The organism is uncultured Psychroserpens sp. (assembly GCF_947501425.1).
In the GTDB taxonomy this organism is placed as follows: Bacteria; Bacteroidota; Bacteroidia; order Flavobacteriales; family Flavobacteriaceae; genus Psychroserpens.
In genome coordinates this window covers 115343-321773 of sequence record NZ_CANMVN010000005.1, presented here as the reverse complement: position 1 = coordinate 321773, position 206431 = coordinate 115343, and the positions used below count along the sequence as shown (strand labels likewise).

Annotated in this window: 191 protein-coding genes and 2 tRNA genes (1 of these 193 only partly in view); 98 read left to right on the top strand and 95 right to left on the bottom strand. The window is 34.2% G+C overall.

Going from position 1 to position 206431, the window contains the following annotated elements; all coding sequences use genetic code 11:
• On the bottom strand, positions 1 to 357 hold a 357-nt coding region (locus Q0951_RS09980), incomplete at its 3' end, for a phosphoenolpyruvate carboxykinase (ATP) (RefSeq protein ID WP_299336466.1).
• A gap of 25 nt (positions 358 to 382) precedes the next feature.
• A complete protein-coding gene (locus Q0951_RS09975) occupies positions 383 to 2212 on the bottom strand; it encodes an SLC13 family permease (protein ID WP_299336465.1) in 1830 nt (609 codons plus the stop codon).
• A 303-nt stretch (positions 2213 to 2515) separates the two neighbouring features.
• Here Q0951_RS09975 and bshB1 point away from each other — a divergent pair, with 303 nt between their 5' ends.
• Both bshB1 and Q0951_RS09965 read left to right on the top strand, forming a co-directional pair.
• Entirely contained in the window at positions 2516 to 3232 is a 717-nt protein-coding gene (gene bshB1, locus Q0951_RS09970; RefSeq protein ID WP_299336464.1) for a bacillithiol biosynthesis deacetylase BshB1, read from the top strand.
• A gap of 204 nt (positions 3233 to 3436) precedes the next feature.
• Positions 3437 to 3510: transfer RNA gene (locus tag Q0951_RS09965), tRNA-His, on the top strand.
• A 229-nt stretch (positions 3511 to 3739) separates the two neighbouring features.
• Here the strand turns inward: Q0951_RS09965 and Q0951_RS09960 are convergent.
• The 4 genes from Q0951_RS09960 to Q0951_RS09945 all read right to left on the bottom strand — a co-directional run bounded on the left by Q0951_RS09960 (position 3740) and on the right by Q0951_RS09945 (position 7670).
• Complete coding sequence (locus tag Q0951_RS09960) at positions 3740 to 5320, bottom strand: M28 family metallopeptidase (protein WP_299336463.1); 1581 nt, start codon at positions 5318 to 5320, stop codon at positions 3740 to 3742.
• A 105-nt stretch (positions 5321 to 5425) separates the two neighbouring features.
• Positions 5426 to 6460 (bottom strand): M28 family metallopeptidase, encoded by a 1035-nt coding sequence (locus Q0951_RS09955; RefSeq protein WP_299336462.1) that lies wholly within the window; start codon positions 6458 to 6460, stop codon positions 5426 to 5428.
• A 91-nt stretch (positions 6461 to 6551) separates the two neighbouring features.
• Positions 6552 to 6881, bottom strand: coding sequence for an FUSC family protein (locus Q0951_RS09950; RefSeq protein WP_299336460.1), 330 nt, complete (start codon positions 6879 to 6881; stop codon positions 6552 to 6554).
• 6 nt (positions 6882 to 6887) lie between these two features.
• Positions 6888 to 7670, bottom strand: a complete 783-nt coding sequence (locus tag Q0951_RS09945; RefSeq protein WP_299336459.1) for a DUF3108 domain-containing protein — start codon at positions 7668 to 7670, stop codon at positions 6888 to 6890.
• A 185-nt stretch (positions 7671 to 7855) separates the two neighbouring features.
• On the opposite strand from Q0951_RS09945, the gene Q0951_RS09940 reads away from it, so the two are divergent.
• Positions 7856 to 8713 (top strand): universal stress protein, encoded by an 858-nt coding sequence (locus Q0951_RS09940; protein WP_299336458.1) that lies wholly within the window; start codon positions 7856 to 7858, stop codon positions 8711 to 8713.
• Between the two features lie 32 nt (positions 8714 to 8745).
• Here Q0951_RS09940 and Q0951_RS09935 read toward each other — a convergent pair whose 3' ends face one another.
• The 15 genes from Q0951_RS09935 to Q0951_RS09865 form a co-directional block, all read right to left on the bottom strand.
• The gene (locus Q0951_RS09935) at positions 8746 to 9474 is read right to left on the bottom strand and encodes a sulfite exporter TauE/SafE family protein (protein ID WP_299336457.1); all 729 of its coding nucleotides are present in this window, start codon (positions 9472 to 9474) and stop codon (positions 8746 to 8748) included.
• A gap of 15 nt (positions 9475 to 9489) precedes the next feature.
• Complete coding sequence (locus tag Q0951_RS09930; protein WP_299336455.1) at positions 9490 to 10161, bottom strand: hypothetical protein; 672 nt, start codon at positions 10159 to 10161, stop codon at positions 9490 to 9492.
• A gap of 17 nt (positions 10162 to 10178) precedes the next feature.
• Positions 10179 to 10628 carry a hypothetical protein gene (locus tag Q0951_RS09925; RefSeq protein WP_299336454.1) on the bottom strand — a complete coding sequence of 150 codons (450 nt, stop codon included), beginning with the start codon at positions 10626 to 10628 and terminating at the stop codon, positions 10179 to 10181.
• Between the two features lie 65 nt (positions 10629 to 10693).
• Positions 10694 to 11143: an Hsp20/alpha crystallin family protein gene (locus Q0951_RS09920; protein ID WP_299336452.1), complete on the bottom strand. Its 450-nt coding sequence runs from the start codon at positions 11141 to 11143 to the stop codon at positions 10694 to 10696.
• Between the two features lie 96 nt (positions 11144 to 11239).
• Entirely contained in the window at positions 11240 to 12613 is a 1374-nt protein-coding gene (locus Q0951_RS09915; RefSeq protein ID WP_299336450.1) for an MBL fold metallo-hydrolase, read from the bottom strand.
• Between the two features lie 12 nt (positions 12614 to 12625).
• A complete protein-coding gene (locus Q0951_RS09910) occupies positions 12626 to 13465 on the bottom strand; it encodes an ATP cone domain-containing protein (RefSeq protein ID WP_299336449.1) in 840 nt (279 codons plus the stop codon).
• A gap of 81 nt (positions 13466 to 13546) precedes the next feature.
• The gene (locus tag Q0951_RS09905; RefSeq protein WP_299336448.1) at positions 13547 to 13954 is read right to left on the bottom strand and encodes a hypothetical protein; all 408 of its coding nucleotides are present in this window, start codon (positions 13952 to 13954) and stop codon (positions 13547 to 13549) included.
• Positions 13955 to 14030: 76 nt separating this feature from the next.
• Positions 14031 to 14861 carry a universal stress protein gene (locus tag Q0951_RS09900; RefSeq protein ID WP_299336447.1) on the bottom strand — a complete coding sequence of 277 codons (831 nt, stop codon included), beginning with the start codon at positions 14859 to 14861 and terminating at the stop codon, positions 14031 to 14033.
• Between the two features lie 39 nt (positions 14862 to 14900).
• Positions 14901 to 15743 (bottom strand): universal stress protein, encoded by an 843-nt coding sequence (locus Q0951_RS09895; RefSeq protein WP_299336446.1) that lies wholly within the window; start codon positions 15741 to 15743, stop codon positions 14901 to 14903.
• 30 nt (positions 15744 to 15773) lie between these two features.
• A complete protein-coding gene (locus Q0951_RS09890; RefSeq protein WP_299336445.1) occupies positions 15774 to 16628 on the bottom strand; it encodes a universal stress protein in 855 nt (284 codons plus the stop codon).
• 73 nt (positions 16629 to 16701) lie between these two features.
• Positions 16702 to 18420 carry an adenosylcobalamin-dependent ribonucleoside-diphosphate reductase gene (locus tag Q0951_RS09885; protein WP_299336444.1) on the bottom strand — a complete coding sequence of 573 codons (1719 nt, stop codon included), beginning with the start codon at positions 18418 to 18420 and terminating at the stop codon, positions 16702 to 16704.
• Between the two features lie 314 nt (positions 18421 to 18734).
• On the bottom strand, positions 18735 to 19121 hold the full coding sequence (locus Q0951_RS09880; RefSeq protein ID WP_299336442.1) for a hypothetical protein: 387 nt from the start codon (positions 19119 to 19121) through the stop codon (positions 18735 to 18737).
• A 10-nt stretch (positions 19122 to 19131) separates the two neighbouring features.
• Positions 19132 to 19974 carry a universal stress protein gene (locus Q0951_RS09875; protein ID WP_299336440.1) on the bottom strand — a complete coding sequence of 281 codons (843 nt, stop codon included), beginning with the start codon at positions 19972 to 19974 and terminating at the stop codon, positions 19132 to 19134.
• Between the two features lie 84 nt (positions 19975 to 20058).
• The gene (locus tag Q0951_RS09870) at positions 20059 to 21108 is read right to left on the bottom strand and encodes a response regulator (RefSeq protein ID WP_299336438.1); all 1050 of its coding nucleotides are present in this window, start codon (positions 21106 to 21108) and stop codon (positions 20059 to 20061) included.
• Positions 21105 to 22985 carry a PAS domain S-box protein gene (locus Q0951_RS09865; protein WP_299336436.1) on the bottom strand — a complete coding sequence of 627 codons (1881 nt, stop codon included), beginning with the start codon at positions 22983 to 22985 and terminating at the stop codon, positions 21105 to 21107. The genes Q0951_RS09870 and Q0951_RS09865 overlap by 4 nt, the downstream gene beginning before the upstream one ends.
• 190 nt (positions 22986 to 23175) lie before the next feature.
• Here Q0951_RS09865 and Q0951_RS09860 point away from each other — a divergent pair, with 190 nt between their 5' ends.
• From Q0951_RS09860 to Q0951_RS09840, 5 genes are all read left to right on the top strand, one after another.
• A complete protein-coding gene (locus Q0951_RS09860) occupies positions 23176 to 23787 on the top strand; it encodes a WG repeat-containing protein (protein WP_299336434.1) in 612 nt (203 codons plus the stop codon).
• Between the two features lie 3 nt (positions 23788 to 23790).
• Positions 23791 to 24873, top strand: coding sequence for an efflux RND transporter periplasmic adaptor subunit (locus Q0951_RS09855; protein ID WP_299336432.1), 1083 nt, complete (start codon positions 23791 to 23793; stop codon positions 24871 to 24873).
• Positions 24873 to 26135, top strand: coding sequence for an FtsX-like permease family protein (locus Q0951_RS09850; protein ID WP_299336430.1), 1263 nt, complete (start codon positions 24873 to 24875; stop codon positions 26133 to 26135). Before Q0951_RS09855 ends, Q0951_RS09850 begins: the two co-directional genes overlap by 1 nt.
• A gap of 1 nt (position 26136) precedes the next feature.
• Positions 26137 to 26811 carry an ABC transporter ATP-binding protein gene (locus tag Q0951_RS09845; protein ID WP_299336428.1) on the top strand — a complete coding sequence of 225 codons (675 nt, stop codon included), beginning with the start codon at positions 26137 to 26139 and terminating at the stop codon, positions 26809 to 26811.
• A gap of 95 nt (positions 26812 to 26906) precedes the next feature.
• Positions 26907 to 27815, top strand: a complete 909-nt coding sequence (locus Q0951_RS09840; protein ID WP_299336426.1) for a mechanosensitive ion channel domain-containing protein — start codon at positions 26907 to 26909, stop codon at positions 27813 to 27815.
• A gap of 39 nt (positions 27816 to 27854) precedes the next feature.
• Here Q0951_RS09840 and Q0951_RS09835 read toward each other — a convergent pair whose 3' ends face one another.
• The 3 genes from Q0951_RS09835 to Q0951_RS09825 all read right to left on the bottom strand — a co-directional run bounded on the left by Q0951_RS09835 (position 27855) and on the right by Q0951_RS09825 (position 29278).
• A complete protein-coding gene (locus tag Q0951_RS09835) occupies positions 27855 to 28247 on the bottom strand; it encodes a hypothetical protein (protein WP_299336424.1) in 393 nt (130 codons plus the stop codon).
• Between the two features lie 4 nt (positions 28248 to 28251).
• The gene (locus Q0951_RS09830; protein WP_299336422.1) at positions 28252 to 28884 is read right to left on the bottom strand and encodes a hypothetical protein; all 633 of its coding nucleotides are present in this window, start codon (positions 28882 to 28884) and stop codon (positions 28252 to 28254) included.
• Positions 28885 to 29098: 214 nt separating this feature from the next.
• Complete coding sequence (locus tag Q0951_RS09825; RefSeq protein ID WP_299336420.1) at positions 29099 to 29278, bottom strand: hypothetical protein; 180 nt, start codon at positions 29276 to 29278, stop codon at positions 29099 to 29101.
• Positions 29279 to 29370: 92 nt separating this feature from the next.
• On the opposite strand from Q0951_RS09825, the gene Q0951_RS09820 reads away from it, so the two are divergent.
• The 10 genes from Q0951_RS09820 to Q0951_RS09775 all read left to right on the top strand — a co-directional run bounded on the left by Q0951_RS09820 (position 29371) and on the right by Q0951_RS09775 (position 36243).
• Positions 29371 to 29736: a hypothetical protein gene (locus Q0951_RS09820; RefSeq protein WP_299336418.1), complete on the top strand. Its 366-nt coding sequence runs from the start codon at positions 29371 to 29373 to the stop codon at positions 29734 to 29736.
• Between the two features lie 37 nt (positions 29737 to 29773).
• A complete protein-coding gene (locus tag Q0951_RS09815) occupies positions 29774 to 30367 on the top strand; it encodes a CDP-alcohol phosphatidyltransferase family protein (protein WP_299336416.1) in 594 nt (197 codons plus the stop codon).
• Positions 30364 to 31581 (top strand): metallophosphoesterase, encoded by a 1218-nt coding sequence (locus Q0951_RS09810; protein WP_299336414.1) that lies wholly within the window; start codon positions 30364 to 30366, stop codon positions 31579 to 31581. Before Q0951_RS09815 ends, Q0951_RS09810 begins: the two co-directional genes overlap by 4 nt.
• A gap of 78 nt (positions 31582 to 31659) precedes the next feature.
• Positions 31660 to 32169 carry a hypothetical protein gene (locus Q0951_RS09805; protein WP_299336412.1) on the top strand — a complete coding sequence of 170 codons (510 nt, stop codon included), beginning with the start codon at positions 31660 to 31662 and terminating at the stop codon, positions 32167 to 32169.
• A gap of 16 nt (positions 32170 to 32185) precedes the next feature.
• Entirely contained in the window at positions 32186 to 32653 is a 468-nt protein-coding gene (locus tag Q0951_RS09800) for a pyridoxamine 5'-phosphate oxidase family protein (RefSeq protein ID WP_299336410.1), read from the top strand.
• Between the two features lie 41 nt (positions 32654 to 32694).
• Complete coding sequence (locus Q0951_RS09795; RefSeq protein WP_299336408.1) at positions 32695 to 33063, top strand: hypothetical protein; 369 nt, start codon at positions 32695 to 32697, stop codon at positions 33061 to 33063.
• A gap of 12 nt (positions 33064 to 33075) precedes the next feature.
• On the top strand, positions 33076 to 33840 hold the full coding sequence (locus Q0951_RS09790) for a GNAT family N-acetyltransferase (protein WP_299336406.1): 765 nt from the start codon (positions 33076 to 33078) through the stop codon (positions 33838 to 33840).
• A gap of 181 nt (positions 33841 to 34021) precedes the next feature.
• A complete protein-coding gene (locus Q0951_RS09785; RefSeq protein WP_299336404.1) occupies positions 34022 to 34483 on the top strand; it encodes a hypothetical protein in 462 nt (153 codons plus the stop codon).
• A gap of 11 nt (positions 34484 to 34494) precedes the next feature.
• A complete protein-coding gene (locus Q0951_RS09780) occupies positions 34495 to 34866 on the top strand; it encodes a GerW family sporulation protein (RefSeq protein WP_299336403.1) in 372 nt (123 codons plus the stop codon).
• Between the two features lie 276 nt (positions 34867 to 35142).
• Entirely contained in the window at positions 35143 to 36243 is a 1101-nt protein-coding gene (locus Q0951_RS09775) for a DUF6544 family protein (RefSeq protein ID WP_299336402.1), read from the top strand.
• Here Q0951_RS09775 and Q0951_RS09770 read toward each other — a convergent pair.
• The 4 genes from Q0951_RS09770 to Q0951_RS09755 are packed head-to-tail and all read right to left on the bottom strand — an operon-like array spanning position 36237 to position 39268.
• Complete coding sequence (locus tag Q0951_RS09770; RefSeq protein WP_299336401.1) at positions 36237 to 36725, bottom strand: hypothetical protein; 489 nt, start codon at positions 36723 to 36725, stop codon at positions 36237 to 36239. The two genes, Q0951_RS09775 and Q0951_RS09770, sit on opposite strands and share 7 nt — an antisense overlap.
• Complete coding sequence (locus Q0951_RS09765) at positions 36722 to 37723, bottom strand: MlaD family protein (protein ID WP_299336400.1); 1002 nt, start codon at positions 37721 to 37723, stop codon at positions 36722 to 36724. Before Q0951_RS09765 ends, Q0951_RS09770 begins: the two co-directional genes overlap by 4 nt.
• Before the next feature lie 4 nt (positions 37724 to 37727).
• A complete protein-coding gene (locus Q0951_RS09760) occupies positions 37728 to 38489 on the bottom strand; it encodes an ABC transporter ATP-binding protein (protein ID WP_299336399.1) in 762 nt (253 codons plus the stop codon).
• Positions 38486 to 39268, bottom strand: coding sequence for an ABC transporter permease (locus tag Q0951_RS09755; protein ID WP_299336398.1), 783 nt, complete (start codon positions 39266 to 39268; stop codon positions 38486 to 38488). The genes Q0951_RS09760 and Q0951_RS09755 overlap by 4 nt, the downstream gene beginning before the upstream one ends.
• Positions 39269 to 39497: 229 nt before the next feature.
• On the opposite strand from Q0951_RS09755, the gene Q0951_RS09750 reads away from it, so the two are divergent.
• Complete coding sequence (locus Q0951_RS09750; RefSeq protein WP_299336397.1) at positions 39498 to 40103, top strand: hypothetical protein; 606 nt, start codon at positions 39498 to 39500, stop codon at positions 40101 to 40103.
• 66 nt (positions 40104 to 40169) lie between these two features.
• On the opposite strand, the gene Q0951_RS09745 is transcribed toward Q0951_RS09750, so the two are convergent.
• On the bottom strand, positions 40170 to 41873 hold the full coding sequence (locus Q0951_RS09745) for an AarF/UbiB family protein (RefSeq protein WP_299336396.1): 1704 nt from the start codon (positions 41871 to 41873) through the stop codon (positions 40170 to 40172).
• A gap of 4 nt (positions 41874 to 41877) precedes the next feature.
• A complete protein-coding gene (locus Q0951_RS09740; RefSeq protein ID WP_299336395.1) occupies positions 41878 to 42246 on the bottom strand; it encodes a hypothetical protein in 369 nt (122 codons plus the stop codon).
• Positions 42247 to 42374: 128 nt separating this feature from the next.
• Here Q0951_RS09740 and Q0951_RS09735 point away from each other — a divergent pair, with 128 nt between their 5' ends.
• Together Q0951_RS09735 and Q0951_RS09730 are read left to right on the top strand one after the other, a co-directional pair.
• Positions 42375 to 42779 carry a CBS domain-containing protein gene (locus tag Q0951_RS09735; protein ID WP_299336394.1) on the top strand — a complete coding sequence of 135 codons (405 nt, stop codon included), beginning with the start codon at positions 42375 to 42377 and terminating at the stop codon, positions 42777 to 42779.
• A 31-nt stretch (positions 42780 to 42810) separates the two neighbouring features.
• Positions 42811 to 43749 carry a L,D-transpeptidase gene (locus Q0951_RS09730; protein WP_299336393.1) on the top strand — a complete coding sequence of 313 codons (939 nt, stop codon included), beginning with the start codon at positions 42811 to 42813 and terminating at the stop codon, positions 43747 to 43749.
• A gap of 8 nt (positions 43750 to 43757) precedes the next feature.
• Here Q0951_RS09730 and Q0951_RS09725 read toward each other — a convergent pair whose 3' ends face one another.
• Complete coding sequence (locus tag Q0951_RS09725) at positions 43758 to 44759, bottom strand: 2-hydroxyacid dehydrogenase (protein WP_299336392.1); 1002 nt, start codon at positions 44757 to 44759, stop codon at positions 43758 to 43760.
• A gap of 224 nt (positions 44760 to 44983) precedes the next feature.
• On the opposite strand from Q0951_RS09725, the gene Q0951_RS09720 reads away from it, so the two are divergent.
• From Q0951_RS09720 to Q0951_RS09705, 4 genes are read left to right on the top strand one after another with little or no spacing between them, the layout of a single operon-like run.
• Positions 44984 to 46204, top strand: coding sequence for a sulfite oxidase (locus Q0951_RS09720; RefSeq protein ID WP_299336391.1), 1221 nt, complete (start codon positions 44984 to 44986; stop codon positions 46202 to 46204).
• Complete coding sequence (locus Q0951_RS09715; RefSeq protein ID WP_299336390.1) at positions 46205 to 46678, top strand: monoheme cytochrome C; 474 nt, start codon at positions 46205 to 46207, stop codon at positions 46676 to 46678. It abuts the gene before it with no gap.
• Positions 46662 to 47609, top strand: a complete 948-nt coding sequence (locus Q0951_RS09710) for a sulfurtransferase (RefSeq protein ID WP_299336389.1) — start codon at positions 46662 to 46664, stop codon at positions 47607 to 47609. Before Q0951_RS09715 ends, Q0951_RS09710 begins: the two co-directional genes overlap by 17 nt.
• A gap of 2 nt (positions 47610 to 47611) precedes the next feature.
• Positions 47612 to 48487, top strand: coding sequence for a sterol desaturase family protein (locus tag Q0951_RS09705; RefSeq protein WP_299336388.1), 876 nt, complete (start codon positions 47612 to 47614; stop codon positions 48485 to 48487).
• 382 nt (positions 48488 to 48869) lie between these two features.
• Here the strand turns inward: Q0951_RS09705 and Q0951_RS09700 are convergent.
• A tRNA-Ser gene (locus Q0951_RS09700) sits at positions 48870 to 48954 on the bottom strand.
• Positions 48955 to 49109: 155 nt separating this feature from the next.
• Between Q0951_RS09700 and Q0951_RS09695 the strand changes: the two genes are divergently transcribed.
• The 3 genes from Q0951_RS09695 (at position 49110) to Q0951_RS09685 (ending at position 51438) form a co-directional block, all read left to right on the top strand.
• Positions 49110 to 49739, top strand: a complete 630-nt coding sequence (locus Q0951_RS09695; protein WP_299336387.1) for an NAD(P)H-dependent oxidoreductase — start codon at positions 49110 to 49112, stop codon at positions 49737 to 49739.
• Positions 49740 to 49824: 85 nt separating this feature from the next.
• Entirely contained in the window at positions 49825 to 50241 is a 417-nt protein-coding gene (locus Q0951_RS09690; protein ID WP_299336386.1) for a hypothetical protein, read from the top strand.
• A gap of 3 nt (positions 50242 to 50244) precedes the next feature.
• The gene (locus tag Q0951_RS09685; protein WP_299336385.1) at positions 50245 to 51438 is read left to right on the top strand and encodes a DegT/DnrJ/EryC1/StrS aminotransferase family protein; all 1194 of its coding nucleotides are present in this window, start codon (positions 50245 to 50247) and stop codon (positions 51436 to 51438) included.
• Here Q0951_RS09685 and ribB read toward each other — a convergent pair.
• The 6 genes from ribB to tpx form a co-directional block, all read right to left on the bottom strand.
• Entirely contained in the window at positions 51435 to 52589 is a 1155-nt protein-coding gene (ribB, locus tag Q0951_RS09680; protein ID WP_299336384.1) for a 3,4-dihydroxy-2-butanone-4-phosphate synthase, read from the bottom strand. The two genes, Q0951_RS09685 and ribB, sit on opposite strands and share 4 nt — an antisense overlap.
• Positions 52590 to 52620: 31 nt before the next feature.
• The gene (locus tag Q0951_RS09675; protein WP_299336383.1) at positions 52621 to 55008 is read right to left on the bottom strand and encodes an LptF/LptG family permease; all 2388 of its coding nucleotides are present in this window, start codon (positions 55006 to 55008) and stop codon (positions 52621 to 52623) included.
• A gap of 17 nt (positions 55009 to 55025) precedes the next feature.
• Positions 55026 to 55667: an outer membrane lipoprotein carrier protein LolA gene (locus Q0951_RS09670; protein WP_299336382.1), complete on the bottom strand. Its 642-nt coding sequence runs from the start codon at positions 55665 to 55667 to the stop codon at positions 55026 to 55028.
• A 45-nt stretch (positions 55668 to 55712) separates the two neighbouring features.
• The gene (locus tag Q0951_RS09665) at positions 55713 to 58118 is read right to left on the bottom strand and encodes a DNA translocase FtsK (protein WP_299336381.1); all 2406 of its coding nucleotides are present in this window, start codon (positions 58116 to 58118) and stop codon (positions 55713 to 55715) included.
• A gap of 356 nt (positions 58119 to 58474) precedes the next feature.
• Positions 58475 to 58843 carry a diacylglycerol kinase gene (locus Q0951_RS09660; RefSeq protein WP_299336380.1) on the bottom strand — a complete coding sequence of 123 codons (369 nt, stop codon included), beginning with the start codon at positions 58841 to 58843 and terminating at the stop codon, positions 58475 to 58477.
• A gap of 84 nt (positions 58844 to 58927) precedes the next feature.
• Positions 58928 to 59428 carry a thiol peroxidase gene (gene tpx / locus Q0951_RS09655; protein ID WP_299336379.1) on the bottom strand — a complete coding sequence of 167 codons (501 nt, stop codon included), beginning with the start codon at positions 59426 to 59428 and terminating at the stop codon, positions 58928 to 58930.
• A gap of 151 nt (positions 59429 to 59579) precedes the next feature.
• Between tpx and Q0951_RS09650 the strand changes: the two genes are divergently transcribed.
• A complete protein-coding gene (locus Q0951_RS09650; RefSeq protein WP_299336378.1) occupies positions 59580 to 60290 on the top strand; it encodes a flavodoxin family protein in 711 nt (236 codons plus the stop codon).
• On the opposite strand, the gene Q0951_RS09645 is transcribed toward Q0951_RS09650, so the two are convergent.
• Positions 60291 to 61142 (bottom strand): phosphatase PAP2 family protein, encoded by an 852-nt coding sequence (locus Q0951_RS09645; protein WP_299336377.1) that lies wholly within the window; start codon positions 61140 to 61142, stop codon positions 60291 to 60293. It lies immediately after the preceding gene.
• A 160-nt stretch (positions 61143 to 61302) separates the two neighbouring features.
• Here Q0951_RS09645 and Q0951_RS09640 point away from each other — a divergent pair, with 160 nt between their 5' ends.
• On the top strand, positions 61303 to 62586 hold the full coding sequence (locus tag Q0951_RS09640; RefSeq protein ID WP_299336376.1) for an ammonium transporter: 1284 nt from the start codon (positions 61303 to 61305) through the stop codon (positions 62584 to 62586).
• Positions 62587 to 62631: 45 nt separating this feature from the next.
• Here the strand turns inward: Q0951_RS09640 and pheT are convergent, their stop codons facing one another.
• Positions 62632 to 65058 carry a phenylalanine--tRNA ligase subunit beta gene (pheT, locus tag Q0951_RS09635; protein ID WP_299336375.1) on the bottom strand — a complete coding sequence of 809 codons (2427 nt, stop codon included), beginning with the start codon at positions 65056 to 65058 and terminating at the stop codon, positions 62632 to 62634.
• Between the two features lie 201 nt (positions 65059 to 65259).
• On the opposite strand from pheT, the gene Q0951_RS09630 reads away from it, so the two are divergent.
• Positions 65260 to 66492: a peroxiredoxin gene (locus Q0951_RS09630; RefSeq protein ID WP_299336374.1), complete on the top strand. Its 1233-nt coding sequence runs from the start codon at positions 65260 to 65262 to the stop codon at positions 66490 to 66492.
• Here the strand turns inward: Q0951_RS09630 and Q0951_RS09625 are convergent.
• Both Q0951_RS09625 and Q0951_RS09620 read right to left on the bottom strand, forming a co-directional pair.
• Entirely contained in the window at positions 66479 to 67063 is a 585-nt protein-coding gene (locus tag Q0951_RS09625) for a TlpA disulfide reductase family protein (RefSeq protein WP_299336373.1), read from the bottom strand. The two genes, Q0951_RS09630 and Q0951_RS09625, sit on opposite strands and share 14 nt — an antisense overlap.
• A 30-nt stretch (positions 67064 to 67093) precedes the next feature.
• Entirely contained in the window at positions 67094 to 67675 is a 582-nt protein-coding gene (locus tag Q0951_RS09620; protein ID WP_299336372.1) for a tRNA-(ms[2]io[6]A)-hydroxylase, read from the bottom strand.
• Between the two features lie 155 nt (positions 67676 to 67830).
• Between Q0951_RS09620 and Q0951_RS09615 the strand changes: the two genes are divergently transcribed.
• Positions 67831 to 68922, top strand: a complete 1092-nt coding sequence (locus Q0951_RS09615) for a DUF2911 domain-containing protein (RefSeq protein ID WP_299336371.1) — start codon at positions 67831 to 67833, stop codon at positions 68920 to 68922.
• Positions 68923 to 69010: 88 nt separating this feature from the next.
• On the opposite strand, the gene Q0951_RS09610 is transcribed toward Q0951_RS09615, so the two are convergent.
• Both Q0951_RS09610 and recG read right to left on the bottom strand, forming a co-directional pair.
• The gene (locus tag Q0951_RS09610; RefSeq protein WP_299336370.1) at positions 69011 to 69745 is read right to left on the bottom strand and encodes a hypothetical protein; all 735 of its coding nucleotides are present in this window, start codon (positions 69743 to 69745) and stop codon (positions 69011 to 69013) included.
• A gap of 105 nt (positions 69746 to 69850) precedes the next feature.
• Positions 69851 to 71953, bottom strand: a complete 2103-nt coding sequence (gene recG, locus Q0951_RS09605) for an ATP-dependent DNA helicase RecG (RefSeq protein ID WP_299336369.1) — start codon at positions 71951 to 71953, stop codon at positions 69851 to 69853.
• A 108-nt stretch (positions 71954 to 72061) separates the two neighbouring features.
• On the opposite strand from recG, the gene Q0951_RS09600 reads away from it, so the two are divergent.
• Positions 72062 to 74053, top strand: a complete 1992-nt coding sequence (locus Q0951_RS09600) for a M1 family metallopeptidase (RefSeq protein WP_299336368.1) — start codon at positions 72062 to 72064, stop codon at positions 74051 to 74053.
• Complete coding sequence (locus Q0951_RS09595; RefSeq protein WP_299336367.1) at positions 74053 to 74952, top strand: patatin-like phospholipase family protein; 900 nt, start codon at positions 74053 to 74055, stop codon at positions 74950 to 74952. Before Q0951_RS09600 ends, Q0951_RS09595 begins: the two co-directional genes overlap by 1 nt.
• A 3-nt stretch (positions 74953 to 74955) precedes the next feature.
• Here the strand turns inward: Q0951_RS09595 and Q0951_RS09590 are convergent, their stop codons facing one another.
• The 4 genes from Q0951_RS09590 to Q0951_RS09575 form a co-directional block, all read right to left on the bottom strand.
• Positions 74956 to 75474 (bottom strand): hypothetical protein, encoded by a 519-nt coding sequence (locus Q0951_RS09590; RefSeq protein ID WP_299336366.1) that lies wholly within the window; start codon positions 75472 to 75474, stop codon positions 74956 to 74958.
• 60 nt (positions 75475 to 75534) lie between these two features.
• On the bottom strand, positions 75535 to 77088 hold the full coding sequence (locus Q0951_RS09585; protein WP_299336365.1) for an FMN-binding glutamate synthase family protein: 1554 nt from the start codon (positions 77086 to 77088) through the stop codon (positions 75535 to 75537).
• A gap of 69 nt (positions 77089 to 77157) precedes the next feature.
• Entirely contained in the window at positions 77158 to 78426 is a 1269-nt protein-coding gene (locus tag Q0951_RS09580; RefSeq protein ID WP_299336364.1) for an amidohydrolase, read from the bottom strand.
• Between the two features lie 36 nt (positions 78427 to 78462).
• Positions 78463 to 79005, bottom strand: coding sequence for a DsrE family protein (locus Q0951_RS09575; RefSeq protein ID WP_299336363.1), 543 nt, complete (start codon positions 79003 to 79005; stop codon positions 78463 to 78465).
• A 135-nt stretch (positions 79006 to 79140) separates the two neighbouring features.
• On the opposite strand from Q0951_RS09575, the gene Q0951_RS09570 reads away from it, so the two are divergent.
• Positions 79141 to 81456, top strand: coding sequence for an ATP-dependent helicase (locus tag Q0951_RS09570; protein WP_299336362.1), 2316 nt, complete (start codon positions 79141 to 79143; stop codon positions 81454 to 81456).
• On the opposite strand, the gene Q0951_RS09565 is transcribed toward Q0951_RS09570, so the two are convergent.
• The 3 genes from Q0951_RS09565 to Q0951_RS09555 are packed head-to-tail and all read right to left on the bottom strand — an operon-like array spanning position 81457 to position 84294.
• On the bottom strand, positions 81457 to 82431 hold the full coding sequence (locus Q0951_RS09565) for a hypothetical protein (RefSeq protein ID WP_299336361.1): 975 nt from the start codon (positions 82429 to 82431) through the stop codon (positions 81457 to 81459).
• Positions 82428 to 83390 (bottom strand): pepsin/retropepsin-like aspartic protease family protein, encoded by a 963-nt coding sequence (locus Q0951_RS09560; protein WP_299336360.1) that lies wholly within the window; start codon positions 83388 to 83390, stop codon positions 82428 to 82430. The genes Q0951_RS09565 and Q0951_RS09560 overlap by 4 nt, the downstream gene beginning before the upstream one ends.
• 37 nt (positions 83391 to 83427) lie before the next feature.
• Positions 83428 to 84294 carry an alpha/beta hydrolase gene (locus Q0951_RS09555; protein ID WP_299336359.1) on the bottom strand — a complete coding sequence of 289 codons (867 nt, stop codon included), beginning with the start codon at positions 84292 to 84294 and terminating at the stop codon, positions 83428 to 83430.
• Positions 84295 to 84341: 47 nt separating this feature from the next.
• Here Q0951_RS09555 and Q0951_RS09550 point away from each other — a divergent pair, with 47 nt between their 5' ends.
• Positions 84342 to 84962 carry an L-threonylcarbamoyladenylate synthase gene (locus Q0951_RS09550; protein ID WP_299336358.1) on the top strand — a complete coding sequence of 207 codons (621 nt, stop codon included), beginning with the start codon at positions 84342 to 84344 and terminating at the stop codon, positions 84960 to 84962.
• 25 nt (positions 84963 to 84987) lie between these two features.
• Positions 84988 to 85824 carry an OmpA family protein gene (locus tag Q0951_RS09545; protein ID WP_299336357.1) on the top strand — a complete coding sequence of 279 codons (837 nt, stop codon included), beginning with the start codon at positions 84988 to 84990 and terminating at the stop codon, positions 85822 to 85824.
• A 49-nt stretch (positions 85825 to 85873) separates the two neighbouring features.
• Here Q0951_RS09545 and Q0951_RS09540 read toward each other — a convergent pair whose 3' ends face one another.
• The 3 genes from Q0951_RS09540 to Q0951_RS09530 all read right to left on the bottom strand — a co-directional run bounded on the left by Q0951_RS09540 (position 85874) and on the right by Q0951_RS09530 (position 88251).
• Positions 85874 to 86728, bottom strand: coding sequence for an OmpA family protein (locus tag Q0951_RS09540; RefSeq protein WP_299336356.1), 855 nt, complete (start codon positions 86726 to 86728; stop codon positions 85874 to 85876).
• A gap of 102 nt (positions 86729 to 86830) precedes the next feature.
• Positions 86831 to 87811, bottom strand: coding sequence for a glycosyltransferase family 2 protein (locus tag Q0951_RS09535; protein ID WP_299336355.1), 981 nt, complete (start codon positions 87809 to 87811; stop codon positions 86831 to 86833).
• Positions 87808 to 88251: a type I restriction enzyme HsdR N-terminal domain-containing protein gene (locus Q0951_RS09530; RefSeq protein WP_299336354.1), complete on the bottom strand. Its 444-nt coding sequence runs from the start codon at positions 88249 to 88251 to the stop codon at positions 87808 to 87810. Before Q0951_RS09530 ends, Q0951_RS09535 begins: the two co-directional genes overlap by 4 nt.
• Positions 88252 to 88358: 107 nt before the next feature.
• Here Q0951_RS09530 and holA point away from each other — a divergent pair, with 107 nt between their 5' ends.
• A complete protein-coding gene (gene holA, locus Q0951_RS09525) occupies positions 88359 to 89363 on the top strand; it encodes a DNA polymerase III subunit delta (RefSeq protein WP_299336353.1) in 1005 nt (334 codons plus the stop codon).
• 3 nt (positions 89364 to 89366) lie between these two features.
• Here holA and Q0951_RS09520 read toward each other — a convergent pair whose 3' ends face one another.
• The 19 genes from Q0951_RS09520 to uvrA all read right to left on the bottom strand — a co-directional run bounded on the left by Q0951_RS09520 (position 89367) and on the right by uvrA (position 109713).
• Complete coding sequence (locus Q0951_RS09520) at positions 89367 to 89786, bottom strand: CBS domain-containing protein (RefSeq protein ID WP_299336352.1); 420 nt, start codon at positions 89784 to 89786, stop codon at positions 89367 to 89369.
• A 176-nt stretch (positions 89787 to 89962) separates the two neighbouring features.
• The gene (locus Q0951_RS09515; RefSeq protein WP_299336351.1) at positions 89963 to 90700 is read right to left on the bottom strand and encodes a tetratricopeptide repeat protein; all 738 of its coding nucleotides are present in this window, start codon (positions 90698 to 90700) and stop codon (positions 89963 to 89965) included.
• Positions 90697 to 91119 carry an RDD family protein gene (locus tag Q0951_RS09510; protein WP_299336350.1) on the bottom strand — a complete coding sequence of 141 codons (423 nt, stop codon included), beginning with the start codon at positions 91117 to 91119 and terminating at the stop codon, positions 90697 to 90699. Before Q0951_RS09510 ends, Q0951_RS09515 begins: the two co-directional genes overlap by 4 nt.
• A gap of 10 nt (positions 91120 to 91129) precedes the next feature.
• Positions 91130 to 91606, bottom strand: a complete 477-nt coding sequence (locus Q0951_RS09505) for a hypothetical protein (RefSeq protein WP_299336349.1) — start codon at positions 91604 to 91606, stop codon at positions 91130 to 91132.
• A gap of 5 nt (positions 91607 to 91611) precedes the next feature.
• A complete protein-coding gene (locus Q0951_RS09500) occupies positions 91612 to 91875 on the bottom strand; it encodes a DUF202 domain-containing protein (RefSeq protein WP_299336348.1) in 264 nt (87 codons plus the stop codon).
• Positions 91875 to 92252, bottom strand: a complete 378-nt coding sequence (locus Q0951_RS09495) for a DoxX family protein (protein ID WP_299336347.1) — start codon at positions 92250 to 92252, stop codon at positions 91875 to 91877. Before Q0951_RS09495 ends, Q0951_RS09500 begins: the two co-directional genes overlap by 1 nt.
• Before the next feature lie 16 nt (positions 92253 to 92268).
• Positions 92269 to 93873 (bottom strand): class I SAM-dependent methyltransferase, encoded by a 1605-nt coding sequence (locus tag Q0951_RS09490; protein WP_299336346.1) that lies wholly within the window; start codon positions 93871 to 93873, stop codon positions 92269 to 92271.
• A gap of 75 nt (positions 93874 to 93948) precedes the next feature.
• Positions 93949 to 94845 (bottom strand): DUF2807 domain-containing protein, encoded by an 897-nt coding sequence (locus Q0951_RS09485; RefSeq protein ID WP_299336345.1) that lies wholly within the window; start codon positions 94843 to 94845, stop codon positions 93949 to 93951.
• 4 nt (positions 94846 to 94849) lie between these two features.
• Complete coding sequence (locus Q0951_RS09480; protein WP_299336344.1) at positions 94850 to 95236, bottom strand: hypothetical protein; 387 nt, start codon at positions 95234 to 95236, stop codon at positions 94850 to 94852.
• 3 nt (positions 95237 to 95239) lie between these two features.
• A complete protein-coding gene (locus Q0951_RS09475) occupies positions 95240 to 95725 on the bottom strand; it encodes a hypothetical protein (RefSeq protein ID WP_299336343.1) in 486 nt (161 codons plus the stop codon).
• Between the two features lies 1 nt (position 95726).
• Positions 95727 to 96242, bottom strand: a complete 516-nt coding sequence (locus Q0951_RS09470; RefSeq protein WP_299336342.1) for a DoxX family protein — start codon at positions 96240 to 96242, stop codon at positions 95727 to 95729.
• A 99-nt stretch (positions 96243 to 96341) separates the two neighbouring features.
• Positions 96342 to 97514 carry an AraC family transcriptional regulator gene (locus Q0951_RS09465; RefSeq protein WP_299336341.1) on the bottom strand — a complete coding sequence of 391 codons (1173 nt, stop codon included), beginning with the start codon at positions 97512 to 97514 and terminating at the stop codon, positions 96342 to 96344.
• Positions 97515 to 97630: 116 nt separating this feature from the next.
• Entirely contained in the window at positions 97631 to 98443 is an 813-nt protein-coding gene (gene ppk2, locus Q0951_RS09460; RefSeq protein ID WP_299336340.1) for a polyphosphate kinase 2, read from the bottom strand.
• Positions 98444 to 98458: 15 nt separating this feature from the next.
• The gene (ppk2, locus tag Q0951_RS09455; RefSeq protein WP_299336339.1) at positions 98459 to 99313 is read right to left on the bottom strand and encodes a polyphosphate kinase 2; all 855 of its coding nucleotides are present in this window, start codon (positions 99311 to 99313) and stop codon (positions 98459 to 98461) included.
• A gap of 131 nt (positions 99314 to 99444) precedes the next feature.
• Positions 99445 to 101856, bottom strand: coding sequence for a thiamine pyrophosphate-dependent enzyme (locus Q0951_RS09450; RefSeq protein ID WP_299336338.1), 2412 nt, complete (start codon positions 101854 to 101856; stop codon positions 99445 to 99447).
• A gap of 152 nt (positions 101857 to 102008) precedes the next feature.
• Complete coding sequence (locus Q0951_RS09445; RefSeq protein ID WP_299336337.1) at positions 102009 to 104849, bottom strand: metalloprotease; 2841 nt, start codon at positions 104847 to 104849, stop codon at positions 102009 to 102011.
• Positions 104846 to 106114: a T9SS type A sorting domain-containing protein gene (locus tag Q0951_RS09440; protein WP_299336336.1), complete on the bottom strand. Its 1269-nt coding sequence runs from the start codon at positions 106112 to 106114 to the stop codon at positions 104846 to 104848. Before Q0951_RS09440 ends, Q0951_RS09445 begins: the two co-directional genes overlap by 4 nt.
• A 45-nt stretch (positions 106115 to 106159) precedes the next feature.
• Entirely contained in the window at positions 106160 to 106849 is a 690-nt protein-coding gene (locus Q0951_RS09435) for a TIGR00730 family Rossman fold protein (RefSeq protein WP_299336335.1), read from the bottom strand.
• Between the two features lie 32 nt (positions 106850 to 106881).
• Complete coding sequence (uvrA, locus tag Q0951_RS09430) at positions 106882 to 109713, bottom strand: excinuclease ABC subunit UvrA (protein ID WP_299336469.1); 2832 nt, start codon at positions 109711 to 109713, stop codon at positions 106882 to 106884.
• Between the two features lie 164 nt (positions 109714 to 109877).
• On the opposite strand from uvrA, the gene Q0951_RS09425 reads away from it, so the two are divergent.
• From Q0951_RS09425 to Q0951_RS09415, 3 genes are all read left to right on the top strand, one after another.
• Entirely contained in the window at positions 109878 to 110312 is a 435-nt protein-coding gene (locus tag Q0951_RS09425; protein WP_299336334.1) for a hypothetical protein, read from the top strand.
• Positions 110305 to 111834 (top strand): hypothetical protein, encoded by a 1530-nt coding sequence (locus Q0951_RS09420; protein WP_299336333.1) that lies wholly within the window; start codon positions 110305 to 110307, stop codon positions 111832 to 111834. Before Q0951_RS09425 ends, Q0951_RS09420 begins: the two co-directional genes overlap by 8 nt.
• 229 nt (positions 111835 to 112063) lie before the next feature.
• A complete protein-coding gene (locus Q0951_RS09415; protein WP_299336332.1) occupies positions 112064 to 112591 on the top strand; it encodes a hypothetical protein in 528 nt (175 codons plus the stop codon).
• Here the strand turns inward: Q0951_RS09415 and Q0951_RS09410 are convergent.
• From Q0951_RS09410 to Q0951_RS09380, 7 genes are all read right to left on the bottom strand, one after another.
• A complete protein-coding gene (locus Q0951_RS09410) occupies positions 112584 to 112967 on the bottom strand; it encodes a hypothetical protein (protein WP_299336331.1) in 384 nt (127 codons plus the stop codon). The two genes, Q0951_RS09415 and Q0951_RS09410, sit on opposite strands and share 8 nt — an antisense overlap.
• Positions 112964 to 113971, bottom strand: coding sequence for a hypothetical protein (locus tag Q0951_RS09405; RefSeq protein ID WP_299336330.1), 1008 nt, complete (start codon positions 113969 to 113971; stop codon positions 112964 to 112966). Before Q0951_RS09405 ends, Q0951_RS09410 begins: the two co-directional genes overlap by 4 nt.
• A gap of 364 nt (positions 113972 to 114335) precedes the next feature.
• The gene (locus Q0951_RS09400) at positions 114336 to 115241 is read right to left on the bottom strand and encodes a hypothetical protein (RefSeq protein WP_299336329.1); all 906 of its coding nucleotides are present in this window, start codon (positions 115239 to 115241) and stop codon (positions 114336 to 114338) included.
• A gap of 1 nt (position 115242) precedes the next feature.
• Positions 115243 to 118500 carry a S41 family peptidase gene (locus tag Q0951_RS09395; protein WP_299336328.1) on the bottom strand — a complete coding sequence of 1086 codons (3258 nt, stop codon included), beginning with the start codon at positions 118498 to 118500 and terminating at the stop codon, positions 115243 to 115245.
• Between the two features lie 107 nt (positions 118501 to 118607).
• Positions 118608 to 118997: a hypothetical protein gene (locus tag Q0951_RS09390; RefSeq protein WP_299336327.1), complete on the bottom strand. Its 390-nt coding sequence runs from the start codon at positions 118995 to 118997 to the stop codon at positions 118608 to 118610.
• Positions 118998 to 119056: 59 nt separating this feature from the next.
• Positions 119057 to 120787, bottom strand: a complete 1731-nt coding sequence (gene ggt / locus Q0951_RS09385) for a gamma-glutamyltransferase (protein WP_299336326.1) — start codon at positions 120785 to 120787, stop codon at positions 119057 to 119059.
• Positions 120774 to 121385 (bottom strand): acyl carrier protein phosphodiesterase, encoded by a 612-nt coding sequence (locus tag Q0951_RS09380; protein ID WP_299336325.1) that lies wholly within the window; start codon positions 121383 to 121385, stop codon positions 120774 to 120776. The genes ggt and Q0951_RS09380 overlap by 14 nt, the downstream gene beginning before the upstream one ends.
• A 40-nt stretch (positions 121386 to 121425) precedes the next feature.
• Between Q0951_RS09380 and Q0951_RS09375 the strand changes: the two genes are divergently transcribed.
• The 7 genes from Q0951_RS09375 (at position 121426) to Q0951_RS09345 (ending at position 133376) form a co-directional block, all read left to right on the top strand.
• On the top strand, positions 121426 to 122493 hold the full coding sequence (locus Q0951_RS09375; RefSeq protein WP_299336324.1) for an acyltransferase: 1068 nt from the start codon (positions 121426 to 121428) through the stop codon (positions 122491 to 122493).
• On the top strand, positions 122493 to 123881 hold the full coding sequence (gene glmM / locus Q0951_RS09370; RefSeq protein ID WP_299336323.1) for a phosphoglucosamine mutase: 1389 nt from the start codon (positions 122493 to 122495) through the stop codon (positions 123879 to 123881). Before Q0951_RS09375 ends, glmM begins: the two co-directional genes overlap by 1 nt.
• A gap of 24 nt (positions 123882 to 123905) precedes the next feature.
• Positions 123906 to 125414 carry an aminotransferase class V-fold PLP-dependent enzyme gene (locus Q0951_RS09365; RefSeq protein WP_299336322.1) on the top strand — a complete coding sequence of 503 codons (1509 nt, stop codon included), beginning with the start codon at positions 123906 to 123908 and terminating at the stop codon, positions 125412 to 125414.
• 358 nt (positions 125415 to 125772) lie between these two features.
• A complete protein-coding gene (locus Q0951_RS09360; RefSeq protein ID WP_299336321.1) occupies positions 125773 to 128799 on the top strand; it encodes a TonB-dependent receptor in 3027 nt (1008 codons plus the stop codon).
• Between the two features lie 6 nt (positions 128800 to 128805).
• Positions 128806 to 130269, top strand: coding sequence for a RagB/SusD family nutrient uptake outer membrane protein (locus tag Q0951_RS09355; RefSeq protein WP_299336320.1), 1464 nt, complete (start codon positions 128806 to 128808; stop codon positions 130267 to 130269).
• A gap of 28 nt (positions 130270 to 130297) precedes the next feature.
• The gene (locus tag Q0951_RS09350) at positions 130298 to 132382 is read left to right on the top strand and encodes a hypothetical protein (RefSeq protein WP_299336319.1); all 2085 of its coding nucleotides are present in this window, start codon (positions 130298 to 130300) and stop codon (positions 132380 to 132382) included.
• A 16-nt stretch (positions 132383 to 132398) separates the two neighbouring features.
• Positions 132399 to 133376 (top strand): hypothetical protein, encoded by a 978-nt coding sequence (locus Q0951_RS09345; RefSeq protein ID WP_299336318.1) that lies wholly within the window; start codon positions 132399 to 132401, stop codon positions 133374 to 133376.
• Here Q0951_RS09345 and Q0951_RS09340 read toward each other — a convergent pair.
• Positions 133373 to 134263 carry a lysophospholipid acyltransferase family protein gene (locus Q0951_RS09340; protein WP_299336317.1) on the bottom strand — a complete coding sequence of 297 codons (891 nt, stop codon included), beginning with the start codon at positions 134261 to 134263 and terminating at the stop codon, positions 133373 to 133375. The genes Q0951_RS09345 and Q0951_RS09340 overlap by 4 nt on opposite strands.
• A gap of 55 nt (positions 134264 to 134318) precedes the next feature.
• Here Q0951_RS09340 and Q0951_RS09335 point away from each other — a divergent pair, with 55 nt between their 5' ends.
• Entirely contained in the window at positions 134319 to 134969 is a 651-nt protein-coding gene (locus Q0951_RS09335; RefSeq protein ID WP_299336316.1) for a rhomboid family intramembrane serine protease, read from the top strand.
• A gap of 59 nt (positions 134970 to 135028) precedes the next feature.
• On the opposite strand, the gene Q0951_RS09330 is transcribed toward Q0951_RS09335, so the two are convergent.
• On the bottom strand, positions 135029 to 136186 hold the full coding sequence (locus Q0951_RS09330) for a TlpA disulfide reductase family protein (RefSeq protein WP_299336315.1): 1158 nt from the start codon (positions 136184 to 136186) through the stop codon (positions 135029 to 135031).
• A 143-nt stretch (positions 136187 to 136329) separates the two neighbouring features.
• On the opposite strand from Q0951_RS09330, the gene mnmE reads away from it, so the two are divergent.
• The 13 genes from mnmE to Q0951_RS09265 all read left to right on the top strand — a co-directional run bounded on the left by mnmE (position 136330) and on the right by Q0951_RS09265 (position 146277).
• On the top strand, positions 136330 to 137721 hold the full coding sequence (gene mnmE / locus Q0951_RS09325; protein ID WP_299336314.1) for a tRNA uridine-5-carboxymethylaminomethyl(34) synthesis GTPase MnmE: 1392 nt from the start codon (positions 136330 to 136332) through the stop codon (positions 137719 to 137721).
• Between the two features lie 138 nt (positions 137722 to 137859).
• On the top strand, positions 137860 to 138453 hold the full coding sequence (locus tag Q0951_RS09320; protein WP_299336313.1) for a Crp/Fnr family transcriptional regulator: 594 nt from the start codon (positions 137860 to 137862) through the stop codon (positions 138451 to 138453).
• A gap of 53 nt (positions 138454 to 138506) precedes the next feature.
• Positions 138507 to 139148: a hypothetical protein gene (locus tag Q0951_RS09315; protein ID WP_299336312.1), complete on the top strand. Its 642-nt coding sequence runs from the start codon at positions 138507 to 138509 to the stop codon at positions 139146 to 139148.
• 22 nt (positions 139149 to 139170) lie between these two features.
• Positions 139171 to 139626 carry a DoxX family protein gene (locus tag Q0951_RS09310; RefSeq protein WP_299336311.1) on the top strand — a complete coding sequence of 152 codons (456 nt, stop codon included), beginning with the start codon at positions 139171 to 139173 and terminating at the stop codon, positions 139624 to 139626.
• Between the two features lie 100 nt (positions 139627 to 139726).
• A complete protein-coding gene (locus Q0951_RS09305; RefSeq protein ID WP_367179754.1) occupies positions 139727 to 140164 on the top strand; it encodes an NADPH-dependent FMN reductase in 438 nt (145 codons plus the stop codon).
• A gap of 309 nt (positions 140165 to 140473) precedes the next feature.
• Positions 140474 to 141430 carry an AraC family transcriptional regulator gene (locus Q0951_RS09300; RefSeq protein ID WP_299336310.1) on the top strand — a complete coding sequence of 319 codons (957 nt, stop codon included), beginning with the start codon at positions 140474 to 140476 and terminating at the stop codon, positions 141428 to 141430.
• Between the two features lie 103 nt (positions 141431 to 141533).
• Positions 141534 to 141905, top strand: coding sequence for a hypothetical protein (locus Q0951_RS09295; protein WP_299336309.1), 372 nt, complete (start codon positions 141534 to 141536; stop codon positions 141903 to 141905).
• Entirely contained in the window at positions 141895 to 142386 is a 492-nt protein-coding gene (locus Q0951_RS09290; protein WP_299336308.1) for a DUF1772 domain-containing protein, read from the top strand. The genes Q0951_RS09295 and Q0951_RS09290 overlap by 11 nt, the downstream gene beginning before the upstream one ends.
• Positions 142387 to 142435: 49 nt before the next feature.
• Positions 142436 to 142840: a DUF5367 family protein gene (locus tag Q0951_RS09285; protein ID WP_299336307.1), complete on the top strand. Its 405-nt coding sequence runs from the start codon at positions 142436 to 142438 to the stop codon at positions 142838 to 142840.
• A gap of 64 nt (positions 142841 to 142904) precedes the next feature.
• Complete coding sequence (locus tag Q0951_RS09280; protein ID WP_299336306.1) at positions 142905 to 143750, top strand: NmrA family NAD(P)-binding protein; 846 nt, start codon at positions 142905 to 142907, stop codon at positions 143748 to 143750.
• 191 nt (positions 143751 to 143941) lie between these two features.
• Complete coding sequence (locus tag Q0951_RS09275; protein ID WP_299336305.1) at positions 143942 to 144217, top strand: hypothetical protein; 276 nt, start codon at positions 143942 to 143944, stop codon at positions 144215 to 144217.
• Positions 144218 to 144255: 38 nt separating this feature from the next.
• A complete protein-coding gene (locus tag Q0951_RS09270; RefSeq protein WP_299336304.1) occupies positions 144256 to 144426 on the top strand; it encodes a hypothetical protein in 171 nt (56 codons plus the stop codon).
• A gap of 159 nt (positions 144427 to 144585) precedes the next feature.
• Positions 144586 to 146277: a serine hydrolase gene (locus Q0951_RS09265; protein WP_299336303.1), complete on the top strand. Its 1692-nt coding sequence runs from the start codon at positions 144586 to 144588 to the stop codon at positions 146275 to 146277.
• Positions 146278 to 146377: 100 nt separating this feature from the next.
• Here Q0951_RS09265 and Q0951_RS09260 read toward each other — a convergent pair whose 3' ends face one another.
• The 4 genes from Q0951_RS09260 to Q0951_RS09245 are packed head-to-tail and all read right to left on the bottom strand — an operon-like array spanning position 146378 to position 149905.
• Positions 146378 to 147412 (bottom strand): serine hydrolase, encoded by a 1035-nt coding sequence (locus Q0951_RS09260; protein WP_299336302.1) that lies wholly within the window; start codon positions 147410 to 147412, stop codon positions 146378 to 146380.
• A gap of 52 nt (positions 147413 to 147464) precedes the next feature.
• Complete coding sequence (locus Q0951_RS09255) at positions 147465 to 148196, bottom strand: NAD(P)-dependent oxidoreductase (RefSeq protein ID WP_299336301.1); 732 nt, start codon at positions 148194 to 148196, stop codon at positions 147465 to 147467.
• Between the two features lie 6 nt (positions 148197 to 148202).
• Complete coding sequence (locus Q0951_RS09250) at positions 148203 to 149300, bottom strand: acyltransferase family protein (protein ID WP_299336300.1); 1098 nt, start codon at positions 149298 to 149300, stop codon at positions 148203 to 148205.
• A gap of 11 nt (positions 149301 to 149311) precedes the next feature.
• Entirely contained in the window at positions 149312 to 149905 is a 594-nt protein-coding gene (locus tag Q0951_RS09245) for an ankyrin repeat domain-containing protein (RefSeq protein WP_299336299.1), read from the bottom strand.
• A gap of 237 nt (positions 149906 to 150142) precedes the next feature.
• On the opposite strand from Q0951_RS09245, the gene Q0951_RS09240 reads away from it, so the two are divergent.
• From Q0951_RS09240 to Q0951_RS09105, 28 genes are all read left to right on the top strand, one after another.
• Positions 150143 to 152266 (top strand): helix-turn-helix domain-containing protein, encoded by a 2124-nt coding sequence (locus Q0951_RS09240; RefSeq protein WP_299336298.1) that lies wholly within the window; start codon positions 150143 to 150145, stop codon positions 152264 to 152266.
• Positions 152267 to 152499: 233 nt separating this feature from the next.
• Positions 152500 to 153558 carry a hypothetical protein gene (locus tag Q0951_RS09235; protein WP_299336297.1) on the top strand — a complete coding sequence of 353 codons (1059 nt, stop codon included), beginning with the start codon at positions 152500 to 152502 and terminating at the stop codon, positions 153556 to 153558.
• On the top strand, positions 153555 to 154592 hold the full coding sequence (locus tag Q0951_RS09230) for an endonuclease (protein WP_299336296.1): 1038 nt from the start codon (positions 153555 to 153557) through the stop codon (positions 154590 to 154592). The genes Q0951_RS09235 and Q0951_RS09230 overlap by 4 nt, the downstream gene beginning before the upstream one ends.
• Positions 154593 to 154665: 73 nt before the next feature.
• A complete protein-coding gene (locus Q0951_RS09225; RefSeq protein ID WP_299336295.1) occupies positions 154666 to 155550 on the top strand; it encodes an alpha/beta hydrolase in 885 nt (294 codons plus the stop codon).
• 125 nt (positions 155551 to 155675) lie between these two features.
• The gene (locus Q0951_RS09220) at positions 155676 to 158468 is read left to right on the top strand and encodes a LuxR C-terminal-related transcriptional regulator (protein ID WP_299336294.1); all 2793 of its coding nucleotides are present in this window, start codon (positions 155676 to 155678) and stop codon (positions 158466 to 158468) included.
• A 377-nt stretch (positions 158469 to 158845) separates the two neighbouring features.
• Complete coding sequence (locus Q0951_RS09215) at positions 158846 to 162025, top strand: glycoside hydrolase family 2 TIM barrel-domain containing protein (RefSeq protein WP_299336467.1); 3180 nt, start codon at positions 158846 to 158848, stop codon at positions 162023 to 162025.
• A gap of 10 nt (positions 162026 to 162035) precedes the next feature.
• On the top strand, positions 162036 to 163502 hold the full coding sequence (locus Q0951_RS09210) for an Ig-like domain-containing protein (protein WP_299336293.1): 1467 nt from the start codon (positions 162036 to 162038) through the stop codon (positions 163500 to 163502).
• A 29-nt stretch (positions 163503 to 163531) separates the two neighbouring features.
• A complete protein-coding gene (locus Q0951_RS09205) occupies positions 163532 to 164416 on the top strand; it encodes a glycoside hydrolase family 16 protein (protein ID WP_299336292.1) in 885 nt (294 codons plus the stop codon).
• 15 nt (positions 164417 to 164431) lie between these two features.
• Positions 164432 to 165271, top strand: coding sequence for a PKD domain-containing protein (locus Q0951_RS09200; RefSeq protein ID WP_299336291.1), 840 nt, complete (start codon positions 164432 to 164434; stop codon positions 165269 to 165271).
• Between the two features lie 90 nt (positions 165272 to 165361).
• The gene (locus Q0951_RS09195; RefSeq protein WP_299336290.1) at positions 165362 to 168805 is read left to right on the top strand and encodes a hypothetical protein; all 3444 of its coding nucleotides are present in this window, start codon (positions 165362 to 165364) and stop codon (positions 168803 to 168805) included.
• A gap of 15 nt (positions 168806 to 168820) precedes the next feature.
• A complete protein-coding gene (locus Q0951_RS09190; protein ID WP_299336289.1) occupies positions 168821 to 170113 on the top strand; it encodes a glycosyl hydrolase family 17 protein in 1293 nt (430 codons plus the stop codon).
• 24 nt (positions 170114 to 170137) lie between these two features.
• On the top strand, positions 170138 to 171649 hold the full coding sequence (locus Q0951_RS09185) for a glycoside hydrolase family 30 protein (protein WP_299336288.1): 1512 nt from the start codon (positions 170138 to 170140) through the stop codon (positions 171647 to 171649).
• Positions 171650 to 171654: 5 nt separating this feature from the next.
• On the top strand, positions 171655 to 173073 hold the full coding sequence (locus Q0951_RS09180; protein ID WP_299336287.1) for an MFS transporter: 1419 nt from the start codon (positions 171655 to 171657) through the stop codon (positions 173071 to 173073).
• Positions 173074 to 173102: 29 nt separating this feature from the next.
• Positions 173103 to 174017 (top strand): glycosyl hydrolase family 17 protein, encoded by a 915-nt coding sequence (locus Q0951_RS09175; protein WP_299336286.1) that lies wholly within the window; start codon positions 173103 to 173105, stop codon positions 174015 to 174017.
• Between the two features lie 333 nt (positions 174018 to 174350).
• Complete coding sequence (locus tag Q0951_RS09170) at positions 174351 to 175898, top strand: T9SS type A sorting domain-containing protein (RefSeq protein ID WP_299336285.1); 1548 nt, start codon at positions 174351 to 174353, stop codon at positions 175896 to 175898.
• Positions 175899 to 175973: 75 nt separating this feature from the next.
• Positions 175974 to 176981 (top strand): LacI family DNA-binding transcriptional regulator, encoded by a 1008-nt coding sequence (locus tag Q0951_RS09165; protein ID WP_299336284.1) that lies wholly within the window; start codon positions 175974 to 175976, stop codon positions 176979 to 176981.
• Positions 176982 to 177025: 44 nt separating this feature from the next.
• Positions 177026 to 177658, top strand: coding sequence for a Crp/Fnr family transcriptional regulator (locus Q0951_RS09160; RefSeq protein ID WP_299336283.1), 633 nt, complete (start codon positions 177026 to 177028; stop codon positions 177656 to 177658).
• 64 nt (positions 177659 to 177722) lie between these two features.
• Positions 177723 to 178526: a sulfite exporter TauE/SafE family protein gene (locus Q0951_RS09155; protein WP_299336282.1), complete on the top strand. Its 804-nt coding sequence runs from the start codon at positions 177723 to 177725 to the stop codon at positions 178524 to 178526.
• A 73-nt stretch (positions 178527 to 178599) separates the two neighbouring features.
• Positions 178600 to 180015 (top strand): MBL fold metallo-hydrolase, encoded by a 1416-nt coding sequence (locus tag Q0951_RS09150; protein WP_299336281.1) that lies wholly within the window; start codon positions 178600 to 178602, stop codon positions 180013 to 180015.
• A 148-nt stretch (positions 180016 to 180163) separates the two neighbouring features.
• Complete coding sequence (locus Q0951_RS09145; RefSeq protein ID WP_299336280.1) at positions 180164 to 180505, top strand: rhodanese-like domain-containing protein; 342 nt, start codon at positions 180164 to 180166, stop codon at positions 180503 to 180505.
• Between the two features lies 1 nt (position 180506).
• Complete coding sequence (locus Q0951_RS09140; RefSeq protein ID WP_299336279.1) at positions 180507 to 181556, top strand: DUF3365 domain-containing protein; 1050 nt, start codon at positions 180507 to 180509, stop codon at positions 181554 to 181556.
• A gap of 12 nt (positions 181557 to 181568) precedes the next feature.
• Positions 181569 to 181865, top strand: a complete 297-nt coding sequence (gene trxA, locus Q0951_RS09135) for a thioredoxin (protein ID WP_299336278.1) — start codon at positions 181569 to 181571, stop codon at positions 181863 to 181865.
• A complete protein-coding gene (locus Q0951_RS09130) occupies positions 181865 to 182449 on the top strand; it encodes a methyltransferase domain-containing protein (protein ID WP_299336277.1) in 585 nt (194 codons plus the stop codon). Before trxA ends, Q0951_RS09130 begins: the two co-directional genes overlap by 1 nt.
• A 15-nt stretch (positions 182450 to 182464) precedes the next feature.
• Positions 182465 to 182671, top strand: coding sequence for a DUF2892 domain-containing protein (locus Q0951_RS09125; RefSeq protein ID WP_299336276.1), 207 nt, complete (start codon positions 182465 to 182467; stop codon positions 182669 to 182671).
• Positions 182672 to 182821: 150 nt separating this feature from the next.
• Positions 182822 to 184084 carry an FAD/NAD(P)-binding oxidoreductase gene (locus tag Q0951_RS09120; RefSeq protein WP_299336275.1) on the top strand — a complete coding sequence of 421 codons (1263 nt, stop codon included), beginning with the start codon at positions 182822 to 182824 and terminating at the stop codon, positions 184082 to 184084.
• 457 nt (positions 184085 to 184541) lie between these two features.
• Positions 184542 to 186842 (top strand): PQQ-dependent sugar dehydrogenase, encoded by a 2301-nt coding sequence (locus Q0951_RS09115; RefSeq protein WP_299336274.1) that lies wholly within the window; start codon positions 184542 to 184544, stop codon positions 186840 to 186842.
• 74 nt (positions 186843 to 186916) lie between these two features.
• Positions 186917 to 187252 (top strand): DUF4870 domain-containing protein, encoded by a 336-nt coding sequence (locus tag Q0951_RS09110; protein WP_299336273.1) that lies wholly within the window; start codon positions 186917 to 186919, stop codon positions 187250 to 187252.
• Positions 187253 to 187423: 171 nt separating this feature from the next.
• Complete coding sequence (locus Q0951_RS09105) at positions 187424 to 188188, top strand: hypothetical protein (RefSeq protein WP_299336272.1); 765 nt, start codon at positions 187424 to 187426, stop codon at positions 188186 to 188188.
• 58 nt (positions 188189 to 188246) lie between these two features.
• Here Q0951_RS09105 and Q0951_RS09100 read toward each other — a convergent pair whose 3' ends face one another.
• Both Q0951_RS09100 and Q0951_RS09095 read right to left on the bottom strand, forming a co-directional pair.
• A complete protein-coding gene (locus Q0951_RS09100) occupies positions 188247 to 190349 on the bottom strand; it encodes a TonB-dependent receptor (protein WP_299336271.1) in 2103 nt (700 codons plus the stop codon).
• Between the two features lie 63 nt (positions 190350 to 190412).
• Complete coding sequence (locus Q0951_RS09095; RefSeq protein WP_299336270.1) at positions 190413 to 190790, bottom strand: hypothetical protein; 378 nt, start codon at positions 190788 to 190790, stop codon at positions 190413 to 190415.
• Positions 190791 to 191011: 221 nt separating this feature from the next.
• On the opposite strand from Q0951_RS09095, the gene Q0951_RS09090 reads away from it, so the two are divergent.
• The 6 genes from Q0951_RS09090 (at position 191012) to Q0951_RS09065 (ending at position 198217) form a co-directional block, all read left to right on the top strand.
• Positions 191012 to 191737, top strand: coding sequence for a peroxiredoxin (locus Q0951_RS09090; RefSeq protein ID WP_299336269.1), 726 nt, complete (start codon positions 191012 to 191014; stop codon positions 191735 to 191737).
• Positions 191738 to 192004: 267 nt separating this feature from the next.
• Positions 192005 to 193315, top strand: coding sequence for a TolC family protein (locus Q0951_RS09085; protein WP_299336268.1), 1311 nt, complete (start codon positions 192005 to 192007; stop codon positions 193313 to 193315).
• 8 nt (positions 193316 to 193323) lie between these two features.
• Complete coding sequence (locus tag Q0951_RS09080) at positions 193324 to 194400, top strand: efflux RND transporter periplasmic adaptor subunit (protein ID WP_299336267.1); 1077 nt, start codon at positions 193324 to 193326, stop codon at positions 194398 to 194400.
• Between the two features lie 108 nt (positions 194401 to 194508).
• Positions 194509 to 197703 (top strand): efflux RND transporter permease subunit, encoded by a 3195-nt coding sequence (locus Q0951_RS09075; protein ID WP_299336266.1) that lies wholly within the window; start codon positions 194509 to 194511, stop codon positions 197701 to 197703.
• Positions 197703 to 198011, top strand: a complete 309-nt coding sequence (locus tag Q0951_RS09070) for a hypothetical protein (protein WP_299336265.1) — start codon at positions 197703 to 197705, stop codon at positions 198009 to 198011. Before Q0951_RS09075 ends, Q0951_RS09070 begins: the two co-directional genes overlap by 1 nt.
• A 20-nt stretch (positions 198012 to 198031) precedes the next feature.
• A complete protein-coding gene (locus Q0951_RS09065) occupies positions 198032 to 198217 on the top strand; it encodes a DUF2892 domain-containing protein (RefSeq protein WP_299336264.1) in 186 nt (61 codons plus the stop codon).
• Between the two features lie 175 nt (positions 198218 to 198392).
• On the opposite strand, the gene dnaN is transcribed toward Q0951_RS09065, so the two are convergent.
• The 6 genes from dnaN to Q0951_RS09035 form a co-directional block, all read right to left on the bottom strand.
• A complete protein-coding gene (dnaN, locus tag Q0951_RS09060) occupies positions 198393 to 199511 on the bottom strand; it encodes a DNA polymerase III subunit beta (RefSeq protein ID WP_299336263.1) in 1119 nt (372 codons plus the stop codon).
• Positions 199512 to 199650: 139 nt separating this feature from the next.
• Positions 199651 to 201324, bottom strand: coding sequence for a gliding motility-associated ABC transporter substrate-binding protein GldG (gene gldG, locus Q0951_RS09055; protein WP_299336262.1), 1674 nt, complete (start codon positions 201322 to 201324; stop codon positions 199651 to 199653).
• Complete coding sequence (locus Q0951_RS09050) at positions 201311 to 201805, bottom strand: hypothetical protein (protein ID WP_299336261.1); 495 nt, start codon at positions 201803 to 201805, stop codon at positions 201311 to 201313. The genes gldG and Q0951_RS09050 overlap by 14 nt, the downstream gene beginning before the upstream one ends.
• On the bottom strand, positions 201802 to 202530 hold the full coding sequence (gene gldF / locus Q0951_RS09045) for a gliding motility-associated ABC transporter permease subunit GldF (protein WP_299336260.1): 729 nt from the start codon (positions 202528 to 202530) through the stop codon (positions 201802 to 201804). Before gldF ends, Q0951_RS09050 begins: the two co-directional genes overlap by 4 nt.
• A gap of 103 nt (positions 202531 to 202633) precedes the next feature.
• On the bottom strand, positions 202634 to 202930 hold the full coding sequence (locus Q0951_RS09040; RefSeq protein ID WP_299336259.1) for a putative quinol monooxygenase: 297 nt from the start codon (positions 202928 to 202930) through the stop codon (positions 202634 to 202636).
• 3 nt (positions 202931 to 202933) lie between these two features.
• Positions 202934 to 203770: an SAM-dependent chlorinase/fluorinase gene (locus Q0951_RS09035; RefSeq protein ID WP_299336258.1), complete on the bottom strand. Its 837-nt coding sequence runs from the start codon at positions 203768 to 203770 to the stop codon at positions 202934 to 202936.
• 210 nt (positions 203771 to 203980) lie between these two features.
• Here Q0951_RS09035 and Q0951_RS09030 point away from each other — a divergent pair, with 210 nt between their 5' ends.
• Together Q0951_RS09030 and Q0951_RS09025 are read left to right on the top strand one after the other, a co-directional pair.
• Complete coding sequence (locus tag Q0951_RS09030; RefSeq protein WP_299336257.1) at positions 203981 to 204934, top strand: PhoH family protein; 954 nt, start codon at positions 203981 to 203983, stop codon at positions 204932 to 204934.
• Between the two features lie 127 nt (positions 204935 to 205061).
• Complete coding sequence (locus tag Q0951_RS09025) at positions 205062 to 206021, top strand: phosphoribosylaminoimidazolesuccinocarboxamide synthase (RefSeq protein ID WP_299336256.1); 960 nt, start codon at positions 205062 to 205064, stop codon at positions 206019 to 206021.
• Here the strand turns inward: Q0951_RS09025 and Q0951_RS09020 are convergent, their stop codons facing one another.
• Positions 206022 to 206431, bottom strand: partial view of an ATP-binding protein gene (locus tag Q0951_RS09020; protein ID WP_299336255.1) — the final stretch only. The gene runs 2425 nt beyond the window's last position; 410 of the gene's 2835 nt are visible here — the last part of the coding sequence; its start codon lies beyond the right edge, outside the window; its stop codon occupies positions 206022 to 206024.

The following is a 206431-nucleotide window of genomic DNA, read 5'->3' as shown; positions in this document are numbered from 1 at the left end:
TTCAGGATCGGCACATACATAGCCATCTCTTACAAAAATCTCTTTTCCGCTGAGATAATGTTCAATCTCTGATTGCAAATAATCAAAGTTTTCAGGAGAAATCGCTTTGTTGGTTTTTCCCCACCATACCTTATCAGCTGTATAGTCATCTTTTACTAAAAAACGGTCTTGAGGAGAACGTCCTGTAAATTTCCCTGTATTTATCGCCAGTGTGCCATTACTGGTCTCTTTTCCCATGCCTTTTTCAACAGTAATACGTTGAAGCTCTTCTGGAGGTAGATTCCAATGAGCAGTTACATTATTGAGGTTATAAACGCTCAAATCTCTGTTTTTTGGAGTAATTACTTGATGTGTCATAATATATATTTAAAAGGTTAACAATTTAAAATGGCCAAATTAATGGCACTAATAGTACAGTTGTGCTCAGAAATAATAGTAATAACGGAAACCCAACTTTGAAATAATCTGAAAATTTATAGCCTCCAGCCGCTAATACCATGGCATTTGTTGTGGTACCAATTGGTGTTAGAAATGCAGTAGAAGCACTAATAGCAACGGTAATCATCAGTGGCTCAGGCGCAATTTGCAATGTACTCGCAGCTAATAGTACAATTGGTGCCATGAGTACAGCTGTTGCTGAATTATTTATAAACTGACTAAACATAGTAGTCATTAAAAAGATACCAGCTACCAGATATAACGGACTAGCATTACCAAGAAAACTAATAATCCCATTGGCTATGAGTTGTGCAGTTCCTGTTTTTTGAAGAGCTATTCCCATAGGAATCATAGCTGCAATCATAATCACACTCATCCAACTGATACTTTTGTAGGCTTTGCTAATAGGTACACAGCCTGTAAGTAGTACAATACCTGCGCCTATTAAAGCTGCAACAGCTCCTGGGACTAGGTCAATAACTAACAAGACAATCATTAAGACTAATGCTAATAAAGCGATATATGATTTAGGGGTGATGTTGTCCACATTTTTAGACATTCCTTCCGGACTACCACATATGACAATGTTTTCGTGCTGGTCTTTGAGTTGTTCAATATCTTGCCATTGGCCTCTGATGATGAATCCGTCACCAGATTCAACTTTCATGGTCTCACCAATAAATGGTTTTCTATGTCGTGAAGTGGCAAGCAACTGAATCCCAAAACGTTTAAAATACCTATTGAGCTTAATACGTTTGCCAACTAGAAATGACTTTGGAGTAACCAATACTTCAGCCATTCCAACCTCCTGATTGATAAGGTTATTTCTTAATTCGTCCTGAATAGGTTCTACAGGAAGAAGTCCTAATCTGAATTTAATCATCAGTCTGTTAATAGCTTCAGTATCTCCTTTAACTGTTAATATATCGTGATATCTCATTTCTGTTTCAGGAGACGGAAATTCAATATAGGGTTGTGTTCCTTTAAGCACGTTTGGATGTCTTCGTTTTAATCTTATGATATTGACCTGAAAGTCTTTTTCAAAATTCCAATCGCTGATCTTGGTATTGATTAGTGGTGATACAGATCTAATTCTTAATCGGTAATAATCATTTTCAATTTTGTATGCCTCAATCCATTGGTGAAGTGTGGTGTGAATATCAACAGGTTTATTATTGGTTTTATACTTTGGAAGTATCTTAAAACCAATATATCTAAAATATAATATGGTGATTATTAATAAGGGCAGACCTATTAGTGAGAATTCAAAAAATGAGAATCCGCTATAACCAGCATCGATAAGCGCATTGTTTGTAATGATGTTGGGAGGCGTACCAGTTAATGTTAATAATCCGCCAGTATTAGAGCCAAAAGCCATAGGCATTAAAACTTTTGACGGCATTGTTCCAATACTCCAAGCAGATGAAATGGTTGTAGGTAGTAAGGTTGCAACAGTTCCGGTATTACTAACAAAACCAGATAAAATTCCAGCTCCCATAGTAATAATTACTAAAAGTTTTGGAACACTTTTGCCTGCCCATTCAATTAATTTTTTACCTGCAAGAGCTGTCCAGCCAGTTTGAGAAAGTCCTTCACCTATGATAAATAGAGAAGCAATCATAATGACGGTTGGATTACTAAACCCACTTAAGGTTTCGTTGAGATCTAGAATTCCAAAAAGAAATAGACTTACCATTGAAAGTAGAGCCACTATATCTGGTGTGAATCTTCCCCAAGCGAAAAGAATGATAGTAATGGTCAATATGGTAAGCATGAGATACATAAGCTTGCTTAATAGCGTTTTATGATTACTATAAAGTTAGATGTATATAAGAGGATTTAATATGACTTATGTCATAGAAATAGCAGGTCTTAGACTTTTACAGTTTTACTTATATTTGGTAGAAATTATTGCATTAAATATTTACGAAAACGTATGAGTAGTATTGAGTTATAAATGCTAGCTTTGTTTTATGAGATAATTTTGATTTTTCTGTAATGAAAAATTGACCAATACGATTTGAATTGTTCAAAACGGACGTCAATTTATGTTATAGTTCTTAAAATAATTGATATTATGAAATTAGATATATTAGCCTTTGGAGCACATCCTGATGATGTAGAACTGGGTTGTGGCGCTACAATTGCAAAAGAGGTTGCTAATGGTAAAAAAGTAGGTGTTATAGACTTAACTCGTGGAGAGTTAGGAACTCGAGGTACTGCTGAAACCAGAGATCAGGAGGCTAGTGATGCTGCAAAAATATTAGGGGTTAGTGTTCGGGAGAACTTAGGATTTGCTGATGGTTTTTTTGTGAATGATAAGGAGCATCAATTAGCGGTTATTGAAATGATTCGGAAGTATCAACCAGATATTGTGCTTTGCAATGCAATTGATGATCGACATATCGATCATGGAAAGGGGAGTAAGTTAGTAAGTGACGCTTGTTTTTTAAGTGGATTATTAAAAATTGAGACTGAGCTTGATGGAACAGAACAGGAAAAGTGGCGACCAAAGCAAGTGTATCATTATATTCAATGGAAAAATTTAGAACCAGACCTCGCTGTTGATGTCTCTGATTATATTGATGTAAAAATGGCGTCTGTCTTAGCTTATAAAACACAGTTCTATGATCCTGATAGTAAAGAACCTCAAACACCAATTTCAAGTAAAAACTTTACAGATAGTATAAAGTATAGAGCCAGAGACTTAGGTCGTTTAATAGGCACAGAATACGCTGAAGGCTTCACTGTTGAACGTTATGTCGCTGTAGACAGTCTATTTGATTTGAAGTGATAATTTTTAAAAAAAAGTCTTTGTAGTAACTGTGAAAAGATTTACATTTGCACACGCATTACAAAAATGCATATGGTGGCTCTTTAATTTGAGCAATCCTTTTACAACGTTTTTTAAAACGTATAATAAATCACATGGTGGTTCTTTCATTGGTTAGAGCAATCCTTTTATAATGTTTTTCTAAAACATATAATAAAATACATGGTGGTTGTAGCTCAGTTGGTTAGAGCATTGGTTTGTGGTACCAAGGGTCGTGGGTTCGAATCCCATCATCCACCCTTCAAAATGAAAACCAATCCTGAAAAGGATTGGTTTTTTATTTAAAAATCAGATAAGCTTTGCTTAGATCTGATTTTTTCCTCTAAAAATATAACTCGTAGTTTTCATTTTGATGAAGACTTGACAGATGATTTTGGGATCATGTTTATAATCCCATCATCCACCCAAAAGTAAAAGCCTTTCAGAAATGAAAGGCTTTTTTTGTATGTATAACTAATGAGATTTTAATTACTCCGCAGCTGGTTCAGCTTTATCAACAGTAATTCTCTCATCACGGTTTGCTAATTCCCAAGCCGTATGAAATACCAAACGAGTTCTATTTTCTAATAAATCGTATTCAATCTTATCTGGAGTGTCACCTGGTTGGTGATAGTCCTCATGCGTACCATTAAAATAAAAGATTACTGGAATGTTATTTTTAGCAAAGTTGTAATGATCACTTCTGTAGTAGAAACGATTTGGATCATTTTCATCATTATAAGTATAATCCAGCTCGATATTCATGTATTTCTTGTTGACCTCTTCGGAAATATTATGAAGCTCAGTACTTAATTTATCACTTCCAATAAGATACACGTAGTTTCTATCGCCTTCACGTTTTGGATCGATACGACCAATCATATCGATGTTAAGATCGGCAACTGTATTTTTTAGAGGAAATATCGGATCGTTATCAGAGTAATGTCTAGAACCTAATAACCCTTTTTCTTCACCAGTAACATGTAAGAACAAAATAGAACGTTTTGGTGTATAGCCATCATTAACAGCTGTTTTAAAGGCTTCGGCGATTTCTAGAAGTGCTACTGTACCAGAACCATCATCATCAGCACCATTATATACTTTTCCATCTTTAATACCTTCGTGGTCTAAATGAGCAGAAATTACGATAATCTCATCTGCTTTTTCTCCTCCTTTAATCAGTGCAACGACGTTTTCAGAATCTACGCGTTCTGCTTTGCTCGTAATTTGAGCATTGATTTTTGTTGCTATGGTTTTTGGTTCTGCTGAAGCCATCACATCAGGATGAATAGCCTTAGCTAATTTATCTCCAACCATAACAAATAACATTGGTTTATCATTACTTTTTAAAGAGATACGTCCAGCTCTCCCAGACTCAGCCATTTGCTTATAATAACCACCGTATTGTCCTAGCATTTCCTGATTGTAAAATAATATAGCTTTAGCACCTTGGGCTTTTGCTGCATCACGTTTAGACGAAATGGAAGATCTTCCCCAGCTCCATTTTGTATTTTCTGAAGAACCGGAAGTGACATAATTTCCCTGTTCGTCTTTTGGCTCACCAGCTTTTACAAGAACTACTTTTCCTTTTACATCCAAACCTTTATAGTCGGAATAGTTATCAGCATCAATACCATAACCAGCATATACGACTTCATCAATATTAAGTGTTTGCGATCCTACACTCCCTAAAAAAAGGAAATCCATATAATTATCAAGTGCAGTACCGTTGATGGACATATTTACATCTGGAGCTTTTTGTTTTTCTAAAGGTACTTCCTGAAAGTAATCATCTCCAGGTAAAGGAGAAGGGACTCCCATTTCAACATATTGGGCTTTGAGGTAGTTAACTGCTTTCTTTTGTCCTGGAGCTCCAGTTTCGCGACCTTCAAACTCATCTGATGCATAGATATAGAGCATATCTTTTAATTCATCAGAAGTTATAGAATTTGCGTAAACAGTTGGGTCTGCAGGCTTTTTATTCTCCGCATTTTTTGCTGAATTTTGATTTGAACTCCCACAACCTACTAATAGTAGAGCAAGAGCAAAAATCTTAAGTGATGTTTTCATCTGTGATATTTAGTGTTACATTGATTTTCAGAACCCTAATATTACGAAAATTCTGGATGATTCTGGTTTTTAACCCTTAGTCTTTAAGCAAAATTTAACAACTTATTAAGAGTCTACATCAACTACAATTCTGTTTTCCGAATTTGCCAAATACCATGCTGTGGCAAATATGAGTTTTGTGCGTTTTTCTAGTAGTGGATAATTGATTTTTTCTGGAGTGTCTGTCGGTTCGTGGTAATCTTCATGTTCGCCATTGAAATAGAAAATAACCGGAACTCCTTTTTGGGCAAAGTTATAATGGTCTGATCTGTAGTAATAACGATTAGGGTCATTATCTTTATTGAGTCTGTAATCCAACTCCAGATTAGTAAATTGCTCATTGGCTTCTTCTGAGATGAAGTGTAGTTCAGTACTTAAGCGATCTGCACCAATAATATAGATGTACTCTTCATTGTCTTGATGCGAATCATCAACTCGACCAATCATATCGATATTGAGATTAGCGACTGTGTTTTTCATTGAGAAGATGGGATATTGCGTATAATATCTTGAACCATTGAGACCTACCTCTTCACCTGTAAGATGTAAAAAGACCACACTACGTTTTGGTGCATGACCTTCGGAAGCCGCTTTTTTGAAAGCTTGAGCCATTTCTAAAACTGCAGCTGTTCCAGATCCATTATCGTCAGCACCATTATAGATTTCGGTGTCATTGTATCCTTCATGGTCAGAATGCGCTGAAATAATTATGACTTCCTCTGGAAATTCGCTACCTTCAATATAAGCAATTACATTTTGTGAATCTTTTATTCCTTCTGAAAAGTACGATTCGGGAACATATTGATAATATTTTGAACCCAATGGCGATTTAATACCTTGTTCTACATAATAATCCTTTATGAATTTTGAAGCTTTGTGATGACCAAACTCTCCAGCTCGACGACCTTTGAAATCATCAGATGAAAACTTGTATACATGTTCTTTTAATTCGTCTTCTGTAATGGAATTGAGATACCTTTCAACTGTTTGAGTATTTTCATAAGTGATACTCTCTTTGAGTTTTTCTATTTTCTCAGTATGTCGTAATGTAGCACATGAACCAACCAAGGTAAGGGATAAAGCAACAAGTTGAACTTTCATTCTCGGATTAAATAAGTGTCTGATTTTGATTCAAATAAAATAAAAAAAAAGGTAATACCGAAGTATTACCTCATTTAATTTAACGACTCAATTACTCATCAATTTCAAGTCCTTCAAGTTCATCTATCGATTCTTGTTCCAGTTGTTCTTCTTTTTGTTCTAATTGTTCAGTATTCCCAACTTCTACAGTATTGAATATAGCCTTATAGGTTGTTAATATTAAGGCAATGATAGTCATTAAAAAAATGAGCTGTATCGATTTCTTTCCTGAATGTTTGTCTTTAGACGTTACTAGAGCTAAAACGCCAAAGATAAGTGCTGCTATAGATGGTATGTATGCAATTTTAGATAACGGCGTTACTGCCAAAATTAATGCAAGAATAGCTGTTATAAATCCTAAAACGATAAACAATTTTTTCATAATGTATTAGTATTTGAGTCCAGTTGCAGATTTAATCTTCAATTCTCCACTTCCTACAGCAATTTTAAATTTTGCATATACAGGAACTTTGTTTTGATCGGCTGTTAGCCATAACAGATTGGCATTATTTCCCTTAAGCACATCACTGTTATTAATTGATATAGCGAGTTTATAACATTCTTTTCTTCCTAGAGCTGTATTGATGGTCTCTTTACTTAAATACTTGATAGTTACGACAGATTCTACATTGTCAAAAAGTACTGTAAAGTTTTGACTGTCGCCCACATTAGCCTTATGAATGTCTAAGTTTCTTATGTGATAAAGTGTGGTAACAAGATCTCTTGTAGATGTCCCTATTTTTACGGTTTTTTTCTCCTCCCAATCAGTTCCATCTCTTCGTTTTTTTCGTTTTAAACTAGAGACCGTTCTACTTTTATGATTGAACTTATACTTCATAAACTTCTTGTATCCTCCTTCGTCAATATCTCTATTGTATAGATAAGGTGTTAAAGTTTTTGGACTAACATAGCTTTCATATAAGTCGCGAATTTTGAAGAAGCTATCCCATTTGCTGTAGGTTGCTGCAGTACATTTAAGTTTGAGTAAGGTTGATTTTGATGTTTTTACTTCGCTAGTTTCCATAGTCACCTGAGCCAGTTCATTTAATAGACCAGACATATTATAAGATGCGCTAAATGTTAACTTTTCTCCAGCTGCTATAGTTTTATTTTGGGCTGTTGATAGCATAGAGCTCAATATTATGAGCATTGATAACAATAATTTCATCATGATAAGTTTAGTGTTAATAACGGTATTATTAACATATATTGTGCCGAAAAATACAATGCTTTAGACTTTCTAACTAATTTTTTTTATAAGTTTTAGATCATTGCTTTTCGCGAAGATGATATTTGTCATAATTTTATCGAAGAGTTGTTAGTAACTTAGAGTATAACCAAAACAGCACTTCATTTATGAGAAAGATATTGCTTCCTACCGATTTTTCAGATAATTCTATTGATGCCATTCATTATGCTATCGATTTTTTTGGATCACAAGCTTGTGAGTTCTACTTACTCAATGTGCAAAAAGTATCTTCTTTTGTTAGTGATGATCTTATGGCAATGCAACCTTCAGAATCGTTATTTAATTCCATCGTAAATTCTTCTAAAGAGCGTTTGGAAGAACTTATAACACATATTGAAAATCAGTATGAGAATAAATTGCACCAATTTAAGTCGAAAGTTGATTATGATAATTTTATAGATGCCATTAATCAACTTATAGAAATTGAAGGAATAGATTTGATCATTATGGGAACAAAAGGTGCTTCTAATATTGGCAAAACTATATTTGGTTCTAATGCTGCAAGAGTGATTCAGCGAGCTAATTGTCCGGTGTTAGCTATTCCGAACGGTTATAAATATCATCCGATAGAACACATCGCTTTTACCTCAAATTATTACACCAAGTACAATACTGAAGATTTAAAACCACTTCTGGATATTGTTGATATGAAACAAAGCCAGATTAATATCTTACATGTCAAAGAATCTGAACATTTAACAGAACATCAGGAAAACAACAGAGCATTATTGGATGAGTGCTTTTCAAATACCAACCATGCGTTTATCGAATTGGAAGAAGGTGATCTGTTTAAAAAAATTACAAATTATTTAGTCGACAAAGACATCAATCTATTGGCAATGATGAGTAGAAAGCATTCGTTCTTAGAACGTTTATTTGTTAGACATGCTGCAGAAAGTTTTGCTTTTGATCTCAAAGTGCCTCTTTTAGTTATGGAAAATACTGGTGAGTTCTATCTCAAATAATGATATATTATAAGTTCATTAGAATAGATACGTTAGTTATTGGTGAGTATACTTATGATACCAATTGCCAATATTAGTCCTAAAACAAAATTTCTGAATTGTTCTTGTGAGAATCTATTCAGTATTTTCTTTCCAATCCATGTACCAACAAATCCAATTACAATTAAAATTGGAATGAGATATAAGTCATGCTTATGTATGTATCCATTAGTATAATAAATAATAGACCGACTAAAATCGACACCTAGGTCAATGACGGCTGAGGTTGCTATAAATTTATTTTTATCAAGCTTAAAAGCAGATAAGGTTATACCTCTAATTGCACCACCAGTTCCCAATAATCCAGCACTTAAACCAGATAAAGAACCTCCAAGAATTGCATTTCTGGTTTTTGGTAAGACTCTCAATTGCTTGAAAATTAAAAACAAACTACTGAGTAGTACCAAAAAGAAACCAAGAATATACGTTAAGATTTTTGGATCCAAGAAGTTGCTGAAATAGGCTCCTAAAGAAACAAAAAGGATAGCAGGTATCCCTAAGTATATCACAATATGCTTATCAAACCCTTTTTTAAAAAGCATTATTTTGCTGATGTTACTTGAGAGATGGAATAATGCTGTAATACCTAAGACCGATTGAAAGTCGAGAAAGAGATTAGCTACTGGTACAAAGTATACTGAAGAACCAAAACCACCAATTGTTCCTAAAATTTCGGCAAGAAGCGATAGGATAATAAATATCGGAAGGTATTTGGTTAGCATATAGTTGAGAGACTATTAATTTGCTGTCTCGTTGATGTTGCTGTCTTTTTGTTCAGAAATTGGATTAATAAGTTGTTCTTCCTCTAAAACAACAATGGCTAGTCTTACATAATCTTTTATGGTTTGCTCTATATTAGTAGGATCAGTAATATCGATATAACCTTTCCAAATCAGTTCTCTGTCTTTAGTTGGACAAATACAATACATTGATGTTTCGGCATGATAAATTGTATATTCTTCATAGTATTCAGGATTGTAGAAAACATCTTGATACATGAGGTATTCTTCAGTGAAACGTCTGTGAGTTTCATCATAACCTTTGTAGTTTTTTTGATAGGCTATTTTGTCTTCTATACCAATTATTTTGGTTAGTAAAATAGTATCATAACCATCTTCAATAAGTTTAGCTTCAAGTGCATTCAGTTCCGCTTCAGTTATGCGTTCTTTTTTTTGTGAGGGCTCCAACATATCGAGGCTTATTTCTGCTTCAGTTCCTCTGAGCTCAAATTCCTGCTGTAAATGTTTTTCGAATTTTTCTCTAACATCTAGATCAGATGTCAATCCGACTACAAGAATTTTATAGGGTTCATAAGTATCAATATCTGGGTTTTTCCAACTTTCTACCAATTGAGTTGATGAACAATTCATAAGAAGTAATGTGACGAGTATTAACGATAATTTTTTCATGGTAGTGATATGTTAGATTATTTTTTATCAATGAGGTGTTTTAATTTCTCTTCTTTTTTAATGGTTTTTACTATTTCAAATAACCTAGATTTGAGATGTTTATAATCGTTTAAAAAACTGTTGATAATACCAACCAAATTTTTATGCTCTTTGGTATAGTAATTTTCTTCTTTAATTTGATCAATGCCATCTACCATAATTTGAAGATCATTTTCATGAGTTTTAATAGCCTCTATAAGTAAATTGTTCTGGGTTTGAGATTTTTTAATGTCATCAATTAGCGCTTTGCTATCAGAAAATTTATCACCACTAATCAATTGTGATGTGAATGTTGTGATTAGGTCTTCAAAGAACAGATGCTCATCTTGTATGAAGTATAATTCTGAAAGCCATTCTTTAGACGCCTCGTGCATTTCATCTGCACTCAGCCATTCAATATAATGCGCATGTGTTTGTATAGATTTCATAGTGTGATTTTTTAAAGAAAAAAAGCAGAAAACAGTTGTTGATTGCTTTCTGCTTCTCTTGGTTACTACTGAATTTCGATCACTTTCTTAGAGTCTTCTTTCTGATCTTCATTTTTTAGAAGGTTCAGTTTGAGAATACCATCTTTATAAGTGGCTTTGACATCTTGATCTAGATTGATAGATTTAGGTAATGTAAGTGATCGTTGAAAAGAATTATAACTAAACTCTTTTCGAGTATAACCTTCATCTTTTTCCTCTTTTTCTTTCTCTTTTTCACCACGAACGTGGAGTACGTTTTCATCGATTGTTACTTCAAAGTCTTTTTTAGAAAATCCTGGAGCAGCAAATTCAATTTCAAAATCTTTATCATGCTCTTTAACATTCATAGCAGGCATTAAACTGTCTTCTTCAAAAAAATCACTTTGAAAAAAATCATCGTTACTGAGGAAGTTTTTTATGCCTTCATTTGTCCAAGGAAAAAGGCGGTTTCGATTGTTAAATTTAATTAGTGACATTGTGTATAGATTTTAGAGTTAAACTTATTTGTCTTTCTAAATTACAAAAGAATGGTATGCTCTAAAATGATAAATATCAGTTTGATAGCGCAGTTTTTATAACATTAACTTATCTACGTCAGCTAGCTTTGGAATGGTTGCATTCCAGTTGAATGTATCTTTTAATTTAACTCTAAATGCATCTAAAGCTGTGGATTCGCCATGAATCAAATATGTTTTTTCTGGTATGTTTTTGATTGCGCTCAACCAATTCAATAAATCTTTTTGATCGGCATGAGCTGATAAACTTTCAATATTGATTATGGTTGCTTTTACTGGGTAATATTTTCCAAAGAAACGTATTTCATGTACACCATCCTGAAGTTGCCTTCCTCTAGTTCCTTCAGCCTGATAACCTACTAGAAGAACAGTAGTGCTAGCAACATCTATAAGTTGTTGAAGGTAGGTGAGAACACGTCCGCCTGTAACCATACCACTTCCGGCAATGACTATTTTTGAACGTTTATCGTCAATGGTTTCCCAAGTCTCTTTATACGATTGGATGATATTCATGTGGTTACACATGGCATTGTATTCTGACATTGGCAATTTATGCCATTTTGGGAATTGTCTAAAAACTTCTAAAACATTATGTCCCATAGGACTATCAATAAAAATTGGAATATTAGGAATTTTATTTTTTTTGTATAATTTCCATAATATATACATCAGTGTTTGCAGGCGTTCTACAGCAAAACTTGGAATGATCAAGTTTCCTTTTTTATAGATGATTTCATTAATAATATTGGCTAGTATTTCCTCTACATCTTCCTTAGGATGTAACTTATTTCCATACGTGCCTTCAATAAAAAGGAAATCTGCCCACTCAGGTCGCTTAGGGTCATTTAGTAAGTAATCATTTTGCCTGCCAATATCACCAGAAAACACAAATCGTTTTCCATTAATGTCAAGTTCTATAAAAGTCGCTCCAATAATATGACCGTTATATTGAAATCGGTATGAAATATGTTGAGATAATCTAAGCCATTTATCTTCAATTTCTACCTGAAACTGCTTGATTGTTCGTTCTGCATCTAATTTGGTAAAAAAAGGCAGAGCTGGATTATGAGTACTGTATTTTTCTTTATTGGCTTTTTCGGCCTCTTCTTCGTGGATTTTTGCACTGTCTTTTAAAATGATCTCTGCAATAGCCAATGTAGGCGCTGTACCTATAATTTTTCCGCTAAATCCTTGTTTAATAAGTCGTGGTAAATAGCCAACATGATCCAAGTGACCATGAGTCAATAAGACGACATCAATAGCTTCTACTTTTACAGGAAGATCGCTCCAATTGAGTTCTCTTAGTTCTTTTAGACCTTGAAACATGCCACAGTCTACTAAAATTGTTTTTTCTGATGTTTCAATAAGGAATTTAGAACCTGTAACTACACCTGCAGCACCTAAAAAATGAACTCTTGCAAAATTTTCCATGATATTAATAGTTTATGAACACAATTGTGATATCTCAAATAAGATTTTTTCTTTTCTTGTTTCTGAAACTCCTAAATGATCCAGATAGAAATTATCATGTAACAAATCTCTACAAAGCACAATATCTCTGCTGAGCAAGAACTGTTTTTCTCTGTTAGTTAGTAATGTTGAAACAGTAATTGGGTACAAGCCTAGACGATCAATTCGTTCTTTAAGACTGTCGTTTTTTGGATAATCCCAACTTAAAAGGTAGAGTCCGCAACAGTTTCCATATTGAAGTGCATCTTTAGTAAACCTTGTATTGGTAACTAACCAACCTTTAGCTAGTGTTGTTTTTTTATTTGGGTTTGAACTCCAATTCGCTTTTATATCGTTGTAACGCGAATTGATATACAATGGCACTTTTACATTACACTTTAAACCTTGCTCTCCATGAAACTTACATTCAATGATAGTCATCTCAGAATTTTTTTGAGCAATGATGTCAACCTCATGTGAGACACATTTTCCTTGTTGTATTTGACCAACCTTAGTTATATATCCAGAATAATTTAGTATAGCACTCACAAATCGTTCAAAAGGGAAGCCAGTTGGACCAAGTTCGTAAATGGCTTTTTTGAGTTTGTATTTGGATGCAAAATAGCTTTTCTTTTTTTTGAGTAAAGCAAAGGCTCTATTGTAAATCTCTTTAGTAGATATTCCTTGATACAATTCATCTCGTACTTTATCAATAATTTGATTAATAGTCGTATGATCTGCACCAGTACGTTTTAATGATGATCGTAATTTTTCTAATGAAAATCTAACTTTTTCTCCTGATGATTTTGTAATCTCAAAATTTGTAACTTCCATGTTTCTGTTTTTAGAAAGCTGTCATAACCACAGTGATTACTGCTATTTTACTTCATCAACTCATATTAACATGAATGCATATCAATTTGATTCAAAGAAGTGTCTTACCCATGCAATAACTTGATTGTTTGTCATGCTATCGGCTTTTTTTACGCCTTTAACTTTTGCGCTTAATGCTTTGTAGCTATCGCGCAGTTCATTGTATAATTTTTCATTAGTGCCAGCAGGACCAAAAATTACAAGTCGATCTGCATCTTTAATTTCAGCAGCAATATTTTTGAAGTAATTTTTGAGCTGGTGTTTTTCGCGTTCAGAATATTTACTGTCTTGCACCACGTCTTGCGGTCCGCCTTTAAAACGTGTTCCAGATCCGCCGTGTGGACGGTAATGCTCAATATTGGATGAAATGGTTTTTAAAGTTTCTTTTTCGTCTTTAATAAAAACTATATGAGCTTTTTCTTTATCTATCCATATACCTGTATTTTTCATAGTGGTCGTGTTTTAAATGATACATTAATAAATCTACATATTGAATACTCCAATTAAAATGATAATTATCAACTCATTAATCTGGGATAACGAAAAATGGAACTAATGGGTGAAATCCTATTTTTTTTATCACAGGTTCTTTGACAATGCTTTCAATAAAGCTGTGTTTGTAATTCACCATGGCTAGCATATTTATTTCAAGAAGTTCTATAAAGTCGTTGATTTCCTCAGACTTTTTCGCATAGTTTGGCATGAAATGAAAACTGTAGTCATAATCTTCTAAATAGCTTTCAAGCATGGTCATGTTATATTCCTGTACACCAGTGAGCATGTCTTTAGAAAGAATACAAACCACTCTAATTTTTGAGTCGTATAGCTCAACAAGATCTCTTAAGAACTTGAGTTCTCGATCACCATAGCATCTACTAAAGTCGGTAGGGAAAGCAATTTGATTAGGTGGTGTGAATTCGAATTCATCTGGTACAATCAAAATAGGGCAGAGCTTGGTTTTTTTTATAATCTTTACGGTATTGCTTCCAAAGAAAATTTCTTTAGCTCCAGTAGCACCTTTCGTTCCCATAACAACAAGGTTAATACCATACTTGGTGATTGCCATATCAATAGCATCTTGTAAATCTGATGCACTTAAGATGATTTCAAAATTATGATTAGCATTGGCATTTGTAGATTCTGCCATGTCTTTTAAATCATTAAGATCTTTCATGGCAGATTCTGTCATGATATTCAATAATTTATTCGAAAAATTAGACATTGTAGACACTTTCATTTTTGTGGAATGTAAGAAGTAAAATGTACATTCCTCATCGCTAAATAATTTCAATGCATAGATGGCTGCACTCCAAGCGTTATCTGAAAAATCTGTGGGTAATAATATGCTCTTTCTCATGATATTTGTATTTAATGTTAGATTAACATGCGCCTTGTGTCATAGTTTTGATGGTATAACTAAAAATGGGATGTTCAAATGAAATCCAATATGCTTTATGTTAGACTTAAAGAACAGGTTTTCAAAGAATGAATGCTTGTTGTTAAGCATGACCAACAAGTTTATTTTTGATTTCAACTGAAAATCAGCAATGGCTTCCGGAATGTTTTTATGAGTTACGATATGGAACAAATGTTCTGTCTTTTTTAAATAATTTAATAACCGATGTTTATTTTGTTCTTGTTCTTCGGTTAACTCATTTCCTTTCGATACATGCAATATATTCACTCTCGAATAAAATCTATTTGTGATATCTAAAATGGGTTTTATATGACTTTCCTGAAATGCTACCTGATAATCAGAAGGGAATAAGATCTCGTGTGGTGCTTCAAAATCAAAATCACTTGGAATGGCCAATACTGGACATTTTGCTTTTTTTATAATGTGGATGGTGTTAGATCCAAATAAGACTTCTTGTATGCCAGAAGCACCTTTAGTACCCATTATGATCATGTCCATAACATGTCCGCTGTGTAACTCATTGATCTCGTCGGTAAGGGTGTTAAACGCCGATATTCTGGAGAACGTATGATTGGGATTCTTAAATTCAGTATCGATACGTTCCTGAATTTTTTCCAATCCTTTTTTAGACACTTCTTTCATGGCATTTTCCAATCCGTGTTGAGCCATATAAAGCTGGGCCGCCTCTAATTGATAAATAATTGGTGTGTAGGTGTTTAACAACGTGAAATTACATGTTTCATCTTTAAACAACTGAAGTGCATATTTGATAGCATTCCAGGAATTATCTGAAAAATCGGTAGGTAATAATATTCGTTTCATGATACTAAATTTTAATGGTGTACTCAATAGTTATACAATTGTTCGTTTTATATTTTGCATTGCTAAAAATGGAATATCAATATTAAGAGCCATTTCATCTATTGCAGATTGAAATAGTATGTGTTCTAAAAAGGAATGTCTTGTATTGACCATGACCAGCATATCTGCATGTTCCTCTTTGATGTAAGTGAAAATGGCATTGACAATATTTTTATTTTCAACAGTTTTAAAATCCAGACTGTTTTTACAAAGCTCTTCTGTTAAGAATCGTTTGTTATCTTCTTGACGTCGTGATAATTTTTGACTTTTAGAAATGTAAAGCATTACAATTTTAGCTCGATAAGGGGACGCCATTTCACAGAGCAAGTTCAATTCTCGTCTCTTATACGGAATCATATAATTTGTTGGGAACACGATATGTTTTGGTTGCGTGTATTCATAATTCGCAGGAATAGACAGTACAGGACAACTTACATATCTTAACACTTGTAAGGTGTTACTACCAAAAGTTAATGATTTATCATTGGTTGCTCCTTTAGTACCCATGACTATAACATCAATGTTTTTTCCTTCGGAAATGAGATCAATCTCATCCACTAAAGCGTTATATGCAGACATGGTTTGGTAATGATGTCTCGGATTAGGAGATCGTGTTTTAACAGTTTGTAGTAATGTGCTTAGTTGCTCTTCAGAACTTTTGCGTCGCTCTTCAATTAGAGATTCTATAGACTCTGTTTTTATAAGCTCAATGTCTTTGTAAACTTCATCTTGATAGGTATGCAAAAAATACATATTAGTTCTCTCATACTTAAATAGTTCTAATGCATATTTTATGGCGTTCATTGCATTATCTGAAAAATCTGTTGGTATTAAAACATTTCTCATGGTCTTATAATTTACTTTAAATGTAATGTCTGTAAGACGAGAAAACAATGACGAATATCAGGCTTTTAGAAAACTAACAATCTTTGGTGTTGTTAAGACTACATTTCTGTAATACTTGATGATCTCTGCTACCATAACGATAAATTGTTATGCCTTTGAGTTCATATTGCCATGCTGTAAAGAAGATTTTAGAAACATCATCTACAGTTACATCTTCAGGTAGATTAATGGTTTTAGAAACTGCATTGTCTGTGTGTTTTTGAAACGCTTTTTGATGAAGCAAATGGAAAGACCAATGTATATCTAAACTCGTCTGAAAAATGGATTTGATGTGTTCAGGAACCGATGAAGCATTTTTTATACTTCCTGTTTCAAAAACTTTATTCTTTAGTTCATTAGTCCATAAATTGAGTGTTTTCATTTTCTGAAGAAACACAGTATTGATCTCTGTTTGTGTTTTATTGCCTAAAATTCCAACACGTTTAAAAGCCAGCGCAAACAAAGGTTCTATAGAATAGGAAGTGTTGGCTATGACTGATATAGTACCTGTTGGAGCTATACTGTTACAAGTAGCATTTCTTAATTTGTTGTCAGGAAAATAAAAGCTATTATTCCAGTTAGGAAACGTAGAACGTTCTTCAGCAAGTAGTTTTGAAGCCTTGTAACTTTCAGCTTTAATAAACTTCATAACATCTTCGCCAAGTGCAATAGCTTTTGTTGAGGCATAAGGAATATCGAGTAGCATAAGTAATTCTGCCCATCCCATAACCCCTAAGCCAATTTTTCTGTTAGCTGTCGTTATGGATTTTATATCTGGTAACAGGTAATGGTTGAGCGTAATAATATTATCTAAAAAGCGAATGGAAAGTTGAACAGTTTTGGATAACTCTTCCCAATCTATCTGTAGTTGTCCTTTATTGTGCAAGATCATTTTAGAGAGATTTATAGATCCAAGGTTACAACTTTCAAAATCCAGTAGTGGGACTTCGCCACATGGGTTTGTAGATTGTATATTTCCAAGTTTTGGTGTTGGATTACTTGTATTTATCGTATCTAAAAAAATCAAACCAGGATCACCAGTTCGCCAGGCTTCCTCAACAATACTCTTCCAAAGTTGTTTTGCAGGTAGTGTTTTAGAGACGTCTTTAGTTCTGGGATTAACCAAATGCCAGTCCTTATTGTGTTTTACCGCTTTCATGAAGTCATCAGTAATACCTACAGAAATATTGAAATTTTCAATAGCTTTTTTAGAAGATTTGCAGGAGATAAATTCTTCAATATCTGGATGATTAATATTTAATATGCCCATATTGGCACCTCGTCGTTTGCCTCCTTGTTTTACATATTCAGTAGCAGCATCATATATTTTCATGAATGCTACAGGTCCTGATGTGGTTCCGCTGGTTGAGCTTACTATATCGTCCTTAGGCCGTAGTTTAGAAAAATTGAATCCAGTACCACCTCCGCTTTGATGAATTAATGCGGCATTTTTTAGAGTAGTAAATATGCTGTCAAGACTATCTTCAATAGGTAATACAAAGCAGGCACTTAATTGACCATTTTCACAACCAGCATTCATTAGTGTTGGCGAATTGGGTAAGAATTTCAATGAACTTAATAATTCATAAAATCGCTGCTTATAGTGCTTTTTTTGGTGATGTTCGCAACTAGAAACATGAGTAGCGACTCGGCGTAAGAGTTCATCAGGTGTTTCAATTAAAACACCATTCTTATCTTTAAGAAGATATCTGTCTTCTAATATTTGGATGGCATTATTTGTAAATACATTCATTTGACTTCATTAAACCAAGAAAGCCAAACGTAGGTGTTTGGCTTTCTTAAATAATAGAGAATCCCCAATCTCAATATGATAGTCATATTCAATGACAATATAAATATAGTTACCACATAGTTTTTATAAAATGATATTCGTCAGTTTTAGAATAAAATAAAAAGAAAGCCAAATTGTTTTGGCTTTCTTTTAACTGATTAATAGCAATATGTTGAGAATCTCCACACTCAACACTATCATTGTTTAATGATGTTTTAAATATATAAAGGCATGTTAGCAAAAAAAATGATTCTTATCAGTTTTGGTACTTTATACTACATAAGAATGATATTATAACTGATATTCAGTAGAAACAATCCTACAAAAAACAAAAGCATATATATAACTTGAACAAGTTTGATGTTTATGATGTCTAAACATTTTACAGTCGGTTTAGGAAATATAAATAGTGCTAAACCTATAATAAGAGAAGTCCAGCCAATGAGTGTAATAATTAGTTTATAACTCAACTCCCATATATTATGAAACTGAATGTTTAATAATCCTACAATAATGGCCAAAAAGGAGGAAAGGATGAGAAATTTTTCATCATTAAGATCTTTAAAAATTTGCCTGATACGTTTTGGGTTAAGACTCAGTATAAAAAAGAATATCATAAGATACCAACCCCAAAATTTTGCTAAAAAAACTGAAACTTCCATAGTGCTATATTTATTCGTGTAATACTAGAAACGGTATGTCTGTGTGGTAGCTAATTTTTTCAACTCTGGAATGAAACAATAAATGTTGAAAATAATTTAGGTTTTTGGCTACCATCACAATAATATCAATATCTCTACTTTCAACAAAGCATTGAATAGCATCTTCTATTTTTTTATTGGTGAGATAATGGAAACTGTATTCAAATCCTTCGAAAAAGTCTTCGAGCAGGTCTTTATTCCTTTCCTGATCTGAGTTTAATGATTCATCCTTCTTAATAATATGCAGAATTCTCAGAATCGCATTTTTTTTGCTCAGTATTTCAGATATAGGCTCGAGTGTTTGAATATCATAGGATAATGAGAAGTCTGTTGGAAATGCAACCTCTTTTAACGTATCATATGTTGCGTTTTCAGGTACAATTAGTGAGGTGCATTTTACTTTTGTAATGACATCTCCAGCATTGCTGCCAATAATGAATTCTTTTATGCCAGAAGCTCCTTTTGTACCCATAACAATCATATCTATTCTCTTTTCATCAACATGTGTTCTTACTGATTCTAAAAAGAAATTATAATCTGTTAGCGTGTAGAACTTATGATTATCATTGTTGTCAAATTTCTGACTTATACGTCTTAAAATTGTTTTAAGTTTTGACTTGGTAGGTTTGATATAAATAGTTTCTATCTCTTCATGAGATGGGATATAGTGCGTGTCACCTACTATAAGATTTTCCAATGTGTTGACATGAAGCAAATAAAAATTGCACTTGGTATCTTGGAAATAATGTAATGCATATTCGATGGCATTCCATGAATTCTCTGAAAAATCTGTGGGTAGTAATATATTTTTCATCATCAATCTGTCTAGACTAACAAAGCTACAGAGAGACGATATGTTATAAAATGATATCCATCATTTTTGAAAATAATTAGAAGGCTAATAGATGCTTTTTAATTTTTCGAGATTAGCAATCTTGATATTTCTGCCTTCCATTTCAATTAGCCCTTGCTTTTTAAAATCGGTCATAGTTCTAATTAAGGTTTCGGTAGCTATACCAGCAACACTGGCAAGATCACTACGAGATATTTTTATTGGATCTTCTGGTTTTCTATTAAGTTTAGCAGCAAACTTTAAGAGTGTAGAGGCTGTTTTCTTATGCACTGAACTATAAGCCATTTGTAGAAGCTGATCTTTTATTCCGGTTAAATCACTTGTTAGCATTTGTATGAGCTCTAACGTAACTTTATGATTCTTTTCCAGAACATCATTAAGTTCTGTTTTTGTAATGGCAACAACTTCAGTATCTTTTAATGCTGTTGCTGTTTCTTGATAAGGCATGTTTTCAGTAAAAGATGTAAATCCGAATAGGTCATCTTCTTTGTGTAATGCAGTAGTTAATTCCTTGCCTTTTTCATCAAAAATATAGCATTTCACAACACCTTTGGTAATTAAATAGATATAGTTGGAACTGTGACCTTCAATGTAAATATCTTCATTTTTATTAAAATTGAAAATCACACCATTATCGTCAAAGAAATTCTTTAGATCATTCAATGATTTAAGTTCATCATTTGAACTCTCTTGTATCTTAGGACTTGTTTTTTGATCATTGATAATAGCTACTTTTGCTAAACGGCTCTCAATAGCACTAATGAGTTCATCTTCGGTAAAGGGTTTGGTAATGTAATCGTCTGCACCTAGATTCATCCCTTTTCTAACATCTTGTCTTTCGGTTTTAGCAGATAAGAAAATAAATGGGATAAATTTAGTGACTTCCTTTTTTGACAAAGCTTCAAGTACGCCATAACCATCAAGTTCTGGCATCATAATATCACAGATAATAATATCAGGTACATATTGATTGACTTTGTCTACACCGATTTTGCCGTTTGAAGCGGTTATCACTTCATAGTTACAAAGCTCTAAAAGTTCGGCAGTATTTTCACGTAATACAGCATCGTCTTCAATTAATAGTACTTTTTTCATGTTTCGGCTTTATTTGGAAGTTCCATTATAAAGATAGAACCTTCATTTTCTTTGCTTTCAAAATAGATTTCACCATTTAAATTTTCTAAATGATCTTTTACAATATTTAATCCAATACCAGTTCCTTGAGTTAATAATACATTCTCTGCTCTAAAGTACCGTTGGAATATATTTTTCTGGTCTTTTTCAGGGATTCCTATGCCATTATCTTTTACTTTGAAAATAGTAACGGTATCATTTTGAACAATGTCAATATCAATAGTCGTATTCTCTGGTGAATATTTCACAGCATTATTTACCAAATTGGTCAATGCCAATTCCAATATTTTTTCGTCCTGATAAAGTGATATCTCATCTATATTTTCTGGGTAATTTATTTGTTGCCCTTCTTTTAGTAGCATATTAGCATTATATACTACTTCGTTTACTACCTTACTGAGTTTGAAGTTGGTGAACTTATAATTAATTTTACCTTTTTCGAGTTTTTCTAGGGATAAGAAATCGTTGATGATATTGTTGAGGTAAGTAACCTTATTTGAAATGGTCATTATATGTTTGTCACGTTTGTTTTGCTGATGCTCTTGTTGGTATTTACTGAGTAAAATGGTTGACGATTGTATAGCACTTAAAGGCGTTTTAAATTCATGAGACACTAAAGACAAAAACTTGGTCTTTAACTCATTTAGTTCTCGCTCTGAAGCCAGAGCAACACGCAGTTCTTCAGTTCGTTCTTCAACAGTGTCCTCTAGTTTTTCGGTATAATTTTTTTGTTCGGTTATGTCAAGAATTATAGCAACATAAATATCCTTTTCGCCTAATCGTGATCTTTGTAAATGAATATTAACAGGGTAGGTAGAACCATCCTTTCGTTTATGTACAGTTTCAAACTCTATTTTATCGACATTTGATTTATTAAGTACTTCAATTTCTTGTCTAAACTGCTTTTCAGTATAAAGCGGTTTAATATCTAAAGGCGTCATCTTTTGTAGCTCTTCCAAACTGTAACCAATATTTTTTTGTGCACCAAAATTGGCGTTGATAAACTTTAAAGTTTCTGTGTCAAAAACATAGATCTCATTTAATGATTCGTGAAATATTTTGGCAAAATGATTACGTTCTTCTTCAGCTTTCACACGCTTAGATACATCATTTTGTATGCCTATAAAATTGGTAATTACACCGTTCTGGTTAGTAATTGGCATGATGTATAGGTCGTTCCAAAACATTGAGCCATCCTTTTTATAATTGCGAATTGTAACCTGACAACTCTCACCTTTTTTTATGGCTTTTCTGAGTGCATTCAGTGCTTCCTGATCTCTGTCTTTCCCTTGTAAGAACCTGCAATTATGATTTAATATCTCTTTACGTGAATATCCAGTAAGATTTTGAAAAGCAGTATTAAAATATATAATAGGATTGTCTTTTTTTAGCGCATCTGTGATAACAATACCATTTTGAGCCGATTGCAACGCGCTACTTTTTAGCATGAGATCTTTTTCAATTTCTTTTTTTTGTGAAATATCTTTAATCAATGCCATAACATAGTATTTATGATATACTTTAAATGGATTGAGTTCTACTTCTATAGGAATAATATCGCCACTTTTTTTAAGGCCGAAAATATCACTCACTTCACCCATGGTGCGTGTTTTTCCTTTTTTTATGAACGACTCAAAATGCTTTTGATGAGCTTTGTGATAATTTGAAGGAATGAGAAGATTTAAATTCTTGTTGATAATCTCATTTTTTTTATATCCGAAAATATATTCAGCAGCTGTATTTATTTCTACAATGGTTTGCTGATTGTCAACAATAACCACACCCTCTGAAATCGAGGCTAGTAAAATGTTGAATATTTCCTGATCCTGCGGAAACATAACTGATTATTTAGGGTTAGTTTTCGTATTACGAAAGTTACGAATTTTAAGCCAAAAAAACGACTAAAACGCTCAGTATATAAAGACGAATTTTGTAGCCTATATCATTTGATAAATGTCTGATGAATATCATTTTATAAGCTTTAATTGGATGCTACCTTTGTCTTATTGAAATTAAAACACTAATGCCATGAGAACACTACGATTTTTATTTTTGAGTTTGGTTATGATACCATTTTTGAGTTTTTCACAGTCGATGGAAAATCTTGATTACATTTCACCATTTCAAAATGGAATGGCTGCTGTAAAAAAAGATAATCAGTGGGCTTTTATAAATACCAAAGGAGATGTAGTGATTAACTTTAGAGCGGACATTGCAATATCTGAATTGGAGGGAAAAAACTATCCTGTTTTTGCCGACGACAGGTGTCTTATTGTAGAACAGAAAAATGGAATCTCATACTTTGGTTTTATAGACAAAACAGGTAATACAGTTGTTGAGCCAAAGTTTTTAAATGCTACTAATTTTTATAACGGACAAGCAATTGCGCTAGAACTACTAAAAGAAGTCGTTGGTGAAAATAAAGCGCTTAACAAAACAGTATCCTACGATAAATATCTTGAAGCTGTGATTGATACCAACGGAAATGTCCTGGGATATTTGAGTCCGAAACGTACTAATGTCATTCTGGATAAAAAGTTTTTGAGATGTCCGCCAAAAATAAGTGCAAAGCACATTTCAGATAATTTATTCGCATTTTTAAACGATGATAACACTTGGTCTATAATATCAATTGAATGATTTATGAAGGCATCACTTCAAATATGCATATTACTATTGGTTGTTCTATCGTGCTCAAAAACACAAGATAAAATACAACCTTCAGAAATGGCCTTAACAGAATCGGTATATTCTTCTGTAACAATACAACCCGATAGTCTATATCAAGTATACGCGATAGTAGCTGGGATCTTAGATCAAAATCTATTGGAGGAAGGAGCCATTGTTGTTAAAGATCAACCTATTATGGAAATCATCAATAGTACGCCTAAATTAAATAGTCAAAATGCAAAATTAGCATTACAGCTAGCTAAGGATAACTACAATGGGAGTTCAGCAGTGTTAGAAAGTATTCGAGATGAAATTGAAGCTGCTAAACTTAACTGCAGAAATGATTCGATTAACTATTTCCGACAAAAAAAACTTTGGGAACAGCAAATTGGCTCCAAAGCCACTTACGATAATAAGAAACTCAGTTATCAGTTGTCGCAAAATAAACTCAAACTATTACAGAGTAAGTATAACAGAACATATAACGAATTAAAAACTGCCGTAGGCCAAGCACAGAATAATTATGAGTCGACACTCATTAATACCAAAGATTTTACTGTAAAAAGCAAAATGAACGGTAAGGTATATGCATTGTACAAAGAACCAGGTGAAATTATTAACACCCAAGAACCACTTGCTTCCATTGGTAGTGCTTCAAGTTTTGTTATTGAAATGTTAGTTGATGAAGTTGACATTGTTCAAATTGAGATTAAACAGGAGGTTCTCATTAATTTAGATGCTTATCGCGATCGTATCTTTAAAGGGGAAGTCTCCAAGATCTATCCAAAAAAAGACGAGCGTAACCAGACTTTTAAGGTTGAGGCTACTTTTCATAATCCACCAGATGTGCTCTATCCTGGACTCTCAGGTGAGGCCAATATAATTATTGCTAAAAAAGATCATGCACTTACTATTCCGAAGGATTACATCATTGATAGTGATAAAGTTAAAACGGTAGATGGAATACAACAAATTACCATCGGATTACAAAATATGGAATACGTAGAAGTCCGTTCAGGAATTACTAAAGATACTTATATCTATAAACCAGAATAATGGCAAATTGGCCTGTTATATTAAATATTTCTAAAACACATTTGCTGACTAAAATAAAGCAGACATCTATTGCAGCACTTGGTGTCACTTTTGGTATTGGGTCATATATTACTTTAGTGTGCTTTATGACAGGTTTAAATACCATGTTAGATGATCTTATCCTAAACCAAACACCACATGTACATGTGTATAATGAGATTGAACCTTCTAAACAACAACCCATTTCATTGTATGATGATCTAAAAGGAAGTTTCAATGTAGTCCATTCCATCAAGCCAAAGTTGAGTCAAAAAAAAATACATAATGCGCTTCCAATCATTAATTATCTTGAAGAAAATAGTAGTGTTCGCGCAGCACTTCCGCAGGTAAAAACTCAAATATTTTATATCGCTGGATCTATTGAAATAGGAGGTAATCTTACTGGGATTAATCCAGTTGATGAGGCAAGCTTCTTCAATATGGCAGATTATATTGTAGAAGGTTCTGCTGAAGCTTTAGAAACCACAGATAATGGAATTTTATTGGGTATAGGTATTGCTAAAAAGATGTCTTTAAAGGTTGGAGATCGCGTTCAGGTGAGTCCGATAAATGGTGGTATTTTTCCTTTGAAAATAGTAGGGTTTTATCAAAGTGGAATTGCTGATCTTGATGCAGTTCAAAGTTTTACAAATGTCAAAACTGTACAGCGTATTTTGGGGAAAGCCAATAATTACATCACAGACATCAACATAAAACTTTTTGATATTGAAAAGGCAGTGCCATTAGCAAAACAGATAGAGCAACAATTTGATTTAAAAGCTATAGATATCAAAACAGCAAATGCACAATTTGAAACGGGTACTACTATTAGAAACTTGATTACTTATGCGGTTTCCATCACTCTTCTAATTGTAGCAGGATTTGGGATTTATAACATTTTAAATATGCTTATTTATGAGAAGATGAATGATATAGCCATTTTAAAAGCCACAGGATTCTCTGGTACAGATGTACAGCTTATTTTTATGAGCCAAGCAATGATCATTGGATTTGTTGGAGGCGTTTTAGGTTTGATTATTGGTTATGTATTGGCGACTTTAATTGGAACAGTTCCATTTCAAACAGAAGCTTTACCAACTGTAGAAACGTATCCTATTAATATGAATCCTTTATTCTTTTTAATAGGCTTTTCATTTGCCATGTTGTCTACATTTTTAGCGGGTTATTTACCATCTAAGAAAGCTAAAAAAATAGATCCAGTAAGAATTATAAGAGGTCAGTAATATGAGTGTTGTATTAGAAGCAAAACATATCAATAAGTATTTTAGAAAGCCATTGCTGTTTCATGTCTTAAAGGATATTAATTTTCAGGTGAAACAAGGCGAGTTTGTATCAATTATGGGGAAATCTGGATGTGGTAAGTCTACATTATTATACATACTGTCCACCATGGATACAGATTACGAAGGAGAACTCTATTTGAATAATGAGTTGGTTACAGGTCAGGACAGACAGCATTTATCTTACTTACGCAATAAACATGTAGGTTTTGTGTTTCAGTTCCATTATTTACTTTCAGAATTTACAGTGTTGGAAAACGTGATGTTACCAGCTAAAAAACTTGCTGAAAAATCACATCAGGAGATTGAACATGATGCTATGGAAAAATTAAAAATGTTGCACATAGACCATTTGGCAAAAAAAAGAGCTTCACGAGTTTCAGGAGGTGAGAAGCAGCGTGTGGCTATTGCAAGAGCATTGATCAATAATCCTTCAATTATTATGGGTGATGAACCAACTGGAAACCTTGACAGTCATAATGCAGAGAATGTATTCAATATTTTTAAAGGGTTGAGTGAAGACAAAGGTTTATCGCTGCTTATTGTAACTCATGACGAAGACTTTGCAAACAAAACAGATCGTATTATTCGCATGGGAGATGGTAAGATCTTACTTTAACTAAAACCTCAATAGTGTAAGTGATTAATATCATTTTGCAGCTGTCTAAAATCAATTAAATTCAATATCGTTTAATTAAAATTACTAGTATTATCATGTCTCAATTAGAACACATTAGGGAGTGGATTGATAACAATGCCTTAGTTTGGAGTATGATCAAGTTTGCTATAATTCTTATTATCATTTTAATAGGTGTTCAATTGATCAGGCGCTATTTAAAACAGAAGATATCTAGTACTGTAGTTCGTTATAAAACTCAAAAAGGAATTGAAATATTTGGTTATATACTGCTTGTCATATTAGCTGTTACTTATTTTTCAGGTGCTATTAAAGATTTTACCATTATTATTGGTTTGTTTACAGCAGGAATAGCGTTTACACTTCAGGAATTAATCTTGAGTGTGGCAGGTTCTATTTATATTTTTCTGGTGAAAGTTTACAAGCCTGGAGATCGTATTGAAATCAATGGAATTAAAGGCGATGTGATTGATATTGATAGTATTTACACAACTATGATGGAAATTGGTCAATGGGTGAGTAGTGATAATTACAGTGGTCGTATTGTGAAACTGAGTAATGCTTTTGTATTCAAGGGGCCAATTTATAATTACTCTCAGGATTTTCCATTTATTTGGGATGAATTTAATCTGCCCATTAGATATGGCTCAGATATAGAACTAGCCAAATCGATTGTTATAAAAATAGCTTCTGAAATCCTATCAGAATATACAAAACAGTCAAAATCACAATGGAAGGATGTCGTGAGTAAATATTATATCGAAGACGCTCAAATTGACCCAACATTAGCTATATCACTAACAGATAATTGGATACAATTTAATTTGAGATATATTGTGGATTATAAGAAACGCCGTTCAGTTAAGCATCTATTAAATGATCGAATCAGACTTGAAATTGAAAACACAATGGGGAAAATAATAATAGCTTCTGCAACTGTAGAGCTTATTAAAATTCCAGAATTACAAGTTGATATAAAGTCTTAATTATGAGTATTAATAAACTTTAATCTTCTGATTTTGAGGTTAATTTCTGTTAGTTCTTTCATTAATTGTAGTACGCCTTCCTTGAGATTTTGTTCTGCTGTCTCTGTGGTATTCCCGTATATTATCACCAAAATAATTATTGATTCTTATTTGTCGTGAACGTCTAAGATTAATAGTATTGAAACGATTAGGTAATACATTGACAGACAACCAAACACCATTATCAAAATAAATATAATTGCGTAGAGATAAATCGTAATATATCATATGATCTGGAAAATAGATGTATCTTACATTTACCACTCTGTTTGGATAAAACCAAGGCGGTGTTGGGTGAGCAGGTCTTGATGATATAATGACTGGTCCACAACTTTCAAGACCTATCAGTATAAGTAACAAAACAGGTACTAAATAATGTCTAATGGCTTTCATAGGTCTAGTTTTTAGGTACAATTTGGTTATCTTCAAGTGATTTGATTATAGCTGTAACGTAATTGGCTACAGTAGAATTGATCTGTTTTGGATCTACAATATCATATGAAGCTACCCAAACTAATGCTCTTTCATCATTTTCTTTCAAATCGTATAAGGATGCTTCTATATGATATGTTTTATATTTAGTGTAATAGCCTTCTGTATAATAGACATCTTGTGCCAAATAATAATATCTACCAAAGCGTCTCCAATAGTAACGTGTTCTGAAATTATCACCGCTGTAAGATACTTTTTCATCGACACCTTTTACTGCTGAAATTAATACAGCATCAAATCCGTCTTTGGATAGTCTATTCAATTCTTTCTCAATATCTTTTTCGGTTTGTTTTATATCTGTGAATTTAGGCGTAAAAACATTGTAGCTTTCAACAGCAGCAACACCTCGGTTAGATAGTTCTTTTTTTAACTGTTCTTCAAATTCTATCCTTCCGGTAAGATTATCGGTTAAGCCAATAATAAGTGTCTTTTCTGGTTGATAATTTGTGTAGGCACTATTTAACCAACTATCAGTGAGTTTGGTGCTAGAGCAACTTGTAAATAAGGCCATTATAATAAAGTAAATATAAGCTTTCATGACTTTAAATTTTATCTTTATAAATGTATAAGAATCAACTTGCCAATGAAATGATAATTATCAATTTTGAACTCGCCGAAATACTTTTTTGAACCTCGCACTAATCTTGTAGTTAACATTTGAAATGTTGAAGAAAAGTTAAGATTCATGGATATGTAGAAACCAAACACTCAAAACTTAAGTCTTTCTGTATCAGGTTGTAGTTGTGTCAATATTACAATTTCACAGATCCAATCTTGATAATCATTCCAACAATTAAGAATATAATGCCCAATGGCCAGATGCCTGTATCTGGATAAAAGGCAAGACCCATAATGGTCCAAATAATTCCTAATGTGAGAAATATAACGGCGACACTATTTTTTTTCATGATAGTATGTGTTTTGATTTGCATAAAACTAATCATTATACAGAGTTTATAAGATGACGAAAATCATTTCCAGATCTTGAATTATCAATTATTTTTAATGAATAAAATCTATAATCATGGGAGAAATTGCCACTTCTAAACGTCAAATCACCTTATTTTATAGCTCAAATTCTGTAAGAGCTAAGCAAACTTTAGCCTATGCAAAAGCTGAAGGTTTGCCAGTGCAAGAGATTGATATTTTAAAAACAAAATTAACAGGAACTCAAATAGTAGAACTAGCCAATCGTTTAAATATTAAAGTTGAAGATTTTATTAATCAGGAACATCCCGAATATACAAGACAATTTGAACATCATGATTTTTCTGAAAATGACTGGATTAAAATGATTCGGAACCATCCCGAAATTATGAAACAGCCCATTGCCTTGCGAGGGGATATTGCTATTTTAGTGGAAACACCAACAGATATTATCAAAATATAAGATTTTAGTCTTGATTTTAACGTTGTAATACGATGATATGCTCACCTTTAAAAATTATAATATTGCCGATTGGTTTTCATTTTATCGCATTGCTGCAGCGCCTTTTTTATTGGGTTTGATATGGTTTGACCTACAACTGTTTTTTGCGTCTTTTCTATTGGTTAGTTATTCTACAGATGCTATTGATGGGTTTCTTGCCAGAAAACTCAAAATTACTAGTCCGAGAGGATCTCAACTAGATTCTTTTGGAGATCAGATTACCTTAATTGTTGGATTGATCGGACTCTTTTATTTTGAAACCGAATTTATAAAGACCAATCATGTCATCATCCTCATTGCTTTTGTACCTTACATTGTTCAAATGCTGATTGCGTATTTTAAATACGGAAAGGCTACAGCATTCCATACCTATCTTGCAAAGCTATCTGCCATCATGCAAAGTGTATTTATTCTTCATGCTTTATTTTTTGAACCAGACCTTACGCTTTTCTATATCATGATTGTGATTGGTCTACTAGAGACCTTTGAAGAGATTACCCTTATATTTATGTATCCTAATTGGGCTTCAGATGTTAAGGGCATTTACTGGGCTTACAAGGATAAAAGACGTTTAAAAGAAGGAAAGCCATGAGGAGTTATTCGTTTTTCACCATTCTTATGTTGTGTGTTGCTATTATTGTTCTGGATATTTTAGCATTTTATTGGCTGCAATCTATAACGCAGTTTATAAGCTCTTCAGTTCTGAAAATAGCAATTCACACACTGTTTTGGCTATTTACATTTGGTCTGGTTACTGCTATCATTCTATTAAAAATAAGATTGGACAGTATGGACCCAAGACGAAAGCATATTCTGATATCCTCACTCTATGGACTCACAGTGTCTTCTTTTGTTCCAAAATTACTATTTGTGATTATTATCTCAATCTTATACTTTTTAAATTATATGTTCTCAGAAACCCAATCGTTGATCATTGTTCCTTTGGTTGGTTTGCTGTCTGGATTTATTCCTTTTTTCTTTATTGTATACGGTATTTTTAAATCAGCTTATCGCTTTAAAGTGTATCATCGTAAAGTAAGGTTCAAGAATTTGCCAAAAACGTTTAATGGCTTGAAGGTTGTTCAATTGTCAGATATTCATTTGGGAAGTTTTAATTACAGATATCATGTGCTTGCGCCAGTGGTAGAAAAGATTAACAGTTTAGCTCCTGATTATATTTTTATTACAGGCGATTTGGTAAATAACTATGCCTGGGAATTACGAGGTTGGCATAATGTGTTCAAACAATTAAAAGCAAACTATGGAAAGTATGCAATTTTAGGAAACCATGATTATGGAGATTATAGTGAATGGATGACTGATGATGAAAAGCAAGACAATTTTAATCAGATCAAACAATTTTTTAAACACATAGATTTTAAGCTTTTATTAAACAGCTCAGAGGTACTAACTCATGACAATGATAACATAACTTTAATTGGTGTTGAGAATTGGGGAAAACCACCTTTTAAACAGTATGGAGATTTGCAGGAAGCTCTAAAGACGGTTGAAGACTCATCATTTAAAATCTTACTATCACATGATCCTACCCATTGGTCTGAGGAAGTACTTAATCAAACAAATATTGATCTCACATTTTCTGGTCATACACATGGTATGCAAGCTGGTTTTGAGCGAAAAAGTTTTCAGTGGAGCCCAATACAATACAACTACAAATATTGGGCTGGTCTCTATAACGAAGGTGAACAATATCTCTATGTCAACAGAGGTATCGGCTGGTTAGGATTTCCTGGACGTTTAGGTATGAGACCTGAGATCACATTTTTAGAATTGATTTGCGCATAATATGTTATAACTGATTTATATCATAGTAAAAAAATCAGGTATTAATTATCTTGACAAGACAATAAATATATGTGTGATATGTCAAGAAAAAAACAAATAGTCGCTATGCTACTCATTGTTCTGGGAGCATTGGTTGTATTTGCCATTTGGTATCAGTATACCTTTTCTATGGACCAAGCAGATGCTTTTCAGGTGAACTCTAAACATTACAATCAAAAGCTTCTCATCGCCACTCAAGGCAGTGAATTTAAAGATAGTGTCACCAAGCATGTTGTAGAACATTTTGAAAATGATTCCATATTTATTAATGTAGTGGATGTTTCCGCATTAGAAACTATTGATTCCGAGTTATATAATGCTGTATTACTTGTTCATACTTGGGAAAATTGGAAACCTCCAATTGAAGTCAAAACGTTTATAGAGAAAAACAAATCAGATATCGATAACATGGTTGTAATAACCACCTCTGGTGAGGGCACCTATAAAATGGATGAGATTGATGCCATTACTGGAGAATCAAAACCTGAAAATGTATCACTTATGGCAACAAAAGCCATTAATAAACTGGAAATACTACTAAAAAAATAAACAAATTTTTATTGTCATGATTAGAACTCTGAAACATAAAGAATGCATACATATACTCACCAATAATTATATAGGACATCTGGCATATACTTATATGAATAAACCGTTTGTAGTTCCTGTAACATACTTTTTCGATGAAAAAATAAATGCTATAATTGGCTATTCAGCCGAAGGTCATAAAGTAAAAGCCATGAGAAAAAAACCTTCTGTTTGTATGGAAGTATCAGAAATAGATTCTGTCAATGTTTGGGATTCTGTATTAATTCATGGTCAATATGAAGAGTTAGAGGGAAGTAATGCTAAAGCTCATCTGCATGATTTCTCTTTGGGTGTGAAAGATTTAATCATTAGAAAAGAACATCGGAAATTAGATTTTATTAGTCAGTTTTCCAGTAAAATTTTCAAAGATGATTTTCCAATTATTTTTTTAATAAAGATTGAAGAAATTACTGGCAAAATGAGACGACATGAAAGTACGATTTGATTAGGCTCTCATACAATTTATGAAAATTATAAAAAGAAGTCATGAGTGCTTATAATAAAACAACAAACCTTTTGAGATATACAGCACGCTATAGTTTACTATTGATTGCTGGTGTTTTGCTGGCATTTTCACTGCTGTCTGGTTCTCTGGACTACGGAGGCAATCTTATGGCAATATTTAAAAATAGTCCGAATGCCCTACCATGGTTTGTTTTAATTATGCTCATTTTTATAGCATGGAAACGTGAAATGCTTGGAGGTATACTTATTGTAATCTACGGAATAGGATTGGTCTACTTCTTTAATTTTAGTGGTCCGAATTTTTGGTGGTCTACCTTTGTGTTAACTGCACTAATTCCTGTTCTGGGCTCGCTATTTGTTTTAAGTTGGTATATAAGAAAGCACAATTAAAAGATTTGCATTATGGACACATTAAGTATTGTAGAAGTCACGCCAGAAAATGTGGAGACCGAAACTCTTTTCTGTATCAAGGATATCAAGAAACCAGGTTATGAAAGCAAACGACGCTGGTTTGAAAAGCGATTTAAGGACGGACTTAAAATAAAAATTCTTAAAAACGAAACTGGTAAAATGATAGGGTTTATTGAGTATGTTCCAGTTTCAAAAGTCTGGAGACCTGTTGATGATAACGATTTTATGTTTATTCATTGCTTGTATGTGTATTCAAAAAAAGACAGACATAATGGATATGGTGCTATGTTAATCAATGATGCTGAACAGGAAGCAAAACGAATTGGGATGTCAGGTTTGTGTGTAATGACAAGTAATGGCTCCTGGATTACCAAAAAAGATATTTTTGAAAACCTTGGATTTATACAAGTTGACCAAAGAGGTCGTTTTGAATTATTATCTAAAAAATGGAATACTGACGCAGAAGATCCAAAACTAATAGATTGGACCAAACAGCAAAAACAGTATCAAGGTTGGAATTTAGTCTACGCTGACCAATGTCCATGGCATGAGAAATCGGCATTTGACCTTTTAAATACAGCTATGGATTTTGGTATCGATCTGAAAGTGACCAAAATAGAAACTGTTAAAGATGCAAAGCGTGCACCATCAGGTTTTGGAGTTTTCAATTTGCTACACAACGGTAAACTCCTTGAAGATCATTACATCAGCGCTACTCGATTTAAAAATATTTTAAAAAAAGAGCTTAAAAATTAAAAACTACTTTTTTGGAGAATTAATAAAAACATCACAACTTCTAAATTGATTGTTGAATGATTGTAAGTTGTAGTCTAAGTTGATGAATATCATTGTATTAGATTGATTGTTGGTCGTACTTTGTATCAAAAGTAAGACGATGTTACTTTATATACTTTCAATATTGCTTTTACTATTAATTGTGTACGTATTATTTGTGCCAGTTACTTTGGTTATTGATACATCAACACATCAGTACTACATCAAAGTAAAAGGATTAGCCAAAGCAAGTATTGAAGCTGATGAGCATGAGATTATTAAAATTCGTTTAAGAGCGTTTCGTTTTGATTTTTTCTTGTATCCGCTAAAGCTCAGGTCTGGAGATAAGTCAGATAAGTCTACAAAAGCAGTTAAAAAAAGCACACGTAAATCAATTCCAGTAAAAAAGGTAGTGAGAGTATTAAAATCATTTGAAGTTGTGGATTTTCAATTAGATATCGATACAGGAAACTGTATTGCAAATGCTAAACTGTATCCAGTTTTTGCTTTTTTAAATTTCTATAGTAGAAGTGCCCTTAATGTCAATTTTGAAGGACGAAACAAGGTATTGCTCTCTATACAGAATAGACCAATACGCATTATTAGATCATTTATTAACATTTAAAACAGTATATCATGGAATTACATTTTGAAGAATTATTAGGAAAAATAACAGACTTTATAAAGTCTGAAGCCAAAACAGAAACTGTAGTTGGAGACCAATTTGAATTAGGAAACTTTAAGTGTGTTCCTGTAATTAAAGTTGGAATGGGATTTGGCTCTGGTGGAGGCGAAGGTACTGAAGCAAAAGGGAAACGAGGCGAAGGCATGGGAGCAGGAGCAGGTGTAGGTATTGAACCTATCGGTTTTTTAGTGAGTAAAGACGATGAAATTTCTTTTATTAAAGCAGGAAAATCTGGTGGTTTAGCATCAGTATTTGAAAAAGTACCTGATTTGATTGAAAAACTGGCTAAGAACAAATCTCAACAGCCAGAAGCAGTCAACTAGTAAGAGGTTTAATGTAAAGCTTGAATCTCAATTTTCGAATTTGATATTCAAGCTTTTTTATATAGAGAAATTTCTTTTACTTTTTTTAATCGGATCTAAACTGACCAATATCATTTCAAACGTTTGAGTCAATGGATATATTAGTGTTAATCAATAATGTGCTATTATGAAAATTCGATTAAAATTAAAACTGCTGTTTACGGTTTTAATGCTGATACTATCCACAATTCTATTTGTTTAGCTTGTAAAGTCATTAAAATTTAAAACACATATTATATGAAGTATGTCTTTGCAATACTACTTGGTATTCATGGTCTAATTCATCTTACAGGTTTTATCAGAGCGTTTTATGCCACTGATGTCAATCAACAATTATTAGGTATTTCGAAACCTGCAGGAGCTTTATGGCTTATTGTTTTTATTATGTTTATTGTATCTGCGATACAATATATTACGCATAAACATTGGTTTTATATTGGATTTCTTGCCATTATACTATCTCAGATTCTAATTGTTATTACTTGGAAAGATGCTAAATATGGTACACTTCTAAATATTATTATTTTAATAGCTGTAATCATAAGTTACAGTACTTATCGTTTTAACCAGAACGCTGATCTTGCTGCTAAAACTCTATTCGCCCACGCAAAAACATCTAGTATAACAGTTATCAACGATAGTAATATCAGACATCTACCTGTTCCTGTTCAACGTTGGTTAAAACACTCTGGAGTGATTGGCCAGGAAAGGGTTTCTACAGTACGTTTGAAACAAAAAGGAACTATGAGAACTAAACCTGAAAGTCAGTGGATGCCATTTAAGGCTGTACAATATTTTGATGTTTCTAAAGCTTCATTTATATGGAAAACGAAAGTAAATTTGACATCATTAGTACAAATGCAAGGTTGCGATAAACTATTAGGTGGAGAAGGAGAGATGCTTATAAAACTCGCAGGATTCATTCCTATGGTAAATCAAAGAAAGACTCCTAAGATTAACTCAGGAGCCATGACTCGTTACCTGAGTGAGATTTGTTGGAATCCTTCAGCCGCACTTGAACCTTATATTACCTGGGAAGCTATTGATGAGGTCTCTGCCAGAGCTACCTTTGATCTCAAAGAAGAATCTGTTTCGGGAGTATTTACTTTTTCTCCTGAAGGGGATATTCAGTCCTTTTCAGCTATGCGATATTTTGGAGGTAGTAATGATGCTACATTAGAAAAGTGGACGATACACATGCTTTCACATGCATCATTTAATGGTATTTCAGTACCAAATAAAAGCAAAGTAGTTTGGCAATTACAAGAAGGCGATTTTCATTGGCTTGATCTAGAAGTCACTGTTTTAGAGTATAATACAAAACAAATCTATCAATAACCTAATTTGTTTTTGGTAGTTGGGACTTCCCATTTGATCATTTCTTTTAAAAACTCATCGACTTTTTCAATAATGAGCTTTTCAGAAATCATTTTTGGATCATAGGTCTCCAACTCAATGCTACTGTTGTCTAAAGGGACTTGTTCCATATAAGGAAATAATATGAAGGTATGTACATCTCCACTGTAGGATTGGGAAAACACCAATGCGCCACCAACTATAAATTGATATGCCGGAATTTGATTAGTGCAATCTATTAATTCCTTTGGAAATGAATCAAAAGTAATGTTAACCGCTTCATTAGTACCTATCCATTTCAACTCTTGTACTTTCCATCCAATATCATAGGTATTACAAATGGTTTTTAATGTCTTACTGATAAGGGCTTTGGTTTTGGTCTCCCAGAGTGTTTTCTTATCAACAACGGTCTTAATTGAGTTTTTGTAGTCAATGACGCGTTCTTCTAAATGTTCTATTTTCATGGTGTCTCTTTTTCTTTTTCTTTTTCAACTTTTTTAGCCTGACGTTCTAATCTTTTGAAGTATCCTCTAAACAGGAAATTGTGTTTTAAGGCCTCCATATTTTGATTAAACTTGTCTGTACCTTCATTAATATTATTTAGCGTAGATCTCAAGCTATTTACTAAAGCTGTATCCTTAACAATATAATTGTAAGCCCCTTCGCTTGAGTTGAGATCCTCAACTACGCTATTGATATTAGTTAAAACATGTTCTATTTCACTACTTGATGTTTCGAGATTATTAACCACATTTTTGAGTTTCTGACCAGAAATTGAATCGTTTAAAACCATGCCTAAAACTGTATTGTCATTTGTTTTTAAATTGGAAATGATGTCATTCAATTCATTAATAGTAGTAGTTGCACCTTTACTTGCCATTTTAAGGTTGTTTACAGATTGTTTGAGATCCTGAGCCATGATGGTATCATTAAGTAAAAGTCCTACAGTGCCTTTACCCTCAAGCATTGCTGTGGTTATTTTAAGTAAATCGGAAGTTAGTATGGCAGCATTTTCAGATCCTACACTTAAGGTGCTTAATATATCATCTGCACCAATTTTACTATAGGATGCAATGATGTCTCCATTACTAATTAATGCTGCAGATCCTTGTCCAGGAACGATATTTACAATCATATTACCAACTAATCCGTCAGAACCAATGGTAGCAATAGCATTTTTCTTGATATGCGTTATAATCTTCTCCTGAATATCCATATGCACCTGTATGGTTGAATCATTGATCATTACAATATCCTTAACTGTACCAATATCAATTCCTGAATAGCGTACATTATTTCCACGTTGTAAACCGTTCACATTCTGAAAATAAGAGCTTATGGTAAAGGTTTTATTAAACATGTTTTGCCGTTGTCCAATGAGGTAAACTGCTGTAATGAATATTATAGTACCAATAATGACAAAGAGTCCTAATCTTAATTTTTGTGGTTTCGTTTGTTTCATGGTCTTAATGTTTAAAAAATGCTTTTATTTTCGGATCACTGCTTGATGATAACTCCTGAAATGTGCCTTCTGCATAATCAATACCATCAATTAATAATATCATTCTATCTGAAATAACTCTGGCGCAATCCACATCATGAGTAATGATAAGTGATGAAGTGCCATATTTTTTTTGGATGTCTTGCATTAACAGGATGATCTCTTTTGCTGTAATTGGATCTAAACCACTTGTAGGTTCATCATAAAGAATGATTTTAGGTCTAAGAATTAGGGTTCTGGCTAATGCAATTCGACGTTTCATTCCTCCGGAAAGTTCCGCAGGCATAAGATCTATAGCACCCAATAATCCTACATTTTCCAGAGCTTCTTTTACTAAGGCATCGGTATCGACATGGTCACCAAATTTTTTGGTATGACGTCTTAACGGAAATTCTAAATTTTCACGTACAGTCATAGAATCATATAATGCACTACCTTGAAACAGAAATCCAATATCAGCACGTAGAATGTCTAAAGCATTTTGATCTAGTGTAGTGATGTCATTATCCATAACTCGTATGTAGCCACTATCGGCTTCCATTAATCCAACCAAGCATTTGATCATTACCGATTTTCCCGAACCCGATTTTCCCATAATCACAAGACTCTCGCCCTGAAATAGCTGCATATTAAAACCATTTAGAACGTGGTTATCACCAAAACTCTTTCTCAGATCTTTAATCTCAAGTACGATTTCCTTTGCTGATATTTGATTTGATGTGGTCATAAATCATAAAAAATATCGGTTACAAAAACAGCTATAAAGTCGATAATAAACAGTAATAAGGATGAAAGAACTACAGCTGTATTAGCAGCTTTCCCAACACCTTCAGTACCTTTACTACAATTAAATCCTTTGAAACAACCTACAATTCCGATGGCTAATCCAAAAAAGAAAGATTTGATAGTAGCAGGAATAATATCGCCAAACTCTAAGGCATCAAATACTTTATTGAAATAGAGCATGAACGATACATTACCTTTTACATTTTCAACCAAATATGAACCCATTAATGCAATAGCATCACCAAAAAGCACCAATAAAGGTAGCATGAGCGTGATGGCTAAAACACGTGTGACGACTAAATATTTAAACGGATTTGTTCCAGAAACTTCCATAGCATCAATTTGTTCTGTAACACGCATTGAGCCTAGTTCGGCACCTATACCAGAACCAATTCTACCAGCACAAACCAAAGCTGTAATAATAGGTCCTACTTCTCTAACAATTGAGATACTTACCATTGATGGCATCCATGATACAGCACCAAATTCCATTAACGTCGGTCGTGTTTGTAAGGTTAATACTAGTCCGATAATAAAACCCGTAATACCAACAAGTAATAGAGAGCGATTTCCCATATTATAGCACTGACGAAGAAATTCCTTCATTTCAAACGGTCGCTTAAACACTTCAGTAAAAAAACGTTTAGTGAAATATGAGATGTCTCCAACTTCAATTAAGAAGGATTTCAATTGAGATCTTATGTTGTTTTTGTCAGTCATGTTTTGAGTAACATACTACTCAAATGTATTGTAAATACTATATCTATAAAATGATAATGGTCAATTCAATATTCAATTTTATTATTATGATTAGGACAGATTTAGAAGTGTTTATGATTTATTTGAATAACTATTAGCAAGGCTTGTGCTAAATGAAGTTACTGATATATATCATTGTGTTTTAGAGGTTTTATTGAGACATTTAATATCATCATAAATCACAATAATCATGAAAACTAAACACGATAGTCACTTTGTAGACAAGGTTATAAAGGCGCTCAGAAAAACTGCAGTTGAGCTTGAAGAATTTCAGGTTCAGGCCGCATTAGGAAAAGCTGAAGCAAAGGATAAGTATGAAGAGGTTAAACAAAAATTTAATCTATTTATTCACGATAGCGAATTCAAAATTAAAGGTATTAAAGAAAAAATAGAGGAAGTCAATACTAAATTTGATGAGCTTCGTGTGCAGTTGGCATTAGGTAAGGCTGAAACTAAAGAGGCTTTTAAAAAGCAAAAAAAGCAATTATTAGCAACAATACATGATATTGAAGTTAAAATTAAAACTAATGATACGCTCAACCGAATGTATGCATTAGCACTTATTGAAATTGAACAATTTAAAATTCAGCTTGAAATTTTAGAGCAGCGATTCAATGAGGACAAGAAAAAAGCTAAAGACACCTTCGAAAAAGGGAAACTCGATTTTAATTCTTTTATCAACTCGTTTAAGGATAAATACGGTAAGAAAAAGAAGGAAGAAACTAAGTTTGAACATTTTCAAAATGAGATATCTGAAGCTTTCGATCATTTTAAAAAGGCATTTTCTATGTCTTAGACCTTTAATAAGAACCAAAAAAAGTACAATGATAAATTGTACTTTTTTTATGTATTATAATAAACATTAGGTGTCATAATCTCCTTTTTTAATGTTCATTACCATTCCAAATCCGAGAATAACTGCAAGGCAGAAGCTTGCCATACCTAAAAGAGATATGCCACCCCATAATGGTTTGATCTCGAAAATAATGAATAGAGAAGCACCAATAATTAAGGCCACCATGATAAATGCTGTTATGAGTTGTTTGGTGATGCGTTGAAGCGTATGAACCATAGGGTCAATCCCTTTATGAGTTAGGTCGACTTTAACTTCTCCTGAATTGATTTTTCTAATGGCATTTTTTAGATCTGTTGGAAATTCTTCCATATAATTAGTGAGTTCTACAACAGAATTTGCCACTTTCTTACCAATAACCATAGGATTGTACTTTTGTGTAGCACTCTTTCTGAGGTAGGGTTTTACGATTTCAAATTGTTCCAATTCAGGATGTAACTTATTAATGACACCTTCAAGTGTTACTAGTGATCTGGCAAATAAGAAAAAGTAAGTTGGTACTTTTAATCCATGAGCAATAATAATGTCTTTGAGCTCAAGAAGAATAGTACTCATTTCATTATCGTGAATATCACGTACATAGTATTTTTCTACAAATTCATTAATATCAAATTCAAGATCCCTCATGTTAGGTATAGGAGCATTATTTGATAATTGCTGCAGTGCTTTAATAATGTTTTTAACATCTTTTTCAGTAATGGCAATAAATAATTTTCCAAAAATAGAAATATCTCTAGGCAGCATGCTTCCCATCATACCAAAGTCTAAATAGCAAATATGTCCGTTTGGCAATACAAATAAATTACCAGGATGCGGATCGGCATGGAAAAAACCGTATTCAAATATTTGTTTAAAATAGCTAATTGCGAGTCGTCTTGCTATAACTTTAGGATTATAGTTTTTGTCTTCGAGATCATTAATCTGGTCAATTTTAATCCCAGAAATGAATTCTAAAGCCAATACCTTAGATGTTGTGAATTCAGGATATACCTTAGGCGCATTGGCAAACTGATCTAAGGAATTATCGTTTTTAAGATTGTTATAAAAACGCTGAACGTTAATAGATTCATTGATAAAGTCGATTTCTTTTAGGATAGAATCTTCAAAATTTTTCACAAGTCCGACAGGGTCAAAACTTTTTAATGAAGGCATGCGTCTTTCTAGGACGTCTGCTATTTTGTACATGACTTTAATATCTTCTGTAATGACATCGTGAATCCCTGAACGTTGAATTTTCAGAGCAACTCGTTTACCAGAATGTAAAGTAACTTTATGTACTTGTGCCATGGATGCTGATGCAAAAGGCTTAGGGTCAAACCAGGCAAAAAGTTGATCTACCGTATTATCTAATTCGGTTTCAACAACATTTTTAGCTTCGTTTTCAGGCATTGGAGGCACACTGTCCTGAAGTTTTTCTAATTCAAAAGTTAATTCTAATGGAACTAAATCTGGTCTGTTGCTTAAAATCTGGCCAAACTTTACAAAAGTTGGACCTAACTCTTCACATACCAATCTCATTTTTGCCCATTTACTGAACTCCATGGCATGTTTTCGAGACGATTTCGGAATTAGTTTTTGGAGAAAAGTATACTGCTTCTTTTCTTCTAGATAGTATACTAAATCTTCAAAACCATACTTTAACAAGACTCTGAGGATTTGATTGTATCTAGAGATAGATTTGAAATTTTTCCCTATACCAGATATAATTCCCATGATATTAAGATTCCAAATGATTGATTCTAGCTTCCAGTAGTGCTACTGTAGCATCTAGTTTTTCAAGTTTTTCGTGTAATGCTTTAACTTCATCTAAGTGAGCAACATTAATTTTCTTATAAAACTTTACAACTTGTTTTTCAATTTTTTCATTAAGTTCCTCTTTGAGCTCTTGTGTTTTAGCAACAATACGGTCTACAAACTCGAGTTCATTGCCATTTTCATCTAATTGTGGTTCAGACATGAGCTTATTAAAATTGTCTTTTCCTTTTTCAGAGTATTCACCAATTTTATCCAATAATTGTGTGTCTCTGGCAATATAGTAGAGACTTGAACTTAATGTAAGTAACTCTAAAATGGTCTTAGTTTTCATAACTATAGTCTTAACTTAATATACCCAAATGTATCACTAAACTCAATAGTTTAAAATGATTAAAATCATTTATAATGAATTAATAATGGGTTAACTTTAGTTGAAATTAAATACTAAATAATAATCCAATGAAAACGAATTCTATAACCAAAGTAATGACTAAAAATGTGGTGTGTGTTTCACCAGATCAAGATATTCTGGATGTTAAACATATTTATGAAAAAAAAGAGTTTCATCACCATATTCCTGTAGTTGAAAACGATAAGCTAGTTGGTATGGTAAGTTTACTTGATTTCATGTATCATATTTCCGGAGCTGGAATGCGTGACGATAATGCAGTTTACAAGACGCTTAAAGTTAAAGATATCATGACACCAAATCCATTTTATATGACATCAGAGGCCAATATAGAGGAGGTTGCTAACATTTTGACTGAAGGCAATTACCATGCGGTACCTATTTTAGAAAATGACAAAGTGGTTGGTATAGTGTCTACTGCTGATATCATTAAGCATTTCTTGCAGGAAGCCTAAGCCTACATTTTAGAATTAAAACTGAAAAGTGATGTTTAAGTTAGATCACAGACTACTAATAGTTTTGATACTGATATTAGTATTGAAGTTGAGTTTCAATAGTGAAAGATCTTTTGATTCGAGTACAGTTTATGACTATTCGTATGTTGATACATTATCATCTCAAATTGTATTAGACAGTATTAAAGTTAAAACTCCTGTTATCATTGAAGATTATTTTCAATATTTGGACTCTATTGTCCAAAAGTATGACTCATTAACACCTTACACTTTAACTGAACATTTGATTGTTAGAGCCAATCCTTGGATTATTGACACCCTTCAAAATACTGATTATTATCGAATGAAGTCGAGAGATTCATTTGTATACAATCAGAAAAAAATGATTGTTCTATCTAAAGGAGTTAAGCTCATTATTCCAGACTCATTAACTGCGCAACAACTCTATAACGATTTCAGTAAAACCATAATAGATATCAATATTCCAGAATTTAAATTGCGTATGTATCAAGATACAATACTCTTGTATGAATTTCCTGTTAGAGTAGGGAAGCATCAAAAAAAATATCTCGAAATGTCTGGAAGAATCGAAGACCTGAGAACTAAGACAGGAGAAGGTCATATTGTTGATCATATACGTAATCCCAAATATGCAAACCCTGTGACCAATAAAGAGTACACAGTAACAAGAAGAGATGATGATAAAGTAACTAAATTACCTCAAATTCCATTTATAGAAACTGAAATTAACGGATTACGCTACGGACAATTAATTCATCCAACTACAAATCCAGTGTCTTTAGGAAAAGCTTCCTCAAACGGTTGTATTGGTACAAAAGAAGCAGATGCTTGGGTAATTTATTACTACGCGCCAGTTGGCACTAAAATCAAAATCCGGTACAACCTGAACGTTGTCAATAAGGATGGAGATTCCACAGTTTTGAAAGATATCTATAGAAAAAAAGACTGAGCCATAATCTAAGTTGTTATATCAGTTAACTCATTATCACTTTCTTTATTTTTTGACCATTGATCTAAGTTATAGAGGGTTGTTTCTGCTATATTGGTTAATGCTTCTTTCGTCAAAAAGGCATGATGTCCCGAGATAAGAACATTAGGAAACGCATTGAGTTGTATCAGCAATGGATCATCAGGAATATCCTGAGATTGATCTTTAAAGAAAATTCCCTTTTCATTTTCAAATACGTCCATTCCTAAAGCACCAATTTGTTTCTTTTTAAGAGCGTCAATCATGTCTTCTGTATTGATTACAGCACCTCTCGCTGTATTTATGATCATAACATCTTTTTTCATAAGAAATATGAGGTCCTCATCGATCATATGGTGGGTATCTGAATTTAAAGGGACATGAATTGAAATGATATCTGATAATTCACATAATTCCTGAAGTGTTGTATATCTTAGATTATAATTACTTATTAATTCTTTGTCTTCGGAAATATCATAACCCAATAATTTGCAGCCAAATCCATTCATAATTTTAGCCATAACAGAACCTATCTTTCCAGTTCCAATGATACCAACAGTTTTTTCGTTTAAATCGATGCCTACCAATCCGTCTAAATTGAAATTATAACGTTTCACACGTTCATTTGAATCGATTAATTTTCTATTGAGTGTAAGTAATAAGCTAACTGCATGTTCTGCGATGGCATATGGCGAATATGCTGGCACATTTGCTACTCTTATATTTAGTCTTGACGCAGCTCTTAAGTTAACATTATCATAACCAACAGAACGTAAACAGATATATTTGACACCAAAATCTTTTAGTTTTTCAAGGGTAAGAAAGCATGCTTCGTCAGCTGAGAAAATAGAGATAGCATCGTAACCAACCGCTTGCATTGCTGTTTCAGAAGACAATGCATTCTCAACAAAAGTTAGATTGTGTTTTTTACGATTAGCTTTCTCTAAATACGGAATTTCAAATGCTTTGGCGCTGTAAATAAGAACTTTCATGATATTTATGCTATTAGTTTCAATAGCATAAATTTATTTAGAAAGATGCTTATATTAAATGATATTGGTCATGAGCAGTTAACTTAGTAAATTTGATTAGAGCATAAATGATATGAGATTTTGAGAGCTTATATACTAATTGTAACATTTGTTACAGAAATTAAAATCAGGAAACTATATATTGATACGTTTATAGCTCAAGATTATCATAAATTTTTATCATTTTGGAAAGAAGAAGTTTTATCAAAAAAGCAACCTTAAGCTCATTTGCAGCGCTCATTGGAGCTGATATTGTTTTTGGATCTAATATATTAGAGGGATACTTTCCCATAGGACTTCAAGATCCAGACCCATTTACAATGTTTAATAAACATAAGGAAATGGTAGTTTTAAACGATAAACCATGGAATATAGAGGCTCAGGCACATTTGTTAGATGATGAAATAACGCCTAATGAAAAAATGTTTGTTAGAAATAACGGACTTCTTCCAGAGGAAGTAAATGCTAAAACATGGACGCTTACTATTGATGGCGAATCTGTAGTAAACTCTAAAACCTATACACTTTCAGAGTTAAAGTCTAAGTTTAAGCACTATAGCTATCAGTTAACATTAGAATGTGGAGGAAACGGCCGAAGTGAATTTAACCCTCCAGCAAAAGGAAATCAGTGGACTGTTGGAGCAGTGCATTGCGCATTGTGGACTGGTGTGAGATTGCGAGATGTACTTGAAGATGTAGGTATTAAAAACAATGCTGTTTATATTGGTTATCATTCAACCGATGTCCATTTAAGTAGAGATCCAAAAAAAGAACCTATATCTAGAGGAGCACCAATGTCAAAATCATTACAAGATGAGACCTTGCTTGCGTTTAAGATGAATGGTAAAGATATACCTATGGTACATGGATATCCTTTGCGTCTGGTTGCAGGAGGATGGCCAGCGTCTGTATCTGGAAAATGGGTTAATAGAATAAGTGTTAGAAATAAAGTTCACGATGGTGCAAAAATGACTGGTACAGCCTATCGAGTACCTTGTGAGCCTGTCGCACCTGGAGAAAAAGTTAAAGACGAAGATATGTGTATTATCGAGTCTATGCCAGTGAAATCCTTAATTACCTACCCAAAAACCGGAGCAACTATTAGTGAAGGCAAATCTTTACGTATAAGAGGTCATGCATGGGCAGGAGAATTAGAAGTGTCAAAAATGGAATATTCTATTGATTTTGGTGCGACTTGGAACAGGTGTTCAATTGAGCCTCCTGCAAATCGTCTAGCCTGGCAACATTTTTCGGCTACTGTTACATTTCCGAAGAGAGGATACTATGAGGTTTGGGCACGTGCCACAGACTCAAAAGGTAAAGCGCAGCCTATGCTACTTCCTGGATGGAATCCAAAAGGATATTTAAATAATGCTTGTCACAGAATTGCAATAAAAGTCAAATAGATGTCCGGAAAACAAGATTTTCGTGAAGGTGTAAGACGTATATTCTATCGGTTGATGGGATTGTTTAGTCTCTTTATGATTGCTGGCGCAATACTGATATATTATATGATTGATCCTGATTTTTCAGCCTTTAAAAGTGAAAAGAACACCTATGTAGTTATGGATGCTGAAGAAGATATCGACCGTATTGAAAATGGTATTCATGTAAGGACGGGTTTAAAAGAAGGAGAGGGTTTGATGGTGGTAGTTAATAATTGTACAAATTGCCATTCAGCAAAATTAGTAACTCAAAACAGAATGAGTGAAGCGCGTTGGAATGCTACAATTAAGTGGATGCAAGAGACGCAAAACTTGTGGGATCTTGGAAAAAATCAAGATGTCATTGTAAGCTATTTGGTCTCTAATTATCCTGTTGAAGATGTTGGTAGAAGAGCATCCTTAACTAATATAGAATGGTATGAGTTGGAAGATTAATGTATTGTTTTTAGTGGTGTTTGTGCTTTTTGGCTGTAAAGATAAAGAGGTAGAACAGATGCCTGTTGTAAAGAAGGAGCCAAATGAGATGTCTCATTCATACCTTGTAGAAGTTGATGAATTATCAAAACTAGTTGGTAAGCCTGATATTAAAATAATTGATTTTAGAAAACCTGAATTTTATTTAGATGAACATATCCCAGGAGCCTTAAATATATGGCGAACAGATATTGAAGACCTATCTTACCCTTATAAGGGAATTATGATCAGTAAGGAACAATTAGAAGTATTATTTAGTAATTTAGGTATAAAAAATAGTGATACCATAATAATTTATGATGATAACGGATTGTGTGATTCTTCAAGATTATGGTGGATATTGCAGAATTATGATTTTACAGGTGTTAAACTATTTCATGGTGGCTTCAAAGCATGGAAAGAGAATAATGGTGAAGTGACATCAGAGTTACCAAAAATAGTTCAAACAGTGTTTAAATTACCTGAGTATTCATCTATGAAATACTATGTTTCTAAAGCTGATATGGTTGAGGCATTATATGGTAAAACCATTTTACTAGATACAAGAACAGATGATGAGTTTTCAGGAAAACGACAGAAATCAGGAGCAGCTAAAGGTGGACGTATTCCTAATAGTAAATGGATAGATTGGTCATCAGCTATTGATTATCATGGAGATTTGATGATAAAACCTTATGATGAATTAGATCGTATTTATAAACAGTTAGCTTCAAAAAACGACACAATTATTGTGTATTGTCATAGTGGAGTTAGATCAGCACACACCACATTTATATTAACCCAGTTATTAGGGTATAAAAATGTAAGAAATTATGATGGATCCTGGACAGAATGGAGTTATTTTGAAGACCTCCCTTTTGAACAAGATAGCATCACCACAATAAAACAATAGATATGAATACATATGTAGACGCATTTGTAAATGCATTTAATGGTACAGTAGAATGGACGTGGAAGTCAATTATTTTCGAAGTTCCATGGTATACAAATTATTTTTGGGGACTTATAGCAATATCTTTATTTGTTTGGATTTTAGAAATCGCTTTTCCATGGCGTAAAAATCAATCAATATTTAGAAAAGATTTTTGGCTTGATGCCTTCTATATGTTCTTCAATTTTTTTGCTTTCGCGATCGTTATAAGTGGTTTTTATAAATTGCTAGAAGTTGCGTTTGCCGATTTTGGTGTGACCAGTCAATCCATTGCATTATTTGACCCTTCAGGTTGGCCTATGTGGTTGCAATTATTGGTGTTTTTTATTGTTTTAGATTTTGTACAGTGGTTCACGCATGTCTTATTACATAAATACCCTGTATTGTGGAGATTTCATAAAGTGCACCATAGTGTTAAAGAAATGGGGTTTGCAGCACACTTAAGATACCATTGGATGGAAAATATCCTCTACAAGCCTCTAAAGACATTTGCTGTCATGATATTGTTTGGCTTTGAACCAGAGCAAGCTTACATTGTTCATTTTGTAGCCATCACTATTGGACATTTCAATCATTCTAATATCAAAATCACATGGGGACCTTTAAAATATATTTTTAATAATCCGGTAATGCATTTATATCATCATGCTTATACATTACCTGAAGGTAAATATGGTGTTAACTTCGGAATTAGCCTGAGCTTATGGGATTACATATTCAAAACCAATTATATTCCTGAAGATAGTGGAACCATAGAACTAGGATTTCGTGGTGATGATAAGTTTCCAAAAGACTTTATTGGACAAAATATTTACGGATTTAGCAAAAGCAAAGAGTAGTATTTAAATATTTAATATTAGCTTTAAGATAAGCTTTTAATTCAGCTAAAAACAAAAAACCCATAACTTTCGTTATGGGTTTCTTTTGCGGAGAAAGAGGGATTTTGTTCCAATCTCCCTTTTACGGCATTTTGCAAATGCCTAAATCTTAAAAATAAAAAAACCACTCAAGTAAAACTTGGTGGTTTTTTCTTTTCAAGCCTTGCGCTTGTTTGCGGAGAAAGAGGGATTATTGACATGATCCCCATAGGTAATCCTGAGCAAGCATAGAAGCCAATTTTCTTTCAGAAAATTATTGGTTTTTCTATTTCCATAAACTTGAAGTAAACTTCAGTTTCTTCCAATAAAAAAACCAAGTGTAAAAACACTTGGCTTCTTTTTGCGGAGAAAGAGGGATTCGAACCCCCGGAGGTGTGACCCTCAACAGTTTTCAAGACTGCCGCATTCGACCACTCTGCCATTTCTCCGATTGCGGTTGCAAATATAGAATCCTTTTTTAATTCTTTCAAATAAAAAAGACCTTTTTTTGAAGTATTTAATAGGACTATAGAATTATTTTATAACAGACCATACGTTTCATCTCATATCTAGCCGTATTTTTGCAAAAAATATTACACTACATATGACCACTATAAATAAGCTTAAATGGCGTTATGCCACAAAAAAATTTGATGCTTCAAAATTACTGTCTGATGAAAAATTAAATACTTTAAAGCAAGCTTTCAATTTAACAGCTACATCCTTCGGATTGCAGACCATCAAACTTATAGTTATAGAAGATAAGGGAATAAGAGAACAGTTAGTCGAACATTCCTATAATCAAAAGCAAGTATTAGAAGCATCACATCTATTAATATTTTGTATTCAGAATAATATTTCTGATGAGGATATTGACAATCATTTCGATAATGTAAAAGATATTAGAGAAACACCAGAAACCATTTTGGAGCCTTTCAGAAATGATCTTAAAACAATGATGAAGGGTAAAACCATTAAAGAGCGTCAGGAGTGGTCTGTCAAGCAAGCCTATATTGCTCTTGGAAACCTTATGACTGTTTGTGCTTTTGAACATATTGATTCCTGTCCTATGGAAGGTTTTAATCCGCAAGCCTTTGACAAGATTTTAAACCTCCAAGATAAAAATTTAAAATCTGTTCTATTACTACCCGTCGGATTTAGAGATGAAAACGATATGTTTGCCGATTTTAAGAAAGTTAGAAAACAACTCGAAGATGCTGTCATAGAAATGTAAGTAAAAGCTTTTGATGTGCTCTTGATTTAATTATATTTGTTTTAATCATAATAGCGACAACCTTCGCATTTATCTAAATATCATAATGAAAAAACTAGTATTCATTTTTGTATTGGCTTTTACACTACAAATATCTGCTCAATCTCAGGTCAATTGGATCACTGATAATACAACTGCAATACAACAGGCTTCAGATCAAAACAAACCAATTTTGGTATATGTTACCGATAATCAGAAAACTCAGGCATCAGAACGCTTGAGCACATTTTTCTCTAACGGTTCTTTTGAAAAATTTAATTCTAAAGTTGTTTGGTTGAAATTAGATATTTCAGATAAACAATCCTATAATGTGAGATTAGGAATTCATTACACAAAACAAACTACAGCTCCTGGATTGTCATTAATTGATAACAATGGAAATACCGTGTTAACACCTCTTACCAACATGACTGATGAGAATATTATGGCGTTTCTTACTTTAATGAACGATAAATTAAAATAGTCTATGCCTGGATTTGAGTTATTTGGTGACCTTGAACGAAAAGAAGTTAATGACGTTTTAGATAATGGTGTTCTTATGCGATATGGTTTTGACGGTATGCGCAATGGCCATTGGAAAGCCAAAGCATTAGAGGCTGAACTTGTAAAAACGTTTAAAACCAATCATGTACAATTAGTATCTAGCGGAACAGCAGCTGTTTCTGTTGCGCTCGCATCAGCAGGTGTTGGAGCAGGAGATGAGGTGATTATGCCATCATTTACGTTTGTAGCTAGCTTTGAAGCTATATTAATGCTTGGAGCTATTCCTGTCATTGTTGATATTGATGATACATTAACATTAGATCCAAAAGCCGTTGAAGCTGCTATAACTACTAAAACTAAAGCTGTTATGGTCGTTCAAATGTGCGGAAGTATGGGAGATTTGAATGCGCTTCAGGAGATTTGTACCAAACATAAATTATTGTTTATTGAAGACGCTTGTCAGGCGATTGGAGGCACATATAATGGGCAACCTCTGGGAAGCATAGGTGATTTGGGTTGTTTTTCATTCGATTTTGTAAAAACCATTACTTGCGGTGAAGGAGGAGCAGTGATTACCAATAATAAAGACTATTATACTAACGCAGATCATTACAGCGATCATGGTCACGATCACGTTGGAAACGATAGAGGTGCTGAGAGTCATCCTTTTTTAGGCTATAATTTTAGAATTTCAGAATTGAATGCAGCTGTAGGTTTAGCACAGGTTAAACGTTTACCAGAGTTTATTGCTATTCAGAAAAAGAACTATGGTATACTACGTCAAGCTATCCAAAACATTGAAGGTGTTACCTTTAGAAAAGTACCTGAAGGTGGTGAGGAGAGCTATGCGTTTTTAAATTTCTTCTTACCTGATCTTGAAGTTGCCCGAAAAGTATCCACTGCTTTTAAGGACAGTGGTGTAGATGTTTGTTTTCACTATTATGATAATAACTGGCACTACATTAGAAAATGGGATCACCTTAAAAATACGAAGTCACTATTTCCTTTATCTTCGGAAATTGAACAAGCTTTAGCTAATCTTCAGAATAAATCATTTGAGCAATCTGACCATTTTATTGGACGAAATATCTCTTGTTTGATTAAACTATCCTGGACAGAAGAAGAAGTTAAAGAAAGAGCTTCTAAAATGGTTAAGGCAATTAAGTCGTCTCTTTAGTAATTAACGTAATCTACAATTTCCAATCCATATCCAATCATTCCAACACGTTTTGTTTGTTGTGTATTTGAGATCAGTCTCAGCTTGTGGATATTGAGGTCATGTAGAATTTGAGCACCAATTCCGAAGTCTTTAGCATCCATTTCAATTCTTGGAGCTTTTACAACGTTTCCATCTTCCTGATTTTCTTTAAGGATGTTTAGGCGTTTTAATAGATTCATGGATTGTGATTGCTGATTGATAAACACAATAGCACCTTTGCCTTCAGTATTTATAACCCTAAACATGTCGTCTAGTTTTTCATCTGCATTATTAGTCAATGTTCCTAAAATATCATTATTGACGAGTGTTGCGTTTATTCGAGTTAATACAGAATCGTCATTTGACCATGTACCTTTAGTTAGGGCAATATGAATTTGGTTATTTGTCGTTTGTTGGTAAGCACGTAATCTGAATTTTCCAAAACGTGTTTCTATATTGAAATCTTCCTTTTTATCAATTAAGGAGTCGTGTTCCATACGATAAGCCACAAGGTCTTCAATGGAAATGAGTTTTAAATCAAATTTCTTGGCCACATCGATTAACTGTGGTAATCTGGCCATAGTACCATCTTCATTTAAGATTTCAACCAAAATTCCAGCAGGTTTAAATCCAGCTAATCTAGCTAGATCAACAGCTGCTTCAGTATGACCTGTTCGTCTTAGTACACCTCCATTTTTTGCTTTCAAAGGAAAAATATGACCTGGACGACCTAAATCGTGAGGTTTTGTGTCTTGATCCACTAATGCCTTAATGGTTTTAGATCTGTCGTGTACAGAAATACCTGTTGTACAACCATGTCCAATAAGATCAACAGATACTGTAAACTGAGTATGATGCAATACGGTATTGTTTTGTACCATCATAGTTAAGTCCAGTTCTTCACAACGATCCTCAGTTAGTGGAGCACAAATAAGTCCGCGGCCATGCATAGCCATAAAATTGATCATTTCAGGAGTAACAGCTTCTGCGGCCGCAATAAAATCACCTTCATTTTCCCTGTTCTCGTCGTCAACTACTATAATTACTTTGCCAAGTTTGATATCTTCAATGGCTTCCTCGATAGTATTCAATTGTATGTTATTCTTGCGTTGAGCGGTGTTGCTAGTCATCAGTATCTATTTAAAGGTGCAAAGATAAGGCTTATTTTTTCTGTGTTGAAAAGTCTTCAAGAATTTTATTTCGTCTTAAAAAGTAGATTAAGGGATATAAGATTAGTCCTAAAATTGACCAAAGGACATGCTTAGAACCTACAGCTGATTTTATAAACGAGTACAGTTTTCCAAAATGTAAGCTTGATATGATGGAATACACCAGAAACAAAAAGCCTGAAACAGCAGATAGTTCTAAAGAAGCCGACGCTGCTGCTGGTAGTTTGTTGTTTCTGAATATAAAGTATGACACCAATAAAATACTACCAACACAATAAAAAATCAATGCAAATTTTGAATAGGCCTTATAGTTGTCCCATTGGATTGAAAAACCTTTTGGATCTTTAATCTCTGTTGCAACAGACTCTTTGGTTTCAGTGTTGTCTGCGATAGCTTTTTTTATACTCACTTTCAGATCTTCATTGATTTTCTTTTTCTGATAGAAATAAAAGAAAAAGTATAACGGTAGACCTAATATGAAGAATACGATCGCATTAGAGATATTCTTCTTACCTAACTGTTTATATAAATTAGAATGATCAATATAAGATTTAATAAGAGCAAATAAATAAAGCAAGCCTATGGCTATTCCAATATATAATAGTGTATTTCCAGTAGTTGGAAACCCGTTATTTCTTAATACAGCTCCAGGTAATGCCGTAACTAATGCAATGGCATAAAGCACAAATGCCAATTTAGAATTCTCTTCATAAGCATATTTTAATCGTAGTGACTCTTCATACTCGTGATCTGTCAAATTACCGCCAAATTTTAATTCTTGTTCTGTTATACCTCTCGAGTTTAATATAGCAAGCGATGAATTTCTGTATTCAATATTATAATCATATTGTCTGTAGTGTTTTACTACATCTATGAGTTTCTTATCGTCATAACTGTTTAGAGTGCTGTAAGCTTCAGAATTGATATCTAACAATCCTGTATCATAAACTAGGGTTTTACTCTTGATACCAAATAGTTTTTTTAGTGGTTCCAGTAAGCCTTCAGATTCAAAAAGAGGTCTGTCCTTTGTTGCTCTTCGCGTTAAATAAATACTCAATGGTAGCATGATAAGTGTAGATAACCATGTAGCTATAATTGGATTTATTGAATCGTCTAATGAGCTGTTCTTAGCAAATATTCCTATAAAATGGTAGGTAAGAAATAAGAGTATAGCAACAACAAGAGGTAAGCCAATTCCACCTTTTCTAATGAGCGCTCCTAATGGTGCTCCAACAAAAAATAAAATAATACAGGCAATACCCAAGACATATTTTTCATGAAGGGATTGTACGTGTTTATTACGCCATTTGGTGTTGGCAATAAAGTTTTTCTTATTAGTTGCAATAATCTGTTTTGTACTATTTATGGTATTTGTGGTAAGGTTAAGTAACTGTAATTTGGTTCTGTGGTTAAACAATTTTATAACATCATTTCCTTCAAAAATTGTGTCTTGTTTAGGCGAAATGTTATTATTCAATGTAGCTATTGCTGTACGACTATAAAGTGTATTTGAAAAGGACTTCAGGTTGTCGTTCTTTTTTTGATACAGACTGTCTATCTTTTGATTCAACTGGCTAACATTAAGCATGTTGTAGCGGTTGTCGTAACTTTCGTCGTTAATGTCAACATCGTTCAGACCTTCCAAGTCTACATTAATTGTATACTCCTCAAAATAACTTTTTGCATGCGGTTTCTTCTTAGTCTGATTAGGTGTCTTAGAAAAGATGTCTTCATAGTAGTTACCGTTATAGAGTACTAACTGAAGTATATTTGAATTTTCATTGCTTTTAAGCTCTCCTCTTTCTGCAATGATAACTGTTCTATTTTTTGAACCACTGGAGGATTTCTTATGGATGACAACTGTTTTAAGAAACTGGTCGTTTTCACCATACTTATCCTCGACTTTAATGTTATAGGATCCAATTTCATTGAATTGGCCTTTAGATATCGCCAATGCTGGCTTGACTTGTGCTATATTTTTCCTGAGGTTATATACCTTATAATTTGCACGTGGAATGACATTATTAGAAAAAAGAAAAGTAATACATCCCAATAATACAATAAACACACTCAAGCTTTTCATGGCACGCTGTAATGAAATACCTGTAGATTTCATAGCAGCAAATTCATAGTTTTCGGCAAATTGTCCAAATACCATGATTGAGACTAGTAAAATGGTCAGAGGAAGAATAAGCGGAATTAGCGTAGGTGTGATGTAAAGCAAAAGTTTGATAATAACAAACGTATCTAAATCTTTACCTGCAAGATCTCCAATATATAACCAGATAGCCTGTAAAACAAAAATGAACATGAGTATTAAAAACACGCTCAAAAATGTTTTTAGGTAGGTCGTAAGTATATACCTATCTAGTATTTTCATAAAAGGAAATGGTTAGCCTAATCTAGCTTATTGATATAATAATCTTTGTATTTAGATTCATCAAAAGTAAATAAGGTTTTGGATATTGGTTCGTTAGTTTTAAAAGAATTAACAGTTAGTGTTGTTTTAGTACCATTTTTTCCTATTTCAATAAGTCTGTAAATATGCTTGGTCTTTGCATCAATACCTAAGTACACTTCTTTGATTTCTGAATTAGTATCGATAGGATTCAACTTTACAAATTGAATCTTTCTACCTTTAACATCCTGCATGATATCCATGTTGTAAGTATATCCGTCTTTATAAAATGACATCATCTGACTTGGTGTAATGGTATTCTCATCATCTGAACTATCCGAAGAAATAGTTACTTCCTCATCTTCCGGACTTATAGTGTAAAGCTTTTTTCCATCAAACAAACGGGTAACACCAAGAATATTCAATACGTATTTTTCGTCCTGCATGGTTACATCACCACGTGTCTCTTGTTTGATATTCTCACTTGTGTTTTCAAGGACATATTTGAAATCGATTGAAATATTTTTGTAGGTGCTTACTTTATTGTAAACTTCGTTAAGTAAAGCTTCTGCCTTTTTTGATTCTTGTGAAAATCCAATTGCTCCAACTAAAAATGCTACTATTACTATTATTTGTTTCATTGTTATTTTGTTTATCTCGCTTTCGCGGAACTATAAAAAATTAAGTTATGTCTCGTTTGCTAATAATTCATCAAGAGCTACTAAGTCTGGTACTAGTACCTGACGTGCTTTACTGCCTTCAAAACCACCTACAATACCTGCGGCTTCTAATTGGTCAATTAAGCGTCCAGCTCTATTGTATCCTAGTTTGAGTTTCCGTTGTAATAAAGAAGCAGATCCTTGTTGGGCTGTAACTATAATTTCAGCAGCTTCTCTAAACAACTTGTCTCTATCTTCAATATTATTATCAAGACTTGTGCCACTTTCTTCACCAACATACTCTGGTAGTATATGTGCTTCAGGATAAGCTTTTTGTCCGCCAATAAATTCAGTAATTCTTTCTACTTCAGGTGTGTCAACAAAGGCACATTGTATACGTGTAATATCATTTCCTTGAGTGTATAACATATCACCACGACCAATTAACTGATCAGCTCCAGAGCCATCTAAAATGGTTCGGGAATCAATTTTTGAAGTCACCCTAAATGCAATTCGCGCTGGGAAATTAGCTTTTATAATACCTGTAATAACATTAACCGAAGGACGTTGCGTTGCAATGATTAAATGAATACCTATAGCACGAGCTAATTGCGCCAGACGTGCAATAGGAGTTTCTACCTCTTTACCTGCAGTCATGATTAAATCGGCAAACTCATCAACGACTAATACAATATAAGGAAGGAATTGATGACCGTCATTTGGATTTAATTTTCGAGCTTTAAATTTAGTATTGTATTCTTTAATGTTACGACACATAGCATTCTTTAGCATTTCGTAACGGTTATCCATTTCAATACAAAGCGAATTTAGAGTATTGATCACTTTAGTATTGTCTGTTATAATAGCTTCCTCACTATCTGGTAGTTTAGCTAGATAATGACGTTCGATTTTATTGAATAATGTCAATTCTACCTTTTTGGGATCGACTAATACAAATTTAACTTCTGCTGGATGTTTTTTATATAATAAGGATGTAAGTACTGCATTTAATCCAACCGATTTACCTTGTCCAGTAGCACCAGCCATTAGCATGTGAGGCATTTTAGCCAGATCTACAACAAAGGTTTCGTTACTAATGGTCTTTCCAAAGGCAATCGGTAATTCCATTTCAGATTTTTGAAATTTCTGAGAAGCAATCACAGAACGCATTGATACAATAGTCGAATTTTTATTAGGGACTTCTATACCAATAGTTCCTTTTCCAGGAATAGGTGCAATGATACGAATACCTAGAGCCGATAAAGATAAAGCAATGTCATCTTCTAAGTTTTTGATTTTTGAAATACGAACACCAGCCTCTGGTACGATCTCATAAAGTGTGACAGTAGGTCCAATAGTTGCTTTGATACTCGCAATACCAATTTTGTAGTTGTTAAGTGTTTCTACAATTCGGTTTTTGTTTTCTTCGAGTTCTTCCTGATTGATAGTTATACCTTCAGTATCATATTTTTTTAAGAGATCTAGAGGAGGAAACTGAAATTTGCTCAACTCTAAGGTTGGATCAAATTGCCCAAAGTCTTCAACAAGTTTTCCTGAAAGATTATCGGTTTCAGAAACTTCTTCTTCTATAGTCTTAATCTCTATATCCAAATCTGGATCCTTCTTTTGATCTTTGGTCGCTTCAACTTTTAATTCTGGTTCTGGTGTTGTATCTAATTTAGGTTTTGGTTTAGTGGTCTCTTTTACAGGTTTGGTGTCTTCTACATTAAGTTCAAAAGCAGATTTGATGTCTTCGGCTTCGGCAGAGAGATCATTATCTACTGCAAAAGTAGTGCTGTTGTCTTCAGAAGTGTTCATCTCATTTTTAATATCACTCTTTGCACGTTTGAATAACTTGACAAAAGTGTCACCATTGACGCCAAAACGAATAGCCATATATGTTATAAGGACAAATATTAAAAGTAGAATTGTACCAATCTTACCAATGTAGTCTTGGAAGAATGAATTCATTTCAAAACCTATTGTTCCGCCAAGAGCGTCGAATTTATGAGAGAAAAAACCAAAGAATACTGACAACCAGATAACAATGAGTGTGCCCCAGATCCAGTGACGTCTTAAGCGCGCTTTATTGATATCTAAGGTGATGTAAATTCCTGATAAGAATAATAGACCAGAAAATATAAATGAAGCAACACCAAAACCTCTGTTTATAAAAAGGTCACTTATCCAAGCACCTAATTTATTCAGCCAATTTTCAGCCTCAACATCTCGGGAAGCAATTTCTGAAAGCGTACTTTGATCTGCTTTACCGGTAAAGAAAAAGGATAGAAAAGCAATGAACATCAAAACACCAAGAATAATTAATAAACTACCAAATATCAGTTTTTGCTGACTTGATAATTTAAAGCTTGGTTTTTTAAGTTTAGGCGTGGTTTTAGCTTTACTCTTTGTCTTAGTCTTTTTCTTCGCCATTAAAGGGTTATTAGTATGAAACAAAAATACAAATTACTAACGTTTATCCTAGAGAGATGTTTTAAATTTGATCTAAGCTTTTTTGATTTCATGCATCTTTTTAGTAAAGACATTGAATTATGTGAATTATTACAGTAATCATTACATGTATTTATCCATATGCTTTTTAGCGTCGTGTAGTGTATATGATACATTTGCATTGTCAACCTTTTACATAATAGATTTAGGAAGTGAGTAGTAATCATCACCTTTTTTAAATACTTCTAACGAAGCTCCAAATCTAAGGTGTTGTATATTGCTTCCTAAATTTTGAGACCACCACTTTACTAATTAAAGTATCCTAACTCTCAATTGATTCAGAAAATCTTAGGAATGTAAATTACTAAAGCTGCTACAGCTGCTGAAATAGCGGCAATAAAAACTGCTCCTGCAGCTATATCTTTTATTTTACCTATACTATCATGTCTATCTGGATGGACAAAGTCGGCAATATATTCAATAGCGGTGTTGACACCTTCCATGCTCATTACTAGACCTATAAATGCAATTTGAAATAACCATTCCGTTCTGGAAATATCAAAATAAAATCCAGCTATGGTGACTACAATAGCACAAAATACCTGAATTTTAATACTTGCCTCTGTTCTTATTAAATATAGAGCACCTTTAAAAGCGTAACCAACACTTTTCAATCTGTTAATAAGGAAAGATTCTTTTTTTGCCATTAGTTTGAGGCATTGTGAGTAACCATAAGATTTCAGTTGTTACTATTTTAAAGCGTCTAATGCCGCTTTATAATTGAGTTGTTGTTATTTTAAAGCGTCTAATGCCGCTTTATAATTTGGCTCATCAGCAATTTCAGGGACTTGCTCAGTGTAAGTTACTTTGCCTTCAGAATCAATAACTACAACACATCTTGATAGTAGTGCTTCAAATGCTCCGTCTGTAAAATCAAGTCCGTAAGCTCTTCCAAACTCACCAGTTCTAAAATCTGACAGACTTTCAACATTGTCTAGGCCTTCAGCACCACAAAAACGAGCCATGGCAAAAGGAAGATCTTTGGAAATACACAACACTTTAGTGTTATCTAAACTACTTGCTGCTTTATTAAATTCTCTAATAGATTGCGCGCATGTTCCTGTGTCTACACTAGGAAAAATATTCAATACTAAATGATGTCCAGCATAATCACTTAACGATTTTGATGATAAATCAGTTGCTGTCAATTTAAAATTTGGTGCAGGTGTTCCAACTGATGGTAAGGTTCCAGAGGTATGCACTGTATCTCCGCCTAATGTAACTGTAGCCATGTTTTTTTTGTTTTTTTATGAATGTTAAAATTAAGGATTATTTCAATCTTATTGGTAAGGTCTGAATAATATTTTGCAATAGTTTAACACATGCTTTTTGAGGAGTTGCTCTAATATGATTATTTTAAGTATGATTTTAAAAATATACATCATGAACAATCCAAAATTTACAACTTTAAAAGCAATATATATTAATTGTACACTAAAAAAATCACCACGTGAGAGTCATACAAAGGGACTTATGGATGTCTCTATGGCTATAATGAAGAGAGAAGGGGTTGCTGTAGATGAAATTAGATTTATTGATCACGATGTAGCCTTTGGAGTGTATCCTGATATGACAGAACACGGTTATGCTTCAGACGAATGGCCAGAATTATTTAAACGTATTTTTGACGCAGACATTTTAGTAATTGGAACTCCTATTTGGTTAGGAGAACGCTCATCTGTAGCTACCAAACTTATAGAGCGATTGTACGCTATGAGTGGAAAACAAAATGAAAAAGGACAATATTTATTTTACGGAAAAGTTGGAGGCTGCATCATTACAGGAAATGAAGATGGCGTAAAACATTGTGCTATGGGATTATTATATGCATTGCAACATATTGGGTATTCAATACCTCCACAGGCAGATTGCGGATGGATTGGAGAGGTTGGTCCTGGGCCAAGTTATCTCGATGAAGAATCTAATGCTAAAAACAATGATTTTACAAACAGAAACACAACATTCATGACCTACAATTTGATGCATCTTGCTCAAATGCTTAAGATTAATAAAGGTTATCCTGCTTTGGGGAATTCAAGAGAAGCGTGGGATAATGGAAAGCGTTGGAATTTTGAAAATCCAGAATACAGATGATTAAAAAGTACCAACAATACCAATTTGATTTGTACTAAATCTTAAGTTCCACGAGATCTGCTTCTTTTTCTTCGGATAATCATAAGCATCTTTTTCAAACAAGAACTTATCAATACTATCAACAACAATAATACTAATGGCTGTACTAAATGCAATGTCAGTAATCCAATGGGCATCATCAATTATACGCGAAATAGGAGGAATGGAACCAATGGTGTAAATGCCAGCTTTTATCCATGGATTTTCAAATTGCTTAGCCACAGAGTGTGCCATAGTTATTGCTAATGCAGTATGTCCTGATGGAAAAGACCGAAAGGTGGCTTCTCCTGAAAACGGATTAAATGTGTAGTTATCAAAACCAGAACCTGGACGTGCTCTACCAACTACAGATTTACCAATGGATTGAATTAAACCTGTTGTAATTGAAGACGAAATAATAAGCACACTCGCTTTTCTGATTTTTTCGTTTTTGGTGATTAAACCAAAAGTGTATAATCCAGCATTAGCTAAAAAGTAATTTTGAGGATTACCAAAATACCAGCCAAAATCTCTCAAGACTTTTGGAAATTTATCTTTATTAATTTGTGAGAGATCACGAATGGGTTCATCTGTTAAGCTAAGTGCAGCTGTTCCAAAAAATAGAACACCCAGTTTTCCAAAATCATCACTCTTCCAGTGCAGTGGACGCGTTAGTGAATGTCCAACACCTTTAATAGTAAATTTGGCATCATACTTCAAAAGTTGCCATACACCTGCTGAATCAGATGGTTTAGTTGTCTCTAGTATTTGTGCGTTTGATGAAGTTGCAAAACAAACCATCAATACCACTGTAATTAAGATTCTATTATTCAAAAATGTCTTAGGGTTTTGGAAACTCAAAAATAGAAAATATTATCGTTATCATAATTTTACTAGGTGATTTTTGTGATAATCATAAAACTAATACTGAAATTCATTTTGTGAGAAAAAATATCGACTTCATTTTTTACATTTGGTTTGTAACAAGTTGATCATGGGAAAAAAAATGAACTTTATTGCGCTAGCTATTTTGGTTATGCTAGTGCTTTTCTGCGGAACGGAATATCAAATTTTAAGCAATGTTGATGCTATAGATAGTGGAGATACTGCATGGATGTTAGTGGCTTCAGCTTTAGTGTTTTTAATGACGCCTGGATTAGCTTTCTTTTATGGTGGTATGGTAAACAAAAAGAGTATTATATCAACAATGCTACAAAGTTTTGTTGCTCTTGGCGTTATCAGTGTTTTATGGGTTATTATTGGATTTAGTTTGGCGTTTGGAGATAGTCTTTATGGTGTTATTGGAGATCCGCGAACATTCTTTTGTTTTAAAGATGTCTCTGTGTCACCTAACCCTGATTTTGCAGAAACCATTCCTTTCTTATTGTTTGCACTTTTTCAACTCAAATTTGCCATAATAACTCCTGCTTTGATTACTGGTAGTTTTGCAGAACGTATACGTTTTAGAAGTTACATACTGTTTATGGTATTATTTTCAATTTTCATTTATTCTCCTTTAGCTCATATGACGTGGCATCCAGATGGTTTATTACGTAATTGGGATGTGTTGGATTTTGCAGGTGGAACAGTAGTTCATATGTCTGCTGGTTTGGCCGCATTGGCTGGAGCTATATACTTAGGGAAACGTCGAAATACCATAGAGAAACCTGCAAACATTCCCTTTGTGATTCTTGGAACTGGTTTGCTTTGGTTTGGGTGGTTTGGCTTTAATTCAGGGTCAGCTCTTGGTGCTAACACAGATGCTGTAATTGCTTTTGCTAATACTAATATTGCGTCTGCTACCAGTATGATTACCTGGCTATTTTATGAACGCTTCTATAATCGTAAAATGTCCTCTCTTGGAGCTTGTATTGGAGCAATTGTTGGTTTAGTGGCAATAACTCCAGCTGCTGGTTTTGTAACTATTGGACAGAGTGTTTTTATAGGTTTTGTAGCAGCTATTGTCAGTAATATGGCAATTCAGCTAAATAAAAAATCTCAAATTGATGATACATTAGAAGTGTTTCCTAGTCATGGAGTTGGTGGAATAGTGGGTATGATTCTCACAGGCGTATTGGCAAAGGATGTCGGACTCATCTATGGAGAGACATCAACATTTACACATCATATGATTGCTTTGGTTGGAGTAGCAGTATTTACATTCTTCGGAAGTCTGTTGCTTTTTAAAATAGTTGATATTACTTTGCCCTTGCGTGTTAGAGAAGATCAGGAGTTAAGAGGCCTCGATCTGTCTCAACATGGTGAAAACGTAGAGTAGATTAATAGCAAAACAAAGCCTTTTCAATTTGAAAAGGCTTTTGTTTTATCGAAGTTCTGCTCCAAGCTGTTTTTCAAAATTGGCTTGTAGCTTATTCATAATCTTGTCTATTTGCTTATCTGTTAGTGTTTTATGTTCATCCTGAATGGTAAAACTTACAGCGTAACTTTTCTTGCCTTTTGGAAGGTTTTTTCCTTGATAAACATCAAATAAGTCAACATCTTTTAGAAGCTTCTTTTCGGTTTGTACAGCAATCTTATCTATATCTTCAAAAGTGACATTGTCATCTAGTAGCAAGGCGAAATCACGACGAACTTCAGGATATTTTGGAATGTCTTTAAATTTAATATCATTATGTTTTGACATGTCCAAGACATTGTCCAAGTTGAAATCGGCATAAAGTACTTCCTGTGATATTCCGAAGTGTTTCAATACCTTCTTGTTGATGATGCCAAAATCTACCAGTTTAGTTTTTCCTAATGATAAACTAATACCTTCGCTAAATACATCATTCTTGATAGGAGAGACCTTGAATCTTGAAATGCCTAAGCGCTCTAAAGTACTATTTACTATGCCCTTCATATAAAAGAAATCACTCTTTTGTATAGGAGCATTCCATCGTTGCGTATTCTTATTTCCTGTCAGAAAAATAGAGAGGTGTTTGTATTCCTCGCGACTATCATTATAATTATGATAGGTTTTACCAAACTCATATAATTTCAGATTATCACGTCTTCTATTGATATTGTAGCTAACTGCTTCTAAACCTGAAAACAATAGGCTTTGTCGCATAACACTAAGGTCATTACTCAACGGGTTGAGCATTTCTACGTTGTGTTCTTCTTTAAGCTGTGTGCTTAATTCAATGTATTTAGGTGTGGTTAGTGAATTGCTCATTATTTCAAAAAATCCTTGAGCGGCTAACTGATTTCCAATGACATTTTGAAGCTTGTAATCTTCAAATTTTGAGGTATTAGAAATCGATGCATTCAGTTTTTCAGTAGTTTTTATGTTGTTGTAGCCATAGACACGCAAGATCTCTTCAATAACGTCTGCTTCGCGTTGCACATCATTTCTGTAGGCTGGAACGGTTAGACCTAATCCTGCTTCAGTAACATTATTTACTTTTATATCAAGAGAGGTTAATATGCTCTTTATAGTTTCCTTAGGAATCTCTTCACCAATTAATTTTTTAGCGTTTTCAAAACTTAAACGAACCTGAAAATCTTCAATTTTCTTCGGATAAAAGTCCATAAGATCACTTGAGATTTCACCACCTGCAATATCTAAAATAAGAAGCGCAGCACGTTTAAGTGCATAATCTGTAATATTTGGATCGATACCCCTTTCAAAGCGGAAAGACGCATCTGTATTAAGGGCATGACGTTTGGCAGTTTTTCTAATGCTTACAGGATTGAAGTAAGCACTTTCTAAAAAGATACTAGTTGTGTTTTCAGTAACTCCAGAATTTATGCCACCAAAAACACCAGCTATACACATTGGTTTTTCGTCATCACAAATCATAAGGTCTTCAGCACTTAATTCACGCTCTACTTCATCAAGTGTAGTAAATTTTGTGCCTTCAGGTAAGGTTTTAACCACTACTTTGTTTCCTGAAATTTTTGCAGCATCAAAAGCATGTAATGGTTGACCTAATTCATGTAGTACGTAATTAGTGATGTCAACAATATTATTTTTTGGAGCCAGACCAATAGCTTTTAATCGATGTTGTAACCAAGCAGGTGAATCTTCAACTTTTATTCCAGTAATTGTAAGTCCGCAGTAGCGTGGAGCCAAATCGTAATCTTTGATATCAATATCAATTTTTAAGGGTCTACTATCCACATGAAAAGAACTTACAGAAGGTGTGATTAATTCGGTATTGATATCCTTTTGTAAGAGACCGGCTTTAAGATCACGAGCCGTTCCGTAATGACTCATAGCATCAGCTCTGTTTGGTGTTAATCCAATCTCAAAAACATGATCATTTTCAATCTCAAAAATGTCTGCAGCTAGTGTTCCAGGTTCTAATTTTTCATCTAAAACCATGATACCATCATGTGATTTACCTAGACCTAATTCATCTTCGGCACAGATCATTCCATGACTTTCCTCTCCTCTAATTTTTCCTTTCTTAATCTTCCAAGCCTCTCCAGTTTCAGTGTATAATGTAGTTCCAATTGTTGCTACAGGTACTTTTTGACCAGCAGCTACATTTGGAGCACCACATACAATTTGTAGTGGTTCATCAGCACCAATATTTACTGTAGTTACTTTTAATCTATCTGCATTTGGATGCTGATCACAAGTTAAAACTTCACCTACAATAATACCTTCAAGGCCACCTTTAACAGATTGATATATTTCTATACCTTCAATTTCTAATCCGAGATCAGTTAATAATTCGCCTGTTTCTTCAGCAGTCCAATCGGTTTTTAAAAACTGTTTTAGCCAGTTATATGATATCTTCATTGTCTTATTTTATCAATTGCCAAAGATAATAATACTAATAATTTCAAGGTCTTGATTTTCATAAAAATTAGTTGAAATTCTGATTTTTTTACTGAAATAGAACATTTATAAAACTCTTAACGATATATGAGTTAGAAATAGCTAATATTTGTAAGAATTATATCTTTGTTGAGACTACACTATTTTAATTTGATGTCTACTATGAAAAAAATACTTCTATTACCAATTGTAATGTTCGTTATGAGTTGTAATGTTAATCGACCTAAAGCTCTGGCAGAAGGTGTTTGGCGAGCAGAATTACAGGTTACAGAGACCGAAGTGTTGCCATTTAATTTTGAGGTGACCTCTCGTGATGCTCTCAAAATCTTCAATGCAGATGAAGCTATCATGGTTACAGATATCAACTACTCAAATGATACTATTGTTTTTAAAGCACCTGTATTTGAAGGATATATTGAAGCGGTTCTAAAAAACGGAACACTTAAAGGTAACTTTATTAAAGAAAGTTTGGATCGTGTTGTGCCCTTTACAGCCAGATTTGGTGAGGAAACTCGCTTTGAATTACAAAATCAAACAGCTAATGCTGATGTATCTGGAAACTGGGAAACAGTATTTAGTCCAAATAATGAAGCCGATAGATATATTGCAAAAGGTATTTTTAGGCAAGAAGGTCAGAGTGTAACAGGAACATTTAGAACAACTACAGGCGATTACAGATATCTTGAAGGAGTGATGGATGGAGACACAATGAAATTATCTACTTTTGATGGTGCTCATGCTTTTTTATTTACTGCTAAAGTTACTGATAGTACAATGAATGGAATGTTCTATTCTGGAAACCATTGGGAAGAGCCATTTGTAGCTAAAAGAAATGCGTCTTATGAATTGCCTGACGCCAATGATTTAACGTTCTTAAATGAAGGTTATGACACGCTGGAATTTACATTTCCTGATGCCGAAGGTAACCAAGTGTCATTGTCTGATGATCGATTTAAAAACAAGGTTGTAGTCGTACAAATCATGGGAACCTGGTGTCCGAATTGTTTAGATGAAAGCAAATATTATTCTGAATTTTATGATACCAATGCCGAAAAAGATATCGAATTTGTGGCTTTGGCTTTTGAATACGCAAAGACTGAAGAAAAAGCGTTTCAAAGTATTAAACGTTTGAAAGATGGTATTGGGATTCAATACCCAATTTTGTTAGCACAATACGGAACTTCAAGCAAGACAGAAGCACAGGAGAAGTTACCAATGTTAAATCATGTGCTGTCTTATCCAACTTCAATATTTATTGATAAAAAAGGGAAAGTACGTAAGATACATACGGGTTTTAACGGACCAGCAACTGGAGAGAAGTTTGTCGAATTCCAAGAAGAATTTACTACATTTATTAGTGAGCTACTGGAAGAAGAAGGTGCTAGTGCTCTTTGAGTAAAGCATTGATTCTACGTTTTAAACGGTTTACAATATTTAAGCTGAGTACATCGCTCACGTATTGCATGGTTCCATTTTGATCTATAATCATGTTGAAAGGATAATGCGGGATTTTAAAGCGGTTGGCCAAAGCACCTCCTTTTGGGATTATGATGAAATCAAATGGATGTGATTCTAGAAACACTTCTAAAGCTGGTTTAGTATCTAATGCTACAGCAAAAAAGAGGACATCTTTACCTTTGAATTTTGCTTTTAACTCATTGAGATCTGGAATTTCAGCAACGCAGGGTTGACACCTTATAAACCAAAAGTTCATCACCACTACCTTTCCTTTTAAATCGTCTAGCGTATAGATGTTTCCGTTAATGTCTTCTAATGTGAGTTCGGTGAGTGTAGTTTGGTTTAGTTCTTTTCTCTTAGCTTTGTCCTTTTTCTTTTTAGCTTTATATGTAGCATCAAGCTGTTCTATTTCCTCTTTAGTGTAGGTTTTCTTTGTAGTGGTCTGGGCTATGCATGTGCTTATTGTACAAAAGAATATAAGAAGGAAAATTAAAGGTTTTATCGTCATAGAGATTTAGAGGTTATGTTGTCATTTAAATTATCCGTGAATAGTTTCTGATTTTCCGTAGCTTTTAATAAGCTCGCCTTCAAATTCAACGAGCTCTTTCCATCGTTTATCAACGTCAATATGCTGACCGTATTTTCTAGCAAAGCCAATAAATGTTGTATAGTGTCCAGCTTCACTAACCATAAGGTCATAATAAAACTTAGAGAGTTCTTGGTCTTTGATACGATTGGACAGTAGTTTAAAGCGTTCACAGCTTCTAGCTTCGATCATTGCTGAAAATAATAACCGATCTACCATACTTTGCAGTCGGCTTCCACCTTTGTTCATAAACTTATAAAGCTCATTGACGTAGTGGTCTTTGCGTTCTCTACCAAGTTTATAACCACGTTTTTTGATGATCTCATGTACCATTTGGAAATGTTCAAGTTCCTCTTTTGCTAACTCCAGTAAATCGGTAACCATATCTTCATATTGTGGATTGTGTGTGATTATTGTAATGGCATTTGTAGCTGCTTTTTGCTCACACCAAGCGTGATCAGTTAAGATTTCCTCTATATTATCTTCGGCTATGGTTGCCCAACGAGGGTCAGTTTCTAATTTAAGATGAAGCATGCTCATAATTTGAGTTTTTGTAAATATAGCTATATAATTTATGGTTAAAATATGTTAATTAACATTAGTGCCTAGTTCTTTAACAAGACTGTAACACAGAGCGATTTGATTTGTTCCTACCTTTTTATTGAATTTTAACTAATACAATCAAAATCATGAAAATCAAAACAATCACACAATGGCTAATGTGTGCAATACTATTAATTAGTGTGGATGCATTTGCTCAACTTAATACACCAAGAGGGAGTCAGCTAGCTACAGTATCTCAAAGAATTGGTGTGTCTGATGTTACTATTACTTATTCAAGACCAAGTGTAAAAGGTCGTGAGATTTGGGGAGCATTAGTGCCTTATGGAATGAACGACTTGGGTTTTGGTACTTCCAAAGCAGCACCTTGGAGAGCAGGAGCTAATGAAAACACGATTATAACCTTCTCGCATGATGCGAAAGTAGAAGGTAAAACAATAGAAGCAGGAACTTATGGTTTGCACTTAGAAGTTAAACCAGACAATACGGCTACTTTGATTTTATCAAAGGATTCTGATGCTTGGGGAAGTTATTTCTACGATAAGAATAATGATGCATTGAGAGCTAATATAACGACAACCACTGTACCGCATCATGAGTTACTTACTTTTTCATTTGATGATGTGCAAGCAAATTCAGCAACAGCATCGTTAGCCTGGTCTACAAAAGCGTTTCCTTTTGAAATATCTTTTGATGTCACAGATATTGTGTTGAGTGATTTCCGAAGTAAAGCTAAGGGACAAGCAGGATTTCAAAGACAAAATTGGGAGCAAGCAGCAAATTTCGCATTGAATAATGGAGGAGACCTTACTGAAGCTTTAGAGTGGATCAACAAGGCCATTTCTGGTCAGTTTTTTAGTCAGAAGACATTTAATAATCTAGCAATCAAGGCACAGATACTCAATAAGCTAGGAAGAACAGAAGAGTTTATGGCTACGGTAGATGAAGCTGCTACTATGGCTAATGCGAATCAGCTTAATGCTATTGGATATCAAATGCTTAATCTCAAAGAAAACGATAAGGCTATGACTTATTTTAAAAAAGCCGTAAAGCTTGATCCTGACAATCCTAATGTATATGATAGTTTAGGAGAAGCATATAAAATTATAGGTGATAAGAAAAATGCTATTAAAAACTTTAAAAAGGTATTATCTATGAATCCGCCAGCAAATGTCAAGGCTAATTCGGAAAAACATTTAAAAGAATTAGGTGCATTATAATAAGTTCATCAATCAACTAAATCAATCAAAAAACTTACTTGTTTTTAAGCTCAACTTTAAAAAGTTGGGCTTTTTTTGTTGTCTATATTTAAGCTCTATGGAGTGACTGACTAACAATGCTTTCAGGAATAATGTTATCAAGCTTAGCAAATTGAAGCGACATGTCTCCATCTCTAATATCGTCTAGCAACCATTTACCTTCAGTGTATTCCATAATCCAGATTTTTTCTTCATCACTGTAACCTTTCTTACCAATAACTGGTCTTCTAGTGTCTCTGTCGATTAAATAATCTTCCACATTGGCTGTGATGCTAAAAGCAATTTTAGAGCCTTCTAAATTATCTTCTTCAGATATTTCCAAATACAAAGGTTTAATGCTGCTTATGCTTTCAAGATTACAAACATTCTTTAGGTTTTCTGCTTTCCATTTATCTAAGTGGACTGTTTGTTGGTTTTGCCAATACCAGTGATTCACGTATTCTGAAACTTCTTTCATGTCTCCTTTGCTCCAGGCAATATATACTCTGGTGAATACATTAGTGATATTTTTCTCCAGATTTAACCATGAAAAATCTTTATTGATCATGCCTAATTTTAAAAGCTCTTTTTTGGCTTTTCTTACAGCGAAATATTCAACAGTTTTCATGTAAATGATCAACGGAAGAAAAATAATAGTCAATAGAATTAATATTGCTTTTCCCCACCACGTTTTAAAAAATGCTTTTGCAATTCCACCTCCAGGACCAGCATAAACTGGGTCTGCATAAAATAAAATGGCAATAAATATAATGGTAAATAGTAGTTGTTTTTGTTTAGAAGTCATATTAAAAAATGGTTTTAAATAATCTGTAAGCGGCTCCAAGGCTTACTAATATAATAATTAATATCCATCTATACAGTTAGCTAAAATATATTTTGATTTAAAATATTAACTAATATAATTCCAGATATTCTTGTATTTGCTGAGCTCACGGTACGTTTTAAGTATGACTTTATGTTCTGGGAAACCAAGTGATGGGTCATTGTCAAGAATGCGTTTTGCATAATAGCGAGCACTTTGTAAGATGTCTTTATCTTTAATAATATTAGCAATTTTTAAATTTAAGACACCACTTTGTTGCGTGCCCATGATATCACCAGGACCTCTTAGTTTTAAGTCAACTTCGGCAATTTCAAATCCGTCACTTGTTCTCACCATAGTCTCAAGGCGTACTTTGCTGTCCTGACTTAACTTATGGCTGGTCATTAAAATGCAATAGCTTTGTTCTGCGCCTCGACCAACACGACCTCTTAACTGATGCAGTTGCGATAGACCAAAGCGCTCAGCGCTTTCAATAATCATTACAGAGGCATTAGGAACATTGACACCAACCTCTATGACTGTAGTAGCAACCATGATTTGGGTTTCGCCTTTTACAAAACGTTGCATTTCATAATCTTTATCAGCCGCTTTCATTTTACCATGAACAATTGAAATCTGATAATCGGGCTGCGGAAATTCTCTAACAATACTCTCATAGCCATCCATGAGATCTTTGTAGTCTAAAGCTGAACTTTCCTGAATGAGCGGATACACAATATAAATTTGTCTGCCTTTAGTAATTTCATCACGCATAAATCGCATAACTTTTAGGCGATTCGAATCGTATCGATGTACCGTTTTTATCGCTTGTCGTCCAGGTGGTAATTCGTCAATAATTGAGATGTCTAAATCACCATAAACTGACATGGCTAAGGTTCTTGGAATTGGAGTTGCAGTCATTACTAAAATATGTGGAGGAGAGGTGTTTTTTTTCCATAATTTTGATCGTTGCGCGACACCAAAACGATGTTGTTCATCAATAATTGCGAGGCCTAAATTTTTGAATTTCACCTTATCTTCAAGTAAAGCATGTGTCCCAATTAGGATTTGTAAATCGCCATTTTCTAAAGATTCGTGAATGTTTCGTCTTTCTGAAGTAGTACTTGAACCTGTAAGTATTTGTATTCTGATATTCAATTTATTAGACCATTCAAGTAATCCTGTATAGTGTTGAACTGACAAAATTTCAGTAGGAGCCATTAGGCAGGCTTGAAAACCGTTGTCAAGCGCCATTAACATTGACATGAACGCTACTATGGTCTTTCCTGATCCAACATCACCTTGTAATAATCGATTCATTTGTGCATTGCTTCCTAAATCGTGTCTGATTTCTTTGATAACCCGTTTTTGAGCATTGGTCAAATCGAAAGGTAAATGGTGTTTGTAAAAGGTGTTAAAATAATCGCCAACCGATTCAAAAGGGAATCCTTTAATTTTAGATTTATGGATTAGATTCTTTAAAATAAGTTGGAGTTGAATGTAAAATAATTCTTCAAATTTTAACCGAAATTCAGCACGTGATAATAGCTCCTGATTTTTAGGAAAATGAACATTAAAGAGTGCATCATTTTTTGATAATAATTTGAGTTCAGAAATGAGATGTTCAGGTAAGGTCTCAGAGAACTTTCCTTTAGTCTCTAAAAACAGACTTTGCATGATTTTAGTCATCACGCGATTGGTAATGCCTTTATTTGATAATTTTTCGGTCGAGGGATACACGGCTTGCATGGATGATCGTAAATTGTTTTTATGATCACTCAACAATTCTAACTCTGGATGTGGCATATTGAAGACGCCGTTAAACCAGTTGACTTTTCCGAAGATGACATAAGGTGTATTTAGTTTTATGCTGTCACGAATCCATTTTTGTCCACGAAACCAAACTAAGTCCAGTGTTCCTGTGTCATCCTGAAATTTACCAACCAGACGTTTTCCTCGTTTTTGAGCAACTTCCTTAAAACCTGTAATTTTTCCAACTACTTGAACTTCGGAGCTATTGCGTTGTAGCTCACTAATTTTATAGTATTTAGTGCGATCCAAGTAGCGATTAGGAAAAAGATTGATCAAATCCTGATAGGTATGAATACCCAACTCACTACGAAGTAGGTCAGCCCGGTTAGGACCAACGCCTTTAAGGTAATCAATAGGAGTTTGAAGGTTGACACTCATAGAGCGAATTTAATTAATTCTAAGTTAAATTCTAATCTCTAAGACGTGTAACTTTTTTCTTTGCTGGTAAATATTGTATTTTGGTCTCATCTTTGATTAAACCTGTATATGAAACGATTTTTGTGTCTTTTTTTTCTTTTGTTTGTCTTCGGAAATCTGATGGCTCAGCAAACTGAGTATGTGGATTTTATGTCGGTAAAAGCTGATCTGCGTTTTGATTCTGAAGCCAAACAAGTAAGTGGTGTTGCTATATATAAATTTAAGATACTAAAGAAAACAGATTCAGTCTACCTAGATGTAAGGAATACAATTGATCATTATGAAATACATGATAGTAATTTCAGAACGCGGCATAATTACCATAATAATCGCTTAGTTTTGAATTTCACAGATAAATTGGTCAAGGATTCTATATACGAGTTTAAATTAATCTATTTTTCTTACCCTAAAAAAGCAATCTACTTTGTTGATGATCAAATCTGGACCCAAGGACAAGGGAAGTATACCAGCAATTGGTTGCCGAGTATAGATGATGTCAATGATAAAATAGAATTTGATCTCACTGTATCTTATGATAGCGATTATGAAGTGGTAGCCAATGGCGAGTTGGTCAATAAAGAGTTTTCGGATGGTTACACAAAATGGTATTATGATATGAAAAAGCCCATGTCTAGCTATTTGGCAGCCTTAGCTATTGGTAAATATGATAAGAAAACTGCGATTTCAAAAAGCGGGATTCCGTTAGTGTATTATTACTATCCCAAAGATTCGCTTAAAGTTGAGCCAACGTATCGCTACACGAAGCAAATGTTTGACTTTTTAGAAGAGGAGATCGGGTTTGCTTATCCATGGCAAAATTACAAACAGATTCCTGTAAAGGATTTTCTCTACTCCGGAATGGAAAATACCAGTCTGACGATTTTTTCAGATAGTTTTGTGGTAGATTCGACGGCTTTTAATGATAAAAACTACATTACGGTAAATGCACATGAATTAGCACATCAATGGTTTGGAAATTTAGTGACTGCCAAGTCTGGCGAGCATCATTGGTTGCAGGAAGGCTTTGCAACTTATTACGCATTACTAGCAGAACGTCATATTTTTGGTGATGATCATTATTATTGGCAATTATTTGAAAATGCTCAGGAACTAATTGCTCAGGAAAAAGCTGGTCAGAGTACATCGTTGTTAGATCCCAAGTCCACTAGCGCGACCTTCTATAAGAAAGGAGCCTGGGCTTTGCATGTCCTTAGAGAGCAAGTTGGTGATCAGGCTTTTAAAACAGCTGTAAAAGCTTATTTAGAGAAGTATCAGTTTAGTAATGTAGAGACTGATGATTTTGTATCTGAAGTTGAAACGGCTAGCGGACAGGATTTAACAGCATTCGTTAACGATTGGTTGTTGGAGGTCAAACTTCCTGAGGATGCAATGGTTACTAGTTTAGAGCAATCTGCTTTCATGCAGGAATATTTTATGGTAGATTGTGAGGTGTTTACATCAAAATGTACGGAGTATGTTTCGTCTAACATTTCAGATAAAGCTAAAGTAAAAGTGATCAGTCAAATTCCTGATAGAATACATACAGATACATTTCTAAATGGTTTGGAGGTGAGGCAGGCTATTGCCAGATATGTGGATAAGATTCCATTGAACTTAAAATCTGAATATGAATCCCTATTAAATGATGAATCTTATGCAACTGTAGAGGTGGCTTTATACAACTTATGGGTTAATTTTCCAGAGGAACGCTCGAAATATTTACAGAAAACCAAGGATATTATAGGTTTTAATGATTATAATGTGAAATTGCTCTGGATGGCTTTACATTTAAACACTCCCGAATATCAGTCGCAGCAAAAATTGAAGGTTTTAAATGAGTTGATCGGTTATAGCTTGCCTGAGCATCATTTTGAATTACGGATGAATGCGTTCAATTATTTAAAACTACTTGGAGGTTTTGAGATTGAATCCATGAAGAGTCTGATTCAGGCTACAAAGCATCATAATTGGCGTTTCGCAAAATTTGCAAAAACATTGTTGGCTGAGTTGGAGAGTGATTTGAATTATAAAATATTAATTGATAAACTTAAAACAGATTAATGAGAGCATTAGTCATATCTGGAGGTGGGAGTAAAGGTGCGTTTGCAGGTGGTGTAGCGCAATATCTAGTTGAAGGTCTGGGTCGCGATTATGATATGTTTTTGGGAACATCGACAGGGAGTTTGCTTGTGCCGCATTTAGCTGTAAATGATATTGGTAAACTCTACAGTATTTTCACCAATGTACAACAGCATGATATTTTTAGTATTAGTCCATTTGTACAACGTAAAAAAGGGGATAGAGAGTATGTGTCCATTGATTTTGTAAACTCGCTTTGGCAGTTTATTAGAATGAAACGGACCTTTGGTGAGAGTAAAGCCTTAAGACGGAACATTAAGCGAAATTTCACCAGAGAAGAATATAACAGAATTAGGGAGTCTAAGGAGGATGTCGTGGTTACGGTATCTAATCTCTCTTTGAATAGGGTAGAATACAAATCAATAAATGATCACACCTATGAAGAGTTTTGCAATTGGATTTGGATTTCTTGTAATTACATTCCGTTTATGTCTTTAGCTAAAGTTAATGGTTACGAGTATGCTGATGGAGGTTTGGGATGTGTGATTCCAATTAGAGAGGCTATACTTAGAGGCGCTACTGAGGTTGATGCTATTGTTTTAGAGGCGGAACAAATGGAGCGCACAAAAGTTTTGGGTAAGAACCCATTTTCTTTAATGATGAATTTATTTGGACACTTATTAGATCAGGTGGAGAAAAATGATATCGTTATTGGAAAACTTGCAGCTAAGAATAGAGGAGTCAAGCTGAATTTATACTACACGCCAACCAGCTTAACTGAAAACTCACTAATCTTTAGTAAGCCGTTAATGGTTAAGTGGTGGGAACAAGGTTATTCTTATGCTAAAGAAAAGCATAAAGATGAGGTGATTTTAGAATAAAAATTACCAGATTTCAGAGACTTCTTCTTTAATAAATGAAAGCGCAGCATCACTGGGTGCTCTCTTGTCTACCATGTCGGTTAAAATAGTTTCACGTAGCTTATCTGCTGAATCTACCTTATCTGATAAATTCGCTTTTCTGATCATTTGAATGGTTGCATTTTTTGCAGTAGATGTAATGCTCCAGCACTTGTCTGTAACGTATATTTGTTGTGCTAAATTATGATCAAATTCCTGTTCAATATTTGCTATAAGTAAAGATTCGTAATCTTCTTTATTTGAAGATGTTGGTTGAACTCTAAGTAGTAATTTTGTGGGTTTAATTCGTTCTAAAAAAAGCGACATACGTTCATAAGCCTGTAAACGCATAGGTAAGGCGTCTTTTTGTAAATCTTTTTGTATTAAAAAGTCACGACGTCTACTTTCGTTTTCGATGTGTTCTCTAAAAAATAAAAAGGCTATTGCTCCAGTTACAAGAGCAGGTATACAGTAAAGTAAAAGTCCTAAAATATCGAGTTCCATAGTTGGTTTTTAATTTCGTTTAGTTTGAATTGTAAACTTAATAGTTTTTAAAATATTGTCTTAGTTTTTTCCTCCTAAATACTTGCAATCTTTTAGTTCTTGCATGGATTTGAATGGTACATCACTTTTATGATATTGGTAAGTATTGGATAATTCTTTAGATAAATTATGATCATCTACATTAAGATCAATATCATCCATAGTGAACTGGCAAGGGTGTTCGTAACCTGCAGCATGTGTAATCTCAATGAATTCTTTTCTAAATGTTTTAAAGTATTGTGCTAAACGAACTGACTTTAAAGTTGGGTCAATTCCGTTTTGTAACCACTTGTTTTGTGTTGCTACACCGCTCGGACAGCGATTTGTGTGACATATCTGCGCCTGGATGCAGCCAATACTCATCATGGCTTCTCTGGCCACGTTGATGACATCTACTCCCATAGCAAATGCCATAGCAGCTTTAGCTGGAAATCCTAGTTTTCCACTACCAATAAATACAATACGATCGCAGAGTTCTTTTCTTTGAAATAGTTTATAAAGATCACCAAATCCATAAACCCATGGTAATGATACGTGATCGGCAAAACTTGGCGGAGCAGCACCTGTACCACCTTCACCACCATCAACAGTTATAAAATCAGGACCTTTCCCAGTTTTTAACATGATATCTGCTAGTTCTTCCCATTGATCTAATTTGCCAATAGCAGCTTTGATACCAACAGGTAGTCCTGTTTCCTCAGCAATAGCTTCAATGAAATCTACCATTTCTGGAACTGTAGAAAAGGCTTTATGATTGGGTGGTGATAGTACTGTTTTACCAACTTCAACACCTCGTATTTCAGCAATTTCTTTAGTAATCTTCGAGCCTGGAAGTACACCACCTTTTCCAGGTTTAGCTCCTTGGGATAGCTTAACTTCTATAGCGCGAATAAAGGGATTGTCTTCTACCAGTTTTTTCATTTTATCCATTGAAAAGTTGCCATCCTCACTTCTCACGCCAAAGTAACCCGTTCCGAAGTGAAATACGACATCACCACCATTACTGTGGTATGGAGACAAACCACCTTCACCTGTATTATGGTAAGCGTTAGCCATTTTAACACCTTTATTCAAGGATTCTACAGCTTTGGCTGATAAGGATCCAAAACTCATGGCTGAAATGTTTATGATTGATGCTGGACGGTAAGGTCTTCTTCTTTTGTGATACGTTCCCATTACTTTTGCACATGGTAGAAAACTTTTATCGATAGTATTTGGATGATTGTCCTCAATTCTGAACGGAAACATTGCATTATTGATGAAAATATGCTGATGGGCATAAATATCTGTATCTGTTCCGAAGCCCTCGTAATTGTTTTCGTTTTTAGAAGATGCGTATACCCAACCGCGTTCGATACGATTGAAAGGTAATTCTTCTCTGTTATTTGCAACAAGATATTGGCGTAATTCAGGGCCAATGCTTTCTAGCATATATCTTAAGTGCCCAACCACCGGGAAGTTATGACTGATGGTATGTTTTTTTTGTACAATATCTCTAATGGCAATGATAGCGATTACGATAATTATCCACATCCACCAAGAGATGCTAGACATAAAATTCAGAAAGGTATCCATAACGATAAATTAAAGGGTAAAGATATTTAAATTTTGAAATTACTTTTGACCTCTTATAATTAATTTAATCTACTGATTTAAATAATCTAAAGCAACATGAGTCATTGTCTTGACACCTAGCAATAAACCACTTTCATCAATCTTGAAATCTGGTGTATGATGAGGAAATGCATCCTGATTTCCTGGTGTCATACCTCCTAAAAAGAAATAAAAACCAGGAACTACTTCTTGAAAATAAGAGAAGTCTTCTCCTCCAGTAGTGGCCTTCATTACTTTTACATTATCCTCGCCAGCAACACGTTGAATGGTTGGAAGCATTTGTTCAACCAATGCAATATCATTATAGGTAATTGAAGTATTATTCTGAAATTCAATTGTAGCTTCTCCACCATAAGCTTTGGCAATAGTTGTGGTCATCTCAGTCATTCTACGGATGATCATTTCCTTCATTTTGGGATCTAAAGTTCTAACAGTTCCTATAAGTTCAGCACTTTCAGGAATAATATTAAAACGTACACCGCTGGTGATCTTTCCAACCGTAATTACTGCAGCCTCGTCTATAAGCTTGGCTTCTCTACTGATAATGGTTTGTAGACCATCAATAATTTTTGCAGAAATTAAAATAGGATCCACACCAGACCATGGTTGTGACCCATGAGTTTGCTTTCCTTTGACGTTAATTACAAAACGCTCAACTGCTGCCATAATGCCTTCAGTTTTGTATTTGATGGTTCCAGCAGGTGTTCCAGAATTAATATGTAAACCGAAAATAGCATCAACCTTAGGGTTATCAAGAACCCCTTCCTTGATCATTAATTTTGCGCCACCTTCTTCACCTGGTGGCGGACCTTCTTCTGCAGGCTGAAAGATAAACTTTACTGTGCCTTTGATCTTGTCTTTGTGCTTTGATAAGATTTCTGCAACTCCCATCAGAATGGCCGTATGTGTATCATGACCACAAGCGTGCATTACACCTGTTTTTGTACCTAAGAATTCGGTTTCGACTTCACTTTTAAAAGGGAGATTGTTACGTTCGGTCACAGGAAGCGCGTCAATATCTGCTCTAAGTGCTACAACTTTTCCTGGTTGATCTCCTTTTAGGATTCCTACAACTCCAGTTTTTGCGACACCTGTTTCAACTTCAATACCTAAAGATCTTAAGTGTTTGGCAATTTTTTCTGCTGTTTTGAATTCTCTGTTGGATAGTTCAGGATTTTGGTGAAAATCTCTTCGCCATTCTATGACTTTAGATTCAATTTCTGAAAAGTCATTTTCAATTGAGTTTTGGGAAAAAGACAATGAACAAAGACATAAAAATAATAGAGTTATAAATTTCATGAGTTATAAATTTTAGACTTAATGTGAATAGGGTTTTTAGAATTTGATAAACCGATAACCATTATTTTGGAACTGTATTAATGCTGTCATGGCAGAAAGTGCAAACTTAACACTTGTATTACAATCTGATTTCGAGACCTTTCTGTAGGCTGCGGTTTGACCACACATTATGATATCTACACCTGCTGTATTTAACTGATTTAGTAATTCTGAATTTGGATTTTTACTACCATACTTTTCCATATAAACCTCATCAGTAAGCATGTCTTTCCAAGCGCTTCCATGTACAGTAATGGCAACACTAAGTTGGTCTAAATTCATCCCAGCATCAGCATGCATGTTTAAAAAACGAGCAGCAGTGACTAAATAACTATTGATTTGAGTTACATCTTCAGGGCTTTTTGATACATCAAAAATGACTTTAAGTTGCGTGTTTGTGTCCGTTTTTATTTCTGGATTTTCTACTTCAAAGGTTTGACCAAAGTCAGGTATAATTTTACCCTGAGTCCTTTGAGTTTGTCCAAGAACAATTAGAGTATTTAAAATAAGGGCAAGTGTGAGTATGTATGTTTTTTTCAATGTATTACTTTTTTATAAATATATGCATATAAAACAGGATCTCAAATTTTTAAATATTGTTTATAATTTTTAATAAAATCCTTTAATAAAAACAGGAGGTTTGGTTAATTTCACGTTTCATAAAACGAAAGAGATTTGGAGAAGTATTTAAGTCAGTTAAACGATGCACAATTAGCCCCAACAATACAAAAGGACGGTCCGATGATCGTCATTGCTGGTGCAGGTTCTGGAAAGACTCGTGTACTGACTTATCGCATTGCGTATTTGATGAGTCAAGGTATAGATCCATTTAATATTTTGGCACTGACCTTTACTAACAAAGCAGCTCGTGAAATGAAGAGTAGAATTGCTGATATTGTTGGCACTAGTGAGGCTAAAAACCTTTGGATGGGAACGTTTCACTCTGTTTTTGCCAAGATATTGCGCTTTGAAGCAGATCGTCTCGGTTTTCCAAGTAATTTTACTATTTATGATACACAGGATTCTGATCGTTTGATTTCTTCAATCATCAAGGAAATGGGATTAGATAAGGATGTGTATAAATACAAGCAAGTCCGTTCCCGAATTTCATCCTACAAAAACAGTCTGATTACAGTAAAGGCTTATTTTCAAAACCCTGAGTTGGTGGAAGCCGATACAGCAGCAAGACGCCCAAGATTAGGTGATATCTACAAGAATTATGTAGATCGTTGTTTTAAAGCTGGTGCAATGGATTTTGATGATCTCTTATTAAAGACCAACGAGCTTTTAACCCGTTTTCCTGATGTGTTGGCTAAGTACCAAGATCGATTCAGATATATCTTAGTTGATGAGTATCAAGATACCAACCATTCACAATATTTAATAGTGAGAGCGTTGTCTGATCGCTTTCAGAATATATGTGTGGTAGGAGATGATGCACAAAGTATCTATGCGTTTAGAGGTGCAAATATTAATAATATTCTGAATTTTCAACGCGATTATGATGATGTCAAGGTCTTTCGCTTAGAACAAAATTATCGTTCAACTAAGAACATTGTTAATGCCGCAAATTCAATTATTGATAAAAACCAAACCAAACTGGATAAAGTGGTTTGGACTGCTAATGAAGAAGGACCAAAAATAAAAGTCAATCGTTTGATGACCGATGGTGATGAAGGTCGTTTTGTGGCGAGTTCTATTTTTGAAAATAAAATGCAATACCAACTCAAGGATAGTGATTTTGCAGTATTGTATAGAACAAACGCGCAATCACGATCTATAGAGGATGCTTTACGTAAACGTGATATTCCTTATCGTATTTATGGAGGCTTATCGTTTTACCAACGAAAAGAGATCAAGGATGTGTTATCCTATTTGCGACTGGTTATCAATCCTTCTGATGAAGAAGCATTGAAACGTGTAATCAATTTTCCGAAGCGAAGTATTGGACAAACTACAGTTGATAAATTGGTTGTGGCAGCAAATAGTTACAATCGCTCTATTTTTGAAGTTATGAAGAACATTGACAAAACTGAGGTCAATGTTAATGCAGGAACCCGAACGAAGCTTAAAGATTTTGTGACCATGATAGAAAGTTTTCAGGTCATGAATCAAACCGCTAATGCTTTTGAATTAGCAGAACATGTTACAAAAGCAACAGGTATTATTAGAGAATTTAATAAAGAAAGTACACCTGAGGATGTCGCCCGACTCGAAAATATTGAAGAGTTGCTTAATGGTATCAAAGATTTTGTCGAAGGACAAATTGAAATCGCTGATGCTACAGGAAGTATTGCAGAGTTTTTAGAAGATGTGGCATTAGCTACTGATTTGGATAATGATAAAGGCGATGATGATCGTGTGGCACTTATGACCATTCATTTAGCTAAGGGATTAGAATTTCCATATGTCTATATTGTAGGTATGGAAGAAGATTTGTTTCCAAGTGCTATGAGCATGAATACCAGAAGTGAGTTAGAAGAGGAACGACGTTTGTTCTATGTGGCTTTGACCAGAGCAGAAAAGCAAGCCTATTTGACTTATACCTTATCACGTTATCGTTGGGGAAAGCTAATCGATGCTGAGCCTAGTCGTTTTATTGAAGAAATAGATGATCAATATCTGGATGTGATCACGCCTATTCATGAGCCGAGACAAAACCCGATGTTAAGCGCTGATATTTTTGGTGATGTTGAACCTAATCGTATCCGGTTTAAGAAACCTATAAAGCGCAAATCGGAAACTAAGCCTCCAAAGTTTGTAGCGCCTAAAAATTTAAAGCGTGTATCTAAAAGTTCACCTTCAGATAATATGAATCTCTTTGATGGTAAGCTTGCTGTTGGAAACGTTGTTGAGCATGCACGTTTTGGTAAAGGCGAAGTTGTTAAAATAGAAGGGAAAGGCGCAGATGTTAAAGCCGAAATTAATTTTGAAGTTGGAGGTGTAAAGAAGCTATTACTTCGGTTTGCTAAACTGGATGTGTTAGGTTAATTATTTGACCATAAATACCGAATTGATATTTCCTTTGCCATCGTATTCTTTCACCGGATTTTCAGGATCAAGAATCCAGTTTCCGTCGATAATAAATTTGTAATAATGCTTACCTGCTGGTAATGGTAAACGACATATCCAGTAACCTTTGTCACCTTTTTCCATTTCAATATCATCTTCATTCCAATCGTTAAAAGAACCCGCTAAAATGATACGTTCGGCGTCCTGATAACCTTTAAGTAGGAAGGTCACATATTTACCAACATTGATTAATGAATTATATTCTCCAAATTCGTTGGTGACTTTTGAAGGATTTGATGGATCATCTATCCAATGATGACCATCAATGATGAATCGGTATTCGTATTCTCCAGGTTTGATTTCTAATTTAAGCTCCCAGCCATTCTCTATGCGGTACATCTCAAAATCTTCTTCATTCCATCTGTTGAACGAACCAGTAACTACTATTTTTTTTGCATCTTCGTGACCTTTCAGTCTGAACCTAACATTGCCATTATCGTCTGGTATGGCAGCTTGTGTATCCATTCTAAGATTGTAAATATTCAAGAGGCTTCCTTTTTTAGCAGCCAGAGCAATGTTTGCATCATTTTCTGAAGGCTCAGCCCAATACTGATTGTTGACTATAAATTTGAATTCCCAGGTAAACTCGTCTTTAAAGTCATTAATGTTTTTTCTTAGTTCATAAGTAGATTCATTAACTCTGGTCATTCTCCAGTCGTAAAGCGACCAGTTATTGAATTCACCTGCTACAACCACATTATCAATAGTGAGATCTTCAAATCTTATTTTTTCTTTTGAATCATTATCAGAGAACTTCTCATAATCATGTTTGTTGAATGTAAATACCACATCGTTACCTTCAAAACGATAGCCTTTATTTTCATTTTGAGCATTGGATAACCAGGTCGCAAAGGCGATAATGATGGTTATTATATGTTTAATAGTTACTCTCAATGTTTGTTTAATGGAAACTCTACAAAGTAAAGCTTTTCTTTTTGATAATTTATTATAGTACGTTGTTGTCTGAAAAACTCATAACCCAAAACGCCGTCTAATGAAGTGCCAAAAGCCTCATTCATTTGGTTGAGATTAGTCAACATGGTTTCCATAGGCGCAAAATAAATTTTATCACTTAGTTTAACACGGTACAATTTTCCTGCCAAAACTTCAATTTTTCTTCCACTAGCTCCAACCAACATCATTCGATGAGAAGGGTAGAAGTACTTCAATATTTTTTTGCTAGTTCTTTTGTTAAGTTGATTATACTCAGCACCAGTATCCAGACCAAATTTTAATTTCTCATCATTAACCATGGCCTCCAAAACAATCGTGTGTCTTTTAAGTTTGAAGTTGACAGTATCAATAATGGTTTCGAGGTAATCTCTCTTGTCTAATTTCTCTCCCAAATCATCTACTCGAGACAGGGTAATTTGATTTAGATACATATCAATAAACACCTCGTAGTCTTTCAGAATATTATAGCCAATAATTCCTAAAAGGTGTATTTTTTTACTTGCTTCTATATGTGATAAATTGATAACATCAGAATCCATGTTTTCAAGGATTAAATCTTTGATGATGAACTCTTGTAGGCGTTTTTCAAGAGGATTATCTATAACATCAATAACTCCCGAAGTCGATCTCGAGGAACCTGTTATAGAAGGTCGAGTTTTAAAATGTGCCTGATTAAGAATTAATGTTTCTGAACCTGTATCAATAATAAAATTGCCCTTTTTGTTAAGAAGTTCGGCTTCAATAACTATAAGATTATCGATAAGCTTAAAAGGAATTCTGGTAGTATGTTCACTTAATATTTCAGCTTTAGGAAAAGAAATAACTTTAGGGTTCTCTTTCATTGCAAATGATGAAAAAGACGTAGTTAAAGCTAATATGAAAAAAATGAAATTCCTCATATTATATAGACTACAAAAACCTTCAAATGTTACATAATTAGTCCTCTAAATGAGTTTGAGAAAACGCTTTTAGCTTGGTCCAGGTATCTAGTAGCTCAATACCGATCCAACCATGACCAGCGTTTGGATATAATGTAAACTGATGTGTCACGCCTAAGCTAGCTAGTTTCGCTTCCATATCAACACCTTGACTGGTAGGAATTAAAGGGTCTTGTCCTCCATAAAATAAAATTGTGGGTGGTGAATCACTGGTAGCTTGATGGTACGGACTTACCTCTTCTAAGAATTCTATAGATGTGTCGATACCAAAGGTGTCTAAAAGCTCATCTAGTAAGGGATCTTCGTTTTCTAGGTATGCTGGATCTGTGAAATTAGTTGGACCTACTATACTTGCAACCATTCTAACATCGCTTTCAGTATCAAAAGCATAGCTCCATAATAGCGATAAATGCGCACCTGCACTAGTACCTAAAAACCCAATATCGTCTGAAATCACATAGTCATTTTGATTGGTTTTTAACAGATTGATTATAGTGGTAATATCATCGATTTGCATTGGGTAAGGTGGATGATTTTCATCTGCTAATCTGTAATTTATGTTTACAATTGCAATATCTGGAAGGTCTTGTAAGATGAGATCTTTAAGTAGATCCATGTCAGACTTATCACCTGAAGTCCATCCTCCACCATGCACTAAAATCATAACTTTAGTGTTAAGTGTTCTATTAGCTGGTAAGTATATGTCAAAGACCTGATCGCTATCGTTTCCATAAGACACATTAAGTTCCTGTCGGAATTCTAAAGCGGTTTGATCCTGAGGGTCGTTAGGATTATTATCATCAGAGCAGGAAAATAAACCAATAGAAATGAAAAGGAGCAGTAATCTAAACTTAATAGTCTTCATAATGAAATATTTAATTACTTTGTAAACGATTTTCTAAGATACATATTATGGCTGAATTATTAAGAATTTATGAAGATAATCCTAATCCGAAGGCGATTGCGAAAGTCATTGATGTACTCAAACGTGGTGGTTTGATCATTTATCCAACAGATACCGTTTATGGTTTGGGTTGTGATATTACTAATATGAAGGCTCTGGAAAAGATAGCCAGAATAAAAGGCGTAAAGCTGGAGAAGTCTAATTTCTCTTTTATTTGTGAAGACTTAAGTAATCTCAGTGATTATGTCAAACAAATTGATACCACAACATTTAAAATATTGAAACGAGCACTACCTGGTCCTTACACGTTTATTTTACCAGGTTCTAAAACGTTGCCTCACCCTTTTAAAAAGAAAAAAACAGTAGGTATTCGAATTCCTGATAATAATATAGCTTTGGAGATTGTACGTCAATTGGGAAATCCTATTGTATCTACTTCTATACGTGATGAAGATTACGTTATAGAATATACTACAGATCCAGAACTGATTCTTGAGAAGTGGGATAATCTTGTTGATTTGGTAATAGATGGAGGATATGGTGATAATGAAGCTTCTACTGTTGTTGATCTGTCTCAAGATGAGCCACTTATTGTAAGGGAGGGTAAAGGAGATTTGGAAATATTTTAACTATATTTCTAAAAAATATGATAAGATGAAACGAGATTTGGTAACACTATTGCTCATCCTATTAGTTTTGGTTAGTGGAGCTCAGGCTGATCTTGAAGGAAGTCAAGATTATTATCTGTTAGATAGATTACCAGAGTATTATATTTCTGAATATTCTGATGTTGAGTTTGATAAACACAAGTTTTTTATTGATGGTAAAAATGTCTTTAAGGAAGGTAAAAAATACACTATTAAATACAAACATAAGAAAGAGAATACTAAAGGTTATGAGTTTCCTACTAGGCTTCAGATATTGCGAAACTACTCAAGCGCTATAGTTAATGCTGGAGGGCAAATTATTTTTGAAAGATATAATCATGAGCATGGCTATTATTCTTTTGAAGTTAATGGTAAAGTATTATGGATTCAAGTAAAACCTTCTAAAATAGGAGGTAGTTATGTCTTGTATATTATTGAAGAGCAATCAATGAGACAAGATGTTTTTATTGATGCAGAGCTCATAAAGAATAGTCTTGAAATAGAGGGAAGAATTGCAATATATGGGATTTATTTTGACACAGGAAAAGCTATTGTTAAACCAGAATCTAATCAAGCTTTGGAACAGATAGCTAAATTTTTAAAAGACAATCCTAGTACTAATTGTTGGGTTGTTGGTCATACCGATTCTGATGGATCATTTCAGATTAACAGTACATTGTCTTTAGATAGAGCTAAAGCTGTAAAAATGGTTTTAGAAAACACTTATAATATTGAAGCTGGACGATTATTTGCTGAAGGAGTAGGTCCTTTAGCTCCAATTGCAACTAATTCAACCGATGAGGGAAAGCAATTAAATAGACGCGTCGAACTTGTAAAAAAATAAAGCCCAACCTTTCGATTGAGCTTTATTTATATTATACCTCTGCGATCTATTATTCAGCAGATAAATTTTTCATTTCTTCCTCGATCATCTCATAGAACTGATCAATCTTAGGTAATACAACGACTCGAGTTCTTCTGTTCTTCGCTCTGTTTTCAGCAGTGTCATTATCTGCTAAAGGCACATAGCTACTACGTCCGGCTGCAATTAACTGACTTGGATTTACACCCAAATCCTGTAATACTCGAATGATAGATGTAGAACGCTTAACACTCAAATCCCAGTTGTCAACTAAAACGCCTTTGCTAAACGAACGACTGTCAGTATGACCTTCAATCATAGCTTCAAAATCAGGTTTGCTTTTAATTACTTTAGCAACTTTAGCTAGTACATCTTTAGCTTTGTCGGTTACATTATAACTTGCAGTTTTAAATAATAATTTATCAGCAATAGAAATAAACACAACACCTTTTTCTACATTTACTTCAATATCTGGATCATCGATTCCAACTGCCTTTTTCAAACTAGTTACCAATGCTAAGGTAACACTGTCCTTTTTTGATAACGCATCTTGTAAGCGCGATATTTTTAAATCTTTTTCTTTAAGACTCTCTAAAGATTTTTCTACATTTTTAGCACCTTGAGTTGTTAGCACTGTCATGTCTTTTGCAGACTCAATAAGAGCTTGATTAGATTTACGTAAATCGGCAAGCTGTTCTTTCATAGCTTCTACACGAGCCATAGACGCAGCTTTATCAGATAAACAGCTGTTTAACTTAACGGTTGCAGAATTCAATAAGTCCTGAGTTTCTTTTTGTTTTTCTTCTAGTGCCATATATTCTTTCTTAGACACACATGAAGTCAAAATGAACATCCCAGCAACACTTAATAGCATTAATTTTTTCATAATAAAGTTTAATAATTAGTTGTTATTTAACATACCAAAATTATACAAAAGAAAATATCTGTTTGCCCTATTTAACTAAACTTTTAACACTTTTATGAACAATTAAAAGGTATGGCGTTTTTTGATGAAGTATGACCATACAATAGATTTGGTTTCGTAGTAGTTTTTTTTCTTCGGAAGTTGTTTTCGCTGTTTAAGGAGTCTGGGTAAATTTTTATAGAAACTGAAATGTGCTTTTAAAATAGCCAGAAAGTGCAAGCCTTTAAAATGGAATAGAAATTTCAATCCAGCAATTCCATCTAGTACGAGTCTAAAAAATAGAATATTAAAGAGAAATCCATGTGCATTCTTAGTGATTGTAAATAGACTATTTCTGAAATTAAGATAAGTTTTCTTTGGGTTAATAGCACTTAATGTTGCGCCACCTACATGATATACAGTTGATGTTCCAACGTATTTTGTTGAACAACCAGCATTAAAGGCTCTCCAGCACAAATCGATCTCTTCAAAATGAGCAAAATAGGTCTCATCGAACCCATTAAGTACTGCAAAATCTGATTTTCTGATAAAAAAACAAGCACCTGAAGCCCAAAAAACAGGTACGGTGTCATTATATTGGTTATAGTCTTTTTCAATAGTGTCAAAGATGCGACCTCTACAGTAGGCATAACCATATTTGTCAATGAAACCTCCAGCTGCACCAGCATATTCAAAGTGAGATTTATTTTTGAAATCTAAAATCTTAGGTTGAATAATTGCGGTTTCAGGGTTGGATTCAAATTCGCTGATAATAGGAGTGAGCCAGTGTTCTGAGACTTCAATATCACTATTTAGTAAACAAAAGACATCAGCTTCAACATCTTTTAAGGCGTCATTATAACCTTTTGCATAACCACCATTAATCGTATTCTGGATAAGTTTGACCTCAGGATATTTTTGTTGTAAAAAAGCTATCGAATCATCAGTAGAGGCATTGTCGGCAACATATATATCAGCTTCTTTAGAATAGTTTACTACAGAAGGTAAAAACTGCTCGAGTAATTGCTTCCCATTCCAATTTAATATGACAACAGCTAATTTCATTTATAATCTGGGATATCTTTCAAGAAATCATAACGTTTATTCTCAAGATCCATCACGCAATAATAATGATTAATTCCGTTAGTTACCATTAAGTAGCTTGCATTTAAAGTGAGATTATAACGCGCAATTTGGTCAAAAGTGGTTTGATCTATCTTGATTTTATGCGATTTACACTCTACAATGAGATGGATACTTCCGTCAGGATTGAATACTACTATATCGTAGCGTTTTGTCAATCCGTTGACTTTGAGTTCTTTCTCTACATTGATCAATGATTTTGGGTAGTTTTTATATTGAATTAGATACTGAATACAATGTTGACGCACCCATTCTTCGGGTTGTAAAACGATAAATTTTTTACGAATCTCATCGAAAATAGAAACTTTATTTTCGTTACTTTTGAAACGGAATAAAAACTTCGGAAAATTAAGTTCGTGCATCAAGACAACTAAAGATTTTCTTCAAAGTTAACTTACAATAGACAAATACCAAATCACAGCAATCTTTTTTGGAATTTGAATACTATAATTTGGAATTTTAGAACAATTTGGACGAGGTAAAGCAAATAGTTAAAGATATCAAGAGTGGACATATCAAGCCCATTTACTTTTTAATGGGAGAGGAGCCTTATTATATTGATGCTATTTCAGATTATATTGAAAATAATGTGCTTTCTGAAGAAGAGAAGGGATTTAACCAAATGGTTTTGTATGGACGTGATGTGTCTATTGATGATATTGTGAGTAATGCCAAGCGTTATCCTATGATGGCAGAACGACAAGTGGTTATTGTTAAAGAAGCTCAGGATCTTTCCCGTACTATCGAAAAATTAGCTGGTTATGCTGAGAATCCTCAGCCTACAACTGTTCTGGTTGTGAATTATAAATACAAAAAAATAGATAAGCGTAAGTCGTTATATAAGGCTATTAAAAAATCTGGCGCTGTTTTCGAGAGTAAGAAGTTATATGAAAATCAGGTAGCTGATTGGATTCGTCGTGTCCTTTCAGGAAAGAATTATAGTATCTCTCCAAAGGCAGCACAAATGCTGGTAGAGTTTCTTGGAACTGATCTTAGTAAGATTAACAATGAACTTGAAAAGCTTAAGATTGTATTACCGGAAGGTACTCAAATTAGTCCTGAACAGATAGAAGAGAATATTGGAATAAGCAAAGACTATAACAATTTTGAGTTGCGTAAGGCTATTGGCGAACGTAATACTGTAAAAGCCTTTAAGATCATTAATTATTTTGCTGATAATCCGAAGGATAATCCTATGGTAGTTACTGTGTCGTTATTATTTAATTTCTTTTCACAACTATTACATTTTCATGGCTTACACGATAAAAACCCAAGAAATGTAGCATCAGCGCTAAAAATCAATCCGTATTTTGTAAATGAATATGTGTCTGCTGCGCGCAATTTTCCGATGAGAAAAGTAAGTCAGATTGTAGCAACTTTACGCGAATTTGATGTTAGAGGAAAAGGTGTCAACTCCAATGCTGTTCCTCAAGGTGATCTTTTAAGAGAGCTTCTGGTTAGAATTTTTGCATAAAACTCAAACTCTATTACTTTTCTTTTTTGGAGGCGTTGGTCTGTTTTTCATTACAAAACTATGATCTTCCACTAATTTTAAAAGATCATGTGCACTTAATACACCAACAATTTTCTGTTCATCTTCTACAACAATATGATTGATATGGTGATTTCGCATGATTCGAGCTGCTATATGTACATCTGAATAAGGAGGAATAGTGTACACTTTTTTTGTCATTACGTGACTAACAGGAGTTGCCTCAGAGAGGTTCTCAAGCAGATCTGTAGAAGTTATAATTCCTTTTACAGCCTTTTTGTTATCAACTACAGGAATGGATTTTATATTGTTCTTAGCCATTATAGATTGTGCATGTCCGACAGTTTTGTGAGGCATTGTTGTTATCACAGATGCTACCATGAGATCTTTTACTTTAACATTCATAATTTTTTTGATTTAAGGATTCATAATTATTCTTGTTCTGATACTTGGTATTGAGAACAACATGCTATGTAAAGGTCTACAAGTTTTTTTGATTTTTAGATGATAATTGTCAGTCTTTTTCTAATAGTTTTATTACTAGATTATTCTTCAAATCAGTTGAATTATAAACGGATTTGCTATTGACATTTTTGGTTTAACTCACTTATGAAGGCTTCTGTAATATTTGGATTTTTCATCTTTTGGGCTTGTTTAAGAAAGGCCTTAGCTGCTTTGCAATCGCCTAAATACATTTTTACAATTGAAAGCTTATACATGGTATTTGAATCTTCTTTATTAATTTGATAGGACCTTAATAAATAATCGTTTGCTAACTCCAGTAATTTATTGGAATCGCTATTATTGGAGATAGCATTGTAGTAGTCGCCCAAGTAAGTTGTTCCGTAATCGGTGAGTATGGCACTGTTTTCAGGATTAAGTTTTAAGCCTTTATCGTATTGTTCTCTGGCTTCATTCATGGCACCTAGGTTGAAGTATACTGAACCAAAACCGTAGTACGCCTGATCGTTTTTTGAATTGAGTATGTACGCCTGATTAAAACGACGCATGGCTGAGACCAGATCACCTTTGTCATATAAATACTTAAATCCTAAATCGGACATTTTTTTACTAGCAGCTATAGTATCATTTTTATAAAACTCAAGGATTTTTTCTTTAAACGTAGCATCCGATTTCTTCTGAGCATCATTTTTTTCAACATTTCCGTATTCAGGGCGTAGGGAAATGTCATTTTGAGCCATTTCCACCCATCGATTGTACTTGCCATTTTGAGCAGCTAGAGAAAACGAAATGACACACAGAATTAGGCTTATTTTTAACTTTGTTTGAAATGAAAAATGTGAAGTCTTAGTATTCATTGTTTCTTTAGTTTCTCATAAGGTTTTACTACCGCGTTTGCTGCCATATCATGTATGGCTTGTTTGTTTTCACTTCCACTAACGGTTAATAGTGAGAGCCAACCAAGTAGGTATTTTAATGCGTACCTTACAATTGCCATTGGAAATGAGATATTCTTTGTTTCGTCTGTTTTACTTTTTACAACAATATCGCTGAAAAAATGTCCAATTGTGGCACCATAGCTTGCCACTAAAACAGGTTCATACAAAAAGAATAGAAATACAAATACAATTGTTCTAACATAATTTGGTACAGATTCGAATGCATCTAGTATAAGTGTTGCAGAGTACATTAAGAGAATAAGGATAACGGCGTCAATAAATACGGCCTTTATTCTAGTTGATAAGCTTGCATATGGTTTTTTGGTAGTGTTATCCATATATGATTTATTAGTTGTCCATGTCTTCAATTTGAATGGTATAATCATATTGCAGGTCTTCATGCAGCTTCAATATTTTTTTTGTAATCGCTTCCATGTTTCGCTCATAAAGATTGGTTAATGTGGTGTTGCGATTTATAGAAGGTTTCATGTGTTTTAGTTTCTTGCAAAAGTAGAGTAGGAGTTCAACTTCTGTTTCTTTATTGAGGGAGTATCTGATATATTTTTTAGTATTTCTCAGAATTTTTCGAACACTCTTTTTAATATAGAAATAACTATTCGTGTTGATATCGTCAAACTGTTCGTCAATTTCTGCTTTTACTGTTTCTATATAACCAGCTTCACTATCGGCTTCAAAAAGTAAATAGGTAAGGAGTTCTTTATTTTCTTTTTTAAATCGGGATAAGCGCAAACAAAGTTCAGCTAATTCCTCATTAGATTTATGTTTGAGTTCTTTTCGGATGGTTACAACAGAAACTGCTTTCATGGATTTTACAAGTTATAATGTTTACGGATGGCTTTTCTTACTCTTATCAATCTGTAGATTCCTATAAATAGTAGTATTGCAGATATAATAATTAGAATGATACCATAAGATTTTAAATCTGAAAAAAACTCTAGTTTTAAGATTGTAACACCTGTTCCCAGAATAACGAGGAATGTTCTAAAGTAAGCTAAAAATGTACGTTCGTTAGCAAGTTTAGTTCGTTCTATTGCTAACCAGTCTCGCGTGATAAGTATTTTGTCTTTTTCCATTATTTTTTCATTCCATCAATAGAATATTTACCAGCTCCTGCCAAGAACATAACTACAAATGCAATTAGATATAGCAATGCGTGTTCTTTAGTACCTAAGTCATCTTTAGCATGTACAATAAAAGCAGCAACTAGCATTGTGATTGCTGCAGGAATTGCAGCCCATTTCGTTTTAAATCCAATGATAAGTAGGATTGGAGCAACGACCTCTCCTATAAGGCATAGGATTAAAGAAGCTGTAGTTCCTATACCCAGTGGATCTCCAAACTGTGAAGGATCTGATAGCATACCAATCTTAGGGATTCCGTGGGTTAACATAAATCCGCCAAACCCTACTCTCAATAGTAGTAACGCCAAGTCAGTGAAATTTTTTTTCATAATATGTAAAGTTTAGTTAGTTACCTTTTAACAAATTAACACTTACTGTTGCTAACTCGTTATTTGGAAATTTAGAAAAATAATTTGGATCAGGATATAAACCAGCCTCTTTTGCTACCTTGTTAAATACATCAACTTCTAATATGTATTGATCACTATATCCATGAGTTGCATCATAAGCAGTAGCAGCAGTTTTTCCAATATTCTGAGAAACTAGTTGAGGGTCAACAGTGTGTAATTCTATCATCAGCAATCCAAAACGTTCTACATAAGGTTTCCATTTTGTGAGATGTTCCAACAGGGAATCTTCCACTAAATTGTTGCTTAAGCGTTTTCCCATAGTAGTATAAGCACCTTTGGAATTGCTTACTCTATCTGTGATGGTTTTAGGAGTTTCCCAAATACGGTTGTGATCAAGAAACGTCCGTACATTAAGTAAATCTTTAAGATCAATATTATAATCATCCTTAAGATCTTTTGCTAACATATCAGGGCGACCAATATCTCCCCAAATTACTTTTGCCCAAATATCAGCTTTTATCAAATTGGCTCTTGTAACTTTTAATGCAGCCTGATTAAAATCGGCACCAACCAATAATAATGGGTGCTCATCGAGCATTTTACCACGACGTGTTTGATATTCTATAACATCAAAAATATGCTGAATAAATGCCCCATTACCACAACCCATGTCCAGAATTCCTTTAGGCTGTTCGTCAATAGGTTTGTTGAATAGTTTGATAATAACTTCATCTATGATTTTAAAGTAAGTTGAGTGTGCACCTCCGCTTCCCCATACGTTCATTTCACGGTGTACATGTTTCTCAGTGTCTTCTGGAGACGAAGTTTTCAAGACTTTTGCATTTCCGAAGATCAATTCGTCTAAATGAATGAATGTTGGCAGATACGAAACAGTAACTCCATAGGCACTGGCTCTCTTTGCAAAAAACAAACCTTCATTAGTAAACTGATAGGTGTTTTTTTTCTTGTTGAACCATCCTAAATGTGAAAAGAAATCTAGTATCTTCTTAAAACTCTCCGGATTTTTATGATATTCTTCAGCTGTAAATGAGGCTTCCATAAAGTACTTATGAAACAAACCATTCATTCCTAAACGAACTATTATAGGTGCTACAATGACACCTTCAATATGCTTTAATATCTGATATGCTACTGAATCTTCATCAGAAACATCAAGTCCATAACGAGATTCATACGATTGGAATACTTTTTCGAGAGCGCTAAACGCATCGATTCCTATGGGCTCATTTGCCAGTTTGATGGTATATTTTAAAAGATTGACACAGTCTTCATAAAGAGGAACCAGACTAAAAGCTTCTTTACTTTTAGTATTTGTTTCATAGGCTACTGTATTGGTTTTATTATCCAAATGCTGGACAAGCCATCCTTGTGAAGCTAAAATATGTAATGACACATTAAGGTAACCATCATTGGCGTTGAATGTATTAGCCAGAGTGTTAATGTCTAGTTTTTTGTGTTCCAATAAATGATCTAAAACACCCTTTTTATGTAATGTAAATGCTGAAGTAGCGGTTGCAATTCCATCAAGATGTCTAAAAATCACACCTCTTAATCGCTGTTTATCTTGTTTTGAAAGCATAGGTTGGTCTCTTTATCATAAATATAAAAAATCCATCACAAGTGCGATGGATTTTAATGATAAAATAAGTGTTACCTAATGAAAGAGATTGATGGTTTGGTTTTCGTTGTCTTCGGAAATCGTTACTAAGAGGTTTTTAAATCCCAAACTATTGACCTTGTAAACCTTTGTGCCTACAGTCCAGTTCTCTTGCCGTTTAGCATATGGCATCATTGGAAATCCGTAGCTAAATTTAGATCCATCTGGTTTTGGACCAACCACATAGAATTGATTCCTGTTTGCTGAATTGTTTTTGATCTTGAACTTAATATAAGTTGCTTCAGTAGTTTTCATTGTTTTGGCTTCACTTAAAGCATATATGAGTCCGCCTTTTTTCGTTTTAGTCTGAAGTTTTTTTGGTTTCTCTACATAGATTAATTCCCCATTATTAGAAACATCTGCCCAAAGTATGTTTTTTACGTTAACAGTTACTTTTCCGTAGCTCCAAAGATTGACATAGGCATTTTCAGTAATGATATTTGAGGCATCTATTGTAGCCAATTCACTGCCAATTCTTAGCTCTTGTGTTTTACCCTCAATAATTAGCTTCCCAATGGGAGCATTAATTTGTAAGATTTCATTGTCTACATTGATAATTTTAGTAAGATCATGTGTGCCAGATTCTACACGTTTTAATTTTGGAGCGCCAATGGTTATAATGATGTTTTGCGAGGCAGAGATCCATTCTTTTTGGTCGAGATGTAATACGCCATTATCAATGGATGTTGTAATGAGATCAAAAAGGTTACTGTCGGTTGTTATACTCATACCTTCCGCAGCAGATTGATCAATGGTTACTTTTGCATATAGGTTGATTTTTATATGTTCAAGATCTTGAACATCAAATGATCTGGTCTCAATATTTCCGTTTCCTTTAATTTGTGCTACTCCAGTTATTCCAATAAACAGTAGTATTAGTGTTAGTTTTTTCATGGTATTATTGTTTTGTAATTTTTGATTCAAATGAATTAAATGTAGTTTCATAGATGATAGTTTCAGGTTTGTATTCAAATGTTATGATACGATTATCAGAGTCAGGTAATTCATAATCTGTAAGTTGATTTACAAATTTGAATTGAATTTGGTTGATTGCCGTTTTTTGAGAAAAGGTGCCTTCATAAATACCATCATTATTCTCATCTGTTAGAGGCGCAGTATCGTTCCATGGGTTGTCTGTGAAATTTCCTCGAATACCAACATTTGTCGGGTTTTCTATGCTTCGCATATCAACTTTGAAAGTGATGGTTTTTAAATGAGTCTCCTGTACACAGCTAGTGAAAGTGAATATGGCTAAGATGCCGATTATATGTTTTATAGATCTCATAATTTATAGTTTTAAATATTGATATGTGTTTCTAATAAAGCGTTCATTCGAATGATCATACTGTACCTCTTTGGTTACTTTGTAAGCGTGTTGTGAGAATTGATGAGTGATATACATCGTTGCTTTTTTACCATTGTCTCTTCCTTTATAGGTGGTAATAAATGTGCGAATTCCATTGTCTAGAGTATTGCTTATGATCCGCTCATTTCCGAAGTAAGTTCCATTCTTTTTGAGTTTCACAGAAGACGAATTGTTCTTTTTGGGTTCATAGGTGTACTGAATATTAGTTATTAGCCTGTCTCCTTTAATTTCGATTTGCATTTTAGTATCAACAGACCTTTGATTTCCAGACTGATAGTCTTTATAGGTAAGTTGTCCTTCCCAACTTGTGTTATTAAGCATATTAAAGTTTGAAATATGTAAAGGTTCCTGAGCATTACTTACAATAGTCATAAGTACAGCGATAAGTGTAGTTATTAGTGTTTTCATGTTATTTGATTTTAAGATTTTTGTTTAGTTTTTTGCTGACAAGAAAGTCTAGTCCAAATCTCCCTGAGCCAAGTACCAGATTGTAGATGGCTACCCAAAGAAATCCCATGGCAGGTAATATTCCCCATAATCCTTGATTCCATTTTTGCATAAAAATGGCAACGAGCATTGTGCACATGATTAGAAATGATGCTACACGAGTCTTTAGACCTAGCATAAGAAACAGGCCGCCTACAGCTTCGCTGAACGCTCCCATCCATGCAAAGAATACTGGAGCAGTAGCAAAGAGACCACCATAACCAGCGACATCCTCAGGAAACCATGCAGAGACTTCAAATAGATTTAGATTTTGACTCTCTGCAGTCCATGGCATTCCAAATTTATCTGCTCCAAACATGGTTGTTAACCAGAATCCACATAAGACCCTTGGAATGGCTAAAATCAAATCGGATGTCCAATGGCTTTGAACTCTTGGTTGGATTAAACAACGTAAAATAGATTTAAGTCGTGACATCATAATTGCAGTGTATTGGTTTGATGGCACAAATTTGCAATATCATCCCTGGTTGGACGACTTATAACGTATTAGAGCGTCCTAAATACGATTTGAGACGTCTTAGTTTAATTGAGATTTTAAATATTCGGTAGGAGAGTAGCTTGTTAGTTTTTTAAATACACGATTAAATGTAGCTTTACTATTAAAACCACATTCCTGAGCAATACCTAGTAGTGAGAGTTGTTTATGTTTGTCTTCCTTAAGCATATTTTTGAATGCTTCTACACGATATTCGTTTACAAAATCATTAAAGTTCTTGCCAAAACCTGAGTTGATGATTTCTGAAAGTTGCCCACGTGTCATATTTGCCATTTTAGCCAGATCTGATAAATTAAGTTCTGGGTTTAAATAAGCTTTTTTAATGTCCATTAATTGCTTAACAGAGTTAAGCTCAATCTCTGAATATGATTTTGGAGATAAGGCTTCAGACGTTTCAGGAATACCTATGGTTTTAGGTGAAAAACTAAAATCGAGTTTGTTAAGTTTGGTGGTGTCTGTAAAATAACCTCTTATACCAACATACAGAGTAATTATAGCTACAAATAAGTTAAGCCACCAACGCTGCTGATATCCTAAATCCATAAAGCGCGAACCAACAATATCCTGAATAGTTCCGTACAGAAAAGACATGCTAAAAAGAATTAAAAAACTTAAGATCCAGTTGAGTTCCAGTTTATAAGTATTAGAAAAATACTGTATAATCTTTTTGCGATAACTGTAAAACAACTGAAATGTAAAAGCTAAATAAATCAGCATGAATGGTGTTTCTATATAGCTCATAATGGATTGCACATAGGCTTCATCTAGATCTATTTTTAAAACACCATTTTGAGTTTCTGTAAAACCAGGCTGCATAGCATCGTAAGTATAAATAACTATGCGATAAGCTATGACTAAAAACGCAAGGGCAAAATGCCACCAAAAGGTTTTTTTAAATTTAAAATTTGAAGTCGTAATAGATTTTACATAGAGGTAAATCAGAGGAGCCAAAGCTATGCCAATATTGATAAGAAAATAATTGATTTTAGTAGTTCGGAATTCATTATACCATCCCATAAAACCTACAGTATAACAAATCTGACTGTAGCTAGTGAGTAATAAAATCACACCTAAAAATAAGTCTGAGATATTCCGTTTTCGGCTATATCGTGACAGTAGTAGAAATGCAAATATTAGTCCTTGAGTTACAAGAATTAATAAAGGAAGACTCCAACGGTTAAAATCTGGAAACATTATACTTAGATTTAAAATCTAAATGTAAGAGATTTATTGCAGTTTTTGAAAACCAATAGGTCTCATTTTGTTATTATACCAGCTAAAATCTATAAGTATTGGATAGGACTTATTACTTACTCATTAAGTATTGTACGCAGAGATTTATGTCGTATGGTTTCTAAATCTTTAACTTCATAAGGAATACGTTTTAAAATGTATTCAAAAGCATTGATCCTCGCACTGGTTTTTCGATTGGCTTTGATTACTTTCCAAGGCGCATGCTCCTGAGTTTTATCGAACATAGCCTCTTTAAAGTTTGTATATTCGTCCCAAAGTGTTAAGGCCCTTCTATCTACATCACTATATTTCCATTTCTTTATCGGAGAACTTATAATGTCTTTAAAACGTCGCTCTTGTTCTGTCTTTGTAATTGAAAAATAAAGCTTGAGTAAGTAAATTCCAGAATCCTGAATCATTTTTTCAAACTCATTGACTTGTCCCATAAAGATCTCATATTCTTTTTTGGTGCAAAATCCATTTACAGGTTCTACCACAGCTCGGTTATACCAACTTCTGTCAAAAAACACGATTTCTCCATTGTTTGGTAAACGATTAATATAACGTTGGAAATACCATTGTCCTAGTTCTGTCTCATTGGGTTTAGGTAAGGCAACAACACGAATTGCACGAGGCGGCAAATGTTGAATAATCCGTCTAATGGCACCACCTTTTCCTGCAGCATCACGTCCTTCAAAGAGAATCACTACTTTTTTATTGTTGCTAGCTACCCATTGCTGCAGAATTAACATTTCCTCCTGAAGTTTGGCAAGGCGTTTCTCATATTTTACATTACGAATTGCTTTTTTTGTGTCCAATCGATTTTGACGTAACAAGGCCTCAAGTCCTTTTTTTGAATTTATTATAGATACGTTTTTATCAGTCATCATTTTTAGTGCGTTTAGTTATTGGTCAAGTTGAATTGTGTTTCTGAAATAGCGCTGAACAACATTTGGATCTGGTAAAATGGTTTTACAATTTCTTCCTTTGTTGTCATAATCAAAAAGACTAAGCACATATTTTATACTTTCTAAACGCGCTCGTTTTTTGTCATTAGATTTGATGACTACCCATGGAGAGAACGAGTTGTGTGTTCTTGAAAACATCTGGTTTTTATATATTGTAAAGTCATCCCAAAGCTCTTGTCCTTTTTCATCAACTGGACTAAATTTCCATTTTTTTAACGGATTGTTCAATCGTTTTTCAAAACGACGTTGCTGCTCTTCTTTAGATACTGAAAACCAAAACTTAATGATGGTTGTACCAGATTCATATAGCATGTTTTCAAATTCAGGTACCTGAATCATAAATCGATTGTATTGTTGTTTGTTGCAAAACCCCATCACAGGTTCTACTACAGCTCTGTTGTACCAACTTCTATCGAAAAATACAATTTCACCTGCATTAGGAAGCTCCTTAATATACCGATTAAAATACCATTGGTTTTTTTCAACTTCGGTAGGCTTATTTAACGCTACAATGCGCATAGCTCTAGGATTAAGATGTTCTTTAAAACGTTTGATTGTCCCTCCTTTTCCCGAAGCATCTCTTCCCTCAAAAATGATAGCGATCTTTTTATTTTCTTTTTGTACCCATCTTTGAAAATCGACCAACTCAGCTTGAAGTGGCAGTAATTCTTGCTCATAGGCATGTTTATCCAAGACAGATTGATAAATAGGATTATCTGCCTTATGTGTATTTAAGTAATTAATTAAATCTGTGTTGGTTTTAAGTGAATGTAACACCTCTTCTGTAATCATATAGATATGGATTGATTGTACATACTAAAATTAATAAATACAACGCTAAAATAATATGACTTATGTCACCTAAAATGAAGAAACCTCCCAATATTATGAGAGGTTTGATGTATTTTAAACAACAAAATGGTCTACCTTAACTTCGGAAAATCTGAAGGGCTAACCTCATGCATTACCTCATAAACAGCTTCAAAAATATCTTCTGCTGAAGGTTTAGAGAAATAATCACCATCAGTTCCATACGCTGGACGATGAGGTTTTGCGGCCAGAGTTTTAGGTTGACTATCTAAATATTGAAAAGCATTTTGTGTATTAACAATCTCATTTAAGATATATGCTGAAGCTCCTCCTGGAACATCTTCATCAATCACCATGAGACGATTAGTATTAGCGACACTCTTTACAATATCATGATTGATATCAAATGGTAATAAGGATTGTACATCTATAACTTCGGCATCAATACCAACTTCTAATAGTTCTTTAGCTGTTTGTTCAACAATTCTCAATGTAGAACCATAGGAGACTAAAGTAATATCATTCCCCTCTTTAACTGTTTCAACGACACCAAGTGGTGTTTTAAATTCACCAATGTTGTTTGGCATTTTCTCTTTTAAACGGTAACCATTTAAACACTCTATAATTAAAGCAGGCTCATCACTTTCTAGAAGTGTATTGTAAAAGCCAGCAGCTTTAGTCATATTTCTTGGTACTAGAACATGAATGCCTCTTACAAGATTTATGATTCCACCTAATTGTGAACCCGAATGCCATATTCCTTCTAGTCTGTGACCACGTGTTCTTACTATTAATGGAGCTTTTTGTTTTCCTCTTGTTCTGTATTGCAATGTTGCAAGATCATCACTCATGATCTGCAAAGCGTATAAGATGTAATCTAAGTATTGAATTTCTGCTATTGGACGAAGACCACGCATAGCCATACCAATACCTTGACCTAAAATAGTAGCTTCTCTAATTCCTGCATCTGCAACTCTGAGTTCGCCATATTTTTCCTGTAAACCTTCTAACCCTTGATTTACATCTCCAATATTTCCAGAATCTTCACCAAAAATTAGTGCTTCAGGATAGTTATTGAAAATAGCATCAAAGTTATCTCTTAAGATTAGTCTGGCATCTACAACTTCAGAATTGTCATCATAGGTTGGTTCAACTTCAGAAATATTAAGAGCAGATTGCCTTGAAGTACTATGTAAATGCGAACTATATTTTGGTTGCACATCTTCAATGTACTGATTGATCCAGTCTTGGAGTCTTACTTTTTCATTTGATTCTTCACCAACAAGATAACGTAAAGTTTTTCTTGCAGCTGATAATACATCTTTTCTTATTGGCTCTTTTATGTCTTTTAGATCATTGATAATCTTAGTAATGAATACTTTATTGGCACTGCTCTCAGCAACTTTTGAGATAAGTTCTAAGACTTGCTTTTGCTCTTCAAGAATAGGAGCCAGGTAGGCATTCCATGCGGCTTTTTTTCCGTCTCTTACTTGTTTTTTTATTGTCTTTTCAAGAGCATTGAGCTCATCTTCAGTAGCAATATTATTGCTAATCATCCATAAACGCATTTGAGCAATACAATCAAACTTGGCTTCCCATTCCAGACGCTCTTTACTTTTGTAGCGTTCATGTGAACCAGATGTTGAGTGCCCTTGAGGTTGTGTAAGTTCTACAACATGCACCATGACAGGTACGTGTTCCTCGCGAGCTATTTTCTCGGCTTTTTGATAGGTTTCGATTAAGGCAGAGTAGTCCCATCCCTTGACTTTTAATATTTCGTAACCATTATTATCTTCATCTCGTTGCAATCCTTTTAAGATTTCTGAGATGTTTTCTTTTGTTGTTTGGTGCTTTGCGTGTACAGAAATTCCATATTCATCATCCCATATACTAATTACCATTGGGACTTGTAAAACGCCAGCAGCATTTATAGTTTCAAAGAATAAACCTTCACTGGTACTTGCGTTACCAATAGTTCCCCAGGCAATTTCATTACCTTTAACTGAGAACTTTTCAGCATCAATTCCATGAACATTTCTATATATTTTTGAGGCCTGAGCCAGCCCAAGAAGTCTTGGCATTTGTCCGGCAGTAGGGGAAATATCTGCACTTGAATTCTTTTGCTCAGTAAGGTTTTTCCATTCTCCATTATCATCAAGGCTATGTGTTCCGAAATGCCCACCCATTTGACGGCCTGCACTCATTGGATCTGCTTCGATTGAAGTATGGGCATATAAACCTGCAAAGAATTGTTGAATATTTAGCTGGTCTATAGCCATCATTAAAGTTTGGTCTCTGTAATATCCTGAACGAAAATCACCATTCTTGAATGCCTTTGCCCAAGCCAATTGAGGCACTTCTTTACCATCTCCAAAAATCCCAAACTTAGCTTTGCCAGTAAGAACTTCACGTCGACCTAATAAACTGCATTCTCTACTAGTGACTGCAATTTTATAATCGTTTAAGACTTCACTTTTGAAGTCTTCAAAAGTCATATCTGTTTTTGCTTTTGTTTTTGTTGGCATAGCTGTAAATTATATCCTGCAAATTTAACGAAACTTTGCTAATATTACAACGATGCAGATTGTTATAATATTATGAATTTAATAAAATATAGATATATTTTTTGAATAATCATTAAAAAACACAAAGAAAATGCAGTTTGGTTAAGAATATGTTAATACCATTTTCTTCGGAACAGACCTAAAAGCACCTGTGGGTCTACAGTAAATTTTATTCTAATTCTTTGATCGTAATTGGGTTGTCCAATTTCCCACCCTAAGTTAGAATAGACAGGGAAATACAATTCAAAAAAGTCGGTTACCAAGTCTACTTTTATTCCAGAGTCATATACAAAAGCAGGGTTGAATCCTTTATTTTTTACCAAACCAACATCGCCATAAGCTTCAATGTATTTCCAAATCGTTGTACTTACATTAGCAGTGGTCATCCATTGATTTGCGAAAGGTGTTTCTAATCTTGACTTAAATCCTCCTTCTGCAATAATGATTTGCTGACTAAATATTCCTGATGATTCCGAGCGGCCTAAATAATTATAGTCAAATAAATAATCTGTTGGTCTATCTAAAGCAAAACTAAAATAATCAGATTCAGGATTGGTTTTATTGTATAAGAACGTACCTGCAAAAAGACGAAGATTAAATTGTCTGTTGCGTTCTGAAAGCTTTCTGTATTCGTAATTAACCGATAGTTTTCCGAAGTTACTAGCAAACTGAAGATCGTAATACCAACGGTTAAAATTAACAAGTCCTGGGTTTGAACTTATATATCTTAAGTTCAATACGCTGTAATCAGGTTCCAAGAGATCTTCAATGATGGCATTCTCACCAACTTCTCGGGATATACTGACATATCTCAGATTTAAAAATCGCGTTTTATCTGATCTGAAATCGTCATTCTCTCTAAACGTAAATGAAAGACTTGGTGTTAATATAGTAACAAACGAGTCCTCAGCAAATGAATTATATTTTGCAATAAGACCGTAGGTTACATTAAAAAGATCCATGCCTTCAATATTATGTGTATAGAAAACATTACTACTCCCAGTGATTGATTTGGATTTCGTAGCATATACAGGGGAAAATCTATAATTTAAGCGTTTTCTTAAAACAGATTTGTTATAAAATTTAGCACCTAAAGTTAAGCCATCATAAATGTTTCTAAACTCAACCTGAGGCATGATAAAGATCTGATTGTAATATGGGTCTTCGATGTCTTTAAACAATCTAAATTGTAAAGGTTTGTTGGTGATAAATGATCCTTTCAAGGATTTATAATTATCACGCAAATTGAATTCTGGTATGCGATTATCGTAATTAAGTGCTAACTTATCTAAGCTATCTCTGGCTATGGTCAAGGTTTTGGATTCATCAATATTTTGTATCCAGGACTTAGATAAAATAGAATCTTTATTCAATGTAAATAACGAAACAGGCATATTGTTATGTCGTTTGTTTTTAATTGTTATTGTGATTGAATCTTCAGTCTTTTCAATGGTTTTTATTTTGAAATCAATCTTCTTTCTGGAATCGACATAGTCTTTAAAAAACCAATTGATATCTTTAGTAGTCTTAGATTTTAACAGATCTTCAAAACGATTAGAATTTGTTATTTTAAGCTGATTGGTTTTTAAATATTCAGAGATTGTAGATTCTAAAATATCAGAATTGATAAAATCGTCAAGGTAACGCAGACCAAGACCTGCTTTATATTTTCCAGCAATATTGGCATTAAATTTTAATAATGAATCTTTTGAAGTGGTCAATGGTTGATCACGATTGGTTCTTACCATTTGCATGTAAAACAAATTGAACTGATCGTTATAAGCCAAATCGGCAGCATGAAATGAACGAATTCCCCAAACATTTGCCAGCTTTCCCAAAAGCTTTGTGTCTGGATAATAACTTTCCACATATTTCATTAGGTAATAAATCTGAATTCCATCGCGTAGCCAATAATCTTTTCTTGGGTTAATGAGCAATGTATTCTCCAGGTAATTATTAAGCGCAGTTTTTAAAAGCTTGAGTTCATACTGGAAATTATCTTGGAAAGGCAAGATAAAATCTGGCAGTTGATTTAATCCGTAAAGTGGATCCTTCTTATAATCGTTTCTGGTAATTAGTAAGCGTTCGTGCGGATATTCACCAAGATGTTTAGTAATAAAACGTGTAATTTTATCAGTTATCAGCGCTTTTTCTTCGGAAGGAATACCACCACTAGATAGGTTAGAATAAATTGTAAAATCGTCGGTCTGAACAAATTTGAAATCTGAAAACTTGGTCAATATCAATTTGGTGTCTACGCGATCTTTTCCGTACAAAAAGAAGGTCTGTCTGTCAATTGTTTGCTTAATATCTGCTGTGTTAAGCTCTGATATTAACTGATAGTTCAGCGGAAATTCGATTTGAAGTGTTATGTCTGATTTCGGTATAAAAATATCATCCAAATTCTTGTTGCTGTAATAATTCCATGTTCCGTCATAAACCGAAGGTGTAATGTACCAATACTTGAGATTGAAATCTTTTTGCGGACTAATACCATAACCTGTAAAGTTATCATCGGGCAAGATCACATCATAAGTTAGACTGATATCATAAAAGGCATTTGGTAATAATGGTGATTGTAATTCTACTTTAATAACATCAGGATGGTTTTCAACATAGGTGAAATTTAAACTATTAGAATTCTTATCATCAATTTTTGTAACAACAGTGTAACCTCGTTGTTCGCTTTTTGCAAAGTGGAATTTATCATTAAACTCCTCAGTAAATCGTTGTGCTAAAGGTGTTTTTTTTGTAGAATATGAGTTATTCCAATCGTTTAAATAAATAGTGGTTAGCGTATCATTGCTTTCGTTTTTATATAGGATACGCTGATTAATCTTTATTGTTTTGTTATTGACATCTAAAGCAGCTTTTAGATCAATACTATTCTGACCTATAACAGTAAAGCTACTCCAAAGAAAGAGGTTAATAAATAAAACAGATTTTAGTTTCAATGCGCAACTATAAATTTTAAAGGTTTAAACTGAAATTTCGAGTTTGTTATGTAATACATGCCGCTTGTCAATTGAGAGGCATCTATATGTATTAACGTATTATTTACATCAACGGTTTTTATCACTTGCCCTAAGCTATTATATATCGCGAGGGAAAGGTTATTTTGTAAACGGTCATCAACCTTGAGTTTTAAAATATCATCAACAATATTTGTGCCTAAAATGGAGATGCTATCAGCAACTAAAAAGTCATCAATACTTAACGATTGATTGGTTTGCAGCTCTAAAGTAACGGGAAGATGATCACTAAAATTGTAAAGCGCATCCCTAATAGTAAAAGAAAAATCGGTTCCAGCACAATCACTTGAGTTTATTTCTCTGTTATAACATTGAAAGTTTTCATTATTTCCATAAACATCATAGCTGTTTGAAACAAACGACAATTCTGGATTAGATATCATGGACGATGATGTCATAATAAAATCAAAACGGTCATCAAATCCTCCTGTGCTGCCACCTAATCCGGTTTGTGTTCTTGTAGATTGTGTCATAACATCAATAAAATTCGGATTATTATGCCAGCTTCCAATTCTGTCTGCAGGATCTACAAATTTAATGGTGTTGTCATTATCGGTATCGATTAATTCCTGAAATGCTGGTTCAGAATTAGTATACACATTTAAATCACCAGCAAGTACTATATTACTAGTTGCCGGGAAAGTATTGAGGTAGGTTGTAAGGTCTTCTACCATTTGCAAGCGGAAGGCTTGATTGTCTATACCCTGAGATGCTTTAAGGTGGCATACAATCACATCCAAAACTACAGGATTGGTATCTTGATTGATGCTGTTAAGTTTCAATTTATAATGATTAAAATCTCTAAAAATTGTAGTGACAATGGTCTGGCTTTCTAAAATAAACTTAGAGCTGTCATAGTAGATGAGTTGTTGTAAATCATTTTGATTACTCCCAGTATCATCAGAAGTATTGAGCTCAAAAGCTGCACTTTGATAATCAGGATTTAAAAATTGCAGAGAACTCAAAATAGTATTTGCTCCAGCTTCATTATTTAATTCGCAAACCATAAAAATATCAGGTCTATAATCATCTAAAACCAATTCTAGATATTGTAATCGGTTTGGTACTGCATTTTCTAGAGGAAAATTTAGCACATTGTAGAACATGAGTTTAAAGTTTTCTTGTGCATAAAGTGATTGAAACATTAAAGCACATGCAATAGCAATAAGATGTAATTTCTTAATCATAGCGGTAATCTTGAAATTATGTTTAATATGTAAATTCTGTGTCTACTAGAAATTAGGACTCAAGCCGTATTCCTTGTAGAATTTGTCTAAGATATTGATGACATCATCTGCAGTGTCCACCACATGAATTAAGTCTAAATCTTTAGCACTAATGTTATTGTTGGCTTCAAGCAAAGTCTTCTTTACCCAGTCCATAAGTCCATCCCAAAATTCGGTACCAACCAAAATGATTGGGAATTTCTCAATTTTATTGGTTTGAATTAATGTGATGGCCTCAAAAAGCTCATCTAACGTTCCAAAACCTCCTGGCATGACAACAAATCCTTGTGAGTATTTTACAAACATAACTTTTCTCACAAAAAAGTAATCAAAATCAAGACTCTTATCATTGTCAATGTAAGGGTTGTCGTGTTGTTCAAAAGGTAATTCAATATTCAATCCAACCGAAGTTCCTCCAGCGATATGAGCACCTTTATTACCAGCTTCCATGATACCAGGTCCTCCACCTGTAATCACACCATAACCATGGTCTACAATCTTGGAAGCGACTTCCTCAGCTAATTTATAATATTTATGATCTGGTTTTGTTCTCGCAGAACCAAAAATAGAGACACAAGGACCAATTTTACTAAGTTTTTCGTAACCATTTACGAATTCACCCATGATTTTAAAAATAGCCCAAGAGTCGTTTGTTTTAATCTCATTCCAACCTTTATGGTTTAGTTCTTTTCTCATATATTCTAAAACTTTAATTTTTTGTCAACCTGCTAATTTAATTCTTTTTTAAGAAATTTAGCGGTGTAACTCTTTTTATCTTTTATGATCTCTTCTGGAGCGCCTTTAGCTACTACCTTTCCACCTCCTTGACCACCTTCATATCCAATATCAATGATATAGTCAGCCATTTTGATTACATCGAGGTTATGCTCAATGATTAGCACTGTGTTTCCTTTGTCTACGAGTTTATTCAATACTAACATTAAAACTCTAATGTCTTCAAAATGTAAACCTGTTGTAGGTTCATCTAAAATGTAAAAGGTATTTCCTGTATCGCGTTTACTCAACTCGGTTGCCAGTTTAATACGCTGTGCTTCTCCACCAGAAAGTGTGGTGCTTTGCTGACCCAATGTAATATACCCTAAACCAACATCTTTGATTGTTTTTAGTTTTTTATGAATCTTCGGAATGTGCTCAAAAAAGTCTACTGCTTCGGAAATGGTCATATTCAAGACATCGCTTATCGATTTCCCTTTGTATCTAATTTCTAGTGTTTCTCTATTGAAACGTTTTCCTTGGCAGGTTTCACACTCTACATAAACATCTGGAAGAAAATTCATTTCAATAACTCGTAATCCTCCACCTTGACAGGTTTCACAACGTCCGCCTTTTACATTAAAACTAAAGCGACCTGGTTTGTATCCACGTATCATCGCCTCAGGAATTTTAGCAAACAAACTTCGTATTTCACTAAAGGTTCCTGTATAGGTAGCAGGATTACTACGTGGAGTGCGTCCAATAGGTGATTGGTTGATATCAATGACTTTATCGCAATGTTCTAAACCTTTGATGCTTTTGTATGGCATTGGTTGTTTAACACCGTTAAAGTAGTGTGCATTCATTATAGGATAAAGTGTCTCATTGATGAGTGTAGATTTTCCGCTACCTGAAACTCCAGTAACACCAATCATTTTTCCTAACGGAAATTCAACTGACACGTTTTTTAAGTTATTCCCAGTACAGCCTTTGAGTATAATTTTTTTGCCATTGCCCTTGCGACGCTTTTCCGGAACAGGGATTTCTTTTTTTCCGTTGAGGTAATCGGCTGTTAAGGTATCGTGTGTTAGGAGTTCTTCCGGACTCCCAATACTAATGATCTCTCCACCGTATTTCCCAGCTTTCGGACCAATATCAATCACATAATCTGCACGTTCTATCATATCCTTATCGTGCTCAACTACAATGACCGAATTTCCAATGTCTCGAAGAGATACCAGAGAATTAATGAGTTTTTCATTATCACGCTGATGTAGACCAATACTGGGTTCGTCTAAAATGTAAAGCACACCAACCAATTGCGAACCAATTTGAGTGGCTAATCTTATACGTTGGGCTTCACCACCAGATAAGGATTTAGAACTTCTGTTAAGCGATAAATAATCTAATCCAACATCTAACAAGAATTGTAGTCTTGCTTTGATTTCCTTTAAGATCTCTTCAGCAATTTTAAATTGCTTTTCACTTAATTCTGTTTCTAGGTTTTGAAACCACGCAGCCAAATCAACAATATCTTTATGAGCTAATTCAGCAATATTTAGTCCGTTAACTTTAAAATATAGCGATTCTTTTCTAAGCCTAGAACCATGACAGGTTGGACACTCAACTTTGTCCATGTAATCTTTAGCCCATCGCTTTAATGAGGTGGTTTCAGCATTTTTGTACTGACTTTCAATAAAGTTAGCAACACCTTCAAAATCAATTTTATAGTCTCGAGTTACACCAAGCGTTTTACTCTCTACTGAAAATTTATCATTTCCACCATACATAATCATTTGTCTGGCTTCCTCAGGAATGTCTTTAAACGGATCACTCAAACTGAAATTAAAGCGTTGTGCAATGGTTTCAAATTGTTTGAAGATCCAACTGTTCTTTTGTGGTCCGTGAGGTGCTAGAGCTCCAGATTTTATAGATAGTGTATCATCTGGAATAATCTTATTTTCATTCACCTGATACAAAGTTCCAATGCCGTTACATGTTGGGCAAGCGCCTTTTGGCGAATTGAATGAGAAGTTATTAGGCTCTGGGTTTGGATAAGAAATTCCAGAAGACGGACACATTAGATTTCGACTAAAATAGCGTGCTTCGTCTGTGTCGTGATCTAAAACCATTAATACATCATCACCATGATACATTGCTGTGTTTATGGTTTCAGAAAGCCGTTTGTCATTGTCGGCTGTATCATCAATTTTGAGTCGGTCAATTACAATTTCTATATCATGAGTTTTGTAACGATCCAGTTTCATGCCTTTAACCAGGTCACGGACTTCACCATCAGTTCTCACCTTAACAAAACCTTGCTTAGCAATTTGCTCAAACAATTCGCGATAATGTCCTTTGCGAGAACGAATGATAGGAGAGAGGATATTTATACGTTTTCCTTTGTAACTCTCTTTAATAAGTTCTTTTATTTGCTCATCACTATAACTCACCATTTTCTCTCCAGTGTTGTAACTATAAGCATCACTAGCACGAGCATAAAGCAGCCTCAAAAAATCATAAATTTCAGTGATGGTACCAACAGTAGAGCGTGGCGACTTGCTGGTTGTTTTTTGCTCTATAGCAATTACAGGAGAGAGTCCATCGATCTTATCAACGTCAGGACGTTCTAATCCACCAAGAAATTGACGTGCATAAGCAGAAAACGTTTCTATATAACGACGTTGACCTTCAGCATAAATGGTATCAAACGCTAATGATGATTTACCACTTCCAGATAACCCAGTAATGACTACTAATTGTTCTCTTGGAATAGTTACATCAATATTTTTGAGGTTATGTACTCTGGCACCTTTGACCTCAATAGCGTCGTTAAAATCACTCATAAATACTACTGAAATTGCTTGTTTTGTTAGCAAAGTTGCAAAGATACTCATTTTAGCCCTAAAAAGTAGGTATGGGTTATTTAGAGTTTTGTTAAAATATACGTAGTTCTACGTATAGGAATTTAAATCTGAATAAATTATTTTGCTATCCAAATTGATTTCTTATGGAAGAACATTTAAATAAAACTTCAAGGAGAGATATTCTACCCGTAATTTATGAATACTTGTTAATAATATTACCCGTTTCGATTTACATTTCTCTTGAAGCAATGCATAAACATGATTGGACTTATTTTTTTAAGTCTCCAGAATGGGGGATTGCAATTATTTTTTTGAGTTTTCAAGGTGTAGCTTTATATCTTAAATCATTATCATCAACCAACAAGAAGATTAATCATAATTTTATTGGTTTATTATTCTTGATTGTTGTTGTTGTTACAATTGCAGCTATATTAAATTCGTTTATATCTTTAGACTATAAAGAAAATAATTTTATGAAAATATCCATCAGAATAACCTTATTATTTATATCATCAGCATCTTTTTTCATCTTGGTTCTTTCTGGTAAAAAAAACGAATTAAATAAAAAAAATGAATAAAAAAATAAAAAGAGATTTAGGAGCGATGGAGGCGCATTCTGATCCAAAATTTAAAGAACATTTTATCGAAGTACAGGATCTTGATAAAATACTGGATGATGATTCTGATATTGTTTTTGGATTAAAAGGTAGTGGTAAAAGTGCTCTTTGTAGGGCTCTAAATGAAATCAAGAAAGATGACTTTCTTGTGACGAAAATAATTAATCTGGATAGTCTGAGTTTTACACAAATACATGCAGCTTTAATTTCCTTACAAGCTACTACTCATAAGGAGTTAATTAAATTAGCTAGTCATACATGGAGAAATGTATTGTTGCTATATTCAATTGAAGCCTATGCATCACTATTACCAGAAGATAATAAATTCAAAAAACAAGTAGATAATTTAGTGTTATCTAGAAGGTATACCAATACAAAATCAAATAGTAGAATATTGAATTATATTCAAAATTTGATTGATAGAATTGCAAAATTAGGATATGAAACCAAAGAGTCTTCTCCCTTGGGTTTGACACAATCTCAATTTGAAGAGGTGGACAAAAAGTACGATGATGAATTATTTAAGCTATTTGAACAAATCGTTGAGTCAATTGCCTCAGATTCTAAAAAGGTTTTAATCTGTTTAGATGGTTTTGACTCAATTATTGATCATAGTGAAGAATCTAGAAAAGCAATTTTTTCTGGACTTGTAGATGCTATATATAAAAATTCAAAAGATAGGGTTATTAATGAAAGATTTTCTTATAAGGCGTTTTTACCAAGAGAACTAACTGATGGTGTAAGAAACTCACATTTTGATTCTGACAAATTTATATTCAACAGACATTATTTAGGATGGAGTATTGAAGAGTTTAAACTATTAGTAGCTAAGAGACTCATGCCATACAGTAAAACTAAATCTAATGACTTTGATGTTTTATGGGCTGAACATATGCCAGATAAAGTCAGAAACAACATTCATTCAGTTGAAGAAAACACTTTCGAGTACATAATAAGACATACTCTTTATCGACCTAGACACCTTTTGATACATTTGCAATATATTTTTAGCGAATGGGATAAAAACAATGATAATTTTAAAGTGCATCCCTCTTTAATACCAAAAGTAGTTAGTAGGACTAATAAAAAATTAGCAGAATTAATCTCTGCAGAATTGGAATATTCAATACCAGGCATTACCCAATTTCTTCATTCATGGAATTCAATATCATGTACAATAGAATCTTCAAAATTTATTGATAGAATGTCTAGAATGTTTGGAATAGAAAGTATTGATGAAGAAAGGGATTTATTTGATAAACTGTTTAACATAGGAATAATAGGATATTTCAAAAAGGATCAATTTAAAAGTAAGCCCCAAGGTAAGATGAATTGTGTTTTTGCTTACACCAATGCTGATTTGGGTAAACGACTAGTTTATAATTCCATTGATCCAGGTGACATTATTGCTCTAAGTCCTGTTTTCCAAGAATATTGTGGTAGTAATTATGCAAGTTATGGTTATGTCTGTCAAAAACTATAATCTAAAGACCTGAAATAATTTTTTTTAATAATTGTGATTCTATAGTAGTTTCAGTATTTAGCGAAACATCGATTTTTCCATTTTCCATAATTTATAGATCAAAACTCAGTACCTGTAAGAATATTTATTTTATGCTTCTTTTAAAATATAGGTTAGTAAATCTATAATTAACTTTATAGCGTTTTTTAAATTTATTATACTTGTAATATAATTATAAACAATTATCAGCATGCAATTATTAGGAATAGGTTCAAGAATTAACCACAGCGAATTTGGAAAGGGCGTCGTTACAAACGTGACATCAAAACACTATTGGGTGACTTTTATGGACAACGGATTAGAGACCATAGATATTGATAGTGACTTTGAGGTTATAGAAGCTTGTGAAGATGATGTAGATACTGTAAGTTTTGCCGAAGTCGAGAGTAGTCTGGTTCATATTTTAAAACGTTGGAGTGATGTTACTGAAGTGATTCCAATTGCTGATAAATGGAAAGGTGGAACATTGATTTTAGAACCTGGCGATACGTCATTGCAAGGCAAAGAATTGCCAATCAATCAGTTTTTTCATAAAATTACCATGGTGCGTGATCGTTTACGTGTGATGGAGCAGAAAATTAATTCTAGTAAGAATTTGGACGAACAGGAAAAAATAGATTTACAACAATATATCACGCGTAGCTATGGAAGTTTAACCACGTTTAATGTGTTGTTTAAACTGAAATCTCAGCAGTTTGTTGGGCAGAGGACTAAGTAGATGATTTCCTATTTCTGAAATATGCCTTCTCTATAAGCATTAAGTAAATAATCAAAGGCACCATTAAACAGATGATCACAGAAGAAGCTGTGTAGTTACTACCTATCGCATCAAAACCTCGTAAGAAGTTAGCTGAGTGATCAAATAGTTGATTAGAAAATCTTGAAAAATCTCTTATCATTACTACTATAAGTAGTACAATAATTAAAAAGCCTATTTTAAAAAAGTGCTTACCTCTTATTTTATCAATAAGAAACATCCATGATAACGGAATCAGGATAAACCAAATAATAATATTGACTTCTTTATAAGTAAAACCAGTAAGTCTGGATAAGAACATTAGGAACTCGTAAGTGTAGTTGAAAATGTCTTTCAATTGTGCTTTTTATTTATAATTCTGCAATCTAGGAGTATAGTTCTATTCATTTTTGTATGGTGTTCTCCTTTGGAGGATATTTCCATTTTAAAGCCTGTAGCAGTTGAATCTTTAATTTCAGCACTATATCTTCTGTAAGGTTCTATTTGTGCTGAAATTGATTTTGGTTGAGAGGTGCTTAAGGTGGAATTCTCAGAGTCATATTCATAAATAATTGAGGCTTCATGATTTGTGAAATTAAAAATATTACCTAAAACAGTAAGTTTATTATCTTCTGTTATAGCCTCTACATTTAAAAATATATTAATATCAGTATTATCACCTTCATAAATACAATTGCAACTTTGAGATGTAAGTTTTTTTTCTAATAATTGTGATGTTTTTATATCCTCAATTTCCAAGCCCATAAACAAGAGTTTATGAAAGGTTGGTAGTTGTGCACCAGTATCAGTTGTCGTCCAATCAGTCCATGACGCTTCGAGTCCGTCAATAGGTAAAATATCCACCCACATTTGGTAGCTTTTTGGTTTTCCGTTGTTGTCAAAATGCCAAAGATACGAGTCGCCAGGAGTTGAGCCTCCATCAGTATAAGTCACTAAAAGTGCCTCTTTGTCATTTTCCGTAGTAACTAATCGTCGTTCCACACCTGGATCAAAAACCTTATATGGTGCTACTAACCAAAAGGTGTCGTTATTGAATAAGTCTAAGGCTTTGTTAATATATTCATCAACGTCTTCACCTGTATAGGGTTCATTAGAAACAGTAACCAAGGAATTATCATGATTTGCTAAATCTAAATGTACCATGATATTTTTCCAATACACTTCGCATGTGTTTTCAGCTTTGATCCATTTGTAATGGTGACGTTTTTTAAACGTAAATTCAATGTAGTCTGTAGCTTTGTATGCCTCATGATTAAGTGCATCAAGCATTTTTATTGCCAATTGATCTGCGGCTTGTCCTTGCGATCCAGTTGGTAACTCTTCATTGTATTTAAAATACATAAATGCAAAGAATAGTAGAGAAGGCAGGGTAAAAAAAACAATTATACCTCCTACGATTTTTAGTATTTTTTTTGGTTTTGGCACGCGTTATATTTTTGGTAAAGTTACAAATAGTTTAGTTTCCTGTTCTTTTTTCCATTGCCGAAAAAATAACCAAAAAAGTCTAGCCTGAACTTTAAATCTTATCCATCTATTCCTTGAAAGCTAAACAAAAAGAACTCAACTTCGCTACGCGCGAAGTTTCAAACAGCTTTTTGTTTCCAACGCTTCGCTTCGTCGGATGGATCCTAAGATTTAAACTTATGGTGGTTTACTAATTGCTATAGCATTGAATAGACATCTTAGCTACAAAATAAAAATGGAATTATTTGGAAATTTTTTCTTTGACGCCTTCAGCTAAAGCTAATGCTGCGTCTTTATGATGTCTAAACCAAAGCTCAGGTTCAATGAGTTCTAACTCTGAAAGCGCTATTTCCCCATTATTGTCCTCAAAGATATCTACTCTGGCATAAATGGGTAATTCCGGACAAGCCTTAACAGCGGTTTCTGCAAATAGGATTTCACTTTCTGTTGGTGAATAGTTATGTATACTTCCTCCAAAATCATCCTGAACTCTGAAATCACCAGGTTTTGCCTTTTTCAGGATGGCATGTGAGAATTGTCCATTAAACACCATCATAGAAATTTCCCCTTTGGTGACAATATTATGCTGAAAAGGTTGAAGCATCATCGCTTCGTTGGCAATTAACTCTTGAAAGATATCTTCATGAGCTTCCAGATTATCAGGATTGAGTTTATACGTATGTCTAGCAGCACCAGATATACAAGGTTTAAGAACGGTGTTATTCCAATCTAAAATATCATGAAGTTGTGCCAGCGTAACTTTTGCATCTTGTTCGATAAAATGACTCTCAGCAATATGCACACCATTGTTCTGAAGGTCTAAAAGATAATGCTTGTCTATATTCCATCGGATAATGGCTTCAGAATTAAGTAAAGTTGTCTGTTTAGTCACAATTTCCAACCATTCTGAAAATTCATCAAAACGATCAAAATAGTCCCATGTGGTACGGAATAATACCGATTTGGTTGTAGACCAGTCAAAGAACATATCATCCCATGCAAGACGAAGTGTTTTAAGTCCGACCTGCTCTAAAGCATGATATACCAAACGGTCTTCATAGTATACATTATGCTTGTAGGTGTCTGTTTTAGAATCGTTAAGGTAGCGACTATCAGTAAGGATAACCACGTCGTATAATGTGTTCAAATTAATTATCGTTTTTATAACCTGCAGGACGTTTCGATCTGATTGGAGGAGCAGGTTCTGGCTGTAATTCAAATTCGTTGTTTCTCAATTGTTTCATGGCTTCTTCAACAGCACGTTCCAACTGCGGATCTTGTCCCTGACTCACTAATTTTGGATGTTGAATTACTTCAATATCTGGAGCAATACCTATGCCTTCAACGGCCCAATTTCCGTCCACATCATAAAATCCGCCACGAGGAGCCACCATTCGACCTCCATCAATAAATCGAGGTGTATCCCAAGTTCCTACGAGTCCGCCCCAGGTTCTTGTTCCTACCAGTGTGCCAATATCAGCCATTTTAAACATGTATGGAAGTAAGTCACCACCAGAACCAGCACGTTCGTTGATAATCATCACTTTTGGTCCCCAAATACCAGCCATTGGTGTGGTCCATGGTCGGTTGGTATTGGTTTTACTGTTAAAATATCCAAAAAGCTTACGATTCATAATATCAATCATATAATCGGCAGCAGAACCTCCTCCATTATTTCGTTCGTCAATAATAGCCCCTTTCTTATCCTGCTGAGAGAAATAATAACGGTTAAACGAGGTAAAGCCTCCACCACCTGTGTTTGGCACATAGACGTAGGCTAGTTTTCCGTTGGATAATTCGTCTACTTTACGACGATTACCTTCAACCCAATCCACATAGCGTAGATTACGCTCACTTCTAACAGGCTTTACTAGAACAGTTTTTGAGCCATCCATTGATGCTTTGCTATTTACAGTAATATGGATTTCTCGTCCAGCAGTTTGTTCTAAAAGTTGATACGGATTCTTTCCTGAAACATTTGTTCCGTTTATGGCTAAGATATAATCCCCTTCATTGATGTCAACTCCAGGTTGTGCTAAAGGCGCATTTGTTCCTGGATTCCAACGCTCACCAGAATAGATCTTTGTGATCTTATAATACCCTTTGTCTGCTTTAAGATCTGCTCCTAATAAACCAACAGGAACAAAATCTACGTCAGGTAAATCACCACCAGACACGTATGAATGTCCGACAGCAACTTCACCACTCATAATATCTACCACATAGTTAAGATCGGTTCTATGGCGCACATGATCTATCCATGGCGAATACCATTTATACACATCGTCCCAAGGGGCGCCATGCACATTGTCAACATAAAGAAAATCACGCATAAAACGCCAGCCCTCTTTAAATATTTGATGATATTCTTCTTTAGGATCAATTTTTATTTTAAGATTAGTATTGATTTTGCCTTTTCCAAAATTAGCTTTCCCTTTAGTGCCAACAATGGCCCATTGCCCATTTTTATTAATCAATGTTGAATTTCTATCTTCGGAAATGATCATATCTGAAATGCCGTCTGCAAAATCTTCAGCTTTATCTTTTTCTGTATCGTAGTTATGTACTTTAAGTCCATCATCGGTAGCTTCAACGACAAACACATGTCCTTTAGGAGCTTTACCGAGAGCCACATAATTTCCGTTTGGAAGACTCATGGCTACAGCTCTATCAAATAACTCATTAGTATCAATGGTAACAGTCACTCCAGAAGCTTTATCTTCTTTTTTGTCATCAGATGACTTATCATTTTTCTTACCCTCGTTTTTGTCTTCTTTACCATTTGAAGCTTCCTCATCAGTTTTGATGTGATTAGGAGCTTTATCTTTTGAATTCAAAACTATGGTGTATAAACTACGTGTGGTTTCAGGATCGTACGAACTCATATCTAACCAGCCTGTTGCCAATCCGTAATTAGTACTCGCTAAGGTGTACAAATACTTTCCAGATGCATCCCAAATTGGATCAATAGCATCGGCAATAGGGTCTGTTACTGGGATGATCTTTTTAGAATCTACATTGTAGGCATAGATTGATTTAAAGCTACTGTTATTTTGTTTCGCATAAGCAATCCACTTACTATCTGGTGACCACACAGGATTCATAGAACGGTTAGGATGAGCATAACTTTCAGTATCCGCAATGACTGCCTTTTTAGTTTCTAAATTAATCACCCAAATATTGAAATCGGTATCCGTATATGCAATGTGTTTTCCATCAGGCGACCAGTCAGGTTCAAAATAGAAGGTGTTGTTTGGTAGTTTGATAGACGATTGATTTTGACCATCCTGATCGGCAATAACCAATCGGTATTCGCCACTTTCGTCTGAGAACCATGCAATTTTATCACCTTTGGGCGACCATACAGGTGCACGATCGGCTACTCCAGATGAATTGGTAAGATTTCTCCAGGTTCCATTTTCTTTCGGAACTGTAAATATTTCACCTCTATGCTCAAAAACGGCACGTTTTCCGTTAGGAGAGATATCGGCATTTGAGAGTTGTCTGCCTGTAACACTTTCCCAACGTTCACGTGAAAAATTAAGATCTGCTTTAACTTCAATATTTAATGTTTTCGATGTTCCGTTAGAAGGATCAATAGTATGTAAACGACCACCTTGCTCATACACAATCATATCTTTGCTTGCATCCAGACTTTTAACATCAAATTTTTTGTGTGTGGTGATTTGTTTTTCAGCTTTTGTTTTCGGGTCGAATGACCAGATATTACTTGTATAGTCACGTTCAGATAAATAATAAACGATACCATTAAGCCATACAGGGTCAAGATGACGCTCTTTGTCTGGTTGAGGCGTTGTGATAAGATCTTTAGTTTTTAGATCTACAATCCATATCGGCATTGCTTGTCCGCCTCTGTAATTACGCCATTCAGGATCCCAACCAGTAATAGGTGTGTAAGCCACATGTTTTCCATCAGGTGAAATTTCACCATAAGCTGCTCTAGGAATATCTAGTGCTACAGGTAAACCACCTTTTGGTGAAACGGTAAAAAATTTATTGGTTTGTGTGGGTCTGCCTTCGCGTCCAGAGCGAAAGAGGACATCTCCCTGAGGCGTCCAGCCTTGCACGAAATCTGCCGCAGAATGATAAGTAAGACGTGTTGGCTCACCACCTTCACTTGGCATGATATACACGTCGATATTACCATCGTACTGTGCGGTAAAAGCAATCCATTTTCCATCGTCTGAAAAGTGCGGACTGGACTCATAGCCATCATCACTGGTTAGTCGTAAGGCAGTACCACCTTTTATAGATGCTTTCCATAAGTCGTTGGCATAGACAAAAACCACATCATTTCCATGAAGCGTTGGTTGTCGTAATAATTTGGTTTGTGCTGAAGCAGCAATAGAAAATAAGCCTAAAAAGGCAACTATTAATCGTTTCATATTGGGTTGGTTTAAACAGACATTAATTATAAACCTAAAGATACAAAAATGTAGAAACGATTGGTTTTAAAAGTGTTAAATTAGATTGATTTTAAACACCTAAGCGTTTAGTCTTCAACTCTGAAGATTTCACTCTTATAATTGAATGCTTTCTCATGTTCAAATCTTGCTTCCTGAATGTACGAACGTTCCTTGACTTCAATAATTCTAACAAATAGGTCGGGAGTAGGTTTATCTTTTGGTCTGGAGTTCCAAAACGCTTCGTTTCCTTCTACAAATATGAGCTTGTAGTTGCAATCATCTATCCAATTTATTTTTAACTTGACTTTAATTGGTCCATATTCTTCAATCTGGATAGAATCGTTTCTTTTGAGTTTCGCAGCTACAACACCATCTTCAACATTTTGAAAATTACCGATTTTAAATTTTTGACAATCGGTTTGAGCGAACGACAAGGTTGCTGTTAGAAAAATAATAACTATTAAAATATGCTTCACAATGATTTTGATTTTTTTTAGTTGCATTTAATATAAAATCTAATTAGAGGTATTATTAGTTAAAATCCATCAGCTGCATCATCACCTCGATGATCGGCACCACCTTCCAGAGTACCATCGTCTAAAACCAAAATGGCATCTACCTTAGCAGTTATGGGAGGCGCTTCAATGTTTACATAGTAACCTTTATCATCAAGTTGTTCCAGTAAGTCCTCAGAAAATGAATTAACTTCCATTCGTATTTGATCTGGCAACCATTGGTGATGAAAACGTGGTGCATCTACTGCCTCTTGCATGGTCATATTAAATTCGTGTACATTCATTATGGTTTGTAAGACAGAAGTAATAATGGTAGAGCCTCCAGGCGTGCCCACCACCATATACAGTTGATTGTCTTTTTCTACTATGGTAGGTGTCATAGCACTTAACATGCGTTTTTGAGGTGCAATGGCATTGGCTTTTCCGCCTATAAGGCCGTAAACATTTGGCACACCAGGTTTACTACTAAAATCGTCCATTTCGTTGTTTAGGAAAAAGCCCAATTCATCAGCATAGAGTTTTGAACCATAAGCACCATTTAGGGTAGACGTTGCAGATACAGCATTGCCAAATTGGTCTACAATAGAGTAGTGGGTGGTTTCTTCATACTCCTGAAATTGTAAGTGTTCAGAAATTTCCATAGTGTAATTTGGAAGCGTTCCGTAGGAAATAGAATCTGAAGGTATTGGCTTGTCAAATGAAAAACGTTTCATGCGATCTTTCAGGTAGTCGTCATCAAGCAATTCATCTATTGGAATATTTACAAAATCGGGATCGCCTAAAAAATAACTACGATCTGCATAAGCTAGTTTTTCAGCTTCTACCATTACCTGCATCGCTTCTAATGAATTAGGACCATACTGGCTGATATCATAGGGCTCTACCATTTTCATGATTTGTGCTAGACACAGTCCGCCACTTGAAGGTGGCGACATAGAAATGATATTGAGGTTATCGTATTTAAATGTAATAGGTTCTCGCCATTGCGCTTCATATAGCGCGAGATCTTCAGTAGTAATGATGCCTCCCTTTTGATTTATAAATTCAACCAATCTTGTAGCTGTTTCACCAGTATAAAATTCATCGCGACCATATTTGGCAATGCGTTTTAAGGTTTCTGCTAAGGCTTTATTTTTGAAAATTGATTTTGCAACTACGGTTCTATTGAAAGGGATTTGTTTTCCGTTGACTACAGTAAAAATACTGTCATACTCAGCAAATCGTTTGTGTTGTTTTTTTGTGACTATAAATCCGTTTTCTGCTAATGCAATCACTGGTTTTAAAAGTGTTTCAACAGGAAGACTTCCAAATTTTTCATGTGCTTTGAAAATTCCAGCAATTGTTCCGGGTACACCTACAGCATATGCACCTACTGTACTTTTGTTAGGAATGACATTTCCGAGGGAATCTAAATACATATCTCTACTGGCAGCCAAAGGCGCTTTTTCACGATAGTCTAGCGCTCCGATTTCGCCATTATTTAAACGGTAAACCATAAATCCACCACCTCCAAGATTTCCTGCATAAGGGTAGGTGACCGCCAAGGCCATTTCGGTAGCAAACATAGCATCAAAAGCATTTCCACCTTGTTTGAGAATGTTTCTTCCGATTTTTGAAGCTTCAGCACGAGCAGACACTACCATTGCATTTTCTGTTGTGAGTCCGCGTTTAGAAATTATAGGGACTTCTCGTTTACAGGAATATGCTAAGCAAAGGAAAACTAGTATTAAAATTTTACTATTGATTCTCATCGGCAAATTTTGTCTCAAGTTCTTTTAATATATCATTGGAAAACACAATCAGCTCATCAAAAAAAGAGGTAAACTCTGTTTCAAACTCCGTGTAGAATTCTCTGAGTTCTGAGGTAGCTTTATTCATGCCTGATCTGTTTTTAGTACGTCGGTTCATGCCGTTCAATACCTTTTGAATACCATCAATCTCAGCATAAGTAGATAGCCAATTACCCGAGATCATATGTGGTAACATATGCTGGGTCTTTAAAGGCAATATTTCAAAATTATCTTCCATTAGCTTATAGAAGCGTTGAATGTAAATTTCCAAAGGCGTTTCAGAATAGTGCTTCCAGTTTTTTGCAAGAAAATGATCATATAATATATCGACAATCACACCACTATAGTGACCATAGTTTTTATGTAAGCGTTTGGTACTCTGTCTTACTGTTGGATGTGCATCTGTGAAGGTGTCTATTTGCCTATGCAAGAGAATTCCTTTTTGTATACCAGGAGGAAAGGTTTTATAGTGTTTTCCTCTAATGCCATCAGCAATAAAATTACCAATCGTAACTTCATTTTCGTTATTAGATAGATAAATGTGGGCTAGAAAATTCATTCAATAAATATATGTATTTTTGAGTTCTAAATTTTTAAACTTGGATAGATTACCAAATTTAGATCCCTTACGCTTTATATTGGCATCATTGGTTATGGTGTTTCATATTCCACAGCTTAGCAAAAATCAAGGTCTTCCGTATGTTTTTGATATTCCTGTTTTTCAGCGAGGTACGGAAGCGGTGTATATGTTTTTTGTGTTGAGCGGTTTTTTAATTATTAGATTGATCTACAGATATAAGCAACGTGAGGCGTTTTCTATTCGGAAATTTTACATGAGAAGAATTCTAAGGATCTTTCCTTTATATTATCTTATAGTGATCTTCGGATTTGTATTTTACTGGACTATTTTGCCAATACTTGGTATTCCTTTTGAAAACAATTATAGTTTGGGAGAAGGCGTTTTGATGACCACTTTTTTTATACCTAATGTATTCGGAAAGCTATACGCTCCAGGAGGTATTTTGGAAGTGCTGTGGTCTATTGGTATTGAAGAGCAATTCTATTTGATGATAGCGCCATTATTGTTTTTTATTCGGAAAAATAGTGTACTATTAGTTTTGTCGGTTTTAACTCTAGTGTATTTTATTGTGTATCACCTGAGTAGTTTTGAGGTTTTAAGAACCTATAAATTTGTATATTTCTTGTTGTTCTCAGGAGGCATTGTAGCTATTCTGGAAGAGAAGCAAAAATTAGAGTTTTTAAAATATTATACGATTTTTCCAGTGCTGATCTCATTAGCAACTTTATTGTATTTTACTACAGATCTGTTCATGTTTAATGAGCGTTGGATGAGAAATGCATTTACAATGGTATTATTTGGATTATTCATTCATACCTTAGCTCATAATAATCTTGGTAAAGCCATTAAAAACAGGTTTTTGAATCACTTAGGACATATTTCTTATGGTATTTATATGTACCATGTAATTGCCTTAAACCTAGTAGTCTTCTTAATGCTTAAAATTCAAAAGCTTGAAATTTTTAATGAAACGATAACAATACTTTTAATTTATATATTGACTTTTGCAATAACTATACTTTTGGCTCATTTGTCTTACAAGTATTTTGAAACTTATTTTTTAAAACTAAAAACAAAATTTAGATAATGACACTTATAAAATCTATCTCAGGAATACGTGGAACTATTGGCGGACATGTGGGTGATAATTTAACACCAATCGATGCTGTTAAATTTGCTTCGGCTTACGGGACTTGGATAAAACAACAACGCAATAAAGAACACTACAGAGTTGTTGTTGGGCGAGATGCTAGAATTTCCGGAGAAATGATTCAGAATTTAGTAATGAACACTCTGGTTGGTTTAGGAATTCATGTTATTGATCTTGGTTTATCAACAACACCTACTGTTGAAGTAGCAGTACCTATGGAACATGCCGATGGTGGTATCATTTTAACTGCAAGTCATAATCCGAAGCAATGGAATGCTCTCAAGCTATTAGACGCTAAAGGTGAGTTTTTAAATGCAGAAGAAGGTGCAAAAATTTTAAAAATTGCAGAAGCTGATGAGATGTCTTTTGCTGATGTGGATAACCTAGGGAAAATCACAGTAAATGATGCATACATTGATATGCATATCGATGAAGTTCTGGCAATGGACCTAGTTAATAAAGACGCTATTGAAAAGGCTAATTTTAAGGTTGTTGTTGATGGCGTAAATTCAACAGGAGGTATTGCCATCCCATTATTATTAGAGCGATTGGGTGTTCATCCTGTTAAGTTGTATTGTGAACCTAACGGACATTTTCCTCACAATCCAGAACCCTTAAAAGAACATTTAACCGATTTGTCTGAAGCTGTGGTAAGAGAACATGCTGATTTTGGAATTGTTGTAGATCCTGATGTGGATCGTTTAGCTTTTATGGATGAAAAGGGTGACATGTTTGGAGAAGAATATACATTGGTAGCTTGTGCCGATTATGTGCTTAGCAAAACACCTGGGAATACGGTAAGTAATATGAGTTCAACCAGAGCACTTCGTGATATTACCGAAAAGCATGGAGGTACTTATGAAGCTAGTGCTGTGGGAGAGGTTAATGTGGTGGACTTAATGAAGAAAAATAATGCTATCATAGGAGGCGAAGGTAATGGTGGAATTATCTATCCTGAGTTACACTACGGAAGAGACGCCCTTGTTGGAGTAGCATTGTTTCTCAGCTTACTTGCTGAAGGGAATATGTCTGTAAGCGAACTTAGAGCATCATATCCTAGTTATTACATGAGCAAGAAAAAAATTCAGTTAACACCTGAGTTGGACGTTGACGGATTGTTAAAGGCTATGGAGGAGAAGTATTCCGAAGAAAACCTAACCACTATTGATGGTGTAAAGATCGACTTTGCTAATTCTTGGGTTCACTTAAGAAAAAGTAATACCGAGCCTATAATAAGAATTTATACCGAAGCTCCTAGTCAGAAAGAGGCTAATGAACTTGCAGATCGTATAATATCAGAGATTAAGGCAATCGCAAATATTTAGTATCTTCGCAAAAAGCTGTATGATATGATTTCTACGGAACAAACTTCATCTATACCATCTGAGCTTGAATTGTATTTTAATCAATTCAGAGACCATATTATTGGTATAGATCAAGAGTTTGAATCGCCTTTTGGAACCCAAAAAATTATTTATACCGATTGGACTGCTTCCGGACGATTATACAGACCTATTGAAGAGAAATTGTGTAACGAATTCGGACCTTTTGTAGCCAATACACATACAGAGACGACAGTTTCTGGTACAGCAATGACTAAAGCATACCACGAAGCCAAACATATCATTAAAGCGCATGTCAATTGTAATGATGATGATGTTTTAATCGTTTCAGGAAATGGCATGACAGGTGTTGTTAATAAATTTCAGCGTATACTTGGTTTAAAAGTGCCTGAAAACTTGAGGAAATATACTTCTGTTCCAGATGAAATTCGTCCTGTTGTTTTTGTAACACATATGGAACACCACTCAAACCAAACGTCATGGTTAGAGACCATTGCTAAGGTTGAGGTAATTCCTCCAGATGATAACGGTTTATTCAGTTTAAAAAATTTAGAAGACTTATTAGAGAAGTATAAAAATCGTACACTAAAGATTGCTTCAGTGATTGGAGGTTCTAATGTTACAGGTATTCAAACACCATATCATGATATTGCAGAATTAATGCACAAACATGGAGGTGTTTGTTTTGTTGATTTTGCCTGTTCTGCACCTTATGTTGATATTGATATGCATCCGGAAAACGAACTTCAAAATTTGGATGCTATTTTCTTTTCACCACATAAGTTTTTGGGAGGACCAGGTACGTCAGGTGTTTTGATTTTTAATAAGAAGTTGTACAAGAATATGATTCCTGATTGTCCTGGAGGAGGAACTGTAAGTTGGACAAATCCATGGGGAGAACATAAATATATTGATAATATAGAAGATAGAGAAGATGGTGGTACACCTGGTTTTTTGCAAACTATAAAAACGGCTTTAGCTATTAAGCTTAAAGAACAAATGGGTGTTACTAATATTCTCAAACGTGAACATGAGTTAGTACAAACAGTCTTTGATGAACTGTCTCCAATTGAAAACATTAATATTCTTGCTGGTCAACACCAAGACCGATTGGGCGTTATTTCATTTTATATAGATGATCTGCATTATAACCTAGGTGTGAAACTATTAAATGATCGCTTCGGAATACAAACACGAGGTGGTTGTAGTTGTGCTGGTACCTACGGTCATTTTTTACTCCATGTAGATCAGCAAACCAGTCATGAACTGACCAATGAAATATCCATTGGTGATCTGGTACGTAAGCCAGGTTGGATTCGTATGTCTATTCATCCTACAACTACTAACGAAGAAATGGCTTTTGTATGCAGTAGCATTAAACAATTGGCAAAGCATCATCAAGAATGGTCTAAAGATTATGACTATCAAGGTGAAACCAATGAGTTTATACATAAATCGTTAGTATCCACGAATACTTCAGAGGATGACATCATCGATTCTTGGTTCAAATTATAGAATTCTTAAAATAATTTAATTACAACATCTTTTATTTTATTGTTAACTCAACGTTAAAAAAAACTACCTTATAGTAGATGTGTTTTATGTTTCTGTATTTTAATTAGCCATACAACGTTTTAATAAATCCTAACAAACCCTTAAAGTTACCACAACATTACCACAACATTAAGACTGTTTTAACTACATCGTTGTAGTTATGCCTTTTTTGTTTTATCTTAAACATACTGATAATTGGCGTATTTTAAGTATTCTATAATATTTTCAACTCTTTTTTGAATTGTATGTTTTTTGTATAGGCTTTTTTTGTGGAATTATCAGTATGCTCCCCTAAGTTTACAACATAACAATCAATTATATGACAACAAAACTCTTATCCTTAGTTTTTTTACTGTTTACAGTATGTGCATTTAGTCAAAATGTAACAGTAAAAGGAACAGTTGTAGATCAAGCAACTGGACAACCACTACCAGGAGTTAACATCCTGGTCAAAAACACTGCAAAAGGAGCATCTACAGACTTTGATGGTAATTTCACCATTCCAGATGTATCAATCAATTCAACACTTGTATTTACTTATTTAGGATACAAGGAACAAGAATTCATTGTAGCCAACACTAACCCAATAAATATTTCGCTTGTTGAAGACACAGAGTCCTTGGACGAAGTTGTGGTTATTGGATATGGTACACAGAAGAAAAAGGAAATCACAGGTGCTGTAGCAGTTGTTTCGAGTGAAACCATTGAAAACTTAAAGCCAACACGAATTGAGCAAGCCCTTCAAGGTCAGGTGGCAGGTGTTAATATTACATCTCAGTCGGGTTCACCTGGTGCTGCAGCAACAATTAGCATTCGTGGTGTATCCACAAATGGAGATAACAGACCTTTGATTCTTGTGGATGGTAATGTTATTGAAGATTTAAGTGTAATCAATCCAAATGATATTGAAACACTTAATGTACTTAAAGATGCAACAGCCGGAATCTATGGTGTTAGAGCAGCAAACGGTGTTATTCTTATCACAACCAAAACAGGTAGAAAGAACAGACCATTAACTGTAGATATCAACACCTATGGAGGTTTCCAGCAAACAACACGTAAAATTCCATCTTTAAACGCTACAGAGTACGCACTTTTAGTAAACGAAGCATTTGCGGCCAATGGTGAAGATCTTGTGTTTCCAGATGTTTCTGGATTAGGTCAGGGTACAGACTGGCAGGATGAGGTATTTCAAAATGCAGCGTTGTACAATGTTAATGCCACGCTTTCTGGAGGTAAGGAAAAGTCATCTTATGCTTACGGTGCGTCCTTTCTTTCGCAAGACGGAATTGTAGGCGGGAGCAAATCTAACTTCTCAAGAATTACACAACGTTTAAATTACAGTTTAGACTTCCTAGATAACTTTAAGCTTAATTCTGGTTTGATCTTTACACATACCAATAGAAAATCATTAGCTGAAAATGGTTTAGGTTCAGTGTTATTCAACGCGCTTAATATGGCACCTACATTTTCAGTAAGAGATGAGAATGGCGCCTATACAATTGCTGAAGGTTTAGGTAACGAAGTCATCAATCCTCTGGCACAAATTGATAATACTTTTAACAGAGGGTTTGTAGATAAAATAGCTGGGAATATAAGTTTATCATACAATTTCCTTGAAAACTTTACAGTACAAGCTAATTATCAGTTTAACTATGCTGAAACAGAATCTAACGTATTCAACCCTGTAGCTTTCTTCGGAAGTGGAAAAGTCTTCAATAGAGATCGTAATGAGGTTGTGATTAATAATAATATTTTTAGAGATTACACATTTGATGCGTTCTTAAAGTATGAAAAGAAGTTTAACGATACTCATAATTTAAGTGTGTTAGTTGGTACTTCAGTGTTTAAGACGGAGGGATTCTTCAGTGGGTTTGTCGGATTTGATATTCCAGGAAATACAGTGGCTAATGCGACTTTGGAGCAAGCTTCTGATATTCAAAATATTTTTCCTAACGGAAATGCACAGTTTGATGCTAGGCTTCTGTCTTACTTTACAAGATTGCAATATGATTATAAAGGAAAGTACTTACTTTCTGCTGTATTGAGACGTGATGGTTCTACCAAATTTGGTCCAGAGAATAAGTTTGGTATATTCCCTTCAGCATCTGTAGGTTGGATTGTTTCCGAAGAAAACTTTATGCAAAATAATGATGTTTTAAGTTTCTTGAAATTAAGAGCCTCTTATGGTATTCTTGGAAATGATAGAATTCCTGATTTCAGATTTGTATCACTTCTAAATGGAGAAGGCACGTATGTTATTGATAATGAATTGGTATTTGGAACAGCAATTGGAGCCGTTTCTAATCCAGAGATTCGTTGGGAAAAGCAAAAGACACTTGATATTGGAGTAGATGCTAAACTTTTTAATAACAGAGTAGATATTACAGCAGATTACTACAAGAAAAGAACAGAAGATTTATTAATCGTGCCTCAGGTTTCAGGAATTCTAGGAGTTGGCGCTCCTGGTTCTGGTGCACCAGTTGTAAATGCTGGTATTGTTGAGAACAAAGGTTTTGAATTCTCAATTGGATATAACCAGGTCGTTAATGATGATTTTAATTTCAGTGTTCGATACAATATTGCAACCTTAGATAACAATGTTGTTGAAGTTAGTGCAGATGGTGATTTCCTGTCAGGAGGTGCTTTTGGTGTCGGACAAGATCCACCAGCGAGAATGGAAGAAGGTTTCCCTATAGGATACTTTAGAGGATTTGTCACAGACGGTATATTCCAAAATCAAGCTGAAGTCGATGCCTATCCTACAATTAACGATGCTGTGCAACCTGGAGATCTCCGTTTTGTAGATATCAATAATGACGGTGTTATTGATGATAATGATAGAACAAATATTGGTGATCCATTACCAGATGCTACTATGGGACTTAATCTTTCATTTGAATACAAGAACTTTGATTTTCAAGCTTATGCGTTCGCATCTGTAGGAAATGATATTGTTAGAAATTATGAAAGAAATCAACCACTAACTAACCGAAGTGTATACTACTTGGATAGATGGACTGGCGAAGGTACTAGTAATAGTTTCCCAAGAGCTACTTCTGGAGCTAACTCTAACAGTTTATTCTCTGACTTCTTTGTAGAAGATGGTGATTTTATCCGTTTACAAAATGTACAGTTAGGATATACCTTGTCAGACAAAATTTTAGAAGGTTCTAAGATTAGTAAGCTTAGATTTTATGTGTCTGCTTCTAACTTGTTAACACTTACTGAGTATAGAGGATATGATCCAACTGCTTCAACAGGAGAAGCTATAGGAGGAGGAATTGACTACGGTTTCTACCCAACTCCAAAAACATTTTTATTAGGTATGAATTTAAAATTTTAATTAAAGATGAAATTAACAAGAATAATATTTACCGTTTTTGCACTACTTGTTTTAATTGCTTGTAGTGATGATTTTGTCGATGTAGATTCTCAAGATCAAAACTCTGAAGATTTCTTTAACTCAGAGGAAGACTATCAAAGCGCATTAATTGCAGCTTATGATTTATTACAATCCACATACTTAAATGTTATGTTAGGAGAAATAGCTTCAGATAACACTCTTGCAGGTGGAGAAAGCGCTATTGATGTTCCAGGTATTCAAGAAATTGATGACATGATTCATACACCAGTAAACCAACAACTCAGAGATATTTGGGGATGGATGTATAGTGGTGTCAATCGTGCAAATTACATTATGGAGTTTCAGAATAAAACTGATTTTGAGGGTAAAGAAGGCGTACTCGCTCAAACACGATTTTTAAGAGCATACTATTATTTCGAATTGGTCAAATGGTTTGGTGATGTACCGTTTGCTGTAGATCAAAGAATTCTATTTGGAGATCAATTTTCTATTGGTAGAACTCCAAAAGCAGAGATCTATGCTCAAATGGAAGAAGACCTTATTTATGCAGCTGCTAATTTACCTTATGTTCAAGCTGAAACAGGCCGAGTGACTAAAGGAGCAGCTCAAGCTCTATTAGGGAAGGTGTATTTATACCAGGAGAAATTCCAACAATCAGCTGATGTGTTAAACGATTTAATTAATAACGGACCGCATGATTTACTGACTGATTACAGCACTATGTTTGAAAATGATAATGAAAATAATATCGAATCTGTGTTCGAAGTTCAGTACACTGATGAAGAAGGTGCTGGTTTTGGTTGTTTACAATGTAGTGAAGGTAATGTTGCTGTTGGGTTTAATGGGATACGAAATTACACTGGCCCTGAGTTTGAATCTGGATTCAGTTTTAATGTCCCAACACAAGAAGTTGTTGATGAATTTGAAAATGGAGACAACAGATTAGAAACAGCCATTTTAGATATTGATGCTTGGGCAGCAGATACAGGAGCAACTTTTGCTACCGGATTTGAGCACACTGGCTACTTCAACAGAAAGTATATCGCACGTCAGGGTGATGCTAACACTGGAGATGCAAATCTTACGAATCCAAACAACTACAGAGCAATACGTTTTGCAGATGTATTATTGATGGCTGCTGAAGCACTTAATAGAGGAGGTATCAATGATATGTTAGCTCAGCAGTACCTGAATCGTGTTAGAGAGCGTGCTTTTGGAAACTCAGATAATAATGTCTCTGCTACAGGAACAGCACTTACTAATGCTATTTATCACGAAAGACGAGTTGAATTGGTAGGTGAAGGACATCACTTCTTTGACTTGGTAAGAACAGGAAGAGCAGCTGCAGAAATTGATGGGTTCCAAGCGGGTAAACATGAATTATTCCCAATACCAGATATTGAAATACAATTAGCAGGAAATCAATGGGAACAAAATCCAGGATATTAAAAAAACAACTATAAAAAAGAAATATACAATGAAAACATTAAAATACGTATTTGGTATCTTCTGCCTGATAGCTCTAATTCATAGCTGTTCGGAAGACGATAACGATACAAACTTCATTAATAACATACCAGCACCAACAAATGTTGGCGTATTGGCAGTTGTAACACCAGACAATTCTGGATTAGTAACACTAACACCTTTAGGAGAGGGTGCAACAAAATTTGAACTCGATTATGGAGATAGCTCAGGTACTTCGGGAGAACTGATTCCAGGCGAAAGTACACAACATGTGTATGAAGAAGGTACTTATGATGTCGTGGTCACTGCAACCGGTATCAATGGAGACCTGGTAACTGTTACACAAACCATCGAAGTTGCGTTTTTAGCACCACAGAATTTGATGGTTACTATTGAAAACGATACTGCTATTTCCAGACAAGTGAACGTTACAGCTTCAGCAGAGTTCGCTATGAATTATGAAGTGAGTTTTGGAGATCCTGCAAATACAGTTCTTATGGCCAATATTGACGAAGGAATCTCATTTATTTATGAGGAAGCAGGAACATATACAATTACAGTAACAGCATTTAGTGCTGCTATTGAGACCACTTCATATACTGAAGCGTTTTTGGTTACTGAAATTTTACAACCACTTACAAGCGCTCCAACACCTCCAAGTCGTGCAGATGAGGATGTCATCTCAATGTTTAGTAACACATATGCACTTGACGTTAATGTGAGCTCTTGGAGATCAGATTGGAGTACAAGTACACTGACAGATTTACAAATAGAAGGCGATGATACAAAGTTCTATGCTGATGCTGATTTTGTTGGTGTTGAGTTTTATGCTCCAGATGCTGTGGATGCCTCTGATATGGAATTTTTCCACTTAGACTTTTGGTCTGTAAATGCTACAACCTTCAGAGTTAAACTTGTTGATTTAGGAGGTGCAGCTACTGAAGCAGAAATTGTTTTTGAAAATTTACCTCAAAATGAATGGGTTTCTCTTGAGATTCCAATGAGCGATTTTATCGATGGAGGTATGACCTCAATAAGCTCAATACAACAGTTGATATTTTCTGGTGTACCAGTGGGTACATTCGATTTCTTTATTGATAATGTCTATTTCTACAAGTCGCCTTCTATGGCACCAACAATTACTGGAACATGGAAAATGGCTCCTGAAGCTGGATCTTTAGGAGTTGGACCTAGTGTTGGAGATACTCAATGGTTTAGTTGTGATGATGCCTGTGTAGCAGATAGAGCGTGTTACTTTGATGATACTTATTTCTTTGGTATTGATGGCTCATTTGTAAATGATCTTGGAGCTGATTCATGGATCGAAGGATGGCAAGGTGGTAGCGATGGTTGTGGAACACCTGTAGCACCTCACGATGGATCTAACCCAGCAACCTATACTTACGATGCTGGTGCTGGAACAATAACTTTAAACGGAACTGGTGCTTATATCGGTTTACCAAAAGCCAATAATCAGGGAGAATTACCTAATGTTGCTGTACCTAGTTCAATTACTTATAACGTCACCTTAGTGGATAATAATAATATGGATGTCTATATTGAATCTGGAGCAGGTGTGTTCTGGCAATACAGATTAGTAAAAGAATCTGAGGCTCCAAATCCACTAGCAGGAACATGGCAAATGGCTCCTGAAGCTGGATCATTAGGTGTTGGACCAAGTGTTGGAGATACCCAATGGTTTAGTTGTGATGCTGCCTGTGTTGCAGATAGAGCTTGTTATTTTGATGACACTTATGTTTTTGGCGCAGATGGAACGTTTTCAAATGTTCTAGGTGCTGAATCATGGATCGAAGGATGGCAAGGTGGTAGTGATGGTTGTGGAACGCCTGTCGCACCTCATGATGGATCAAATCCAGCAACCTATACTTACGATGCAAATGCAGGAACAATTACGGTAAGTGGAACTGGTGCTTATATTGGTTTGCCAAAAGCAAACAATCAGGGAGAGCTTCCTAATGTTGCTGTGCCAACTTCCATTACTTATAATGTCACCTTGGTAGATAGTAACACTATGGAAGTGTACGTTGAATCTGGTGCTGGTGTATTCTGGCAGTATAAGCTCATAAAACTATAAGTCTTAAAGAAATATAATGATGATAACAAAAAAAATATTACAGATAAGCGTATCACTTTTAGTGGTACTGACATTATTTGCATGTCAAGACGAAGATCAGGAATTTGGTGATGTAATCGCGCCATCAAACCTTACACTTAATGTTCAAGTTGTTGGTCAGGATGCCATGAATCCTAATGGTGATGGTTCTGGTTTTGTGAATTTTACTGCAACAGCAGACAATGCGCTTACCTATAGATACAACTTTGGTGATAATACAAATGTAGAGGTGGCTCCATCCGGAGAAATTTCGCATCGTTTTAATCTTACAGGATTGAATACTTATGTCGTAACTGTTATTGCATCTGGAACAGGTGGAGTTACTACAAGTACTTCAGTATCTGTAGATGTATTTAGTGCATTTGATGATCAGGAAGCTAAAGATTTTCTTTCAGGTGGAGCAGGAGCATCAAAAGTTTGGTATCTAGCGGCATCACAACCTGGTCATTTAGGTGTTGGTGGAACTCCAGAAATTGCAGCAGATTCATTTTGGTTTCCTGCATTTTTCTCTGCGACACCATTTGAGAAATGTAATGATGAAATTAGTGATTGTTTATGTGATGATGAATTGACATTTAGTCAAGATGCTGATAATGAGTTGACATTTCAATTAAATAATAACGGACAAACATTTTTTAATGCTGGACATCAAAGTGTGATTGGCGAAGATGCTGGAGAAGATGCCTGCTTTGACTTTGATACTTCTGGTGTGAGTAATGTATCATTAGCACCAACATCGGTTGATTGGTCTGCAGTTCCAGATCCAGATTTTAATCCAAGAGGTACTGTGATGAATTTTACTAACGATGCCTTTATGGGCTATTATGTGAGCTCATCATCTTATGAGATTATTTCTATAACTGAAAATACATTGTATGTAAGAACTATAGATGGGTTGAATCCTGTTTTAGCATGGTATCACAAGTACTCAACCGATCCTCCTGAATTGGATTAATTATAATCCTCAGGACCCTTGTCTTTGTGTTTCCAACGTTTATGAGTCCACAGATAATATTCTGGAGCTTCATAGATTTGGTCTTCGACAAGTTTTAAAAATTTATCTGTGATTTCATAGTCTTTAAAATCATTAGGGTAGTCTGCTAACGTCTCAAATGTGGTTTCATAATAACCGCGTTTGAGGCGTTTCACTTTAAAGAATACCACAGACATATCCAGTTTTTTTGCTAACATTTCGGCTCCAGTATGAACAGGAACTCTAATATCCATGAATTCTGTCCAATGAAATGCTTTCCAAGGCTTTGGAGTTTGATCAGACACAAATCCATTAATTGTGGTGATTCCTTGCTTCTTTAAGCGCGTGAGTTCTGGAATCGTCTCTTTAGTTGTGATTAAATGGCTGTTGTACTTAGCTCTAATACGTTTTACTAATCGATCAAAATATTTATTCTCGATACGCTTATATATGGCATTACCTTGAGATTTCACATAGGTTTGTAGAATAAAGATCCATTCCCAACTACCATAATGAGCACACATGAGTACAATACTTCGGCCTTTATTTTCAATATCTTGTATAAGTTCTATGTTGGTAAATTTGAAGCGTTCTTTCATTTCTTCTTCAGAAATAGATAAGGATTTGATGGCTTCAACCATCATATCACACAAATGGTGATAAAATGTCTTAGTGATGCGATTTATTTCTTTATCGTCCTTTTCTGGAAACACCAATCTCAAATTAGCCTGGACTGTTTTTTTACGATATCCGAAGATGCGATAGACCAGTATATAAATGAAGTCTGAAAATGCATATAACAATCTAAATGGAAGTATAGAAACCAACCATAAAAAAGGATAAACTAAAATGTAAATTATAAATTGCATTAATGTCTTAGATTTGCAGTGGCAAATATAATTATAATATAAACGTTAACGGTCTATGGGTAATTTAAGTTTTTTTACTATTGTCATAATTGCTGCAAATGCATTGATCTCTTATAAAGGGTTTGGAGATTACAGCTTTTTTGAACGCTATAAATTTAATGTTGGTAGTATAAGAAGAGGCGAGCAGTTTAGAATGTTTAGCTCAGGTTTTCTCCATGCAGATACCACTCATTTGCTGTTCAACATGCTAACATTGTTGTTTTTTGCAGATCGTGTGATTTCTTTTGTTGGTGAAATAAATTTTCTGGTCATCTATGTTGGAAGTTTAATACTTGGAAGTCTGTTATCATTGTATTTTCACAAAGACGAATACCATTACAGTGCTGTTGGCGCTAGTGGTGCTGTAACAGGTATCTTATATGCAGCCATATTGTTAGATCCAAAAATGGATATTATGTTTATATTTCTACCCATACCAATAAAAGCCTATATCTTCGGAATTGTATACCTTTTATATTCTATCTACGGAATGAAAAACAGAGTAGGTAATATAGGTCATGATGCACATTTTGGAGGTGCTATTGGAGGTTATTTGATTACTTTGATTTTGCGACCATCACTTTTTGAAACCGATTTGCTTATGATTGGTTTGCTAGCCATACCAATAGTCTTGTTATTAATATTACACAAGCTCGGAAAAATTTAAATTAAAAAGCCTTCGATCTTTGTTAGACTGAAGGCTTTTAATTGATGTCTAGAATTTGTTTAGTTGAGCATATTAGCAATTTGAGTTTCTAATGCAGCTCCTCTTAAATTTTTAGCCACGATAATTCCGTTTTCATCAAGAATGAATGTTGCAGGAATAGATCTGATATTATAAGCTCTGGCTACAGGATCACTAAAATATTTCAGATTAGAAACCTGATTCCAGGTCAATTGATCTTGTTCAATAGCCTTAAGCCATGCCGCTTTTGGGTCACCTTGTCGGCTATTTCCATCCAAAGAGACACCAATAATTTCAAGTCCTTTATCATGATACTTATTATATATTTTTACGACATTGGGATTTTCCCTTCTACAAGGTCCGCACCATGCAGCCCAAAAGTCTACAATGGTTACTTTTCCTAGAGATTGCTTAAGATTGAGTTGCTTACCATCAGGAGTTGGTGCTGTAAAATCTGGAGCAGGCTGACCAATTTCAGTTGCTTTGGTCAATTCTCTTTGTTTTCTGATTGACGCAATTCTTGAGTTGATATTGGTTCCTAATTTTGACGATTTAATAGACTCATCAAGCGCCTCATAAATTCCCGATAGATTTTCAATATCTGCATCTTTCTGTTTCAAAAGATTATCAAGAACAACCAAAGAATATAAACTGTTGGTATTATTCTTAGCAAAGTTAAGAGGTAAGGCTCTTATTTCTCTGGTAAGTTTAGTGAACTCATTTGCTAACTTGCTTTTTTCAGCTGCATCAGTAGAGTTTCTGATTTGATTATTTAGAGCTGTAGCTTTAGTTCTCAATGCTTTTACATCATTATTTAGAGACATGAGATCATCATTAGCTTTGGTACCAGAAATGGTAGTATTGGACATATCATCCTTATCAACTTTCACTGAAATCGCTTTATTTTCAACAATAAGTGCTAAGTCTCCAGCTACACTATTAATTGATAAGTTCCATAATTGAGGTGTGTCAACTTTACCTTCAAATTGAAAACGTTCGTTCATTACAATGGCAGTATCCATGTTGATCTTTCTACCGCGTTCATCACTAGTTTGGAGATAAGCTCTAATACCATTGTAAACACCTGGAGCTTCACCAGAAATCAAATACGTATCTCGTTCTACTTCTTCAGTCTTAACATCGGTTTTACATGCATAAAGTAAAATGCCTACAATTACAATTGTGATTAGTTTTTTCATCTTTTTTTAATTTTTGGTAGTACAAATATAACAAGTTCAATAAAAGAAAATCAATACTGTTTATTAATAAAAACTTAAAGAAGCTACTGAAACTGCTCTATAAATCTAAAATTGCAATACTTTTGTAAAAAAAATATCCATTCATGACTCATCAAGATACAATTGTGGCTTTAGCAACTGCTTCAGGAAGCGGAGCTATTGCTGTGATTAGACTTTCTGGAAAAGATGCGATACCTATTGCTGATCGATGTTTTCAATCGGTTACAAAAGGAAAATCACTTGAAAAGCAAGACACACATACCATACACCTTGGTCATATAGTTGAAGGATCCCGAGTTTATGATGAAGTGCTGGTTTCGGTATTTAAGAATCCAAATTCGTATACAGGAGAAGATGTTGTGGAGATTTCATGTCATGGTAGTTTATACATTCAGCAGGAAATCATTCAGTTATGTCTTCGGAACGATTGCCGAATGGCCAATGCAGGAGAATTCACATTAAGAGCCTTTTTGAACGGAAAACTTGATTTGTCTCAGGCAGAAGCTGTAGCCGATTTGATTGCCAGTGATAATGAAGCGTCTCATCAAGTAGCGATTCAGCAAATGCGAGGTGGTTTTTCTTCGGAAATTGCCAAACTCAGAGAAGAGTTACTAAATTTTGCCTCATTGATAGAATTAGAACTCGATTTTGCAGAGGAGGACGTTGAGTTTGCTGATCGTACGCAATTTAAAGCATTGGTTGATAGAATTACTTTTGTTTTAAAACGCTTAATCGATTCTTTTGCGGTAGGAAATGTGATCAAAAATGGAATTCCTGTCGCCATAGTTGGCGAACCTAATGTTGGAAAATCAACACTACTCAACGCATTGTTAAATGAAGAGCGGGCTATTGTTTCAGAAATAGCAGGTACAACCAGAGATACTATTGAAGATGAAATTTCGATAGGAGGGATTGGGTTTCGATTTATTGATACAGCAGGAATTAGAGAAACAGAAGATATCGTAGAAACTATAGGAATTAAGAAGACGTTTGAAAAGATCGATCAGGCACAAGTAGTCATTTATTTATTCGATAGTTCTAAAATGATTTCTGATTTAAAATTAGTTCAGGTTGAAATTGAAAAAATTAAGAATAAATATCCGCAAAAACCTTTATTGATTATTGCTAACAAGATTGATCAGTTAGATGATAGTCAATTGGCAGAATTACAGAACACGATTGACGGCATTAAATTATTATCTGCCAAAACAGGCTTTGGCGTCGAGCAGCTCACCAATTCGTTATTGGAGTTAATTAATACTGGTGCTTTACGCAATAATGAGACGATTGTTACTAACTCGCGACACTATGATGCCTTACTAAAAGCCTTTGAAGAAATTCAGAAAGTAAAACACGGTTTAGATACTGGATTATCTGGAGATCTTTTAGCTATAGATATCAGGCAAGCCTTGTATCACTTTGGTGAGATTACTGGAGAGATTACAAATGACGATTTATTAGGAAATATTTTTGCTAATTTTTGTATTGGTAAATAGGAAATCAAGTATTAATTCAAATATTTTTTATGAACATATTATAAAAGTTGTGTACATCATAAGTTTTGATTTTAAGTGAATGAATGTTTTTAAAACTGAGGGTAAATACTTAATTTTAAAGAAATTATAAAGCTTTCCTTGAAATTAGATAACACACATCAACTAATCATTGAAAACATCAGTAGGTTCATAGATTTAACCGAGCTTGAAAAACAAAAGTATATTTCTCTGCTTACAGAAATCAAAATAGATAGGAAGACCTTTTTAATGCAAGCTGGCGACATTACTAAATACGAGTATTTTATAACTAAAGGCTGTTTAAAAGTATATACTTTAGATGAAAATGGTACCCCTCATATCTCTATGTTTGCTGTTGAAGATTATTGGACAGGTGATATGGCAAGTTTTATAACCAAAGAACCATCACGTTATTTTATTAAAGCTACCGAGGATTCTGAATTATTAGGAATCTCTCGAGCTAATTATGATTTACTTTTTCAGCAAATACCAAAATTTGAACGGTTTTATCGCATTTTGTACCAAAGATCACTCATAAGCTACATAAGACGTGCCAACCATGGTATATCCTTAACGGCAGAAGAAAGATATATCCGGTTCAAAAAGAAATACCCTAAAATTGTCAATAGAATTACTCAAAAAGACTTAGCAGCCTACATTGGTATCACGCCAGAATTTATGAGTAAAATTATTACAAAAGTCAACCGACGCTAAAAATCTTAAACTAGTTCATTTTTTTTCATGTGTTCCTTTCGGAATTTTGAAGCATGAAAAAAGTATTCATCATCAGTTCTCTTTTAATCATTGGGTTTTTAAACCCTTTAGAAGCACAATTTACTCAGGTAGAATTGTTTACGGGGTTTGACAAAACAGATTTCACGTTATTCTCAAGTTATCCTATTAATAAAAGTAAGACGCTAAGTCTAAATACGTTAGCTTTCTTTCAAAAGTTTAAGGAAGAAAAACAAGAATTTGATGAGATTGGTGTACAACCCACATTTTTTTGGAATATTACCAAAAACATTGCAATCGGTACTTCCATATACTATAACAGCTTTGCAGGCTATTCTGAGAGGCTATCGGCAAAGTATACTTTTAAAAGTTCACGCCTGTTATTAGTATTAATACCAACAGTTGCTCACTCAGATAAAATTGATGCTAGTTATGCAGAAGTATTTATACAATTTCAATACAACAAACCTTTAAATGATAATCTATCACTGTGGTTAAACGGTCAGTTCTTAACCATTTGGGATGAATTTAAAATACATTCAAGAAGTTTTCAACAGTTGAGGGTTGGTATGTCTTTTTATGACCATCAGCTAGGTATTGGTTTAGATATTGACCAATACGGATTGAAGCCTATAGAAAAATCAGCTCTCGGATTCTATTATCGTAAAACCCTATAAACAATTTTAAATCTTAAACATTATGAAAAATTCTGTAAAACAACTTTTAAAAACGAATCCAATTATTGGATTTAGTATCGCACGATGGACGCTCGGTTTAGTAATATTTCCACATGGTGCACAAAAATTACTAGGACTCTTTGGTGGTTATGGCTATTCTACAACAATGGAATCATTGACTACCCAAATGAGTTTGCCCAGTATTGTGGCCTTCTCTGTTATAATGATTGAGTTTTTTGGATCTATTTCATTAGTTCTTGGTCTCTTATCAAGATTTTGGGCCTTATTGCTTGTAGGCATGTTTACTGGTATAATCATTACTACACAGCTAGAGCACGGCTTTTTTATGAATTGGTTTGGAAATCAGGCAGGTGAAGGTTACGAATATTCGCTTCTAGTTATTGGTCTTGCTTTAAGTGTCGTAGTTAATGGAAGTGGAAAATGGTCTATAGATAGTTTAATATCAAAAAACAAATAACATGAAAAAAATAATAACAATTGCAGGAACTAATAGTCAGAAATCTATTAACAAAAGGTTACTATCCTATACTTCTGGTCTATTGGAACATGTATAACTAATTTCTATCGACTTAAACGATTATGTTCTGCCTATTTACGGAGTTGATTATGAGGCTGAAAATGGCATACCAAAAGCCGTGAAAAGACTCAATGAAGTATTTGATAAAGCTGATGGATTTATAGTAGCACTGGCCGAACACAACGGAACCTGCACCGCAGTATTTAAAAATACTTTAGACTGGTTGTCTCGCACTAATATAAAAGTATGGAGAGACTTACCCACGCTTTTATTGGCAACTTCACCTGGTGGTCGTGGTGGATCGACTGTATTACAAGCTGCGGTTAACTATTTTCCTTTTTTGGGCGCAAAAGTCGTTGCAGATTTTTCATTGCCTAATTTCTATGATAACTTCTCAGAAGAGGATATTTCTGATGATGAATTATATAAAGAGTTGAGTAGAAAAATACAGCTATTTGATCGGCATTTGAATAATTAGAAAACTATTGTCAAGAGTGATAACAATCTCACCAATCCATTTTTAAAAAAATAGAATCCTTATTGCTCCTTATCCCAATTTTAAATTGTTGATTTTCAACATCAATTCGTTCTTTGAAATTATGAAAATTACTTACTCTAATTAAAAACTTAGCTTTATGACAAGTTCGCATCGTGTAATTAAATGAATTCTGAGTATTTAATTATCTTTATACATATTTAACAAACAGGGTGTTTTAAGAAACCAAAAAGTTTATATTTTAACTCAATAACATAAGTGAAATACTTTTCTATAAATCTATATCTCAAGATGATTAATTGTGCTATCGCAGAAGGTATGTCTAGAGATGATTTTATGGATTTGCCAACTTCCATAGAGGATGCAAAGCATTTACAGGTTGTTGCTGCGGAAGAATTTCTGGAATTGCATGAAATGCTAGACGACCGTCTTGGGCCAGGATTTGGGGTTCGTGTAGGTCAAAAAATGATTATTGAAGATTATGGCGTATTAGGACTCTCTTGGCGCACATGTTCTAGAGTAGGTGAAATCTTTAAACGTAGTGATCGTTACTTTAAATTACTATCAAATACCTTTGTTTGGCAAATCAAAGAGGACGGTCACATTTCTCATGTTATACTCAATAGAGAAGCACATCGAAGAGGGATGGAATTATCAACGGAAGCTAGCTTATCTGCAACTGTAGTCGTATTACAGGCGATGTCAGAAAAAGACATTTTACCTATTCAAGTTAGTTTTAAACACAATCAATCTCAAGACTTAACGAGCTACGATGCTGCTTTTAAGTGTAAAATACTTTTTAACCAACCTACCTACTCTATAAGTTACAAAACTTCTGATTTGAACTTAAGAACTGCTAAGGCCGATGCCAGTATTAACAAATACTTGTTAAAGCAAGTAGATGAAAACGCCAAAGGCATTAAAATACCTGGCAATAAATTTGTAAGTGATGTAGAAGCTCTAATTAAAGATGGACTTCCAACAGGTATCCCTGCAATTCAAAATATCAGTGAACTCTTAGCTATGAGTAACAGAACACTAACTAGAAGACTTTCTGAGGCAAATGTTACCTATCGAGATTTAGTGAAAAAGACTCAAGAAAAAATCGCTAAAGATATGCTACGAGATAAAAATCAAAGTATAGGTGATATTGCCTTTTTAACGGGTTTCTCTGAACAAAGTGCATTCAATCGCGCTTTTAAGAAATGGACTAACCAAACACCTTCAGAATTTAGAAAATCTATCTAAAAACAACCTTTTGGCGTAAAATGTCAAAAGGTTGTCTTTGAGTGTCAAAAATCTCATTTGAACACCTCGCATCTTTGTATCATCAAATTAATAATACAACATTATGATGGTAACATTAGCAAAATTAGTAATAGTAATTATTACAACACTTTCAACTAGTTCAACAATTGGCTATGAGCCAATTAAGGGTAAAGACGAACTGACTGCGGTACATGTTTATAATTATACAACAAAAGATTCTAAAACAAAAGCATTTCAAATTTTAGAGAACAAATGCAACGTTTGTCACAAAAAACGAAACAAAAGACGTGTATTCACTATAGAAAACATGAATACATGGGCTAATGATATAAACAAGCAAGTCTTTATAAAAAAACGAATGCCTAAAGGGAAGAAAATAAAGCTCACTTCTCAAGAGTATCAAGATTTATTAACCTGGATATCATACACCAAAACGTCAAACAATGGAATTTAAACTAAAATTTATCGTATTAATGCTAGGTATATTATTTACAGGGCTTACCGCTGGCTTATGCTTTACTTGGTCTAATGCTGTAACACCAGGAATTGGACGACTAGACAACCTAAGCTTCTTAAAAGCTTTCCAAGCCATGAATAGAGCAATCATTAATGGCAAATTTATGATTGTATTTTTTGGACCAGTCATCTTACTCTTTTTGAATACTTATTTATTCAGAAATAACAGCATTAGTTTTTGGTTGTTCTTAGCTGCCGCGATACTCTTTTTTGTTGGAATCGGTTTAGTAACCATTTTTGGAAATGTTCCCTTAAATGAGAGCTTAGATGCATCTCATTTAGAAACACTCACAGAAATTGAATTGCAAGACCTTCGAAACAAATTTGAGCAACCTTGGAATAAATGGCATACCATAAGAACACTCTCATCATTAAGCACTTTTGTACTCTTAGTTATAGGAATGCTCTATTCAAAATAAGACAACTCATCAATCAAAAAACGAACAATAAATTTATAAAGCAACAATCATGAAACAATTTAGAATCATAGCCATAGGGATTATAATCTGGATTATTGGAGTAAGTATGTACACAGCTTCCTTCTATATTCCGATTTTAGAAGATTTAGAACTTCAGGCAAATATTTTACTGTCTATAGGAATACTACCAGTCGTGTGGTTAGGAACAAAACTATACTATAGAAAAAAAAGCACCACAAAAGGATACTGGCTAGGGGTAATTTTCTTTTTAATCGCAACAGTTTTAGACGCTTTGTTTACGGTTCCTTTATTAATAATTCCTAACGGCGGAACCTATTATAATTTCTTTACTACTGCTGGCTTTTGGCTCATTGGCATAGAGTTTATCTTAACAACTACTGCATATTGGTACGTCAACATTAAAAACAAAAGATATACTCCAAATTATTTATAAAAAGCAACATCACAAGTTTCAAGTAATTGAAGCACAATTAATAACAATTTAAAATCAAATAAAAATGAAAACAGAAAACATTTTAGTTATCGGAGGAACTGGAAAAACTGGTCGCCGAGTTGCAGAAAATTTAGTACAATTAGGACACAACGTACGAGTTGTTGGACGAAAAACAAACCCAGCGTTCGATTGGGAAAACACAGACACCTATGACGCTGCTTTAAAAGATATGGATAGAGCCTATATAGTTTATTATCCTGATTTAGCCGTACCTGGCTCAAGAGATGCTATTAGTTCGCTAACAGAAAAAGCTTTAGAGGCTGGTTTAGAAAAAGTGGTGTTACTCTCTGGTAAAGGCGAGACAGAAGCCGAAGCTTGCGAAGAAATCGTAGCAAACTCAGGTCTAAACTATACACTGGTTAGAGCATCGTGGTTTAATCAAAACTTTAGTGAAGGTGCATTTTTAGAGTTTGTACTCAATGGTGCTGTTGCACTACCGATGCCAGAGGCAAGAATTCCTTTTGTTGATGCAAATGACATTGCAGATGTAGTTTCTAAAGTGATGGTAGATGACACTTATAATGGACAAACCATTACCGTAACTGGTCCTCAAAAAAGAACCTTCAAGGAGGTGGTTGAAATTATGGCAGAGGCTACTAACAAGCATATTCAATTTATACCTATTTCTATTGATGAATTTAAAGAAGGTATGCGAAAAGCTGGATTACCAGATTCTTATGTTTGGCTGTTCGGTTATTTATTCCAAGAAGTATTAGGCAATCCAGAGAACCAAGACGTATCTCATGATGTAGCCAAAGTTTTGGGGAGACCAGCCATAGATTTTGAAAGTTTTGCTAGAGAAACTGCTGCCACTGGTATATGGAATCAAACTGTCACCGAAACCATCTAAAATAAATAAGAAAAGCATTCAGACAACAGGGTCTTTATTTCAATCTATTAAGGATCCTGTTGATAATGTAAAAAATAATAAAAACAATGAATTTAGAACCCAAGACAATTGAGAATGCTGATGCAATTTCAAGTCAAATTTTACAAACAACACAAAAGAAATAAGGATTGATTCCTAACATGTATTTAGGTATGGCAAATAACACTGCTTTACTTGACGGGTACGTATTGTCATTAAATGTAACAAAAGACACACAGGTTCCAGCTATAATTTATCAAGAAGGTATTAGAAAAGCATTAGAAAAGGCAACAAATAAAAACTTTAAAATAATTGAACTAGAAGGTCTAAACCATCTTTTTCAAGAAGCAGAAACTGGAGAAATGGATGAATACAGCAAAATTGATCAGACGATTTCACCTCAAGCACTAGAGATTATTTCTGATTGGATTTTAAATCAGGTAAAGTGATTTTTTAAATCAAGTATTTAACAATTAAAATAGTAATTATGAAAAATAAATTAGTTTTTGGATTAATATTCGGAGCAGGAATTGGACTTTGCATTGGAATCTTGACAAATAGTATTGCAATTGGTATGTCTTTAGGATCTGGCGCTGGTTTAGTACTTGGAGCTGCTCTTGGAAATGGAGTTAAAGTAGACAATAAGAAACAAAAATAAGAACCTAAAGTATAGTCTTAATTAAACCATAGCTCTACCTTTATAACTCATTACAATCGAATCTTTATCAGAATTTAAAGCAACTTAAGTTAATTGATGTAACATTTAATCCAAAACAGTTACTAATATAGAATAATCAATCAAAAATCAATCATTAAAATGAATTCAACAAAACAAATTGCTTTATGTATTTGTATGCTTTTTATTCTAATCATATCAAAAGCTCAAAATAATGTTAATGTCTCTTTAGAACTTAATCAGATACAAAAAAGTATTGATAGCCTTTTAAAGAACTATGATGAGAAAGCACCAGGCATTTCAATCGGTATAATGAATAACAATAAATTGGTTTATGAAAAACAGTTTGGATTGGCAAATATGGAATACCAAATTCCTATAACAAGTGAAACTTCATTTCACGTAGCTTCCGTCTCTAAACAATTTAATGCTTTTGCCATTCTATTGTTAGAGGATCAGGGTAAGCTTTCTTTAGATGATGATATTAGAACTTATATTCCTGAAATGTATGATTTTGAAAACACTATTACAATCCGTCATTTACTCAATCATACTAGCGGTTTGAAAGATCAATATAATTTATTAAGACTATCTGGTTGGAGTTTAAACGATTTGATTACCAATGAACAAGTGTTGCACATTTTATATAATCAAAGAACATTAAACTTTCAACCTAATGAAAAACATATGTATAGTAATTCTGGCTATACACTTTTGGCAGAAATTGTAGCTAGAGTTTCAAATATGTCTTTCGAAGAATACATCAAACAATTCATATTTGAGCCTTTAGACATGAATAATTCTGTTTTTGTAAGTCAAGAAGGACAAATCGTAAAAAATAGAAGTAAATCTTATTATAAAATTGACTCAACCTATGTTGAAGATATTTTTAATAATAGTAGTGTTGGTGCTACTAACTTATCGACTACTATTGAAGATTTAGCTAAATGGGCGAACAACTTTGACACAAAGCGTGTTGGTAATGACAATATTTTTAGAAAAATGCATACTCAAACACCATTGCGCAATAAAAATTTCTATGGCTATGCAGGTGGTCAGTTCATCAATACTTACAAAGGTTTTAGACGAATAGAACACAGTGGTCAGGATGCCAGCTATCAGGCTTATTTAGCAAGATTTCCGGAGCTTAATTTGAATATCATTTTTGCAAACACCAATGGAGAAATTAATGGTGCACAAATGGTTTACGATATCATGGACATATGCTTGAAACCTTATCTAAAAAATAAAAAAACAACTGCATCTTCAAAAAAACTTTTAACCCACAAAAAACCTATTAAAAAAGAAGTTTCATATTTAAAACAATTTGAAGGTTACTACTGGGATGAAGGCGATAAGTATTCACGCCATATTAAAGTTGAAAACGATACTTTACGATATATTAGAAGTAGTACAAATAAAACAGTGTTGATACCTGTTGAAGAAAATGAGTTTGAAATGGTGCTAGATGAGTATGTTTCTGTTGCTTTCAATTCCAATAAAATGATTGTAACGCTAGATGATGGCTATCAAATCGTTTCAGAAAAATATAGTCCTGCAGATTACAATTCAAAAACTCTTGAAGAATTTAAAGGAAAATACTACAGCCCTGAATTAAACGCATATTACACATTCAACACAGAAGAAAACACTTTAGTCGCAAACCACACAAGATTAGGTGACTTTAAATTAAAAGCTATTAAAAAAGATTACTTTATTGGTAACAAAGGTTCGTTTCTAAAGGTTGTCTTTTTACGAAACAGATCAAAAGAGATTATTGCTTTTGAGGTTTCTAGCAGTAGAGCAAAAGACGTTAGATTTAATAAACTTTAGAATAATATAAAGCATAACTTGGTATATAATTAATTGCACGTACTAGCCTACTTCTGAAAATCATCGCAGATTTTTACTACGCACAGTTCGCAAGGTCGTGTTAATTACTTTTTTTTACTATTTTATAAATTCTTTTATTTATTATTTCGGATAAATTCCAATTATACAGTTTCGGATCGGTTGTGTTGTAGAATGTTATAATTACAGCATCAATATCTTTATAGTATTTTGCAAAACTTTGATATCCTGGAACCCAACCAGCATGTTCATATTCATAAATGGAAGTATATATGTCCTGTTCTTCTGGTGTCAATAATGAGCCATCGTTCAAAGCCCTAAGGAAAATAGCTACATCTTCTGCTGTGGCATGCATACCATAATCGTTGGTTTTCAAATCATGTGAATAACCAACATGATAACCACTCATCACATCGTCTATATTCACTTCACTTAGCGAACTATAAGTATGTTTCAGATGTAAAGGGTTTAAAATTTCTTCCTGAATGAATTGAAAATTGTCATAACCTAGTTCGTCATCCATTATTTTATTGATCAATAAGTAATTTGTATTGCAATATTCATAGTCTTCTCCGGGTTTGAAGTTGGCAGGCTTTCCTTGAATCAATGCCAAGCCTTCTTCATATGTACCTGTTGGCGCTGCCCAAAAATTTGGAGCGTCGGTAAAATTAGGAATACCACTTCTATGCTGTATCATCAATCTCAAAGTGATTTTATCGGCATTTTCGATGTCTCCTACAAGTGCTGGTAAGTACTCTCCTAAAGTTTTATCTAACGAAAGTCGTCCATCACTTACTAATTTTGTAACAGCAACTGCATCATATAGCTTGCTAATGCTGGCTATTTTAAATAGCGCTTCAGGTTTGGCAGGTATCTTAGATTCTCGATTATGCCAACCAGAAGCAAAATATTGAGGTGGTTGACCTGCCTGATCAACATAGACAATCATACCTTCAAATCCGTGACTAACAGCTTCATCTAATTGTCCTTGAACCGAATCTGGTAGAGGAAGTATCCACGCTTTTACTAAAAGCCATGGTACGAAGAACATTGAGATAATTGTCCCGACTAGTAGTGCAATTCTAATTATTAGTTTTGTTCGTTTATTTTTCATCATATAAGCGTAAGAAATCGTTTTGTTTTAAATGTGAAACGATTAAAGTTCATAATTAATCTAAAGATGATGTATTGTAAATAACAGGCATTTGGCCTTTCCATTTATTCCATAAATTGTCATTAGTAGTTATACTAGCCATAAAATGTGCAACATTTATACGGCTAACTTTGCCTGCATTAAAAATAGCGCTTCTCGTAGGCGAAGCATGTATTTCATAACCAGTAACTTCGTTCTCATTTGTTAGTCCATCAGGTCGAACAGCTGCCCACTCAATGAATTGGTTATTCTGTCCAACTTGAGTTCGCAAATAATCTGCAGCTTTTTCGTTATCTACATGTGGCGGTAAAATTAACCGTAAAAGTCCAATAACAATTCTTTGAGCAAACGAAATAGGTTCATTTAAATCGCGATTGCGATTACCCGAAGTGTTCATTAAAACGTATTTCACTGGTTTTTTTGGTGTATGAGCTTCTATAGCATTACAAAGTCTTCGTGTAGCGTCTGTAACTAATTTCCTCGGGTGTCCGTAAATTCCTTTCCAAGTTAGGTTGTGACCTAGACAAGATGCCACGGCTTCACAACCATGAGTGAGCTCTTTCATTTGGTTGTCACTTAAGTCTAGTATACTCGCAGAGATAATTTGTATGCCATCATTAGTTTTCCATGCTGTTGGTACCTTTTCTGGAGATCTCACAATTACTCTTACTTTACACTTTTGAAGAAGAAGTTGATTCACCAAATGTTTTCCTGTTGCTCCACTTGCGCCTACGATTAAAACTGTCATATGAATTTAATTTATTTGGTCTTTTAAAATACTCTTTTGCTTTTTAACTTTTTTAAACGTCCATTTCAATCCAAACAATGGTCTTAATATAGTAATTCGTCTAAGGATATATTCATAAATAAGAAAGCAGACGATAAAAGTAAAAAGTGTTATTCCTATAAACTCCAGAATAGGGTGAAGCTCTAATGGCAAAATCAATAATGCACCTGCGTATAAGACAAACATGTGAATAATATAAACAGGATAAACAGCCGAACTCAAATAGCTCAGTAAGGCGCTAGGTTTATTAAGGTAACTATATCCTATTCCAAATACACCCAATAACCAAGAATTAGACTCTACAGTAGTGATATACATATTTGATATGGATTCAAATCCGATGAACCGAATAGCAAATAACACAGCCGCTATACCTATATACAGCCATTTCCACTTTGAAACTGTTTGCCAAAAAGAATTTCCACTGTAGACAAAAAGAAACCCAAAAAAGAAAGCAAGAAGTCCTATAAAAAAGCCATGCCAAGTTTGCGCGTACATTTCAAATAGCTGTGGTTTAACAAAGCTTATTTCTAACATAAAAAAGACTGATATCGATAATGGTCCGACAGCATAGGTCATAACTTTTGACATTGCTTTCTTGAATCTTCCATTTTCATTTTTCTTCAAATAGAAAAAAAGAGGTGACAACAACAATACGTAGACAAAAATGTTTCCTAAAAACCATAAATGACCCATATGCGGAAAGTAACTCAAAGGCATATTATAGTACTCCTGAAAAATATACATGTGTAATGGGGTGATGGCCAAAATTCCGAATACAAAAGGTAAAAGAATTCGTTTAGAACGCTCTGTTAACAGCTGCTTCCAATTTCTCTTTCTCATTGCAAAATATAAGCCCATTCCAGATACATAAAATAACAGTGGAATTCGCCAAACATTGAGCATCGTCATCGGTTTCCAAAGCCCTTCTAAAGCTTCATCGCTTCTTATAAAACCTATAAACATTGCCCAAGGTTGAAATATAATAGCTATATGGTAAATCAGTAATAAACCTATTGCGATTACTCTTAGCCAATCAATATCGTATCTTCTTTTTGTTGTCATCTTATTGTTATTTATTGTAGCATCATTGCAACAACAGGACGAGCTTTTTGCAATTCATCCAAGTCTAGTGTGAAACCCATGGGTTGTAATTGTTGGGTAATCATATCGTAAAAAGGTTTAATCTCAGCAAAATCTCCCATTACAGTTTCTCTTGGTGTGGCACCAAAATTATTTCGAATGGTTTTATCAGCTTTGGCATTAATAAGCATCTGTACAATTTCGATACGTCCAAAGAATGCTGCAGTGTGTAAAGCTGTTCCTCCATCATTGTTTTTTACAGACAAATCTGCATTGGCATTAATAAGTACTTCAGCAATTTCAGGTTTATTAAAGGTGGCTGCAGACATTAAAGGTGTAGATCCAGACATTGGTTCTTTTTGATTTATATCTGTCCCAGCTTCAATATGCTGCTTAATTGCTTCCAAATTTCCAGTTAGTACAGCCGTATGGATATCTATACTAGGTTTGTTTACTGCTTTTGTTTCTTTAGTCGAATTATCTGAAGATGTTTTTTTGTCAGATTGTGCACATGAGCTTGTTAACAAAAGGGTCAAGAATAGCATCTGTATCGTTTTTTTGATTGAAGTAATTTTAAGTGTTTTCATAATTTAAATTTGTAATGATTTATAACTTGATTTTTGTTTCTACAAATATCTCACAATAGCTTAGGTCCTTACAAACGGCTATGCAGCCTTATATATCAAGTTTGATGAAGGAATGAAAATTATGATGCAGAAGTATAAATTATGACGCAAGTCACTGTTTTTAGCTGTAGAATTTCAAACGTAAAGCAGCAGAATGTTTCAATATAAATTTTTACATTTGAATTAGCAGAACACATCATGTCTAAAATCTCATATCAAGGAAAATTTATTGAGCAAGCAGAAGCCCTTATTTTAGAGAATATCTCTAATGAACAATTCGGGGTTTCTGAATTGGCTGACCTCATGAATATGAGTCGATCAAACTTGTTGAGAAAGATTAAGAAACAAACACAAGGTAGTGCTAGTCAATTTATTCGAGAGGTTCGACTTCAAAAAGGTATGAAGCTATTACAAGAAACAGAGTTTACTATTTCTGAAATTTCTTATCAGGTCGGATTTAGTAATAATTCCTATTTCACTAAATGTTTTAGAGACTATTATGGATACTCTCCTGGTGAAGCCAGAAAAAAAATAGTTGAACAAACAGAATTGGAACAAGAAGGAGTAGAAGTAGAGGTCGATGAAGGTAACCAAAACACAGACGTAATTGAAATCACTAAAAGAGGGTTTTTCCAACAATACCGTATTGAAATTCTTTTAGGATTTGTCTTGGTTGTAGTGATAGCAGTATTCTTATTTTATCCAAAAGAAACGCTTAATTCCGATAAAGAAGAGGTTTACCTGACAAAATCTATAGCTGTTTTACCGTTTAAAAATTTGAGTAGTGATTCTAATAACTTGTATTTTGTGAATGGCCTTATGGAGTCGACCCTAAACAATTTACAAAAGATAGAAGATATCCAGGTAATCAGTAGGACCTCTGTAGAAAAATATAGAAACACAAATAAGACGATATCAGAAATAGCGGAAGAACTCAATGTTAATTATATAATCGAAGGTAGTGGGCAGCGCGCTGGTAATCAGGTTTTGTTGAATATTCAATTGATTGATGCTATAAACGATACTCCGTTGTGGGCAGAGCAGTACAACCATAAAACAGTGGATGTTTTCTCCATACAAAATGTAGTCGCAAAAAAAATTACTGAGGCCATAAAAGCAACAGTGACACCAGCTGAATTACAACAAATTGACAAAAAGCCAACAGAAAATTTGTTAGCATATGATTATTATTTAAAAGCTCTTGAACCATATCAGGAAGAAACTAAAGAAGGTTTGGAAGCCGCTATTCCTTTATTTGAAAAAGCTATAGAACAGGATCCACAATTTGCGCTCGCGTATTCTAAAATTGCGATATCATACTATTATCTGGACTTAAACCAAACTGAAAAACGTTATACAGATATCATAAATAACAATGCAGATAAAGCATTGCTATATGATTCTAAATCGGCCGAAAGCCTTATAGCTAAGGCACTTTACTATTTAAATATTGGTGAATATCGATTGGCTGTACCGCATTTAGAAAAAGCCTTAGAATATAACCCCAACTCAAATTCTGTTGTCCAAATACTTGCCGATTTGTATTCACGAGTTATTCCTGATACAGGCAAATATTTGCATTATGCTTTGAAAGGTTTGCAACTTGATATTGAAGCAAATGATTCAGTAAGTAAAAGCTATATGTATTTGGCGTTAAGTAATGCCTTTGTTCAAAATGGTTTTACAGATGAAGCTAAGAAGTATATAGATTTATCTTTAAATCATAATTCAGAAAATTATTTTGCACCTTATTTAAAAGTATTTATCCAATACGCACAGCACCAGAATATGGAAAAAGCTACAGGTGCATTAGTGAACGAATGGAAAAAAGATACGACACGTTTAGATATTATGCAGGAAGTGGCTAAGTTTTATTATTTCCAAGAAAAATATGACAGTGCTTATTACTACTACAATAAATTTGAAAATATCAAAGAAAGAAATGGTCTAAACATGTATCCGCAAGAAAATTTAAAAATTGGATTGGTATACGACAAGATGGGCTTACATGACAAGGCTGAGAGCTTTTATAAAGCATATGCTGAATATTGTGAAAATGATCAATCGATATACCAGCCAGTTAGTTTAGCCATGAAATACCTGCACGATGAAAAACCTAATCTTGCTATTGAGCAGTTAAAACTATTTGCGACTAAAAATAATTATCAATATTGGATTTTGCTATTTCTTGAAGAAGATCCCATAATTAAACGCTTAAAGCATCATCCTGAATATGATGAAGTTATTCAAAAAATTAAAGATAGGTTTTGGGAGAATCATAATCAATTGAAAAAATCATTAAAGGACAAAGCGCTTATATGAGTTTTTTTAATAATATATTGATGCTATTTGATGCCACTGCTAATGTAATATTTTGATTTACTCATAATTATTGTACCGAATTTGTATTGCACATTAGTTATGACAATAAATGCAAGTAACCTTACTTTCTGTATCGGGAAGTAGTAAATATTTGAAAACTAAATGCTTTTAGAGCTTAGTTTTGTATGTGACTTTTAAGCCTTATATTTGCTCGAATTTTACCCTAAAATATTTTGAATAGACCGCTAATTCTTTTCATGTTATTTGTGTGTACTTTTAATGCCTTCTCTCAAGTTGGTATTGGTACCACAACACCAGATCAATCTGCCATTCTAGATATTACCTCGACATCACAAGGCCTATTATTGCCTCGAATGAATGAATCGCAACGAGATGCAATACCAAATCCAGCAACGGGATTATTGATTTATTTGATTGATGGTACACAACAGTGTTTACAGGTATTTAATGGTGCTAATTGGGAGAATATTTATTGCCCAACTGCAAACACAGCTCCCACAGCATCTAATGTGACTTTCAGCGGACTCCTTTCTGTTGGAGCGGTACTGTCAGGGAATTACAGCTATCAGGATAGTGAATCTGATTTGGAAGATGTTTCACTATTTCAGTGGTATAGAGCCGATGATGGTACAGGAACAAATGAAGTCGCCATTGCTGGCGCTACCAATTCAAATTATACACTTACTAGTGGCGATAATGGAAAGCACATAAGTTTTGGTGTAACACCAATTGCTGCTACAGGAGCACTTACAGGAATAGAAGTGAAGAGTAATTATAGTGGTGCTGTAGGTAGTGCATCAACAATTACAGCTAGAATAAATGAATTCCATTACGATAATATTGGAACTGATACTAATGAGTTTGTTGAAATTAGAATAACTGGAAACTTAGGTAGTCAACCTGTAGATTTGTCGCAATACACGGTATCACTTTACAATGGTTCAAATCAATCTACATATCTTACTGAAACCTTAGATAATCTAACTCAAACTTGTGATGCATCTAATTGCTATTACGTATGGGAATCTATTGGTATTCAAAATGGTGCTCCAGATGGTATAGCTTTAAGTGGTCCGTCGGGACTCATTGAGTTTATTAGTTATGAAGGGGTGTTTACAGCGGTAGATGGTATTGCTTCAGGAGTCAGCAGTACAGATACTACTGTTTCTGAAACAAATTCATCACCAACAGGTAGTTCTATTGAAAGAACAAACACAGGAACCTGGAACCTTACAAGTGCAAATACCAAAGCAGCTGAAAATAGCTTATGAGACAAATTGGTTTTCTTTTAGTTGTTTTAATTGCCACCTGTTCGGTTTATGGACAAGTGGGTGTTGGTACAGAAACACCAGACACTTCTGCTGCTCTCGATATAGTTAGTACTAGTAAAGGATTTTTGCCTCCAAGAATGACTGCCACTCAACGTGATGCCATTTCGGTGACATCAGGCTCAACAGGTCTTATTATTTTTAATACAGATTCAGGAAAGCTCAATGTATATGATGGCAATATATGGCATGCTATTGTTGAGACATCTCTTGAAGGTAGTATTTGCACCACTGCTACTACCTTAAACGAGTTTTTAACATGTTTACAAACTAACTATACACCAAACCAGACTCTGGGATATAGTTCAGCCAGAGACATTATGTACAGTGTAATAGATATTAATGAGTCCAATCAGGAGTTAAAAGGAATTTATACAGACTATACTATCGTAATGGATTATTCTACAGATCCCGATCCTTCGATTCATGCTTTTAATCAGGGCATAAATGCAGAGCATATCTATCCGCAGAGTATGGGAGCTGGTGATGAACCTGCCAGAAGTGATATGATTAATTTGTTTCCGTCTCGTATTAATGTTAATTCATCTAGAGGAAATTGTCCGTTTGGAGATATTGTAGATACTGATACCGAAACATGGTTTTATACAAACCAGATAATGAACACAATACCTTTAGTAAATATTGATTTTTATACTGAAATTGATCAGGATGCCAGTTATCCACTGCTGTCTTTAACCCAACAATGTGCTATTGAACCACCTGAAAATAAGAAAGGTGATATTGCAAGAATCCTGTTTTATTTTTATACTATCTATAACGCTACAAATGTAAATTCGTATGTGTCTTATGCTAATGAAGACTTTTTTAATTATATGAAAATAACATTGTTGTCATGGCATGCAAACGATCCGGTTGATCAGTCTGAAATTGATAGAAACACAAAAATTGCAGTCTATCAAGGTAATTCCAATCCTTTTGTCCTCGATAGTAGTCTAGCTACAAGAATGTTTAATTGATTGCTTTTTAATATTATAAAGGTTTTGTAGTATTTTTATACGATAAGTGATTTCATTTCAATAGAAACTACACATGAAATACTATTTAATTATCACCTTGGTTTTCAATGTTTTTGTAGCATCAGCGCAAAACAAACGTACTTTTACCTACGCAGTAAAAGCCTTAGATAGGCTAAAATTAGACGTATATACTCCTGAAGATATCGAGCCCGACCAAAAGTTGCCTGTATTGATATGGATGCATGGTGGCGGATTTTCTGGTGGTTCAAGAGAAGGTGATCAAGAGCTAAGACTCATGGAGTATATTGCTGCTAAGGGTATTATTGGTGTATCTATCTCTTATCGATTACTACGGAGAGGGACTAAAACTGGTTTTGGTTGTCAATGCTCTAAGGAAGAGAAGTTATACACGTTTGCAATGGCAGCTGAAGATTTTCTAGACGCTACAAATTTTATTGTAGATAAGAGTGATTCACTTCATATTGATGCTTCAAAAATTATTGCTGGAGGCAGTAGTGCAGGAGCAGAGGCAGTTTTGAGTGCTGTATATATGAAAGATTATTTTATTGAGAATACCTCAGTTTACGACGATATAAAATTTGCTGGAGTCTTATCTTATGCTGGTGCAATGGTTGATGAAAGTTATATTACTGAAGCTAATGCTGTACCTACCATCTTATTTCATGGCTCTAAAGATGATCTCGTTCCTTATGCTAAAGCACCACATCATTTTTGCGATGAGGATGATCCAGGTTTTTTAGTATTGAATGGTTCAGATATTATTTTTAGACAGCTGGAACAATTAAACACATCTTATTATCTCTATAAAGTGGAAAATGGAAAACACGAAGTTGCAACAATAGTATTTGAACACCTAGATCCTATCATGAGTTTCATTTCACATACAATTATAGATTCTAAGGTTATACAAACCAAACAATTAGAGGTTAAGGAATAAATTAAAGCTTGTCATTACCAAGTATGTGTTTTGTAATCTGTGATTTTAGTACTATTTTGTAGAATTAAATCCTCAATTAACCTAAACAAATTCGATTCATATCTAGTTACATACTATTAATAAAAATGAAGAATCTGATATTATTTTTGTGCTTGTTGGTAAGCTTTTTATTAAAAGGGCAGGAAATCCCTCCAATTCAAGTGTTTACTCCAGAAATGTATAAAGCCGAAAATCAAAACTGGGCGATATCTCAGTCGGACAACAGGTACATTTATGTAGCTAATAATAAAGGGTTACTAGAATTTAACGGAGCACTTTGGACACTATATGAAACGCCAAATCAAACCATTTTAAGATCTGTTAAGGCTGTAGGAGATCGTATCTATACAGGTTGCTATATGGAGTTTGGCTATTGGGAGCGCAACGAATTTAACGAACTTACATATACTTCATTATCCAAAACACTTGATTCTCCAATGATTGAGGATGAACAAATTTGGACAATCATAGCTTTAGACGATTTTATAATATTTCAATCTTTAGATAGAATCTACAGTTATAATACGCGCTCAAAATCATTTAATATTATTAATTCTGAAACAACCTTGACCAAGATGGTGATTGTTAATGAAACAATCTTCTTTCAGAAATTAAATCAAGGGATTTTTAAAATTGAAAATGGTAAGGAAAAGCTGTTTTCTGATGCTGAGATTTTAAAGTCCAATCGTATTATTAATATATTTAGTATAGATGGAGAGTTTGTATTTCAAACCAAACAAAAAGGATTTTTCGTCTATAGAGACGGATTGGTTTCAAAATGGGATACTTCAGCAAATAACCTACTTTCAAATTTAACAGCTTATAGCAGTATCAGATTAAAGGATGGTAGTTTTGCGATAGGGACCATTTCAAACGGAATAATAAAACTTGATAGCAAAGGAGAGGTTGATTACAGACTTAATCAAAATATGGGTTTGTCAAACAATACAGTACTTACCATTTTTGAGGATATAGATAATAACATGTGGTTAGGACTAGATAATGGTGTCAACTGTATTAATAGCTCTTCTCCATTCAGAGAGTATGATGATAAAATGGGAGTTTTAGGAGCTGTACATGCATCCAAAGTTTTCAATGACAAATTATTCATAGGTTCTAATCAGGGGTTATTCTATAGACCATTACATTCTAAAAGTGAGTTTGAATTGATAGAAGGTACAAAAGGTCAGGTTTGGTTTTTAGATATCTTTGACAATACATTGTTTTGTGGTCATGATCTTGGAACCTTTGTTGTAAATGATACATCTACCGAAATGATTTCAGGTATTGAAGGAACCTGGAGAATTAGGCAAATTCCTAATAAAGACAATTTATTGCTTAATGGAAGTTATGATGGCTTGAGTGTTTTAGAAAAGCAAAATGGCACATGGCAATTACGTAATAAAATTAAGGGTTTTGATATATCTTCTAAATACTTTGAGATCTCAGAAAATGGTCAGGTATTTGTAAGTCATGAGTACAAAGGTGTTTTTAAGTTGAATATTGATGAGGAGTTCCAAGAAGTTCTTAAAGTCAATCAGGAAACCTCTGTGAAAAAAGGATTGCATTCAAGTCTAATTAAATATAATTCGAATATTCTGTATGCCTTTAACGAAGGTATTTATGCATATAAAGAGACAAAAAAAGCCTTTGAAAAAGACTCGTTATTAAGTCAGGCATTTGATTCTTTTAATTATGTTTCAGGTAAGCTGGAAGTAATCTCTGATAAGCTTTGGAGTTTTTCTGATAAAAATATAAGCTATATTTCCCCTGGACTTTTAAGTGATAAACCAAAATTAAATAGAATTCCTTTGTCTAATACTTTGAGAAAAAGTGTTACTGGCTATGAGAATATTTATCCTATTGAAAATCAGAGGTATTTATTAGGTACATCCTCTGGATATATCATTATCGATCTCAATAAAATGAGAGAGCGTTCATATGCTATCCAAATTAATTCGGTGTACAATTACGCAGTCGATTCAGAAAAACGCAACGTAGCGTATTTTACATCTAATGAATTTCATAACAGAGATAATAATTTTGAATTCACCTACAGTATTCCAGAATATGACAAGTATTTGGAGACAGAGTACCAATACCGTTTAGATGGTGATTATAACAAGTGGAGTGAGTGGTCAAAATCTTCTACAGAATTATTTAAAAACCTCAGTTATGGCGATTATACATTTAATGTTAGAGGAAGAGTTGGAAATCAATTAACTGATAATGTCGCTAATTATAATTTTAAAATTGAGAAACCATGGTATTTATCTAACCTTATGGTTTTACTCTATGTAATCACTGCAGTTTTATTATCAGCATTGATACATAATGTTTACAAACGAAAATATAAGCGACAAGAAGAAAAATTATTGCTAGAAGCAGAGCGCGAATTAGAATTAAAACAATTAGAAAATGAGCAAGAATTAATGCAATTGCGAAACGATCAGTTAAAACAGGATATTGATAATAAAAATAGAGAACTTGCTATTTCAACCATGAGTTTAATTAAGAAGAATGAATTTTTAAATAGTATTAAAGATGAACTCAAGAATGTTGATAATGGAAATAACCTAAACCCAGTAATTAAGATCATTGATAAAAATTTGAACAATACAGATGATTGGAAGTTTTTTGAGGAAGCTTTCAATAATGCTGATAAGGATTTTCTAAAGAAAATTAAATCTAAACACCCTTCATTAACTCCTAATGATCTTAAACTATGTGCTTATTTAAGGCTCAATTTATCTTCAAAAGAAATTGCTCCTTTATTAAATATCTCTTCAAGAAGTGTGGAAGTTAAACGGTATCGCTTACGCAAAAAGATGAATCTGCCACATGAATATAGCTTAACAAATTATATTTTAGAAATATAATCACTATACAAAGCTTCATAACTCCTATACAACACCTATACATTCTGCACATATTCCTCTTTTTTAACAAATTACAACGTTGTAGTTTTAGTTGTTTAAGTTATTTTTAAATAGCATTAAACAATAGTTTCACTGCATATTTAATAATAAAACATCTTTTTTTTTGCGATGTATGTTTTTTGTTGAGGTGAAAATTATTGATTTGTTAATTCTGAAGGCTAAATTTATCATGCAGTATCTTATTAATAAGGATATGAATCACGTCTTCTAAATTTTAATGATACTCATAAACAATACTGAGGAAGACCTTACTCTAGATTTCAAAATCAATATCTAGTAATTCATATGTATTAACTAACATTAAAAACAACTAAATGATGAAGAAAAAAATTCTCGGACTCTTTCTTTTCTTGATTTCATTCTCATTATTGGCTCAGGTCAATCGTGTTACTGTCGATAAATCCAACGATGGTATGAGATTAAAAGTTGATGGAAAAGATTTTATGGTTAATGGAGTTAACTGGGATTACGTTCCTATTGGCTCTACAATTACAGATGCTGGTATTTGGGCTGAATCTGATGACGTCATTAGAGCGGCACTGGATGGAGAAATGCCTCTACTAAAAAATATGGGAGTTAATGCCATTAGAACATATGGACTCCCACCTAAGTGGGTGACTTACATCTATGAAGAATATGGAATTTACACCATGTTAAACATAACGTTTGGTGCTTATGGACTCACTATAAATGGTGCTTGGACGCCACAAACCGACTATGCCGATGCCGCCACAAGAGAAATTTTGATGAAAGAGGCTAGAGATATGGCGAACACATACAAAGATACTCCCGGACTTCTATTGTATATGATAGGAAATGAAAATAACTATCATTTATCATGGACTGGGGCAGAAACAGAGGACATTCCAATAGATGGAGCAGAGGATCCCAATAAAATTGCTGCTGCCCGAGCTTTATATAAAGCATTCAATGATGCTTCAAAAGAAGTGAAATCCTTAGATCAAGGTCATCCGGTAGCTATTTGTAATGGAGATCTACTTTATATTGATCAAGTTAAGCAAGAGTGCACAGATATAGATATTTACGGAACTAATATGTACAGAGGTGTGTCTTTTGGAGATGCTTTTCAAAGAGTTAAAAATGAATTAGGGATGCCAATTCTTTTTGCTGAGTTTGGTGCAGATGCCTTCAACGCTAGAGATAACCAAGAAGATCAATATACGCAGGCGTATTATGATGTTGGTAACTGGAGAGATATTTATGAAAATGCTGCTGGTATGGGTAAGGCAGAGAATTCTATAGGTGGTTTTACCTTCCAATTTAGTGATGGATGGTGGAAATACAAACAAACCGAAGATCTTGATATACATAATAATACGGCTACATGGGCAAATAATGGATACCCTAGAGATCAGGCTAAAACGGGTGATAATAATATGAATGAAGAATGGTTTGGTATCTGTGCCAAAGGACCAACAGATCCAAGAGGACTTTATCAATTATATCCAAGAGCAGCATACTACGCCCTTAAAGAAGTTCATCAACTTAATCCATATGATGAGGCTATGACGCCAGAGTTTATGTCTAATTACTTTGACAATATACAGCTAATGGACGCGGTACTTAGAGCCAGAGGTGATAAAGCTGCGTTAGGTGGAGGTACTAGCCAGAAAATTAGAATTAGTAACCTTGGTGCTCGTTTTACAACATTTAGCACAGGTGGCACCTTAATTACTACACCAGATACAGAAGACCCTAATCAAAATGTTTTCCCTAACCAATTAGGTTTTGATCATATGGAATCCTATTTCGTAGGAGTTGAGGGTAATCCTGCTCCAAATATGAGAGTTAATGTGAATTTTAATATTCTAGGTAATGTAGCAGAAAACCCAATTGATGAAATATTTTATGAGAATGTAGGTAGACCAATTACTGTTGTTGGTGTTGAAGGAGGAAATGATTTAGATGTTGAAATCGATGACTTTAACAGATTAAGAGTGTATCAAGCCGAATTCGAGTGGAATACAAAGCTTGCTGATATTAAAGGTTTTTACAGAACAGGTCATTACCATTGGGGATATGAAGGAGATTTCTTCGGGTTATATCCTGAAGCTAATTACGGACCCAATTTAGATATCTATAATGGAGAGATACTTGGTATGGAATTTAATGGTAAAGGATCTCTTAATGGTTTAAAAGCAGCATTCGGACCTCAATTATGGTGGGGAGCTAATCCAACTGCTTTATTGAAGTATCAACGCAAAGTTGGAAAGTACGATATTACTGGTATATATCACAGAGATATTGAAACCGATCTAGAATTTGATGAAAATGGTCAACGTGTATTGGATGCTAATCAAGTGCGTAGTGGTATCATACCAGCATGGCCTACTGAACGAGCGACACTTGTTGTAGAAAGAGATTTTGGTAAAGTAGGTGTTACACTCGGGGCAATCTGGGGTGGAAGTCCATTAAATGGAAGTACATATCAAGATATCGATAATGGAGAAGTTGTATTAGATAAAGTACAAGGCAAAGATAATTGGGGTGGTAAAGCCAAAATAACGTATCAAAATGGTAGGTTCAATTGGTATGCTCAAGGAGCTATAATGGGCTTAGTTGCCAATGGTGGTGCAGATCAAACACAAACTTTCACTGGATGGAGATTAAGAGATTCTGGTAGTGGAAACGTTTCTAGTATTTTAAGTGGTTTCACATATACAATGGGCGACTTTCAAGTGGCACCAAACTTTATGTATCAAAAACCATTAGTTGATCCTATGCCAAACGGCGGTGATGCACCTGGACGATTAAGAAATGTCATTGATGATCCTTTCGCGGTAAGAAATGGCAATAGAGAAACCACAGGAGTAGAATTATTATTTACCTATGACCCAACACCTGGTACATGGATGTACTCATGGGATAATGATAGAGCTGAAGATGCCAAATTTGCAATGAACTTAGGATTTGTATACCGTTACCTCCCTACAACAATGGACGCTCATATTGGTTTCCAAGCTAATCGTACATTTTTTGCGTTTCCAACATCTGTGCCTGCCGAAGATTTATGGGAGCTACATTCAAGAATGGTATCAAAATTAAGCCCAGATTTAGGGTTGATTGGTAATTTTTACTACGGAAACGGACAAGCTAATGGTGATAGCGAAAGAACGATTGATCGTTTTGGTGCTGATATCAGAATGATTTACAAGAAAATGAGTGTTCGAACACATTTAAAAGTAAACGATTGGGGACCTTTCGATTACCATAGAGATTTTAACTTAACGTTCCCATTACAATTAATGCTTGACGTCTCAACTTCAATAGGCAAGCCAGATTGGTTTATATTACCTAATACGAGAATAGGAATTAGAGGGACATGGAGATCTCTGGATCAATTCTCTCCTAGGTTTTCACCTACTAACACATTCACAGATACGTTTCCTCCGGAACCCGTATTAAGCCCCGCAGGATTTCCTGATGGCTCAGAATGGGAGATTAGAACCTATTTACATATTAATATTGGAAAATAATAACGAAACAATGAAAAAAATAAGATTAATCAAATCAAAAAATGCATTCTTATTAGGGTTGATTCTAATCCTTTGTTATGGATGTGAGAGAGATATTTCTGATGAAGCTGTTCCTGCTACATTTCCAACTATAGGTGATATTTTTACAGATACACCTATAGGACTTACAGAAGAGTTTTTTAATTCGTTTGATCCTGCTGCAGGTGCAAATGTTAATGGTTTTGGGACTGATAATGCTGAAGCTTATGAAGGAAGTACATCAATTAGAATTGACGTGCCTGCACCTAATGATCCAGATGGTGGATTTATAGGTGGAATTTTTGAAGATGCTGGAGAGGGTAGAAACTTAACACAGTATGACGCCTTAACGTTCTGGGCTAAAGGGTCTACAACAGGTATTGTTGAGGCTGGTTTTGGAACCGATTTTGTAGAGGATAAATACGCTGTAAGTTTTCCTAATATTCAACTATCGACAGATTGGAAAAAATACATAATCCCAATCCCAGATCCTTCTAAACTTGTTCAAGAAAAGGGTATGTTTCTCTTTGCTGCTGGAACACAAAGTACTAATGGTTTCGGATTTACATTTTGGATTGACGAACTACGATTTGAAAACTTAGGAACTTTAGGTCAAGAAGTACCAAGAATCTTCAATGGTGCTAATCTTGTACAAGAAGCTTTTATTGGCTCTACTATTCAAATAAACGGTATTTCATATACTGCTAATTTGCCATCAGGGATTAATCAAACTATTAATGCAGCACCAAGTTATTTTGAGTTCTCATCTTCTAACGAATCTGTTGCAACAGTATCAGAATTAGGTGTGATTTCAGTATCAGGAGTTGGTACGACCACCATTACAGCTACTTTAGGAAATAATGTTGCTCTAGGTGAATTGGAGCTTACCTCTGTTGGTCCATTCCCAAGTGCTCCTGTCCCAACTAGGGATGCAGCAAATGTCATTTCACTCTTTAGTGATGCTTATACAAATGTTCCAGTAAGACACTACAACGGTTTCTTTGAACCATTCCAAACTACTGAAGGTGGTGCTGGTGCAGACCCTAATAACGTAGATTTGCAAGTGCCTGCTCCAGGTGGAGGAGTTGATAATATCATAAATTATACATCACTTAATTTCGTGAGTATAGGAACTTATGATACAGTGCCGCTAGTAGATATAAGTGCGATGTCTCATTTACATGTAGATATTAACGTAAGAGAAACTATTGATGGCGGAGACTTTTTAAGAATATCGCTTGAAAGTGGAACAGGTGTTGGCCCAACAACAAGCGGAAACTTTATTATAAATTCAGCTGCTTTAGGAAACACTGACGAAAATGGTTGGTTAAGCCTTGATATTCCAATTTCTAGTTTTTCAGGATTCTCTGATCCTGCTAACTTAGGACAAGTGTTTTTTGTTACAGACGCAACCATATCAGATATATGGGTAGATAACGTATATTTTTACAATGAATAATGGCTATAATCTATAAATAACAATACAATATGAAATTTATAAAATCATTTAACAAGATAAAATTACTGCCATTGTTTATGGTAGCTCTTTTGATAAGTGCTTGTAATACTGATGAAACTCAGGAAGTAGCTCAACTTAATAACTTAATCATGCAAGATGAGTTTGATGTTGATGGAGCTCCAGATTCATCAATGTGGACCTATGACATTGGAGATGGAACCGCTCAGGGATTACCAGCTGGTTGGGGAAATAACGAATTACAGTATTATACTGACAGATCCGAAAATGTTACAGTTGAAAATGGTTTACTTGTATTAACGGCTAGAGAAGAGGCTTTCGAAGGGGCAAATTATACCTCTGCTAGATTAACTACTCAAGGCTTATTTGAACAGCAATATGGCCGCTTTGAAGCACGAATCAAATTACCTACAGGAAAAGGTGTATGGCCTGCGTTCTGGCTTTTAGGTAATGACTGTGATCAAAATCCTTGGCCACAATGTGGTGAAATAGATATTATGGAATATCTAGGAGATGGTCCAACCATTACCTTTGGAAGTGCACATGGACCTGGTTATAATGGTGAATTTTCTGTGAGTAAAGAATATGAAATTGAAAACGATCGCTTTGATGAAGGCTTTCACATTTTTGGTATCGAATGGGGTCCAGATTACATAAATTATTACGTAGATGGAGATTTATACCAAACCATTACTCCTGGAGTTGTTGCTCAACAAGCAGAAGATGTTGAAGATGAGTTTATAAATGCACCAGAAAATGCTGGTGAATGGGTGTTTAATCGTCCATTTTATATCATAATAAATATGGCAGTAGGAGGTAATTTGCCTGGTTCTCCAAACGCAGAAACAGTTTTTCCACAACGTATGCTAGTGGATTATGTGAGAGTTTATAATTAATTAAAAAAATTAAACATGAGATTTTTAAAATATAAAATAAGTATCGTACTAATAACAATTCTCTCTTTTGCGTTAGTAAGTTGTGAAGGTGATGGTGGTGCTGGAGAAATCATAGAATTAGATGCCAGATTTCTTAGTAATGTTGATGTGAGAACTATTACATTCATTAATGTGTCAAATGATGCTGTAAACTATTCTTGGGATTTTGATAATGGAACAACTTCTACATTAGAAGAGCCAACAGTAACTTATGAAAATGGTACGTACACTGTAACCTTAACTGCATTTGATATTAATGGTAATACAGATACATTCCAGGAAACATTTGTAATTGATATTCCAGTTTGTACTGATGAATCAGCCGAGAATCTTGATCCTGCAAATGGAGATATTAATTGGACATTTTTGGACGCAAATGGAAATTCAACTTTTGATGCTTTTGGAAATACTGCTGGTTTTATAGTCGATAATCCTGTTCTCGACGCTGTTAATTCCAGTTGCAAAGTTCAACGCTTTGAAAAAACAACGGGATGTCAAACATTTGCAGGCCTTGGTGTTGCATTATCATCATCTATTGATTTTTCTACAACATCAAATAAAACGTTTACAATGAAAGTTTTAGCAGAAACTCAACTCACTGATGTGACACTTCGTTTAGAGTTTATGCCATTTCCTAATACAGAGCCTTCTCAGGATAGAGTTGCAAGTATTACAGAGTTAGGAGAGTGGCAAGAGCTAACTTTTGATTTTAGTGATGTGCCTTCTGGAACATTTCAAAGTATGATTATTTATTTTGAAAGAAACGCTCCATGTGATGGCGATATCTACTATTTTGATGACATAATTCAACAATAATTTTAACCTAATAAGCCTTTGGTCTACTAAACCAAAGGCTTATTAGATTCATAAATCTAATACACATTTAGAAAGACCTATCTAACTATAATGGTAAATACTACAGTTAACAATACAGAACTCAAAACATCAATGCAATCCGTAGAAATTGATAACGAAACGTTTTTCAAAATTTCAAATAGTGATCAGATGCGTCCTTTTTTTATGAGCATTGTCAGTGATTCAAATCATTGGATGTTCATATCTAGTAATGGAGGGTTATCAGCAGGACGAAAAAATAGTGAATATTCATTTTTCCCATATTATACAGATGACAAGATTACAGAATCTACTGAAATCACCGGTAGTAAGTCCATTTTCTGGATAAATTCAAAACACCTATGGGAACCGTTTTCTATCCGTCAGGAAGGTTTATATCATACAACTAGAAACCTTTATAAAAATATCTACGGAAATAAAGTAATCTTTGAAGAGGTTAATCACGATTTAAAATTGACCTTCAGATATCAATGGAATTCCAGTAATGAATTTGGATTTGTTAAAAATGCGGCACTTACAAATAACTCAGACAATGAAGTTAGTGTATCTGTTCTTGACGGATTTCAAAATATAATACCTTATGGAGTGCCTTCAGATACTCAAACAAGAGTTAGTAATCTAGTTGATGCTTACAAAAAAAGTGAACTCGAGAAAGAAGCAGGTCTCGGTATTTATGCTTTAAGCGCAATAATTGTGGATAAGGCTGAACCAAGTGAGGCTCTTAAAGCTAATATAGCTTGGTCATTTGGATTTGATAATCCGAAATATTTGTTATCATCTCTTCAATTGCAAAATTTCAGAAGGCAACACAAAATAACTGAAGAAATTGATGTTAGAGCCGAAAAAGGAGCCTACTTTGTTAATGCAGAAATAGAATTATCTGCTAATGCTAAAAAAGAATGGTCACTAATTGGAAATGTCAATCAAGATCACACTTCAATTGCAGCGATTATTCATCGTATAAAGTCAGATACCAAACTAGCAGAAGCGGTTCAAGCAGATATTGACAATGGTACTGAACGATTGATAAGGTTAAACGCCTCCTCAGATGCTTTGCAACTAACTGCAGACAAACAAAGGGATACGCGTCATTTTGCCAATACACTTTTTAATATTATGCGTGGTGGAATCTTTGATGATAATTATAATATTGAGCGATGGGATTTCAGAAATTATATTTCAAAAGCAAATAAAAAAGTGTATGCTAAAGCTGAAAACCTGATTTCAGAATTACCTGAAGTATTCTCATTATCTCATTTAAAAAACATTGCTCAACAGACTGAGGATAAAAATTTTAGACGACTTTGTCTAGAGTACATGCCTCTTAAATTTAGCCGTAGACATGGAGATCCAAGTAGACCTTGGAACAAATTTTCAATTAATACCAGAAGTGAAATTGACGGTTCGAAAATTTTAGACTATGAAGGAAACTGGAGAGATATCTTCCAAAACTGGGAGGCATTAGCACACTCATTTCCAGAGTATATTGAAGCTATGATTCATAAGTTTTTAAATGCGACAACCTTTGATGGCTATAATCCCTATCGGGTAACAAAAGATGGGTTTGACTGGGAAACTATCGAGCCTGATGATCCCTGGTCTTACATTGGATATTGGGGAGATCACCAGATTATTTATTTGCTTAAATTCCTAGAGTTCATTGAAGACCATAATCCAGGTAAACTAGCAAGTTATTTCAATAACGATTTATTTGTTTACGCCAATGTACCTTATAAGATCAAAAGTTATCAAGATACACTTGCAAATCCTAAGGATACAATTGACTTTGATGAGGAGTTAGATGAAAAGATTAGAATTAAACGTCAAGAGTTAGGAGCAGATGGCGCCTTGTTACGCGATCAGAATTTCTTTATCTGTAAAGTGAATTTTGTAGAAAAAATATTAGCTACAGTTTTAGCTAAAGTATCTAATTTTATTCCAGAAGCTGGAATTTGGTTAAATACACAACGTCCAGAGTGGAATGATGCAAACAATGCCCTCGTTGGAAATGGTGTATCCATGGTGACACTCAATTATTTAAGACGATTTTTGAAATTTTTTGGTAGCGTAATTTCTAAAGCTGAAATAGAACACACTGAAATTTCCGAAGAATTATTAGAATTTTTTAATGCTGTAATTGAAACATTAGAGCAAAATAAGCATATGTTATCTGGAGCAATTTCTGATTGTGATCGTAAAATAATCCTTGATGGTCTTGGTAATGCTGGAAGTATTTTCAGAACCACTATTTACGACAGAGCTTTTTCTGGAAAGAAAGCCAATGTATCTAGAGATGAATTGCTAGCTTTTGTAAATCTTACACTCGATTATTTAGAGCATACTATAGACGCTAACAAGAGACAGGATAATCTGTATCATGCTTACAATTTAATGACACTTGTTAACGATTCTGAAATAGCAATATCTTATTTAGATGAAATGTTGGAAGGACAGGTAGCTGCTTTAAGTTCTGGATATTTAAATTCCGATGAAGCGCTTAAAGTTCTTGATGCCATGAAGCATAGTAAATTGTTTAGAGAGGATCAGTATAGCTATTTGTTGTATCCAAATAAAGATTTACCGCGTTTTATGGTGAAAAATACGGTTCCTAAACAAGCTGTCGAAAACTCTCAGTTATTGACACAATTAGTTACAGACGGTAATACACAGATCATTAAAAAAGATATCAACGGAAATTATCACTTTAATGGAAATTTCAATAATGCTAATAGCTTAAAAGAGGCTCTTGGAGCTTTGGAAAGCACAGGATACGCTTCGCTTGCTGAAAAGGAGAGAAGTAATCTGTTGCAAACGTTTGAAGATGTCTTTAATCATAAAGCATTTACAGGTCGATCTGGTACATTCTACGGATATGAAGGCTTAGGTTCAATTTACTGGCATATGGTATCTAAACTGCTACTGGCAGTTCAGGAATGTTGTGTTAATGCTATACAAACTAAACAGTCAGAAGAAATTATTGGAAGACTTCTAGAGCACTACTATGAAATAAATGAAGGTATTGGAGTTCATAAATCACCAAAATTGTATGGTGCATTTCCAACGGATCCGTATTCGCATACACCTGCTGGAAAAGGAGCGCAACAGCCAGGTATGACTGGTCAGGTCAAAGAAGATATTCTATCAAGAATTGGTGAATTAGGTGTGTTTGTAGATGATGGTGAGATTTTATTCGATCCGTGTTTATTACGACAAGAGGAGTTTTTAAAAGGTGCTGAAACATTTAATTATGTTGATGTCCATATGGATTGGAAGCATATAGAGCTGGAAGCAGATACTCTGGCTTTTACTTATTGTCAGGTTCCTGTAATTTATAAAATGGGATTTGAAAATAATATCGAAGTAGAAACAACTAAGAGTTCGTTAAAATCTCTAAACAGTTTAACGCTTGATAAAGAGATTAGTAATGAGATTTTTAACCGTTCAGGTTTTGTTGAACGTATTACTGTTAATATCAACAAATCGAATTTAAAATAGAAGACTATGCAAAGCATGAAATTGAAAATAAATATCATTTGTATTGCAATTATTTCAATGGTCATGTCATCTTGTAATCAAAACCCAAAATCTAAAAAAGAAATGCAAATAGGCAAGCAAGTGACAGCTAAAGAGATATTAGGAAATCCTAATTATTTAGCAATATCTTATGGAGGTTATCGTGAAAAATCTAGAGACAGTCAGCCAACAATCAAAGAGCTTAAAGATGATTTAAAATTGTTGTCTGCAATGGGTATTAAAATTATAAGAACTTATAATGTTCAATTGCCATTACCTCATGCCTCCAATATCTTAAAAGCAATTACTGAACTTAAAAAAGAAGATCCAAATTTCGAAATGTACGTCATGTTAGGTGCTTGGATTGATTGTTTGAATGCATGGACAGAATTTCCACCAGATCACAATGTAGAAAGTCCAGATAATGCTGCTGAAATTGACAGAGCTGTAGCTTTGGCCAATCAATATCCAGATATCGTAAAGGTGCTGGCTGTTGGTAATGAGGCTATGGTGAAATGGGCTGCTAGCTACTACGTTCAACCTAATGTAATTCTCAAATGGGTTAATCATCTTCAGAAATTAAAGTCTGATGGAAAGCTTCCAAAAGACCTATGGATCACCAGCTCTGATGATTTTGCATCTTGGGGTGGCGGAGAAGACCAATACCATGTAGAGGATTTAGAGAAATTGATCAAAGCAGTAGATTATATTTCAATGCATACCTATCCATATCATAATTCGCATTATAACCCAGAATTTTGGGGAGTTCCAGAATCACAAGACTCCTTATCTAATGTAGAAAAAATTGATGCAGCTATGAAACGTGCAGTCGAATTTTCTAAACGTCAGTATGATAGTGTGAAAAATTACATGAAGAGTCTTGGTGTTAATAAGCCAGTACATATCGGTGAAACAGGTTGGGCAACTGTATCAAATGGATTTTATGGTCCTAGTGGTTCTCGTGCAACTGACGAATACAAACAAGGTGTTTATCATAGATTAATGCGGGAATGGACGAATAAAAACAATATTTCGTGTTTTTATTTTGAAGCCTTTAATGAGCAGTGGAAAGATGCACAAAATTCAAAAGGATCTGAAAATCACTTTGGTTTGTTCACTATCGATGGAAAAGCGAAATATCCAATTTGGGATCTGGTTGATAAAGGCATTTTTAAGGGATTAACAAGAAACGGAAATCCAATAACTAAAACATATGGAGGTAATAAAGATTTACTCATGAAAGATGTCTTGGTACCACCTTCAATTAACGAGATCATGGCAAATCGATAGATATGTCTAATAATACAGTTCAATATGAAAACAGTAAACTATCTAATTTGTTCCATTTTTATATTACTTATGGCAAGTTGTAAAGCGAAAAAGAAAAGTATAGAAAAGTCATCTCTTGTAGTTGAAGTTTATGAAACTTCAGCAAGTGGTAATAAATTGACTAAGATCAGCGATTTTTCCTCTGCTAATTCTTCAATTGTTTTGAAAATTTCACCAGAAAAAAAATATCAAACTATTACAGGTTTTGGAGGCGCATTTACAGAATCTTCAGCTTATTTATTGAACAAATTGAGCAAAGCTAACAGAGATAAAATACTGAAGGCCTATTTCAGTAGAGAAGGCGCTAATTACTCGTTAACAAGAACACATATGAATTCCTGTGATTTTTCATTAAGTCAATATTCTTATGCACCTGTTGAAAATGATATGACCTTAGAACATTTTACTATCAAAGATGATATGGATGATTTGATTCCAATGATTAAAGATGCTATGGCAGTTTCAGAAGATGGATTTGACATATTCGCATCGCCATGGACAGCTCCACCATGGATGAAAGATAATAAACAATGGGTTGGTGGAAAATTATTACCTAAATACTATGACACTTGGGCATTATTCTTTTCTAAATATGTAGATGCTTATGAAGCTGAAGGGATACCTATTTGGGGATTTACTGTGGAAAATGAACCTCACGGAAATGGGAATAACTGGGAGAGCATGCACTTTACACCAGAGGAAATGACCGATTTTGTACAAAATCATTTAGGTCCGAAATTGGAACGTGATGGCAAAGGAGATAAAATAATTTTGGGTTATGATCAAAATAGAGCAGGATTAAAAGAATGGGTTGATGTGATGTACGCTACAGAAGCATCATCTAAATACTATGATGGAACAGCTATCCATTGGTATGAAAGTACTTATGATTATTTCCCGGAAGCTTTACAATATGCACACAACAAAGCGCCTGATAAATATCTAATTGAAACAGAAGGATGTGTAGACTCTGAAGTTCCAAAATGGCAAGATGATAAATGGTATTGGTCTAAAGAAGCAACAGATTGGGGCTGGGATTGGGCTGCCGAAGATGAAAAATATTTACATCCCAAATATGCACCTGTTAATCGTTATGCTAGAGATATTATTGGATGTTTAAATAACTGGGTTGATGGTTGGGTTGATTGGAATATGGTTTTGGATAGACAAGGAGGACCTAATTGGTTTAAAAACTGGTGTGTAGCTCCAATTATTGTTGATCCAGATGCTGATGAAGTATATTTCACGCCATTATATTATACCATGGCTCATTTCAGTAAATATATACGACCAGGAGCAGAAGTTATTGATGTTGAAAATCCAGATAAAGATCTCATGGTTACTGCTGCAAAGAATCCTGATAGTTCTATTGCAGTGGTCATTTTTAATGAAGGTAAAACACCAAAGGATTTTACTTTGAAATTATATAATGAGCAAGTCAATATAAATATTGAAGGGCAGGCCATTCAAACAATACTAATACCAACTAAACAATAAAAGATATGAGTTCTACTAAGGTACCAATTGGTCAAAAAGCAGCATTCGGAGCTGGTCACTTAATAAATAACTTAATACCTGGAATTCTTGGTGTATTTGTAGTAATTCTAAAATCTGCCGATGGTTTTGGAATGGACACTGTACTTGCAGGACTTATTGTAGGTATTCCGCGTTTATTTGATGCAATAACGGATCCAGTTATGGGATATGTATCAGATAATACAAGTTCAAAGTATGGAAGACGACGACCTTATATCTTCATAGGAGCTGTAATGTCTGGGGCTATCTTCGCCATATTATGGCAAGTTCATGATACAAATCCAGAAATGTATAATTTTTGGTATTTATTGATTTTCTCAATTTTATTAATTTTTGGAAATACAATATTTTCAACGCCATTAATCGCTCTTGGTTACGAGATGACTTCTGATTATAAAGAACGTACCAGATTAATGAGTTTTGCTAATATTATCGGCCAAATTGCTTGGATGCTTGTGCCTTTTTTATATGTTTTAATTCCTGATGGTGATCTTTTTGCTACTCAACCTGAAGGTGTTAGAATTGTAGCATTGATAGCTGGTTTTGTTATTATTATTTTAGGAATTTTACCAGCTATTTTTTGTAGAGGAATTGATGCAAGTAAAATGGAAGGTAGAGAAGAGATAACTCCAAAAGCCTTAATAAGAAGTATTGGGAAGATATTTACAGGTATAAAATTAGTATTAAAGAATAAACCATTTGTAAAACTGTGTTTAGCTACATTCTTGGTATTTAATGGGTTTCAAATTGTAGCAGAGTTCGGAGTGTTTATTATTAACTTTTATATGTTCGATGGTGATTGGAGTGCTTCCAAATGGTGGGTGGCTCTTTTTCCTGCTGTAACAGCTGCATATACTGCATTCATAGCTATCCCAATAATAAACGTAATGGCTAACAAAATGGGAAAACGAAAAGCTTTCATATATGCTACATTGATTTCCATGGTTGGATATGTACTTAAATGGTGGGGATTTGATCCTGAAAACTATTATATGATATTTTTACCAATTCCATTAATGGCATTTGGAATGGGTTGTTTGTTTACACTAATGATGTCTATGACAGCAGATGTTTGTGATTTAGATGAATTAGAAAATGGAATGCCAAGAAAAGAAGGAACCTTTGGAGCAATCTATTGGTGGATGATCAAGGTCGGTCAAGGTATAGCCTTGGTATTTTCAGGTATTATTTTAAAGCTATTGGGTTATGATCCTACAGCTACTACACAAACTGCCGAAGCTTTAACAGGAATGCGTATAACAGATATTGCATTACCTGTTCTAACAGCTGGTCTAGCCATTTGGGTCATGTGGAAGTATAGCCTAAATGAAGATAGGGCAAGGGAAATAAAAAAGGAACTCGTTAAAAGAAGAGGAGAGTTATAAATAATTAATATATAATAGTTTACTAAGTAATGTCTTACAGAGAAGAATCGTATTACAAATCCAGAGGCTATAGCCAAATTAGTACACAAGGTATTGATGTCTCTAAGTATTCACTAGAAGAATTAATGGCTTTATGGCGTAAAACCATACAAGATGGTATGCATGGCATATGCTTCAGTATGTATGAGGACGGACAAGAACCTGGTGATGAAATAAGTATAGAACAGGTAGAGCGTCGAGTGAATATTTTAAAGCCCTATACAGGAGCTATTCGTTCTTTTTCTTGTATTGAAGGAAATGAACATATTCCAGTAGTAGCCAAAAAGCATGGTTTAAGAACTTTGGTTGGTGCTTGGTTGAGTGATGATTTGGAAGATAATGAAAAAGAAATTGAAGGACTAATTGCTTTGGCCAAATCTGGAAACGTTGATGTCGCAGCAGTAGGTAACGAAGTGCTCTACAGAAATGATTTATCATTAGAACAGCTATTGGGTTATATTAAAAGAGTGAGAGAAGCACTTTCTGGTTTGGATATTCCAGTTGGATATGTTGATGCGTATTATGAATTTTCTCGTCACCCAGAATTAGTAGAAAATTCTGATGTTGTATTAGCAAACCTCTATCCGTATTGGGAAGGATGCCCAATCGAATATGCTTTAGGGCATATGCAAGCTATGTATGGTCAAGTGGTAGACGCTGCTCAAGGAAAATCTATTATAATTACTGAAACAGGTTGGCCAAGTGAAGGAGGAGGCTTAAAAGGAGCTCAGGCTGGTCCAGAGCAAGCCATGAAATACTTTATTGATGCGATACGTTGGACGAATGAAAATGAAATTCCTATATTTTATTTCTCATCATTTGATGAGTCCTGGAAAACTGGAGATGAGGGTGATGTTGGAGCCTATTGGGGACTTTGGGATAAGCATGAAAAGCTAAAGTTTTGATACACATCTAATTTCAGTTTTACCAACTCAAACGTTTAAAAAGCACAACAACATAAAACAAGAGCAGTACAAGCTTATAAATGAACACAACATTACCACAACATAATAGTTAAAATAATATTAAAGTCAGATTAAAGCATATTAGTTAAACTCTTGAACTTACTGTATTTACTGGTTTTTTAGTTCAAAGCACTTAAAATAATATTTATTTCTATTTGTATGTTTTTTGTAGCGGTGAGTTTGTGATAATCTCAATTTATAGTGCTTAAATTTACGAATAATGGAATCTTTCGATAAGGTTTTTAATAATTACTAATTAATAAATACATAACTATGAAAAAAATTACATTTTTAACTTTTTTGTTGGCCTCAACAATAATGTTTGGCCAATCATTACCGATCGATTTTCAAGACGGAACAACTGTACCACAGTTTCAGTTTGGAAATTTAGGTTTTGGCAACATTGTCAATCCTGACCAAAGTGGAATCAACACATCAACTCAAGTATTAGAAATAAATAAACCTGATGCTGCAGACTGGTTTGGAGGAATTGGTTTCGAAACTCCTGGATCACCATTAATAAACCTAGCTAATGGTACAGCTTTTACTATGAAAGTTTGGGCGCCTATCGCTAACCAAAGTATAAGATTTCAAATTCAGAATGGTTTAAACGGAGAACCAACTTATAATAGAGATGTTACTATAGCATCTGCTGGAGTTTGGACAGAAGTAACATTTGACTTTAGTACACAACCTGGTTTAACAGGTATGGAGCAGTATCCTATTTTAGTAATTCAACCAAATTACGACATTGGATGTGAAGGAAATCCTTCATGCACAACAGTTGGAACTGGTAATGGGGGAATCTGGTACATTGATGATATTGTACAAGTAGGTGCTCCAGAGCCAACATGTATGGATGGTGTTCAAAATGGAATGGAAACAGGAGTAGATTGTGGTGGTCCTGATTGCCCAACATGTCCTCCTTCTTGTGATGATGGCATCTTAAATAACGGAGAGACTGAAATAGATTGTGGAGGACCAAATTGTGATCCTTGTGCAGCTGCCGACCCAACAAGCGGACCAGTAAACAACGGTTCAACAGGTACGGATTTTTATATTTATAGCGGACTTAGCGGTAACCCAAATCAATCTGATTTTGCTGGTTTCAATCTAGTAGATTTTAATGGAAGTTTAACAATTTCTGAGCCAGTATTAGCAGGTGATACTGTTATTAGAGTTGATAATTTAGATTTCTTCGGAAGTGGATTAGGAGGAAACTTTGATGCTACCGGAACTTATAGTTTTGTACACTTAAACTATTATGCAACTACTTCAACGGCGTTCAACTTTTCATTAGTAGATGATTCACTTAGTGGAACGGTTTGCTGTGGAAATCCTGAAGAACCATTTTACAGATTTGGTTCAGCTGCTGCAGTAGCAGGAGGTAGTGCAGATGCAGAATTAGTAACAGGTCAATGGGTGAGTGTATTCATTCCTTTATCGCATTATGCAAATTTCCCTGCGCTAGTTAGTGGTACATGGGATGGAACAGACATTAAGCAAACGTTGGTTACTGGAAACGGAACAGTTTATCTTGATAATATATTCTTTAGTACTACAGATACTTTAGGTACTGATGAATTTGAAACAAATGAATTTTCAGTATTCCCTAATCCAACAACTAATGATTGGACAGTTAGAGGAACTCAAACTATAGATTCAATTGAAGTATTTGATATCTTAGGGAAGAGAGTAGTTTCAATCGCACCTAATACTCAAGAAACAGTAATAGATGCTTCTGCCTTAAAAACAGGATTATACTTTGCTAAAGTATCTTCTGCAGCAGGAAGTCAGACAATCAAATTGGTTAAAAAATAATTTAACCATTCTGTAATCAGAATAAAAGAGTGTATTTTTATGTGAGAATACACTCTTTTTTTATAATACATTATTATGGTAACATTAAAACACCTCGCTGAACAATTAAATGTATCAGTATCTACAGTATCTAAAGCTTTACATAATAGCGATGAGATCAGTCCAGATACTATTGAACGTGTTAAAGCTCTAGCAAAATTCTTAAATTATAAGCCCAACAAACTGGCTGTAAGCTTGAAGAGTAGTAGAACTAATACCATTGGTGTGATCATTCCAAACATTCTCAACCACTTTTTTGCCAAAGCACTATATGCTATAGAAATGGAAGCTTCAAAACAAGGCTACCATATTATTACATGTGTGTCTAACGAATTACAAGCCAAAGAAGCAGATAGTCTTCAGTTATTATCTAATGGTAGTGTTGATGGGTTTATCATGTCGATAGCTGAGGAAACACAGGTAGCCAACAATGTTGATCATATAAATGCGGTCATACAACAAAATATACCAACGGTATTATTTGATAGGGTTTCAGATGATATTAACTGTGATAAAGTGATCATAGACGATTTTGGAGCCGCTTACGAGGCTACTATGCATCTGCTTTCCGAAGGAAGAAAGCGTATTGTTCTTCTTAGCGATATTGAAGACTTAAGTGTAGGGAAATTAAGAACAAATGGGTATTTACAAGCCTTAAAGGAAGCTAAAGATTATCATCAGGAGCCTGTTATGGTTACCATTAAAAAGAGTGATGATGCTGAACAGGTTATCGACAACATGTTTCGTAATAATACTACTGTAGATGGTATTATTTCTATCGATAACACATCTGGTGTTGTTGCCTTGCAAAAAGCTCTTAAACTCAATTATAAAATTCCAAATGACCTTTCTGTTATCGGATTTTCTGATGACAATGTCCTTCAATTTACAGATCCTAAACTATCAACGATTTCGCAGCATACTTTAGATATTGGTAAGGCTTCTGTTGAATTACTACTAAAACGATTAAACGATCCTAATACTTCGCTAAAAACTACAAAAACTATAAAAACTAAGTTAGTTTTGAGAGAAACAACAAAATAATATGTTTAGAATTTGCCATATCTTTGACTTAAACTATTACAAACATGATTGAACAGTTAAAGGCTAATTATGGGTATTTATTTGAAGATGAATTACTTCAAGAGATTAATAGCGTTGGAACCTATAAAGACATTCCTGAAGGATATCAGCTCATTTCAATAGGAGACTACATAAAATCAATGCCGCTTCTCGTGAGTGGAGCGATTAAAATTCTTAGAGAGGATGCTAACGGAGAAGAGCTTATTCTCTATTTTATTGAACAAGGTGATACCTGTGCAATGACGCTTTCCTGTTGCCTCGGAAATTCTAAAAGCGAGATCATTGCTATTGCTGAAACAGATACTAAGTTGATCATGATTCCTGTCCAGAAAATGGAAGAGTGGCTCGGAAAATACAAAAGTTGGCAAAAATTTATTTTACAGAGCTACCATGACCGTATGACCGAATTACTTCAAGCTGTCGATACCATTGCCTTCTTAAAAATGGACGAACGCTTATTTAAGTATCTAAAAGATAAAGCTATGGTCAATCACAATGAATTGATTCATGTGACGCATCAACAAATTGCTCAAGATCTGCATACGTCTCGTGTTGTGGTGTCCAGACTATTGAAGAAATTAGCCATGGATGGAAAAATAGAACTCTTCAGAAATAACATCAAAGTTATAGATTTGTAGAATGTAACTTTGGTTACCAAAAACGGTTCAAATACTATATAGTTTTGAATGAAATATTTACTACATGGAAATTCAACAACTATTGGGTTATTTTGGAGCACTATTGATAGGATTGGTATTAGGTCTTATTGGTGGAGGTGGATCAATCTTAACTGTGCCAATATTAGTCTATTTATTATATATTAATCCAGTAACTGCTACAGCATACTCCTTATTTGTTGTTGGAGTTTCAGCTTTAGTAGGCGCAATTAGAAATATACAAAAAGGGTTAGTTGATTTTAGAACTGCTATCGTTTTTGCTATTCCTGCATTTATAGCTGTCTATGCTACCAGAAAATATCTTGTTCCTGCAATACCTGAGGAATTATTTACTGTAGGAGGATTTTTAATCACCAAGGATATTGCCATTATGCTATTCTTTGCCATAGTGATGTTAGTGGCTTCTATCTCAATGATTACAAACAAACGAGAAGATAACGGAGAAGAAACAGTGATTCAATATAATTATCCGTTAATTATTATTGAAGGTATTGTTGTTGGAGTATTAACAGGAATAGTTGGTGCAGGAGGAGGATTTCTAATCATTCCTGCTTTAGTTTTGCTTGCTAAATTGCCAATGAAAAAGGCAGTTGCGACTTCATTGTTGATTATCGCTATTAAATCGTTGATTGGGTTTATTGGTGATGTCGAAAATTTAGAGATCGATTGGGGATTTCTCCTAACGTTTACTTCAATTTCAATAGTAGGAATCTTTATCGGAATTTATATCTCTAAGTTTATCGAGGGAAAAAAACTTAAAAAAGGTTTTGGCTGGTTTGTCCTAATCATGGGTGTTTACATCATTTACAAGGAGTTAACTAAATCCTAGTGTAACTTTAGTTACATCTTAAAATTATAAATAGTACTACTTTTAATTCGGTTAAAATTAAAACATTACAACAATGAAAGTAGAACAAATTTATACAGGATGTCTGGCCCATGCTGCATATTATATAGAAAATAATGGTGAAGCTGCCATCATAGATCCGCTTCGTGAGGTCGATCCATACATTAAAAGGGCAAAACTCGATGATGCTAAGATCAAATATATTTTCGAAACACATTTTCATGCCGATTTTGTCTCTGGTCATTTAGATCTCAAAGCTAAAACTGGAGCTGATATTGTGTTTGGTCCAACGGCTAAACCAGGATATGAGGCTATTGTGGCTGAAGATGGTCAGGTTTTTGACATTGGTAATTATAAGGTGAAAGTTATTCATACACCCGGACATACCATGGAAAGCACTACCTATATGTTGATTGACGAAAATGGAAATGAACACGGACTCGTCACTGGAGATACTTTATTTATAGGAGATGTAGGTCGACCAGATTTGGCTCAAAAAATTGTTTCAGATCTAACTCAGGAGAAATTGGCAGGATTGTTATACGACTCATTACGAGAGAAAATTATGCCATTAAGTGATGATCTTATCATTTATCCTAATCATGGTGCAGGTTCTGCTTGTGGAAAGAATATGAGTAAAGAGACAACAGATACTCTAGGAAATCAAAAGAAAGTAAATTATGCCTTAAGGGCAGATATGACCAAAGATGAGTTTATAGAAGAGCTCCTTGAAGGTCTTACAGAACCTCCTGGATATTTTCCACAAAATGTGATGATGAATATCAAAGGATATGAAAGCTTTGACAAAGTGATGTCTAAATCTAAAAACCCTATGACAGCTAAAGCTTTTGAAGCTGCAGCCAACGAAACAGAGGCAATCATATTAGATGTACGTCATCAAAATGATTTTATAAAAGGGCATATTCCAAGATCTATTTTTATTGGTATTGATGGTGATTTTGCACCTTGGGTAGGCGCATTGATTGTAGATGTAAGTCAGCCTATATTACTTGTCACTCCTAAAGGTCGCGAGCAAGAAGTTATAACGCGTTTGTCGCGAGTTGGATTTGATAACGTTGTTGGATATTTGAATGGAAGCTTTGAAGCCTGGAAAAAATCAGGTATGGACTATGATACGGTGACCTCTATTACAGCCGACGAGTTTGCAAAACGTTATCCAGAGAATAAAGATGTCATATTTGATGTAAGAAAACAAGGAGAGTTTACAGCAGAACATATTGATGGAGCAAAACATACGCCTTTGGATTACCTAAATGACTACTTAAGTGAGTTTCCTGATAATAAAACCTTTTATGTGCATTGTGCTGGAGGATATCGTTCAGTTATAGCTGCTTCAATTTTAAAAAGTAGAGGCATTCATAATCTTATTGATATTGCAGGTGGCTATGGAGCCATAAAAAGTACAGATGTTAAAAGAACAGATTATGTTTGTCCGTCAACATTAAAATAAAATACATAGTTTTTTGGTTGGTAAAAGCGTGTCCGAATTAAGTAGGATGCGCTTTTCTGTGTAACAAAGGTTACCAATAAAGCCCTCGAAATCAATTAATTTTATGCTAAATAATTTTTGAATTTTAATACACAAAAAATATACTTGTATGTCATTTATTTCAGCCCTATTCGGAAAAAAAAATACGCAAAATGAGTCTGTAACTTTGCTGTCTCCAATGGAGTTTAAACTTAAAGTAGAATCTCAAAACATTCAATTGGTAGATGTAAGAACACAAAAAGAGTTTAAGTCTGGTCACTTAAAAGGTGCTAAGAATATAGATTTCTTCTCTGGACGCTTTAATATTGAGTTTGATAAACTTGACAAAGAAAAGCCTGTGTATGTTTACTGTAGAAGTGGGAGTAGAAGCCGTCAAACAGCCAGAAAATTAGCCAATATGGGATTTAATGAAATATATGATTTGCAAGGTGGAATTTTAAACTATAGATAGAATGAGAACAACACTATTGAGTATCTTATCTTTAGTTTTCGTTTTCAGTTGTAAAAACACTAAGGAAGTACAATATGTTTCTTATGAACAAAGTACAACTAAAGATACTATAACCCATCCTGGAAAAAAATTACTAGAGACCAATTGTTATATATGTCATAGCCCAACAGCTAGTCATGATGATAGAATCGGACCTCCAATGATTGCAGTCAAAAAACATTATCTTGAGGACGGAATGACTAAGGAGGAATTTGTAAGTGCGCTCCAAAACTGGATCAAAAACCCAACCGAGGAAAATGTCAAGATGAAAGGTGCAGTGAGACGTTTTGGTATCATGCCAAAACAAGCTTTTCCTGAAGAGACGATTAATCAAATTGGTGAGTACTTATATGAATTTGAAATCGATCAACCTGAGTGGTTTGAAGACCATTTTAATTCTGAAAAAGGTAAACATCAAAGTCAAGGCCAAGGAAAAGGAAAAGGTAAAGGTAAAGGAGGAAAAGGCCATGGAAATGGTATGGGGAATGGTAAGCATAAGCAACAGGTAGAGTCTGATTTTGAAAATTTACCATTTGGAGAAAGAGGTTTGAAATATGCGTTGACCACAAAATCAGTTCTTGGTAAAAATTTAATGAGTAAATTACAAAACGAAGGGACTTTAAAAGCTCTGGAGTTTTGTAATAGCGAGGCTTATCCGTTGACTGATAGTATGGCTTTAGTTCATAATGCTGTGATAAAAAGAGCTTCAGATAAACCAAGAAACCCTAATAATACAGCAAATTCAGAAGAATTAAATTATATAAAAGAATTTAAAAGACAACTTTTAAATGAACAAGAAATTAAACCTATAGTTAGTGAAACAGATGATAAGGTTAATGTATATTATCCAATAATTACAAATTCTATGTGTTTACAATGTCATGGTAAACCTAAAACCATGATAAATGTGGAGACATTAAATACTATAGCAAAATTATATCCTAAAGATAAAGCTATAGGCTATGATATAAATGAGGTTAGAGGGATATGGAGTGTGTCTTTTGAAAAATAAAACTTCTCAGGTATGAGCAAATTTTTAGAGTTAGTCAATCAGGATAAACCTGTACTCATTGATTTTTTTGCAGAATGGTGTGGTCCATGTAAGATGATGAGTCCTATTCTTAAAGAGGTTAAAGATGCTTTGGGAGATCGTGTTTCAATATTAAAAATAGATGTCGATAAAAACCAAGCACTTGCTGCCAAATATCAGGTGAGAGGTGTACCAACTTTATTATTATTTCAAAACGGAAAGCAAATTTGGAGACAATCAGGTCTGGTTCAAAAAGATGAACTTATCAATGTAATCACTGAAGCATTTTGATGAATTTAAATAAAGAATTTTGGGATAATCGTTATAAGAGTAATGATATTGGTTGGGACTTAGGAGCGGTGTCTCCCCCTCTAAAAGCCTATATCGATCAGCTCAAAGACAGGTCTCTTAATATTTTGATTCCAGGAGGAGGAAATGCCTATGAAGCAGAGTATTTGTTTAATAAAGGATTTGAAAACGTCTTTGTGGTTGACGTTTCAAAGACGGCTTTAGATAACTTGAAATCGAGAGTACCCGAGTTTCCGTCGCATCAATTATTAAATCAAGATGTCTTCGAATTGAATATGACATTTGATCTAATTTTTGAACAAACGTTCTTTTGTGCTATTAATCCTAATTTGAGATCACAATATGTATCTAAAATGAATGATCTGTTGTCTGATAAAGGAAAGTTGGTTGGACTATTGTTCGATGCACCACTGTACAAAGATCGTCCACCTTTTGGAGGTTCGAAAGCTGAATATATAAAGACATTCAAATCAGTTTTTGATATTAAGCTGATGGAAGACGCTTATAATTCTCACGAGTCAAGAACAGGAAGAGAATTGTTTTTTAAATTTGTTAAGAAAGACTAACATAAAATATATAGTATGAAAGTAAATATGGGTAATTCTGATAGGATCATTAGATTGATAGCTGCTGTAGTTATAGCTGTGTTGTATTGGCAAGGTATTATTGAAGGTACTTTAGCTTATATACTGATAGCTGTGGCTGCTATTTTTGTATTGACAAGCTTGGTAAACTTTTGTCCGTTGTACACCGTATTCGGAATCAATACATGTAAGATCAAAAAGTAATCTTTGAGATATTTAAAAGTATTAAAATGATACTCTATAGTCAATTTGATTATGGAGTTTTGTTGTTTATGTAACTTAGGTTACGCTATGTTCAAAAAAAGGCATTTATTTTTATCAATATCGAAAACTAACTAATTTAAAAGTAAACGCATGAAATCTCATTATCAAATTTTAGTCATTGGAGGTGGAACCGGAGGTATTATGACTTCCGCAAATCTATTAGCGAAAGATAAATCATTAGATATTGGTTTAATTGAGCCTTCAGATTCACATTATTATCAACCAGCCTGGACCTTAGTTGGAGCAGGAACTTTTGATTTTGAGAAAACAAAACGCTCTATGGCTTCTGTAATGCCAAAAGGAGTTGATTGGATCAAAGATTATGCTACTGGGTTTAATCCTAAAGAAAACTCTGTATCTACTCAAGAGAATGGAAATATCACTTATGATTATCTTATAGTATCACCAGGATTAGTAATGGATACATCTCTTATTGAAGGCTTAACAGAGTCTCTTGGTAAAGGAGTGGTTTGTAGTAATTATACAGATCCGAAGCATACATGGGAAGTGCTTAAAAATTTTAAAGGCGGAAACGCGGTGTTTACACAACCAACAACACCAATAAAATGTGGTGGTGCACCTCAGAAAATTGCATATTTAGCTGCAGATTATTTAAAGAAGAACGGCTTAAAAAATAAATCAAATGTAGTGTTTGCTACACCTGGTTCTGTGATTTTTGGAGTCAAAGAAATTCGTGAAAGTTTAATGAAAGTCATTAGTCGATATGGGATTCATTTTAAACCGTTTTATGCACCTATTAAAATAGATGGAGATAATCAAATTGTTACATTTAGAGGTGTTGGAACAGGAGAAAATAAATGTGTAATCAATGAGGACAACGAATTAAGAGAGATCATGTCTGGAGAGTCAATTATTGAAATGCCATTTGATATGTTACACTTAGCTCCACCACAAACAGCTCCTAAATTTGTTAAAGAGTCTCCATTGGTCAATGAAGCTGGATGGTTAGATGTCGATAAGCATACACTACAACATAATACGTATCCTAATATTTTCGGTTTGGGTGATGTTGCTGCATTGCCAACAGCAAAAACAGGTGCTGCCATAAGAAAACAGGTACCTGTGGTTTCAGATAATATTAGACAACTCATAGCTCATAATAAAAAAGGAAGTAAATCTTACAATGGTTATTCATCATGTCCACTGGTTACGGGTTACGGTAAAATGATTCTAGCCGAATTTGACTATGATAATAATTTTATTCCAGATCCTAAATTAAAGCAAATGTTAGTGTTCAATAGTGAGAAAGAACATTGGAGACTATGGATGCTTAAAAAGTATGGGCTTCCTTACCTGTATTGGAATAAAATGATGAAAGGTAAAGAGGTATAATAGTCTAATATTCATTAGTGGTTAAGCATCTTAAAAAAGATGCTTTTTTAATGATATATATCATGTTTTTTATAATTCATATAAAGTATTTTTACAGTATTAAATTAAAATTATGATGTTTCATAACATAGCTTTATACAGTTCTAATGCAACTATTATTATGGTTGCGGTTTTTGGTTTAGTTTGTCTTGTCTTAATAGGTTTTCTAGTGAAATTTATGACAAGTGGAGACAAAAAAAACACAGAGACTAACGATTGAAATTCGTTTTGTAAAATCGAAAGAGAGCATTGAAAAATGCTCTCTTTTTTATCTCTATTCAAAATGATGATGTATCAAACACGATAACAGTAACAATCGACGATTTTTTCAATATTAAGTGTGATCTAACTCTTAATTTGTTATCTTTAAGCAACTGATTAATAGCAAAGTTCTATATATTAATTTAATTTATATACCATGCTTTGCTCTCGTATGTTCTACAATATTAGAATAATTTTATTTGTTCTAACATCACCTTGTCTTCTATCCAATGTTTTTGCGCAATTACCATCTGGCTATTCTGTTACAGAGGTTCAATCTGGATATAATAACATAATGGGTGTTGTATTTAGTCAGGATGGTACAAAAATGTTTGTTTGGGAAAAACGCGGACATGTATATGTGTCTGTTTGGGATGGTACTGACTATATTAAGCAAACTACACCTGTGCTTGATATTTCCGACGAAGTAGGTGATTGGAGAGATTTTGGATTCGCAAGTTTTTGCTTAGATCCAGATTTTGATACCAATGGTTTGGTTTATATGTATTATATGGTAGACAGAGAACACCTCATGAATTTTGGAACACCAGATTATGATCCAAATGATAACGATTACTTTGAAGCTTCCATAAGTCGTCTTACACGATATCAACTTAATCTTGGAAGTAACCCACTCACAACCAATTATAGTTCTAGAACGGTATTACTTGGGGAGACGGTTTCCACAGGAGTACCACTTACACACCAATCTCATGCAGGTGGGACTGTGATCTTTGCAAATGATGGAACACTACTTGTGTCAACTGGTGATAATGCAAGTTATAACTCTGTAGATATTGGTAGCGCTTCAGAAACCTATTTTCAGCAGGCTATAGATGATGGTATAATGAGACCAGAAGAAAATGTTGGTGCTTTTAGAAGTCAAATGCCTACTTCTCTCTGCGGAAAAGTACTTCGTCTTGATCCTAATACGGGAGATGGAATTCCATCAAATCCTTTTTATGAAGCTGGAAATGCTCGTTCAGCAAAATCCAGAATGTGGGCTATGGGCTTAAGGCATCCATTTCGCATGTCTATTCAACCTGAATCTGGAAGTAATGATCCAAACGATGGTGATCCTGGAATAATTTATGTCGCTGATGTTGGATGGGGAACTTGGGAAGATTTACATATTTTTGATAAACCTGGCTTGAATGGAGGATGGCCAATATATGAAGGGCAAACAGAACTTAATGGCTATGCTAATAGTGGTGCTACTAATGCTGATGAAAACGACGAACTTTTTTTAGATAATTGTCCGCAACCAAATTCATTTAACGACGACCCTAATCCACAACTAAGACGATATGTGCATGACAGACCAGAAGTCGCCTGGCGTCATGGATCACAACCTGAAGCACGTGTTCCAACTTTTTTTGCTGGGATAGCTTTAGCGCCTAGAATTGGAGATTTTGGCTCTCCAACTACAGGTGTTGAATTCAATGGAAATGCTGGTATAGCTGGAGTTTATGTTGTAGGAGATGCTCTTGGAACTACTATGGAAGGAAAATACCTGTTTACAGATTATGTTAGAAACTGGATTAACGTTGCAACATTAACCGATGGCTCACAAAACTGGATTAGTGATGTTTCTGAGTTAGCTCCTGCAAATTTTGGATCAGGAATTGTTCACATGATGCAAAATCCTTTAGATGGGTTTGTGTATTATGTAAATATATTCCAAGGTAATGTGGTCAGAATAGAATTTGAAGGACCACGATGGACCAACGAGCCTATGGATATTATACTTGAATGTGATGATGTTACAGATTTTGATTCGGCTTTCAATTCATGGCTAAATAGTGTTACAGGAACTGTTGGTTGTGGTACACCAACCATTACAAATAATAGCTCTGGTTTAAGTGATCTATGTGGAGCAACAGGTTCAGAGACGGTTAGATTTACCCTGTCTGATGACTGCGGAAATGAGATTTTTAAAGATGCAACTTTCACTATTGAAGATACTACAGATCCTGTTTGGGATAATATTCCTGAAGATGTAACCGTCGATTGTTCTGATACAATTCAAGAGGCATACGATAATTGGTTAGCTGGTTTTTTAGGATCCGATTTATGTGGAGATGCATTGGTTACTCATGATGGACCAGCCACAATATCATGTAATCAAATAGTTTCTGTGACTTTTGATTTAACCGATGATTGTCTCAATTCTATTTCGGTAACAGGTACTTTTACGGTTGAAGAAACTCTTGGAGTATCAGATGTAAATAATTTCAACCAAATCATCATCTCACCAAATCCTGCAAAAAACCAAATCGAGATAGCTGGGATGATAGAAGAAGGTGCAATTGAAATCTATAGTATTACTGGACAAAACGTATTTAAAAGCGATATCAACAATGCAGAGGTTATTACTTTAAATCTGCCTTCTGGTTTTTATATGGTCAAAGTATTAGTTAGAAATGAGTATGTTGTAAAGAAGTTGGTTATAAAATAATTCTAAATACAGTGTAACATTTTGTTCGTATTGACGTCCAATAGGTGTTCAATCAAAAAAAGCAAAAAAAAATCATGAAACAAGATAATCAACTTATAGTGTTAACGCATTTGAGTCAGTTACTTACTTTTATTACTGGGTTTGGCGGACTCATAGTCCCGTTAGTCATTTGGGCAACACAAAAGGAAAAAGTCTACCAAATGGATGAACAAGGCAAGAATATTGTCAACTTTCAATTAAGTGTATTAATTTATAGCTTGATATGTATTCCATTGGTCTTCGTTTTAGTAGGAATAGCTGGTTTGATTGTTCTTGGAATATTATCATTTATTTTTCCAATAATAAATGCAATTAGAGCAAGTCACGGCGAATCACCAAGATATCCTTTATCTCTTAATTTTATTAGTTAGTTATTTTTATAAAGAGGTAAATAAAAACGCTCACTGAAAAAGTGAGCGTTTTTTGTAATATATTCTCCCTAAAAGTAAAAATACGTAAAATAGTAATACAGTATTTATACTTGGTTTTTATACTAGATGAGTAATTAATTTTAAGCAATTTTAATACTTTAATTAAAAACCATGACAACGACTAGTTCAAGCTCAAAAGCACCTTCTGCGGTAAAAGAAACTGTTATCTCTAAACCAGGAATTTCCAAAGAGGTGATTGATGAAATGAGTAAGGAGATTAATAATATGTTATCTTATGCTGTTTATAATGGAATAAATATCAATACAGATATTAATTCACTAATTCAAGACAGTAATGTGGATGACTTAATTAATGTACATAATTTGTTGTGTAAAAATATTGCTCCAGCGACTCCAAAATCGATTGAGTTTTCTAAAAAACTCCATGAAAAATCAAAAAGCAGATTTGTTTTGGGAAGTCTACCGCTAGTCAGAAATCTCATTATTTTAGCAGTTTTGTTTTTAGTTATATTTATTATTACAGGACTTTCTCCAAATGTTAATAACGATTCTCTTGATAAAGGGATCATGCATAATAATGGTATGAAATTACTATTGAATATCGGTTATTTATCTGCAATAGCAGGACTTGGAGTAACCTTCTATTTATTAAAGAGTGTTAGTAATTCATTGAAGAAAGGTACCTTATTACCAGAAGAATCTATTGAATATATGGCTCAGGTAATTTTGGGAATTATCGCAGGATTGTTATTATCAGAAATACTATCTGTATATATCACTGATCCCAACAGTATAAATCTTTTTAATAAAAGCGTACTAGCTCTCATTGGTGGGTTTTCTTCCGATGCCATATTCAGTATGCTCCAAGGCGTTATTGATAGAATTAAATCAATTTTTATTCCTGCAAATTCTTAAGTACAAAAAAAACGCTCACATGTTAAGTGAGCGTTTTTTGTTTTACTATTTATAGCCTTTAAAATTTATACTGTAAGAATGCAGAAAAGTTACGCCCAGGTTCAGTAATTGGAGTCCTTCCAAAATTCTCTTGATTTGTAAAAGAGAAGTTTAAATGGTTATTGTAATTTTCATCAAATACATTAATTACTGCAAGACCTAAGGTTACGTTTTTAATTGGTTTCATACCAAAACGGAAATCTAAAGTTTGGTAGCCATCAGTTTCTGTTTCGCCAAAACTTCTGGAAATATTATCTTGCTTTGACACAAGATTATATTGCAAGTTTACCCAATAGGTGTCTTTTTCAAATCCGAAATGAATTCTAGATGTCAAAGGCGGAGTAAGTGGCAATGATTCTGATAGGTCTTTATTTTTTGCATAGACATAAGCAAAGTCAGTTTTAAAAACAAAATCATTCAGGAAATTTACACTAGCTGAAATCTCGAATCCTGTTTTGTAGGCCTCATTAAGATTTCTAAACACTTTCGGGTTTTGCGGTTGTGCCATAGGCATGAACTTTCTGGTCTGTGTTTCATCAATAATACCTACAATATAATTTTCAAAAAACGAATAATAAAACGCAGCTTCATACGTAAAGCTATTGAAACCGTTTTTAAGTTTCTCTCTTCCTTTAAACCCAATTTCAAATTGATTATTGACTTCAGCTTTTAAGTTGGGATTCCCTATATATTCAAATGGATCCTGTCCAACATTAAAGTGATTGATATACCGCTCTATCATATTAGCCGAACGAACACCTCTTCCATATGCTGCTTCAAGAGTGAAGTTGTCTGAAATCAACTTTTTTACAGATAGCGTTCCACTAACGTTATGCTCTGTTCGTTTTTTAAGGTCGTATAATTCAGCAAAATCAGCTTCAGGATCCTGAATATCAGAAACCACATTGTCATATCTAATGCCTGCCGTAAAAATTGTTTTTGGATTAATAGTGTATTTGACTTCTGTAAATAGTCCTATGTCTGTAATATAAGAATCCTGCCAAACCTTATCTGTAAAACTCATAGGCATTGGTAGTAGGTTACCATTCATGATTTTAACTAAACGTTGTCTGTTACCATCTCTGGCAATATGCATGGCGTCTAAACCAGAGAATACATTCCAGTTTTTAAATGGTTTCCAGTTGAGCTCCAGTTTTCCTCCAATAGTTGTGGCATCAACAGCAGAGGAGGCCTCTGTCATCATAAATGAAGGCCGATTAATATTGGTCATTAAGTGGTCTACATAGCTATAATATACTTTAGCAGTTAATGAATTAACAACCCTTCCAATATCATCTAATTTATAGTCCAAAGACAATATACTACTATTGTCATATTCAGTGTCCATAGGTAAAGCTGCATGCAACACATCACGCCCAAAAGATTGTCTCCAGTGTACTTGTAAACGTTGTACATCACTAAAGTTATAACCAATTTTAAAACCGTAATCGGTGCTTCTGAAGGATGAAGGAATTTCAATGCCGTTTCCGTCTTCATAATTACCAAAATCTCTATATCCAGCATTGGTAACAATATCAAATTTTTCTTTAATGTATTGTAATTGTGCCAAATTCACTATCGAATTGCCATTGCTCTCATAACCTGCGGAAACCTTCCCGTGTAAACCATAGTCTTCATAATCTGGTTTTTGTGTGACCATATTTATGATTCCTCCAAAAGTAGCACCATATCTTACAGTATACGGACCTTTAATGATTTCAATTTTAGCTATTTCCTCAGGAATGATATGTGTTGTTATAGGATCCATTCTATTCGGACAGGCATGCATGACTTTTGTTCCGCCATCGTATTGAATATTTAATTGCTCATATTGTGAGGCTCTAAAAGATGGATCAATGGCATAATTACCTCTCTTTATTGAAGAGAATCCATTTATAGAATTGAATAGATCAGCCACGTTCTTGGGTTGAACTATTCGCTCAGAATAGTTATTTGAAACAGAAGTCAAAATAGGGTCAATTCTTTTGTTTCCAGTAATGATAACTTGGTCCAAAACTGTTATTTTTTGTTTTGTAGTATCTTTTTTGATCTCTTTTTTTTCTTGACCATAAGACACAGCAGATAGCAGTGCACATAGTAGCGCACCATAAAATGTTTTCATTTATAGTATTGTTTGATTTAACTTTTAATTTCGGTAGTAGTTGCTACCAGCGATATTTAAAAGTTAAACTCGAGGCGGATGAAAACAAACGTAAGTGGATATATAAGAATATAAACTCTGGTAAGTAATTACAGTTTGCTTTTTAATCCATTCTTTATGGGTTAGAATAGTAGTGTTAGGCGAATTTTGATATAAAATGAGTTCCTTGAAATCAAGAATACCTTCAGGTGTATTTTGATCTTTGTTTTGTGATTCTGAAACTTTCATCAATTGACACTTTCCATTACAAGCCAATTCTGGTTTGTCTTGATTTTCGCAAAGTGCCTCAATGAAACCAATAGGGTCGTATTCGTAATAAGCATAAGTAAGCGTAACTCTCGCGGCATTAAATAGTAGGAGAGAAGTGAAGCAAATGGAAAAAATGTAGGTGCTTATTTTCATTGTTACAAAGATAGAATTCCTTGATATTTTATTATGTGACAAATGTCACAAAATTGAGTATTACTTTTAACGAAACAACATTCTTCTTCTTCTTCTGGAATTGAGATTATCTATTTCAACATTAAAAAACTAAATGGCTTAGGTAACTTAAGTTGCATATAAACAAAGGTTTGTGAGTTAATTTTATGTTCAGTAATTATTAACAATAAAGTAATACTATTATGAACACAACTGAAACAATAGATGAAACAATGATTCAATCAATACCAAGGATAGGTGATAAGGCTCCAGAATTTAAGGCCATAACAACTCAAGGTGAAATTAATTTCCCTTCAGACTATAAAGGAGAATGGTCCATCTTATTTAGTCATCCAGCAGATTTCACTCCAGTATGTACTTCTGAGTTTATGACTTTTGCACATCTGGAAGAGAAATTTAAAAAGGCTAATTGTAACCTTATAGGTTTATCAATAGATGGCTTATATAGTCATATTGCCTGGTTGAGAACCATTAAGGATAAAATTAAATTCAAGGGAATGGAGAATATTGAGGTTAAATTCCCTTTAATTGAAGATATTTCTATGGAGATCGCTAAGAAGTATGGTATGATCCAACCTGGTGAGAGTAAAACACAAGCAGTGCGAGCTGTATTTTTTGTTGACCCTGAAGGAATTGTCCGAGCCCTTATATATTACCCTTTAAGTTTAGGTCGAAATTTTGATGAGTTATACAGAGCGCTAATTGCGATGCAAACTTCTGATAAATTTAATGTTGCTACTCCTGCTGATTGGAATCCAGGTGATGATGTTATTGTGTCTCCTGCAGGTTCATGCGGTGTTGCTGAAGAACGTATGACGGGAACAGATGATTTAGAATGTGAAGATTGGTTTTTCTGTACTAAAAAAATGGATAAAGATGTTGTGCTAAATGAAGTTTTAAAAGATTAAGCAGTTAGCATTGTCATTATGTAAAAGCATACATGTATTTGTGTGCTTTTTTACGTTATATAAAAGTTTACTATATCTATATACCTGACCATTATCATTGCAGTATTTACATAGCTCATATATTTTAGACGTATGAAAATGCAATCAAAAATAGCCTATTCAAATGTATTTAAATGTTCTAAAGTAACATAGGTTACAAAACTAAGTGATTAGTGTTACTGACTTTGATGATTTCCAAAACTATTTTTGTACAACAAATTTTTACTGATGAAGTATATCATTTATATCCATACCCTATTAGCTATTTTAGTTTCGTGTGATGCCATTGGTCAAGAGTTAGTACCTATTACTAGATCTGAAGTTAAAACTATTGTTGCTGAAAGGAATACTAATATCAAAATCTCTGATGAAGCTTACAATTCAGCAAGAGCAGATTTTCTTCAGACCGATGCTATTTTCCTTCCTAACATCACAGCAAGTCATACAGGGATTTCAACAACCAATCCCTTGGTTGCTTTCGGATCTAAATTGAATCAAGAGGTGTTAACTCAATCCGATTTTAATCCAGCACTTCTAAATGATCCATCTGTAGTACAAAACTTTGCTACAAAACTTGAAATACAACAACCCATATTAAATATGGATGGTATTTATCAACGAAAAGCTGCGAGGTCTATTATGCAAGCCATGTCACTTAAAGCTCAACGAACAGTTGACTATTTAGAGTTTGAAGTTGATAATGCTTATATGCAATTACAGTTAGCCTACAAAGGTGTTGATGTCTTGGAGAAAGCTTTAAATGCAGCTAAAGCTAATCTAAAGCTCGCAGAAAACAGATTCACACAAGGGTATATCCAACGTGCAGATGTGTTAAATGTTGAGATACGTGTTACTGAAGTTGAAAACCAATTGCAAATGGCAAATAGTCAGGTAAAAAATGCTTCAGATTATCTCTCATTTTTAATGAATGACAAATCATTTGTAGTATATCAACCTGTTGATTCTTTAGAGGTGAATGTAGTGTCAGATGCTAGTGTTAGTATTTCTGAAAATCGTGCTGATATAAGAGCAATGTCTCTAACAACTGAAGCATATAAAGCAACAAGCAAAGCCAACAAAATGGCGTTTTTACCACGCTTAAATGCTTTTGGTAGTTATGAGTTTTACGATGAGCAATTGTTTCAGGCTAATGCAAATGGTTATGTCATAGGAGCACAGTTAAGCTGGGATATATTTCAAGGGTCTAAGCGTTTTGGCAAAGTGCAGAAGAGCAAAGCCGAATATGAAAAATCAAAACTAGAATACGATCAATATGTGTCTCAAAGTCAATTGGAGTTAAATAAAGCGCAACGTATGTTTATTGATGCTGAAAATAGACTTAAACTAACATCTCTGGCGCTTCAGCAATCAAAGGAGTCTCTGAGAATTAGAACCAACAGATTTAAAGAGGGCTTGGAGAAAACATCTGATCTACTTATTGCCGAAAGCCAATATGCACAAAAGGAATTGGAATATTATCAGACCATTTTTGAATATAATTATGCGCAAGCATACCTAGAGTTTTTAACTAAAGAATAAACACTTTTATGAAAAATATATATATCATATCAATACTATTACTTACAGTGCTCTTAACGAGTTGTGCAAATGATGAGACTAAATCTGTTACAGATAACTCACCTGCTATTCCAGTTACTGTAAGTCAGACCTTCACCAACGATACTTCACCTTTCTTAGCTGTTAGCGGTAAGATTCAAGCTACTAATAGTGCTAATTTGAGTACACGTATGATGGGATTTGTAACCAATGCGCCTGTTAATGTAGGAGATAATGTGCGAAAAGGACAGTTGTTGGTGGCTATAAATAATACTGATTTACGAGCAAAAAGAGCACAAGTTAATGCGAGTATTACTGAGGCAACTGCTGCTTTTAATAATGCACAAAAAGATTATAACCGTTTTCAGAATTTATTTGCTGATGCCAGTGCATCTCAAAAAGAGTTGGATGATATGACAGCAAATTTTGAAATGGCTAAAGCACGTTTGGAAGCAGCCAAACAAATGCAAAATGAGGTTAACGCACAATTTGCATATACTAATATCAGATCTCCATTTGATGGCGTAGTTACCGGTAAAATGGTAAAAACAGGCGATATGGCTAATCCAGGCGTACCATTAATATCAGTTGAGTCACCAGGCAAGTTTGAAGTTATAGCAATGGTTCCTGAAACAGAGATTTCTAAAATAACAACAGGTACTGAAGTAAAAGTGAATGTCAAATCTATGGGTGAGACCATTAATGGAAACGTTTCAGAGGTGAGTCCTTCAGCACAACAAACAGGAGGTCAGTATTTGGTTAAGATAGAGCTGGATGATACTAAGGTCAATGTCCTTTCTGGGATGTATGTTTCGGTACAGTTTCCAATTGAAAGAACCGTCAAAACCAATATGGTTTTAATACCAACCGCAGTTTTGATCCACAATGGTCAATTATCAGGAGTTTATACTGTAAGTCAGAGTAATACAGCAATTTTAAGATGGTTGCGTTTAGGTAGAACTTATGGCGATCAGGTTGAAGTTCTTTCGGGTTTAAATGCTAACGAGAATTACATTGTTACAGCAAAAGGAAAACTATTTAATGGCGCTAAAGTGTCAATACAATAACTAAAATACGCGTTAAGGGTAGAAGTGGAAATCCTTTTTTTACGTCTAAAACGATAAAAAAAGATTGCAACGGATGACCTGTAAAAACGCCAAAAAAATACTACTTAAATGAAAGAAGGTTTTGCAGGAAAAATTGCCAAGGTCTTTATAGGGTCAAAGCTAACAGTACTATTAATGATTGTATTTATGGTCATTGGTGTGTACAGTTCGTTTTTAATTCCTAGAGAAGAAGAGCCACAGATTGATGTGCCAATGGCAGATATTTTTGTTGGCTATCCGGGAGCCAGTCCAACTGAAGTTGAATCGCGTGTCATCAAACCTTTAGAGCAACTCATTTCTAATATTAAAGGCGTAGAATATGTGTATTCCACATCGATGAAGGAGCAAGGTATGGTCATTGTTCAGTTTTATGTTGGTGAAGATATTGAACGCTCTTTTGTGAAATTGTATAATGAGATCAATAAACATATGGATCAAATGCCTGAAGGTGTTACTTTTCCATTGGTAAAAACAAGAGCCATTGATGATGTTCCAATGTTGGGATTAACCTTGTGGAGTGAGCATTATGACGATTATCAATTGGGTAAAATGGCTCAGGAATTGGAATCGGAAATTAAAAAGGTAAAAGATGTTGCCGTTACTCATAAAATTGGTGGAAGAGATCGACAGCTTAGGGTTGTTTTAGATAAAGATAAATTAGCTGCAAGCGGATTGGATTTTTTATCTGTCTCAGAGATGATCAAAGCCAGTAATTCACAATTGAACTCTGGAACATTTGATAAAAATGATACGGAGTATATTGTCAATACAGGCAGGTTTTTAGAGAGCGTTGAAGATGTTGAAAATCTAATCGTAGGTGTGCAGCAGCAACAACCCATATATCTAAAACAAATTGCAAAGATTATAGACGGACCTGAGATTCCTCAAAATTATGTGAGTTTAGGTTTTGGTCAAGGCAGTGAAAAATCATCAGATTATAAATCAGAGTATCCAGCGGTAACTATTTCTGTTGCTAAGCGAAAAGGTGCTGATGCCATGAGAATTGCCGATGTCATTATTGATAAAGTAGCGCACTTACGTCAAAATCTGATTCCTGATGATGTACATGTAGAAGTGACCAGAAATTATGGAGAGACTGCATCACATAAGGTTTCAGAGCTACTGCTGCATCTTATTGGATCTATTATAGCAGTGACCTTTGTGGTCATGCTTGCTATGGGATGGCGAGGCGGACTGGTTGTATTTTTATCAGTGCCAATAACCTTTGCATTGACTTTGTTGAGTTACTATATGTTAGACTATACGTTAAACCGAATTACGTTATTTGCACTTGTATTTGTAACTGGTATTGTGGTAGATGATTCCATTATCATTGCCGAAAATATGCACAGGCATTTTAAAATGAAACGCTTACCTTTTAAACAAGCAGCGTTATATGCAATTAATGAGGTTGGGAATCCAACCATTCTAGCGACTTTCACGGTTATAGCTTCAGTATTACCAATGGCTTTTGTTTCTGGATTAATGGGACCATATATGGCGCCAATGCCCATAGGTGCTTCTATAGCAATGATTTTATCTCTGTTTGTAGCCTTAACCATTACGCCATACTTAGGATATATATTTTTACGTGAGAAGGATAAAAAAGGAGCTAAAGACAAACCTAAAAAGCCTTTAGAAGACACTTTGATCTATAAGATCTATGAAAAATTCGAGCGTCCGTTAATTGAAAATTCAACCAAACGTTGGCTATTTTTAGGATTAACCTTCTTAGTTCTAATAAGCACAATGCTGCTGTTCTTTACAAATTCTGTTGCGGTTAAAATGCTGCCGTTTGATAATAAGAATGAATTTCAGGTAGTAATTGATATGCCAGAAGGCACAACTTTAGAACGAACAGCAATTGTGGCTAAAGAAATCTCACAATACCTATCAACACGACCAGAGGTAGTCAATTATCAAAACTATGTTGGGACGTCGGCTCCAATAACATTTAACGGATTGGTACGTCATTACGATTTGAGAGGAGGAAGTAATATGGCTGATATTCAGGTCAATCTAATTGATAAAAGCGAACGTAGTGCTCAAAGTCATGATATAGCTAAGCTATTACGTCCAGAAATTCAAAACATAGCTTCAAAGTATAATGCGAATGTTAAGGTTGTTGAAGTTCCGCCAGGACCACCAGTTTTATCTACTATTGTTGCTGAAGTTTATGGACCAGATTACAATACTCAAATAGAGGTAGCAAATCATGTTCAGAATATTTTGAGTACTACTCAAGATGTTGTTGATGTAGATTGGATGACTGAAGCTGATCAGGTAGAATATCAATTTATTATTGATAAAGAGAAGGCGATGTTGTATGGCGTGGCACCTAAGCAAATTGCCTATACCATGAATATGGCACTATCTAATAGATCACTAACGACTTTATATGATGAGGATGCTGTAAATCAAGTGGCTTTGGTGTTGGCTTTGGATGAAAAAGAGAAGTCTACTGTACAAGATATATTACAATTAAAAATTAAATCTAACCAAGGTCATTTAGTGCCGATAGGAGATTTGGTGAATAGTATTGAAACGACAAGTGCTAAGAGTATTTACAGGAAAAATCAAAAACGTGTAGTCTATGTTTTAGCTGATATGGCTGGCGAACTCGAGAGTCCGGCTTATGCTATTTTGGGTATGGAAGACAAGTTGAAAAATATCAAGCTGCCTGAAGGGTTTGAGATTAATGAAATGTATTTGGGACAACCTGATTTTGAAGATGATTATACGGTCAAATGGGATGGTGAGTGGCAAATTACCTTAGAAGTCTTTAGAGATTTGGGAATTGCCTTTTTAGGTGCTATTATTTTGATTTACATTTTAATAGTTGGATGGTTTCAAAACTTCAAGGCTCCAGTTGTCATGATGGTTGCTATTCCATTATCGCTCATAGGAATTATAATTGGTCATTGGATAATGGGTGCGTTTTTTACAGCGACTTCTTTTATCGGAATGATTGCTTTAGCAGGTATTATGGTAAGAAACTCAGTACTATTAATAGATTTTATTAATCTCCGATTGGATGAAGGTATTCCATTAAAACAAGCTGCAATTGAAGCAGGAGCTGTGCGTACAACACCAATATTGCTAACTGCAGGAACTGTTGTTATAGGTGCATTTGTCATCTTATTTGACCCAATTTTTCAAGGTTTAGCCATTTCACTAATGGGAGGAACAATAGTGTCTACAGTATTAACCTTGTTGGTTGTGCCATTAGTCTATTATATGATCGAACGTAAAAATCATAAATAATGAAATTAATCATAGTAACAACTGTCCAAGCATTCCACAAAGATGCGATTAAACTGTTTAAAAAAGCAGGAATTGAAAGTTTCAGTGTTTCTGAAATTGGTGGTTATAAAAATAGTTCCGGTGTGTCAATGACTGAAAGTTGGTTCGGTTCAGAACGATCAGGGAATGAATCCAGCATGTTATTTTCTTTTACTAATGAATCTCAGGTTGATATGCTCTTTGATTTAATAAAAGCATTCAATTTAGAACAAAAGGAGACCAACAACCCTTTACGTGCCATTGTTGTCCCTATCGAAAAATATATATAAACTTATAAAATTGAAAAGAGATGTTAAACACATATTTTAGAATTATTGTTGGTATAATGGTATTATTGAGCGTTGTACTGACGTTTTACGTAAACCAGAACTGGATGTGGTTTACAGTATTCATTGGTGTGAACCTAATACAGTCTGCTTTTACCAAGTGGTGTTTGTTAGAAACTATTTTATTAAAGCTAGGCGTCAAAAAGTAATTTTAGGCCACATTTTAATATGGTTTAGACATGATAATAAACAGGAAGTTTTTTCAGTCTATTTTGCCTCTTAAGTGTATTAGTTAGTTTTTAAACTGAGGTAAATGAAAACGCTCACTTAAAAAGTGAGCGTTTTTTACATCTAATATTTTATCAGATTGTATTTATAACTGAATTAGTTATTTAACATTACAGGCATAACCAGCATCGTCACATGCTCTCCTTCATCTAAACCATCTATAGGTGTTAAAATCCCAGCTCTATTTGGTAAGCTCATTTCTAGCTGAACCTGATCTGCACTAAGATTATTAAGCATTTCTGTTAAGAAACGAGAGTTAAAACCTATTTGCATGTCATCACCTTGATAATCACATGTTAAGCGCTCCTCAGCTTTGTTTGAGTAGTCAATATCTTCTGCGGAAATATTTAATTCAGCACCAGCAATTTTCAAACGAATTTGATGCGTAGTTTTATTAGAGAAGATACTTACACGACGAACAGAATTTGAAAATTGTGTTCTGTCTATGGTTAACTTGTTTGGATTTTCCTTTGGGATTACCGCTTCATAGTTAGGATATTTTCCATCAATTAAACGACACACTAATATTGAGTTTTCAAAAGTGAATTTTGCATTAGAATCGTTATATTCGATGGTAACCATATCGTCATTTGCAGCTAAAATACCTTTCAAAAGATTTAGAGGTTTTTTTGGCATAATAAACTCTGCTACCTGATCTGCTTTAATATCTTCACGTGTATATTTTACAAGTTTGTGAGCATCTGTTGCGACAAAAGTTAAACCTTCTGTTGAAAATTGGAAAAAGACACCACTCATTACTGGACGTAAATCATCATTACCAGCAGCAAAGATGGTTTTACTTATAGCTGTTGCCAGTATATCTCCTGCAATAGTCGTAGTACTCGGGTTGTCTAGTTCAACTGCTTTTGGGAATTCATTCCCATCTGCATATGCTAAAGCGTATTTACCATGATTTGAGCTAATCTCAACGGTATTGTTATCTTCAACAACAAAAGTCAATGGTTGCTCAGGAAACGTTTTTAAAGTATCGAGTAATAGGCGTGCTGGTAAAGCAATACTACCATCATTATCACTTTCTACGTCTAAGGTTGATGACATAGTAGTTTCAAGATCACTTGCTGAAACGGTTAGTTTTGAATCTTTTAATTCAAAAAGAAAATTATCTAAAATAGGTAACGTGTTAGAGTTATTAATAACTCCTCCTAGAACTTGTAATTGTTTTAGTAAATATGTACTGGATACTATAAATTTCATATGTTCCTTTTAATGTTTTTTACAATGTTGATGCTACAAATTGCGCAATACAAATATATCTCAAAGCTATTGTTTTATAAAACAAACTTATTAACAACTTACAATGCTTAAAAATGAAGATTTTTTGTAGGTGTTACAACTATTTCGAGTATCTTTTTTTTCTGAAAAACCCAAAAGCAAAACCAAATATGCCAAGAATAACAAGCGGTAAAGCAATGTTTATAATTTGCCATTTTGATTTTTGAGCTTCAATTTTTTCCGAATCTAAGAAAGCTAATTTCACTTCTTTGGTTCGAATGTTTATAAGTCCGTCGTCATTAAGAAGGTAGTTAACTGCATTTTCAAGAAACTCTTTATTTCCAAACTTTCGTTTGGTTAAAAATTCGAAGCCAAGTTCTTGCGGTTTATTTCTAATCACTTCATTTTTGATGACATCACCATCAGCAATAACAATCATTTTTGTTGTTTTACTTGTAGTCTTATCTTCTGAAATTTTAAACGGTTTAATACGCTTGTCATATACCGAAGTAAACTCGCCCTCGAGCAAAACAGCTAAAGTTTGATGCGGTTCTTTATAGTCCTCAGGATTAGGTTCTTGCGTCACGACATCTAAACTAATTTCTCGAGGTACACCTTGAAGTTTTGTGAGTTGTGAACTACGCAATAAGATGGTCTTGTTAATACCGTTTTTTAGCGTGTCAATCTGACTTGCGAAATCAAATTTAACAGGATCTAAATTGGTGGTTATCGGGTGGTTTGGATTACTAGCAGCCAATGGAGAATATTGCCATTGTAAACGTTGTAATCGTGCATTACTTCCTTCTCCAATAGACAACACAATAGGAGCAGAATACATATCATTAACAATCACAGGATTGACACGTACACCATATTTGAAGAAAAAATCGCTAAGATTTAAATCTCTATATACAGCAACACCTTTGTTGGTTTCATTCATTAAGCTGTCTCTGTCCATAATGATGCTTTCGGTAAGCCATAAGCTTTTTCCACCGTTCATTGTGTATTGATCGAGAACATATTTTTCATTTTCTGAAAAAGCCACACTTGGTTTAGCCGAAATGATTAAATCATAGGCTTTGATATCGTTCAATGTTTTTTCTGGATTAGACGCTACGCTATCTAATGTAAAAGGCGCTAAAAAATAATGCTCTCCTAACTTTTTAAGAAGATCTGCAATATATATATCACTTAATTGTCCGTTGCCTTTTAAAACGGCTATCTTTTTTTGCTTCGGATTCACCAGCTTCTTAAATGCTTCTGCAAAAGCATATTCAAGATTTTGAATAGATCCATTAACTAATTCCTGATCAGTCGCTCCAATTTTATTTTTGATTAGCGGAATAATGACCGTTTGTTCATTATAGCTTGCTAAAGCCCAAGGTATGATGAGCTCTTGAGACGTTTTTCCACTCTCTTGAATGTTTATTTGGAAAGGTTGCAAGCCACGTTGTGAGAGTTGCTGCAGGTTTTGGTCTCTGGTGTCTTCATTGTCTAACGGATTGATAAAATCAAATTTTACATTATTGTTATACACAGTAAATTCTTCCAGAAGCTGCTGTGTTTCATTCCGAAGTCGTCTAAATTCCGAAGGAAATTCACCTTCAAGAAATACATCAATGATTAGAGGCGAATCTACATCTGCAATAGTTTGTAAAGCCTCGTCAGATAAGGTGTAACGTTTATCTTTGGTGAGATCAAAACGTTTATAAAAATGATCTGAAATCAAATTGATAGCAATTATAACTACTAAAGTGATAACAATGGTAATGATATTTCTTTTAGTTTTCAGCATCGAATTTTATATCTTCTTTATAGAGGTTTAACGCAATTACTTTATCGTTGTCAAAAATAATTTCTACACATTCCTTTTGGGTATTAAAAGCACCAGGTTCAATACCCAAGCTATAATTCCATCTATTGGTATCGTGAGCTTTTTTTTCATCGTCCCATGACAACCATTCGTAAGTTCCTAAAAGTGCATTAACCTCACTTTTAGTTTGTCCTATTAGTAGTTCCGAAGTCATCATATCATCTGAAAGTTCATAGCGCAAGGCTGGTTTTTCTTTCCATAATTGAGATGAAAAATATTTTTGATGATGATATGAACTAAAAATATTGATCATAGGGTAAAGTGCATAGAAATACACAATAGGTGTTAAGACCAAGCTGACTAAAACAACTAACCATTTACGTTTGTCTATGGTTCTCACAAATAAGAACATAAGTACAAATACTATGCACATCAATATAATTAGTGGTGCAGTAATGATCATTGATTAGCGTGTTTTATATTCAGTTTGGTTAGTATTATAAATAGTGCAGTGATACTCAAAAAATAAATGATATCTCTAGTATCTAAAACACCACGACTCATGCTTTTAAAGTGCGATTCCATACCTAACTTTTCAATGTAAAACGCGTCGCCAAAAAGATTGTAATTTGATAAGCCTTCAAATCCGAAATAAAAAAAGAAGCATATAAAAACAGCAACTATAAAAGCGACAATTTGATTATCAGATAGGCTGGAGGCAAATACACCAATAGCAGTATATGCTGCAACTAAAAATAGGAGCCCGAAATAGGAGCCCATCACGCTTCCAACATCCAGATTTCCTTCGGGATTACCTAATTTTGATATGGTAAAAACATATAATAATGTTGGGATTAAAGCAATAATGATTAGTATGAATGCGCCTAAATATTTACCTAACACAATGTTTAAATGACTAATAGGCTTGGTAAGTAACAACTCTAAAGTTCCTTGTTTTTTCTCATCAGCAAAACTACGCATGGTTACTGCAGGTACTAAGAAAATTAGAATCCAAGGCGCCAATAAAAAGAAGCTGGATAAATCAGCAAAACCATTATCAAGAATATTAAAATCACCTTTAAATAACCATAGGAAGAGTCCGTTTAATAATAAAAACACCGCAATAACCAAATAGCCAATGGGCGAGGCGAAGAAGGTGTTGATTTCTTTTTTTAGAATTGCTAGCATTATTACTATTTCAATAGTTAGTATTCAAAGTTAATATTAAATGACTCTTTAACGCATAGTCCTTTTGATTTTTCTGAAATCAAAAATCAGGTTATAGAATAAATTATTCAAGAGAAACCAATTTATCCACACTCCAAGCTTCAGGTTTGGCATTAAATAAAGGTTTGGTTTTTGCCCAAACCCCTTTAAATAAATCGGAGTGTCTGTAATTTTCTAAATCATTTTCCGATCTCCAATAACTATACGTAAAAAAAATGTTTGTATTGTGTTTATCACGATAGAGTTCTAAAAACTGACAACCTTCAAATGCTCTTATCTTTGCTTTGCTCAGATCAAAATTATGGAGAAACTCTTCAATATTTTCAGGATCAAAACTCATTTTTACAATACGTACAAACATAGATTAAATTTTAGAAAAATTCACAGTCACAGTATCCATGACCTTCAATCCCATAAGTGAAGAAGCGCTACCTACAGTTGCATTATCACTTTTATAGACTGCAATTTCAAGATATCCAGATGAATTGAAAACAACCAGACCTTTTCCTTCGTCATAACGTTTATCTTCCGGAACCTCGAAATTAATAGCATCACTATATTTATCGTATATCTTTTTAAACTTGTAGCTGCGTGCAGAAATCTCATAATCACGTGTTTTTTGTACAGTCTCAAAGAATTTACGTTTTATGTTTGTGATCACATTTCCGTAGTTGTCCACATAGATCACACTACCAATGATTTGATTCTTTTCATCATTGACAAACGGTATTAAATTTTTGATAGGCTTTATGGTGTTGATAACCTTACCAATAATCTCCAATGTGCCACCTCGCGCAATATGACAAGCCACATTGACAAAAACATCCAATACAGGAAAACTAGTTGCAACACGATCATGGATATTGATTTCTACAATTTTTTGTGGTGCTATTTCTGAACAAATCATGCTCATAATGCCATTGTTTGCACAAATAAAATAATGATCGTCTAATTTTACAGCAATGTGTTTGTTTTCTGGATTGAGCTCAGAATCGATACCAATCACATGTATAGTGCCCTTTGGAAAACTACTGTACGCATTCTGAATGATATAAGCTGCCTCAGGAACATTAAAAGGCGCAACCGAATGTGAGATATCAACAATTCTCACATCTGGTAATTCGCTGTAAATAGCTCCTTTAATGGCACCTGCAAAGTGATCTTTCTCGCCAAAATCGGTTGTTAATGTGATGATTGCCATGTATTGCCTGCAAAAATTTTATACTAGGTTAAAGCGTTATTTTGAAGTTTCATAAAACTGTTAAAAACTAATCATATTTTAACCTTAGGGAAACCTATGGAATAAAATAGTTTAATTATTTTTGATTATGATGTTGTCAAAACACGCCTTGGTTTGTCTCATCACAAAACTAATAAAACAAAACAGATTAATTTATAATTCGTATCGCTTTTGAATGAACTTATTTTAGAACTAGAAGAAATTACTCCCAAAGAATTTTTTGGAGCTCAAAATGCCAATATTAAAACACTTAAAGAATACTTTCCTAAACTTAAAATTGTAGCGAGAGGCAATAAAATAAAAGCCTATGGAGACGAAGACCTGCTCGAAGAGTTTGATCGTCGTATGAATATGCTAATGGAGCATTTTGGTAAGTATAATAAACTCGACGAGAATACAATTGAACGAGTGTTGACAAGTCAGAGTAGTGATGATTACACAACTTCAGATCAAAGTGGTGAAGTCATTGTACATGGTGTTAGTGGTCGTATTATCAAAGCGCAAACCGTTAACCAACGCAAATTGGTGGAGAGCATGCGTAAAAATGATATGGTCTTTGCAATTGGTCCTGCAGGAACTGGTAAAACCTATACAGGTGTAGCATTGGCAGTTCGCGCACTCAAAGCTAAAGAGGTCAAGCGGATTATTTTAACACGTCCAGCTGTTGAAGCAGGTGAGAACTTAGGGTTTCTTCCAGGTGATCTCAAAGAAAAATTAGATCCTTACATGCAGCCGTTGTATGACGCGCTTCGCGATATGATTCCTGCGGAGAAATTAGCTCATTTTATAGAGAACGGAACCATTCAAATTGCACCATTAGCATTTATGCGTGGTAGAACATTAGATAATGCTTTTGTTATTCTAGATGAAGGTCAGAATACCACACATGCGCAAATGAAAATGTTCTTGACACGAATGGGTAAAAATGCCAAATTCTTACTTACAGGTGATCCTGGACAGGTCGATTTACCACGTCGTACCATTTCCGGATTAAAAGAAGCCTTACTGGTACTTAAAAATGTAGATGGTATTGGTATGATCTACCTTGACGATAAAGATGTAATACGTCATAAGTTGGTTAAAAAAGTGATAGAAGCATACAAGAGTATAGAAAACAGAGATTAATTTTTTTAGAAGCTATTCCAGCTGTCGGCAGTCGCTTCCTACATAGCTTTTCAGCGTAGTAGGAGAGCTCCAACAAATGCCTCCATCTGGGCTAGGAGATAGATAACAATATAACAAGCATTTATTCGTGGCAAATCAGAATAACACCATAACCGAATCTAATTTCAATTTCCCAAACCAGAAAAGTGTATATAAAGGGAAAGTAAGAGAAGTCTATAACATCAATGATGAAGAGCTCGTCATGATTGCTACTGATCGTTTGTCGGCTTTTGATGTGGTCATGCCTAAGGGGATTCCATATAAAGGTCAGATCTTAAATCAGATCGCTACCAGTATGATGAAGGCTACTGAAGATTTAGTGCCAAATTGGCTCACTGCAACACCAGATCCTAATGTTGCTGTTGGTCATTTATGCAATCCCTTTAAAGTAGAAATGGTGATTCGTGGTTATATGTCTGGTCATGCTGCCCGTGAATACAAAGCTGGACGACGATTATTATGCGGCGTTGAAATGCCTGAAGGTATGAAAGAGAATGATAAATTTCCAGAGCCTATCATTACGCCTGCTACTAAAGCCGAAATGGGAGATCATGACGAAGATATCTCTCGTGAAGACATTTTAAAACGTGGTATCGTTTCCGAAGAAGATTATCTAGTACTCGAAGATTATACGCGTAAACTTTTTCATCGCGGAACAGAGATTGCAGCTTCTCGCGGACTCATACTCGTAGATACTAAATATGAATTTGGCAAGACTAAAGATGGAAAGATTGTACTCATTGACGAGATTCATACACCAGATTCATCACGTTACTTTTATGCTGATGGTTATCAAGAGCGTCAGGATGCTAATGAACCACAAAAGCAGCTCTCAAAAGAATTTGTTCGACAATGGTTGATTTCAAATAACTTTCAGGGACTCGAAGGTCAGAATGTACCAGAAATGAGTGATGCTTATATAGAGACTGTAAGCGAACGTTATATCGAACTCTATGAGAATATCATGGGAGAATCTTTTGTTAAAGCAGATGTGTCTAATATTCAGGCTAGGATAGAGGCTAATGTTTTAGCGTATTTGAATGCTTAGTTAAACTTTACTTGGTAATTCTCCAAAGCGTTCTTTAAAACTTTTTGTGAAATATGAAAGGTTAGAGTAGCCAACGGCATAGGCAATTTCCGATACTGATCCAGATTTTGACTTTAGCATTCGATGTGCTTCATTTAGACGTATTTCTGTGATTAGTTGATTTGCCGATTTACCAGAGATTGCTTTGAGTTTTCTGTGCAGTTGTGATCGACTAAATCCTACTTCTCGTGCAATGTGTTCAACGCTTAATTGATCGTTAGCAAGGTTAGTTTTAATTGTCTTGAACACATCTTGTAAAAATTTATCGTCAATTGATGTAACATCGATGTCATCAACGAGAAGCATATCTAAGGCTTTAAAATGTTCCCACAGATGTTTTCGAGAATCTATTAGATTCTTCATCTGCAGTA

Excerpts from the sequence above, each read along its gene's own strand:
- Q0951_RS09505 (WP_299336349.1), bottom strand. The coding sequence starts at position 91,606 with ATGAAAGCAGTTTCTGTTGTAACCATCCGAAAAGAACTCAAACATAAA.
- Q0951_RS09545 (WP_299336357.1), top strand. The coding sequence starts at position 84,988 with ATGAAACGAGATTTGGTAACACTATTGCTCATCCTATTAGTTTTGGTT.
- Q0951_RS09380 (WP_299336325.1), bottom strand. The coding sequence starts at position 121,385 with ATGAATTTTCTAGCCCACATTTATCTATCTAATAACGAAAATGAAGTT.
- Q0951_RS09715 (WP_299336390.1), top strand. The coding sequence starts at position 46,205 with ATGTCCGGAAAACAAGATTTTCGTGAAGGTGTAAGACGTATATTCTAT.
- Q0951_RS09940 (WP_299336458.1), top strand. The coding sequence starts at position 7,856 with ATGAGAAAGATATTGCTTCCTACCGATTTTTCAGATAATTCTATTGAT.
- Q0951_RS09280 (WP_299336306.1), top strand. The coding sequence starts at position 142,905 with ATGAAAACAGAAAACATTTTAGTTATCGGAGGAACTGGAAAAACTGGT.
- Q0951_RS09685 (WP_299336385.1), top strand. The coding sequence starts at position 50,245 with ATGCCTGGATTTGAGTTATTTGGTGACCTTGAACGAAAAGAAGTTAAT.
- Q0951_RS09040 (WP_299336259.1), bottom strand. The coding sequence starts at position 202,930 with ATGTTTGTACGTATTGTAAAAATGAGTTTTGATCCTGAAAATATTGAA.
- Q0951_RS09840 (WP_299336426.1), top strand. The coding sequence starts at position 26,907 with ATGTCTCAATTAGAACACATTAGGGAGTGGATTGATAACAATGCCTTA.
- Q0951_RS09435 (WP_299336335.1), bottom strand. The coding sequence starts at position 106,849 with ATGAGAAAAGAACTAAACCATAAAGGTTGGAATGAGATTAAAACAAAC.
- Q0951_RS09275 (WP_299336305.1), top strand. The coding sequence starts at position 143,942 with ATGGCAAATAACACTGCTTTACTTGACGGGTACGTATTGTCATTAAAT.
- Q0951_RS09640 (WP_299336376.1), top strand. The coding sequence starts at position 61,303 with ATGGGAAAAAAAATGAACTTTATTGCGCTAGCTATTTTGGTTATGCTA.
- Q0951_RS09210 (WP_299336293.1), top strand. The coding sequence starts at position 162,036 with ATGAAAAAAATAAGATTAATCAAATCAAAAAATGCATTCTTATTAGGG.
- Q0951_RS09815 (WP_299336416.1), top strand. The coding sequence starts at position 29,774 with ATGCTCACCTTTAAAAATTATAATATTGCCGATTGGTTTTCATTTTAT.
- Q0951_RS09475 (WP_299336343.1), bottom strand. The coding sequence starts at position 95,725 with ATGAAAACACTAATAACTACACTTATCGCTGTACTTATGACTATTGTA.
- Q0951_RS09935 (WP_299336457.1), bottom strand. The coding sequence starts at position 9,474 with ATGCTAACCAAATACCTTCCGATATTTATTATCCTATCGCTTCTTGCC.
- Q0951_RS09050 (WP_299336261.1), bottom strand. The coding sequence starts at position 201,805 with ATGATCATTACTGCACCACTAATTATATTGATGTGCATAGTATTTGTA.
- Q0951_RS09775 (WP_299336402.1), top strand. The coding sequence starts at position 35,143 with ATGAAGTATGTCTTTGCAATACTACTTGGTATTCATGGTCTAATTCAT.
- Q0951_RS09780 (WP_299336403.1), top strand. The coding sequence starts at position 34,495 with ATGGAATTACATTTTGAAGAATTATTAGGAAAAATAACAGACTTTATA.
- Q0951_RS09705 (WP_299336388.1), top strand. The coding sequence starts at position 47,612 with ATGAATACATATGTAGACGCATTTGTAAATGCATTTAATGGTACAGTA.
- Q0951_RS09610 (WP_299336370.1), bottom strand. The coding sequence starts at position 69,745 with ATGACTTCTAAACAAAAACAACTACTATTTACCATTATATTTATTGCC.
- recG (WP_299336369.1), bottom strand. The coding sequence starts at position 71,953 with ATGAGTGTCAACCTTCAAACTCCTATTGATTACCTTAAAGGCGTTGGT.
- Q0951_RS09310 (WP_299336311.1), top strand. The coding sequence starts at position 139,171 with ATGAAAAATTCTGTAAAACAACTTTTAAAAACGAATCCAATTATTGGA.
- Q0951_RS09315 (WP_299336312.1), top strand. The coding sequence starts at position 138,507 with ATGAAAAAAGTATTCATCATCAGTTCTCTTTTAATCATTGGGTTTTTA.
- Q0951_RS09470 (WP_299336342.1), bottom strand. The coding sequence starts at position 96,242 with ATGATGTCACGACTTAAATCTATTTTACGTTGTTTAATCCAACCAAGA.
- Q0951_RS09155 (WP_299336282.1), top strand. The coding sequence starts at position 177,723 with ATGGAAATTCAACAACTATTGGGTTATTTTGGAGCACTATTGATAGGA.
- Q0951_RS09760 (WP_299336399.1), bottom strand. The coding sequence starts at position 38,489 with ATGACCACATCAAATCAAATATCAGCAAAGGAAATCGTACTTGAGATT.
- Q0951_RS09185 (WP_299336288.1), top strand. The coding sequence starts at position 170,138 with ATGAAAACAGTAAACTATCTAATTTGTTCCATTTTTATATTACTTATG.
- Q0951_RS09530 (WP_299336354.1), bottom strand. The coding sequence starts at position 88,251 with ATGCACGAACTTAATTTTCCGAAGTTTTTATTCCGTTTCAAAAGTAAC.
- trxA (WP_299336278.1), top strand. The coding sequence starts at position 181,569 with ATGAGCAAATTTTTAGAGTTAGTCAATCAGGATAAACCTGTACTCATT.
- Q0951_RS09405 (WP_299336330.1), bottom strand. The coding sequence starts at position 113,971 with ATGTATTTTAAATACAATGAAGAGTTACCAACTGGATCGCAAGGACAA.
- Q0951_RS09515 (WP_299336351.1), bottom strand. The coding sequence starts at position 90,700 with ATGAATACTAAGACTTCACATTTTTCATTTCAAACAAAGTTAAAAATA.
- ggt (WP_299336326.1), bottom strand. The coding sequence starts at position 120,787 with ATGAGAATCAATAGTAAAATTTTAATACTAGTTTTCCTTTGCTTAGCA.
- Q0951_RS09440 (WP_299336336.1), bottom strand. The coding sequence starts at position 106,114 with ATGATTAAGAAATTACATCTTATTGCTATTGCATGTGCTTTAATGTTT.
- Q0951_RS09955 (WP_299336462.1), bottom strand. The coding sequence starts at position 6,460 with ATGAAAGTTCAACTTGTTGCTTTATCCCTTACCTTGGTTGGTTCATGT.
- Q0951_RS09415 (WP_299336332.1), top strand. The coding sequence starts at position 112,064 with ATGCAATTATTAGGAATAGGTTCAAGAATTAACCACAGCGAATTTGGA.
- Q0951_RS09130 (WP_299336277.1), top strand. The coding sequence starts at position 181,865 with ATGAATTTAAATAAAGAATTTTGGGATAATCGTTATAAGAGTAATGAT.
- Q0951_RS09350 (WP_299336319.1), top strand. The coding sequence starts at position 130,298 with ATGAAAACATTAAAATACGTATTTGGTATCTTCTGCCTGATAGCTCTA.
- Q0951_RS09620 (WP_299336372.1), bottom strand. The coding sequence starts at position 67,675 with ATGCTTCATCTTAAATTAGAAACTGACCCTCGTTGGGCAACCATAGCC.
- Q0951_RS09975 (WP_299336465.1), bottom strand. The coding sequence starts at position 2,212 with ATGCTTACCATATTGACCATTACTATCATTCTTTTCGCTTGGGGAAGA.
- Q0951_RS09550 (WP_299336358.1), top strand. The coding sequence starts at position 84,342 with ATGGCTGAATTATTAAGAATTTATGAAGATAATCCTAATCCGAAGGCG.
- Q0951_RS09360 (WP_299336321.1), top strand. The coding sequence starts at position 125,773 with ATGACAACAAAACTCTTATCCTTAGTTTTTTTACTGTTTACAGTATGT.
- Q0951_RS09450 (WP_299336338.1), bottom strand. The coding sequence starts at position 101,856 with ATGCCAACAAAAACAAAAGCAAAAACAGATATGACTTTTGAAGACTTC.
- Q0951_RS09115 (WP_299336274.1), top strand. The coding sequence starts at position 184,542 with ATGCTTTGCTCTCGTATGTTCTACAATATTAGAATAATTTTATTTGTT.
- Q0951_RS09745 (WP_299336396.1), bottom strand. The coding sequence starts at position 41,873 with ATGGGAATTATATCTGGTATAGGGAAAAATTTCAAATCTATCTCTAGA.
- Q0951_RS09590 (WP_299336366.1), bottom strand. The coding sequence starts at position 75,474 with ATGGAACTCGATATTTTAGGACTTTTACTTTACTGTATACCTGCTCTT.
- Q0951_RS09170 (WP_299336285.1), top strand. The coding sequence starts at position 174,351 with ATGAAAAAAATTACATTTTTAACTTTTTTGTTGGCCTCAACAATAATG.
- Q0951_RS09650 (WP_299336378.1), top strand. The coding sequence starts at position 59,580 with ATGAACAATCCAAAATTTACAACTTTAAAAGCAATATATATTAATTGT.
- Q0951_RS09615 (WP_299336371.1), top strand. The coding sequence starts at position 67,831 with ATGAAAATCAAAACAATCACACAATGGCTAATGTGTGCAATACTATTA.
- Q0951_RS09255 (WP_299336301.1), bottom strand. The coding sequence starts at position 148,196 with ATGACAGTTTTAATCGTAGGCGCAAGTGGAGCAACAGGAAAACATTTG.
- bshB1 (WP_299336464.1), top strand. The coding sequence starts at position 2,516 with ATGAAATTAGATATATTAGCCTTTGGAGCACATCCTGATGATGTAGAA.
- Q0951_RS09245 (WP_299336299.1), bottom strand. The coding sequence starts at position 149,905 with ATGAAAACACTTAAAATTACTTCAATCAAAAAAACGATACAGATGCTA.
- Q0951_RS09165 (WP_299336284.1), top strand. The coding sequence starts at position 175,974 with ATGGTAACATTAAAACACCTCGCTGAACAATTAAATGTATCAGTATCT.
- Q0951_RS09790 (WP_299336406.1), top strand. The coding sequence starts at position 33,076 with ATGGACACATTAAGTATTGTAGAAGTCACGCCAGAAAATGTGGAGACC.
- Q0951_RS09875 (WP_299336440.1), bottom strand. The coding sequence starts at position 19,974 with ATGAAAAATATATTACTACCCACAGATTTTTCAGAGAATTCATGGAAT.
- Q0951_RS09300 (WP_299336310.1), top strand. The coding sequence starts at position 140,474 with ATGATTAATTGTGCTATCGCAGAAGGTATGTCTAGAGATGATTTTATG.
- Q0951_RS09890 (WP_299336445.1), bottom strand. The coding sequence starts at position 16,628 with ATGAGAAATGTTTTAATACCAACAGATTTTTCAGATAATGCAATGAAC.
- Q0951_RS09215 (WP_299336467.1), top strand. The coding sequence starts at position 158,846 with ATGAAGAAAAAAATTCTCGGACTCTTTCTTTTCTTGATTTCATTCTCA.
- Q0951_RS09750 (WP_299336397.1), top strand. The coding sequence starts at position 39,498 with ATGAAAACTAAACACGATAGTCACTTTGTAGACAAGGTTATAAAGGCG.
- Q0951_RS09950 (WP_299336460.1), bottom strand. The coding sequence starts at position 6,881 with ATGAAAAAATTGTTTATCGTTTTAGGATTTATAACAGCTATTCTTGCA.
- Q0951_RS09860 (WP_299336434.1), top strand. The coding sequence starts at position 23,176 with ATGAGAACACTACGATTTTTATTTTTGAGTTTGGTTATGATACCATTT.
- Q0951_RS09070 (WP_299336265.1), top strand. The coding sequence starts at position 197,703 with ATGAAATTAATCATAGTAACAACTGTCCAAGCATTCCACAAAGATGCG.
- Q0951_RS09585 (WP_299336365.1), bottom strand. The coding sequence starts at position 77,088 with ATGGATACCTTTCTGAATTTTATGTCTAGCATCTCTTGGTGGATGTGG.
- Q0951_RS09495 (WP_299336347.1), bottom strand. The coding sequence starts at position 92,252 with ATGAAAAAAAATTTCACTGACTTGGCGTTACTACTATTGAGAGTAGGG.
- Q0951_RS09420 (WP_299336333.1), top strand. The coding sequence starts at position 110,305 with ATGAATAAAAAAATAAAAAGAGATTTAGGAGCGATGGAGGCGCATTCT.
- Q0951_RS09125 (WP_299336276.1), top strand. The coding sequence starts at position 182,465 with ATGAAAGTAAATATGGGTAATTCTGATAGGATCATTAGATTGATAGCT.
- glmM (WP_299336323.1), top strand. The coding sequence starts at position 122,493 with ATGACACTTATAAAATCTATCTCAGGAATACGTGGAACTATTGGCGGA.
- gldG (WP_299336262.1), bottom strand. The coding sequence starts at position 201,324 with ATGCTGAAAACTAAAAGAAATATCATTACCATTGTTATCACTTTAGTA.
- ribB (WP_299336384.1), bottom strand. The coding sequence starts at position 52,589 with ATGACTAGCAACACCGCTCAACGCAAGAATAACATACAATTGAATACT.
- gldF (WP_299336260.1), bottom strand. The coding sequence starts at position 202,530 with ATGCTAGCAATTCTAAAAAAAGAAATCAACACCTTCTTCGCCTCGCCC.
- Q0951_RS09920 (WP_299336452.1), bottom strand. The coding sequence starts at position 11,143 with ATGTCACTAATTAAATTTAACAATCGAAACCGCCTTTTTCCTTGGACA.
- Q0951_RS09110 (WP_299336273.1), top strand. The coding sequence starts at position 186,917 with ATGAAACAAGATAATCAACTTATAGTGTTAACGCATTTGAGTCAGTTA.
- Q0951_RS09290 (WP_299336308.1), top strand. The coding sequence starts at position 141,895 with ATGGAATTTAAACTAAAATTTATCGTATTAATGCTAGGTATATTATTT.
- Q0951_RS09880 (WP_299336442.1), bottom strand. The coding sequence starts at position 19,121 with ATGGAAGTTTCAGTTTTTTTAGCAAAATTTTGGGGTTGGTATCTTATG.
- Q0951_RS09560 (WP_299336360.1), bottom strand. The coding sequence starts at position 83,390 with ATGAGGAATTTCATTTTTTTCATATTAGCTTTAACTACGTCTTTTTCA.
- Q0951_RS09725 (WP_299336392.1), bottom strand. The coding sequence starts at position 44,759 with ATGAAAGTTCTTATTTACAGCGCCAAAGCATTTGAAATTCCGTATTTA.
- Q0951_RS09670 (WP_299336382.1), bottom strand. The coding sequence starts at position 55,667 with ATGAAACAAATAATAGTAATAGTAGCATTTTTAGTTGGAGCAATTGGA.
- Q0951_RS09240 (WP_299336298.1), top strand. The coding sequence starts at position 150,143 with ATGTCTAAAATCTCATATCAAGGAAAATTTATTGAGCAAGCAGAAGCC.
- Q0951_RS09690 (WP_299336386.1), top strand. The coding sequence starts at position 49,825 with ATGAAAAAACTAGTATTCATTTTTGTATTGGCTTTTACACTACAAATA.
- Q0951_RS09850 (WP_299336430.1), top strand. The coding sequence starts at position 24,873 with ATGGCAAATTGGCCTGTTATATTAAATATTTCTAAAACACATTTGCTG.
- Q0951_RS09865 (WP_299336436.1), bottom strand. The coding sequence starts at position 22,985 with ATGTTTCCGCAGGATCAGGAAATATTCAACATTTTACTAGCCTCGATT.
- Q0951_RS09500 (WP_299336348.1), bottom strand. The coding sequence starts at position 91,875 with ATGGAAAAAGACAAAATACTTATCACGCGAGACTGGTTAGCAATAGAA.
- Q0951_RS09120 (WP_299336275.1), top strand. The coding sequence starts at position 182,822 with ATGAAATCTCATTATCAAATTTTAGTCATTGGAGGTGGAACCGGAGGT.
- Q0951_RS09335 (WP_299336316.1), top strand. The coding sequence starts at position 134,319 with ATGGGTAATTTAAGTTTTTTTACTATTGTCATAATTGCTGCAAATGCA.
- mnmE (WP_299336314.1), top strand. The coding sequence starts at position 136,330 with ATGACTCATCAAGATACAATTGTGGCTTTAGCAACTGCTTCAGGAAGC.
- Q0951_RS09105 (WP_299336272.1), top strand. The coding sequence starts at position 187,424 with ATGACAACGACTAGTTCAAGCTCAAAAGCACCTTCTGCGGTAAAAGAA.
- Q0951_RS09835 (WP_299336424.1), bottom strand. The coding sequence starts at position 28,247 with ATGAAAGCCATTAGACATTATTTAGTACCTGTTTTGTTACTTATACTG.
- Q0951_RS09080 (WP_299336267.1), top strand. The coding sequence starts at position 193,324 with ATGAAAAATATATATATCATATCAATACTATTACTTACAGTGCTCTTA.
- Q0951_RS09200 (WP_299336291.1), top strand. The coding sequence starts at position 164,432 with ATGAGATTTTTAAAATATAAAATAAGTATCGTACTAATAACAATTCTC.
- Q0951_RS09220 (WP_299336294.1), top strand. The coding sequence starts at position 155,676 with ATGAAGAATCTGATATTATTTTTGTGCTTGTTGGTAAGCTTTTTATTA.
- Q0951_RS09160 (WP_299336283.1), top strand. The coding sequence starts at position 177,026 with ATGATTGAACAGTTAAAGGCTAATTATGGGTATTTATTTGAAGATGAA.
- Q0951_RS09490 (WP_299336346.1), bottom strand. The coding sequence starts at position 93,873 with ATGCTTTCAAAACAAGATAAACAGCGATTAAGAGGTGTGATTTTTAGA.
- Q0951_RS09710 (WP_299336389.1), top strand. The coding sequence starts at position 46,662 with ATGAGTTGGAAGATTAATGTATTGTTTTTAGTGGTGTTTGTGCTTTTT.
- Q0951_RS09595 (WP_299336367.1), top strand. The coding sequence starts at position 74,053 with ATGAGAGCATTAGTCATATCTGGAGGTGGGAGTAAAGGTGCGTTTGCA.
- Q0951_RS09520 (WP_299336352.1), bottom strand. The coding sequence starts at position 89,786 with ATGAATGTTAAAGTAAAAGATCTCATGGTAGCATCTGTGATAACAACA.
- Q0951_RS09740 (WP_299336395.1), bottom strand. The coding sequence starts at position 42,246 with ATGAAAACTAAGACCATTTTAGAGTTACTTACATTAAGTTCAAGTCTC.
- Q0951_RS09065 (WP_299336264.1), top strand. The coding sequence starts at position 198,032 with ATGTTAAACACATATTTTAGAATTATTGTTGGTATAATGGTATTATTG.
- Q0951_RS09035 (WP_299336258.1), bottom strand. The coding sequence starts at position 203,770 with ATGGCAATCATCACATTAACAACCGATTTTGGCGAGAAAGATCACTTT.
- Q0951_RS09600 (WP_299336368.1), top strand. The coding sequence starts at position 72,062 with ATGAAACGATTTTTGTGTCTTTTTTTTCTTTTGTTTGTCTTCGGAAAT.
- Q0951_RS09905 (WP_299336448.1), bottom strand. The coding sequence starts at position 13,954 with ATGAAAAATACAGGTATATGGATAGATAAAGAAAAAGCTCATATAGTT.
- Q0951_RS09660 (WP_299336380.1), bottom strand. The coding sequence starts at position 58,843 with ATGGCAAAAAAAGAATCTTTCCTTATTAACAGATTGAAAAGTGTTGGT.
- Q0951_RS09355 (WP_299336320.1), top strand. The coding sequence starts at position 128,806 with ATGAAATTAACAAGAATAATATTTACCGTTTTTGCACTACTTGTTTTA.
- Q0951_RS09285 (WP_299336307.1), top strand. The coding sequence starts at position 142,436 with ATGAAACAATTTAGAATCATAGCCATAGGGATTATAATCTGGATTATT.
- Q0951_RS09295 (WP_299336309.1), top strand. The coding sequence starts at position 141,534 with ATGATGGTAACATTAGCAAAATTAGTAATAGTAATTATTACAACACTT.
- Q0951_RS09735 (WP_299336394.1), top strand. The coding sequence starts at position 42,375 with ATGAAAACGAATTCTATAACCAAAGTAATGACTAAAAATGTGGTGTGT.
- Q0951_RS09180 (WP_299336287.1), top strand. The coding sequence starts at position 171,655 with ATGAGTTCTACTAAGGTACCAATTGGTCAAAAAGCAGCATTCGGAGCT.
- Q0951_RS09145 (WP_299336280.1), top strand. The coding sequence starts at position 180,164 with ATGTCATTTATTTCAGCCCTATTCGGAAAAAAAAATACGCAAAATGAG.
- dnaN (WP_299336263.1), bottom strand. The coding sequence starts at position 199,511 with ATGAAATTTATAGTATCCAGTACATATTTACTAAAACAATTACAAGTT.
- Q0951_RS09555 (WP_299336359.1), bottom strand. The coding sequence starts at position 84,294 with ATGAAGACTATTAAGTTTAGATTACTGCTCCTTTTCATTTCTATTGGT.
- Q0951_RS09425 (WP_299336334.1), top strand. The coding sequence starts at position 109,878 with ATGGAAGAACATTTAAATAAAACTTCAAGGAGAGATATTCTACCCGTA.
- Q0951_RS09100 (WP_299336271.1), bottom strand. The coding sequence starts at position 190,349 with ATGAAAACATTTTATGGTGCGCTACTATGTGCACTGCTATCTGCTGTG.
- uvrA (WP_299336469.1), bottom strand. The coding sequence starts at position 109,713 with ATGAGTGATTTTAACGACGCTATTGAGGTCAAAGGTGCCAGAGTACAT.
- Q0951_RS09910 (WP_299336449.1), bottom strand. The coding sequence starts at position 13,465 with ATGGAAGTTACAAATTTTGAGATTACAAAATCATCAGGAGAAAAAGTT.
- tpx (WP_299336379.1), bottom strand. The coding sequence starts at position 59,428 with ATGGCTACAGTTACATTAGGCGGAGATACAGTGCATACCTCTGGAACC.
- Q0951_RS09250 (WP_299336300.1), bottom strand. The coding sequence starts at position 149,300 with ATGACAACAAAAAGAAGATACGATATTGATTGGCTAAGAGTAATCGCA.
- Q0951_RS09830 (WP_299336422.1), bottom strand. The coding sequence starts at position 28,884 with ATGAAAGCTTATATTTACTTTATTATAATGGCCTTATTTACAAGTTGC.
- Q0951_RS09270 (WP_299336304.1), top strand. The coding sequence starts at position 144,256 with ATGAAAAATAAATTAGTTTTTGGATTAATATTCGGAGCAGGAATTGGA.
- ppk2 (WP_299336340.1), bottom strand. The coding sequence starts at position 98,443 with ATGATGACTGATAAAAACGTATCTATAATAAATTCAAAAAAAGGACTT.
- Q0951_RS09510 (WP_299336350.1), bottom strand. The coding sequence starts at position 91,119 with ATGGATAACACTACCAAAAAACCATATGCAAGCTTATCAACTAGAATA.
- Q0951_RS09915 (WP_299336450.1), bottom strand. The coding sequence starts at position 12,613 with ATGGAAAATTTTGCAAGAGTTCATTTTTTAGGTGCTGCAGGTGTAGTT.
- Q0951_RS09465 (WP_299336341.1), bottom strand. The coding sequence starts at position 97,514 with ATGTTTCCAGATTTTAACCGTTGGAGTCTTCCTTTATTAATTCTTGTA.
- Q0951_RS09805 (WP_299336412.1), top strand. The coding sequence starts at position 31,660 with ATGTCAAGAAAAAAACAAATAGTCGCTATGCTACTCATTGTTCTGGGA.
- Q0951_RS09945 (WP_299336459.1), bottom strand. The coding sequence starts at position 7,670 with ATGATGAAATTATTGTTATCAATGCTCATAATATTGAGCTCTATGCTA.
- Q0951_RS09260 (WP_299336302.1), bottom strand. The coding sequence starts at position 147,412 with ATGATGAAAAATAAACGAACAAAACTAATAATTAGAATTGCACTACTA.
- Q0951_RS09580 (WP_299336364.1), bottom strand. The coding sequence starts at position 78,426 with ATGAAATTTATAACTCTATTATTTTTATGTCTTTGTTCATTGTCTTTT.
- Q0951_RS09695 (WP_299336387.1), top strand. The coding sequence starts at position 49,110 with ATGACCACTATAAATAAGCTTAAATGGCGTTATGCCACAAAAAAATTT.
- Q0951_RS09395 (WP_299336328.1), bottom strand. The coding sequence starts at position 118,500 with ATGAAACGATTAATAGTTGCCTTTTTAGGCTTATTTTCTATTGCTGCT.
- Q0951_RS09960 (WP_299336463.1), bottom strand. The coding sequence starts at position 5,320 with ATGAAAACATCACTTAAGATTTTTGCTCTTGCTCTACTATTAGTAGGT.
- Q0951_RS09675 (WP_299336383.1), bottom strand. The coding sequence starts at position 55,008 with ATGAAAATACTAGATAGGTATATACTTACGACCTACCTAAAAACATTT.
- Q0951_RS09800 (WP_299336410.1), top strand. The coding sequence starts at position 32,186 with ATGATTAGAACTCTGAAACATAAAGAATGCATACATATACTCACCAAT.
- Q0951_RS09090 (WP_299336269.1), top strand. The coding sequence starts at position 191,012 with ATGAACACAACTGAAACAATAGATGAAACAATGATTCAATCAATACCA.
- Q0951_RS09730 (WP_299336393.1), top strand. The coding sequence starts at position 42,811 with ATGTTTAAGTTAGATCACAGACTACTAATAGTTTTGATACTGATATTA.
- Q0951_RS09665 (WP_299336381.1), bottom strand. The coding sequence starts at position 58,118 with ATGGCGAAGAAAAAGACTAAGACAAAGAGTAAAGCTAAAACCACGCCT.
- Q0951_RS09345 (WP_299336318.1), top strand. The coding sequence starts at position 132,399 with ATGATGATAACAAAAAAAATATTACAGATAAGCGTATCACTTTTAGTG.
- Q0951_RS09205 (WP_299336292.1), top strand. The coding sequence starts at position 163,532 with ATGAAATTTATAAAATCATTTAACAAGATAAAATTACTGCCATTGTTT.
- Q0951_RS09340 (WP_299336317.1), bottom strand. The coding sequence starts at position 134,263 with ATGCAATTTATAATTTACATTTTAGTTTATCCTTTTTTATGGTTGGTT.
- Q0951_RS09190 (WP_299336289.1), top strand. The coding sequence starts at position 168,821 with ATGAAATTGAAAATAAATATCATTTGTATTGCAATTATTTCAATGGTC.
- Q0951_RS09755 (WP_299336398.1), bottom strand. The coding sequence starts at position 39,268 with ATGACTGACAAAAACAACATAAGATCTCAATTGAAATCCTTCTTAATT.
- Q0951_RS09540 (WP_299336356.1), bottom strand. The coding sequence starts at position 86,728 with ATGAAAAAATTAATGCTATTAAGTGTTGCTGGGATGTTCATTTTGACT.
- Q0951_RS09870 (WP_299336438.1), bottom strand. The coding sequence starts at position 21,108 with ATGAAAAAAGTACTATTAATTGAAGACGATGCTGTATTACGTGAAAAT.
- Q0951_RS09480 (WP_299336344.1), bottom strand. The coding sequence starts at position 95,236 with ATGAGATCTATAAAACATATAATCGGCATCTTAGCCATATTCACTTTC.
- Q0951_RS09175 (WP_299336286.1), top strand. The coding sequence starts at position 173,103 with ATGTCTTACAGAGAAGAATCGTATTACAAATCCAGAGGCTATAGCCAA.
- Q0951_RS09765 (WP_299336400.1), bottom strand. The coding sequence starts at position 37,723 with ATGAAACAAACGAAACCACAAAAATTAAGATTAGGACTCTTTGTCATT.
- Q0951_RS09150 (WP_299336281.1), top strand. The coding sequence starts at position 178,600 with ATGAAAGTAGAACAAATTTATACAGGATGTCTGGCCCATGCTGCATAT.
- Q0951_RS09770 (WP_299336401.1), bottom strand. The coding sequence starts at position 36,725 with ATGAAAATAGAACATTTAGAAGAACGCGTCATTGACTACAAAAACTCA.
- Q0951_RS09855 (WP_299336432.1), top strand. The coding sequence starts at position 23,791 with ATGAAGGCATCACTTCAAATATGCATATTACTATTGGTTGTTCTATCG.
- Q0951_RS09810 (WP_299336414.1), top strand. The coding sequence starts at position 30,364 with ATGAGGAGTTATTCGTTTTTCACCATTCTTATGTTGTGTGTTGCTATT.
- Q0951_RS09535 (WP_299336355.1), bottom strand. The coding sequence starts at position 87,811 with ATGAAATTAGCTGTTGTCATATTAAATTGGAATGGGAAGCAATTACTC.
- Q0951_RS09230 (WP_299336296.1), top strand. The coding sequence starts at position 153,555 with ATGAGACAAATTGGTTTTCTTTTAGTTGTTTTAATTGCCACCTGTTCG.
- Q0951_RS09225 (WP_299336295.1), top strand. The coding sequence starts at position 154,666 with ATGAAATACTATTTAATTATCACCTTGGTTTTCAATGTTTTTGTAGCA.
- Q0951_RS09075 (WP_299336266.1), top strand. The coding sequence starts at position 194,509 with ATGAAAGAAGGTTTTGCAGGAAAAATTGCCAAGGTCTTTATAGGGTCA.
- Q0951_RS09825 (WP_299336420.1), bottom strand. The coding sequence starts at position 29,278 with ATGCAAATCAAAACACATACTATCATGAAAAAAAATAGTGTCGCCGTT.
- Q0951_RS09795 (WP_299336408.1), top strand. The coding sequence starts at position 32,695 with ATGAGTGCTTATAATAAAACAACAAACCTTTTGAGATATACAGCACGC.
- Q0951_RS09485 (WP_299336345.1), bottom strand. The coding sequence starts at position 94,845 with ATGAAAAAACTAACACTAATACTACTGTTTATTGGAATAACTGGAGTA.
- ppk2 (WP_299336339.1), bottom strand. The coding sequence starts at position 99,313 with ATGATTACAGAAGAGGTGTTACATTCACTTAAAACCAACACAGATTTA.
- Q0951_RS09885 (WP_299336444.1), bottom strand. The coding sequence starts at position 18,420 with ATGAATGTATTTACAAATAATGCCATCCAAATATTAGAAGACAGATAT.
- Q0951_RS09900 (WP_299336447.1), bottom strand. The coding sequence starts at position 14,861 with ATGAGAAAGAGCATATTATTACCCACAGATTTTTCAGATAACGCTTGG.
- Q0951_RS09330 (WP_299336315.1), bottom strand. The coding sequence starts at position 136,186 with ATGAAAAAACTAATCACAATTGTAATTGTAGGCATTTTACTTTATGCA.
- Q0951_RS09845 (WP_299336428.1), top strand. The coding sequence starts at position 26,137 with ATGAGTGTTGTATTAGAAGCAAAACATATCAATAAGTATTTTAGAAAG.
- Q0951_RS09625 (WP_299336373.1), bottom strand. The coding sequence starts at position 67,063 with ATGACGATAAAACCTTTAATTTTCCTTCTTATATTCTTTTGTACAATA.
- Q0951_RS09925 (WP_299336454.1), bottom strand. The coding sequence starts at position 10,628 with ATGAAATCTATACAAACACATGCGCATTATATTGAATGGCTGAGTGCA.
- Q0951_RS09085 (WP_299336268.1), top strand. The coding sequence starts at position 192,005 with ATGAAGTATATCATTTATATCCATACCCTATTAGCTATTTTAGTTTCG.
- Q0951_RS09930 (WP_299336455.1), bottom strand. The coding sequence starts at position 10,161 with ATGAAAAAATTATCGTTAATACTCGTCACATTACTTCTTATGAATTGT.
- Q0951_RS09265 (WP_299336303.1), top strand. The coding sequence starts at position 144,586 with ATGAATTCAACAAAACAAATTGCTTTATGTATTTGTATGCTTTTTATT.
- Q0951_RS09630 (WP_299336374.1), top strand. The coding sequence starts at position 65,260 with ATGAAAAAAATACTTCTATTACCAATTGTAATGTTCGTTATGAGTTGT.
- Q0951_RS09820 (WP_299336418.1), top strand. The coding sequence starts at position 29,371 with ATGGGAGAAATTGCCACTTCTAAACGTCAAATCACCTTATTTTATAGC.
- Q0951_RS09195 (WP_299336290.1), top strand. The coding sequence starts at position 165,362 with ATGGTAAATACTACAGTTAACAATACAGAACTCAAAACATCAATGCAA.
- Q0951_RS09365 (WP_299336322.1), top strand. The coding sequence starts at position 123,906 with ATGATTTCTACGGAACAAACTTCATCTATACCATCTGAGCTTGAATTG.
- Q0951_RS09095 (WP_299336270.1), bottom strand. The coding sequence starts at position 190,790 with ATGAAAATAAGCACCTACATTTTTTCCATTTGCTTCACTTCTCTCCTA.
- pheT (WP_299336375.1), bottom strand. The coding sequence starts at position 65,058 with ATGAAGATATCATATAACTGGCTAAAACAGTTTTTAAAAACCGATTGG.
- Q0951_RS09895 (WP_299336446.1), bottom strand. The coding sequence starts at position 15,743 with ATGAAACGAATATTATTACCTACCGATTTTTCAGATAATTCCTGGAAT.
- Q0951_RS09140 (WP_299336279.1), top strand. The coding sequence starts at position 180,507 with ATGAGAACAACACTATTGAGTATCTTATCTTTAGTTTTCGTTTTCAGT.